General features: G+C 73.2%; 186 protein-coding genes, 3 pseudogenes and 1 riboswitch (2 of these 190 cut by a window edge). Of the genes and pseudogenes, 88 read left to right on the forward strand and 101 right to left on the reverse strand.

All coding sequences use genetic code 11. The features are described 5' to 3' along the window. Together AB0O07_RS06975 and AB0O07_RS06980 are read left to right on the forward strand one after the other, a co-directional pair. On the forward strand, window positions 1–276 hold the 3' portion of the coding sequence (locus AB0O07_RS06975; RefSeq protein WP_365628207.1) for a hypothetical protein. Its footprint begins 144 nt before the window's first position; only the last 276 of its 420 coding nucleotides appear in the window; the start codon falls outside the window, past its left edge; it ends in the stop codon at window positions 274–276. A 52-nt stretch (window positions 277–328) separates the two neighbouring features. Continuing rightward, window positions 329–2815: a hypothetical protein gene (locus tag AB0O07_RS06980; protein WP_365628210.1), complete on the forward strand. Its 2487-nt coding sequence runs from the start codon at window positions 329–331 to the stop codon at window positions 2813–2815. A gap of 34 nt (window positions 2816–2849) precedes the next feature. On the opposite strand, the gene AB0O07_RS06985 is transcribed toward AB0O07_RS06980, so the two are convergent. The 3 genes from AB0O07_RS06985 to AB0O07_RS06995 form a co-directional block, all read right to left on the reverse strand. Beyond that, window positions 2850–3491 (reverse strand): hypothetical protein, encoded by a 642-nt coding sequence (locus tag AB0O07_RS06985; protein ID WP_365628213.1) that lies wholly within the window; start codon window positions 3489–3491, stop codon window positions 2850–2852. Beyond that, window positions 3488–3664 carry a hypothetical protein gene (locus tag AB0O07_RS06990; RefSeq protein ID WP_361546930.1) on the reverse strand — a complete coding sequence of 59 codons (177 nt, stop codon included), beginning with the start codon at window positions 3662–3664 and terminating at the stop codon, window positions 3488–3490. Before AB0O07_RS06990 ends, AB0O07_RS06985 begins: the two co-directional genes overlap by 4 nt. A gap of 545 nt (window positions 3665–4209) precedes the next feature. Continuing rightward, window positions 4210–4386 (reverse strand): hypothetical protein, encoded by a 177-nt coding sequence (locus AB0O07_RS06995; RefSeq protein WP_365628217.1) that lies wholly within the window; start codon window positions 4384–4386, stop codon window positions 4210–4212. Between the two features lie 651 nt (window positions 4387–5037). Here AB0O07_RS06995 and AB0O07_RS07000 point away from each other — a divergent pair. The 3 genes from AB0O07_RS07000 (at window position 5038) to AB0O07_RS07010 (ending at window position 12377) form a co-directional block, all read left to right on the forward strand. Then, window positions 5038–7539, forward strand: a complete 2502-nt coding sequence (locus tag AB0O07_RS07000; protein WP_365628220.1) for a hypothetical protein — start codon at window positions 5038–5040, stop codon at window positions 7537–7539. A 333-nt stretch (window positions 7540–7872) separates the two neighbouring features. Further along, on the forward strand, window positions 7873–11046 hold the full coding sequence (locus AB0O07_RS07005) for a DEAD/DEAH box helicase family protein (protein ID WP_365628223.1): 3174 nt from the start codon (window positions 7873–7875) through the stop codon (window positions 11044–11046). An 809-nt stretch (window positions 11047–11855) separates the two neighbouring features. Further along, window positions 11856–12377, forward strand: coding sequence for a hypothetical protein (locus tag AB0O07_RS07010; RefSeq protein ID WP_365628226.1), 522 nt, complete (start codon window positions 11856–11858; stop codon window positions 12375–12377). Between the two features lie 1994 nt (window positions 12378–14371). Here the strand turns inward: AB0O07_RS07010 and AB0O07_RS07015 are convergent. The 4 genes from AB0O07_RS07015 to AB0O07_RS07030 all read right to left on the reverse strand — a co-directional run bounded on the left by AB0O07_RS07015 (window position 14372) and on the right by AB0O07_RS07030 (window position 19691). Then, window positions 14372–14821 carry a hypothetical protein gene (locus AB0O07_RS07015; RefSeq protein WP_365628229.1) on the reverse strand — a complete coding sequence of 150 codons (450 nt, stop codon included), beginning with the start codon at window positions 14819–14821 and terminating at the stop codon, window positions 14372–14374. A gap of 1039 nt (window positions 14822–15860) precedes the next feature. Next, window positions 15861–16574, reverse strand: coding sequence for a hypothetical protein (locus AB0O07_RS07020; protein ID WP_365628232.1), 714 nt, complete (start codon window positions 16572–16574; stop codon window positions 15861–15863). A gap of 67 nt (window positions 16575–16641) precedes the next feature. Next, window positions 16642–17382, reverse strand: coding sequence for a hypothetical protein (locus AB0O07_RS07025; RefSeq protein ID WP_365628235.1), 741 nt, complete (start codon window positions 17380–17382; stop codon window positions 16642–16644). Window positions 17383–18731: 1349 nt separating this feature from the next. After that, window positions 18732–19691, reverse strand: coding sequence for a zinc-binding alcohol dehydrogenase family protein (locus tag AB0O07_RS07030; RefSeq protein WP_365628238.1), 960 nt, complete (start codon window positions 19689–19691; stop codon window positions 18732–18734). Between the two features lie 567 nt (window positions 19692–20258). On the opposite strand from AB0O07_RS07030, the gene AB0O07_RS07035 reads away from it, so the two are divergent. From AB0O07_RS07035 to AB0O07_RS07045, 3 genes are all read left to right on the forward strand, one after another. Continuing rightward, window positions 20259–21758 carry an FAD-dependent oxidoreductase gene (locus AB0O07_RS07035; RefSeq protein WP_365628241.1) on the forward strand — a complete coding sequence of 500 codons (1500 nt, stop codon included), beginning with the start codon at window positions 20259–20261 and terminating at the stop codon, window positions 21756–21758. Between the two features lie 33 nt (window positions 21759–21791). Then, complete coding sequence (locus AB0O07_RS07040; RefSeq protein WP_365628244.1) at window positions 21792–22067, forward strand: hypothetical protein; 276 nt, start codon at window positions 21792–21794, stop codon at window positions 22065–22067. 479 nt (window positions 22068–22546) lie between these two features. After that, window positions 22547–23029 (forward strand): MarR family transcriptional regulator, encoded by a 483-nt coding sequence (locus AB0O07_RS07045; RefSeq protein WP_365628246.1) that lies wholly within the window; start codon window positions 22547–22549, stop codon window positions 23027–23029. Window positions 23030–23508: 479 nt separating this feature from the next. Here the strand turns inward: AB0O07_RS07045 and AB0O07_RS07050 are convergent, their stop codons facing one another. The 8 genes from AB0O07_RS07050 to AB0O07_RS07085 form a co-directional block, all read right to left on the reverse strand. Beyond that, a complete protein-coding gene (locus AB0O07_RS07050; protein WP_365628249.1) occupies window positions 23509–23706 on the reverse strand; it encodes a hypothetical protein in 198 nt (65 codons plus the stop codon). Between the two features lie 125 nt (window positions 23707–23831). After that, complete coding sequence (locus AB0O07_RS07055; RefSeq protein ID WP_365628252.1) at window positions 23832–24998, reverse strand: HAMP domain-containing sensor histidine kinase; 1167 nt, start codon at window positions 24996–24998, stop codon at window positions 23832–23834. A 59-nt stretch (window positions 24999–25057) separates the two neighbouring features. Beyond that, complete coding sequence (locus AB0O07_RS07060; protein ID WP_365628255.1) at window positions 25058–25765, reverse strand: response regulator transcription factor; 708 nt, start codon at window positions 25763–25765, stop codon at window positions 25058–25060. Then, window positions 25762–26388 (reverse strand): glycosyltransferase, encoded by a 627-nt coding sequence (locus AB0O07_RS07065; protein ID WP_365628258.1) that lies wholly within the window; start codon window positions 26386–26388, stop codon window positions 25762–25764. The genes AB0O07_RS07060 and AB0O07_RS07065 overlap by 4 nt, the downstream gene beginning before the upstream one ends. 113 nt (window positions 26389–26501) lie before the next feature. Next, complete coding sequence (locus AB0O07_RS07070) at window positions 26502–27395, reverse strand: hypothetical protein (RefSeq protein WP_365628261.1); 894 nt, start codon at window positions 27393–27395, stop codon at window positions 26502–26504. A 692-nt stretch (window positions 27396–28087) separates the two neighbouring features. Further along, window positions 28088–28213: a hypothetical protein gene (locus tag AB0O07_RS07075; protein ID WP_365628264.1), complete on the reverse strand. Its 126-nt coding sequence runs from the start codon at window positions 28211–28213 to the stop codon at window positions 28088–28090. Between the two features lie 38 nt (window positions 28214–28251). Next, on the reverse strand, window positions 28252–29499 hold the full coding sequence (locus tag AB0O07_RS07080; RefSeq protein WP_365628267.1) for an MFS transporter: 1248 nt from the start codon (window positions 29497–29499) through the stop codon (window positions 28252–28254). A gap of 730 nt (window positions 29500–30229) precedes the next feature. Next, on the reverse strand, window positions 30230–30886 hold the full coding sequence (locus AB0O07_RS07085) for a DUF998 domain-containing protein (RefSeq protein ID WP_365628270.1): 657 nt from the start codon (window positions 30884–30886) through the stop codon (window positions 30230–30232). A gap of 281 nt (window positions 30887–31167) precedes the next feature. Here AB0O07_RS07085 and AB0O07_RS07090 point away from each other — a divergent pair, with 281 nt between their 5' ends. Both AB0O07_RS07090 and AB0O07_RS07095 read left to right on the forward strand, forming a co-directional pair. Next, window positions 31168–31671, forward strand: coding sequence for a MarR family transcriptional regulator (locus AB0O07_RS07090; protein WP_365628273.1), 504 nt, complete (start codon window positions 31168–31170; stop codon window positions 31669–31671). Between the two features lie 90 nt (window positions 31672–31761). Next, window positions 31762–31901: pseudogene (locus AB0O07_RS07095) on the forward strand (MarR family transcriptional regulator); the annotation flags it as partial. A gap of 51 nt (window positions 31902–31952) precedes the next feature. Here the strand turns inward: AB0O07_RS07095 and AB0O07_RS07100 are convergent. Next, window positions 31953–32705: an SDR family oxidoreductase gene (locus AB0O07_RS07100; RefSeq protein ID WP_365628276.1), complete on the reverse strand. Its 753-nt coding sequence runs from the start codon at window positions 32703–32705 to the stop codon at window positions 31953–31955. Window positions 32706–32818: 113 nt separating this feature from the next. Between AB0O07_RS07100 and AB0O07_RS07105 the strand changes: the two genes are divergently transcribed. Both AB0O07_RS07105 and AB0O07_RS07110 read left to right on the forward strand, forming a co-directional pair. Further along, on the forward strand, window positions 32819–33895 hold the full coding sequence (locus AB0O07_RS07105) for an AraC family transcriptional regulator (protein WP_365628279.1): 1077 nt from the start codon (window positions 32819–32821) through the stop codon (window positions 33893–33895). 322 nt (window positions 33896–34217) lie between these two features. Continuing rightward, window positions 34218–34463 (forward strand): hypothetical protein, encoded by a 246-nt coding sequence (locus AB0O07_RS07110; protein ID WP_365628282.1) that lies wholly within the window; start codon window positions 34218–34220, stop codon window positions 34461–34463. A gap of 52 nt (window positions 34464–34515) precedes the next feature. On the opposite strand, the gene AB0O07_RS07115 is transcribed toward AB0O07_RS07110, so the two are convergent. Then, window positions 34516–35124, reverse strand: a complete 609-nt coding sequence (locus AB0O07_RS07115; RefSeq protein ID WP_365628285.1) for a helix-turn-helix domain-containing protein — start codon at window positions 35122–35124, stop codon at window positions 34516–34518. 166 nt (window positions 35125–35290) lie between these two features. On the opposite strand from AB0O07_RS07115, the gene AB0O07_RS07120 reads away from it, so the two are divergent. Further along, on the forward strand, window positions 35291–36502 hold the full coding sequence (locus AB0O07_RS07120; RefSeq protein WP_365628288.1) for a cytochrome P450: 1212 nt from the start codon (window positions 35291–35293) through the stop codon (window positions 36500–36502). A 108-nt stretch (window positions 36503–36610) separates the two neighbouring features. On the opposite strand, the gene AB0O07_RS07125 is transcribed toward AB0O07_RS07120, so the two are convergent. The 6 genes from AB0O07_RS07125 to AB0O07_RS07150 all read right to left on the reverse strand — a co-directional run bounded on the left by AB0O07_RS07125 (window position 36611) and on the right by AB0O07_RS07150 (window position 44787). Continuing rightward, window positions 36611–37573: a pyridoxal-phosphate dependent enzyme gene (locus tag AB0O07_RS07125; protein ID WP_365628291.1), complete on the reverse strand. Its 963-nt coding sequence runs from the start codon at window positions 37571–37573 to the stop codon at window positions 36611–36613. A 9-nt stretch (window positions 37574–37582) separates the two neighbouring features. Continuing rightward, window positions 37583–39733 carry an aminodeoxychorismate synthase component I gene (gene pabB, locus AB0O07_RS07130; RefSeq protein WP_365628294.1) on the reverse strand — a complete coding sequence of 717 codons (2151 nt, stop codon included), beginning with the start codon at window positions 39731–39733 and terminating at the stop codon, window positions 37583–37585. Window positions 39734–39952: 219 nt separating this feature from the next. After that, window positions 39953–41083, reverse strand: coding sequence for an XdhC/CoxI family protein (locus tag AB0O07_RS07135; protein ID WP_365628297.1), 1131 nt, complete (start codon window positions 41081–41083; stop codon window positions 39953–39955). Continuing rightward, on the reverse strand, window positions 41076–43214 hold the full coding sequence (locus AB0O07_RS07140; protein ID WP_365628300.1) for a xanthine dehydrogenase family protein molybdopterin-binding subunit: 2139 nt from the start codon (window positions 43212–43214) through the stop codon (window positions 41076–41078). Before AB0O07_RS07140 ends, AB0O07_RS07135 begins: the two co-directional genes overlap by 8 nt. Further along, complete coding sequence (locus tag AB0O07_RS07145) at window positions 43211–44203, reverse strand: xanthine dehydrogenase family protein subunit M (RefSeq protein ID WP_365628303.1); 993 nt, start codon at window positions 44201–44203, stop codon at window positions 43211–43213. Before AB0O07_RS07145 ends, AB0O07_RS07140 begins: the two co-directional genes overlap by 4 nt. Beyond that, a complete protein-coding gene (locus tag AB0O07_RS07150; RefSeq protein WP_365628306.1) occupies window positions 44200–44787 on the reverse strand; it encodes a 2Fe-2S iron-sulfur cluster-binding protein in 588 nt (195 codons plus the stop codon). Before AB0O07_RS07150 ends, AB0O07_RS07145 begins: the two co-directional genes overlap by 4 nt. 195 nt (window positions 44788–44982) lie before the next feature. On the opposite strand from AB0O07_RS07150, the gene AB0O07_RS07155 reads away from it, so the two are divergent. Beyond that, complete coding sequence (locus AB0O07_RS07155; protein WP_365628309.1) at window positions 44983–45561, forward strand: TetR/AcrR family transcriptional regulator; 579 nt, start codon at window positions 44983–44985, stop codon at window positions 45559–45561. Between the two features lie 68 nt (window positions 45562–45629). Here the strand turns inward: AB0O07_RS07155 and AB0O07_RS07160 are convergent, their stop codons facing one another. The 6 genes from AB0O07_RS07160 to AB0O07_RS07185 form a co-directional block, all read right to left on the reverse strand. Further along, window positions 45630–46721: a peptidase C39 family protein gene (locus AB0O07_RS07160; protein WP_365628312.1), complete on the reverse strand. Its 1092-nt coding sequence runs from the start codon at window positions 46719–46721 to the stop codon at window positions 45630–45632. A 16-nt stretch (window positions 46722–46737) separates the two neighbouring features. Further along, complete coding sequence (locus AB0O07_RS07165; RefSeq protein ID WP_365628315.1) at window positions 46738–48837, reverse strand: iron ABC transporter permease; 2100 nt, start codon at window positions 48835–48837, stop codon at window positions 46738–46740. 68 nt (window positions 48838–48905) lie between these two features. Then, window positions 48906–49973 carry an iron-siderophore ABC transporter substrate-binding protein gene (locus AB0O07_RS07170; protein WP_365628318.1) on the reverse strand — a complete coding sequence of 356 codons (1068 nt, stop codon included), beginning with the start codon at window positions 49971–49973 and terminating at the stop codon, window positions 48906–48908. Window positions 49974–50175: 202 nt separating this feature from the next. Continuing rightward, the gene (locus tag AB0O07_RS07175) at window positions 50176–51060 is read right to left on the reverse strand and encodes an AraC family transcriptional regulator (protein WP_365628321.1); all 885 of its coding nucleotides are present in this window, start codon (window positions 51058–51060) and stop codon (window positions 50176–50178) included. A 92-nt stretch (window positions 51061–51152) separates the two neighbouring features. Beyond that, window positions 51153–51788, reverse strand: coding sequence for a LysE family translocator (locus AB0O07_RS07180; RefSeq protein WP_365628324.1), 636 nt, complete (start codon window positions 51786–51788; stop codon window positions 51153–51155). Between the two features lie 53 nt (window positions 51789–51841). Beyond that, the gene (locus tag AB0O07_RS07185; RefSeq protein WP_365628327.1) at window positions 51842–54268 is read right to left on the reverse strand and encodes an MMPL family transporter; all 2427 of its coding nucleotides are present in this window, start codon (window positions 54266–54268) and stop codon (window positions 51842–51844) included. Between the two features lie 130 nt (window positions 54269–54398). On the opposite strand from AB0O07_RS07185, the gene AB0O07_RS07190 reads away from it, so the two are divergent. The 5 genes from AB0O07_RS07190 (at window position 54399) to AB0O07_RS07210 (ending at window position 59224) form a co-directional block, all read left to right on the forward strand. After that, window positions 54399–55040, forward strand: a complete 642-nt coding sequence (locus AB0O07_RS07190) for a helix-turn-helix domain-containing protein (RefSeq protein ID WP_365628330.1) — start codon at window positions 54399–54401, stop codon at window positions 55038–55040. 35 nt (window positions 55041–55075) lie between these two features. Continuing rightward, entirely contained in the window at window positions 55076–55408 is a 333-nt protein-coding gene (locus AB0O07_RS07195) for an antibiotic biosynthesis monooxygenase (protein ID WP_365628333.1), read from the forward strand. Window positions 55409–55546: 138 nt separating this feature from the next. Continuing rightward, a complete protein-coding gene (locus AB0O07_RS07200; protein WP_365628335.1) occupies window positions 55547–56254 on the forward strand; it encodes a GntR family transcriptional regulator in 708 nt (235 codons plus the stop codon). Between the two features lie 163 nt (window positions 56255–56417). Continuing rightward, the gene (locus tag AB0O07_RS07205; protein ID WP_365628338.1) at window positions 56418–57851 is read left to right on the forward strand and encodes a cation:dicarboxylase symporter family transporter; all 1434 of its coding nucleotides are present in this window, start codon (window positions 56418–56420) and stop codon (window positions 57849–57851) included. Between the two features lie 8 nt (window positions 57852–57859). Next, window positions 57860–59224, forward strand: a complete 1365-nt coding sequence (locus AB0O07_RS07210; RefSeq protein ID WP_365628341.1) for an adenylosuccinate lyase family protein — start codon at window positions 57860–57862, stop codon at window positions 59222–59224. 45 nt (window positions 59225–59269) lie between these two features. Here AB0O07_RS07210 and AB0O07_RS07215 read toward each other — a convergent pair whose 3' ends face one another. Next, a complete protein-coding gene (locus AB0O07_RS07215) occupies window positions 59270–60727 on the reverse strand; it encodes a glyceraldehyde-3-phosphate dehydrogenase (RefSeq protein WP_365628344.1) in 1458 nt (485 codons plus the stop codon). A 54-nt stretch (window positions 60728–60781) separates the two neighbouring features. Then, the gene (locus AB0O07_RS07220; protein ID WP_365628347.1) at window positions 60782–61309 is read right to left on the reverse strand and encodes a MarR family transcriptional regulator; all 528 of its coding nucleotides are present in this window, start codon (window positions 61307–61309) and stop codon (window positions 60782–60784) included. 113 nt (window positions 61310–61422) lie between these two features. Between AB0O07_RS07220 and AB0O07_RS07225 the strand changes: the two genes are divergently transcribed. Further along, window positions 61423–61833: an organic hydroperoxide resistance protein gene (locus AB0O07_RS07225; protein ID WP_365628350.1), complete on the forward strand. Its 411-nt coding sequence runs from the start codon at window positions 61423–61425 to the stop codon at window positions 61831–61833. Between the two features lie 120 nt (window positions 61834–61953). On the opposite strand, the gene AB0O07_RS07230 is transcribed toward AB0O07_RS07225, so the two are convergent. The 3 genes from AB0O07_RS07230 to AB0O07_RS07240 form a co-directional block, all read right to left on the reverse strand. Continuing rightward, entirely contained in the window at window positions 61954–63156 is a 1203-nt protein-coding gene (locus AB0O07_RS07230) for a cytochrome P450 (protein ID WP_365628353.1), read from the reverse strand. Window positions 63157–63276: 120 nt separating this feature from the next. After that, complete coding sequence (locus AB0O07_RS07235) at window positions 63277–64731, reverse strand: cytosine permease (RefSeq protein WP_365628356.1); 1455 nt, start codon at window positions 64729–64731, stop codon at window positions 63277–63279. A 61-nt stretch (window positions 64732–64792) separates the two neighbouring features. After that, window positions 64793–65710, reverse strand: a complete 918-nt coding sequence (locus AB0O07_RS07240) for a flavin reductase (protein ID WP_365628359.1) — start codon at window positions 65708–65710, stop codon at window positions 64793–64795. A gap of 194 nt (window positions 65711–65904) precedes the next feature. Here AB0O07_RS07240 and AB0O07_RS07245 point away from each other — a divergent pair, with 194 nt between their 5' ends. The 6 genes from AB0O07_RS07245 (at window position 65905) to AB0O07_RS07270 (ending at window position 71585) form a co-directional block, all read left to right on the forward strand. Further along, complete coding sequence (locus AB0O07_RS07245) at window positions 65905–67086, forward strand: LLM class flavin-dependent oxidoreductase (RefSeq protein ID WP_365628362.1); 1182 nt, start codon at window positions 65905–65907, stop codon at window positions 67084–67086. Between the two features lie 25 nt (window positions 67087–67111). Further along, window positions 67112–67711, forward strand: coding sequence for an amino acid synthesis family protein (locus AB0O07_RS07250; protein WP_365628365.1), 600 nt, complete (start codon window positions 67112–67114; stop codon window positions 67709–67711). Between the two features lie 89 nt (window positions 67712–67800). Further along, a complete protein-coding gene (locus AB0O07_RS07255) occupies window positions 67801–68352 on the forward strand; it encodes an amino acid synthesis family protein (protein ID WP_365628368.1) in 552 nt (183 codons plus the stop codon). Continuing rightward, window positions 68349–69308, forward strand: a complete 960-nt coding sequence (locus AB0O07_RS07260; protein ID WP_365628371.1) for an alpha/beta fold hydrolase — start codon at window positions 68349–68351, stop codon at window positions 69306–69308. Before AB0O07_RS07255 ends, AB0O07_RS07260 begins: the two co-directional genes overlap by 4 nt. Further along, entirely contained in the window at window positions 69305–70801 is a 1497-nt protein-coding gene (locus tag AB0O07_RS07265) for an aldehyde dehydrogenase (protein ID WP_365628374.1), read from the forward strand. Before AB0O07_RS07260 ends, AB0O07_RS07265 begins: the two co-directional genes overlap by 4 nt. Window positions 70802–70892: 91 nt before the next feature. Beyond that, on the forward strand, window positions 70893–71585 hold the full coding sequence (locus AB0O07_RS07270) for a GntR family transcriptional regulator (RefSeq protein ID WP_365628376.1): 693 nt from the start codon (window positions 70893–70895) through the stop codon (window positions 71583–71585). 52 nt (window positions 71586–71637) lie between these two features. Here AB0O07_RS07270 and AB0O07_RS07275 read toward each other — a convergent pair whose 3' ends face one another. Then, entirely contained in the window at window positions 71638–72807 is a 1170-nt protein-coding gene (locus AB0O07_RS07275; protein ID WP_365628378.1) for an FAD-dependent oxidoreductase, read from the reverse strand. Between the two features lie 161 nt (window positions 72808–72968). Then, window positions 72969–73268, reverse strand: a pseudogene (locus AB0O07_RS07280) (bifunctional 3-phenylpropionate/cinnamic acid dioxygenase ferredoxin subunit); the annotation flags it as partial. Between the two features lie 149 nt (window positions 73269–73417). On the opposite strand from AB0O07_RS07280, the gene AB0O07_RS07285 reads away from it, so the two are divergent. The 3 genes from AB0O07_RS07285 (at window position 73418) to AB0O07_RS07295 (ending at window position 78366) form a co-directional block, all read left to right on the forward strand. After that, window positions 73418–74248 carry an IclR family transcriptional regulator gene (locus AB0O07_RS07285; RefSeq protein WP_365628380.1) on the forward strand — a complete coding sequence of 277 codons (831 nt, stop codon included), beginning with the start codon at window positions 73418–73420 and terminating at the stop codon, window positions 74246–74248. A gap of 357 nt (window positions 74249–74605) precedes the next feature. Next, a complete protein-coding gene (locus tag AB0O07_RS07290) occupies window positions 74606–77083 on the forward strand; it encodes an FAD-dependent oxidoreductase (RefSeq protein ID WP_365628383.1) in 2478 nt (825 codons plus the stop codon). A 146-nt stretch (window positions 77084–77229) separates the two neighbouring features. Then, window positions 77230–78366 (forward strand): aromatic ring-hydroxylating dioxygenase subunit alpha, encoded by a 1137-nt coding sequence (locus AB0O07_RS07295; RefSeq protein WP_365628386.1) that lies wholly within the window; start codon window positions 77230–77232, stop codon window positions 78364–78366. An 85-nt stretch (window positions 78367–78451) separates the two neighbouring features. On the opposite strand, the gene AB0O07_RS07300 is transcribed toward AB0O07_RS07295, so the two are convergent. Continuing rightward, window positions 78452–79225, reverse strand: coding sequence for a ribonuclease H (locus AB0O07_RS07300; protein WP_365628389.1), 774 nt, complete (start codon window positions 79223–79225; stop codon window positions 78452–78454). Between the two features lie 143 nt (window positions 79226–79368). On the opposite strand from AB0O07_RS07300, the gene AB0O07_RS07305 reads away from it, so the two are divergent. Beyond that, window positions 79369–80448: a pectinesterase family protein gene (locus AB0O07_RS07305; RefSeq protein WP_365628392.1), complete on the forward strand. Its 1080-nt coding sequence runs from the start codon at window positions 79369–79371 to the stop codon at window positions 80446–80448. A 118-nt stretch (window positions 80449–80566) separates the two neighbouring features. Beyond that, window positions 80567–81421 (forward strand): peptidoglycan-binding domain-containing protein, encoded by an 855-nt coding sequence (locus AB0O07_RS07310; protein WP_365628395.1) that lies wholly within the window; start codon window positions 80567–80569, stop codon window positions 81419–81421. A 50-nt stretch (window positions 81422–81471) separates the two neighbouring features. Here AB0O07_RS07310 and AB0O07_RS07315 read toward each other — a convergent pair whose 3' ends face one another. The 7 genes from AB0O07_RS07315 to AB0O07_RS07345 all read right to left on the reverse strand — a co-directional run bounded on the left by AB0O07_RS07315 (window position 81472) and on the right by AB0O07_RS07345 (window position 88652). Beyond that, entirely contained in the window at window positions 81472–82167 is a 696-nt protein-coding gene (locus AB0O07_RS07315; RefSeq protein ID WP_365628398.1) for a hypothetical protein, read from the reverse strand. Window positions 82168–82172: 5 nt separating this feature from the next. Then, window positions 82173–82772 (reverse strand): sigma-70 family RNA polymerase sigma factor, encoded by a 600-nt coding sequence (locus AB0O07_RS07320; protein WP_365628400.1) that lies wholly within the window; start codon window positions 82770–82772, stop codon window positions 82173–82175. After that, window positions 82769–82942 (reverse strand): hypothetical protein, encoded by a 174-nt coding sequence (locus tag AB0O07_RS07325; protein WP_365628403.1) that lies wholly within the window; start codon window positions 82940–82942, stop codon window positions 82769–82771. Before AB0O07_RS07325 ends, AB0O07_RS07320 begins: the two co-directional genes overlap by 4 nt. Before the next feature lie 382 nt (window positions 82943–83324). After that, window positions 83325–84149, reverse strand: a complete 825-nt coding sequence (locus tag AB0O07_RS07330) for a hypothetical protein (protein ID WP_365628405.1) — start codon at window positions 84147–84149, stop codon at window positions 83325–83327. Continuing rightward, entirely contained in the window at window positions 84149–84721 is a 573-nt protein-coding gene (locus tag AB0O07_RS07335; RefSeq protein WP_365628407.1) for a SigE family RNA polymerase sigma factor, read from the reverse strand. The genes AB0O07_RS07330 and AB0O07_RS07335 overlap by 1 nt, the downstream gene beginning before the upstream one ends. Window positions 84722–84767: 46 nt before the next feature. Then, entirely contained in the window at window positions 84768–86558 is a 1791-nt protein-coding gene (locus AB0O07_RS07340) for an arabinogalactan endo-1,4-beta-galactosidase (protein ID WP_365628410.1), read from the reverse strand. 60 nt (window positions 86559–86618) lie between these two features. Further along, a complete protein-coding gene (locus tag AB0O07_RS07345) occupies window positions 86619–88652 on the reverse strand; it encodes a beta-galactosidase (RefSeq protein WP_365628413.1) in 2034 nt (677 codons plus the stop codon). A gap of 233 nt (window positions 88653–88885) precedes the next feature. Between AB0O07_RS07345 and AB0O07_RS07350 the strand changes: the two genes are divergently transcribed. The 4 genes from AB0O07_RS07350 to AB0O07_RS07365 all read left to right on the forward strand — a co-directional run bounded on the left by AB0O07_RS07350 (window position 88886) and on the right by AB0O07_RS07365 (window position 93171). Next, on the forward strand, window positions 88886–90211 hold the full coding sequence (locus AB0O07_RS07350) for an extracellular solute-binding protein (RefSeq protein ID WP_365628416.1): 1326 nt from the start codon (window positions 88886–88888) through the stop codon (window positions 90209–90211). Beyond that, window positions 90208–91155: a sugar ABC transporter permease gene (locus tag AB0O07_RS07355; RefSeq protein ID WP_365628419.1), complete on the forward strand. Its 948-nt coding sequence runs from the start codon at window positions 90208–90210 to the stop codon at window positions 91153–91155. The genes AB0O07_RS07350 and AB0O07_RS07355 overlap by 4 nt, the downstream gene beginning before the upstream one ends. After that, on the forward strand, window positions 91152–92069 hold the full coding sequence (locus tag AB0O07_RS07360) for a carbohydrate ABC transporter permease (protein ID WP_365628422.1): 918 nt from the start codon (window positions 91152–91154) through the stop codon (window positions 92067–92069). Before AB0O07_RS07355 ends, AB0O07_RS07360 begins: the two co-directional genes overlap by 4 nt. A 64-nt stretch (window positions 92070–92133) precedes the next feature. After that, window positions 92134–93171, forward strand: coding sequence for a LacI family DNA-binding transcriptional regulator (locus AB0O07_RS07365; protein WP_365628425.1), 1038 nt, complete (start codon window positions 92134–92136; stop codon window positions 93169–93171). A gap of 53 nt (window positions 93172–93224) precedes the next feature. Here the strand turns inward: AB0O07_RS07365 and AB0O07_RS07370 are convergent, their stop codons facing one another. From AB0O07_RS07370 to AB0O07_RS07380, 3 genes are all read right to left on the reverse strand, one after another. Beyond that, the gene (locus tag AB0O07_RS07370) at window positions 93225–93764 is read right to left on the reverse strand and encodes a hypothetical protein (protein WP_365628428.1); all 540 of its coding nucleotides are present in this window, start codon (window positions 93762–93764) and stop codon (window positions 93225–93227) included. A 137-nt stretch (window positions 93765–93901) separates the two neighbouring features. Further along, entirely contained in the window at window positions 93902–95140 is a 1239-nt protein-coding gene (locus AB0O07_RS07375) for an alginate lyase family protein (protein ID WP_365628431.1), read from the reverse strand. Between the two features lie 196 nt (window positions 95141–95336). Beyond that, entirely contained in the window at window positions 95337–96419 is a 1083-nt protein-coding gene (locus AB0O07_RS07380; protein ID WP_365628434.1) for a LacI family DNA-binding transcriptional regulator, read from the reverse strand. A 452-nt stretch (window positions 96420–96871) separates the two neighbouring features. Here AB0O07_RS07380 and AB0O07_RS07385 point away from each other — a divergent pair, with 452 nt between their 5' ends. After that, window positions 96872–98071, forward strand: a complete 1200-nt coding sequence (locus AB0O07_RS07385) for an acyltransferase (RefSeq protein ID WP_365628437.1) — start codon at window positions 96872–96874, stop codon at window positions 98069–98071. A 55-nt stretch (window positions 98072–98126) separates the two neighbouring features. On the opposite strand, the gene AB0O07_RS07390 is transcribed toward AB0O07_RS07385, so the two are convergent. Continuing rightward, window positions 98127–100280, reverse strand: coding sequence for an FUSC family protein (locus AB0O07_RS07390; RefSeq protein WP_365628440.1), 2154 nt, complete (start codon window positions 100278–100280; stop codon window positions 98127–98129). Window positions 100281–100620: 340 nt separating this feature from the next. On the opposite strand from AB0O07_RS07390, the gene AB0O07_RS07395 reads away from it, so the two are divergent. The 16 genes from AB0O07_RS07395 to AB0O07_RS07470 all read left to right on the forward strand — a co-directional run bounded on the left by AB0O07_RS07395 (window position 100621) and on the right by AB0O07_RS07470 (window position 116184). Continuing rightward, entirely contained in the window at window positions 100621–101223 is a 603-nt protein-coding gene (locus tag AB0O07_RS07395; RefSeq protein ID WP_365628443.1) for a hypothetical protein, read from the forward strand. A 28-nt stretch (window positions 101224–101251) separates the two neighbouring features. After that, entirely contained in the window at window positions 101252–102109 is an 858-nt protein-coding gene (locus AB0O07_RS07400; protein ID WP_365628446.1) for a metallophosphoesterase, read from the forward strand. Further along, window positions 102106–102804 (forward strand): 4'-phosphopantetheinyl transferase superfamily protein, encoded by a 699-nt coding sequence (locus AB0O07_RS07405; RefSeq protein ID WP_365628449.1) that lies wholly within the window; start codon window positions 102106–102108, stop codon window positions 102802–102804. Before AB0O07_RS07400 ends, AB0O07_RS07405 begins: the two co-directional genes overlap by 4 nt. 106 nt (window positions 102805–102910) lie before the next feature. Continuing rightward, entirely contained in the window at window positions 102911–103882 is a 972-nt protein-coding gene (locus AB0O07_RS07410) for a glycosyltransferase family 2 protein (protein ID WP_365628452.1), read from the forward strand. Between the two features lie 44 nt (window positions 103883–103926). Further along, window positions 103927–105444: a DUF6056 family protein gene (locus tag AB0O07_RS07415; protein WP_365628454.1), complete on the forward strand. Its 1518-nt coding sequence runs from the start codon at window positions 103927–103929 to the stop codon at window positions 105442–105444. A gap of 27 nt (window positions 105445–105471) precedes the next feature. Further along, window positions 105472–106146 (forward strand): DUF6629 family protein, encoded by a 675-nt coding sequence (locus AB0O07_RS07420; protein ID WP_365628457.1) that lies wholly within the window; start codon window positions 105472–105474, stop codon window positions 106144–106146. A gap of 100 nt (window positions 106147–106246) precedes the next feature. Then, the gene (locus AB0O07_RS07425) at window positions 106247–106651 is read left to right on the forward strand and encodes a hypothetical protein (protein ID WP_365628460.1); all 405 of its coding nucleotides are present in this window, start codon (window positions 106247–106249) and stop codon (window positions 106649–106651) included. Between the two features lie 111 nt (window positions 106652–106762). Next, a complete protein-coding gene (locus AB0O07_RS07430) occupies window positions 106763–107533 on the forward strand; it encodes a VOC family protein (protein WP_365628463.1) in 771 nt (256 codons plus the stop codon). 59 nt (window positions 107534–107592) lie between these two features. Continuing rightward, a complete protein-coding gene (gene sthA / locus AB0O07_RS07435; RefSeq protein ID WP_365628466.1) occupies window positions 107593–108996 on the forward strand; it encodes a Si-specific NAD(P)(+) transhydrogenase in 1404 nt (467 codons plus the stop codon). 344 nt (window positions 108997–109340) lie between these two features. Then, window positions 109341–111092, forward strand: coding sequence for an ATP-binding protein (locus AB0O07_RS07440; protein ID WP_365628469.1), 1752 nt, complete (start codon window positions 109341–109343; stop codon window positions 111090–111092). A 7-nt stretch (window positions 111093–111099) separates the two neighbouring features. Next, window positions 111100–111510 carry a roadblock/LC7 domain-containing protein gene (locus tag AB0O07_RS07445; protein ID WP_365628472.1) on the forward strand — a complete coding sequence of 137 codons (411 nt, stop codon included), beginning with the start codon at window positions 111100–111102 and terminating at the stop codon, window positions 111508–111510. Next, window positions 111507–111881, forward strand: coding sequence for a DUF742 domain-containing protein (locus AB0O07_RS07450; RefSeq protein ID WP_365628475.1), 375 nt, complete (start codon window positions 111507–111509; stop codon window positions 111879–111881). The genes AB0O07_RS07445 and AB0O07_RS07450 overlap by 4 nt, the downstream gene beginning before the upstream one ends. Then, the gene (locus tag AB0O07_RS07455) at window positions 111859–112527 is read left to right on the forward strand and encodes an ATP/GTP-binding protein (RefSeq protein WP_365628478.1); all 669 of its coding nucleotides are present in this window, start codon (window positions 111859–111861) and stop codon (window positions 112525–112527) included. Before AB0O07_RS07450 ends, AB0O07_RS07455 begins: the two co-directional genes overlap by 23 nt. Window positions 112528–112631: 104 nt before the next feature. Beyond that, on the forward strand, window positions 112632–113846 hold the full coding sequence (locus AB0O07_RS07460) for a cytochrome P450 (protein WP_365630228.1): 1215 nt from the start codon (window positions 112632–112634) through the stop codon (window positions 113844–113846). A 129-nt stretch (window positions 113847–113975) separates the two neighbouring features. Beyond that, complete coding sequence (locus tag AB0O07_RS07465) at window positions 113976–115454, forward strand: PLP-dependent aminotransferase family protein (RefSeq protein WP_365628481.1); 1479 nt, start codon at window positions 113976–113978, stop codon at window positions 115452–115454. Next, complete coding sequence (locus AB0O07_RS07470; protein ID WP_365628484.1) at window positions 115441–116184, forward strand: class I SAM-dependent methyltransferase; 744 nt, start codon at window positions 115441–115443, stop codon at window positions 116182–116184. The genes AB0O07_RS07465 and AB0O07_RS07470 overlap by 14 nt, the downstream gene beginning before the upstream one ends. 19 nt (window positions 116185–116203) lie before the next feature. Here AB0O07_RS07470 and AB0O07_RS07475 read toward each other — a convergent pair whose 3' ends face one another. Both AB0O07_RS07475 and AB0O07_RS07480 read right to left on the reverse strand, forming a co-directional pair. After that, complete coding sequence (locus AB0O07_RS07475) at window positions 116204–117151, reverse strand: serine hydrolase (RefSeq protein WP_365628487.1); 948 nt, start codon at window positions 117149–117151, stop codon at window positions 116204–116206. Window positions 117152–117324: 173 nt separating this feature from the next. Then, on the reverse strand, window positions 117325–118590 hold the full coding sequence (locus AB0O07_RS07480) for a D-arabinono-1,4-lactone oxidase (protein WP_365630231.1): 1266 nt from the start codon (window positions 118588–118590) through the stop codon (window positions 117325–117327). A 224-nt stretch (window positions 118591–118814) separates the two neighbouring features. On the opposite strand from AB0O07_RS07480, the gene AB0O07_RS07485 reads away from it, so the two are divergent. After that, complete coding sequence (locus AB0O07_RS07485) at window positions 118815–119534, forward strand: YoaK family protein (RefSeq protein ID WP_365628490.1); 720 nt, start codon at window positions 118815–118817, stop codon at window positions 119532–119534. A gap of 44 nt (window positions 119535–119578) precedes the next feature. On the opposite strand, the gene AB0O07_RS07490 is transcribed toward AB0O07_RS07485, so the two are convergent. Continuing rightward, complete coding sequence (locus tag AB0O07_RS07490; protein WP_365628493.1) at window positions 119579–120187, reverse strand: NUDIX domain-containing protein; 609 nt, start codon at window positions 120185–120187, stop codon at window positions 119579–119581. A 183-nt stretch (window positions 120188–120370) separates the two neighbouring features. Between AB0O07_RS07490 and AB0O07_RS07495 the strand changes: the two genes are divergently transcribed. The 5 genes from AB0O07_RS07495 to AB0O07_RS07515 all read left to right on the forward strand — a co-directional run bounded on the left by AB0O07_RS07495 (window position 120371) and on the right by AB0O07_RS07515 (window position 125301). Further along, window positions 120371–120817 (forward strand): hypothetical protein, encoded by a 447-nt coding sequence (locus AB0O07_RS07495; protein ID WP_365628496.1) that lies wholly within the window; start codon window positions 120371–120373, stop codon window positions 120815–120817. Between the two features lie 201 nt (window positions 120818–121018). Further along, entirely contained in the window at window positions 121019–122128 is a 1110-nt protein-coding gene (locus AB0O07_RS07500) for a cysteine synthase family protein (protein ID WP_365630234.1), read from the forward strand. Window positions 122129–122217: 89 nt separating this feature from the next. Next, window positions 122218–123489, forward strand: a complete 1272-nt coding sequence (locus AB0O07_RS07505) for an MFS transporter (RefSeq protein WP_365630237.1) — start codon at window positions 122218–122220, stop codon at window positions 123487–123489. Window positions 123490–123548: 59 nt separating this feature from the next. Continuing rightward, entirely contained in the window at window positions 123549–124400 is an 852-nt protein-coding gene (locus tag AB0O07_RS07510; protein WP_365628499.1) for a sulfite exporter TauE/SafE family protein, read from the forward strand. A gap of 103 nt (window positions 124401–124503) precedes the next feature. Continuing rightward, window positions 124504–125301, forward strand: a complete 798-nt coding sequence (locus AB0O07_RS07515) for a VOC family protein (protein ID WP_365630240.1) — start codon at window positions 124504–124506, stop codon at window positions 125299–125301. Window positions 125302–125355: 54 nt separating this feature from the next. Here the strand turns inward: AB0O07_RS07515 and AB0O07_RS07520 are convergent, their stop codons facing one another. Then, a complete protein-coding gene (locus tag AB0O07_RS07520; protein WP_365628502.1) occupies window positions 125356–125676 on the reverse strand; it encodes a UBP-type zinc finger domain-containing protein in 321 nt (106 codons plus the stop codon). 410 nt (window positions 125677–126086) lie between these two features. Here AB0O07_RS07520 and AB0O07_RS07525 point away from each other — a divergent pair, with 410 nt between their 5' ends. Then, on the forward strand, window positions 126087–126470 hold the full coding sequence (locus AB0O07_RS07525) for a hypothetical protein (RefSeq protein WP_365628505.1): 384 nt from the start codon (window positions 126087–126089) through the stop codon (window positions 126468–126470). Between the two features lie 111 nt (window positions 126471–126581). On the opposite strand, the gene AB0O07_RS07530 is transcribed toward AB0O07_RS07525, so the two are convergent. Then, the gene (locus AB0O07_RS07530) at window positions 126582–127790 is read right to left on the reverse strand and encodes a family 16 glycosylhydrolase (protein ID WP_365630243.1); all 1209 of its coding nucleotides are present in this window, start codon (window positions 127788–127790) and stop codon (window positions 126582–126584) included. Between the two features lie 436 nt (window positions 127791–128226). Between AB0O07_RS07530 and AB0O07_RS07535 the strand changes: the two genes are divergently transcribed. Further along, complete coding sequence (locus tag AB0O07_RS07535) at window positions 128227–129060, forward strand: endonuclease (protein ID WP_365628508.1); 834 nt, start codon at window positions 128227–128229, stop codon at window positions 129058–129060. A 310-nt stretch (window positions 129061–129370) separates the two neighbouring features. After that, entirely contained in the window at window positions 129371–130918 is a 1548-nt protein-coding gene (locus tag AB0O07_RS07540) for a SpoIIE family protein phosphatase (RefSeq protein ID WP_365628511.1), read from the forward strand. 147 nt (window positions 130919–131065) lie between these two features. Here AB0O07_RS07540 and AB0O07_RS07545 read toward each other — a convergent pair whose 3' ends face one another. After that, window positions 131066–132556: a hypothetical protein gene (locus AB0O07_RS07545; RefSeq protein ID WP_365628514.1), complete on the reverse strand. Its 1491-nt coding sequence runs from the start codon at window positions 132554–132556 to the stop codon at window positions 131066–131068. Window positions 132557–132788: 232 nt separating this feature from the next. Here AB0O07_RS07545 and AB0O07_RS07550 point away from each other — a divergent pair, with 232 nt between their 5' ends. Both AB0O07_RS07550 and AB0O07_RS07555 read left to right on the forward strand, forming a co-directional pair. Further along, complete coding sequence (locus AB0O07_RS07550) at window positions 132789–133913, forward strand: aminoglycoside phosphotransferase family protein (protein ID WP_365628517.1); 1125 nt, start codon at window positions 132789–132791, stop codon at window positions 133911–133913. Window positions 133914–134258: 345 nt separating this feature from the next. Then, window positions 134259–136178 carry an N-acetylmuramoyl-L-alanine amidase gene (locus tag AB0O07_RS07555; RefSeq protein ID WP_365628520.1) on the forward strand — a complete coding sequence of 640 codons (1920 nt, stop codon included), beginning with the start codon at window positions 134259–134261 and terminating at the stop codon, window positions 136176–136178. A 124-nt stretch (window positions 136179–136302) separates the two neighbouring features. Here the strand turns inward: AB0O07_RS07555 and AB0O07_RS07560 are convergent, their stop codons facing one another. The 4 genes from AB0O07_RS07560 to AB0O07_RS07575 form a co-directional block, all read right to left on the reverse strand. After that, window positions 136303–138591 carry a glycoside hydrolase family 95 protein gene (locus tag AB0O07_RS07560; RefSeq protein ID WP_365630246.1) on the reverse strand — a complete coding sequence of 763 codons (2289 nt, stop codon included), beginning with the start codon at window positions 138589–138591 and terminating at the stop codon, window positions 136303–136305. 244 nt (window positions 138592–138835) lie between these two features. Next, window positions 138836–139336 carry a hypothetical protein gene (locus AB0O07_RS07565; protein WP_365628523.1) on the reverse strand — a complete coding sequence of 167 codons (501 nt, stop codon included), beginning with the start codon at window positions 139334–139336 and terminating at the stop codon, window positions 138836–138838. 107 nt (window positions 139337–139443) lie between these two features. Next, entirely contained in the window at window positions 139444–139686 is a 243-nt protein-coding gene (locus tag AB0O07_RS07570) for a DUF397 domain-containing protein (protein WP_365628526.1), read from the reverse strand. A gap of 103 nt (window positions 139687–139789) precedes the next feature. Beyond that, window positions 139790–140650 (reverse strand): alpha/beta hydrolase, encoded by an 861-nt coding sequence (locus AB0O07_RS07575; protein ID WP_365628529.1) that lies wholly within the window; start codon window positions 140648–140650, stop codon window positions 139790–139792. A gap of 207 nt (window positions 140651–140857) precedes the next feature. Here AB0O07_RS07575 and paaK point away from each other — a divergent pair, with 207 nt between their 5' ends. Further along, entirely contained in the window at window positions 140858–142147 is a 1290-nt protein-coding gene (paaK, locus tag AB0O07_RS07580) for a phenylacetate--CoA ligase PaaK (RefSeq protein WP_365628532.1), read from the forward strand. 43 nt (window positions 142148–142190) lie between these two features. On the opposite strand, the gene AB0O07_RS07585 is transcribed toward paaK, so the two are convergent. Further along, window positions 142191–143297: an ionic transporter y4hA gene (locus tag AB0O07_RS07585; RefSeq protein WP_365628535.1), complete on the reverse strand. Its 1107-nt coding sequence runs from the start codon at window positions 143295–143297 to the stop codon at window positions 142191–142193. A 148-nt stretch (window positions 143298–143445) separates the two neighbouring features. Here AB0O07_RS07585 and AB0O07_RS07590 point away from each other — a divergent pair, with 148 nt between their 5' ends. Continuing rightward, window positions 143446–145332 carry a serine hydrolase gene (locus AB0O07_RS07590; RefSeq protein ID WP_365628537.1) on the forward strand — a complete coding sequence of 629 codons (1887 nt, stop codon included), beginning with the start codon at window positions 143446–143448 and terminating at the stop codon, window positions 145330–145332. A gap of 34 nt (window positions 145333–145366) precedes the next feature. On the opposite strand, the gene AB0O07_RS07595 is transcribed toward AB0O07_RS07590, so the two are convergent. Beyond that, window positions 145367–146947: an NAD(P)/FAD-dependent oxidoreductase gene (locus AB0O07_RS07595; RefSeq protein WP_365628540.1), complete on the reverse strand. Its 1581-nt coding sequence runs from the start codon at window positions 146945–146947 to the stop codon at window positions 145367–145369. Between the two features lie 106 nt (window positions 146948–147053). Continuing rightward, a complete protein-coding gene (locus AB0O07_RS07600; protein ID WP_365628543.1) occupies window positions 147054–149318 on the reverse strand; it encodes a tetratricopeptide repeat protein in 2265 nt (754 codons plus the stop codon). Between the two features lie 473 nt (window positions 149319–149791). Here AB0O07_RS07600 and AB0O07_RS07605 point away from each other — a divergent pair, with 473 nt between their 5' ends. Next, a complete protein-coding gene (locus AB0O07_RS07605) occupies window positions 149792–151351 on the forward strand; it encodes an ATP-dependent DNA ligase (protein WP_365628546.1) in 1560 nt (519 codons plus the stop codon). A gap of 56 nt (window positions 151352–151407) precedes the next feature. Here AB0O07_RS07605 and AB0O07_RS07610 read toward each other — a convergent pair whose 3' ends face one another. Continuing rightward, window positions 151408–152454, reverse strand: coding sequence for a phosphatidylinositol-specific phospholipase C domain-containing protein (locus tag AB0O07_RS07610; RefSeq protein ID WP_365628549.1), 1047 nt, complete (start codon window positions 152452–152454; stop codon window positions 151408–151410). Window positions 152455–152752: 298 nt separating this feature from the next. Here AB0O07_RS07610 and AB0O07_RS07615 point away from each other — a divergent pair, with 298 nt between their 5' ends. After that, window positions 152753–152959, forward strand: a complete 207-nt coding sequence (locus tag AB0O07_RS07615) for a hypothetical protein (protein WP_365628552.1) — start codon at window positions 152753–152755, stop codon at window positions 152957–152959. 208 nt (window positions 152960–153167) lie between these two features. Here AB0O07_RS07615 and AB0O07_RS07620 read toward each other — a convergent pair whose 3' ends face one another. The 10 genes from AB0O07_RS07620 to AB0O07_RS07665 form a co-directional block, all read right to left on the reverse strand. Next, entirely contained in the window at window positions 153168–155117 is a 1950-nt protein-coding gene (locus AB0O07_RS07620) for an NAD-binding protein (protein ID WP_365630249.1), read from the reverse strand. A 166-nt stretch (window positions 155118–155283) separates the two neighbouring features. After that, window positions 155284–156447: an NAD-dependent formate dehydrogenase gene (locus AB0O07_RS07625; protein WP_365628555.1), complete on the reverse strand. Its 1164-nt coding sequence runs from the start codon at window positions 156445–156447 to the stop codon at window positions 155284–155286. 102 nt (window positions 156448–156549) lie between these two features. Continuing rightward, window positions 156550–157518: a LysR family transcriptional regulator gene (locus tag AB0O07_RS07630; protein ID WP_365628558.1), complete on the reverse strand. Its 969-nt coding sequence runs from the start codon at window positions 157516–157518 to the stop codon at window positions 156550–156552. 52 nt (window positions 157519–157570) lie between these two features. After that, complete coding sequence (locus AB0O07_RS07635) at window positions 157571–157930, reverse strand: DUF6204 family protein (protein ID WP_365628561.1); 360 nt, start codon at window positions 157928–157930, stop codon at window positions 157571–157573. Window positions 157931–158008: 78 nt separating this feature from the next. Further along, complete coding sequence (locus AB0O07_RS07640; RefSeq protein WP_365628564.1) at window positions 158009–160033, reverse strand: ABC transporter permease; 2025 nt, start codon at window positions 160031–160033, stop codon at window positions 158009–158011. A 174-nt stretch (window positions 160034–160207) separates the two neighbouring features. Next, entirely contained in the window at window positions 160208–161014 is an 807-nt protein-coding gene (gene modA / locus AB0O07_RS07645; RefSeq protein WP_365628567.1) for a molybdate ABC transporter substrate-binding protein, read from the reverse strand. A gap of 99 nt (window positions 161015–161113) precedes the next feature. Beyond that, entirely contained in the window at window positions 161114–161509 is a 396-nt protein-coding gene (locus AB0O07_RS07650; RefSeq protein ID WP_365628570.1) for a helix-turn-helix transcriptional regulator, read from the reverse strand. Between the two features lie 94 nt (window positions 161510–161603). Beyond that, window positions 161604–162899 carry a class I SAM-dependent methyltransferase gene (locus AB0O07_RS07655; protein WP_365628573.1) on the reverse strand — a complete coding sequence of 432 codons (1296 nt, stop codon included), beginning with the start codon at window positions 162897–162899 and terminating at the stop codon, window positions 161604–161606. Window positions 162900–162932: 33 nt separating this feature from the next. Further along, window positions 162933–163166 (reverse strand): hypothetical protein, encoded by a 234-nt coding sequence (locus AB0O07_RS07660; RefSeq protein ID WP_365628575.1) that lies wholly within the window; start codon window positions 163164–163166, stop codon window positions 162933–162935. A gap of 4 nt (window positions 163167–163170) precedes the next feature. Beyond that, a complete protein-coding gene (locus AB0O07_RS07665) occupies window positions 163171–164028 on the reverse strand; it encodes a TetR/AcrR family transcriptional regulator (RefSeq protein WP_365628577.1) in 858 nt (285 codons plus the stop codon). A 270-nt stretch (window positions 164029–164298) separates the two neighbouring features. On the opposite strand from AB0O07_RS07665, the gene AB0O07_RS07670 reads away from it, so the two are divergent. After that, a complete protein-coding gene (locus tag AB0O07_RS07670; RefSeq protein WP_365628580.1) occupies window positions 164299–165609 on the forward strand; it encodes a DUF2252 domain-containing protein in 1311 nt (436 codons plus the stop codon). Here AB0O07_RS07670 and AB0O07_RS07675 read toward each other — a convergent pair. Both AB0O07_RS07675 and AB0O07_RS07680 read right to left on the reverse strand, forming a co-directional pair. After that, window positions 165606–166487 (reverse strand): ketose-bisphosphate aldolase, encoded by an 882-nt coding sequence (locus AB0O07_RS07675; protein ID WP_365628583.1) that lies wholly within the window; start codon window positions 166485–166487, stop codon window positions 165606–165608. The two genes, AB0O07_RS07670 and AB0O07_RS07675, sit on opposite strands and share 4 nt — an antisense overlap. A 194-nt stretch (window positions 166488–166681) precedes the next feature. Then, window positions 166682–167452 (reverse strand): DUF4118 domain-containing protein, encoded by a 771-nt coding sequence (locus AB0O07_RS07680; protein WP_365628586.1) that lies wholly within the window; start codon window positions 167450–167452, stop codon window positions 166682–166684. 163 nt (window positions 167453–167615) lie between these two features. Here AB0O07_RS07680 and AB0O07_RS07685 point away from each other — a divergent pair, with 163 nt between their 5' ends. The 3 genes from AB0O07_RS07685 to AB0O07_RS07695 all read left to right on the forward strand — a co-directional run bounded on the left by AB0O07_RS07685 (window position 167616) and on the right by AB0O07_RS07695 (window position 171347). Continuing rightward, a complete protein-coding gene (locus tag AB0O07_RS07685; RefSeq protein ID WP_365628589.1) occupies window positions 167616–168866 on the forward strand; it encodes an aromatic acid exporter family protein in 1251 nt (416 codons plus the stop codon). A gap of 390 nt (window positions 168867–169256) precedes the next feature. Further along, on the forward strand, window positions 169257–169931 hold the full coding sequence (locus AB0O07_RS07690) for an LPXTG cell wall anchor domain-containing protein (protein WP_365628592.1): 675 nt from the start codon (window positions 169257–169259) through the stop codon (window positions 169929–169931). Window positions 169932–170291: 360 nt separating this feature from the next. After that, complete coding sequence (locus AB0O07_RS07695; RefSeq protein WP_365628595.1) at window positions 170292–171347, forward strand: PHP domain-containing protein; 1056 nt, start codon at window positions 170292–170294, stop codon at window positions 171345–171347. 45 nt (window positions 171348–171392) lie between these two features. On the opposite strand, the gene AB0O07_RS07700 is transcribed toward AB0O07_RS07695, so the two are convergent. Together AB0O07_RS07700 and AB0O07_RS07705 are read right to left on the reverse strand one after the other, a co-directional pair. Next, entirely contained in the window at window positions 171393–171650 is a 258-nt protein-coding gene (locus AB0O07_RS07700) for a DUF4190 domain-containing protein (RefSeq protein WP_365628598.1), read from the reverse strand. Next, the gene (locus AB0O07_RS07705) at window positions 171650–171808 is read right to left on the reverse strand and encodes a hypothetical protein (protein WP_365628601.1); all 159 of its coding nucleotides are present in this window, start codon (window positions 171806–171808) and stop codon (window positions 171650–171652) included. Before AB0O07_RS07705 ends, AB0O07_RS07700 begins: the two co-directional genes overlap by 1 nt. Before the next feature lie 116 nt (window positions 171809–171924). Between AB0O07_RS07705 and AB0O07_RS07710 the strand changes: the two genes are divergently transcribed. Beyond that, window positions 171925–172557, forward strand: a complete 633-nt coding sequence (locus tag AB0O07_RS07710; protein ID WP_365628603.1) for a TetR/AcrR family transcriptional regulator — start codon at window positions 171925–171927, stop codon at window positions 172555–172557. Between the two features lie 7 nt (window positions 172558–172564). On the opposite strand, the gene AB0O07_RS07715 is transcribed toward AB0O07_RS07710, so the two are convergent. Beyond that, window positions 172565–173653 (reverse strand): NAD(+)/NADH kinase, encoded by a 1089-nt coding sequence (locus tag AB0O07_RS07715; RefSeq protein WP_365628606.1) that lies wholly within the window; start codon window positions 173651–173653, stop codon window positions 172565–172567. A gap of 361 nt (window positions 173654–174014) precedes the next feature. Here AB0O07_RS07715 and AB0O07_RS07720 point away from each other — a divergent pair, with 361 nt between their 5' ends. Then, on the forward strand, window positions 174015–174905 hold the full coding sequence (locus tag AB0O07_RS07720; protein WP_365628609.1) for a PRC and DUF2382 domain-containing protein: 891 nt from the start codon (window positions 174015–174017) through the stop codon (window positions 174903–174905). Between the two features lie 109 nt (window positions 174906–175014). Here the strand turns inward: AB0O07_RS07720 and AB0O07_RS07725 are convergent, their stop codons facing one another. Then, the gene (locus AB0O07_RS07725) at window positions 175015–175653 is read right to left on the reverse strand and encodes a hypothetical protein (protein ID WP_365628612.1); all 639 of its coding nucleotides are present in this window, start codon (window positions 175651–175653) and stop codon (window positions 175015–175017) included. Window positions 175654–176156: 503 nt separating this feature from the next. Here AB0O07_RS07725 and AB0O07_RS07730 point away from each other — a divergent pair. Further along, the gene (locus tag AB0O07_RS07730; RefSeq protein ID WP_365628615.1) at window positions 176157–176744 is read left to right on the forward strand and encodes a TMEM165/GDT1 family protein; all 588 of its coding nucleotides are present in this window, start codon (window positions 176157–176159) and stop codon (window positions 176742–176744) included. An 86-nt stretch (window positions 176745–176830) separates the two neighbouring features. Here the strand turns inward: AB0O07_RS07730 and AB0O07_RS07735 are convergent, their stop codons facing one another. After that, on the reverse strand, window positions 176831–177886 hold the full coding sequence (locus tag AB0O07_RS07735) for an iron-siderophore ABC transporter substrate-binding protein (RefSeq protein ID WP_365628618.1): 1056 nt from the start codon (window positions 177884–177886) through the stop codon (window positions 176831–176833). A gap of 64 nt (window positions 177887–177950) precedes the next feature. Between AB0O07_RS07735 and AB0O07_RS07740 the strand changes: the two genes are divergently transcribed. The 4 genes from AB0O07_RS07740 (at window position 177951) to AB0O07_RS07755 (ending at window position 181383) form a co-directional block, all read left to right on the forward strand. Then, window positions 177951–179039 carry an iron ABC transporter permease gene (locus tag AB0O07_RS07740; RefSeq protein ID WP_365628621.1) on the forward strand — a complete coding sequence of 363 codons (1089 nt, stop codon included), beginning with the start codon at window positions 177951–177953 and terminating at the stop codon, window positions 179037–179039. Further along, window positions 179036–180148 (forward strand): iron chelate uptake ABC transporter family permease subunit, encoded by a 1113-nt coding sequence (locus AB0O07_RS07745; RefSeq protein ID WP_365628624.1) that lies wholly within the window; start codon window positions 179036–179038, stop codon window positions 180146–180148. Before AB0O07_RS07740 ends, AB0O07_RS07745 begins: the two co-directional genes overlap by 4 nt. 97 nt (window positions 180149–180245) lie before the next feature. Next, window positions 180246–180647 (forward strand): DUF6153 family protein, encoded by a 402-nt coding sequence (locus tag AB0O07_RS07750; RefSeq protein WP_365628627.1) that lies wholly within the window; start codon window positions 180246–180248, stop codon window positions 180645–180647. Between the two features lie 79 nt (window positions 180648–180726). Continuing rightward, window positions 180727–181383, forward strand: a complete 657-nt coding sequence (locus AB0O07_RS07755) for a DUF305 domain-containing protein (RefSeq protein WP_365628630.1) — start codon at window positions 180727–180729, stop codon at window positions 181381–181383. A 6-nt stretch (window positions 181384–181389) separates the two neighbouring features. Here AB0O07_RS07755 and AB0O07_RS07760 read toward each other — a convergent pair whose 3' ends face one another. Further along, the gene (locus tag AB0O07_RS07760; RefSeq protein WP_365628633.1) at window positions 181390–181902 is read right to left on the reverse strand and encodes a GNAT family N-acetyltransferase; all 513 of its coding nucleotides are present in this window, start codon (window positions 181900–181902) and stop codon (window positions 181390–181392) included. A gap of 352 nt (window positions 181903–182254) precedes the next feature. Between AB0O07_RS07760 and AB0O07_RS07765 the strand changes: the two genes are divergently transcribed. Next, a complete protein-coding gene (locus AB0O07_RS07765) occupies window positions 182255–182932 on the forward strand; it encodes an N-acetylmuramoyl-L-alanine amidase (protein ID WP_365628636.1) in 678 nt (225 codons plus the stop codon). A gap of 69 nt (window positions 182933–183001) precedes the next feature. Here AB0O07_RS07765 and AB0O07_RS07770 read toward each other — a convergent pair whose 3' ends face one another. The 13 genes from AB0O07_RS07770 to AB0O07_RS07830 all read right to left on the reverse strand — a co-directional run bounded on the left by AB0O07_RS07770 (window position 183002) and on the right by AB0O07_RS07830 (window position 201120). Continuing rightward, window positions 183002–184927 (reverse strand): DUF2264 domain-containing protein, encoded by a 1926-nt coding sequence (locus AB0O07_RS07770; protein ID WP_365628639.1) that lies wholly within the window; start codon window positions 184925–184927, stop codon window positions 183002–183004. After that, a complete protein-coding gene (locus AB0O07_RS07775; protein WP_365628642.1) occupies window positions 184924–185964 on the reverse strand; it encodes a hydroxyacid dehydrogenase in 1041 nt (346 codons plus the stop codon). Before AB0O07_RS07775 ends, AB0O07_RS07770 begins: the two co-directional genes overlap by 4 nt. Before the next feature lie 66 nt (window positions 185965–186030). Further along, window positions 186031–186930 (reverse strand): carbohydrate ABC transporter permease, encoded by a 900-nt coding sequence (locus tag AB0O07_RS07780; RefSeq protein WP_365628645.1) that lies wholly within the window; start codon window positions 186928–186930, stop codon window positions 186031–186033. Further along, window positions 186927–187949 carry a sugar ABC transporter permease gene (locus AB0O07_RS07785; protein ID WP_365628648.1) on the reverse strand — a complete coding sequence of 341 codons (1023 nt, stop codon included), beginning with the start codon at window positions 187947–187949 and terminating at the stop codon, window positions 186927–186929. Before AB0O07_RS07785 ends, AB0O07_RS07780 begins: the two co-directional genes overlap by 4 nt. 107 nt (window positions 187950–188056) lie before the next feature. Further along, complete coding sequence (locus AB0O07_RS07790; RefSeq protein WP_365628651.1) at window positions 188057–189415, reverse strand: sugar ABC transporter substrate-binding protein; 1359 nt, start codon at window positions 189413–189415, stop codon at window positions 188057–188059. 102 nt (window positions 189416–189517) lie between these two features. After that, entirely contained in the window at window positions 189518–190762 is a 1245-nt protein-coding gene (locus tag AB0O07_RS07795; protein ID WP_365628654.1) for a substrate-binding domain-containing protein, read from the reverse strand. Between the two features lie 127 nt (window positions 190763–190889). Continuing rightward, complete coding sequence (locus AB0O07_RS07800) at window positions 190890–192896, reverse strand: hydantoinase B/oxoprolinase family protein (RefSeq protein ID WP_365628657.1); 2007 nt, start codon at window positions 192894–192896, stop codon at window positions 190890–190892. Between the two features lie 63 nt (window positions 192897–192959). Then, a complete protein-coding gene (locus tag AB0O07_RS07805; RefSeq protein ID WP_365628660.1) occupies window positions 192960–195146 on the reverse strand; it encodes a hydantoinase/oxoprolinase family protein in 2187 nt (728 codons plus the stop codon). Window positions 195147–195148: 2 nt separating this feature from the next. Next, window positions 195149–195982: an ABC transporter permease gene (locus AB0O07_RS07810; RefSeq protein WP_365628663.1), complete on the reverse strand. Its 834-nt coding sequence runs from the start codon at window positions 195980–195982 to the stop codon at window positions 195149–195151. Next, window positions 195975–196853 (reverse strand): ABC transporter permease, encoded by an 879-nt coding sequence (locus AB0O07_RS07815; RefSeq protein ID WP_365628666.1) that lies wholly within the window; start codon window positions 196851–196853, stop codon window positions 195975–195977. The genes AB0O07_RS07810 and AB0O07_RS07815 overlap by 8 nt, the downstream gene beginning before the upstream one ends. Next, window positions 196850–198046, reverse strand: coding sequence for an ABC transporter ATP-binding protein (locus AB0O07_RS07820; RefSeq protein ID WP_365628669.1), 1197 nt, complete (start codon window positions 198044–198046; stop codon window positions 196850–196852). Before AB0O07_RS07820 ends, AB0O07_RS07815 begins: the two co-directional genes overlap by 4 nt. Further along, a complete protein-coding gene (locus tag AB0O07_RS07825) occupies window positions 198043–199167 on the reverse strand; it encodes an ABC transporter substrate-binding protein (protein WP_365628671.1) in 1125 nt (374 codons plus the stop codon). The genes AB0O07_RS07820 and AB0O07_RS07825 overlap by 4 nt, the downstream gene beginning before the upstream one ends. A gap of 177 nt (window positions 199168–199344) precedes the next feature. Next, a riboswitch (SAM riboswitch) is annotated at window positions 199345–199467 on the reverse strand. A gap of 309 nt (window positions 199468–199776) precedes the next feature. Then, window positions 199777–201120, reverse strand: coding sequence for a jacalin-like lectin (locus tag AB0O07_RS07830; RefSeq protein WP_365628674.1), 1344 nt, complete (start codon window positions 201118–201120; stop codon window positions 199777–199779). A gap of 424 nt (window positions 201121–201544) precedes the next feature. Between AB0O07_RS07830 and AB0O07_RS07835 the strand changes: the two genes are divergently transcribed. Continuing rightward, on the forward strand, window positions 201545–203287 hold the full coding sequence (locus tag AB0O07_RS07835) for a PHP domain-containing protein (protein WP_365628677.1): 1743 nt from the start codon (window positions 201545–201547) through the stop codon (window positions 203285–203287). After that, window positions 203284–203952: a hypothetical protein gene (locus AB0O07_RS07840; protein ID WP_365628680.1), complete on the forward strand. Its 669-nt coding sequence runs from the start codon at window positions 203284–203286 to the stop codon at window positions 203950–203952. Before AB0O07_RS07835 ends, AB0O07_RS07840 begins: the two co-directional genes overlap by 4 nt. A 72-nt stretch (window positions 203953–204024) precedes the next feature. On the opposite strand, the gene AB0O07_RS07845 is transcribed toward AB0O07_RS07840, so the two are convergent. Next, window positions 204025–204918 carry a LysR family transcriptional regulator gene (locus AB0O07_RS07845; protein ID WP_365630252.1) on the reverse strand — a complete coding sequence of 298 codons (894 nt, stop codon included), beginning with the start codon at window positions 204916–204918 and terminating at the stop codon, window positions 204025–204027. Window positions 204919–205019: 101 nt separating this feature from the next. Between AB0O07_RS07845 and AB0O07_RS07850 the strand changes: the two genes are divergently transcribed. Then, a complete protein-coding gene (locus AB0O07_RS07850; RefSeq protein WP_365628683.1) occupies window positions 205020–205982 on the forward strand; it encodes an EamA family transporter in 963 nt (320 codons plus the stop codon). A 43-nt stretch (window positions 205983–206025) separates the two neighbouring features. Here AB0O07_RS07850 and AB0O07_RS07855 read toward each other — a convergent pair. Together AB0O07_RS07855 and AB0O07_RS07860 are read right to left on the reverse strand one after the other, a co-directional pair. Continuing rightward, window positions 206026–207219: pseudogene (locus AB0O07_RS07855) on the reverse strand (nucleobase:cation symporter-2 family protein); the annotation flags it as partial. 317 nt (window positions 207220–207536) lie between these two features. Further along, window positions 207537–208424 carry an alpha/beta hydrolase gene (locus tag AB0O07_RS07860; RefSeq protein ID WP_365628686.1) on the reverse strand — a complete coding sequence of 296 codons (888 nt, stop codon included), beginning with the start codon at window positions 208422–208424 and terminating at the stop codon, window positions 207537–207539. A gap of 147 nt (window positions 208425–208571) precedes the next feature. On the opposite strand from AB0O07_RS07860, the gene AB0O07_RS07865 reads away from it, so the two are divergent. Next, window positions 208572–212501 (forward strand): BTAD domain-containing putative transcriptional regulator, encoded by a 3930-nt coding sequence (locus AB0O07_RS07865; RefSeq protein ID WP_365628690.1) that lies wholly within the window; start codon window positions 208572–208574, stop codon window positions 212499–212501. A 379-nt stretch (window positions 212502–212880) separates the two neighbouring features. After that, the gene (locus AB0O07_RS07870; RefSeq protein ID WP_365628693.1) at window positions 212881–214353 is read left to right on the forward strand and encodes a glycoside hydrolase; all 1473 of its coding nucleotides are present in this window, start codon (window positions 212881–212883) and stop codon (window positions 214351–214353) included. 16 nt (window positions 214354–214369) lie between these two features. Here AB0O07_RS07870 and AB0O07_RS07875 read toward each other — a convergent pair whose 3' ends face one another. Continuing rightward, the gene (locus AB0O07_RS07875; protein WP_365628696.1) at window positions 214370–215554 is read right to left on the reverse strand and encodes a helix-turn-helix domain-containing protein; all 1185 of its coding nucleotides are present in this window, start codon (window positions 215552–215554) and stop codon (window positions 214370–214372) included. Window positions 215555–215792: 238 nt separating this feature from the next. Between AB0O07_RS07875 and AB0O07_RS07880 the strand changes: the two genes are divergently transcribed. The 3 genes from AB0O07_RS07880 to AB0O07_RS07890 all read left to right on the forward strand — a co-directional run bounded on the left by AB0O07_RS07880 (window position 215793) and on the right by AB0O07_RS07890 (window position 219922). Continuing rightward, a complete protein-coding gene (locus AB0O07_RS07880; protein WP_365628699.1) occupies window positions 215793–217604 on the forward strand; it encodes an FAD-binding dehydrogenase in 1812 nt (603 codons plus the stop codon). Window positions 217605–217807: 203 nt separating this feature from the next. Beyond that, window positions 217808–219121 (forward strand): cytochrome P450, encoded by a 1314-nt coding sequence (locus tag AB0O07_RS07885; RefSeq protein ID WP_365628702.1) that lies wholly within the window; start codon window positions 217808–217810, stop codon window positions 219119–219121. Window positions 219122–219130: 9 nt separating this feature from the next. Next, window positions 219131–219922, forward strand: a complete 792-nt coding sequence (locus tag AB0O07_RS07890) for an IclR family transcriptional regulator (protein ID WP_365628705.1) — start codon at window positions 219131–219133, stop codon at window positions 219920–219922. A 39-nt stretch (window positions 219923–219961) separates the two neighbouring features. Here the strand turns inward: AB0O07_RS07890 and AB0O07_RS07895 are convergent, their stop codons facing one another. From AB0O07_RS07895 to AB0O07_RS07905, 3 genes are all read right to left on the reverse strand, one after another. After that, a complete protein-coding gene (locus AB0O07_RS07895; protein ID WP_365628708.1) occupies window positions 219962–221671 on the reverse strand; it encodes an allantoin permease in 1710 nt (569 codons plus the stop codon). A gap of 151 nt (window positions 221672–221822) precedes the next feature. Next, the gene (locus AB0O07_RS07900) at window positions 221823–225833 is read right to left on the reverse strand and encodes a Pls/PosA family non-ribosomal peptide synthetase (RefSeq protein WP_365628711.1); all 4011 of its coding nucleotides are present in this window, start codon (window positions 225831–225833) and stop codon (window positions 221823–221825) included. 56 nt (window positions 225834–225889) lie between these two features. Continuing rightward, window positions 225890–226300, reverse strand: a complete 411-nt coding sequence (locus AB0O07_RS07905; protein WP_365628714.1) for a Fur family transcriptional regulator — start codon at window positions 226298–226300, stop codon at window positions 225890–225892. Between the two features lie 204 nt (window positions 226301–226504). On the opposite strand from AB0O07_RS07905, the gene katG reads away from it, so the two are divergent. Then, on the forward strand, window positions 226505–228727 hold the full coding sequence (gene katG / locus AB0O07_RS07910) for a catalase/peroxidase HPI (RefSeq protein WP_365628717.1): 2223 nt from the start codon (window positions 226505–226507) through the stop codon (window positions 228725–228727). 165 nt (window positions 228728–228892) lie between these two features. On the opposite strand, the gene metE is transcribed toward katG, so the two are convergent. Continuing rightward, window positions 228893–230033: the end of a 5-methyltetrahydropteroyltriglutamate--homocysteine S-methyltransferase gene (metE, locus tag AB0O07_RS07915; protein WP_365628720.1), read on the reverse strand. 1181 nt of this gene lie beyond the right edge of the window; 1141 of the gene's 2322 nt are visible here — the last part of the coding sequence; the start codon falls outside the window, past its right edge — the gene reads right to left on this strand; its stop codon occupies window positions 228893–228895.

Here is a 230033-nt window from a genome sequence, read left to right on the forward strand (position 1 = left end):
GCCGCGATCATCATCGTCGTCCTGACCGTGCGGGCGCTGTTGCTTCAGTCCGGTCAGCAGCAGAATCACACTACGGCGTCGGGCCCGGGGGCGGTTGCGGCCGGTCGTAGCATCGGCAGGGCCGTAACGGGCGACGGCAATCAGGTATCGGGGCCAGCCCCGGCCGTTGCGCCGGGTGGTGCAGCGCCGGGTGGAGCGGTGGAGGCGTCAGGCTCGAAGTCGGTCGCGGCGGGTGATTCGATCGGTGAGGCTGTGACAGGCGACAACAACACGTGAGAGACAGCTGGAGCTCCATCGGCTGGGCGAGCGTGGGGGACGGGATCAGCGCGTGAAGTCCTGGCGGAGCCGTTTCGGCATCGGGTGGGAGAACAAGTGGTCCCGTAGCTCCCAGCAAGGTTCAGCTGAATCGCGTGAGGTGTCGGCGTCGGGTGACGGGGCCGTCGCGGTGGGCGGGGATGCTGGCTTGATCCTGAATGGGCACAACAACACGGTGCTCATGGATCCGGCGTACGGAGGGCCGAGAACGCTGGATGACCTGGCTGCCGCGGGTCGGGCCCGCATGGTGCAGCGCTGGCATGCGGCCGGCGTTCCGCTCGATGTGGCGTGCGCGTTCGCCGATACCCCACGGCTGGGATCCCTTCCCTCTGCGATGGTCACCTCGTCCGAAGGCCGTGTAGTGGTCCTGGAGGGTGGCTTTGGGGCGGGCAAGTCACTGGCAGCGGAGCGGAAGCACCAGCAGGACATCGCTGCGGCCCGCGCCGATGCGCAGGCCCCCATTCCTGTTCACCTCCACGCCAAGCACATTCAGGGTGGTGTGGTCGACGCGGCGATCCGGGCAGCACGTCCCATCGGTAATCCCGCAACGCGTGGTGTCGCTCTGGTGGTGGACGGACTGGACGAACCCGGCCCGATCCGCGGCAAGGAATTGCTGGATCAAGGTCTCAGCTGGACCGCATCGACGGCCGGGCAGTGCTGGCGCATCCTGTTCACGGCCCGTCCCGGCCTGGAGCTGCACGACTCGGTTCGCCGGATCATGCCGGAGCTGGACAAGGATGAGACGGCCCTGCTGATCGACCGGCTCGGCGGGAACGGATCTGCCGTGGGCGGTCAGCCGGGCATGGTGCGCCAAGTGCTGCGTCGGCCGCTGTTCGCCATCATCGCAGCCGGCCTGCAGCGCAATCAGAGCCCTCTGCCAAACAACCCGTTGGCCTTCCTGCAGGCGCTGGTGACCCGGGCACTGCGCGATGCGGAAGAGGCCAAGGAGGAACGCGCCGAGCGGTTGCTTCAGCGGCTGGCCACGGAGTGTGTGAGCAATGCTGGTCTGGCAGCGGCCGCTGACGTGGGCAGTCCTGGCGACATGCACGCGCTGCTGGATACCCGACTTGTGGTACGTGTCGGCGAGCGACACCTGGCGTTCGCTCTACCCGTGCTTGAGCAGTACTTCGCTGGTCAGGCTCTGCTGACCGGCGGAGTACCGGCCGAGGTGACGCAGAACGTAGAGCTGCTGGACCGCTGGCGCTACGGGCTGGCCATGGCGGTCGCCTCGGCAGGCTGGGAGGCGGCACGAACGGTGCTTGAACCTCTGCTGCGCACCCAGCCGGGCATCGCGGCCTGGGCCGTCCACGAGGCCATCCCTCGCACTGTGCATGAGGGAGAAGGTCCGTGGCCGGATATGCCTGCCAGTCTGGTCAGCCAGCGCCTGCAGACGACACTTGAGGCCTGGCAACAAGGTCTCGGCCCGGCAGGTGACCTGATCTTCCTCTACACAAGATGGTCTGGTCCCGTCACGGTCGATGCCAGCCTGGAGGGCAACGAGCTGGGACTGCACATCCTGCGTCGCCATGCCGACCACACGCCGGGACTCGCTATCCCAGTCTCCCATCGCTGGGCAGAGCCGCGTGGAATACGTCCCCTGGCGGCGTCGGCCGGGCCAGTTGCGGCGGACTACGCCGCCTGGCCCTGGCAGGAGACCCTGGGCATAGTCGCCTCGTACCTGCACACGCTGTGCGAGCGCAGAGACTTTGACCTGGCCGACTGCGACGCCTACACAAAAGAGCGGTTGTGGTTGGCAAGCACAGGCCTGCTGAGACGTTCACGCCGGCGCTTTGCACCGCTGCAGGCAGACGAAGCGCATCAGGCCTTGCGCCAAAGCCTCTACTCCACGGGAAGCCTGCCTGTCCAGTCGAGCTACGGTCACCAGTTCAGCGGCCGACAGGCGGAGTTGCTTCGGATTGACGAGCAACTCGGCAGCGGTCAATGGGCTGACGACAGCGGCATGCTTCACTACCCCTATGCTGTGCCCGACCAGGAAGACGGTCCCCACGTGCACTGGGTCTGGGACACCTACAGTCCCCCACAGCTCAGGCTGCGCACCGAGCAGGTCCTCACCGCTGCCGTTGAGATCTACACCGCGCTCGTCGACACCTGGTTCCCCCACCTCAAGCAGGTCCTCGGCCTGGCCAGCGCCTGCCCCGCCACTTTGGTCGCTGACCTGTACATAGCCCCGCCCCAGGACAGTGACTCCTATGAACCAGCCCTCATGCGGCTCTCCCTCCGCCCCTCGACGGGCAGCTCGGTCAGCGTCCGTCTCGTGCCGTCAGAGGATGACCTCTACGCTCCGGTCCCACCTCTCCCACCCGGAAACGAGCCGACAAGGTCCCCATGGGCGCGCCCGAGCACGCCGGTCGTCAGCGAACCCGAAGTCTTCGACGATGCTCCCGCGACCGGCTATGCCTACGCCTGGCTCCACGAAGACCTGCACCGCCTGCATCTCACCGAACACGGACCACGAAGAACGAACTCTGGCCTGCCATAGCGCTCTTACGCGCGGCGCACGGCAGAGCTGCCTGTTACGGCACGCGGCGCTCGGGTAGCAGGCCCAGTTCACGTGCAGCGGCCAGGTCCTCGTACGCCGTGGTCCGTCCAACATGCATGCCGGGGCAGACGAGGGTCTCAATCACCTGGCGTGTGGAGAGATCGGCTGGTGCATCCCAAATGATCTGCGCGGTCTTCTCGATACGGGGCAGGTAGGTGCCCCACCATCGTGGCCCCGTACGGCGCCGGAGCTCCCTCACGAGGGCGATCTGCGGATCGGGCATAACATCGCAGAGCCTTCCGACAAGTGGTGGCCCCCATCCGTCGTCGATCCACTCCCAGCCCTCCTTGATACTCCTGAAGGGGCCACAGGGAATCACGGACAGAGCGAGCGGCAGGGCGAGCTTGCGAGCAGAAGCGCGAATCCGGTCCTTCTCCTGGTCCGAAGACACGCCGCCAACCGTGGTGGCGTTCTCTTGCTCAACGAACCCTCCGCGGTCGACCTCGAGCGCGACGCACATGTCCACGCCGGTGGCGCTGCAGCTCAGCCAGATGCGGAAGCGAGGCGGGAAGAGATGGCCGGCCACCTGTACCGGGCGGTCCTTGAACCAGACCTCGTCTCCGTCGTGAAGACTGGAAGGCTCAACGATCAGACCTTCCGTCCAGTACCGGTTCACTCGGCTCCCCCACCACGATTGCTGCGGAGCGCACCGATCAGCAGCAGACCAAGAGTTGTCGTCCCGGCGAACGCCACGGCGGCGTCCCGTACGGCCTTCGTGACCGGCTCGGAGTCGACCTGGGCAAGGATCACGGCTGCGGCAGCCGCAAGCAGCCCCACCAAGACAGCCACCAGTACGCGGTAGTGAGTAGGTTGCACGGCTCCACTCTCGGGGCATCGAGCCCGGCAATCCAGCGTTCCTCGGTCCGCAGAACACGGGACGGAAAAGCGGACAACTTCTGACCTGCAAAGATGTCCCTTCAACGTTGCCCCTGGGCGGGCGGCCGGGAGCTGCCGCGCAGGCTGCGGGGCTCGTAGGGTGTGCGGTGGGACGGCGTACGAGCCCGCCGCCTTCTTCGGCTGGCGCCAGTGCCTGGGCATTCCCCTCGTGGGGGCCTTCGCCTCCGGTTGGCGGTCCGCCGCGCGCAGGTGGTGAGAGGGACTTTTCGGTGCTGTCCAGCTCGGGGCGTTCTCGCCGACGGTGTGCTTTCTCGCCTCGGCGCACGTGATGCGCCGATCTCGGTGACGGCGTCGAGCACGCCGGTGAACTTCCAGCGGTCAGCTGATCGGTGTCCTCAACCTCGCAGGGGCGGATCACCAGGCGGTGATTCTTGGCCGCCGGACGGCAGGTGCCCGGCGACATCTACCTCCGGACATCGGCGGGCACCTGCTCTGCGTCACTGGTCGTTTCTGTCGCGGCCGAGCAGCAGGGCCAGGACCATGCGGGCCTCCTTCCTGCGCTCGGCGGACGGGGCGAGAACGGCCATCAGAGCGGTGGTGGCGACAGTCAGGCTGTGGGTGGCGATGACGGTGGCGCTGATGGGCTCGTTGATCAGTTCGAGCAGGGTAAGCATGGTTGGTCTCCTCACGGGTCGACCCCGCCGTTCATGGCGTGGTGAGGTGATTCGGCCTCGTCCGGGGAGTTTCCGGCGACGTTCGCTCGCGTTGCCGGGAACGTCTACGCTGGTCAGGCCCCGCATGACAGGTTTTCCGGCGAGTGCGTGGCCCGGATGGGGTGGTGGTGGATGGCAGGGCGGACGGCGGCCCAGGAGCTCGCGAGCGTGCTGGGTGGTCTCCACCTGAAGGCGGGCAAGCCGACTCTCCAGGCGCTGGTCCGTGCAGGGCAGCAGCAGGTTCCGGCTGTTTCGCTGAGCACGTCTTCGCTGGGTGCCTGGCTGAAGGGAGAGAGCGTTCCTTCAAACCGGGCAGCTGTCGGGTTCCTCTTCGGACACCTCACGGCACTGGCCCGCAGGAAAGGTGAGCCGGTCCCCGACGTCTCGTGGACCAGGCTGTGGGAGGAGGCCTGCGCGGAGAAGCGGGCTTTGCGCGGCGGGCGTCCGCCTCGCCCCCGTGTGGTGACAGCCGAGTCCCTGGCCACCCCTACCGGACGGGGAACGCTCGTTTCGGCTCTTCAAGCTGCCGACGCGTGCAGCGAGTGGGAAGTACACCCCTCGGCTGTGGCGGCTTCCAGCAGAGGAGGGGCGCTGCCGTTGTACGTGCGCAGGGTGCACGACGCCGCGGTGCGGCAGGTAGTGGCGCAGGCTGGGGCCGGGTCGAGCGGGATGGTGGTTCTGGTCGGGAGTTCGTCGGCCGGCAAGACCCGGGCATGCTGGGAGGCGGTGCAGGAGCTTCCGGCAGGGTGGCGGTTGTGGCATCCACTCGTCCCGACTCCTGCCAAGGCGCTGGCCGATGCCCTGGAAGAAGGTGTTGCGCCGCGCACTGCGATCTGGCTCAACGAGCTCCAGCGGTACGTCGGGGAAAGCGCCGACGAGGAAGCGGAGCGGGTGGCAGCGGGGCTACGCGCGCTGCTTCAGGATCCAGAGCGTGGTGCCGTCCTTGTCCTGGCGACCGTCTGGCCGGAGTACTGGACCGCGATGACCGACCGTCCTTTGGGTGCTGACCGTTATCCGCAGACGCGTGAGCTGCTTGCGGGCCGGGCCATTCACGTGCCTTCTTCCTTCGACCAGGCCGTAAGCGACGACATACGTGCGATCGGTGCCCACGATCCGCGGCTGGCCGAGGCGATGGACAGGGCAGCGGACGGCCAGATCACGCAGTATCTGGCCGGTGCTCCTGCCTTGACCGACCGGTATCGCACGGCTCCGTCCGGTGCGGCCGCGCTGGTCCGGGCCGCCATGGACCTCTCCCGCCTCGGTGGGGTGTCGCGGATACCGCCAGGTTTCCTGGAGGCAGCCGCGGACGGATACCTGAGCGACAGCGAGTACGACGCTCTGGGCGAGGACTGGTTTGAACAGGCCCTTGCCTACGCGGCTACGCCGTTCCGCGGCGTGCGGGGCATGCTCAGCCCGGTCCGCACCCGCCCTGGCGTCTCCGACAGCACACCCCGGTTCCTGCTGGCCGACTATCTGGACCAGACAGGTCGCAAGGAGCGCCGGTACGCCGCTCCCCCGGCATCGTTCTGGCAGGCGGCACGCCGGCATCTGGATGAGCCTCAGGTACTGACATCGCTGGCCAGGGCGGCTCAGGCACGATGGCGTGATCAGGAGGCGGCGCTGCTCTATCAGCAGGTCCTCGACAGCGGTGACACGCGTTCCGCTCTGAGCCTGGCGTGGCTGTGGAAGGAGCGCGGCAGACTCGAGGAAGCTGCGCAAGTCCGTCGACAGGCGGCCCTGGCAGGGCATGCGGAGGCCCTCGACGAACACCTGCGGGAACTGGTGGACGAAGCGGACCTGGCAGGTGCCGAGCGGGTGCTGCGAGAGGCGGCGGACAAGGGTGTGCCGGCCGCCCAGCTCATTCTGGCCAGGGCGTTGGAGGAAGACGACCAGCTTGACGAGGCTGCCCGCTGGTACGACGAGGTGGCCCGGTGCGGTGATACGGAGGTGTTGCACGCGTATGCGAGTGACCTTCGGTTCAGCGGTGACCTTGACCACGCCCGCCGCATCCTACAAGCGGCAGGAGACGGCAAAGCGGTACGTGAGCTTGCCTTTCTCGCGGCCGAGTCCGGTTCTGCGGAGGAAGCCGAGAAGACTGCCGTGGAGGCATTCGCGTACGGTGAGACGCGGCCGTTGCACCTGCTCGCACAGAAGGCAGTCGCCGAGGGACGGTCTGCGGACGGAGTCCGGTACTACCGCCATGCTGTCGCCGTGATGGAACGCCGGCGCCGGCTCCGTTCCACGCAGGGTGGTCTCATCGATCTCCTGGCTGGTCCAAGGCCCCTGACGGACTTCATCAACCCCAGCAAGCTGCCGATGCCTTCGGGCGAGACGTGGGCTCTGCGTGAACTGGTGGCACTCCTGGACGAGGTTGAGGGGCAGCAAGCAGGCGACAAGGCCCTGCGCAGCGCCGCTGATGGCGGAAACCGGTGGGCCCTGGAGATGCTCATCCGCCGCCTGCACGAGCGGGGAGCAGAAAGGGACGGTGAGGCACTGCTCATGGAAAGGGCGGCCGAGGGCGAGCTGTGGGCTCTATGGACACTGGCCCACCGTGCCCGCCACGATGCGACCGCCGACAGGGCCCAGGCGCAGGCCCTGCTGAAGAGCGCGGCTGCCGCGGGCATCGCGCAGGCTTATGCGGCCATGGTCGAGGACTCGGAGAAGGCCGGCCTTACGGAAGAAGCCGACCAGTGGGCCCTGCGTGCCGCGGCAGGCAACTACACACAGCCACTGTGGAACTTGGTCAGGAGGCGGGAGAAGACCGGCAGCTTCGACGCAGCCGAACGGCTGGCCTGGCACGCGGTCACCTCACTTGGAACCTCAGTCCTACGGCAGCTGGCAGAGAAACGGAACGCGGACGTGGCAGTGCCCTTGCTGTGGCGCGCCCACGAAGCGGGCATGCCCTGGGCGCCCGGCATGCTCGCCACACGTCTGGAAGCCGCTGGAGAACACACACAGGCCGAATCCCTCGCCCGGATCGCCGCTGACACAGGCGACAGAGACCCCCTTGAGATTCTGGCCGGGAAACGGGCATGTGACGATCCCGGCAGCAGCTGGAGGGCGCTGCTGGCCAACGGCCTGACGGCACAGGGAACAATCGCGCTCTCCTGGTGAGATGAGGGAGTCGGCAACCTCGGGTTCGCGCATGCGGCCAGCGCCTGTGCGGTGCTGCTGAGCTGGGTTGCGATGCGATGTCGGCCCGGCGGCGTTCGCACAGCCAGCGATCATGGCCTGGCGTCAGCACGAAACGTCTCGCATGAACGCCTCAATTTCACGATTTGATGCACATATCTGCTGTCGTGCGCAGATCATGGATCAACTGCTGCACATGGACGTGCCGCTTCCCCGGCCCGGCGCCCGGTACAGGGGCCGAGACTGCCGCGCCGACATGCGCGTCCGGCCCGGTGCAGCGTGCGAAGGACGTGTGCAGTAGGGAGTGATGAGGCCGTGGCGGCAGGTTGGCGCACGAAGGATGTATGGGCGGAGCCGCAGTACTGGCAGCGCAACCTGGTCAGCCAGCTCCTGGTCCCGGCCAGCTCATTGAGCCTGGAAGAGGACTCCGGATCCCGATTCGTTTACAACTCTTTCGGGCGCTGGCCTGCAGCAGCCGGCCAGGCGGACAGCCTGACCGCGCAGGTACCTGGCGGTCTGGACGGCGAGGTGCAGTGGGCTGGGCCGCTGGCGCTGTCCGCCCCGCAGGATGTGCTGGACTCCTACACAGACGCGATCCAGTTGCACGATCTCGTACGAGAAGGCGGGCTGCGGCCGCCGCAGGCCGGCGCTTTGCATTCGGTCCTCGGCTACTGGTATTCGCAACTGCCCGAACCGGGCCTGATCGTCATGCCGACCGGCACCGGCAAGACCGAGACCATGCTCACCCTCCTCGTGGCATGCCGTCCCCCACGGCTCCTCGTGCTGGTGCCCAGCACGGCGCTGCGGGACCAGATCGCTGGAAAGTTCGAGTCGCTGGGCATTTTGCAGAAACAGGGCATCGTCGCTGCAGACGCGCTTCGTCCATGCGTAGGCCGGGTGACCCGCCGTTTCACCGACGCGGCTCAGGCCCAAGGGTTCGCATCGGCCTGCAACGTCGTCGTGGCCACACCAAGTGTGCTCAACTACTGCACCCCGGAAGCGCGAGAGGCTCTGCTCCGCGAGTGCAGCCATCTGATCGTCGACGAAGCACACCATGCACCGGCGACGACCTGGACAAGCGTGATCCGCCGCTTCGAAGACCGGCGCGTGCTGCTGTTCACCGCGACCCCCTCCCGCGAGGATGGACAGAAGATCCCCGGCCGGACGATCTTCCGCTACCCACTGCGCCAGGCGCAGGCCGAGAACTACTTCACCCGCATCGACTACCGGGCAGTGCTGAGCCTGGAAGGCAACGACCGGAAGATCGCCGAGCTGGCCGTGCAACGACTGCGCACCGACCTGGACGCCGGGTACGACCACCTGCTCATGGCCCGGGTGAACACCCACAAGCGGGCCCGCGAGATCCGCGAGCTGTACCAAGGCATTGCCGCCGAACTCGGTGTGGTCGCTCTCTACGACGGGTTGCCCTCAAAAGACCGCAAGGCCGCACTGGCCGCGATGGACGACCGCAGCTGTCGCATCGTGGTGTGCGTGAACATGCTCGGCGAGGGCTTCGACATGCCCCAGCTGAAGGTCGCGGCGGTACACGACGTCAAGAAGAGCCTGAGCCCGATGATCCAGCTCATCGGCCGCTTCACGCGCACCGCGTCAACCTCCCCTCACCCCCTCGGAACCGCTTCCGTCTTTGTCGCACGGGATCCCGCAATGGCACGCTCCCCCTTGCGTGACCTGCTGAAGGAAGACGCAGACTGGAACGACCTCCTGCACGACATCACCGAGCAGAGCGCCGCACGCGGTGAAGAGCTCAGCGAGTTCGACGCCTCCTTCGCTGGCGTGCCCGCCGATATGGCGGTCAGCACCCTGGAACCGAAGATGAGCGCGGTGGCGCACCGGGCTCCAGGCAGCGAATGGGATCCACAGGCCGCGCTGACTCTGTACGGCGAGGACCGCGTCCTGGGGCAGACGGTGGCCACCGGAGCCGATGGCAAAGTCGCCTGGTTCGTCGTGGAGCACCGCACTCTGGTCGACTGGGGAGCCCCACAGTTTCTGGAGCAGATCGAGTACGAGCTGATCGTCATGTACTTCGACGACGTCCGGCGCCTGCTTTACATCTACGGTTCCCATAAGAGAGGCGACTACAAGGAGCTGGCCAAACGGGTCCTGGGCGGCGACAGCCGCCCGGTCAAGGGCATCGACACCTTCAGGGTCTTCGCCGGCCTGCAGCGAGTGGTCGCCACCAACATCGGACTGCTCGATGCCCGCGGTCACTTCAACCGATTCTCGCTCCTGGTGGGCAGCGATGTCTTCGAGGCCCTGAACACCGAAGCCCGCAAAAACCGCAGCCAGACTCACATCATGGCGACGGGTGTCGATGAAGGAACCAAGCTCTCCGTCTGCGCAGCGCTGTCGGGCCGCTTCTGGTCCATGCGAGCCGCGCCCAGCCTGCTGGAATGGACGCAGTGGTGCGACGAACAAGGCACCAAGATCCTCGACGTCAGCGTGGACCTCGAGAACGTGATGGCCGGCTTCATCATCCCTGTCGACCAGACTGAACGCCCTCCGTTCCCGCTCCTCGGCCTGGAATGGCCGTGGGAGTGGCGCGCAGGCACAGGAGAAGGCCCGCCGTTCACCGTCGGAAGCATGGCCCACCCTGTCACCGACATCGGCTTCCGCGTGGACGACTTCACCCCCCAAGGACCCTTCAGGTTCTCCCTGGTCTCCCCCACCTGGGAGGTCGCGTACGAAGCCGAATTCACCGACCAGGGTCTGGTCTACTCCCCCATCGCCGCCGACGCCACGGTGAGATACAGGCAGACAACCGTGCCCGCCGCCGAGTGGATCAACAAGCACAAGCCCTACCTGTATCTCGCAGGTGACCGGCTGCTCAACCCAGACGACCAGCTCCTCGCACCCCGCACCGACCTGCCGCCCTTCGACCTCTCGCTCCTGAGCCCCCTGGAGTGGAGCGGTGTGGACATCAAGGTCGAGTCCATGGGACCCGACAGACTCCCCCACTCGATCCAGCACTACATGTCCCGCCACCTCAGCGGACGAGAAAACTTCGACATCCTCCTCGACGACGACGGCGCCGGCGAAGTCGCCGACCTCGTCGGCATCACCGCAACCGACACCGACATCACCGTCACACTCGTGCACTGCAAGTACTCGTCCGAGCCATCGCCCGGCGCCCGGGTCGGCGATCTGTACGAGGTCTGCGGCCAAGCAGCCCGCGGCGCGAAATGGCGAGAGTACGGAATCGACGCACTGCTGCGAACGCTGGACCGCCGCGCGGGCAAGTACGCCGCCCGCAATCCCGGCAAGACGCCGTACCTGATCGGCAGCATCCAAGAGCTGTACCGCATCCGCGAACGCGCACCCCACCTGCGCCCGCACATCAACACCGTCATCGCCCAACCCGGACTGTCAGCAGCAGCCTGCAGCAGCGAACAGCAACACCTCCTCGCTGGCGCCCACTCCTACGTCAAAGCCCTCACCGGAGGCATATTCACCGTCCACTGCAGCCCGTAGACCGAACATCAATGACAGCTGCCCACGTCCAAGGCATCGCGATCGGCAGGGAGTTGCATGCCTCTGACCTGTGGAAACATCCGGCCTGCCATAGGAGTCTGCACGAAAATGACCTGCCCTTTCGTCACTCCCGTCAGCGCCAATCCGTCACCACCCGACAGTGAGAACTAGCAGGTCACTCGGGCTATACCACTGACATCCAGGTGACGACTCTCCGCTGACGTCCTCATGCAGACCATCAAGTGGCGCCGGTCCGTATCCGTCTGCGAAACCCGCACGGACGTACTGTGGCGAGGACGGTTTCAGGGGGCCAGGCCTGAGCTGGCGGGGGCGTGGCGGTACGGGCCAGGACGACCGTAGCCCTCCTGCCCCACACGCCCTGGCGGCGACGTGTAGTGACCGTAGCGTCAGTGTTGACCGTCACGCTGATGACGGTCGCTGCCGGACCGGGCCGAACCCGTCGGCGGGGCGCTGACCGCGCCCATCCTCGTGACTGGCGTCGTCCTGCCGACGGCGCTGTCCGGCCGTCCTGACACTGCCTGGTCAGCGGCCACGATGACGCGGGGCAGCTCCAGGAGCGCCTTCGGCGCCCACACGAGGGCCACCGTCGTCAGACGATGACCACGATGACCCGCACCCACGTGGCCGGATCCTTCCGAGGACGCCAGGGACGCCCGTGGTGTGACACGAACACCCTCTGACGCATTTCTGTCCGTCCCCGGCCGGAACACGGTGGACCGCATCGGATCCGAGCCGACGGTTCGTGCGAATCCTGTCGCCGCGGTCCGACGATTCACTACGGTCGGCACATGACCAGTGACGGTGTAGTTGTGGACGAAGCGGTCCGCGCGGCATGGGACTCGTACCGGGTCCTGGAGAAGCGCACGCCGGAGAAAGAACGTCAACAGGCGCAGCGGCGTGTCCGGGCCGCGATGGACGCCTACGGCCAGGAGGAGGTGTCCCGGGGCACGGTCTTCCTGGTAGGGGTGCTGACCGCGCACATCGTCGGCGAGCAGGACGGTGAGGAGGAGGACCGCCTCGATCCGCTCGGTGATCTGATCCCGGCGGTGATCCGCAAGCTGCCCGGCTTCGAACTGGCCGACCCCGCCCAGGTACCGATGGTCACCGGTGTCCTCATGGCCGCGGCCATGGGAATGAACACCGTGGCCTGGCGCGATGAGTTCGGGACGATCCCACCGAAGGAAGCCCTGGTGCACAGCTTCGTGCTCTGGCTGCTCGCTGACCTCTTCGACAGCCTGGTCGAACGGCCCGGCGCCACCGACCAGCTCATGCAGGAAACCTTCAACTCCCTTGCTGCCGAATCCGGTTGATGCACGGACACTGCCACCCTGCGTACGACTGGCGAAAGATCGCTCGGCACTCCGAGACGCTCATCAATCGGGCGGCGGCACGCTGATGACCAGGCGTCTCGCGGGCAAAGACGCCACGCCGAGCTGGCCGAGGAAGCAGGCACAGTCCCGACCGCCGAGCATCGATCGTCCTCTTCCCAAAGTTCGTAGTCGGCCTCCGGCTCGTTGCGCTCAGCCGCGTCCGCAGCGCGCTCGTCGAACCCGGACACCGCCGTCGCGCTTGCGCGAGACGGTGGCGCGCATCCGGCGGAACCAGGAGCCGATGGGTGGGCTCCTCGCGATCGAGGACGGTCAGCCCGGCGGTCGTCGGGAGGTTCTCCACAGCAGCCTGGACCTCGTGATACGCGGCCTCGTCCGAGAGATAGACCGTGACCGGAAGCGGCGTCACCCCAGACTCGGACGACCGGCTCGTCGGCCTCCGTCTGCTGGGAGAGTTCTCCGCTGACGGCTCGCTCTGCCCCGGGGATCGCGACTGCCGCATGCGTCTGTCGGAAATGCGGTCGAGGACGAACCGAAAGAGCCGTTCGAATACGAGGCCGAGTGGAGGCACCGGCGGGACGGACTCGGTGATCCGCCGCAAAGCCTCCTCCGAGATCACGGGTTCCGGCTCGTCTTTCTCCAGTGCCTCACGCAGACGGTGTACCTCCCCGGCAGTGGCCTCGGGGCGACGGAGATCCGCGTGGTGCTGCGCCGGCAACCTGTCGATGAGCGAAGCCGGCACGCTATCGGTAGCCACCGGCCGATTTTTCCCCAGCAGGCTTGCTGCCGTGCCGCGTCGGCGGAAAGCGAAGGGGAAAACAGTCCCGGGGGCGGCTCGGACGGTACGCCGCATACGGCACGCGTACGCCGATCGTCACCGTGCCGGAACAGGACCGAACCCACGGACCGCAGGGGGAGCGATGGCCACTCATCGCCCGCGCAGGGAGCGCTGGCGCCCGGGAACTCCCAGGCCCTCCGGGCAAGCTCATGACCTGGGCCACACGTCGACTGAACCTCACGATCAAAACGGTCAGCCGCCCCAAGACACATCCGGCTTCATCGCTCTGCCCCGTCGCCGGGTCGCCGGGTCGCCGGGTCGCCGGGTCGCCGGGTCGCCGAACGGAGCCTGGCCCGGATATGCCCGGCCGGCTCATCCGCAAGTGGGCGTTGGAGGTCGTTCCGGGCGACGCCATAGGCGCGGACGGCATCCCGCTCACCATCGGAACAACCGCTCTCCAACGGAGCCGGGACACCGCCGGTGGTGCTGGACCCATGCTGCTGGTCGTGGCATACGAGCTGTTCGGCCACGTCCGAGGCGTCCGTGCGTCGTTCCACGCCCGCCGGTACCGGGTGACGGCCCTCCTCGTCAGAGCGGGACAGGCAGCCGCCGTGTCCGTGGCGCAGGGCGAGTGCGCCCAGGACGGCTGCCGCCTCCGGCAGATCGTCCCGGCATTCCATCGCCAGGCTGCTCACCTGGGAGTCGACGAGATCTTGGTGGTGGGCGGTGTGGGCAGCCGCGATGTCTTGGCGGTCCATGGCATGCACGCACAGCACGGCCGAGGAGTCGACCGATGCGGACCAGGTGCTTGCCGTACGCTGCTTGTGCGGCCCGGCTGGTCGTCCAGCCGGGCCATGACTCATCGGGGGAAGCCCGGTATGCGCTCATATGACGGAAGCTGCCCAGAGTCCGCCGGTGCCGGGGGCGAACGGACCACCCCGACCCGGGTGTTCGACAGGGGCTTCCTTCAACGACGCCGTCGCGGGTGACGCTGATCGTCTCGCCGCATCGTCCCCTCGGCACGGTGCGATCAGGGTGCGGCTCATTCGTGCCACCGCTCGGTACGAGTGCCGTGCCTAGTTTTCCGCGGAACCCGGATGGGGAGCGTCATATCCCGGCCGGTACACGGTGTGTGCGCGGCCCGGCGGTATGCCCACCGGGCCGCGCGGGAGCGTCGACAGGGACCATCAGCGGATGATCAGGAAAACTCTAGGCTCTGGTACTTCGCGGTCACCCTCGTTCCCCCGGACGCCCCGCTTTCCACTTTGGTCACCACGGGGTTGGTGAACCTGTACGTCCCCACTACGTTGCCCGCACTGTCGTAATAGCGGGCGAGGGCCCAGAAGGGGTGCTGTCCCTTTCCCGCGATCCAGTCGTCGACGGCGAAACTGTGATAGGTGCCGCGAAGGAAGGTGAAGGTTTTGGCGGCGTCATTTAAACCGAACTCCGCCGGGTGTTCCGGGCCGCCGGTGGACAACTCGAAGCTGAAGGATTGGATGGCTTCAGCCGTGGGGGCCGACTCCGGCTGTCCCTTGGCGTTGGCGTGGGTTCCTGTCCCCATCACGCTCAGGAGGGCGAGGGCCAGGGCCGCGACCATGAGTACCGCCCGAGACCGGCGAACCGCCAATCCGGCCACACGATCAGACATGAGTGATCTCCTTCACTGCACTCGGTGAAAGGCACGCCTCGAAGAAGCCTGACGAGACGTGACCGCCGGTCAGACCCGACGGCTGGAAACCGCCGGGAGCGGGAACCGCTTGCACCTGCCCGCGATCCCCAGGCCAAACGATCCCTCTCGGGTAAGTCCACTCGCGTCGGCAATTACTGCCTAATCGCCCGGGAACGCCGTTACCCAACGCCCTCGTGGGACACAGCCGGGCGACGGGCCAACCGTCGCCCCGGCCCGCCTTCCCACTGGCCTCCGGGGGGGAGGCGGGCCGCCACCGGCACCGGCCACGTCGGCGCGGGCCGTGCCCGCAGGGCCCGCGCGGGGCCATCCGTAACGCGCCCGGGCGCAGGTGAGACCGCTCTTTCTCCGGTCCTCTCACAGCCGGTCGGCGAGACGGCCGAGCACGTTGCCGGAGACGGCCTTCACCGGCCGGCCCTTGCACAGCGGCATCATGCCGAACGCTCCAGCCGCCCCAGGGGTTCGGGCACCGGGCCGACGGATCCGGCGACCGACCGGACCGAGAACACGGCCCCGGGCCGCCGGGCCCGCTCCCTACAGGCCCGGCGCAGCGCCTGGGCAGCGAAGGACCCTGGCCCGGAGCCTGATTGGCAGGCTCTGGACAAGCCCGGCACCGGAACGCGTACCGCGCAAGGCGACGGTCAGTCCGTCTGAGCTCGCCGTCGTCAAGGTGGTGCGGAGCGCGGGAAGCGTGGTGTGGCGGCCTGCTCGGCGGGCTCGGGCTGGGCGCGGCGGCCTTGAACCGGTGATGGCCACGGACCCTCGGGGTCATGGCTCAGGTGTGTGGGGAGCGGGTTCTGCGGAGACGCATGGCCTGCCAGAGTTCGGCGGCACCGCGGCTGCTGTCGGGCCGGCTCTGGTGCCGGCAGGGGCAGGGTGAGCCGATGGCACCGCGCAGGGATCTCCGCCCCGGCGTGGCGGGTCCGACGGGCTGTCCGGCTCGAACTCGGGCTGGACGTTCATGTCGTCTCTCCCTGTTCTCCCTGTTCCTCGTCGGTGGTCAACCACTGCTGGGCGGGGTAGGCGGGCGTGGCGTGCGGTGGCGTTCGTATCTGGGGACGGGCCGGCTGGGGCGGATGGCCACGGTGGGCGGTCCTTTCCGCCGGCGCCGTGCCTGGCCCTGGCAGAAGATGCACTGGGGTCCGCCGGGGGCATCGGGGTCGATGGGGGCTCCGGGGTGCTGGGGGCATCCCGAGTTGTTGCGGGGGCGGGAGAGTTCTCGGGCGATGACGAAGGCGGCGTGCGTGAGATCGGCCAGATGTACGAAGGTCTCGTCCTCGGAGCGGTAGTTGAGCTCCGCCGTCAGCTCGTTGATCTGCTGCATGGTCTGCGTGAGGACGGTGTGGTCGTACGGCGGGGGCGGGACGGCCCAGTTGTGGCGGGGTGCCCGGGGTGCCGCTTTCACGTCGGGCCGGCCGGTGCGGCGGTGGCTGTTGCAGAGCAGACAGCGTCCCCAGCCGGCGGGGGCCTCGGTGTCGACGGCGCCCTTCGGATGCAGTTGGCAGCCGGTGGAGTTGCGGTCCGGGGCCAGGTTCCGGGCGACGTTGAACAGCGCGTAGAGGCTGTCGGCGATCTCCTCGTACTCGGTGGGGTCGGCGGGGACCGGTAGTTGGCGGATGAGCTCCCCGACGCCCGCGAGCTTGGAGTAGAGCTCCTTCAGCAAGAAGGGTCTGCCGGTGGGGACGCGATAGGCGGAGTGGTCAGCGGAATCCACGGATCCCACTATGTCGTGAAGTAGCGTGGTGGAGCCCGTTTTTCACCCGAAGGGGTGAGCAATGCGGTCACGGCTGGAGGGGAAGCGGGGCCCAGGACAGCAGGGTGCGGGATCCGGTGCGGTACTCGTGCGGGTCCACTTCCAGCCGGGCTTCGACCGTCAGATGATCCCGGCGCGCGAGGACGAGGGTGGGCTTGCAGACGTCGGTCATCACCATGGCGGGGTGATCGACGTCGAGCCACTCGGGCAGGCGGAGGGAGAGATCGGGGACCGGCGTCACGACCGTGGTGAAGAGCACGGGCACGTCGGTTCTGATGTCCCGGACCGACCACATCAGCTGATCGCCCCAGGACAGCGGCTCCGCAGGGTCGTCACACGGGTCATGGGCCGGATCGTCCGGGTCGGCCGGCGGCCGGGGCTCGGGGTGGAGCCGCTCGTACCGCTCGATGACGATGAGGCCGGCCTTCCGCCCGCCGATCGGACGCCGCGCCTTGGCGTTCACGTCGGCGGCCGTGGGGTTGGGCGTCACGTCCACGACCAGCGCGTCGGGAACCGTGACGGGCGGGTAGCCGGTGTACAGGACGGTGGGAACACCTGACCGGGCCGCGTGGACGGCGGTGTCCCGTCCGATCTTCGCTTCCCGGCTGCCACGCCGCGCGATCATGCCCACCTTGTGCCGGTGGTTCAGTTCTGCGAGTTCGGTCAGCTCCGCCCAGGGAGTGGGAACGGGCCGCGGCCTCTCCAGCTGCCCGCGCAGGTGCTCCCGTAACGTGCGCCACTGAGTCGCCTGGTCACCTTCGATGGCCAACTCCGTACTCCCTCGGGTCGATGCAGACCAGTATGAGTCCGAGTGAGTGGCTCGCAGTTCTTTTTCCGTTCTGTCCCCCGGTCGGGGCTCCAGGCGTTCGATTACGGAACCGCCGTGCTCCGCCGGGCCCGAGCCCGACCCGCAGGGCCCCGGCGGACCGTACTGGGAGATGCTCCACGTGGGGAGCGGCCTCCGTATGGACCGGACCATCCAGGCGCGGCCGGCGCACTTCCCGTTCGTGATGCCCGCGTTCCCTGCGGCTTCGCACCCGTCGTGCGTACCGAAGGAGCGCTCGAATCGCTCCCGGGCACTTGCGGTGCCGGTCCCCCGGACCGGGGTTTCCGGCGGCAAGGGCGGTGACGACTGCCGCGGAGGTGGTCTTCCCGCACATGTGCGCTCTCTGGGGGCAGACCGGAACCGCGTCAACGCCGTCGCGCGGCGGCAGGAGCACGGCATCGCTCGGGGACAGCCGGAGTTCCGGTGTTGGCCGGATGCCGGGATCGTGCGGTGATGTGGTCGCGGCCGCAGGTGGTGCCTGTCCGGAGATGGCAAGACCTGACGGGCAGCGCAGCCGGTCGGCGAGTCCGGTCTTCTCTCCGCGCGGCGGGATCGTCAGTGGCCGGGGTCAGACTCGGGGGCACTGTGGAGGGGGTTTCGATGACGTACGGGCGGTTGTCGCCGGAGGTGTCGCTGGGGGCCTTGCGCGAAGTCACGCATCACGGTCTGGTCGACGCCGGGCAGCAGGGTCGATGCACGCCTCGGAACACTGGTTCCGGGTCCGGTCAGGCGTCCTGACCGCTTCGGAGCCGCCGCTGGGCGCGGTGGTCGAGCGGATGTGCCCACGGTGTGCCGAGTCCGGCAGTGGGCCCGGACGGGGACAGGGCTGGGAATTCTCCTCGAAGCGCTGACCGGGCTGGGGCCGCCGTACGACTCACCCCTCACGGCCTCCCCGGCGGACTCGCCTTCGCAGAGCAGCCCGGCACACCCACCTCCACGTCGGAGAGCGGGCGAAGAGCAGTACCACAGCCCGTCGCGTTGCCGGTGCACCGGCGGCGAGACCGGCCGGGATCTCGGCACGTCCTGCCCGAAACTCCAGCCCTCGCGACGGCACGGACCCTGCGAGGTGGGCGCTTCCGTGCGGGTGCCCGAACAGGCTCGGGCACAACGGTCCGGCTCAGGAGATCCCGAACCGCTGGACACCGCCCTGACCGCTCGTCGCTGCCTCTTGACACGGACGTCGCCGGGGTGGCGCCGGGACAACGCGCCGGCACCGCTGCCCGCCCGGGCCCGGCAGGAGTGGATTCCGAAGTCGTTCGATGCCGCTCGGCCTCTGTCCGCACTTCGACCGGTCAGGGCGTCAGGACAATGCGCTGGCCCGGGCCGGTCGGGGTGCTCCATGCCTGTTCGACCTGGCTCAGCGACATCGGCAGCGGGGCCACGGCCAGGTATCCGGACGCGATCTCCGCGGCGAGGGAGGGAAGTTCGGCGAGGATCCCGCGGGTCGTCACCGAGCCCTGGCCGCTGCCCAAGATGCTGAGATTGGCCGCGCGCAGCACGAACGACGGCAGGGTGATCTCCAGCCCGGCCATGGCGCCGATCTGAATCCAGTGCAGGGCCTTGGAGCGGTCACTGCGGGCCCTCAGCAGGGCGGGCATCGCGATTTCGGTGGGCTTGCCCCAGAGGTAGTCGATGACGACGTCCACGTCACCGGCGGCCTGTCCCAGACGCGCGGCGACGGCATCGGCGTCCCCGTCCAGACCGACCACGTCGTCCGCACCCAGGCTCTTGAGCAGGTCGAGGCGGTGCGGGTCCCTGCCCGCTCCGATCACGCGGGAGGCTCCGAGAACCTTGGCGATCTGCACGCCGAGCTGCCCTGCGTTGCCGGTGGCACCCATGACGAGTACCGAGCCGCCGCGCTGGAAGGCAACGCGGCGCCGCAGGGCCACCCAGGAGGACATGCCCGGATTCATGGCGGCAGCGACCGCGACCGGGTCGGCGTCCTCCGGCAGGGTGATGGCGCGCCGCCGGTCCACGACGGCTTTCTCCGCCATGGTGCCCAGCGCGTCGTCGTCGGCGACGAAGTACAACAGCTCGCCCTGCGCCGACCGGCCGACCGCGTCGACGCCCGGGACCATCGGCAGCTCGCCGTCGGACGTGTAGTGGGTGCCGTCGGCGGCCGAGCGAACCCGCGGGTGCAAGCCGACGGCGAGGACGTCGACCAGCTCCTCGTTCTCGGCCGAGGGCTGGGGCGTGGGGAACTCCTCGAAGCGGGGTGGGGCATCGAAGGAACGGACGACGGCTGCGTACATGAATGATCTCCTGATCCGTTTCCTCCCCCGCGGGCTCGGCGAAGGGAGGAAGGTACACCCGGGCAAAATTGGTTTGCGGCACGTACTAAGAGAATATAGTTTGCGCCGCGTACTATGTCAAACGGGCCAGCTCCATCCGGCCGGGCGACAGGGCGGCCGGTGCGCCGCACCCGTCCGCCGCCGCAGCCTCCGCCCGGGGCACACACCCCGACCGGCACGGTCGCACAGCCATTGAAAACACGTGATAGACGCACGGATTATTCAGATCACCGCACACAGTGGACCGGTCGGCACACCCTCCCTCGACCGGCACACCAGGGCGACGCCAGACACTTTTCGCCACCTCGGATCGCCCGTCAGCGTTATCTAAAATCGCACTATAAGGCGGTATTTTCGCAGTCCTCCGGACCGAGTCCGCCCCACCGTGACCCGGAGGCGAGCACTCCGGCGGTCGGGGTGGGCGCATCGAGACGGTTGACACGATTCCATGAACATGTGCATTCTGCACGGGTAATCCCTTGGGTGCGCCTGTCCCCCGAGGGGCCGACATCCCTGGAGGGCGACGCCATGACCCCCTTGTTCGAACCTGAAGTGATCATCTGTGGAGCTGGTGCGGCGGGGCTGACCCTGGCCATCGATCTCGCCCGGAGGAACGTCGACTTCCTGCTGATCGACAAGGCGGACGGGCCGTTCGTCGGCTCGCGGGGCAAGGGCATCCAGCCCCGCAGCCAAGAGGTGTTCGAGGACCTCGGGGTCATCGACCGGATCGTCGCCTCCGGCGGCGAGTACCCGGTCCAGCGCTTCTACCGCCCCGACGACACGCCGGTGGACAAGTCCGCGATCGAGATGTCGGAGCCCACCCCGCGGGAGCCCTACCAGATTCCGCTCCTGGTGCCCCAGTTCCTCAACGAGGCACGGCTGCGGGACCGGCTGGCCGAGTTCGGCCATGCACCGCACTACCGTCACGAGGCTGTCGGCTTCACCCAGGACGGCGACGGCGTGTCCGTGGAGATCGCGGAGTCCGGCGCCGTGCGCACCGTGCGGGCCCGGTACCTGGTCGGTGCGGACGGCGGGTCGAGCTTCGTCCGCAAGGCGCTGGAAATCGGCTTTCCCGGCAAGACGCTGGGCGTGCGGGCGGTGGTCGCCGACGTGTACGCCGAGGGTGTCACGTCGGATGTGTGGCACCGCTGGGGGCAGGGCACGCCGGCCCAGGTCTCGCTGTGCCCGCTGTACGGCACCGAAATGTTCCAGTTCCAGGCTCCGATCCCGTTCGGCCTTCAGGTGGATCTGTCTCCTGCCGGGCTGACCGGCCTGTTGCGGGAGCGCACCGGCCGGACGGACATCCGGGTGCGGGAGGTGTCCTGGGCGTCGGCATTCGAGATGAACGCGCGGCTGGCCGACACCTACCGGAACGGGCGGGTGTTCCTGGCCGGTGACGCCGCCCACGTCCACCCGCCGACCGGCGGACAGGGCCTGAACACCAGCGTGCAGGACGCCTACAACCTCGGCTGGAAGCTCGCGGCCGTACTCGGCGGCGCCCACCCGTCCCTGCTGGACAGCTACGAGCAGGAGCGCCGGCCGATCGCCGAGACGGTGCTGGGCCTGTCCGAGAAGCTCCTGGAAGCCGCGAAGAACCGCGACACCGGCCGGGGCCGCGAGGTCAGCCAGCTCGACCTCGGCTATGTGGACTCGCCCCTGACCGTCCCGGGCGACCGCGAGAAGGGGGTCCTGCCCGGTGAGCGCGCCCCCGACGCCGTCGTCAGCGGCGCGGGCGGCCTGACCACGCGCCTGTTCTCCCTGTTCCAGGGTCCGCACTGGACGCTGCTGGGCTACGACGTGCACACCCACTGGGCCCCGCCGGCCCGCGCCGGCCTGCACATCCACACCTTCGGCCACCGCGGCGACCTGGTCGACATCGAGAACCAGGTACGCGACGCCTACGGCCTCAGGGGCGGCCAGTGGGTCCTCATCCGCCCGGACGGCTACATCGCGTCCGTGACCGACACGACCGGCCTCGGCGCCGTGGAGAGCTACCTCGACTTCGTCGGGATCCGTCCCCCGCGCTGATCACTCCTCACCGGACACGAGAAAGGCATGGAGATGACCTCATCCGACATGGGCAAGACGCCCCCTTCCAGCGGTCTGCCGCGCACCCGCAAGCAGCACCGTGCGATCCGCTCCGACGCGGAGCGCCGTCGTTCCGGCGCCCGGCGCGACTTCGACCGGCTGGAGCGCGAGGGCCGGCGCGAACTGCGCGGCCTGCGCCGCCTGGGCGAGACCGCCGTCATCGTCGGCCGTTCCCGGCTCGCCGAGCTGGGTGTGCGCGGCATCGCCCACCTGGCCGGCCGACTGCGTTCGCAGCGCACGGGGCAGTAGCCCGCCTGACCGCCGGGGAGGACGCGTGGCGGCGTTCTCCCTGGCCGGTCCCCGCGTCCCCCGCGTCCCCCGCGTCCCCGCGTTCCGCGAAGGGAAGACCCGCTGTTCGTCGTGGACTCACAGATCCCTCTGCGGGCCGGGCGCGGCTCAACGCCCCGGCAGGGATCTGAGCCGACCCCACCGACCGGGCGTCCCCATCCACCGTCTTCAGCATGACGCGGCAGGTCTCCCAGGCCCTGGGCGCCGCCACGGGTGCCATGGCGGCGCCCCCACCCACACAGCCTCCGACGCACCACTGCCCCAACAGGGACTTCTCCTTCGCCCCTTCGCCTGGACCACCGCGGTCAGCGCACCGCGCCACAAGAGGCGCAAGCCCGCGAGGAATGCACGCGTCATCTGTGCCCGGCCAGGGTGCAGGTAGGCTGCTGGAACCGTCAGTGCTCGGCAACGAGCAACCGCAGAAAGGCAGAGATGCCACCATGGCCACCAGACGCCAGCGGCAGACTGCCATGCGGCATCTGCACGAATCTCTTGTCGACCTGATCGCGATCACCAACCAGCCCTACCGTGATGATGCCCTGCTCGCGGAAGCGGGCATCAAGCTCGACCGCGCCCTGTTCCCACTCCTGGTCGGCATTCGGCGGTTCGGCCCGATCGGCGTAGTCGACCTTGCCGAGCGCGCCGGACGCGACCACACCACGGTGAGCCGCCAGGTCGCCAAGCTCGCCGACCTCGGACTGGTCGAGCGGCGCCCCAGCCCCAGCGACCGGCGGATCAAGGAAGCCGTGGTCACCGACGAAGGACGCCGGGCCACCGACGCGCTGGACGCGGCCCGCAACCGGCTCAACGCCCCGGTCCTCGGCCACTGGAGCGACCGGGACCTGCTCGAACTGGACCGGCTCATGCGCCGCTATGTCGACGACATGATCGCCCTGCGCGGCGCCGACCACGAGTCTCCCTGAACCGCACGCTGCGGGCACACCACACCTCGCCGGTTCCCCCTGTCCCAAGAGCACCCTCGCCGTGCGCCCCAGGGGCCTGCGCCGAGCGGGCCCCGCCGCTGGATCGGCACCTGGCAGACGCGGGCTCCGACGCCCACCCAGCGCAGGCCCGGCGTCGTGTTCAGGCACAACGGGAAGATCTACGTCGCCGGAGGGGCAGCCCGTCCGACGGCCACCACTTCGCCGTCAACGCCCCGCTCTCCCGCCCACTGAACGAACCTGCCCGACCTGCCCGACCTGCCCCACCAGCGCGACCACATCACCGGAGCCGTCAACGGCGTACTGGCGAGGGCTGCTTCCCCGCCGGGCGGCTTGCAGCGGCAGCACGCACCACCCAGGGTGACGACGACCGCGACGGTCTGCGGGATCGTATCGGTCACGGTCTCTCAGCTTCAGGTTCTGGCGTACGGCTCCGTCCGGTTGCCTGCGGACGAGGGGCGTCACCGCCGGCGCGGCGGTCCTCGGTGGGGTTTCGGGGTACGCGGATCGGGTGTGGTCGTGGGCGAGTCGGTGAGCTTGGCCGTCAGCCGGCGCAGGTTCTCCTTCAGTCGGCGCAGGTTCACTGTCGCGTACCGGCATGCCTCGCCGAGGGTGTCGATGATGAACCCCCAGCCTTCGGCGTCGCGTTGGTTGATCACTCGTCGATGTGAGGTGGTCGAGCGGTTCATGGGCCTGCCGTTCGGTGAGGCGGGTGGAGGGGAGACGAGGTCGGGCCGCGCGGCGCGCTGCCGGGTGATGGCACGGACTGCGCCTGCCGGGTGCGCTACGGCGTGGGGCCGGCAGGGGGCGGGCTGGTGGTGACGGGGAGCCGGAGGGTGAAGGTGGAGCCGTGGTTGATGCCCAGCGAGGTGGCGGTGAGGTAGCCGCCGTGGGCCTGGGCGATGCCGCGGGCGATGGTGAGGCCGATACCGCTGCCGCCGGCGGGGCTGGGGCGTCCGGGGTGCTCGACGCGTTCGAAGCGGGTGAAGATCCGGTTGAGGTCATGGGGGGCGATGCCGATGCCGTCGTCGGTGACGCTGACGGTGATGTGCCCGGGTGCGGGATGGGCGGGTGGGTCGTTCCGGACGGAGATCGACACGTGTCCTCCGGGGTCCGAAGCGGCGAGGGCGTTGCCAAGAAGGTTGATGAGGACCTGGGTGATGCGGTCGGGATCGCCGGAGGTGACGGCGGGGATGCCGGCGTCGACGGCGAGGGTGATGTTCTGGTCGTCGTACTGGGGACGCAGTCGCTGGGCGGTGGCTCGGGCGAGGGCCGCGACGTCGGTGTTCTCGGCTCTGAGGGTGAAGGCGCCCTCTTCTGCCCGGGAGAGGCTGGAGAGGTCGGATGCGAGGCGCCGCAGGCGGTCGAGGTCGTCTGCGAGTGAGGCGAACATCGCGTCGTCAGGGGTGAAGATGCCGTCGGCCAAGCCTTCGATCTGGCCGTGGAGGATGGTAATGGGTGTCCGCATCTCATGGGCGATTTCGGAGACCAGGCGGGCGCGGCGGCGTTCGGTGTCGGCGAGGGTCGCGCCGAGGGAGTTCACGTCCTGGACCAGGGCAGCCAGGCCCGGTTCGCTGGGCACGGTGAGGATGTCCTCGTAGTGGCCTTCGGCGAGTCGGTGAGTGGCTGTGCGGACGTTGTCCAGCGGGCGGAGCAGGAAGCGGGAGAGGACGACGGCTGCGGTGAAGGCCGCTGCGGTGCCGAGGCCGAGGCCCAGAGCCAGGTCGGAGTCGATGAGGCCGTCCTGGCGGTCGTTCTGTTCGGCCAGGTCGAGGTAGTGGCCCTGGGAGGGGCCGTCGACGAGGGCGCGGGCACCGGCCATCGCCGCCTGCGCGATGAGCAGGACGGCGAGGTGGGAGAGGATGAGGCGGTTGCGCAACGACAGCCTGCCGAGGACGTCGCGCGGGGAGATTCGTCGGCGGGCGTGTGCCGGGCGGTAGGTGGTCCGCATCGGGTCCTCTTCTGGGCGGCGGAGGTGAGGTGCGGGCCGCGCTGGGCGCGGCCCGGTTGTCAGGTGAGAGGTCGGGCCAGGAAGCGGTAGCCGACGGCGCGGACCGTGCCGACGAAGCGGGGGGTGCTGGCGTCGTCGGACAGGGCTCGGCGCAGGGTGCGGATGTGGACGTCCACGACGCGTTCGTCGCCGAAGAAGTCCTCGCCCCAGACATGGGCCAGCAGCGCGCGGCGGGTGAACACGCGGCCGGGATTGCCGGCCATGGCGGTCAGCAGGTCGAAGTCCAGGGCGGACAGGTCCACGTCGCCTTTGCCGTCCACATGAACGGTGCGGGAGTCGGGGTCGAGGGTCAGGCCGTCGAACCGCAGGGCGGTGTCGGTGGGTGTCTCGTCGTGGTGGAGGTCGGTGCGGCGCAGGATGGCGCGTACGCGCAGGGCGAGTTCTCGGGGGCTGAAGGGTTTGGTGACGTAGTCGTCGCTGCCGCCGGTGAAGCCGATGAGCCGGTCGACTTCCTCGGCTCGGGCGGTGAGCATGATGACGGGGACCTTGCTGGTCCGGCGGATTCGGCGCAGGACCTCGAAGCCGTCTAGGCCGGGCATCATGACGTCGAGGATGACGAGGCCGGGCTGATCGGCGGAGAGCGTCTTGAGGGCCGAGGGGCCGTCGGCGGCTTCCAGGACTTGGAGTCCGTCGGCTTCGAGGTAGCCGCGCACGGTCATGCGGATCTTGGGTTCGTCGTCAACGACCAGGACACGCTGGGTCTTCATGGGGTGTGCTCCAACGGATCGCGGCGCGCGGCCTGGTCGTGGACGTTCTTCCCTTGGTCGGAGTGGCCGGCGAACGGCACGCGGACCGTTCCGGGCTCGCGCGGGGGACTGGGCGGGGAGAAGCGTTCGGGGTCCGAGCCGCGGGAGACGGTGAGGACCGGGGCCTTCAGGCCGTGGTCCGGCAGGAGCGGCACGGCCCTGGGGGTGGGGACGGTGGCGAGGTGGGCGCGGCGGTGGATCCGGGCGAGGCCGCGCCAGGCGGGCTGGCTTGCGGTGGCGGCGAGGCGGGAGGGCGGTCGGGTGCAGCCGATGAGGTTCTCCGGGATGAAGGGGTTGGCCGCCACGGCCGTAGTGCTGTGCCCGCGGGCTGCCGCGGCCGGGGTGCGGCGGAGCGCGAGGTGCGACTGGACGGGGACGGTGTCGGGCCGGATCTGCCGCAGGAAGGGCGTCTCTCGGAAGGGGACGCGGTGGACGGTGATGAAGGGGACGCGGTGGACGGTGATGTCGTTCTCCACCCGGGTGCCGGGGCCTGCCGCGGGGGCGGGGGCGCTGACGTGAGCCTCGTGGCCGCGCTTGACGAGTCGCTCGGCGAGCCGCTGGGCGAAGGTCACCGCGCCGTTCACGTCGAGGGGAAGGTGTCGGCGCCGATGACGATGCGTCGGCGGAAGGGGTGGATGGTGTGCATGTCGCGCTCCTGCGGGTGGACGGGTACGGAGACTGCGGTGCGACGGCGCGGTCACCGGACCGCGGTGACCGGGGCGGCCGTGACGGCTGCGGGGGTGGCGAGGGGGGTGGCGACGGTGGTTCGGGTGATGTGGAGCACGCCGAGGAGGGCGAGCGTCCAGCAGGCGAGGGCGGCTGTGGCGGTGTTCGGGGTGAGTCCGGGGGCTTCGCCCAAGAGGCCGACTCCGATGAGGACGGCGACGAAGGGGTCGACCAGGGTCAGGCAGGCGACGGTGATCTCCGGCGGGCCGGAGGCGTGGGAACCCTGGACCAGCAGGAATCCGGCGGCGACGGTCAGTCCCAGGGCAGCCAGGGCGCCGAAGAAGCCCGGGCCGACCCCGCCGCTGGTCAGCTCCTCGCCGGTGGCCCGCATCATGACCGACATGCAGCCGTAGGCGCTGCCGGCGCCCAGCGCCAGGGTCAGGGCCCGGGCCGGGCCGCTGACACGGCGGGCGATGGTGACGCAGCCGGCGAGCACGGCGGCGACCAGCAGGGTGGACTTGAGCTGGGCCGAGGACGTGACGGTGGTGGGCACGGTGACACGGGCGGCGATCGCGGCGAACGATCCGGCGCCGACGACGATCCCGACCAGCGCCAGAACGGTCGTCCACCCGGGGCGGGCGGAGCGGGAGTACGCTCCCCACAGCACACTCAGGACGATGGTGGTGACGCCCAGGGGCTGGACGACGGTCACCGGCGCCAGCCGCAGGGCGGTGACGTGCAGAGCGCCGCCGGTCGCGAGCAGGGCCAGGCCCGCCAGCCAGCGCGGGCTGCGCACCAGGGCCGCGGTCCGGGAGGAGCGCCCAGCCACCGGCGCGGTGGCGTGGGTAGCCTGGTGCTGTAGGCGGGCGGCGGTGGTGTAGCAGACGGCGTTGAGCACGGCCAGGAAGATCGCCAGGGCCGTCATCGCTTCTCCGCCGTCCCACGCAGCACGTCGAACCCGAGTCCGAGAGCGGGGAGCTGAGGTGCGGGCCCGGCGGCGGGGGTGACCGGGTTGCGCACGCTCACCTGGCGGCCACGCAAGAACGGCGCGGCGGAAGGGTCGGTCCGGGCGGAACGACCCACGTGGAGGGCTCCGCCAAGGACGAGGGGGCGGGCCAGGGCGCCACACGCGACCGAGACGGGGGGTTGTGTGTCCAGGCGCCGGGCGGCGGCGCCTGGAGGGAAGAGGAAAGCCAGGAGAGCGAGCATGGTGCCCATCGAACGGGAACTCCGTGTGGCCCCTGCGGCGGTCGGTATGAAGCTTCCGTGAGGCCCGTGCTCAGCGGTCTTCCCGATCGGCCGGCGCGGGGTGCGCGAGCCTGGTGGCCACGGCCGGTATGCGGCCGTGACCGCCCACGCCGGGGCCTCGGCGGAACGGGCCATCCGGCGTGCGATCCGCGCACCGCACCGCTCGGTGGCCGTGCGGCGCGGTCGGGTGCGGGGGACGCAGGCCGTACGCCCGTCATGAGGCACAGGACTCCACCTCTCTCACAGTTGGTACGTAACACAAACTACATCGGAATAGTGCGCGGCACCAACTAACTCCGTAACCGGTCGGGGAGGTCGCCGAGAGCCGGGACCGCGGGCGCGGGGAGGGCCCGCACGCCCGCGACGAGGTCAGGGCAGCTCGGCGACTTCGAGGAGGTTGTCGGCGTAGCCGCGCCCCAGGACCCTCTTCTCGAACGTGCCGACGCCGGTCTTGGGTACGGCTCGACTCCGGCCCAGTGCCGGGGCAGCCGCCACGTGAGCACCGGACGGGGCGTCGGCGGGAACCGGCGCCGTCACACGCCGGGCGGCTGGGCCTCGTAGAGGCTGACCGGATCGGGGCGGGGCGGGCGCCGCTCGGTGAGACCGAAGCGGGCGATAAGGGCCGCGGCCAGTGCGATGGCCACGACGGCGCCGATCCACGCCTCGTACAGCCGCGCGCCGAGGATGAGTCCGGCCAGGACGGGGGTGACGACGTCGGTAGCAGCCACCAGGGACTGGCTGGCCCCCATGACCACGCCCTGACGGTCCGGTGGGACGTGGACGGAGAGGGCGGCCATGAAGGTGGGCCGGGCCAGGGCGACGCCGGTACTGACGCAGAGGACGGCGAGTGCGAGGCCCCAGATCTCGGTGACCACCCCGGCGAGGAGATAGCCGGTGGCGAGCAAGCCCAGCACGGCGACGATCAGGGTGCGTTCGGACATGAGCCGCCCCAGCCACTTGAGCAGGAAAAGCTGGACCAGGATGTTGATGACGCCGTCGGCGGTGAGGATGTACCCGAATTCCTTCGGCCCGAAGGCATGCCCGTCCCAGACGAAGGTGTCCTTGAGGAACACGGCGAGCTCGGAGCTGTACATGCCGTAGGCGAAGTAGTGGAACAGCACCACGACGATCAGGACGCGGACGGCGGATGAGGTGAGCAGGGACCGGAAGGAGCTGGGGCCGGCCGTACCGTGGCGGCGCCGGCCGGTGGTCCCGGCCGCGCCGGTGTCCTTCAGCCAGAAGGTGGTGAGGGCGAGGGCGGCCAGGGAGAAGGTGAGGGCGCCGAGGATCGAGGCTGTCAGGGAGAGATCGGAGAGCCATCCGGCGACGCTGGGGCCGATGACGCCGCCCAGCCCCAGTCCGGCGCTGAGCAGGCCGATGGCCTGGCGGCGCTGCACAGGCGAGCTGTGGTCGGCCGCATAGGCGGCCGAGGCGGAGAAGTTGGCGGCGCTGAGACCCAGCAGCACACATGCGATCAGCCCGAGCCACACGACCTGGGCAGCGGCGAGCGTACACAGGGCGGCGACCGCCCCGATCTGGCAGCCTTGCAGAATGCGTTTCCGCCCGAACCGGTCGGAGAGCTGGCCCAGCAGGGGCGCACCGACGAACTGGCTGAGGGCCTGGGCCCCCAGGACAACGCCGAGGACGACGGGCGTGGCCCCCAGGCCCTCGAAATAGAACGGCGCGGCGGCCAGCACAGCCGCAGCGCCGGCGGCGTCGAGACTCACGATCACGAAGATCGGAAGCATCAGGCGCTTGTTGAGGCGATGCGGCTCGACCACCGCCTCGCCGTCGGTTTCCCGCGGACTTCGCTTGCCACTGTTCCAGTACGTCACTGTTCCGCCTCTGTTCCGTGTGCCGACACGGGGGTTGGGAGATCTCGGATACGGGCTGGAGCGTCGGCCGTCGCGGGTGGGGGCCGCCGCACGGCCTCGACAGCCGCGCGGGGAGATGCACCCTGAAACAGACACGGCTCCAACACCTGTATTTTGCACAGAATAGAAACATCGCTTACCGCCAGTCAACTTGAGCAGCAGCATGGTTTCGGTGCAGGTTTATTTGCAAAATGCATATATTGACGCGGGTGACTGACCCAGGTCGCGGCCGGGCAGCAGCTTTGCGGCGCAGGGCGGGCGCGGTGACGATCCAGGCATGGCGGAAATCGTCGGCCAGTCACGCCGGGCCCACCAGCAGGCCGCCTTCGCGCCGGGCGGCGGCGAGCACGGTGCGGCCCACCCGAAGCGGGACCGCACGCGCACCACGTCCGGGGCCGGCCGCTCCAGCAGCCGGCCGGTCCAGCAGCCGGCCGGTCCGGCGGCGGATCTTCCAGGGCAGGCAGATACGGAACGTGGGGCGAGGCGGACCACTCCGGCTATTACGAGGGCTGCGCAGGTCAGGCCGGAGCCCGCGGTGCGGGCCGACAGGGCGGGGGCCTCACCGAGCAGGCCTGGAGTCGGGTCCCGGCCGCGAAGCAGCGGGCACTGGCCAGAACCAGGGCGATGGCGAGCCAGATCATGTACGGCTCCGTCCCGAGCACATCGCGGCAGCAAGCGCGCCCAGCACCCCCAGCTCCAGGGCGAGGGTCACCCGCTCGGCCAGACCGTGCCGGTCGCCGACCCAGCGGGCAGCCGCCGTGGTGGGCCGCCGCGCGCACAGGTGGGTGGCCAGGAACCCGGCGCCCGCTGCCGCGCCGGCCCAGGAGACGCGGCGCAGGGACCGAACCGAGGACCGGCAGTGCGGCAGATGGCCCAGGCGGCGGGAGATGAGCAGCCCGGCGGCCGGCAGGGCCGCCACCGCCACGCCGGTGGCGTAGCGGTGGATCAGTCCGTGCGCGGTGGGGGCACTGTCGATCGGGTCGGTCCGGAAAGAGGCCGTGAGGACGAGCCCGCCGCACCATGCGCCCAGCAGGACCGTGGCGGTCCTGCCCACGGGGAGACGGGAGTGCACCAGGGAGGCGAGCAGCGCCGTCGATCCCGCCGACAGACTGGCCACAGTGCCGGTGAAGACAGCGTCGGCGCCCTCGCTCAGCGCGTAGTCGCTGACCGTCTGCCGGATGGCGTCGACCTGCGTCGACCAGCCCACGTGGAGGGCCGTGGCGCCGACGACCGAAGCGGCCAGGCCGGCGTGGGTGGCGAGAGCCAGTGTGCGTGTGAGGTGTGATCCGTCCATGACCCGGAAGGCAACCGGAGCACGGTGTGGCACAGACGAGTGCGACCATGAAGCTTCCATGAAGCGCCTTCTTGCCGTCGCCCCGTCAGGACGGCCGCCCGGACATCGCACAGCGCTCAGCAACCCCGTGCGCTCGGACGGCGGCCGGGCCCGCCGCCAGAGGGCCTCCTCCGGCGGCAGGCATGCGGGACACCGGCCCGGATGCGGCGTATCGTTTGCGTCACGTACTACCTTCACGCTCGCTTGCGGCACCAACTAGGTCAACCGGAGTTTTCCCGCCCATGTCCGACAGTCCAGCCGCCCAGCCGCCCGCCGATCCCGCCCACGACGAACCGAGCAACACCATGGACGCCCTGGCCCAGCTGTCCTTCCTGGTCCAAGGCGTCCTGACGCGCGCCGCGGGCCGGCATGACCTCTCGGTCATCCAGCTGCGCCTCCTCGGGATCCTGCGCGACCGCCGGCCGGGGATGCTGGAGCTCGCCCGCCACTTGAACCTGGACAAGTCCTCGATAACCGGACTGGTCAGTCGCGCCGAGAAGCGTGGCCTCGTCCAGCGCCAGGCATCCGCCCACGACGGACGCGCGGTGCTGGTGAGCCTCACACCGCCGGGACGCGACCTCGTCGAGCTCTGCGCCGGCGAAGTGGAGGCGGAAATCGCCGCCTTGACAGCGGAGCTGGGCCCCGAGGAGCACCGCCAGATCCTCGACCTCGCCGTCAAGCTCCTGCGCGCCGGCCGCTCATCGTCCTCTGCGGGAACGGTGGCCCAGCGCCCCTGCCCGTCGTGATCACGAGGCTCCCGCGGCTCGGGCATGGACCGGAGAGGAGGTGCCGCTCCGCGGGGCCTACGTCGCACCCCAGTTCGCGGCGGCGGCGGTGTCGAAGCGCAACGCCGGCTCGACCCACAGCAGAAGGCCGCCTGGGACAGCTTCATCCGCGTGCAGGAGACACTCATCGGACCGCTGTCCTGGCATGTCCAGACCGACTCCGGCTGTCCGCCTCCGACTCCGTCGTGCTCGTCAGTCCCGCCGGCCGCGTCGCTTCGGATGCCCCCCCATCATGTGGTGCCTCAGGTCTGGTTCTCGCCGCCGTCGACGTAGACGTTCGAGCCGACGACGTAGCTGCTCTGCTCCGAGGCGAGGAAGGCCACGACCGCGGCGGCCTCCTCGGGCCGGCCCATACGGCCCTTGGGCACGGTCGCCGCGACCTGCTCCTTGACGGCTCGGGCCGTCGCCTCGTCGCCGAAGGCGGCAGTGCCCCCGGGAGTCTCGATCCATGCCGGCGAGACCACGTTGACCCGGATGCCACGGCCCCTGAGCTCGGTGGACCATGTCCGCGCGAAGGACCGGACGGCCGCCTTCGACGCCGCGTACGCGCCGAACGCCTCCATGCCGCGGTCGGCGGCCGTCGAACCGACCATGACGATGGAGGCTCCCTCGTTGAGCAGCGGCAACGCCTTCCGCACGGTGAAGAGCGTGCCGCGGGTGTTGACCGCGAAGGTCTGGTCGAAGTGCTCCTCGGTGGTCTGTTCCAGCGTCATGAACGAACCGATCGCCGCGTTCGCCACGAGCACGTCCAAACCCCGGCCTCGCGCCCGGACCGCCGCGTAGAGCCGGTCCAGGTCCTCCAGGTTCGCGATGTCGCCGGCGACCGCGGTGGCCCGGTCCGCTCCGACGGCCTTGACGGCGGCCTCCAGTTCGGCCTCGCGTCGCCCGGTGACGAACACGTACGCGCCCTCGTCCGCCAGTCGTACGGCGGTTGCCAGACCGATACCGGTGCTGCCCCCGGTGACCACTGCCGTCTTGCCTTCCAACTGTCCCATGTGGATGTCTCCATCACTCTCTCGACGCCGGTCCGTTCGTCATCGATACTGCGGGAGATCGGGGATACCATCCATGACGCATAGTCCGACTTTCTTTACGCATCGTCCAGGAGGTGTCGTCGGTGCTCGGATTCCGGGATCCGGTGGCTGACGCGATCGGTCTGCTCCGGCCCCGCACGGTGATCGGCCCCAGTCTCCGGGCCGCGGGCGAGTGGGCGCTGCGCTTCGACACGTTCCCGCACGTGCGGATCGGTGGCCTCGTGAGCGGCAGGTGCTGGTTGATCCTCGACGGGCACGAGCCGGTGCTCCTGCGGGAGGGTGACACCTTCATGCTGGGCAACCCGCCGCCCTACGTGCTGGCCAGCACACCCGACGCGAGCCCGCGCCCCGCGGAGCGGGTGTGGGCGAGCGCCGAGGACGGGTTCGTGCGGATCGGCCCCACGTCCGAGGAGGACCTCTACCTGTGCGTCGGGCACATCGCGTTCGACGACCAGAACGCGGCCCTCCTGACCGACCTTCTGCCGCCGCTCGTGATCGTCCGCATGGGCGATCCCCATGGCGGGCGGCTCGCGCAGCTCATCGATCTCCTGGCCACCGAGGTCGGAGTCTCCGCCGCCGGCGGCCCGCTGGTGCAGAACCACCTCGCCCAGATCCTTCTCGTGCACATGCTGCGTGCTCACGCCGGCCGGACGGACCGGCCCACCGGCTGGCTGGGCGCTCTGAACGAGGACGGCATCGGTGCCGCCCTGCGCTCCGTGCACGCGGACCTGGCCCGCTCCTGGAGCCTCAAGGAACTCGCCGAGATCAGCCACATGTCGCGTTCCGCGTTCGCCAAGGCATTCAAGAACCACGTCGGGATGGCGCCGTTGGAGTACCTGATCCACTGGCGCATGAGCCTCGCGCGCGATGCCCTCGCCCGCGACACCCAGTCGATCTCCGAGCTCGCGCGGGCCACGGGCTACCTCTCCGAGAGCGCGTTCAGCACCGCGTTCCGCCGCGTGGTCGGCTCGTCACCCGCACAGTTCCGGAACCGGGCACGGCAGTCGGCGCACTCAACCGCGAACGGAAACCGAGCGAGGCACCCTCAACCCGGTCGCGCCGCTCACGCCGGCGACGAGGAGACCAGTACGGCGCCCGCCGACTCCGCTACCCGCGACGCGGACGCGCGAGCGTGTTCGGTGGGCGTCTGACCGTAACCCTCCTTGAGGTCGCGGATACGGTTGGCCGCTGTCGGCGAAGTGCCCGTGCGCGGCGATTTACGAGGCCCTCGGCCCGCACGGCGGGACGGTGCGGGCGAGCCGGGCCTCCTCCCGTCGCCGCCGGCGTATGCAGGCGCTCGGCCTGGGCGAGTGCGGGAGCCGACCGGGTTTCCCCATCGTCGAACCTCCCCCCGGCCCCGCTGTGCGGCCCGGGTCCAGCGCGCGTCACGCACCCGCGATCCCCTTTTCCTGGAGCGGCCGGTTCGTCGGCACGCTCCTGTCGTTCGCCACCCTTGCGGTCGGTTGCGGTCGGTTGCGTCATGCGCCCGCTCGGCGGCGCGATCGGCAGCTGCTCGCCGACCGGCTCGGCCGCGAACCCGTCCTGGTCGCCACCCTGGTCGTCATGGGCACCGCCCGCGTCCTGGCCATCGCCGTCACCTTCCTCGCCGGCTCGCTCACCGACGGCATCGGGCGCCGCCCCCTCTGCCTCGCGGGCCGCACGGCAGCGATTCTCTTCGCCTTCCCGATGTATCTGCTCACCAACACCGGCCACCCGTAGGTTTCGTCGTCCGGCCGTCTTACGGGCGGAGAACCGGTCCAGCGGGGACGTCTCACCCCTTGTTCGGCATTCCCTGGGTGATGAGGCTGATGGCGCCGGCGAGTTGTTCGCGGTGGCGGCGGAGGATCTCGGGGGTCATACCGGTGTCCGCCGTGTCGTCGGCGAGCCGGTCGGCCGCCACCTTGAGTACGGCGTTCATGGCCGCGGCCTGCGCGCGGACCTCGAATGACGCGGCGGGCAGGGCCATGCGTTCGGCCAGCACTTCGGCGAAAGTGTCCTCCGCGCGCTCGCGGAGCATGAGGTAGGCGGCGCGCAGCGCGGGTTCGTCACGGGTCAGCCGTACTACGGCGTGGACCGCCTCGATGTCCGTGCCGGACGAGGATTCGAGCAGGGGGCGGTACGCCGCTCGCAGGTGCTCCGTGAGGTCCGTGCCGGCCGGCCAGGCGTGCAACACCTCGCGGAAGGCGTCGACCACCTTCGTCAGCAGTGGCTCCACACAGCTTTCCTTGGTGCGGAAGTGGCGCCACAGGGTGCGTTCGGAGACTCCGGCCTCCCGTGCGATCTGTTCCCCCGACGTGGCGGCCACCCCGTGCTCGGCGAAGAGCCGGACCGCGTGGCGGGAGATGTCGAGGCGCTGCGCTTCGCGTTGTTCGCTGCTCACCGGCGGTCGCCCCCGGCGAGGTGCGTGGCCGCCACTCTGTCTGAATTCCTCCATCGGGTGATCTTAGGCGGGCGCGCCGGGATGGCGATTGGCGTAAACTTTATTGACAGTGACTGCCAATAAAGTGCTACGGTCGGGTTACGGGAAAGATCACTGGAGGAGAGCCATGAGCGTTGCCGCCGAGCGTCCGCAGCTGCCTTTCACCCGCCCCAACGTCCTCGATCTCGCTCCCCTGTACGAGGTGCTCCGCCGGGAGGCGCCCATCACGCCGGTCACCACTCCGGCCGGTGATCCGGCCTGGCTGGTGACCCGTTTCGCCGAGGTCCGCGACCTGCTCGGCGACAAGCGGCTCGGCCGCTCCCACCCCGAACCGGAGCGGGCGTCGCGCATCACCAGCGCCGCGATTCAGGAGGGTCCTTCGGGCAACCACGCCACCGAGGAGGCCGACCACACCCGGATGCGCCGGCTGCTCACGCCGGCGTTCTCGGCCAAACGGATGACCATGCTCTCCGATCATGTCCAGGACCTGGTCGACGGCTGTGTCGACCGGCTGCTCGCCGAGCACGCCGCCGCTCCCGACGGCATCGTCGACCTGCACGCCGGACTCGCCTTCCCGCTCCCGGTCGCGGTCATCTGCCGGCTGCTCGGGGTGCCCGAGAGCGAGCACCCGTACTTCGCCTCGCTGTCGGAGCGCATGGCCAATTACGCCATCGGCGAGGAGGCTCACCGCGCGCGGGACGAGTTCAGCTCCTACATGACCGCTCTCGCGGAGACCAAGCGCGCGCATCCCGGCGAGGACGTCATCTCCGACCTCGTCCGCGCGCAGAGCACCGATCCGGAGTACGAGTACGGCGAGATGGTGCGGCTCTGCGTCGGGCTGCTGTTCGCCGGGCACGAGACCACCGTCAACCGTATCGGCCTCGGCACCCTGTTCCTCCTCACCCACCCCGACCAGTGGCAGGCGCTGACCGCCGACCCGGCCGGCCGGGTCAACGCGACCGTCGAGGAGATCATGCGCATGGGCGCCCCCGGCGACCTCGGTCTGCTCCGGTACGCCCACACCGACGTCGACCTCGCCGGGGTCACCATCCGCCGCGGCGACGCCGTGATCCTCTCGGTCAACTCCGCCAACCGTGACCCGTCCGTCTACACCGCCGCCGAGACCTTCGACCCCGACCGCGCCGAACGCACCCACCTCGGCTTCGGCCACGGCATGCACTTCTGCATCGGTGCCAGCCTGGCCCGCGTGGAGCTGCGCGTCGTCTTCGCCACCCTCGCCGGCCGCCTGCCCGGCCTCCGCCTCGCCAAGGGCGTCGACGAACTGGAGGTGCGCACCACCCTCACCGGTGGCGTCACCGAGCTCCCCGTCACCTGGTGAACACACCCTGACGCGGAGAGGCATCCCTCCGTACGTCCCTGGCGACGCCCGGAGCAGTCCCCATGACGGTGCGGGGCCGCTTCGGGCGGGTCTCCGCACCGCCCGCGCTCACTTCGAGGAGGCGGCTGGGCCTTCGTCGGGTGGGCCCGTGACGACGGAGGTGACACGGGTGCCCGGTGGCAGGGCGCCGGAGCCCGCCAGCGCGTACACCCCCCACAACATCTTCGCCACGTACCGCCGTTCCACCGCCAGCCCGTGCCGCTCCTCGAATCCGGCCGCGAACGTCTCCAGCTCCGCCGGAACCCGTCCGAAGCCACCGCCGTGGAAACCGTGCTCGATCCGCCAGTTGTCGTACGGCCGTCCCCAGCCGAGCCGGTGCAGCCGCGCCACCTCGGCATCCAGGCCGCGCTCCGCGCCCTTGAGCACCGCGAACCCCAACGCCCTTGCCCCGTGGGGCAGTCCGGCCGCGATCCCCGCCAGTGTGCCGCCGGTGCCGACCGGGCAGCACACCACGTCGTGGGCGCCGAGGCCGGTCAGTTCCTCGGCGGTCCTCGCCGCCCCGTGGGCGGCGAGGGCGTTCGTACCGCCCTCCGGGAGGACGTAGCAGCGCCCCCAGCGCTCCTCCAGCGCCCGCAGCGTCCCCGGATCGTCCAGCGAGCTCAGGATCTCGCGGTAGCGGGCGCGGTCGAGGGGGAACAGCTCCATGCCCAGCGCCTCCGCCCGCGCCAGCGACCAGTTGCGCGGCGCGCCGGCCAGCTCGTGGCCCCGGACGACACCGACCGTGGACAGCCCCAGAGCGGCCCCGGCGGCGGCGACGGCTCGCAGGTGGTTGGAGTACGCGCCGCCGAAGGTCAGCAGCCGTGTGTGGCCCTGCTCGACGGCGGCCCCCAGGTTGGGGGTGAGCTTGCGCCACTTGTTTCCGGGGATGTCCGGGTGGATCAGGTCGTCCCGCTTCAACCGCAGCTCCACACCGGCCCGCGCCAACACCGGGTCGGTGAGCGACTCCACGGGAGAGGGCAGCGCGGGGGCGGGGGATCCGGGGAGAGGAGAAGCGGAGGCGGGGAGGGGCACACCGCGAGTTTACGTACCGTCCCCCGGGAGGTGGCACGTGGTGTCGGTGGGGAACCGGGCGGTGCCCGGGACGCGCGCCTCGGGGAGGGCTCTCAGGGTCGCTTCGGCCTTGAGGAGCATTTCCTCGTACTCCGTGACCGGGTCGGAGTCCAGGACGATGGCGCCGCCCGCGCCGATGGTCAGTTCTCCGTCATGGCTCACGGCGGTGCGGATGGTGATGCTGAGGTCGGCGGTTCCCGCGTAGCCGAGGAAGCCGAGCGCCCCGGAGTAGACGCCCCGTGCCTCCTTCTCCAGGGTGTCGATGATCTCCATCGTGCGCTGCTTCGGCGCGCCCGTCATCGAACCGCCGGGGAAACACGCGCGTACCGCGTCCACCGCCGAGGTGCCCTCGCGCAGCCGCCCGCCGACCGTGGAGACCAACTGGTGGACGGTGGCGTACGACTCCGTCACCATGAGCGCCGGCACACCGACCGTGCCGACCTCGCAGACCTGCCCCAGGTCGTTCCGGAGCAGATCGACGATCATGAGGTTCTCCGCGCGCGTCTTGGGGTCCATCTGAAGGGACCGCCGTATCTCGTCGTCGGTACGCGGGTCGGGGTGGCGAGGCGCCGTTCCCTTGATCGGTCTGGCCTCCGCCATGCGCCCCGCATCGACCTTGAGGAACCGTTCGGGCGAGGAACTGAGGACGCTGACGCCGTCCAGCCGCAGGAGCGCGGCGTACGGGGCGGGGTTGAGGCGGCGCAGGCGCCGGTAGTAGGCGAGGTCGCTCGCCGGTGCGGGCAGGCGGAGAGTGTTGGTCAGGCATATCTCGTAGCTCACCCCCTCGCGCAGCCGCCGGTCGCACTCCCGGATGTCGGCCAGGTACCGGCTGCGCGGGCGGGCCAGGTAGCGGGACGCGTCGTGCTCCTCGGCGACGGGCGCGGGTGTGGTGTCCGGCCGCTGGGCGGGCACGGCGGCCAGCACGGGGAGCGTGGCGGCGATCCACTCCCGCGCAGCGTCCGCCGCCTCCGTGTCCTGCTCCCGGCAGACGGCGACGGCGTAGGTACGGTTCTCGGCGTGGTCCACGGCGATGAAACGATCCGCCTGGAGCCATACGGCGTCCGGGGTCCGGGAACGGTGGGTACGGCCGGCACCGAGGTCGGCCTTCAGCTCGTAACCGAAGTAGCCGACATAACCGCCGGTGAAATCGAACGGCAGCCCCTCGGTGCCGGTGACCGTACGGCCGGTGCGGCGGTCGAGCGCCTCGAAGACCGTGCCCTCCTCCCGCCGGGGCACACCCCCCGCGGGCTCGACGGTGACATGGCCGTCCCCGACGCGGTACGTCAGCGTCTCGGCCCCCGGCGTGTGCGCGGAACCGAAGAAGGAGAAGCGGGCCAGGCCCGGCTCGACGCGTGAACTGTCGAGCCAGAAGGAGCGGTGGTCGGCGCCGTACAGGGTCAGGTAGGCGGCCTCCGCGTCGACGGCTCGGTCCACGGTGGCGAACTGTGCCCGGAGCCGCGCCGGGGGTGTGGTGGGGGTGGTGGGGGTGCGGGTGGCCGAGGTGGGGGTGGGGGGCAGGTGGGGGCGGGGCGTGGAGGTGGGGGTGGCCAGGGCCAGGGTCCGGAAGTTCGCGGCGATGAGGGCGCCGTACTCGGTGCAGACGGACTCCGGATGGAACTGCACCCCCCACCAGGGCCGCTCGCGGTGGGCCAGGCCCATGACCACGCCGTCCTCGGCGCGGGCGGTGACCTCCAGATGGCCGGGGACCGGCTCGGCGATGCTCAGCGAGTGGTACCGCACAGCGGTGAAATCCTGGGGGACCTCCGCGAAGAGGCCCTTGCCGTCGTGCCGGACCGTGGAGAGGTGGCCGTGCCTCGGCTCGGGGGCGGGAGCGATCCGCGCGCCCGCCATCAGGCCCATGCCCTGATGGCCCAGACACACGCCCAGGACCGGAAGCCCGCCCTGCTCCAGGATGTCGCGGGAGCGGCCGAAGTCACGGGGGGCGGCCGGATGGCCCGGTCCCGGCGAGATGACCGCGGCATCGAAACCGTACGGGTCGAGACCGTCCCAGTCCGGGGCGTCATTGCGGACGACCACGGGCGGGACCCCGTACACCCCTGCCAGAAGTTGATAGAGGTTGTACGTATAGGAGTCGTAGTTGTCGATGAGCAGGACACGCATGGGGTGTACACCAAGAGGGTCGAAGCGGGGGGGTCCGCGGGGCTCGGTGGGACGGGTGGTCGGCGGGGTGTGGTCGTCACCATTGTGCAGGACGGCCGTCATGGGGTTGACCGGCCGGAACTCCCGGCGCGGGGTCCGGGCGGCAGGCGGCGAGATGCCACCCGCACTCCCCCGGCCCACCGGGCATGCGCACCGGCACACCGGCGGCCGGGGGAGGTGTCAGGCGGTCCGGGCGGCGGGGACCCGGTGGATCGGGGTGGCGATGTCCGTCAGAGGGGCGCCTGTTCCGCCTCTGCGGGCGGCCACGATCTCCGCCGCTATCGACAGGGCCGTCTCCTCGGGGGTCAGGCCCCCGAGGTCGAGGCCGATGGGCGAGCGCAGGCGGGAAAGTTCCCGGTCGGTCAGGCCCGCCTCGCGCAGCCGGCGGTCGCGGTCGCTGTGGGTGCGGCGGGAGCCCATCGCGCCGACGAACGCCGCCGGTATCCGCAGCGCGACCTCCAGGAGGGGTATGTCGAACTTCGCGTCGTGGGTCAGGACGCACAGGACGGTTCTGCTGTCCGTCCGGGTGGTGCGCAGATAGCGGTGGGGCCACTCCACGACCACCTCGTCGGCGCCCGGGAACCGCGCCCGCGTCGCGAAGACCGGCCGGGCGTCGCACACCGTCACGTGGTAGCCGAGGAACGCGCCGGCCCGGACCAGCGCCGCCGCGAAGTCGACCGCGCCGAAGACGATCATGCGGGGCGGCGGCAGGCTCGACTCGACCAGCACGGTGAGACCGCCCGGGCAGCGCGAGCCGTCCGCCGCGACCTCGACCGTCCCGGTACGGCCCGCCTCCAGTGCCGCCCCCGCCTCCGCGACGACGGTACGGTCCAGGTCGGCGCCCCCGCCGAGCCCGCCCTCCCAGGGCCCGTCGGCCCGTACCAGCAGCGCACCGCCCAGCAGATCGGCGGGGCCCCGGACGACCCGGGCCAGGGCCACCGCCTCGCCCGCCGCCGCGTACTCCAGCGCCGCGCGCAGCAGGGCCCTGGCGGGGGTGGCGGCGGTCAGCGGGGTGACCAGTATGTCGAGGACGCCGCCGCAGGTGAGGCCGACGGCGAAGGCGTCCTCGTCGCTGTAGCCGAACTGTTCGAGCACGCTCTCACCGGTTTTCAGGGCCTCCTCGCACAGGTCGTAGACCGCGCCCTCGACACAGCCGCCGGAGACCGAGCCGATGACCTCGCCGCCGGAGTCGACGGCGAGGGTCGCGCCGGGGCCGCGCGGCGCGCTGCCCCCGACGGCCACCACCGTGGCCACCGCGAGATCGCGCCCCTCCGCCAGCAGGCCGAGCAGGTCGGGTGCCAGGTCAAGCATCCCGGCCCGCCCGCACCACGCGGTCCGGGCGGATCGGCAGGTTCCGGTGGCGTACGCCGGTCGCGTGCCAGACCGCGTTGGCGACCGCCGCCGCCCCGCCCACGATGCCGATCTCGCCGATGCCCTTGATGCCTCCGGCGGGGTCGTCGGGGTCCGCTTCGTCCAGCCAGTCCGCCTCGATCCGGGGCACGTCGGCGTGGGCCGCGATGTGGTAGCCGGCCAGGTCGGAGCCCACCATGGCCCCGTACGCCTCGTCCCGTGCGCCCTCCTCGTGGAGGGCCATGGAGATGCCCCAGATCATCCCGCCGACGAGCTGGTTCCGTGCGGTCAGCGGGTTGACGATGCGGCCGGCGGCGAAGATGCCGAGCATCCGCCGTACGCGTACCTCGCCGGTCGCCACGTCGACGGCGACCTCCGCGAACTGCGCCCCGAAGGAGTGACGTTCCATCTGGGCCAGGGACCCCAGCGCCTGGGTGGTGTCGGAGCGCACCGTGATGCCCTCCGGCGGGATGTCCGTCCCCGGGACCAGCCGCTCCCGCAGCTCCGCGGCGGCGGCCAGCACCGCCCAGGACCAGGACCGGGTGCCCATGGAGCCGCCCGCGATCATGGCAGGGCCGAAGGCGGTGTCGCCGATGCGCACCCGTACCCGGTCGGGCGTCACCTCCAGCGCGTCCGCCGCGACCAGGGTGATCGCGGTCCGGGCGCCGGTGCCGATGTCCGCAGCGCCGACCCGTACGGTGAACCCGCCGTCCGGCTCGGCGGTGATCGCGGCCGTCGTGGGGCCAGCGCCCGCGGGGAAGAAGGCGGCGGCGGTCCCGGTGCCGAGCAGCCACCGTCCGTCGCGGCGCTGCCCGGGCCGTGGGTCCCTGGCCGCCCAGCCGAAGCGGCGCGCGCCCTCCTCGAAGCAGGCGCGCAGGCTGCGTCCGGCGAACGGCAGGCCGGAGACGGGGCCCCGGTCCGTGTCGTTGCGCAGGCGCACCTCGACGGGGTCGATGCCGGCCCGCTCGGCGAGTTCGTCCAGCGCGGACTCCAGGGCGAAGGAGCCCGACGCCTCACCGGGGGCGCGCATCCAGGTGGGGCTCGGCACGTCCAGCTCCACCACGCGGTTCTCGGTGTGGTGGGCGGGTGCGTCGTACAGCACCCGGCCGACCCCGGCGCTGGGCTCGACGAACTCGAAGACCCTGGACGTACGGCTGAGGGAGCGGTGTTCGAGGGCGCGCAGCCGCCCGTCCGCGTCGGACCCGAGCCGGACCCGCTGGACGGTGGGGCTGCGGTGTCCGGCCAGGGAGAACATCTGGCGCCGGGTCATGACGACACGTACCGGGCGTTCCACGAGGGTGGCGGCCATCACCGCGGCCACCTGGTGGGCGCGGACGCCCTTGCTGCCGAAGCCGCCGCCCACATGCTCGGAACGGACGCTCACCATGGCCGGGTCGAGGGAGAAGAGGTTGGCCAGTTCCCCGGCGACCCAGCTCACGCCCTGGTTGGAGTCGACCACATCGAGCCGGTCGCCGTCCCAGCGTGCCGTCGCCGCGTGGGGCTCCATGGGGTTGTGGTGTTCTTCGGGGGTGGTGTATTCGGCGTCCACGACGACGGCGGAGGCCGAGAGTTCGGCTTCCATGTCGCCCTTGGAGATCACTCCGGGCTCGAAACCGTCCACGGCGCGCGCGCCCGGGGTGTCCTCGCCGAAGTCGGTGTCGTGCGGATACGTGTCGTAGTGGACGACGAGGGCTTCGGCGGCCTCCCGGGCCTGCTCCGATGTACGGGCCACCACCAGCGCCACCGGCCAGCCCCGGAACTCCACCCGGTCGTGCTGGAAGACCGCGCAGGTGGGGTCGGGCGGGGTGCCGAGCATCCCGATGTAGTCGGTGTGCAGACGGGGGGCGTTGTGGTGGTCGAGCACCGCCAGGACTCCGGGCATCCGCAGCACCGGGCCGGTCTCGATCTCCCGGATCCGGCCACGGGTGACGGTGGAGAGCACCAGCCAGCCGTGGGCCAGGTCGGTGAAGGGGATCTCGCCGGAGTAGCGGGCCGCGCCGGTGACCTTGTCGCGGCCTTCGACCCGGACATGTCCGGTGCCGACGGCGCGGGGCGGGGTACCGGCGGTACGGGACGGGGTGACGGTGGTCATCGGGTGGCCTCCTCCGCCAGTTCGCCGAGCAGGGCCACGGTGAGGTTGCGCATGAGGGTCACCTTGTACGCGTTGTGGGGCAGCGGCCGGGCGGCGGCCAGTTCGGCGTCGGCCGCCTCGGCGAAGGTCTCCGCGTTCGCGGGCGCGCCCAGGAGAGTCCGTTCCGCCGTACGGGCCCGCCAGGGACGGGAGGCGACCGCGCCGTAGGCGAGGCGTACGGCGCTGACGGTGCCGTCGTGGAGGTCGAGGGCGGCGGCGACGGAGCCGATGGCGAAGGCGTACGAGGCGCGCTCGCGCACCTTCCGGTAGCGGGAGCGGGCGGCGACCGGGGCCGGTGGCAGCGAGACGCCGGTGATCAGCGCCCCCTCCGGCAGGGCCGTCTCGCGGTGCGGGGTGTCGCCGACGGGGAGGTAGAACGCGTCGAGCGGGAGCGTGCCCGGGCCCTCGGCGGTCTCGTAGTGCACCACCGCGTCGAGGGCGGCCAGGGCGACCGCCATGTCCGAAGGGTGGACGGCCACACACTGTCCGGAGGCGCCGAGGATGGCGTGATTGTGGTGCTCGCCCCGGATCGCGGGGCAGCCGCTGCCGGGGTTCCGCTTGTTGCACGGCAGGGAGGTGTCGGTGAAGTAGGCGCAGCGGGTGCGCTGGAGGAGGTTGCCGCCGACGGTGGCCATGTTGCGGAGCTGTCCGGAGGCGCCGGCGAGGACCGCCTGGGTCAGCATCGGGTAGCGGCGCCGGACGTCGGGGTGGGCGGCGAGGTCGCTGTTGGTGACGGTCGCGCCGATGCGCAGGCCGCCGTCGGGGGTGGACTCGACGCGGTCCAGGGGGAGTTCGCGTACGTCGACGAGGCGGCCGGGGCGTTCGACGCCGGTCTTCATCAGGTCGACGAGGTTGGTTCCGCCCGCGAGGTAGCGGGCGTCGGGGTCCGCGTCGAGGAGGCCGACGGCGTCCCGTACGTCGAGAACGCGCCGGTATCCGAACTCCCTCATGCCGCCACCCCCTCGGAGCCCGTGGAGCCCGTGGGGTCCGCAGGATCCGAGGAGCCCGCGGCATGCGCGGCACGGTCCACGGCGTCGACGATCGCGTTGTAGGCGCCGCAGCGGCAGAGGTTGCCGCTCATCCGTTCCCGGATCTCCTCGGCGGTGAGCGGCGCGGGGCCGGCCTCGGGCCGTACGTCCTCGGAGGCGGCGCTCGGCCAGCCGTCGGCGTGCTCCCGCAGGACGCCGATCGCGGAGCAGATCTGGCCGGGGGTGCAGTATCCGCACTGGTAGCCGTCGAGGTCGAGGAAGGCCTGCTGCACCGGGTGGAGCCGGTCGCCGTCGGCCACCCCCTCGATCGTGGTGATCTCCCGCCCCTCGGCCGCGACGGCGAATTGCAGGCAGGCCACTGTCCTGCGGCCGTCGACGAGCACCGTGCAGGCACCGCACTGGCCCTGGTCGCACCCCTTCTTGGTGCCGGTCAGTTCGAGGCGTTCGCGCAGGGCGTCCAGGAGGGTGGTGCGGTGGTCGACGGGGAGGGTGTGTTTCTCACCGTTGATGTTCAGAGTGATGACGCTTGAGGTCGTCAAGACCATGGAGGGCTGCTTTCCTGTGGTCCGAATGGCATGAAGCGCGCGTGGGCACGAAGTACCGGCCGGAGCCTGCCCAAGGCCCCGCGCCCACGGCTATGGTGGACGTGTCCGGACAGTTGTCCGCTACTCGGAAACGTAACGGACAACTGTCCGGTTAACAAGAGACGGGGTGGTGCACCACCCCCGCGAGGAGTGAGCGTGCGGCCGAAAAAGGATGTTCCGCTGCGCTCGGACGCGCAGCGGAACCGTGCGCGCATATTGGATGTCGCCCTCGCGGAACTGACGCTCCGTCCGGACGTACCGCTCAGCGTCATCGCCCGGAAGGCGTGCGTCGGGCAGGCGACGTTCTACCGCAACTTCCCCGACCGCGCCTCCCTGATACTGGAGGTCTACCAGCACGAGATGGGCCAGGTGGCGGATGCCGCGACCGAACTGCTCTGCTGCCTCGCCCCGGACCGGGCCCTGCGGGCCTGGATGGACCGGCTCACCGAGTTCGCCATGGCCAAGGCGGGTCTGACCGAGGCGCTCCGGCTCGCCGTCACCACCGGCGGCGGCCCGCAGAAGCCGCCCCCCACTCCCCTCATGGAAGCCGCCGACCTGCTGCTCCGGGCCGCCGAGGAGGCGGGCACCATCCGGCCGGGCGTGACGGCGGACGACTTCCTCCTGGCGACCGCCGGGCTCTGGCAGCTCACCCCGGACGGGGAGTGGCGCGCCACCGCCGAGCGCCTGCTGGACCTGGTCATGGACGGCCTGCGGGCGGGCGCGGCGGGGCGCTGAGCGGATGAGGGGCGCTGAGAGGCGCTGGGGGCTGAGAGGCGCTGGGGGCTGAGGGGGCTGAGGGGCCGTTACGGGCCGGTGGAGGCCGGGGCGATGTGCACGGCCCCCCGGAAGCGGGCCGGGGAGAGGACCGACATCGCGTCGAGCGACGCGTCGGGTACGGGGAGCAGATGGGCGTCGACCCAGGTGTCCCCCGCGGGGGCGTGGGCCCAGGGGTCGTCGACGACGACGGCGCCGGGCACGGTGCCGTGGCAGAGGATCCAGTGGGGGACGTCGAAGCCCTGCAACGTGGCGAGGGAGACCAGCAGCAGGACATGGCCGCCGCGGTCGAGCGCCGCGCGGATCTCGGGGAGGGAGAGCCGGCGCGGGTCGACCGGGGTGCCGGAGCGTTCCGCGTCGGCCCGGGAGAGACGCTGGAGCGCGGCGCGCCACTCCTGTTCGGCCTCCGGAAGGTGGTCGAGGAGGACCGGGTCCTCGGTGTCGAGGAAGACGGTGACGGGGGCCGACGGCCACGCCCGGTGCACGGCGACACCGAGGCCGACGGGTTCGCAGGCGGGGAAGTTCGTCGCGGCGCGCCACAGTGTCAGCTCCGCGTCGCGGTCGAGCGCCTCCCCGGGCAGCGCCCCCGCGTGCGCCCGGGCGACCAGGGCGGTGACGGCGCCGCAGGTGAAGTGGGTGGTCTGCGCGTAGTACGGGGGCGCGGCCGGCTCGGCGCCGTACAGCCGGCGTATGTAGCCGGAGTCCGGGCCCTCCGCCCCCGGTGGGGTGCGCAGCGGGGTGAAGCCGAGCGCGGTGGCCTCCTCCGCCGTGGTCGTCCAGCCCTCCCATTTGACCTGGGCGAGTCCCCGGCGGCGGGCCGTTTCGAGGACGGCGCCGACGGCGGCCGGTACATCGCCGAGGGCGTCGACGATCTTCAGATAGGAGGTGCCCGGGCGGGCGGTGACCAGGGCGGCGGCAATCCACTCGGTGGCGTCGGCCCCGGGCACGGCCACGAGGTGAGGGGCGTGGGCGGAGCGGTCGACCGCGTTCCACCGCTCCGGTACGGCGGGACCGCCCGGCCGGTCCGGCCCGGCCAGGGGGGCCAGTTGGGGTGGTGGGGCGTCCGGGGCGTAGGGGACGACGACGGCGCTCCGGGCGGGTGGTGAGGGATGGGATGGCATGTCAGGTGTTCCGGTCTCAGGTACGGGAGCGGCGCAGCACCCAGAGGAAGTACGGGGCGCCGACCAGGGCGATCATGAGGCCCGCCGGGATCTGGGCGGGGGCGAGGAGGGTACGGCCGAGGGTGTCGGCGACGCAGACCAGCGCCGCGCCGAGCAGCGCCGCGACGGGCAGGACCCGGACATGGCGGGCGCCGACCAGGGAGCGGGCCAGATGCGGGGCGACGAGCCCCACGAAGCCGACCACACCGACGGCGATCACACTGACCGCCGCGAGCACCGCGGCGACGGCGAGCGCGGCGAACCGGGTGCGTCCCGGCCGGACGCCGACCACGCGCGGGGTGTCCTCGTCGACGGCGAGCAGGTCGAGCCGGCCGCGCATCACGAGCAGCACGGGGAGCGCGAGTGCCAGGGCCACCGCGACCGGCAGGACATCGGGCAGGGTGCGCCCGTACGTCGTACCGGAGAGCCAGGTGAAGATGCGGGGCGTGTTCCACGGGTCGGCGCGGAGCAGGAGGAAGGTGGTGACGGAGCTGAGTCCGTAGCCGCAGCCGATGCCGATCAGCACGAACCGGTCGGGCAGGAAGCCGCCGCGCCGGGCGAGCAGGGCGATCACCGCGAAGGTGGCGAGCCCGGTGGTGACCGCCACGGCGACGAGCACCGGCCGTCCGCCGGGCACGCCGGCGGTGACGACGCTCGCCGCGCCCAGCCCGGCGCCCGCGGTGATGCCGAGGATCCCGGGCTCCGCCAGCGGGTTGCGCACCGCGCTCTGTACGGCGGCGCCGGCCAGGCCGAGGGCGGCTCCGGCGAGGATCGCGGCGACGACACGCGGGAACCGGTCGTCGAGGGCCCGGCCGATCAGCTCCGGGGCGGCGCCGCGTATCCAGAGCGCGATATCGCCCGTACGGAGCCAGAGGCTGCCCGCGAGGACGGCGACCAGGGCCGCCGCCGCCAGCAGCGTCACCGCGCCGAGGACGACGAGGAGGTAGCCGCGGCGGGAGCGCGCCCCGGCCCGGGCGGGCGGGGGCGGGAGCCGGCCGGTGTCGCGGAGGCGCAGGGCGAGGAGGACGATCACGACGGCGCCGAGCAGGGCGGTGGGGACGCCGGTGGGGATGGCGGCGGCTCCGTCGGCGCCCTGGACCGCGCGGAGCGAGGCGTCCGCGAGGAGGATGAGGAGCGCGCCGGTCAGCCCGGAGGCGGGCACCAGGAAGAGATGGCGGTGGAGCGCCCTGACCCGGCCGGCGAGCAGGCGGGTGAGGACGGGGGCGCCGAGGCCGACGAAGGCGATGGGGCCCGCGAGGGTGACCGCCGTGGCGCTGAGCAGGACCGCGCAGAGCACGGCGGTCAGCCGGGTGGCCCGGACGGGGACGCCGAGGGTGGCGGCGGTGTCGTCGCCGAGGTGTGTCACGTCCAGCCGCCGGGAGAGCGTCAGGGCGGTGGCGAGCGTCAGGGCGATGAGGGGGAGGGCGCGTACGGACGCGTCGATGTCGAGCTGGGCGAGCGAGCCGCTCCCCCAGGCGAAGAGGCCGGTGGTGTTCTGCCCGAAGAGGATGAGGAGCATCGCGGTCGCCGCGTCCAGCGCCGCCGCCGTCGCGGAGCCGGCGAGGATCAGCCGGGTGCCGGTGGTGCCCGCGGCGCGGCCCGCGAGGGCCAGGACGAGGGCGGCCGCGAGCAGCCCGCCGGCGAAGGCGGTGGCGCCGGACGCCCAGAGGGGGACGGTGAGTCCGAGGGCGGCGAGGAGCGAGAGGGTGAAGTAGGCGCCGGCGGTGACCGCGAGGGTGTCCGGGGAGGCGAGCGGGTTACGGGTGACGGACTGGAGCAGCGCGCCGGCCGCGCCGAGGGCGATGCCCACCGCGACGCCCGCGAAGAGCCGGGGCAGGCGCGAGCCGGTGAGGATCTCGCCGACCGGGGCGCCGCCGGTGCGGTCGGGCGCGCCGGCGAGATGGCGCGCCAGGTCCCCGACGCCGACGCCCGATGTGCCCTGGGTCAGGTGCCAGAGGCCGACGAGGACGGTCGCGGCGGCGAGGAGGATCAGGACGGCCGCGCCGGAGGGGCCGCCGCCGCGCCGGGGGTGCGGCGGCGGCCTCCGTCCGGGTGCCGTGCCGGGCGTGGTGCTCACGTCTTGCCGGGTGCTCACTGCTTGCCGTGTGCTCGCTTCTTGCCGTGTGCTCGCTCGCTGCGGCGTGCTCACTTCTTGCCGAGGACGTCGACGTACGCGTCGATGGCCTGCTCGCAGGAGCGGGGGCCGCCGGCGCCCCACACCCGGGCGGGGAAGGCGTGCGCGCGGCCTTCCCCGACGGCGGGGAGGGACTTCCAGATGGGGTTCTTCTCCAGGGCGGCGACATAGCCGCCGGCCCCCTGGTCGTTGGCGTAGAAGAGGTTGGCGTCGCCCACGGCGGTGAGTCCTTCGACGTCGGTCTGGGCGAGGCCGTACGAGGGGTCGACGCCGCCGTCGCCGTGGGCGGTGTTGATGTCGTCGGTCCAGGCGGGCCGCATGCCGAGTTCTTCGCCTATCTCGGTGAAGAGGGCGCCCTTGCTGTACGGGCGGACGGTGAGGTTGCCGCCCTGGAGCCAGCCGTCGAAGAAGAGGAAGTCCTTGGTCGGCAGCGCGGCGGAGGACACCTTCGCCTTCGCGGTGGCGAGGTGGTCGTCGAACTCCTTGAGCACCTGGTCGGCGCGTTCGGTACGGCCGGTGGCCTCTCCGATCAGGCGGAAGACGTTCCGCATGTTCCCGATCGGGTCCTCGGGGTCGGCGCCCCGGGTGACCATCACGGGGACGCCGCGCTTCTCCAGCTTCCTGACGGTCTCGTCGTCGGCGGAGAACGCCTCCACGACGATGAGGTCGGGCTTGGCCGCGTAGAGGGTGTCGAGGTCGGGCTCCTCCCGGGTGCCGATGTCGGTGACGCCCTCGGGGAGCTTCTCGGCACTGACCCAGGTGCGGTATCCCTTGGCGTCGGAGACGGCGGTGGGGGTGACGCAGAGGGTCAGCGCGTCCTCGATCTGCTGCCATTCCAGGACGGCGATGCGGGTGGCGGGCTGGTCGAGCGTCACCTGGCGGCCGACGCCGTCCTTGAGGGAGACGGGCTTCTCCGAGGTCGTCGTGGTGTCCTCGGCGCAGCTCCGCGAGGCGGGCGCGGCGCTGGTGCCGGACCCGGCCGGGTCCGGGCCGGCGACGTCGGTCGTGCCGCAGGCCGTTGCGGCGAGGGCGAGGAGCCCCGCGGTGGCGGACGCCGCCAGGCGACGGGCACGGTTCATGAACGGTCCTCTTTCGTGTGGTGCTGCGGGGCGCTGGCGCCGGGCCGGGTCGCGGCGTGTTCGGGGGTACGTCGCGGGGGCCGGGCGCGGGCGGGCAGGCGGGGCAGCGCGCCGGGATGCGGGGAGTCCGCGCCCCGGCGAGGTGCCGACTAAGGGTTGCCTAACCAGGGAGGAGGCTATATCCCGACCGGCATGTCGACAATCAGGAGTTCCCGACACCCGGTACGGGATTCCGGACACCCGCCGGGGCGGTGCCGACGGCGCCGGCCGTACCGGAGAAGGCGCCCGGGGTGGTTCCCATGACTCGCCGGAAGGCGGCGATGAAGGTGCTGGGCTGGGCGTAGCCGAGGGTCTCGGAGACGGTCAGCACATCGAAGCCCTCGGAGAGCAGGGTGAGCGCCCGGTGGACACGGAGGGCCTGGCGCCACTGGGCGAAGGAGAGCCCCGTCGTCCGGCGGAAGGCGCGGGTGACCGTACGGTCGCTGATGTCCAGCGCGCGGGCCCACTCCTCCAGCGAGCGGGGGTCGGCGGGGTCGGCCAGCAGGGCTTCGGCGATCGTGTCGATCCGGGCGTCGCCGGGGAGTTGGAGCACGAACGGGTGGGCGGAGGGCTGGAGTACGTCGAAGACGACCGCCTCCGCGCGGGCCCGGGCCCCGGCGCCGAGATCGCCGCGGGACAGGTGGGTCAGGAGTGACTCCAGGAGCGGTGTCATCGCGATGGCCACCGGCTCGTCGGTGGTGAACGGGGTGCGGTGGGGGGCGAAGAAGGCGTCGTGGAACTCCGCGCCCGCCGTGGCCCGGCCGCCGTGCACCACTCCGGCGGGCATCCACAGCCCGTACCCCTCGGAGACGGTGAAGATCCGGTCGCGGACCCGGGAGGTGAGGGTTCCGCCGCGTACCCAGACGAGTTCGTGGAGGGGGTGGGTGTGCGGTGCCCACTCGGTGGGGACGGCGGGAACCCGCGACCCGGCGGTGATGGCGGAGGCGGCCGCCGGGGGCTCCGGGCGCGCCGCGGCCCTGCGTATCACGGTGCCCGTCTCACGCCGCCACGTCCCGGTGCCCGTGGCGGCACGGGACGGTCGGACCATACGGCGGAGTCTATCGGGGGTGCTCCGGGCGCCCCGGGGGCGGATCGGACAGCGGCCGGGCCCCGGGGGGGGGTCAGGGCCGTGGAGGCGTCTCAGGCGCGGTCGGTGAGGGCCAGCCGGGCGCCCAGCCCGACCATGACGGCGCCCGAAGCGCCGCCGATCCAGGAGAGGCGGCGGGGTGAGGCGGTGAACCAGCCCCGGGCCGTGCCGGCGAGGAGACCCCAGGCGGCGTCGGAGATCAGCGCGATCAGGACGGCGACCAGGCCCAGCAGCAGGAGTTGGAGGTGGACATGGCCCGCGCCGGGGTCGACGAACTGCGGCAGGACCGCGCCGAAGATCAGCAGGCCCTTGGGGTTGGTGGCGCCGACGACGAAGCCGTCCCGGAAGACCCGGCGCGGGCGGGCGGGGGCGGTCCCGTCCTCCTCGGGCACCATCAGGCGGTGGCGGTGGCGCCAGGTCTGGACGCCGAGGTAGCCGAGGTAGAGGGCGCCGGCGAACTTCAGGAGGGAGAAGAGCAGGAAGGAGCGGGCGAGAACCTCCCCCAGGCCGACCGCCACCAGCGTGACCTGGACCAGCAGCCCCGCCTCGTTGCCCAGCGCGGTCGACACGGCGGCCCGCCGCCCCAGTGTCACTCCCCGGCTCACCACGAACAGGACGCTCGGCCCCGGCACGGCGATCAGCACACTCACCACGGCCGCGAAGGCGGCCGCCCGCTCCCATCCGATCACGCCGGCAGGATACGGGCCGGGGGCGGGGGCGCGGCCCGTATCCGGAGAAATACTCAGTGCAGGGCGTGTGTGGTCGTCCCGGTGGACTCCGTACGCTCCGTGGGCGGTTGGCCGAGGGGGATCCGGCGCGCGAGGCGGTCGCCCTCCACGTCGAGGTCGGGGAGGAGCCGTTCCAGCCGGGCCGGGATCCACCAGGCCCGCTCCCCCACCAGCGCCATGGCGGCCGGTACGAGGACCATCCTGACCAGGAAGGCGTCGATGAGGACACCGGCGGCGAGCGCGAACCCGGCCTGTTTGATCATGGGTTCGGCGTTGAGGACGAAGCCCGCGAAGACCGAGACCATGATGGTGGCGGCGGCGAGGACGACGGCGCTCGCGCCGGCGAAGCCGGTGACGGTGGCCCTGGCGGCGCTCTCCCCGTGGACGTACGCCTCGCGCATGGAGGTGACCAGGAACATCTGGTAGTCCATGGCCAGCCCGTAGAGCACCCCCGTGATGATGATGGGCAGCAGGCTCATCACGGGCGCGGTGGCGTCGAGCCCCAGGAGCGCCTGGAACCAGCCCCACTGGAAGACCGCCGTGGTGGCGCCGAAGGTGGCGGCGACGCTGAGCAGGAAGCCGGCCGTGGCCATCACGGGGACCAGGAGGGAGCGGAAGACCAGCAGCAGGACGATGAGGGAGAGCCCGAGGACGGTGGCGATGTAGAGCGGGAGGACATCGGCGAGCCGGCCGGAGACGTCGATGGCGAGGGCGGTGAAGCCGGTGACGCCGACGGTGAGGCCGTGCGCCCGGCCGATCTCCGCGCTCCGGGCGCGGATCGCCGTGACGAGGTCCTTGGTCGCCTCGTCGTCGGGGCCGGTGCGGGGGACGAGGCTCAGCACCGCCGTCGTACCGGTGCGGTCCGTTCCGGCGAGCGCCACCGCCTCGGTGCCCTCGGTGGCGCGGAGTCCGGTGGTGAGCGCGGCGAGCGACTCCGGGGCGAGGGGGCGGGCGGGGTCGGCGGAGCGGGCCACGATCAGGAGCGGGCCGTTGTAGCCGGGGCCGAAGGAGTCGCTGACCGCCTCGTAGCTCTCGCGCTGGGCGGTGCCGGTGTTGTAGCTCGCGCCGGAGGGCAGCCCCAGCCGCATGTCGGCGGCGGGGAGGGCCACGAGGGCGCAGAGGGCGAACGCGAGGGCGAGGGCCGGGTACCGGTGGCGGACGAGCCGGGCGCCCCACCGGGTGGCCCGGGTCGCCGCGGAGGCGGTGGCGGTCGCGGATGCGGATGCGGTCGCGGATGCGGATGCGGTCGCGGAAGCGGATGCGGTCGCGGTACGGCGGTCGTGTGCCGCCTGCCGGGCCCGAGGGGCGCAGATACGTTCCCCGACCAGCCCCAGCAGTGCGGGCAGCAGGGTCAGGGCGAGCGCGACGGCGACGGCGATGGTGCCGGCCGCCGCGAGGGCCATGGTGCTGAGCAGGGTGATGCCGACGACCAGCAGCCCCGCGAGGGCGATGATCACGGTGGTGCCGGCGAAGAGGACCGCGCTGCCCGCGGTGCCGATGGCCCGTCCGGTCGCCTCGTGGGCGTCGAGGCCGGTGCCGAGGATCAGCCGGCGCTGCCGGACGACGATGAACAGGGCGTAGTCGATGCCGACGGCGAGTCCCAGCATCAGGGCGAGCACGGCGGTGAGCGAGTGCATCTCGATGACGGTGGAGAGGGTGAAGGCGCCGCCCACGCCGACGGTGACCCCCATCAGGGCGATGGCGAGCGGGAGTCCGGCGGCGACGACGGAGCCGAGGGTGACCACCAGGACGACCGCCGCCACGGCGACGCCGGCCAGTTCGCCGACGCCGATGAGGTCGGGTATCTCCATCATGGCGGCCGACGGCAGCACGGTGAGGTGTCCCGGGTCGGCGTGGTGGCGCGCGGCCCGGACGGTGGAGTCGACGGTGCCGGTGGGGAGTTCGAAGGTCTGGGCGTCGAACTGGAACTGCATCAGTGCGGTGGTGCCGTCGGCCGAGACCACCACGCCGGGCACCGGCACGCCGCCGTCCGTCAGCGGTACGGGGGCGGTCTCCGCGCCGCCATGGGGCGCCCCCGCCGCCCGGGCCACGGCGGCCTGGGCGCGGAGCAGCGGGCTGCCGTCGCCCCGGGCGAACTCCCCGGCGAGGACCTCGCGCGCGTCCACCACATGGTCGTGGCGGTAGACGGCGTCCACCGCGGCGAGCAGGGCGGCCCTGGTCTCCGGGGCGTCGATCCGCGCCCCGTCCCGGGCGCGGAAGGCCAGCATGCCCTGGCCTCCGGACGCCTCGGGGACGTACCGCGCCAGGTCGTCGACGACCTCCTGGGCGGCGGTTCCGTCGATACGGACCTCGTTGCTGAGCCTGACCGGGTTGGCGGCGAGGAGCCCCACGACGGCGGCGGCCACGGCGAGCCAGCCGCCGATGACGTACCAGGGTTTGCCGTAGGCAAACCGCCCCATCCGGTACAGCAGAACGGACACAGTTCTCTCCCTTTGCGGACGAGCGGCCGGGGGGCCGCACCGATAAGTGAGAGGCTACTACCAAACCGATGGTCGACTATCAGATGGGGTGGGGGTCGGGTAGCCTGCGGGGGCGGGAAAGGAGCCTCGGATGACCAGAGCGGCAGGGCGCGCCCCCGGACGGCGCAGAGTCGACGCCCGCTCCAATGTGGAGCGCATCACCGCCGCCGGACGGGTCGTCCTCGGCACGGAGGAGGGGTCGCTGGAGCGGATCGCGGCCGAGGCCGGGGTCGGGATCGCCACGCTCTACCGGCACTTCCCCAACCGGGAGGCGATCGTCCGGGCCGTCCTCGACGACATCCTCGACAGCGATGTGCTGCCGCTGATCGACGACGCGGAGGCGTCCGCCACGCCCCGCGCCGCGCTGCTGGAGATCGCCGGACGGCTGCTCGACCTGATCAGCGAGGAGCGCGGACTGGTCGGTTTCGCCAGCGACTTCGCCACTGTCGCCGAGGCGGCCATCCGGCGGCTGAGCGCGGCGGTCCATCCGCTGCTGGTGCGCGCTCAGGAACAGGACGAGGTACGGGCGGACCTCACCGCGGAGGACATCCCCCGCTTCCTGGTCATGGCGGTCGCCGGGCTGGGCCTCCCGGGGACGACACCGGAGCTGCGGGCGCGCTTCCTCACCCTGATCTTCGACGCGCTCAGCCCCACCGGCGCCACCCCGCTGCCGCCGCTCGCGCCCGAGGGGGACAGCCTGCACACGGCGATCAGCGGGATCGGACGCCGCTGACGCCCCGTCGCCCGCCGTACGGCAGGATGGGACCCATGAGCGTAGTCAAGATCAACGTACTGACCGTCCCCGCCGAGCAGCGCGAGACGCTGGAGCGGCGCTTCGCCGCCCGGGCGCACGCGGTGGAGAACTCCGACGGCTTCGAGTGGTTCGAGCTCCTGCGCCCCGTCGAGGGCACCGACACCTACCTGGTCTACACCCGGTGGCGGGACGAGGCGTCCTTCCAGGCGTGGATGGAAGGCCCGATGAAGGCGGCTCACCAGGGCGGCGGCGCGCCGGAGGGCGAGCGGCCCAAGCCCGCCGCCAGCGGCTCCACCCTCTGGTCCTTCGAGGTCGTGCAGCAGGCGGCGCCGCCGGCCGCCTCCTGACGCGCTCGCCGTACGCCGTACGACAGATGACGTTCCCCCGGGACGGCGGACGACGCTCCTCCGGAGCGACTGGTCTAGGGTTCAAGGCCAGGTGTTGTCGAGGCCGGCCGGGGGTCCGTCGTGGGTGAGCCACGCTATGTGGGCATTGCGAACGACCTGATGGCAAAGCTCGCCCGAGGCCGCTGGGCGGTGGGTGAACTGCTGCCCACCGAGCCCGAGTTGGCCGCTTCCTACGCGGTGTCACGGGAGACGCTGCGGCGCGCCCTGCACCGGCTGGAGGCGGGCGGGCTGATCTCCCGTCACCCCGGTACGGGGACACGGGTGGAGCGCGCCCGGCCCGCGCCGGCCTTCACCACCCGCCTCGGCAGCCTCCAGGAGCTCACCCAGTACGGCAGGTCGGCGGTCCGGCGGGTGCTCTCCGTCGAACCGCTGGTCGTGGACGGGGAGCTGGCCGAGTCGACGGGGCTCGCCGCAGGCGGCCGGATGGTCCGCGTCACGTCCGTACGCCAGGACCCGGACCGCTCGGGCCAGGTGGTCTCCTGGGCCCGGGTCTATCTGGAGCCCGCCGACGCCGAGGCCGTCTCCACCGCCCTGCGGGAGAGCCCGCTGCTCATCTCGGACCTCCTGGAGACATACGCGGGCCGGGCGGTGGACCGGGTGGTGCAGCGGGTACGCGCCGTCGGGGTGCCACCGGAGGCGGCGGGTCCGCTCGGGGTCGCGCCGGGCAGCCCGGGGCTGGAGTTCGTACGGCGCTACTACGACGCCGACGGGCGCCTCTTCGAGGTCAGCGTGAGTACGCACGCCCAGGGCACCTTCGTCTACGAGACGACCCTCCAGCGCGGCTGAGGCCGCGCACGGCCGAGGCGGGCGGCCCGGCGGGCGCACCCGGGGCCCACGGCCGCGTGGGGGCCGCCGGGCCGGTTCCCGAAAACGCACATCTCTTGACATCCATGTTTCCGTGAGCATCCTTGTCTAGACAGAACTCATGTCTAGACAAGGATGTGCTCGCATGAGGTCCCAGGAACAGCTGCTGTCCCGCGACCCCGAACCACCCCGCTCCGCCCGCCGGTTCCGGGGCATCGGCACCCAGATCGCGCTGGCCATGGCGCTCGGTGTCGCGGTCGGTTTTCTCTTCCCCGGCTTCGCCGTCGACCTCAAGATCGTCGGCGATCTCTTCCTCGCCCTGGTCAAGGCCGGTGTGGCCCCGCTGGTCTTCTTCACCGTCGTCATGGGCATCGCCTCGGCCGGGGACCTCAGGAAGGCGAGCAGGATCGGTGTCCTCGCCCTGGTCTACTTCGAGGTCGTCTCGACCCTCGCCCTGCTCATCGGCCTGCTGGCCGCGAACCTCCTGGGCGTCGGCAAGGGCGTCTCCCCCACCACGGACACCGGCAAGGCGCCGGTGGCCGAGGGCGGCGAGCACGGGGTCACCGCCTTCCTCAAGGGCATCGTCCCCGACAACTTCGTCGGGGCGTTCTCCTCCGGGCAGTTGCTCCAGGTCGTGGTCCTGGCCGTGCTCTTCGGCGCCGGGCTGCTCACTCTCAAGCCACATCTGCGGAGCCGGGTCAACAGCGGGCTCGACGTCGTCTCCGAGATGTTCTTCGCCTTCGTCAACGTCATCATGAAGCTCGCCCCCATCGGGGCGTTCGGCGCCATCGCCTACTCGGTCGGCGCGAACGGCGGCGGCATGCTGCTGGCCCTGGCCGAACTGGTCCTGGAGTACTGGGCGGTGGTCGCCCTCTTCATCTCCTGCGTGCTGGGCCTGGTCTGTCTGGCGGCCGGTTTCAACATCTGGCGCATCCTCCAGTACGTACGGGTCGAGATGACCCTGGTACTGGGCACCGCCTCCTCCGAGTCCGCGCTGCCCGGACTCCTCAAGAAGCTCACCGCGATCGGCTGTTCGAAGCAGTCGGTCGGGCTGGTCGTGCCGACCGGCTACGCCTTCAACCTCGACGGCACCTCCCTGTACATGGCCATCTGCACGATGTTCGTCGCCAACGCGTACGGGATCGACATGGGCCTCCCCGAACAACTGGGGCTGCTCCTCATCATGCTGCTGACCTCGAAGGGCGCGGCGACCGTCTCCGGCGGCACCTTTGTCGTCTTCGCCTCCACGGTGGCCGCCACCGGCTATCTGCCCGTCGAGGGCGTCGCCGTCCTCTTCGGGGTCTACCGGCTGATGTCCATGGCCACCGCCTTCTGCAACACCTTCGGCAATGTCGTCGCCACCTTCGTCATCGCCAAGTGGTGCAAGGAGATGGACGTCGAGAAGGTGAGCGGCGCCCTCGCCGACCCCCGGGCCTTCCTCACCCGGCTGGAGGAGTCCGAAGCCGCCGGGCCGGACGCCTCGTCCGGTACGGCCCCCTCCCCCGTGCCCGCCACCGCCGCCGTGGGCGCCGCCCCGGCCGCCGCACCAGCACCCGTGTCCGCCCCCGCACAGAAGTGAGTTCCTCCGTGAGTTCGACCGTCTTCGACTCCCTGCTCTACCGCGACATGTTCGGCACCCCGGCCATGCGCGAGGTCTTCGCCGACACCGCCTACCTCCGGCGGGTCATCGACACGGAGACCGCGCTGGCCCGTGCCCAGGCCGAGGTCGGTGTCATCCCCGCCACGGCCGCGCGGGAGATCACCCTCAAGGCCGGTTTCGACGGGCTCGACCTGGAGCGGCTGCGCACGGAGACCGAGATCGTCGGCTATCCGGTGCTGCCCCTGGTCAAGCAGGTCGCCGACCAGTGCGGGGAGTCCGGCCGCTATCTGCACTGGGGCGCCACCACCCAGGACATCATGGACACCGCTGTCATGCTCCAGTGCAAGGAGGGCGTCGCACTCCTCCAGGCCCAGCTCGACGAGGTGCGGGGAGCCCTGCGCGAGCTGGCCGCCGCGCACATGGACACCGTCACGGCCGGCCGCACCCATCTCCAGCACGCGCTGCCGGTGACCTTCGGCTACCGCTGCGCGGTCTGGCTCTCGGCCCTCGACCGGCACGCGGAACGTCTCGAACAGGCCCGCGAGCGCGCCCTGATGGTGCAGTTCGGCGGCGCGGCCGGCACCCTCGCCTCACTGGGCGAGGGGCCCGAAGGGCTCCGTACCCGGGCCGCGCTCGCCCGCGAACTCGGGCTGCGCGACCCCGCCATCACCTGGCATGTGGCCCGGGACGGGCTGGTCGAACTGGTCTCGCTCTTCGCGTCCATCGGCGGCTCCCTCGGGAAGATCGCCTGGGACGTGATGATGATGTGCTCCTCGGAGTTCGGCGAGCTCGCCGAGCCCTTCGTGCCGGGGCGGGGCGCCAGCTCCACCATGCCGCAGAAGCGGAACCCGATCTCCAGCGAGCTGATGTTCGCCGCCGCCAAGCTGCTGCGGGACCGCTCCACCAGCATGCTCGACGCGACGGTGCAGGACTTCGAGCGGGCCACCGGGCCCTGGCACCTGGAGTGGGTGACGGTCCCCGAGTCCTTCCTGCTGCTGGCGAGTTCGCTGCACCAGGCCGCTTTCATGCTCTCCGGTCTGGAGGTGAAGGCCGACCGGATGCGGGAGAACACCCGTCTCACCGGTGGTCTGATCGTCGCCGAGGCCGTGATGATGGACGTCGCCCCGGTCCTCGGCAGGAACCAGGCGCACGACACGGTGTACGAGGCGTGCCGCGCGGCCATCGAGACGGGCACCACGCTGGAGGCCGAACTCCTCGCCCACGCCGAGCTGGTGGGCCATCTCGGCGCCGACCGGATCAGGGAACTCTGCGACCCGGCGCGGTATCTGGGCAGCGCGCGGGCGATGACCCGGGAGGTGCTGCGCTCCTCGGAGCGGTACGGGGAGCGGTAGCCGGAGCCGCGCGTCCGGTCGGCGCGTCCGGCCGGCGCGTCCGCGTCAGACCTCGGGGGTCGCCGGGTACGTCGGGTACTCGACCCCGGAGACATGCTGGACGACGCGGACGACCTGGCAGGAGTAGCCGAACTCGTTGTCGTACCAGAGGTAGAGGATGGCGTTGTCGCCGTCGACCTTGGTGGCGCCGGCGTCGACGATCGAGGCGTGACGCGAGCCGATGAAGTCGCTGGAGACCGCGTCGGGGGCGCTGGTGAAGTCGATCTGACGCTTGAGCGGGGAGGTCAGCGAGGTCTGCCGGAGGTGGTCGAGGACCTCCTCGCGGGTGGTCTCGCGGCCGAGCCGCAGGCTGAGGATGGCGATCGAGACATCGGGGACCGGGACCCGGATGGAGCTGCCGGTGATGGGCGCCTTCAGGTCGGGGAGCGCCTTGGCGACGGCGGAGGCGGCGCCGGTCTCGGTGATGACCATGTTGAGCGCGGCGGAGCGGCCCCGGCGCTCGGAGCCGTGGTAATTGTCCAGCAGGTTCTGGTCGTTGGTGTACGAGTGGACGGTCTCGACGTGGCCCCGGAGGACACCGTACTCGTCGGCCATCGCCTTCAGCGGCGGGACGATGGCGTTGGTGGTGCAGGAGGCGCAGGAGAGGATCCGCTCGTCCGGCTTGACGGTGCTGTGGTTGACGCCGTGGACGATGTTGGGGACGTCGCCCTTGCCCGGCGCGGTCAGGACGACCTTGGCGATCCCGGGGCGCAGATGCTGGGAGAGGCCCGCGCGGTCGCGCCACTTGCCGGTGTTGTCGATGAGGATGGCGTCCTTGATGCCGTACGCCTGGTAGTCGACGGCCGTCGGGTCGTCGGCGTGGATCACCTTGATCTCGTTGCCGTTGGCGATGATCGTGCCGTTGGCCTCGTCGACGGCGATGGTGCCCTGGAACTGGCCGTGGATGGAGTCGCGGCGGAGCAGGGAGGCGCGCTTGACGAGGTCGTCGGCGAACTCGCCCTTGCCCTTGCGGACGACGATGGCGCGCAGGCGCAGCCCGTTGCCGGAGCCGGCCTTCTCGATGAGCAGGCGGGCGAGGAGCCGGCCGATGCGGCCGAAGCCGTAGAGGACGACGTCGCGCGGGTCGCGGCGCTCGATCTTGTCGGCTCCGGTGGCGCCGGCGACGGCCTCGGCGGTGAACTCGGCGACCGTCAGGCCGCGCGGGTCGGCCTGGTGGGCGGCGGCGAGCAGCGCGAGGTCGATCTGGGAGGGGCCGAGATCGAGCGTGGTGAGCGCTTCGAGGTACGGCAGGGTGTCGGTGACGGAGAGTTCCTCACCGGTGATCTGCCGGGCGAACCGGTGGGTCTTCAGGATGCTGACGACCGACTTGTTCACCAGGGAGCGGCTGTGCAGCAGGACGGTGACGTCCCGTTCGCGGTGCAGCTTCCCGATGACCGGGATCATCGATTCCGCGATCCTCTCGCGGTTGCTCCAGTTGGTGAAGGAATCCTCAGTGACAGTCACAGGCACATCTTTCGAGCTAGGCGGCGCTCAGATGTTAACCCACCGCCCGTTCGATCATTCGAACGGTGTCGTCAGGACCGCCTGGTCGAGGGCGCGGGTGAGCCGGTCGAGCCGGATCCGCAGGTCGGCGATCTCCTCGTAGTCGAATTCGGTGGCGGCGGCGATCCGGGGAGGTACGGCGAGCGCCTTCTCCCGTAGGGCGGCGCCCTCTTCGGTGAGGTGGACCCGTACGGAGCGCTCGTCGCGCGCGTCGCGTTCACGGCGGACGAGTCCGGCGCTCTCGACCCGTTTGAGCAGCGGGGAGAGCGTGCCGGAGTCGAGCCGCAGATGGCCGCCGAGCTCCTTGACCGCGAGGGTGCCGTGCTCCCAGAGCACGAGCATGACCAGGTACTGCGGGTAGGTGAGGCCGAGTTCCTTGAGGAGCACCCGGTAGAGGCCGTCGAAGGCGCGCGCGGCGGCGTGCAGCGAGAAGCAGATCTGCCGGTCGAGGACGAGGAAGTCCGCGCCGGGCGGCGGGACGGGGGTCGCGGACGGCTCCGGGGACGGGGACGGCGGTGTGGCGGCCGGTGGTGTGGCGGTCATACGGCCAAGGATAGCTCCGGAGGCACGATTGAGTTGTGCACAATTCAATCGCGTGTACTCTACTGCTGTGGGCGGCACACCGGGCCGCCGGATCGACGAGAGGGATGGTTTCGATGGACGCGCTGTACACCGCCGCGGCGACCGCCAACGGCCGGGAGGGGCGTGCGGTCAGCTCCGACGGCCGCCTGGACCTCGCGCTGGCCATGCCGCCCGCGCTGGGCGGCTCGGGCGAGGGCACCAACCCCGAGCAGCTCTTCGCCGCCGGGTACGCCGCCTGTTTCGCCAGTGCGCTCGGGCTGGTCGGCCGGCAGGCGAAGGTCGACACGAGCGATGTGTCGGTGACGGCCGAGGTCTCCATCGGCAAGGACGAGACGAGCTTCGGGCTCGCGGTGACCCTGCGGGTGGAGCTGCCCGAGGCGCTGGCGGGCGAGACCGGGCAGCGGCTGGTCGAACAGGCCCACCAGGTCTGCCCGTACTCGAAGGCGACCCGGGGCAACATCCCGGTCGAGCTGGTCGTCGAGTAGTCAGGCAGATCGGGTACTTCGCCTACTCACCAGGCGGGCGTACGCGGCCCCCGTATCCGGGCCGCGTACGCCCGCCTCCGTACGCCCGCCTCCGTACGCCCGCCTCCGTACGTACGCGTGTCAGACCGTGACCGGGAGGCCCTCCAGGCCCCGGATCACGAAGTTCGGCTTGCGCGCGGGCTCCCCCGCCGGGGCGAGGCCGGGGGCCAGGTCGAGGAGTGCGCCGAGCGAGGCGGCGAGTTCGAGGCGGGCCAGCGGGGCGCCGATGCAGTAGTGGATGCCGGCGCTGAAGGAGATGTGCGGGTTCTCCCGGCGGGCGAGGTCGAGCCGTTCAGGGGCGTCGAAGACCGCCGGGTCGTGGTTGGCGGAGCCGAAGAGCAGGGCGACCTCGGCGCCGCGCGGCACGGTGGTGGTGCCGATCTCGACCGGGTCGAGCACCCACCGTTCGAAGAGCTGGAGCGGGGTGTCGTACCGCATCAGCTCCTCGACGGCCGTGGGCAGCAGGGCGCGGTCGGCGCGGAGGGCGGCGAGCTGGTCCGGGTGGCGGAAGAGCGCGTGCCAGCCGTTGACGGTGGCGTTCACCGTCGCCTCGTGTCCGGCGTTGAGGAGGAGCGCGCAGGTCGCGACCATCTCGGCCTCGGTCAGCCGCTCGTCCTGGTCGTGGGCGTCGATGAGCCCCGAGATCAGATCGTCGCCGGGGTGGTTCCGCCGGTGGGCGATGAGGTCGCGGAGATACCCGGAGAACTCCAGGGAGGCGGTGACCGCGCGGCGGGCGGTCTCCTCCGGCGGGTTCAGCTCGTACATCCCGCAGATCGCCGCCGACCAGGGGCGCAGCAGCGGCCGGTCGGCCTCGGGGACGCCCAGCATCTCGGCGATGACCGCGACGGGCAGCGGCTCGGCGACGGCGGTGAGCAGATCGCCGCCGCCCTCGGCGACCAGCCGTTCGACCAGGGTGCGGGCGAGCCCCTGGACGTACGGGGCGAGCCGGTCGACAGTGCGCGGGGTGAAGGCCTGGGAGACCAGCCGGCGGATCCGGGTGTGGTCCGGGGGTTCCAGCTCCAGCATGCCCTGGTCGTTGAGTTCGTGGAACGGCTCGTGTCCGGCGGGCGGCGGGGTCCTGCCGAACTCCTCGTGGGTGAAGCGGTGTCCGTACGAGCGGCCGAGGCGGCGGTCGCGCAGCAGCGCCGAGACATCCGCGTGGTGCGGGACGAGCCACTGGTCGCTGGGCTCGTAGTAGTGCGCCCGGCCGTGGGCCCGCAGGGTGGCGTAGGCGGGGTACGGGTCGGCGAGGAAGGCGGGGGAATCAGGGGCGAAGTCCGGCATCCGAGGACCGTAACCGCCGTGCCCCGCCCGGCACCAGGGCGGGCCCGGTGCGGGGCGGGGCGCGGCGGCCGCGTGGGGAGGACGCGGGCGGGGAGGACGCGGGCGGGGGGGCGGAGGTGGTCAGTTGGCCTGGCCGGTGGTGGCCGTCGCGCGTTCCTGGGGCGCGGCCTCCGGGGTGTCCGGGGCGGCGGAGCCCTCGGCGGGGGTGCGGATCCACAGGGGCTTGAGCCGGTACGTCAGCAGGTAGCCGACGGTGGCGGTGCCGGCCGCGACATACATGCTCAGGTCGCCGGCGCCGGGGAAGGCCGCCGCGAACGGTCCGGTGTAGGCGCTGGACTGCCAGAACGGCACCGAGGCGAGCACCCCGGCCACCCAGACCACGAAGCCCCAGTCCAGGACGCGGTGACGGTCGTAGAGTTCGGCGATCCGGGAGGCGTCGGCCCGGCCGCCGAGCACGAAGTCCAGCAGGACGACGACGGCGAAGGGCGCGATGAAGTTGGCGGTGAGGTTGAGGAAGACCTTGAACTTGTCCTCCGTGCCGGTCTCGCCCCACAGGCTGATCCCGTACGCCAGCAGACAGATGATGGTGACGGCCTGGGTGCGGCTGACCGGCACCTTCAGGGTCTGGACGGAGATGGCGCCGCCGTAGACGTTGAGGAAGTTCTGGGCGAGCGCGGAGAGGGCGATGGCGATCAGCGCGGGGACCGCGAAGGGGCCCGCGAGCTGGTGGAGCGCGACGATGGAGTCGCCGCTGGTGGCGCTGGAGCCGACCAGGACGCCGAGGATGCCGAGCCAGCAGATGGTGACGAAGTTGCCGAGACCGGTGTACCAGGCGGTGCGGCGCACCACCTGCTCGGTGTCGGGGAGGTAGCGCGAGTAGTCGGAGGCGAACGGCACCCAGGCGACGAGGAAGGCGAGGAACCAGCCGCCGAAGGTGACCCAGCCGCCGGTGGCGCCCACATATCCCTCGGCGGCCGGGTTGGCGTCGAAGGTGCCGGCGCCGCGCACCACGGCCACGATGGTGATCATCACGAAGAGCGGGGTGAGCACGTAGGTGAGTACCCGCTGAAGGTAGTTGATCATGTTGTAGCCGAAGATGGCCACGACGAGTTCGACGGCGGTCAGCGCCAGGGCGCAGAGCCAGAAGGGCAGATGGGTGAGTTCGGCGAGCGCCTTCCCGCCGAGGATCACCGTGACGGAGGCCCAGCCGATGCCCGCGAAGACGTTGATGTACGCGACGGGCAGGAAGTTGCCGTAGAAGCCGAGCGGGCCCCGGGCCTGGATCTGCTGCGGTACGCCGAGCCGTACGCCCATCCGGGACATGACGGCCATCAGGACGGAGCCGAGCCCGGCGCCGACGACGATCGCGGTGACGGCGGCGCCGAAGCTCAGCCCGAACCAGGCGGCGCTGAAGCCGAGCAGGATGATGGGGAAGTTGAGCCCGGCGGCGAACCAGACGAAGAACTGCGAACTGGGTCTGCCGTGGCGCTCGTTGTCGGGGATGTGGTCCACCCCGAAGGGTTCGACCTTGGTGACCGCGCTGCCGTACACCGGTGGCGGGCTGTCGTGCGTCATCGCGTGCTCCTGGGAACAGGGGGAGGCAGGTGCGGGGGTACGGGGCGGGGGCGGGCCCCGGTCACCACGGCAGGGGCGCCGTGTGGGAGATGTCGAAGAACCCGCCGCCGCTGTAGACCAGCGGGGCCAGGTCGTCATGGCGGGCGCAGACCACCCGGCCGGTGAAGACGGTGTGGCTGCCGGCCTGGAGCCGTTCGCCGATCTCCACCTCCAACTGGGCGCAGGAGCCGCCGATCAGCGGGGCGCCGTGGGGGCCCGGGGCCCAGTCGAGTCCGGCGAACTTGTCGTCCGACTTGGAGGCGAAGACCTTGGCGACGTCGAGCTGGCCGGCGGCGAGGATGGAGATGCCGAGGTGGCTCGCGCGGGAGAGCGCCGGGTGGGTGGTGGAGCTGTTCTGCACGCAGACCAGGACCATCGGCGGGTCGAGGGAGATGCTGGAGAAGGCGTTGACGGCGAGGCCCTTGGGGGTGCCGTCGTCGTCGGTGGTCACCACGGTCACCCCGGTGATGAACTTGCGGTGCACCCCGCGTACCACCTCGGCGTCGACCGCCGCTTCCTTGGTGGTGGTGATGACCCCGAGGACTTCGAGGAGCTGGCGCGGGTCCCAGGTGACCCACTCCTCGGCCACCTCCGCCCCGTCGAAGCGGCTGAACGTCGCGCCCGCCACCTCCACCGGCTTTCCGGTGGCCGGTACGCCCAGGAAGGCGGCGGTGTGGTGGCCGGTGCTGCGCCAGCGGATGGCGAGCCGGTCGCCGTCCTCGACGATCTCCTCGATCTCGGTGCGCAGATCGGGGAAGGCGTCCCGGACGGCGCGGATGGAGTCCTTGAAGGTGTCACGGTCCTGCGCGGTGGCGGCGGGGCCGCGGCGCCGTACGTAACCGGGGCTGAGGAGTCCGTCGAGGTCCTCGAACCGGCCGTGGTCCCAGGCGGCTCGCCAGGCGGAGCGGACGCGGCTCGTGCGGTCCAGGGTGGTCGTCATCGACTGCTCCCTCATTCAGCTCGTGCGTTCAGCTCTTGCATGGCAGAGGACGGTAAGGAGCGGGCTAGCCGGTGTCAACAGTTCTGTCAAAATCCCCTGCTCAACGCCTGATCGGAGGTGAAATGCACAGGTCACCTGTGTTCTCCGACCGCCAACCCTTGACGGAGCGAAACCCGACTCCTAGCCTCTCTGCCATGGCACAGCGCGATCTGGAAGGACAGCGGATGCGATTCTCGATATTCCACAACCTCGGGGCCCCCGGCCGGCTCGGCGAGTACGCCCAGGTCATGGACGAGGCACGGGAGTTCGCGGTCAGCGCGGAACAGGCCGGCTTCTGGTCCACCTGGTACACCGAGCACCACTTCGGTCACGAAGCGATCGAGATCACCCCCAATCCGGTCCTCATGGGCGCGGACATCGCCGCTCGCACCTCGCGGATCCGGATCGGCCAGGCCGCGAACATCGCCACGTTCTGGCACCCGCTGCGGCTCGCCGAGGATGTCGCGATGCTCGACCAGCTCTCCGGCGGCCGGGTGGAGGTCGGGCTCGGGCGCGGGCTCTACGGCCGTGAGGCGCTCAATCTGAACGCCGCCGCCGACCCGCGCGACCAGGAGCGGAACCGGGCGCTGTACGACGAGACCGTGGAGATCCTGCGCAAGGCGTGGAGCGGCGAGTTCTTCTCCCACAAGGGCCCGTTCTACGAGTTCCCCGCGCCCGGCGTGAAATGGAACCACCCGCTCTCCCCCGCCACCCCGGCGTACACCGAGGACGGGGTGATCACGAAGATGCAGGTCACCCCGGCGCCGCTGCAGCGGCCCCATCCGCCGCTCTGGCAGGTCATCGACAGCCCGCGCTCGATCCAGGCCGCGGCGGCCGACGGCGTCCAGGGCATGTTCTGGCTGCCCCCGGTCTCCGCGCTCAAGGAGCGGTTCGAGCTCTACCGCGCCACGGCGAGCGAGGCTTCGGGCCGGCCGTACGCGCTCGGCGAGGGCATCGGCCTGGTCCGGGACGTGTATGTCGCCGACACGATGGAGCAGGCGCGCGCCGACTTCGAGGAGGCGCTGATGACCACGTACCGGTGGATCATGCACTGGCGCGGGCTCGCCAATCTGATGGAGGCGGGCGAGGAACTGACCGCCGCGCACGAGCTCTCCTTCGACTTCCTGCACGGCCGCAACCTGCTCGTCGGGACGCCCGAGTACGTCGCGGAGAAGATCGCCGAGCTCCGTGACGAGGTGGGCCTGGAACACCTGCTGCTCTGGACCACCCACCCGGGTCTGGAGCACCGCAAGGCGATGCGCAGCCTGGAGCTCTTCGCGGAGAAGGTCATGCCGCGCTTCGGAGCCCCGGCCGGCCCCGGCGGCACCGGTGTCTGAGCCATCGGCCCCCAGGGTGCCGGGGGTGCGCAAGGTGGTGACCGTCGTCGACGAGGTGCTGCTGGAGCTGGGCACGCCGGTCGCGGTGCCGGTACGGCGGGTCACCGCGGCGGCGGTCATCCGCAACCCGTGGGCCGGGCGCGGGGTGGTCGAGGACCTCCAGCCGGAGGTCGAGGCGGTCGCGCCCGGTCTGGCCCAGCTCCTCACCGGCCGGATCGTCCGGGCGCTGGGCGGGGTGGAGCGGGTCGAGTCGTTCGGCAAGGCGGCCGTCGTCGGCCTGGACGGCGAGATCGAGCACGGCGGGGCCCTGATCCACACCCCGTACTTCGGGAATGTGCTGCGGGAGCTGGTCGAGGGCACCTCGATCATCGTCTTCAGCGACGACCGGCTGCCGGCCGGTGAGCCGCTGACCGTCCCGCTGTGGCACAAGAACGCGGCGGCGACCCGCTCGCACTACCAGACGGCCCACATCCGGGTGCCCGACGCGCCCCGCCCCGACGAGATCGTGGTGGTGGCGGGCGGCGCCTCGGGGCCCCGGCCCAACGCGCGGATCGGGGACCGCCGTTCCGACCCGGTCATCCGGCTGGCGGACCTGGCGGCGGCAGCGCCCTCACGGGCCGGATAGCCCCCCCTCGACAGCGGCAGACCGCAGCAGCAAGCCGGCAGCCCCGTCCTCGCGGGGCGGGTACGCGGACGACAGAAGGACACCGAGAGATGAACATCCGCAAGATCATCACCTTCACCGAGGACATCCACACCGAGGGCGGGCGCCCTGTCGACCCGCCGGCCCGTACGGCGGTGGTGCTCGCGGTTATCGAGAACCCGTGGGCCGGTCAGGGCTTCGTGGAGGACCTGCTGCCCGGGATCGACGCGGCCGCGCCCGAGCTGGGCGCGCTGCTGGCGCCCCGGGTGACCGAGGCGCTGGGCGCGCCGGTCGAGGCGTACGGGAAGGCCGCGATCGTGGGGCTCGACGGGGAGGTGGAGCACGGCTCCGGGCTGATCCACACCCTGAAGTTCGGGGACTTCTTCCGGAAGGCCGCGAACGCCACGACGCTGCTGCCCGCCGTGGAGAAGCGGGCCGCGCCGGGCGCCGTCTTCGACATTCCGCTCAAGCACGTCACGGACGCGACGATCCGTTCGCACCACCAGAGCATCGAGGTCCGGGTGCCGGACGGGCCGCGCGCGGACGAGATCGTGATCGGGCTCGCGGCGGCGGCGCAGGGCCGGCCGCAGGCCCGGCTGGCGCCGCTGTCGAGCGAGCGGTGAGCGTCCCGCTCGCCCACGAGACGCACGGTGCGGGCACCGGCCTGGTGCTGCTGCACGGGGTCGGTCTCGACCGGCGGATGTGGGACCGGTGCCTGCCCGGGCTGGCCGCCGCGCACCGGGTGACCCTGGCCGATCTGCGCGGCCACGGCGCCTCCCCGGCGGCCGGGGCGTCCACCTCGTGCGCCGCGCTCGCCGGGGATGTGGCCGCGCTGGTGGAGCGGACCACCCACGGCGAGGGCCGGGAGGGCCCCGTCCATCTGGTGGGGTTCTCGCTGGGCGCGCTGGTGGCGCAGCGGCTCGCGGTGGACCGTCCCGAGCTGGTCGCCTCGCTCACCCTGGTCTCCTCCGTCGCGGCGCGTTCCGCGCGGGAGCGGGCCGCGGTGGCGGAGCGACGGCGGCGGGCGGCCGAGGACTTCGGGGCGTCGGCCCGCGCGGCGGTCGAGCGCTGGTTCGCCCCGGCGTGGCGGGCCCGTGAGCCGGAGACGGCCGACGCGGTGCTCCGTACCCTGCTCGCCACCGACCACGCCTCCTATCTGGCGTGTTACGACATCTTCGGGACGGCGGACGCCGAGCTGTGGCCGCTGCTGCCGGGGATCGCCGCGCCCACCCTGGCCATCACGGGCGTTGACGACCCCGGCTCCACCCCGGAGATGACCCGGCGGCTCGCCGCCCGGATCCCCGGGGCGCGCGGTGCCGTCGTACCGGACACCCGGCATCTGCTGCCGCTGGAGCGCCCGGACCCGCTGGTCACGGCGGTCCTGGCGCATACGGCGGAGGCGGAGGGTGCGGAGGGGACGGCAGAGGTACGGGACGGAGCCGTGCCCCGGGCCGCCCCGGCCGCGTCCGCCGCCGTACCGCCGCCCGCGCCTCCGTCCGTACCGCCGGCGCCGCCCGTACCACCGTCCCCGCCCACGTCCCCGTCCCTGCCCACCGGACAGGAGTGTCCCCGCCGATGACCGTCACCCCCCGACTCCCCCGCCACACCCACTACATCGGCGGCGCGTGGACCGAGCCCGCCGAGGGCGGGTACTTCGTGAGCGTGAACCCGACGACCGGGCTGCCGTGGTACGAGGCCGCCGAGGGCACCGCCGCCGATGTCGACCGGGCGGTGGCCGCCGCCCGTACGGCCTTCGAGAACCCGGCCTGGCGCGATCTGAGCCAGACCCGGCGCGGCCGGCTGCTGCGCGTCCTCGGGGATCTGATCGGCGAGCACGCCGAGGAGCTGGCCCGTACCGAGACGCTCGACAACGGCAAGCTGCTCCGCGAGATGCGGGCCCAACTCGCCGGGCTGCCCGAGTACTTCTACTACTACGCCGGGCTCGCCGACAAGATCCACGGGGAGGTGATCCCCGGGGCGAGCCGGGAACTGCTCAACTACACGCTCCGCGAGCCGGTCGGGGTCATCGGCGCGATCACCCCGTGGAACTCGCCGCTCCTGCTGACCGCGACCAAGCTGGCGCCCGCGCTCGCCGCCGGGAACACCCTGGTGATCAAGCCGTCCGAGCACACCTCGGCCTCGCTGCTGGCGCTCGCGCCGCTCTTCGACGAGGCCGGGTTCCCGCCCGGTGTGGTCAATGTGGTGACCGGGCACGGCGCCACGGCGGGCGCGCCGCTCGCCGCCCACCCGGATGTGGCGAAGGTGACCTTCACCGGCTCCACGGAGACCGGCCGCCGGATCGCCCAGGTCTGCGCGGACCGGTTCGTACGGGCCACGCTGGAGCTGGGCGGGAAGTCCCCGAACATCGTCTTCCCCGACGCCGATCTCGGCTCGGCCGCGATGGGCGTGATCGCCGGGATCTTCGCCGCAGCGGGCCAGACCTGTGTGGCGGGCAGCCGGGTGCTGGTCCACCGGGACGTCTACGACGAGGTGCTGGAGCGGGTGACCGCGCGGGCCGCGACGATCCGGATCGGCGACCCGCTGGAGGACACCACGGAGCTCGGGCCGCTGGCCCTGGCCGACCAGCTCGCCAAGGTGGAGTCGTACGTGGAACTCGGGCGCTCCGAGGGCGGGAAGGTGGTCTGCGGCGGGGTCCGTCCGGAGACCGGGCTCGACGGCTTCTTCTACACGCCGACGGTCTTCACCGGGACGGAGAACTCCATGCGGATCTGCCAGGAGGAGATCTTCGGCCCGGTGGCCACCGTCATGCCCTTCGCCTCGGAGGAGGAGGCGGTCGCGCTCGCCAACGACTCGGCGTACGGGCTGGCGGCGGGGGTGTGGACCCGGGACCTCAACCGGGCCCACCGGATGAGCGCGCGGCTGGAGGCGGGGACGGTGTGGGTCAACACGTACCGCTCGATGTCGCCGATGTCGCCCCGGGCCGGTTTCAAGAACAGCGGGGTGGGGACCGAGCACGGCACGGAGGTCATCCGGGAGTACACCCGGCTGAAGAGCGTGTGGATCAACACCAGTGAGGAGCCGGCCGGTGATCCGTTCATCCTCAAGTCGTGACGGAGCGGGACCATCCGGCCCTTGCATGGCACCTCCGACGGCCCGCAAGGGCATTTGACGGCGGGCCACCCCGGCTCTACTGTCACGTACCATGCAAGAACCCACTGGGAAGCGTCTTCAGCAGACGAGCATGCAGGCCAAGGTGGCCGAGGAGCTGCGCCAGATGATCATCACGGGTGAGCTGGCGCCGCGCTCCAGCCTCTCCGAGATGGCCCTGTCGGAGACCTTCGGCGTGAGCCGCACCCCGATCCGGGAGGCCCTCAAGCAGTTGCAGATCGAGGGCCTGGTCGAGGTGCGGCCCCGGGTGGGCACCTTTGTGGCGGTGCCGTCCCGGCGGGAGCTGACCGAGCTGTTCCAGATGAAGGAGCTGCTGGAGGGCGCCGCCGCCCGGCTGCTGGCCTTCCGGGGCAATGTGCCGGAGCTGGCCACGCTGGAGGAGAACATGCGGGCCGCCGACGCCGCCGTACGGGACGGGGACACCGACCGGTACGCGGCGCTCGTCCACGAGTTCCACGACCTGATCGTCAGCGGCGCCGACAACGGCAAGCTGGAGGCGCACTACCGCACCCTGATGAACCAGCTCGCCTACGCGCGGCTGGTCCGCACCTCGCTCTCGCGCCCCGGCCGGCTGCACGCCTCCGACAGCGAACACCACCGGGTGCTCAGCCTCATCGTCGCCAAGGACGGGGACGGGGCGGAGCGGGTGATGCGGGACCATGTGCGGCTGAGCCACCAGGCGCTGATGGCGGGGATCGACGAACGGCAGGGGCACGGACCTCTGTAGTCCGCACCCCCTGAGCGGATGCGCCGTCGACTCCCCTTATGGTCGACTCCCCTTATATACGGGCGAGTTGGCGGCGCATCCGGGTGAAGGGGCGGGGCCGGCCGGCGGCGAGGACGGCGGTGAGCCGGCCGTCGCGCTCGTACACCGCCAGGAAGTCGCCGCGCTCCGGCTCGCCCTCCACCACCCGTACGGTGTCGGTGGGCGCCCGGCGTCCGGCGAACTGGACGCGGATGCCGTACTGGTCGGACCAGAAGTAGGGGGGTCCGGTGTACGTGTCGACGGTGCGCCCCGCGAGGAGGTTGCGGACGGCCACGGCGGGCTGCTCGACCGCGCTGGTCCAGTGCTCCGCCCGTACCTGGGCGCCGAGTTCGGGCCGGTGGACCCGGGCGACATCGCCGACGGCGACGACCTGCGGGGCCTCGGTGACACACCCCGCGTCGCAGAGCACACCGTCGTCCACGGCGAGACCGGAACCGGCCAGCCAGGCGGTGTGCGGTGTGACACCGACACCGACGACGACCACATCGGCCGGGAGTGTGCGGCCGTCGGTGAGCTCGACCGCCGTCACCCGCGGGATACCGCGCACCGCCGCCACGCCCGCCCCGCAGAGCAGCCGGGTGCCGCGCGGGCCGTGCAGGGCGGCCAGCGCCGCCGCCATCTCGGCGCCGAGCTGGGGCAGCAGCGGGCAGGCGGCGGCCTCCACCACCGTGACCTCATGGCCCAGCGCCCGGCAGGAGGAGGCGACTTCGGCGCCGATGAACCCGGCGCCGACCACCACCACCCGGCGCGGCCCGGTGTGCAGTGCGGCCCGCAGGGCGCGGGCGTCGTCGAGGGTGCGCAGGGTGTGGAGACCGTCCGGGGGCGGCCCTGGCGGTCCGGGGAGCCTCCGGGCGGCGGCGCCGGTGGCGAGGACGAAGCCGTCGGCGCGTACGGTACGGCCGTCGGCCAGGGTGATCTCCCGGGCCCGCGGGTCGAGCCGGACGGCGCGCTCGCCGAGCAGCCACTCGGTGCCGGGCGCGGCCTCCTCCTCGGGGTCGAGCAGCCCGTCGGGGGCGGGCTCGGCGGGCTCGGTGAGGAAGCTTTTGGAGAGCGGCGGGCGGTCGTACGGGCGGTGAGGCTCTGCGCCGATCACGGTGATCCGCCCGTCGAACCCCTGGTCGCGCAGGGCCCGTACGGCATACGCCCCGGCGAGCGAAGCGCCGACGACCGCCACCGACCTCATACGGGGCTGCCCTCGGGGGCGGCGGAGGCGACGGGAACGGCGGGAACGGCGGAGGCGGCTGCGACCGACGGGGCGGACAGGGCGGCTGCGACGGCCGGGACGACGGGGGCCGGCAGGACAGCCGGGGCGACCGGGGCGACCGGGAAAGCCGAGGTCGCGGGGGTGGACGGGAGCACGTGGAGGACGCCGTCGACGATCTCGACGCGGTGGGTACGGACCGGCCGGCGGGCCGGCGGGCAGCTCGGCGCGCCGGTCCTCAGGTCGAACGAGGCGGCGTGCAGGGGACATTCGACCTGGCAGTTCTCCACCCACCCCGCGGAAAGCGAGGCATCCTGGTGGGTGCAGGTGTCGTCGATCGCGTAGTACGCACCCTCGGCGTGGAACACGGCGATGGGTGGTTCTGTGTCGATGCGGATGGCTTCGCCCTCAGGGAGATCTTCAAGGCGGCAGACGGGAATCACAGGCCCCCCTCACGAAATCATTATCGTACGGTTGTACATGACGCATCGCGAGGCGCGATGCGCAACAGAATCCTGGCCGAACGCCCGGCCGTCAAGGGCTTCCAGAACGACGGCCGGAACGGGACGCCGGTGGATGGGAATCGGAATTCATGGCGGACACAACTGAAGAGACGAACGGGACGAGAGAGCCGGCAAGAGAGCCGACGAAAGAGCCGAAGCGGGGAGCGCCGGGGTCGGTCCAATCGGTCGACCGGGCGGTGAGCGTACTGGAGATACTGGCCCAGCACGGCGAGGCCGGGGTGACCGACATCGCGGACGAGCTGGGCGTCCACAAGTCGACGGCCTTCCGGCTGCTGGGGGTTCTGGAGAACCGGGGGCTGGTCGGCCAGGAGAAGGACCGGGGGAAGTACTACCTCGGCGCGGGGGTGCTGCGGCTGGCCGGCGCCGCGGCGCTGCGGCTGGACATCTCCCAGGAGGGCGTCGGGGTGATCAGGACGCTGGCGGAGGAGACCGGGGAGACGGCGAACATCGCGATCCTGGACGGCGACGCGGCGGTCAACATCATGCAGGCGCGCGGCCCCGCCGCCGTCACCGCGCACAACTGGCTGGGCCGGCGGTTCGCGCTGCACGCGACGGCCACCGGGAAGGTGCTGATGGCGCACCTGCCCAAGGAGCGGCGCGAGGCGCTGCTCGCGGATCCCCCCACGCGCTTCACCGAGCGGACGGTCACCGACCGGGCGGCCCTGCGGGCCGAACTCACGGCCGCCGCCGAGGAGGGGTACGCCTGTACGACGGAGGAGCTGGAGAGCGGGCTCAACGCCGTCGGTGCCGAGGTCAGGTCGTACGACGGCGCGGTCATCGGGGCGATCGGGGTCTCAGGGCCCGCGTACCGGATGACCGGGGAGACGCTGCCGGAGACGGTCAAGAAGGTGGTGGAGGCGGCCCAGGAGCTGTCGCGCCGCATGGGGCACAGCGCCTGAGAGCACCGTCCGGGGGGCGTCCGGCGGGCATGCCATAGATACCTGACGGGGCGTCAGAATTTACTTTCCGTCCGTCGGGCCCGGTGAGCAGCGCTTCCCCGGGGGCCTCCGTCCGGTGGTGACGGGGCGCCCTTGACACCCCCTGCCGCCGTTCTCAGGATGTCCCCCATAGCGCAACGCGCACCGCACCACGCAACAAGCGGCGGCGTGCTGTGGCCGGTCCGAGCTGTCCGGCCACCGCACGCCGCCGTATCCCGCACCGCCGTGCACCACCTCGCGCATCCCTTCGTACGTCTCTCCCCCGCTCCGGACGCCCCTGCTCCGGAGACCCCTGAGCGCACCGATCCGAGGAGGGGTATGTCCACCACGCCCACCACCGCAGCGCGTGTCGTCATCATCGGGGCCGGCATCGTCGGCTGCTCCCTCGCCGACGAGCTGACCGCCCGGGGCTGGCGCGATGTCACCGTGCTGGAGCAGGGGCCGCTGCCCGCTCCCGGCGGCTCCACCTCGCACGCCCCCGGCCTGGTCTTCCGGGCCAACCCGTCGAAGACGATGACCGAGTTCGCCGCGTACACCGCCGGGAAGTTCGCCGGGCTCGAAGCCGACGGGCTGCCCTGTTTCCACCAGGTGGGCGGCTTGGAGGTGGCCACCACCCCCGAGCGGTGGGCCGATCTCCACCGCAAGGCCGGTTACGCCGCCTCCTGGGGGGTCGAGGGCGCGCTGGTCTCCCCCGAGCGGTGTGCCGAACTGTGGCCGCTGCTCGATCCCGCGCAGGTGCTCGGCGGCTTCCACACCCCCGGTGACGGGCTGGTCAGAGGTGTGCTCGCCTGCCGGGCGCAGACCCGGAGAGCGGAGGAGCGGGGCGCGCGCTTCCTGGAGCGGCACACCGTGACGGGTATCGAACGGGTGGACGGACGGGTCACCGGGGTCACCACCGACCGGGGGGTCTTCCCGGCCGATGTGGTGGTCTCGGCCGCGGGGTTCTGGGGGCCGGTCATCGGCGCGCTGGCCGGGGTGCCGGTACCGCTGCTGCCCCTGGCGCACCAGTACGTGAAGACCACGCCCCTGCCCGAGCTGGAGGGGGCCAACGACCCGCGTACGGAGGCGTCCCGGCCGATCCTCCGCTTCCAGGACGCCGATCTCTACTTCCGGGAGCACACCGACCGGATCGGGATCGGCTCGTACGACCACCGGCCGCTCCCCGTCGACCCGTTCACCCTGCCCGCGTACGACGACGCCGAGGTGATGCCCTCCTCGCTCCCCTTCACCGGGGACGACTTCGCCCGGGGGTGGCGGGAGGCGGGCCGGCTGCTGCCCGCGCTCGCCAAGAGCGAGGTCGCGGAGGGGTTCAACGGGGTCTTCTCCTTCACCCCGGACGGGATGCCGGTGCTCGGGGAATCCCGTGAGCTGCGCGGGTTCTGGCTCGCCGAGGCGGTGTGGGTGACCCACTCGGCGGGGGTGGCGAAGGCGGTCGCCGAGTGGCTGACGGACGGGCGGCCCTCGGTCGACGTCCACGCGTGCGACCTGCACCGCTTCGAGGAGGTCCAGCTCTCCCCCGGCTATGTGGCCGAGCGCGGCGCCCGCCAGTTCGCCGAGGTGTACGACATCGTCCACCCCCTCCAGCCCGCCGGGCGCCCCCGGCCGCTCCGCGTCTCGCCGTTCCACGCCCGCCAGCGGGAGCTGGGCGCGGTCTTCCTGGAGAGCGGCGGGTGGGAGCGGCCGCACTGGTACGAGGCGAACGCGCCGCTGGCCGCGGCGGACCCGTACGAGCCGCCGGAGCGCGACGCCTGGTCGGCGCGGTACTGGTCGCCGATCGCGGCGGCCGAGGCGCGCGCCACCCGCGAGCGGGTCGCGCTGTACGACATGACGCCGCTGCGCCGGCTGGAGGTCACCGGCGCCGGGGCCCTGGACTTCCTCCAGCGGATGACCACCAACCAGCTCGCGAAGAAGCCCGGCGCGGTGACGTACACGCTGCTGCTCGACGAGGCGGGCGGCATCCGCAGCGATCTGACCGTGGCGCGCCTCGGGGAGCGGCACTTCCAGGTCGGCGCCAACAGCGGCCAGGACCTCGACTGGCTGCTGCGGCACGCCCCGGACGACGTCCAGGTCAGGGACGTCACCTCGGGCACCTGCTGTATCGGGGTGTGGGGGCCGCTGGCCCGCGCCCTGGTGGCGCCGCTGGCCGGGGACGACTTCTCGCACGAGGCGTTCGGCTACTTCCGGGCCCGGCGGAGCTGGATCGGGGAGGTGCCGGTGACCGCGCTGCGGCTGAGTTACGTGGGCGAGCTGGGCTGGGAGCTGTACACCGGCGCGGACACCGGGCTGCGGCTCTGGGACACCCTCTGGGAGGCCGGGCAGGAGCTCGGGGTGATCGCCGCCGGGCGGAGCGCCTTCGACAGTCTGCGGCTGGAGAAGGGGTACCGGGCCTGGGGGCGGGACATGACGGCCGAGCACGACCCGTACGAGGCGGGGCTCGGCTTCGCCGTCCGGCCGGGCAAGGGCGACTTCACCGGCCGTACCGCCCTCGCGGGCCGCTCGGCGGAGCGCCGCACCCGGGCACTGACCTGTCTGACGCTGGACGACCCGGCGGCGGTGGTGCTCGGCAGCGAGCCGGTGTACGGGGCGGGGGCGCCCGGCGGGGCCGCGCCCGTCGGGTATGTCACCAGCGCCGGGTACGGGTACTCGGTCGGCAGAACGGTGGCGTACGCCTGGCTGCCCGCGCCCCTCGCGGTGCCCGGGACGGCGGTGTCCGTCGCGTACTTCGGGGAGCGGCTGGCGGCGACGGTGGCGGAGGAGCCGCTCTTCGACCCGGGGATGTCCCGGATCCGCCGCTGACACCGCCCCCGGCCGGCACCCCTCACCACGCACACCGCTCACACACCACTGGCATCACTGGCACTGCTCACACTGCTCACACCACTGGCACCGCTCACACCGCTCAGCACCACTTCCACCGCCGATGTCCGAGAGGCAGAACCGCCATGACGACCACGCCCACGCCTGTGGAGAGCGGCGCGGCCCCGAGCCTGATCGCCACCCTCCCCGGCGCCGCCTACACCGACCCCGGGGTCTTCGCGCGGGAGCAGGAGCGGATCTTCGAATCGCTCTGGTTCTGCGCGGTGCGCTCCGCCGACCTCCCCGCGCCCGGGGCCTTCAGGACCGTGACGGTCGGCCGCGAGTCGGTGCTCGTCACCCGGAACAGGAAGGGCGGGCTGCGGGCCTTCCTCAATGTCTGCCGGCACCGGGGCGCCCGGCTCTGCACCGAGGAGTCCGGTGAGGTCCGCCGCACCCTCCAGTGCCCGTACCACGCCTGGACCTATGACCTGGACGGGAAGCTGGTCGCGGCGCCGAACCTGGTGAAGATGCCGGACGTCGACCGGGTGGCGTACGGGCTGCGCTCCGTCGCCCTGCGGGAGTGGCTGGGGTACGCGTGGGTCTGCCTGGCCGAGGAGCCGCCCTCGTTCGAGGAGACGGTGATGGGGGCGGCGGTGGAGCGGCTGGGGGACGCCGCGTCCATCGAGCGCTACCGGACCGGGGAGCTGGCGCTCGGCCGGCGCGTCACCTACGACGTGCGGGCCAACTGGAAACTCATCGTCGAGAACTTCATGGAGTGCTACCACTGCGCGACCATCCACCCCGAACTCACCGAGATCCTGCCGGAGTTCGCCGAGGGATTCGCCGCCCAGTACTACGTGGGGCACGGCGCGGAGTTCGCGCCGGAGGCGCGCGGGTTCACGGTGGACGGGAGCGCGGGGCACGGCAGGCTGCCGTCGCTCGCCGAGGAGCAGGACCGGCGGTACTACGCGATCACCGTGAAGCCGACGGTCTTCGTCAACCTCGTCCCCGACCATGTGATCCTGCACCGGATGTTCCCGCTCGCGGTGGACCGTACGGTCGTGGAGTGCGACTGGCTGTACGCGCCGGAGACGGTGGCCGGGGGCGCTGACCTGAGCAAGTCGGTGGAACTCTTCCACCGGGTCAATGTCCAGGACTTCGCGGCGTGCGAGCGCACCCAGCCGGGGATGAGCTCCCGGGTCTACCGGGCGGGCGGGGTGCTCGTCCCCTCCGAACACCACATCGGGGCGTTCCACCGGTGGGTGACGGAGCGGCTGGCGTGATCCCCGTCCGCGGCGCGGGGACGGCTGCGGAGGGTACGGCTTCGGGGGTACGGGGCGGACGCGTCCCGTACCCCCTGGGGCGGGGTCACGCCGCGTCGCCGGAGGTGCCGGGCGCGGCGGTGGCGCACCCGGGGTGGCCCCAGCCGTCGGGGTTCTTGGCGATGGGCTCGCCCGCGCCGTAGGAGCGTCCGCAGCGGCAGCGGCCGGGGAACTTGGCGTTGAGGGTACGGGAGGAGCCGGACCTCGCCCCGCTCCGGCCGCCGGTCCGCGCCCCCGTACGGGATCCGGAGCCGCTGCCCGAACCGCCGCCCGAGCCGGATCCGGAGCCGGACTTCGGGGGCTTGCGGCTCGCGGCGGGCGCGGGCGGCGGTTCCGGGGAGCCCTGCTCGCTGCCCGCGTCCCGCTGGGTGACGGCGGCCTGGCTCGCGGCGCGGTCGGCGAAGTCGTTGAGGGGGTCGCCGCCGACCTGGTGGGCGGGCACGTAGCGGAACTCAACGGAGCGGCCGCCGAGCAGCGCGTCGATCCGGGCGACCAGCTCCTGGTTGGCCACCGGCTTGCCGGATGCGGTCTTCCACCCCTTGCGCTTCCAGCCGGGCAGCCAGGTGGTGACCGCCTTCATCGCGTACTGGGAGTCCATCCGGACCTCCAGCGGGACCTCCGGGTCGGTCGCGGACAGCAACCGCTCCAGCGCGGTGAGTTCCGCCACGTTGTTGGTGGCGGTGCCCAGCGCGCCCGCCTCCCAGCGGACCGGGGTCTCCTCGCCGTCGGCGACGACCCAGGCCCACCCCGCCGGCCCCGGATTTCCTTTCGACGCCCCGTCACACGCGGCGATTACGCGATCTGCCATACCCCCGATCATGCCAGGAGCCGAGGGCCCCGGACGCCACGCCCCCGAAGCCGGGGCGCGGGTCCGCCCCGTACGGAAATCACCGGCGGCCCGGCAACCTCGGCGGCGCCGGTGCCGACCGAGGGGAAACCCCCCTCGACAAAGGATGTCGCGCCGTGACCCCACTCCGGCTCCCCCACCCCGTCCGCTCCTCCGCCGCCGTCGCCGCCTCCGTCGCTCTCGCCGCCGTGCTGCTGGCCGCTGCCGGGCCCGGGGCGCCCGCTGCCACCGCCGCGCCCGCGGCCACCACCCGGACCGTCGCCGCCGACGGCTCCGGGCAGTACCGGACCGTCCAGTCGGCCGTCAACGCCTCCGCCGCCGGGGACACCATCTCGATCGCCCGGGGCACCTACCGCGAGGTCGTCAACGTCCCCGCCGCCCTCTCCGGGCTGACGATCAAGGGCGCCACCGGCAACGCGGAGGATGTCGTCATCACGTACGACAACGCCGCCGGGACCAGGAAGCCCGACGGGTCGACGTACGGCACGGCGGGCAGCGCCACCGCGACCTTCTCGGCGAACAACCTCACCGTCACGGGGGTGACCGTCCAGAACACCTGGCTGCGCGCCGAGCATCCGGAGATCACCGACACCCAGGCGGTGGCCGTCAACGCGCAGGGCGACCGGCAGCTCTTCCGCAACGACCGGTTCATCGCCCATCAGGACACCGTCCTCAACTGGGCGCCGTCCGCGACCGGCCAGTACCGGCAGTACTTCCGCAACTCCTTCATCAGCGGGGACGTCGACTTCATCTTCGGCAACGCGACCGTCGTCTACGACCGGGTCAACATCACCTTGCGCGACCGGGGCGCGGCGGCCGGCGGGAACAACGGGTATCTGGCCGCGCCCAACACCAACGCGGCGAAGAAGTACGGGATGCTCATCACCGGCTCCACGATCGGCAGTCCGGCCGCCGCCAACACCTTCTCGCTGGGCCGCCCCTGGCACCCGACCGCCGACGCCGTGGGGCAGTTGGTGATCCGGGACACCTCGCTGCCGGCGGCGGTGCGGGTGGCGGCGCCGTGGACCGACTTCGGGAGCTTCCCGTGGCGGTCGGCGCGCTTCTCGGAGTACGCGAACACCGGCCCGGGGGCGGCGGTCAACGCCAACCGTCCGCAGCTCTCGGCGGCGCAGGCGGCCGAGTACACCGCCACCGCCTATCTGGCCGGCACGGATGGCTGGAATCCGGTGAACTGATCCGGCGCGTGCCGTGGGTCACAGGCCAGGTGTTGTCGTTCGCCCCCACGCACAGGGAGTTCCTAGTAGCGTCCCGGTCCGAACCGACAGTCAGGCGAGGGGTGTTGAGGAGGCGAGCGTGACGGAGCCAGCCGATCGCACGCGGCCGGGGCAACGTACGGTGCTGGAGCCGACGCATGTGCTCCGGCGCCGCAGGCCGCGCGCGTTCACCGACTTCTCCGAACTCTTCCGCCCCGAGGACCCGGAGCCCGAGAGCCGGGAGGACGGCCGGGGCGAGGGGTGGGAGCATGTGGCGGTGGGGTCCCGGCACTCCCCGCCGCGCGGGAAACCCTCCGGGACATCATCCGGAACGTCGTCGGGGACCTCGTCGGGAACCTCCTCCGGTACGTCCTCGGGGATGCCGTCCGGTGAGCCCTGGGACCCGTTCCGGTGGCAGCCCTCCCAGGACACCACCGACACCGAGGAGTTGCCGCCCGTCCCCGGGGAGCCGAAGGCGGCCGGCCGGGAGGCTCCGGCGGGCCCTGCCCGCGACAAGCGGTTCACCGCGCTGGTCGCGGTGGCGGTCGCCGGGGCGGTGGGGTTCGGGGTGGCGCTGCTGCTGAGCTGGGGCGGCCCGGGTGGCGCCGGCGAGGCGGCGGAGCCGGGTCCCTCACCGACCGTGCGGCCCACCACGGGCGCCACCGAGCCGGTCGCCCCCACCACACCGCCGCCGGTAGCGCCGGCGGATCCGGGCGGGGCGGCGCCGGTGCTCCAGGAGGGCGACACCGGTCCCGAGGTGACGGAGTTGCAGCAGCGGCTGCTGCGCATCCCGAATGTCTACGACGGCGGCAGTGTGAACGGTACGTACGACGCCACGCTCACCGAGGCCGTCGGGCGCTTCCAGCTCTGGTACGGGATCCGGGGCGACGAGACCGGGGTCTACGGCGACGACACCCGGCGGGACCTCGAATCCCGTACCAGTTACGAGGGGTGAGCACGGACCACCGGGCCGTCCGGCCCCGCTCTGCCCCACCCGGCCCCCGGTCACACCGCGTCGGCCAGCTCCGCGATGTGTTCGGCGAGGTGCGGGTCCGGGTGCGGGACGGTGCCGAACTCCTCGTCCTCCTCGGTCGTCAGCCGCTGGACGGCCGCGCGCAGCGCGGGGCTCGGCGGGCGGCGCGGGTGGTCCGTCGCGATCTGGCGGAGTGTCATCCGGCCGCTCGGCGGGACGGTCCGGCCCGCGTCGAGGTCGGCGGCCTGGCCCGCCCAGTGCGCCGCGTCCCGCCGCTCGCCGCGCGCCAGATGGAGCAGGTGGAGGCAGTAGGCGGCGGTGGAGTTGCCCGAGCCCGCCGCGAACTGCCACCAGAACTGGGCCCCTTCGAGCCAGCCGGCCAGATTGAGCAGGCAGGCGAAGTAGAGGGCGCCGTCCGGGTCGATCCGGCGGGTGTTGGCGAGTCTGCGGAGCTGTCCGGCGGCGTCGATACGGTGCAGGGCGCGGGCCGACAGGGTGTGCAGATCGCGGCCCGCCTGGTCGTGGACGGTGGGGAAGTAGCTGCCGGGGGCCGGGGAGCCGCCCAGGGCGACGGCGTTGCGGGCGGCGGGGGTCTCGTACCGCAGCGTGTCGGCGACGATCCGGGCGATCTCCCGCTTGGAGGCGGCGAGGTCGTAGTCGGGGAACGCGTCGGGGATCACGGCGTCCTCCAGAAGGTCGTCGATGGTGCGCGGGGTCCGGGACTGCATGCCGTTCACTCCTTCTCCTGGTCGGTGGCCGGACTCTGGGGCAGGCCGAGTCGTTGGGCGATCCGCCGTTTGGCGAGGCGCCGGTGGGAGCGGACCGTGTCGCGTTCGATGCCCATGATGTCGGCGACCCGGCAGGACGGGTAGCCGAGGACATAGAGCAGGACGATCACGTCGTACTGCCGCTCGGGGAGCGCGGCTATCGCGGTGTAGAGGCCGAGGGCGGTCTCCATCACCTCGAAGCGGCAGCGCGTCGAGGCGAGCACCTCGCGCGCGGCGCGCTGGAAGGCGGCGGTCTCCACCATCTGCGGGTCGCGTCCGGTGAGGTTGAGCCGGGTCTCGACCCGGCCCTTCAGCAGGGCCCAGGCGTACGCCTCCGGGCTGGGGGTCCGGGTGACGCGGAGCCAGTTGAGGGCGAGGTGGGCGATGCAGCCCCGGACGATGTCCTCGGCGGCCCGCTTGTCGCCGAGCATCATGTAGGCGTAGTTGAGATACGACTTCACATAGAGGTCGTGGAACGCCTCCAGCGCCGGCGGCATGGTGGAGCGGATGTCGGCCAGATACTCGCCGCGGTCGTCCCGGTCGTCCGGGGAGGGGAGTTCGGTCACGGCTGGGCCTCCTCTTCTCGGGCCGCGGGCGCGAGGATCCCGTCCCTGGCCGCCGCGCGGTGGTGGTCCTCCACCAGCGCGGCGGCTCCCGCCCGTACCGCCGCCCGCAGCAGACACCGGGTCAGGTGCCGCAGATCGGGAGCGAAGACGCGCGTGGCGGTGGCGATCACCAGCAGAGCTAAGACGTCATCAGGCGTCACGGCTTGTCCTTCTTCTTCTGGACAGCGCCGTCAACCCCCGCCGGCGCCGGAGGACGTCGATGTCCTCAAGAGGCAGGATTTCCGACCAGGGCGGTCAAACGTGCAACGCGAACCCAAGAAAAAATACGGAAAGCGATGCTCCCCTTACACCCAGGCAGCTCACTCGCCCGAATGACGACCCCGCGCAACTGTACGAACACCCTCCGCCAGCGCCTCAGCCTGCACCGATGCACCCCGAGACAGAAAGGGGCGCACTCGGCGACATAGAGCCTGGCCGAAATCATACGGGCATCCTGTGGCGCAGATCACAGCATATGAGGGCGGTTCACGGGGCCGGAACGGGGCCTTCCGGTCAGCGGGGGCCTCCCGGCGCCGGGGTGAAGCCGCCCGTCACCTCGGCGCCGGTGCCGGAGGCGGTGGCCCGCACGGTGAAGCGGTCGGCCCCGGCGTCCCGCCGGCCCCCGGTGTGGTGGTACTGGCCGGCGAAGACATGCTCACCGGCCGGGACGGTCACCCCGGCGCGGAGCGTCCAGCGGTAGACGAGCCCGCCGTCCCGCGCGGTGACGGAGACGGTGACATCCCGCTCGGGCAGGGTCCGCCAGGATCCGGCGTCGGTGACCCCGCCGGTCGCCGCGACGCGCAGCTCGACGGTGAGCGAGGTCAGCGGGTGCTCGGTCCTGACGGTGATGTCGCTCTGCGCCCAGGAGGTGCCGCTGTCCGGGTCGACCGCCCCGGACGCGCGCAGAAAGCCGCTCTCCCGCGCCGGGGCCGGGGCCCCGGCCGGGCCCCGGCTCGGGGTGGGGGTGACGGGGGTGCCCGGCGGGACGGCGCCCGGGGTGCTCCGTACCTCCGGCGCCTCCGCCGGGGACGGGCGGGCCGGCTCCGGGGAGGCGGCCACCGTCCGGTGCGGGGTTGTTCCCCGCGGGGCGATCAGGGCGAGCGCGGCGACGGCGAGCGCCCCGGCGGCGGCGGCCGTCACCACGGCCCACCGTCCCCGGGCGCCGGGGCCGCGCGCGGGCCCGGGGTGCCCGGCCCCGGCGCGCTCCGCCGCCATGCCGCGCGCCACGCGGGCGCGGATGTACGCCCGGTCGGGGCGGTGCTCCCCGGCCGTCTCGCGCAGCCGCGCACGCACCTCGCCGTCGACGGCGGCATCGGCGTCGGCGTCGGCGTCGGTCATCAAGGCGTCCCTCCTCCGGTACGGTCGCCCGCCACCCCGGCGGGCACCCGGTGCCGCTCCGGGCCCGGGTCCGGGGCCGGGCCCAGCAGCCGCCGCAGCTCGGCCATGCCCCGGGAGGTCTGGCTCTTGACCGTACCGACCGAGATGCCGAGGGTGAGCGCGGTCTCCCGTTCCGAGAGGTCGAGAGCGTGGCGGAGCACCACGCAGGCCCTTTTGCGGAACGGGAGCCGGCGCAGGGCGCTCCGTACGTCGAGCACGGCCGGCACGTCGGGCCCCTCGAACCGGTCGGTGCGCTGGGACCAGAAGAGCGCGACGCGCCGGCGTTCCCGGACGGCGCCGCGGATCCGGGACTTGGCCAGATTCGCGACCACACCCCGGGCGTACGCGACGGGGTGGTCGGCGGCCCTGACCCGGTCCCAGCGGCGCCAGAGCGCGAGCAGCGCGTCCGAGGCGAGATCGTCGGCGGTGTCCGGCTCGCCGGTCAACAGGTAGGCGAGCCGGGAGAGTTCGGCGTAGTGCCGTTCGAAGAAGGCGTGGAACTCGGCGGCAGTGGTGTCGTCGGCTGTGCCCACGGGGCCGCTCCCTCTCTCGTCCCGGCGGGCCGCCGGGCCGGCCGGCTCAGCGGTGGGCGAACCAGTTCGCCGCGGGCAGCAGCCTGCTGGAGTAGTCGAAGAGCGCCTGGTTCTCCCAGGCGTTGCCCGAGGCGGGGTCCTCGGGGTCCCAGCCGCTGCCCTTCACCGCGGTCCAGGCGGGTTCCCAGTAGACGACGCCCAGGCCGCGTCCGTTCGGGACGGCCTCGACGACATTCATCACGTCCCGCAGGTTGGCGGCCTGTCCGGCGGGGGTGGCCGGGTAACCGGCGGCCAGTTGCGAGCTGTTGGCGATGACGTTCTCCAGCGCGTCGTTGTTGGCGAGGGTGCTCGCGTAGGCGGTCTCGGCGACGAGCACCGGCTTGTTGTAGCGGGCGGAGACGTCGTCCAGATTGGCCTGGAGCGCGGAGAGCGGTCCGTGCCAGTAGCTGTAGTACGACAGGGCGATCACATCGAAGGGGACCTGCCGGGCGACGGCCTGGTCGAACCACCAGCGGGTGCCGCCGTTGTCGCCGCCCTCGGCGAGGTGCAGGGCGACCTGGGTGGTGGCGGAGACGGCCTTGGCGGCCTGGGCGCCGGAGGTCAGCACCCCGGCGAGCTGGCCGAAGTTCGCGGTGGAGCCCTCGGGCCAGAGCATGCCGCCGTTGATCTCGTTGCCGATCTGGACCATGTCGGCGGTGGTGCCCTGGGCCTTGAGGGCGTCGAGGACGTCGTAGGTGTGGTTGTAGACGTCGGTACGGAGCTGGCTGTAGCCGTGCGAGGCCCAGGCGGCGGGCTTGGTCTGCTGCCCCGGGTCGGCCCAGCGGTCCGAGTAGTGGAAGTCGACGAGCACCTTGGCGCCCGCGGCCTTGGCGCGCTGGGCCATGGCGAGGACGCGCGCCTTGTTGTTGTAGCCGTCGGCCGGGTTCACCCAGACCTTGAGCCGGACATAGTTCATGCCAGCGCCGCGCAGCAGACCGAGCGCGTCGCCGCGCTGCCCGGTGGCGGTGGCGTAGGTGGCGCCGTACGCCTCGTTCTTGGGGAGGGTGGAGAGGTCGCCGCCCTTGACGGTGAGGCCGGTGGTGCCGGGGGTGAAGGTGAGGTCGTCGAAGTTGGCCCACTCCCCCGCGTGCGCGTCGGAGCGGAGGCTGACGGTGCAGGTGCCGCCGGTCACCTGGACCGAGGTGACCAGGCGTATCCAGGCGCCGTTCGGGGTGGCCGGCAGGTCCGTGCGCTGCTCGGCGCCGCCGCAGCCGCGCAGGGCGAGGTAGGCGGCGTTCTGGCCGCCGCTGGAGCGGACCTTGGCGCTGAGCGTGTACGCGCCGTTGGCCAGTCCGGTGAGGGTCTGGTACGTCTCGACCTGGTACGCCGAGGACGACCAGTGGCTCAGCCGGTAGCTCCCGCTCGCTCCGCCGCTCTCGGTGTACGAGGCGGAGTTCTGGCCGGTGGCGGAGGAGGTGCTCCAGCCGGCCGGGGTGGCGGTGCCGGTGGCGTCGGCCTCGAAGCCGGGGTTGGTGAGGGTGGCGGCGGCGTGGGCCTGGGGTGCGGGGAGCGCGGCCAGCAGCAGGGCGCCGAGCGCGGTGGCGGCGGTGGCGCCGAGCCGGGTGTGCCAGGGGCGGTGGGCACGTTGGGCGAGATGCATCGTCGATGTCCCTTCGACGGACGGACGGGCGGGTGCGGGTGCGGGTGGGGCGGTGGTGCCATGGAGCGGGTCCGCCCCGCTCGCGCGGGGCCGTACGGGCGGTACGGCCCCGGGCGGGCGGGGCGGACGGTGCGGCGCGGCGCGACGGTGGCGGTGCGGCTCAGGTGTCGCGTGCGGATGGTGCGAGGCGGTGCCCATGGGGCGTGTGGTGCGAGTGAGGCGGGTAGTGCGGGTGGTACGGATGATGCGGGGTGCGGCTCAGGTGTCGAGCTTGACCACCCGTACGGCGGTGGCGGGCACGTCCAGGCCCCCCGAGGCCCGTTCGCCGGTGAGGAGTTCGGTGCCGGGGCCCGGCAGCGGGACCTTCGCGTCGGCGCCGGTGTGGTTGATCGCGAAGAGGAAGTCGCCGCTCTCCCCGGCCCGCCGGACGACCTCGACGTCGTACGGGAGGTCGGTGCGCGGTGCGATGCCCGCGTCCTCGGCGGCGGCGCCGAGCACGGTGTCAAGAGCGGCGGTGTCCAGCCGGGTGGAGACGTACCAGGCGGTGCCCCGGCCGAGCCGGTGCCGGGTGATCGCCGGGTGTCCGGCGGCGAGCCCGTCGGCGTACCGCCAGACCGTCTCGGCGCCGCGCGGGACGACGAACTCGCTCCACAGGTCGGCGGTGAGTTCGGCGCCGTCGGCGGTGGTGATCCTGACCCGCTCGCCCGCGCCGAGCGGGGAGAACTCCTCGACGGTCAGGCCGAGGACGTCGCGGAGCGCCCCGGGGTGGGGGCCGGGGTGGACCGCGTCGTGCTCGTCGACGATGCCGGAGAAGTACGAGACGACGAGGGTGCCGCCGTTCTCGACGTACGCGCGGAGGTTCCGTCCGGTCTCCTCGGTGGCGAGGTAGAGAGCGGGCACCACGACCAGGGGGTAGGCGGAGAGGTCGGCCCCGGGGTGGGCGAAGTCCACGGTGAGGTGCCGGTCGTAGAGCGCCTCGTAGAAGGAGTCGGCGCGCTCGCGGGCGTCGTGGTCCTCGCTGGGCCGCCATTCGAGGCGCTGCGCCCACCAGGAGTGCCAGTCCCAGACGACGGCGGCGTCGGCGACGGTGCGGGTGGCGCGTACGGTGGCGAGGCTGTCCAGGTCGGCGCCGAGGCCGACGACCTCGCGCCAGACCCGGCTCTCGGTGCCGGCGTGCGGCACCATCGAGGAGTGGAACTTCTCGGCGCCGCGCCGGGACTGGCGCCACTGGAAGAAGAGCGCGCCCTCCGAGCCGCGCGCCACATGGGCGAGGCTGTTGCGGGCCATCTGTCCGGGGGCCTTGGCGGGGTTGCGGGGCTGCCAGTTGACACCGCTGGTGGAGTGTTCGAGGAGCAGCCAGGGGGCGCCGCCGGCGACGGAGCGGGTGAGGTCGGCGGCCATCGCGAGATTGACATGGGTGCGGCGGCCGTCGGTGATGAGGTAGTGGTCGTTGGTGACAAGGTCGACCTCGCGCCCCCAGGCCCAGTAGTCGACGGATTCGCACTGGCTGAGGGCGGTCATGAAGTTGGTGGTGACGGGGGTGCCGGGGGCGAGCCGGTGGAGGATGTCGCGTTCGGCGGTGAAGTTCTCGCGCAGGGTGGCGTCGGCGAAGCGCGCGTAGTCGAGCCGGTGGGCGGGGTTGCAGACGGTGGGGGTGGCCCGGGGCGGTTCGATCTCGTCGAAGGAGCCGTAGCGCTGGCCCCAGAAGGCGGTGCCCCAGGCCTCGTTGAGCGCGTCGAGGTCCTGGTAGGCGGTGCGCAGCCAGGCGCGGAAGTGGCCGGCGCAGTGGTCGCAGTAGCAGGCGCTGACGGGGACGCCGTACTCGTTGTGGACGTGCCAGAGGGCGAGCGCGGGATGGGATCCGTAGCGGCGGGCGAGCTGCTCGGTGATGGCGGCGGCGGCCGTACGGTACGCCGGGGAGCTGTGGCAGATGGCGCCCCGGGAGCCGAAGGCGTACCGGACGCCCTCGCGGCTGACCGGGAGCGCGTCCGGGTGGGCGCGGTAGAACCAGGCGGGCGGGGCGACGGTGGGGGTGCCGAGGTCGACCCGTACGCCGTTGTCGTGGAGGAGGTCGAGGACCCGGTCCAGCCAGCCGAAGTCGTACCGTCCCCGCTCCGGTTCCAGCAGGGCCCAGGAGAAGATGCCGACCGACACCAGGTTGACGCCGGCCTCGCGCATGAGGCGGACGTCCTCCTGCCAGACGGACTCCGGCCACTGCTCGGGGTTGTAGTCCCCGCCGAACGCGAGCCCCGGCAGGCCCTGGTGGGGGGCCCGGGGTGCGGAGTGCGGCATGGATTGCCTCCTGTGGTGCGGTGCGGCCGGCGAGCGGACCATGACCATCATGTGCGTCGGGTCTGGGAACGTGCACATATCGCAAGCCCCCAACAGATCCAACATAACCGCACAGGAACAACCATTGACAAGTGTCGGGGACGTTTCTCTACTGTGAACGCTCACAGAGCAGCGCCGGTCCGCCGTCCTCGGAGTCGCGGGCCTCCGCCAGGGTTCGTCAGGGGAGTAACACCATGCACTTCACGACGCGCAGACGCCTCGTGGCCACATCCCTCGCCATCGCGCTCGGCGCCACCACGCTCGCCGCGTGCGGCTCGGGTTCCGGCGACGACGACGCCCAGGGGGACGGCCCCGCCGACCTCGTCTACTGGGCCTGGGCGCCCGGCATGGACAAGGTCGCCGACCTCTGGAACACGACGGAGGGCAAGAAGACCGGCATCAAGGTCACGGTGAAGAAGCAGGCGTCCGGCGACGACCTCGTCACCAAGATCATCACCGCCGCGAAGGCGAAGAAGGCCCCCGACCTGGTGCAGGCGGAGTACCAGGCGCTCCCCACCCTCGTCAGCAACGATGTCCTCGCCGACATCTCCGGCGATGTCAAGGGCGTCGAGGCGAAGTTCGCCCCCGGCGTCTGGCAGCAGACCACCCTCGGCACCGACGCCGTCTACGCGATCCCGCAGGACTCCGGGCCGATGATGTTCTACTACCGCGCCGACCTCTTCAAGAAGTACGGCCTCACCGTCCCCACCACCTGGGACGAGTTCGCCGCCACGGCCCGCGCGGTGAAGAAGAAGGACCCCGCCGTCTCCCTGACCACCTTCTCCAGCCACGACCCGGGGCTCTTCGCCGGCCTCTCCCAGCAGGCGGGCGCCCAGTGGTGGACCACCCAGGGCGACACCTGGAAAGTGGCGATCAACGACACGGCCACCCAGAAGGTCGCGGACTTCTGGGGCGGCCTGGTCGCGGAGGGCGCCATCGACAACCAGTCGATGTACACACCGTCCTGGAACAAGGCCCTCAACACCGGCAAGCAGATCGCCTGGGTCAGCGCGGTCTGGGCGCCCGGCACCCTGACCACCGCCGCCCCGGAGACCTCGGGCAAGTGGGCGATGGCGCCGCTGCCGCAGTGGGACACCGCCAAGCCGGCCACCGGGAGCTGGGGCGGCTCCTCCACCGGAGTCACCAACGACTCGCAGCACAAGAAGGCCGCCGCCACCTTCGCCACCTGGCTGAACACGGACAGCGCCGCGCTCGCCGCGCTGGTCGAGGAGGGCGCCATCTACCCGGCCGCCACGGCCGCGCAGACCGGCGGCGCGCTGGACAGGGCCCCGGAGTACTTCGCCGACCAGAAGGACTTCTACGCCCAGGCCGCCGAGATCGCCAAGACCACCGCACCCGCCGCGTGGGGTCCCAACGTGAACGTCGCCTACGCCGCCTTCAACGACGCCTTCTCCCTCGCCGCCAAGAACAAGACGGCCTTCGGTCCGGCGCTGGCCACCATGGAGAAGGCCACCGTCGACGACATGAAGAAGCAGGGCTTCGAGGTCACCGGCCGATGAGCACCACCTCACGCCGGGCCCCCCGCCGGGGCGGCCGGGTCGGCCGGGGGGTGCGCGGCGCGCCGTACGCCTTCCTGCTCCCCGCCGTCGCCCTGTTCGCGCTCTTCTTCGCCCTGCCCATCGGGTACGCCTGCTATCTGAGCCTGCGCAAGGTCGAGGTCAAGGGTCTCGGCCTGGGCAAGGGCGCCCGCGAGGAGGTCTGGGCCGGGCTCGCCAACTACACGGCCGCGCTCTCCGACTCCGAACTGCTCACCAGCGCGCTCCGGGTCCTCGGCTACGGGGCCCTCGTCGTCCCCGCCATGCTCGGGCTGGCGCTGGTCCTCGCCCTGATGCTGGACGCCGAGCGGACCCGGCTCACCGGTTTCTCCCGGCTGTCGATCTTCCTGCCGTACGCGGTCCCCGGCGTGATCGCCGCGCTGATGTGGGGCTTCCTCTATCTGCCGGACGTCAGCCCGTTCCACTACGTACTGGAGCGGACCGGGCTGCCCCGGCCCGATCTGCTCGACGGCGGGCCGCTCTTCCTCTCCCTCGCCAACATCGCCCTGTGGGGCGGCACCGGCTTCAACATGATCGTCATCTACACATCGCTGCGCTCGATCCCCGTCGAGATCTACGAGGCGGCCCGGCTGGACGGCTGCTCGCAGCTCCAGACCGCGCTGCGGATCAAGATCCCGGTGGTGGCGCCCGCGCTGGTGCTGACGTTCTTCTTCTCCATCATCGCGACGCTCCAGGTGTTCAGCGAGCCCACCACCCTCCAGCCGCTGACCAACTCGCTCTCCACGACCTGGTCCCCGCTGATGAAGGTCTACCAGGACGCCTTCGTCAAGAACGACATCCACGCGGCGGCGGCCACCTCCGTGATCATCGCGGTGGTGACGCTCGCCCTGTCCTTCGGCTTCCTCAGAGTCGCCAACTCCCGTACGAACCAGGGAGAGAACCCGTGAACACCCTCACCGCCCGCCGTACCGCCCCCGCGGCCGGCACCACCCCGGGCACGGCCCAGGGCCCGCCGGTCCGCCGCCCCCGGCGCCGCCGGACCGCCTGGGTCCCGACGATCGCCCTGCTCGTCGGCGCGGCCTACTGTCTGCTGCCGGTGATCTGGGTCGTGATGGCCTCCACCAAGTCGGGCCGGGAACTCTTCTCCACCTTCACCTTCCTGCCCGGCACCGGGTTCACCGAGAACGTCCGGGACCTCACCGCGTACCGGGAGGGCGTCTACTGGCGGTGGATGCTCAACTCCCTCTTCTACTCCGGGGCCGGGGCGCTCCTCTCGACGGCGGTCTCCGCGCTCAGCGGGTACGCGCTCGCCGTCTACCGCTTCCGGGGACGCGAGACGATCTTCCAGATCCTCCTCGCCGGCGTCCTGATGCCGCCGGTCATCCTCGCCGTACCGCAGTATCTGCTGATGGCCGAGGCCGACCTGGCGGACAGCTATCTCTCCGTGCTGCTGCCGCTGGTCCTCTCCCCGTACGGGGTCTATCTCGCCCGGATCTACACGGCCGCCTCCGTGCCGGCCGATGTGGTGGAGGCGGGGCGGATGGACGGCGGCGGCGAGTGGCGGATCTTCCGCTCCGTGGCGCTGCCGATGATGGCGCCGGGGCTGGTGACGGTCTTCCTCTTCCAGTTCGTGGCCATCTGGAACAACTTCCTCCTCCCCTACATCATGCTCGGCGACGACCGGAAGTTCCCGCTCACGCTCGGCCTCTTCACCCTCCTCAAGCAGGGCTCCAACACCCCGGCCCTCTACACTCTGGTGATCACCGGCGCGCTGCTGGCGATCGTCCCGCTGATCGCGCTCTTCCTGGTCATCCAGCGGTTCTGGAGTCTGGACCTGCTGTCAGGGGCCGTAAAGTCCTGACGCGACCGGCACGGAACCACGAGAGAACCGCAGCTATGAGCCGCACGGCGAGAGAACCACACGTATGAGCCGCACGGGCAGCAACGACCGGCGCAAGCCGCCGACCATCCATGACGTGGCGCGGGAGGCGGGTGTCTCCCGGGGCACCGTCTCCCGGGTCCTCAACGGCGGCCACTATGTGAGCCCCGCGTCGGAGGAGGCGGTCAACGCCGCGATCCGCAAGACGGGTTACGTCGTCAACCGGCACGCCCGCAGCCTCATCACGGGCCGCTCCGACTCGGTGGCGTTCCTCCTCACCGAGCCGCAGGAGCGGTTCTTCGAGGACCCCAACTTCAATGTGCTGCTGCGGGGATGCACCCAGGCGCTCGCCGCGCACGACATCCCGCTGCTGCTGATGATCGCGGGGACGAAGGACGAACGGCGCCGGATCGCCCGGTACATCACCTCCGGCCATGTCGACGGCGTGCTGCTGGTCTCCAGCCACTCCGGTGACCGGGTCGCCGAGCAACTGCGGGCCGCCGGGGTGCCGTTGGTGGCGTGCGGGCATCCGCTCGGGCTCGGGCAGAGCTCGAAGGTGAGTTACGTCGCCGCCGACGACCGGGACGGGGCCCGGGAGATGGTCCGCCATCTGCTGCGCGGCGGGCGGCGGCGGATCGCCACGGTGACCGGACCGCTCGACACCCCCGGCGGCACGGACCGGCTGGCCGGATACCGGGAGGTGCTCGCCGAGGCCGGTATCGAGGCCGACGAACGGCTGATCGCGGCCGGCGACTACACCCGGGCGAGCGGCGAGGCCGCCGCGGCGGAACTGCTCCGCCGCGCCCCCGACCTGGACGCGGTGTTCGTCGCCTCCGACCTGATGGCGCTCGGGGTCCTCACCGCGCTCCGGGACGCCGGGCGCCGGGTCCCCGAGGATGTCGCGGTGGGCGGCTTCGACGACTCCCCCGCCGCGCTGGACTCCCGGCCCGCGCTGACCACCATCCGGCAGCCGTGGGACCGGATCAGCGCGGAGATGGTACGGGTGCTGCTCGCCCAGATCGGCGGGGAGGACACCGCCACGGTCATCCTCCCCACGGAGCTGGTACGGCGCGACTCGGCGTGAGGGCCGGGGGCCGCGCCCCTCTGAGGGCAGGTCAGCCGGTCGGGTCAGGCCGGTCAGGTCAGGCCCGTCAGGGGGTGGCCGCAGCGGGCGCAGAAGCGGGCGTCCCGCTCCCCCGCGAGGCGTCCGCACTCCGCGCAGACCCGGTCGAGGGCGCAGGCGGGCTCACCGCCCTCGGCCGGCTCGGCGGCGGGACGGGAGACGGGGGCGGGGCGTTCGGTGGCGGGCGGGGGCGCCCCGCCGATGGTCATCCCGGGGCGGCGCGGATGCGCGGTGAGATACACCAGCCCGTCCGGGCCCGCCGTCAGCGAACGGCGCGAGGTCTTCGGCAGCCACACCACCGTGTACGGGGTGAGCGGGGCGTCCCCCTCCGCCGTACCGAGCACACCGGCACCGTCCAGGACGACCAGCAGGACGTCGAGGGCGGTGTCGGTGTGTTCGGCGACGGCGGCGCCCGGTGGCAGCCGTACGGCATTGGCGTCCAGCGCCCGCCCCGGTTCGGCCAGCCGCCACAGCGCGCCCTGCCGGCCGTCGCCGCTCCGGGCGGGGTGCGCGCCGAGGGTGGCCAGGATCCGGGCGGTCGCGGGCGGCGTCATCTGCGGGGCTCCTGACGGGGGTTCGGAGGCGGCCCCGCGATCATAGGCCAGACGGGCCGAAGGACAGGCGGTGGAAGGACAGGCGGGCGGAAGGACAGGCGGTACGGGCCGGGAGCGCGCCCCGGGGCCGCTGGGCGCTACTTGGCGTAGAGCAGGGTGCCGAAGCCGGTCTGGTCGAAGCCGCCGCTGGTGGAGCCGTAGTCACCGCCGCCGCCCTCGGGACGTACGGACTCGGCCATGGCGGTGATGTACGGGACGGAGAGGCCGCGCCGCCGGGCGTAGTGGTAGTGGAGGATGTCCCACACCGGGCGTATCTGCCCCCGGCTGGCGTCGGAGATGACGGTGTGTTCCTGGCGGGCGCAGTTCTGGCCGGTGCCCCAGGAGTACGTGGTGAACGGGACGCTCTGGCCCAGGTTGTACTTGGCGACATACTGCGCGGCCTTCATGAACCGGTTGTTGTCGTAGCCGTACAGGTCGTCGCCCTGGTTCCAGGCCATCTCGCAGAACGCCCCCATCTGGCCCATGCCCATCATGGTGTGGCCCTGGTCGCGGCCGGACTCCTGCCACTGGGCGAGCCCCTCGCTCTCGTAGACGAAGGGGACGGCGTTCCTGATCGACCCGTTGCCCGCGCCGTTCTTGAAGTAGTCGACGGCCTGGTCGTACTTGGCGGCGTCGTCGTTGAGGATCCCGATCGCCAGGATCGAGTTCATGGTGCAGAGGTCCCAGTTGGCCCAGTAGTTGGTGATGCAGGCGTCGTTGTGCTCGGCGAGGAACCGGCTGTTCATCGGGTAGAAGACGTTCGCCATCAGGTCCTGGAACCGCTTCAGCTCGAACCCCGGGTAGTCGCGCATGAGTTCGGCGGTGTTGGCCCACTGGTAGCCGTAGATCCCGGCGGCCAGGTAGCGGTCGGCGTTGCCGTTCACGGCGGTGAGCGTGGCGGACCAGGCGTTGAGGATGTCGCGGGCGGTGTCACCGTGCGCGGTGGTCCCGGCGATCTTCCAGCGCAGCGCGTTCTGGTAGGCGGCGTGCAGGTCGTTGTACATCGTGCCGTAGTTCTCCCCCTCGCCGCCGCGCACGACGACCGCCAGCGGCCTGGGCGTCCAGCCGGACTGGGCGTGGGAGTTGGCGATCAGCCGGTTCCACCCGGCCAGCCAGGGGTCGTTCCCGGCGGCGACCCGCACCTTGGCGCGGTTGAGCTCACCGTACGCGTGGAGCGCGCCGGGGTGGGTGAAGGCGGCCGGGGCGGCGGAGGCGGCGGGCGGGGCGGCACTGGCGGTGGAGGCGAGGGCGCCGCCCGCGGCACCGGCGAGGGCGAGCCCTCCGGCGGCCTTGAGCAGCCCGCGGCGGCTGACGGCATGGGTGAACGTGCGGCTCATGGGGATCTCTCACTTCCGGGTGGGGGGATGGAAACCGGTACCTATGGTGTGGGGAGACGACACCGCTGTCTCCGCCCGGCGCGGAACCCGAAACTTTCGCTCCGTCAGGGCCGTCGCGCTCCGTCGGGGGCGGTCGCCCCGTCCCGGCGGTCGTGCCATGCCCCGGCCGTCGCGCTCCGTCAGGACGGTCACCCCGTCACGGAAGCCGGCCGGCCCGGTCCGGCGGTGGTGCGGTGCCGGCCCGGCCGGGCGGTGGTGCGGTGCTGGCCCGGACCACCAGGCGGGTGGGGAGGTCGGTACGGAGCGCGGCGGTCCCGTCCGCCGCCATCAGCGCGACCAGCAGCCGCAGCGCGGTACCCGCCATGTCGGAGAGCGGCCGGCGGACGGTGGTGAGCGCGGGGGCGGCCCAGCGGGACTCCGGCAGGTCGTCGCAGCCGACCACGCTCAGCTCCTCGGGGACCCGCACCCCCCGTTCCGCGGCGGCCTCGTAGACGGCGAGGGCCATCGCGTCGGAGCAGACATGGACGGCGGTCGGCGGTTCGGGAAGGGCGAGCAGGGCCAGCGCCTCGCGGCGCGCGTCGGCGGGCGCGAGGGTGGTGTGGCGCTCGTACGCGGGGTGCCGGGGCACGCCGCCCGCCGTCAGCGCGGCGCGGTGGCCCGCGGCCCTGGCGGCGGGGGCGAGCTGGTGGCGGGGGCCGCCGAGGAACGCGATCCTGCGGTGTCCGAGGGCGAGGAGATGGGCGGTCGCGGCGCGCCCGCCGGCCCGGTCGTCCGCGCCGACCCCGGCCACCCCCGGCGGCGGCGCCACCAGCGGGTCGATCAGCACGAAGGGGATACGGTGCTGCTCCAGCCAGGCGTACTGGGACGGGGTGAGCTCCGCGCGGCTGAAGAGCGCCCCGGCCGAGCCGCGCGCCGCGAGCCGGTGCAGCCTGCCCCGCCCGGGACCGTACCCCCGGGGCGTGGTGAGCCCGGCGGAGACCACGATCTCCAGGCCCGCCTCGGCCGCGGCGGCCTCGACGCCGTGCAGCACCGCGCCCGACCAGGAGCTGCCGAGGGCGGGCAGGACGAGGTCCACCAGCGAGGAGGGGTACGCGGCGCCCCCGGCCCGGGGTCTGCGGACATAACCGAGCCGGTCCAGCGCCTCGGTGACCCGGCGCCGGGTCTCGGGGGCGACGTCCTCCCGCCCGTTGACCACCTTGGAGGCGGTGGGCACCGACACCCGGGCCTCCCGGGCCACCGTCGCGAGGGTCGGCCCGGCCGGGCCACCGGTGCGCGCCATCGAACACCCCTTCACGCCGTCCCCGGACCCACCCGGATAGCAACCGGTTTCTACATTACGGCCGAGTCCAGTTGGCGGGAAGCCCCCGTCGGACCCGAGTGGGCGTACGGCGGGAACGATCACTCGCCCGAACGACTGGCGGTTTCTGAGATTTCCATGAACAACCGCGTGAGCCCGGCCGATCCGGGCACGGGCACCTGATGGACAGTTCACCTACCGACACAGCGACGCGCAGGGGCCACCCGCAGGCGACGGCGAAGGAAGGAGCGGACGGAACAGATAGAACGGACGAAACAGAAGAAACAGCGGGAACGGCGGGAGCGGCAGGACTCATCGGCACACACGCACCACAGAGATCGGCCCGAGCGGCCGGTACGCACGGAAACGGCGGTACGGCGGGCACGGGCGGCTCCGGCGGCACGGACGGTACGGCCGGAACCGGCGCGGGCACCTTGCGGACGCTCCGCCGCACCGGTCGCGGCGGCGCCCCCGCCGGCCCCGCGCTGGAGCTGATCCCGCTCCGCGTGGACGGCCGGCCCGACCGGGGAGGGTACGGCTTCCCCGGCGCGCTCCGCCGGAGCGGCCGGGTGCACGGGGTGGACGGGCTCCGGGCGCTCGCCGTGATCCTGGTCCTCGTCTACCACCTCACCCCCGACCTGCTGCCCGGCGGCGCCCTCGGGGTGGACGTCTTCTTCACCATCAGCGGGTTCGTCATCACCCGGCTGCTGCTCGCCGAGTTCGCCAGGACCGGCGATGTCGCCATGCGCTCCTTCTACTGGCGGCGCTGGCTGCGGCTGGTCCCGGCGCTGCTCGCCGTCTGCGCGTTCTGCGCCGTGCTGGCACTGACGACCAGGCTGCCCTCGTTCGACGGCGCGTGGGCGGCCATCGTGCTGGCCGCGACCTTCCTCGTCAACATCGTGCGGGCCTCCCAGCCCGACGTGTACTCCAGCGACCTCTCCCTGCTCTCGCACACCTGGTCGCTCGGCGTCGAGGAGCAGTTCTACTTCGTGTGGCCGCCGCTCCTCCTGCTGCTCCTGCGCCGCTGCCGCGCCCGTACGGTGCTGGTCTGCGCCGCCGTGGTCTGCCTCCTCCCGCTGGTGTGGCGCTCTGTGCTGTGGAACCCGACCGCGGCGCACCGTATCTACAACAGCGTGGACACCCGCGCCGACCAACTGCTGGTCGGCGCGCTCCTCGCGGTAGTCGTCGCGCTGCTCCCGGCCGGCCACCCCCGGCTGGCGGCGCTGGGCCGGTGGGCGGGGCGGCTCGCCTGGCCCGCGCTCGTCCTGCTCGGGCTGATCGTCTGGCAGGTGCCGATGACCGGCGCGACCGCCTGGACCGTGCCCTGGTACACCGCGGGGTTCCTGGTGACGGCGCTGCTCACGGCGGTGCTGGTCGCGGCGGTGGAGCTGCGCCCGGAGAGCCGGCTGAACCGTTCCCTCTCCCTGGCGCCGCTGGTGTGGACGGGCCGCCACCTCAGTTACGGCCTCTACCTCTGGCACTATCCGCTGGCCCGCCTGATGTCCGACCTGGGCCTCGCCGAGCCCTGGCGGGGCCTCGCGACCGCGGGCGCGAGCTTCCTGGCCGCGTACGCCTCGTACCGCCTGCTGGAACGCCCACTGACCGCCCGGCCGAGACGGGCCGGCCGGGGGTAGGGGCGGGCCCAGGGCCCCTGCCCGCCACCGGGTCAGGGGCCCGACCCGGTCCCGGTCAGGGGCCCGACCCGGTGGCGGTCAGGGCGTGGATGCCGTGGAGGTGGGCCCTGACGTCCTCCAGGGTCCGGCACCGGCTCGGGACCCGTGGGAGGGTCGCGGCGTCCACGGCGCGCCCCTCCTCCAGCGCGTCGGCCATCGCGGCCAGCGCCCCGGTCACCGCCCGCACCTCGGCGGCCGGCGGCCGGGGGACGCCCTGTTCGACCCGTACCGCGCAGACGGTGGCGGCCTCGACGATGCGCTCCGCGCGGACCATCACCGCCGCCCAGTCGTGGCGGTGGGTACGGCGCGGCCCCGGCAGCTCGGCGGCGGCCGTCTCCGCCACGGCGCGCGCCTCGGCGAGCGCCCGATAGGCGGCGTGCCGCAGCGCGATGCCGGAGGGGTGCGGGGCCGGGGTGGGTGCGGCGTCGGGCGCCGGCGCGGGCGCGGCGTCGGGTGCCGGGGTGCCCGTACGCGAGGCCGTGGCGGTCGCGGTGGCGGTGGCGGTCCCGTCGTCCGGGGGCGGTGTGTCCAGGACATGCCGCAGATAGCGCTCGGTGTGCCGGAGCGCCGCCGCGCAGCGGTGGCCGACCCGTATCCGGGGGTCGGTCAGGTGCGGCAGATGTCCGACGAGAAGGACCAGCGCGCAGGCCAGCGCCGTGTCGAGCAGCCGGTCGGCGGTGGCCGCGGTGTCCCCCGCCGCGTAGACGAACGACAGCACGAGCAGGGTGGCCACGGCGGTCTGGAAGGCGAAGTGGCGGGTGGCCACCGGCAGCAGCGCCCCGCCCGCGACCACCAGGGCGATCAGCCACCAGGTCCCGCCCGGGCCGCCGGCGACGGCCGACCACAGGGTGAAGAGCAGCACCCCGGCCGCCGTGCCCGCGACACGGTTGACCACCCGGGAGAAGAGCGGCCCCAGGTCGGGCTTGACCAGGAAGGCCGCGGTGATGGGCAGCCAGTACCAGTGGTCGGCGTGGAGGCTCAGGGCGACGGCGGTGGACGCGGCGACACAGAGCCCGACCCGCAGCCCGTTCTCCCGCCGCGCGGGCGCCACGAGCCTGGCCACGCGGCGCGGGAGGCCGCGGAGCGGGCGGGGGCGGCGGGCGAAGCGCGTACCGGCGTGCGGGACGACGTCATACGGGGCGGTGTCATACGCCGGTGTGCCGTACGGGGCCGGGCCGCCCTCCCCCGGCCCGCCCCGGTCGAAGGCGATCGCGGCGTCCAGCAGCGCCCGGTCGAACGCCACCCGCTGGACCGTGTCGGACGCCGGGCTCGGCAGCGCGCCCGGAGCCCCGTCCGCGCGGACGGCCGCCGCCAGCCTGCGCGGGCCCTCCGCGATCTCGCGGGGCAGCGGCCGGCCCTCCCAGAGCAGCGCGATCCCCGCCTCGCAGAGCGCCGTCGCCGCGCCGAACCGGGTGACGAGCCGGTACGCCGAGGCCGAGCCACCGCTCCCGAACGGCCACGGCAGCAGCGTCATCAGCCGTACCGACTCGTCGGCGCGCTGCTGCGCTGCGGTCAGCCTGCGCCGGGCCGCCCCGGCATCGGGGCCGCCCACCGCGCGCAGCGCGTCGGCGAGCGCGTCGAAGACGGCGGCGACGGCCTCCCGCTCACCGTCCCAGCGGGCGCTCCTTCGCCGCGCGGGGGCGCGGAGCAGGAAGCGGAGCAGCAGCAGCCAGGCGGCGCCGCCCAGGTAGCAGAGCGCGCCGGGCCAGACGGACCCGGCGGGCGGCATCCCGGCGCCGAGCGCCGCGGTGACCAGCATCTGCATCGCCGCCGACGACCACACCGGGCCCCCGACACTCAGCGCGCCGGAGAGCCACCCCAGCGCGAAGAGCGCGGGCACGGCGCTCCACCGGCCGCCGGTCGCGGCGAGCAGCGCGCCGCAGAGCAGCCCGAACGCGCCCGCGGTGGCGGGCAGCCCGATATGGACGACGCCCGTGCGACGGGTACCGGGGCGGTCGTTGAGCCCGGCGAACATCGCGCCGAGCCCCGCGAGCACACCGAGGTCCAGCCGTCCGCCCGCCACCCCGAGCGCCAGCAGCGGCCCGGCGCTCAGCGCCCCCCGCACCACAGCGGCACGCGGCACGGGCCCGGAACGCCACCCCAGCGGATGACTGAGCCAGGCGGGCACGGCACGGCGGGCGGGACGGGGAGAAGGGGGAACAGTGGTCATGGGGCTCCTGAACGACCGGTCGGGGTGAACGGGGACCGGCGGGCAGCGATGACCGCAGAGTGCCTATTTTAAGGGCTCGGGGTACGGGGCTGCGGAGCCTGTCTCGCCGACCCCGGCGGGGGCGTCCCGGAGGGCCCGGCGAGGGTGCCCAGGGTGGGACGGGGACCCGGGGCCGAAGGGAGGAACTCGCCCTGATACAAGGGATGTTCGCTCGTCGAATGGGTGGGCGGGGCCAGTTCACACGTTCCCGACACAACACGACACACCGCAGGGCCTAGGCTTCCTCCTGAGACCGTGGTCGCGGGGGCGCGGCGGCGGCCAGGACGAGAGGGCGGCACCCATGACATCCACTTCCGGCACACCGGACGGCATCGACACCACCACGGCGTACCTCCGGGCGGAACTGCCCCGGCTGGAGTCGCAGCAGCAGGCTCTGGAGCAGGAACTGGCCACGGTCACCGCGCGGTTGGAGTCGGTGCGCACCGCGCTCAACGCGCTCCAGGCGCTCGCCCCCGCCCCGGGGACACCGGACACCCCGCTGGAGGCGGAGGAAGAGGCCGGGGACGTGGTGGTCGGCGTACCGGTGGCGGAGGACCGAGGGAACGCCGCCGAGGAGGCCGCCGCGGCCCCGGAGGCCAAGCGGCGGCCGGTGAAGAAGAAGCCGGTGGCGGGCGGGGGTGCCGCGAAGGGCGCTGCCCGGAAGAAGAAGGCCCCCGCCCCCGCGGCGGGCGAGCCGGCGGGGGCCGGGCTGACCGGACAGATTCTGGCCATCCTCGACGCGGCCGGGGACACCCCGGTGCGGGCCCGCGACGTCGCCGCGGAGCTGGGGCGGGACGGGACGCCGGGGAGCATCAACGCCGTACGGAGCACGCTGGACCGGCTGGTGGGGTCCTCCCGCGCGCACCGCGCCGGGCGGGGGCTCTACCAGGCGGCCGGGCGCTGAGGGGAGGGAGAGGAAGGGGGGCGGAAGCATGTCCGAGGGAAAGCTGCTGGCCGTCAGCGACCTGCATGTCGCGTACGACGAGAACCGTGCGATCGTCGAGGAGCTGCGCCCGGACTCCGACGAGGACTGGCTGATCGTCGCGGGGGATGTCGCGGAGAAGTTCGCGGACATCACCCGTACCCTGCGGCTGCTCTCCGAGCGGTTCGCCAAGGTGGTGTGGGCGCCCGGCAACCACGAGTTGTGGACCCACCCCAAGGACCCCTGCGAACTCCGCGGCGAGGAGCGGTATCTCGGGCTGGTCGAGGCCTGCCGGGAGCTGGGGGTCGCCACGCCCGAGGACCCGTACCCGGTGTGGCAGGGCGCGGAGGGGCCGGTCGCGGTCGCTCCGCTCCTCGTGCTGTACGACTACTCGTTCCTGGCCCCCGGGGCCGGGAACATGGAGGAGTCGCTGCGGATCGCCCACGACGCGGGCATCGTCTGCACCGACGAGTACTTCCTGCACCCGGACCCCTATCCGGGGCGCGACGCGTGGTGCCGGGCGCGGGTCGCGGAGAGCGAGCGGCGGCTCTCGGCGCTCGGTCCCGACATGCGTACGGTGCTGGTCAACCACTTCCCGCTGGTACGGCACCCCACGCTGGTGCTGCGCCATCCGGAGTTCGCGCAGTGGTGCGGTACGGAGCTGACCGCCGACTGGCACACCCGGTTCCGGGCCGTCTCCGTCGTCTACGGGCATCTGCACATCCCCCGGGTCACCTGGCACGACGGGGTGCGCTTCGAGGAGGTGTCGATCGGCTATCCGCGCGAGTGGCGGCCCCGGCCGCCCCGGCCGCCCCGGCCGCCGCTCCGGCGGATCCTGCCGCTGCCCGACGACGGGGGCGTCCGGTGATCGAGGCGATCCTGCCCGAGGTGGTGGCGTGCGAGGTGGCGTACGACGACCCCGCTCCCGGGCCCGGCGAGATGGTGTACCCGGAGGAGTGGGAGCGGGTCGCGCGGGCGGTGCCCAAGCGGCAGCGGGAGTTCACCACCGTACGGCTGCTGGCCCGGCGGGCGCTGCTTCGGCTCGGCCGGCCGCCGGTACCGCTGCTGCCGAGCCCCCGGGGCGCGCCGGGGTGGCCCGACGGGGTCGTCGGGAGCATGACCCACTGCGAGGGGTACCGTGCCGCCGTGGTGGCGGGGAGCGGCGGGACCGCGGCGGTGGGGATCGACGCGGAGCCGGATGCCCCGTTGCCGGACGGGGTGCTCGATGTCGTGGCGCTGCCGGAGGAGGCCGCGTCGATCGCGTCGCTGGCCGGGAGATATCCGGGGACGAGCTGGGACCGGCTGCTCTTCAGCGCGAAGGAGAGCGTCTTCAAGGTCTGGTATCCGCTCACCGGGGCCGAACTGGACTTCTCGGAGGCGCGGATCGAGATCGACCCGGCCGGCGCCTTCCGTGCCGAACTGCTGGTGCCGGGGCCGCTGGTGGGCGGGGAGCGGGTGGCCTCGTTCACCGGGCGGTGGGCGGCGGAGCGCTCCCTGGTGGCCACCGCGATCCATCTGCCCGCGCCCCCGGAAGACGGCGGCCTGTCCGGCATGTCCCATTGATGTGAAGATCCATCAATCTTATGGTTGCCACCGGTAACGGCTGATTCCTCCTCCCGCGCTCCTCACGTGCGGGCCCGCCGCATCAGCCATGTGGAGTGGGATGACCATGCTTCAGGTATCCATCGTCGTACCGTGTTTCAACGAGAGCGATGTGCTCGGCTCCTTCCACGGCGCGCTGCTCGCCGCCCTCGGACCGACCGGGCGGACCTTCGAGATCTGCTACGTGGACGACGGCAGCACCGACGGGACCCGGCGGCTGCTGGGCGCGCTCGCCGACACCGACCCCCGGGTCCGCTACACGTCCTTCAGCCGCAACTTCGGCAAGGAGGCGGCCATGCTCGCGGGGCTGCGGATGTCCCGGGGCGACGCGGTGGTCCTGATGGACGCCGACCTCCAGCACCCGCCCGAACTCGTCCCGCGCATGCTGGAGCTGCGCCGGCACGGCTACGACCAGGTGGTGGCCCAGCGCGACCGGGCCGGCGAGGGCGCCGTACGGACCGCCCTCAGCCGCGTCTACTACCGGCTGGTGCGCCGCTGTATGGAGGTCGACGTCGTCGACGGGGCCGGGGACTTCCGGCTGCTCTCCCGGCGCGCCGTGGAGAGTGTGCTCTCGCTGCCGGAGTCCAACCGGTTCTCGAAGGGCATCTTCTCCTGGATCGGCTTCGACACCGCGAGCTTCACCTACCGCAATGTGCGGCGGGCCGCTGGCACCTCGAAGTGGGGCGGGCGCACCCTGCTCAACTACGGCATCGACGGGCTGCTCTCCTTCAACAGCCGGCCACTGCGGCTGGCGATCCACACCGGGCTCTGGCTCTTCCTCTCCGCGCTCGGCTACGCGCTCTGGATCATCGGGAACGTCGCCCTGAACGGTGTGGACGCCCCCGGGTACGCCACCCTGCTCACCGCCGTCGTGGCGCTCAGCGGCGTCCAGCTCGCGACGCTCGGCGTCGTCGGCGAGTACGTGGGCCGGATCTACCACGAGGCGAAACACCGCCCGCACTACGTGGTCCGGGAGACCGAACGCTCCCGCGCCGTCGTACGGAGCCGGGTCGCCGCCCAGGACCAGGGCGCCCGCTAGATCCGACGACATCGCGTTTCCGAAAGGCAGTGGTGTGCATGGGCGTGGGTGCGTCGCGGGTCGCCCGCCCCGCGGAACAGGCCGTACGGCCCGTTCCCGGGCCGGGTCCTGTCGCCGGGCAGGCGGAGGGTCCGTACACCCGCCGGTGGGCCGCCTGCGGGCCGCCCGTCCTCGCCCTGCTGCCCCTGGCCGTGCTCGCGCTGGCCGGGTGGCTCGGCCGGTATGCGCGTCCCAGCGCGGACGACTGGTGTTTCCTCCCCGAGGTACGGGACCACGGCGTCGCCGGTCTGGTCGGGAAGTTCTACGGCACGGACAACGGGCGGCTCGGCAACGGGCTCCTGGTGGGGCTGTACGCGAAACCGGGTGTGCCGGGGCACCAGTGGTACGGCGCGGTCAGCGCGGTCGTCATCGTGGCGCTGCTGTGGGGCGCGCTCCGTACGGTGCTGCGGCTGACCGGGCGCACCGCGCCGCGCGGGGTGCCGCTGCTGGTGGCGGCCATGACGGCGGTGGTCTTCCTCTTCCCGACCCTCAACATCTACAAGACCTTCTACTGGCCGGCGTCCTCCGTCTCGCACACCGTCGCCCCCGTGCTGGCCTGCGCGGCGGTGATCCCGCTCGCCTTCGCGCGCTCGCGGCGCGGCCGGCGCGCCGCGCTCGCCGCCGTCTTCGCCACCGGCTGTTTTCTGGGGACGCTCTCGGAGGAGACCTCGGCGGTCGTCCTGGTGGTGCTGACGGCGGGGGTGCTGGCCGGTCCCCGGATGCTCACGCCGGGGGCCGCGCGGTACGCGCGGGTGTGGTGTCTGACCGGGCTCGCGGGGGTGGCGGCCGGGCTGCTGGTGCTGGTCACCTCGCCGGGGTCGCGGCAGCGCCGGGAGCGGTACGGGGCGGGGACCGCCCATCTGCTCGCCCCCGAATCGCTGGCCGGGTCGCTCGAAGGGTTCCTGGACATCCTGGGCACGGTCCTGACCACCTGGCAGTACGTGGGGGCCGTCGCGGCCGGGGCGGTGCTGGGGGTGGTGATGCGGCGGCGCGAGGGCCGCGCGTCGCCGGTGGCGGAAGGCCGGGCCGGGCTGCTGGTGGCGACCGGGGCGGGCACCCTGGTGGTGGCCGGCTATCTCTGTACGGTCCTCACCTATCCGCTCTTCGGTACGGGCGTGGCGCGTGCGGCGCGCACCTGGAACGACTACCTCCTGCTCTATGTGCTGCTGCTGACCGGCACGGGCGCCCTGCTGGGCCGGGCGCTGCGGCGCGCCGGACGGCGTACGGGGGCGGTGACGGCGGCCGGGGCGGTGGTGTGCGCCGCGTGCTCCGTGGGGCTCGCGGTACCGGTGGCCGAACTGGGCCGGGAGATGCGCGTACGGGCGGAGCACTGGGACCGGCAGGACCGGGAGCTGCGGGCGGGCGCGGCACGGGGCGCGCGGGTGATGCCGTACCAGCGGTTGCCGATCAGCGGGATGGGCGAGCCGTTCGGCCACCACGGGCACCACCCCTGGCCGGCCCGGTGTGTCGCCTCCTACTACCACCTGGAGCGGGTCAGCCAGGCATCGCCGGATTCATCCTGAGAACGTACGCGCGGAAGGTGGCTGCCCGTGTGCTGGAGCGCTACGGCCGATCTGGTGGCGGGCACCGCGATCACCGCGGTGGGGGTGGCCTGTCTGGTCCGGGCCCGTTCGCTCCGTGAACTGCCGCTCGCCGCACTGCCGTTGATCCTGGGGGCGCACCAGCTCGTGGAGTCCGCCGTGTGGCGGGCCGGGGGCGGCGCCGGGCCCGCCACGGTGGCCTGGGCGGTGATCGCGCTGCCGCTGCTCGCCGTCTGGGTGCCGTGCGCGGTGGCGCTCGCCGCGCCGCCGGGGGCACGGCGGCGGCTGGCGCTCCCGGCGGCGGCGGGGCTCGTCACCGCGGGGTTCCTCGGGTACGCGCTGGCCCGGCACCCGGTGAGCGCGGACATCCGGGGCCGCACCATCGGCTATGCGATCGGCCTGCCGCATCCGGCGCCGCTGGTGGCGGGGTATCTGGTGGCCACGGTCGGCGCGCTGCTGCTGGGCGGGGACCGGGCGGTGCGGCTGCTGGGGGTGGTGGTGGCGCTGGGCGCGGTGGGGTGTGCGGTGCTGTGGCGGCTGGAGTACGTCTCGACCTGGTGCGCCGTGGCGGCGGTGGCCTCGGCGGTGCTGGTGGTGCGGGGGCGGTCCCCGGCCGGGGCGGAGGGCGGGGCGGAGGGCGGGCCAGAGGGCAGGGCAGAGGGCAGAAATCGGCCATGGCGGTGAACACCGGGCGCCGGTGGCCCGTACTGTCCGGCAGCACCCGCTGCCGCGCGGTGCGGCCCTCTCTGCCAGGGTTCCGTTCCGAGACCCAGAGGATCAGTCCATGAATGACCCCGCCAACACCTCTCTGCGCGCGATGCCCGACGGGGAGGCCGAACTCCGGCTGGTCGTGCGGCTGGGGTGGGAGGACGTCGCCTCGCTGGGGCAGGAGGCGAGCCGGCTGGCCGCCCAGATGAAACGTCCCGTCAGCCTGGACGAGGCGGCGAGCCACCGGCTCCGCACCCGGACCTCGGCGCACGCCAAGCCCGCGCAGGACTGGCCCGTCGCGGCCCCCTCCTCCTCGTCCACCGTCTCCTCGCTGCCCCGCAGCCCCGGTGAGCACGCCCGGCAGGCGATCGAGAAGATCAACGGCGCGGCCGGGGACCAGACAGCCGCGCAGCGCTCCGTACCGCAGCCGGTGCATGCCGCGGCCCCGGCCGCCGTACCGCCCACCCAGACCTCGGCCTGACCCGGGCGGCCTGCCGGGCGCGCGCCGACATGCGCGTCGGCCCGGGCGGGTGAAGCATGGCGGTGGGAGCGCCGCCGCCGCTCCCGCGCACCTGCGAGAGGGGCCAGAGCCATGCCGGCGTCACCCCATGCCGTCCCCGGGGCACCCTGCTGGGTGAACCTGATGGCCCGCGATCTGAGCGCGGCCCAGGGCTTCTACGGCGCGGTCCTCGGCTGGACCTTCCGCCCCACGGAGCTGGGCGAGGCGTTCTCGGTGGCGCTGCGCGGCGGGCGGGCGGTCGGCGGGATCGGGGCGCTCGCCCCGTCGTTGCAGGCGCCGGTGGCGTGGACGCCGTACTTCGCGGTGGCCGACGCGGACGCCACCGCCGCGCGGGTCAGGGAGCGCGGCGCGACCGTCGCCGTCGGTCCGCTCACCCTGAGCGCGGGCCGGGCCACGCTCGCCGCCGACCCGGACGGCGCCGTCTTCGGCTTCTGGGAGGGCGCCACGGTGGTCGGGTGGTCGGTGGGGCGCGGCGGCGCGCCGGCCCGTCTGGAGCTGCGGACCCGGGACGCGTTCGCCGCGGCGATCTTCTACGCCCAGGTGCTGACCTGGGGTTCGGGCGAGCGGCGGAGCTGCGAGGTGGCGTACGAGAACGACCAGGTACTGGTCCGGGACCGGGAGCGTACGGTCGCCGCGCTGCGCGGCGGGGCGGTGGAGAGCGCGCCCGACCCGCAGATCAGGCCCCGCTGGCACGTCTACTTCCGGGTCGCCGACGTGGCGGCGGCGGCCGGGGCCGCGGCGGCGTGCGGGGGCGGGGTGGTGGCTCCGCCGGCCTCCGGCGGCGCGGGCGACGAGGCGACGCTCCGGGACCCGGACGGGGGGCTGTTCACCGTCGTCGGCTAGGAGCGGGCAGCGCCTGTGGGGCCCTTCCGGGATACGGGTGCGGCTGTCAGACTCCTCCCGTGCGCGACTTCGACATGCTTGTCATCGGATCGGGTCCGGGGGGCCAGAAGGCCGCCATCGCCGCCGCGAAGCTCGGCCGGCGGGTCGCGGTCGTGGACCGCACCCGGATGCTCGGCGGGGTCTCCCTGCACACGGGGACGGTGCCGTCCAAGACGCTCCGTGAGGCGGTGCTCTATCTCAGCGGGCTGACGCAGCGCGACCTCTACGGCCAGAGCTACCGGCTCAAGGACGAGATCACCGTCGCGGACCTGACCGCCCGCACCCAGCATGTCGTGGGCCTTGAGGTCGACGTGGTACGGAGTCAGCTCGCCAGGAACCAGGTGGCGCTGCTCCCGGGCACCGCCCGGTTCCTGGACGGCCACACCGTCGCCGTACGGGACGAGGAGGGCCAGGACCGGGTGGTGACGGCGGAGCACATCGTGATCGCCACCGGGACCCGGCCGGCCCGCCCGGCCAGCGTGGAGTTCGACGACCGTACGGTCATGGACTCGGACAGCGTGCTGAGCATGGAGCGGATACCCCGGTCCATGGTCATCGTCGGCGCGGGCGTCATCGGCATGGAGTACTGTGCGATGTTCGCCGCGCTCGGCAGCCGGATCACCGTGGTCGAACAGCGTGCGGGGATGCTGGACTTCTGCGACGCCGAGGTGGTCGAGGCGTTGAAGTACCGGCTGCGCGATCTTGCCGTGACGTTTCGCTTCGGGGAGACGGTCGCGGCGGTCGAGCGGCACGAGGAGGCCACGCTCACCCTGCTGGAGAGCGGCAAGAAGATCGTCGCGGACGCGGTGATGTACTCGGCGGGGCGGCAGGGGCTCACCGAGGCGCTGGATCTCGCCAAGGCGGGGCTCGACGCGGACCGGCGCGGCCGGATCACGGTGGACGAGCACTACCGTACGTCCGTTCCGCACATCTACGCGGTCGGCGATGTGATCGGCTTCCCGGCGCTGGCGGCGACCTCGATGGAGCAGGGCAGGGCGGCCGCGTACCACGCGTGCGAGGAGCCGGTGAACCCGATGCACCACCTCCAGCCGATCGGTATCTACACGATCCCGGAGATCAGCTTCATCGGCCGGACCGAGGACCAGTTGACCGAGGAGCGGGTGCCGTTCGAGGTGGGCGTGGCGCGCTACCGGGAGCTGGCGCGCGGCCAGATCGTCGGGGACGCGCACGGCATGCTGAAGCTGCTGGTGTCGCCGGAGGACCGGCGGCTGCTCGGGGTGCACTGCTTCGGCTCGGGCGCCACCGAGCTGATCCACATCGGGCAGGCCGTGATGGGGTGCGGGGGCACCGTCGACTATCTGGTGGACGCGGTCTTCAATTACCCGACGCTCGCCGAGTCGTACAAGGTCGCCGCCCTCGACGTGACGAACAAAATGCGGCTGATCGAACGCATGAAGCGCTGACGGCACCCGTTTGGCCGAACCGGAGGGCAGTAGTCCGCTCGGACCCCTCCGAGCTGGTCTTTTTCTGATCCCATCAGTCGATAAAGGTCGATTTATTTTCGTGACCCTCCGTATTCGTTAAGTTACTTCGGAACCGGTCCGGCGGGGATACGATCCCCAACAACGTCTGGTGAAGAGGTAGTTCAACTCATGATCAAGTCGCATCTCCGTGGTGTGGCCGACGGCTCCGGCCGCCTCCTGGGCCGCCGCCCGGTCATACCGGGCGCCTGCCGCCTCCGTCGCCCGTGACCCCTGCCGGGTGACCTCAGCCGGACCACGTTTCTCCGCGAACCCGAAGGTTTTCCATGGCACGTTCCCCCGCGCCCCCTCCGCTGCCCCGGGGCGGCTCCCCGTGGCTCTGGCCGGCCACTCTCGTGGTCGCGCTCGCGGCCTTCGCCATACCGCTGATGCCCCTCGCGCGGATGAGCGCCGGGGTGGCCGTGGCGTACGGCGGGCTCGCCGTGCTGCTGCTCACCGCCCTCGCGGTACTGCGCGGCCGGCACCAGCGCGCCGAGTACGACGCCGCCCGCTTCCAGGACGAGGCCCGGGAGCGCGCGGCGGAGGCCACCCGCCGCGAGACCGGCTGGCGTACCCAGACCGAGCAGCGCGCCGAGCGCCAGGCCGAGCTGGTCCGCGAGGAGGTGGAACACCTGGTCGCCCAGCGGCTCCCCGCCTCGCTGCGCCGCCGGGAGATCCCCGGGCCGCTGCACGGCGGCGAGCAGCTCGGGCGTGCCGTCGCCGACGGTTTTGAGCTGGTGCTCTCCTCGGTCACCCATGGCGTCCACTACCGCGAGGAGTCCCAGCGGCTGGGCATGGTCGAGATGGCGAGCCGGGTGCAGACCTCGGCCCACCGGATCCAGCACGAGGTCACGGGGCTCGCGGACCGCTTCCCCGCCGACGCCGATCTGCTGGCGACCACGATGCGGGTGGACCACGCGGCCACCCAGCAGGCGCGGCACGCGCAGAGCATCAAGGTGCTCTGCGGCGAGTGGCCGGGGCAGCAGTGGCAGAAGCCGCTCGCCCTGGTGGACATCGTGCGGGCCGCCTCGGGACGGATCGTCTCGTACCAGCGGGTGCAGGTGACCGGCGACCCGGACCTCGGGGTCATCCCGTCGATCGTCGAGCCGCTGATCCATCTCCTGGCCGAACTGCTCGCCAACGCCACCGAGTACTCACCGCCGAGGACGGCCGTGCCGGTGACGGTGCGGACGGTGCAGCGCGGCGCGGTGATCGAGGTGGACGACGGCGGCCTCGGCATGGACGAGTACCGGCTGACCGACGCGCGCGAGATCGCCTCGGGGCGGCGGCTGCTCTCGCTCGGCGAGGTCGGCGAGATCCCGCAGACCGGGTTCGCCGTCGTGGGCCGCTTCGCCCGGCGGCACGGCTTCCATGTGGACCTCGGGCCCTCCCCGTACGGCGGCGTCCGTGCGGTGGTCCTGGTCCCCGGTGAGGTGCTGGAGACCCTGCCCCCGCCCGGGACCACCGTGGTGCCGATGGTACGGCGCCGGTCCCGCGCGGCCGCCGCGGAGGAGCGGGCCGCCGGGGCGGTCGCGGTCGCGGCGGCCCCGGCGCCCGCCCCGCGCGAGACCCACGAGCCCCATGAGCCCCGGGGGGAGCGGAGCGGCGAGGAGGAGCTGATGGACACCGCAGCACCGGAACCGGCCGCACCGGTCTCCCCCGTCGCCGCCACCGCGCCCCCCGGGGAGCAGCCGGCGCCCGCCCCGCCGGTGGCCGGGCCCGGCCCGGACGCGGGCGCCCCGTACCCCCGGGAGACCGGGCGCGGCACCGGGCACCACGCCGCCCGGGACGGCGGCGGCCGGGCCCAGCGGCTGCCCCAGCGCCGTTCGCGGCGCGACGAGTACGAGCCCGTCGAGTGGGCCCCGGGACAGGCCGTCCCGCCGGGCACGCCCGAGGAGGCGGGCGACTGGATGGAGGGGTTCATCGAGGGGGGCCGGTCCGTGCCGGTGCCCGACTCGCCGGACCAGCACGGCCACTCCGTACCCCACCAGGGCCAGCGCGGCCCTGGTTCCCCACCCCCGAACCACCGGAAGGACTGACGTGAGCATGAGTTACAGGGAGACCCCGGAGCAGCGCGGCTGGATGATCGCCGATGTGGCCGCCGTGCCGGGGGTGCATGACGCGATCGTCTTCAGCGCCGACGGACTGCTGCTGGCCAGCTCCGAGGGGATGGACCGGGACTCCGCCGACCGGCTGGCCGCGAACTGCTCGGGGCTCCAGTCGCTCGCCCGCTCCCTGGGCAAGGAGTTCGGCGAGGACGGCGGGGCGGTCCACCAGCAGATGGTGGAGTTCAACGGCGGCTATCTCTTCATGCGCAGCTCCAGAGGCGCCCATCTCGCCGTGGTGACGGGCCCCGTGGTGGACGCGAAGCTGGTCGCCCGTCAGATGCAGGCGCAGGTGCTGCGGATGGGCGCGGGCAATCTGAGCAGCCCGCCCCGGCAGGAATCCGTGCGGTGAGTGACCCGGACGACGAGTACGGCGAGTATGCGGCGAACGCCCTCCGCCCGTACGTGATCACCAAGGGCCGCTGCCGGCCCAGTCGCAACACCGTCGGTGTCGAGAGCCTGCTCGTCGCCACCGACGCCCCGTGCGACCTCCCGGTCTCCGCGACCCGGGAGGAGCGCGCGCTGGTGCGCATGTGTGAGCGGCTGCTCTCCCTCGTGGAGGCCGCCGCCCATCTCGAACTGCCGGTGAGCCTGGTGAAGGTGCTCGCGTCCGACCTCATCGACGACGGCCATCTCTCCGCGCGCTCCGGTGTCCCCCAGGCCGTTCTCCCCGACTCCCAACTCCTTCAGGAGGTACTGGATGGTCTCCGTCGGCTCCGCTGACCGCTATTTGCCCGACACGATCCAGCAGGCCGTGAAGATCCTGGTGGTGGGCGCGTTCGGGGTCGGGAAGACGACCCTGGTCGGCTCGGTCAGCGAGATCGAACCGCTGCGCACCGAGGAGGTGATGACCGAGGCGAGCGTCGGGGTGGACGACCTGGCCGGGATGAGCACGAAGAAGACCACCACCGTCGCCATGGACTTCGGCCGGATCACCCTCAACTCCCGGCTGGTGCTCTATCTCTTCGGCACCCCGGGGCAGCGCCGGTTCTGGGACCTGTGGGACGGGCTCGCGGAGGGCGCGCTCGGGGTCCTCGTCATCGTGGACACCCGGCGGCTCGCGGACAGCTTCGACGTCCTCGAACAACTGGAGCTGCGCGGGCTGCCGTTCGCCGTCGCCGTCAACCAGTTCCCGGACAGCGAGGTGCACGGCACGGCGGAGCTGCGCGGCGCGCTCGACCTGCTCCCCGAGACACCGGTGGTGATGTGCGACGCGCGTGAGCGCGTCCCGTCGGTCAACGCGCTGATCAGCCTGGTCGAGTACGTGTCACAGGTCTCGCTCGGCATCGCCCCCACCCCGGCGCCCGCCCCCGCCGTCGGGATGGCCGGTGCGGCCGGCAAGGAGCCCGCGAAGGAGCCCGCCTCATGACCACCCGTCCGCCCTCCCCCGCGCACCCCGCGCCCACCCCGCTCACGCCCACGCCCCCGCCGGCGCCCCGCTGCCCGGTGGCGGGGCCCGACGGGGGCCCGCCGCTGCCGCTGATCGCGGCCACCGGCGCGCCCGACCCCCGGGAGGCGTACCGGGAGCTGCGCGCCCGGTGGGGCAATGTGGCCCGGGTCGAGCTGGTGCCGGGGGTGCACGCCTGGCTCGTCCTCGGCTACCGGGAGCTGCTGACCATCACCCGGCAGGAGCAGATCTACTCACGGGACGCCCGCAACTGGCGCGCCCTCAGCGAGGGGCTGGTCTCCCCGCAGTCGGGGCTGCTCCCGATGATGGGGTGGCGGGCCAATGTGCTGGGGGCGGACGGCGCCGAGCACCGGAGGCTGCGCCAGCCGCTGGACGAGGGCATCGCCCGGATCGACCAGCGGCGGGCCCGGCGTCAGGTCGAGATGGTCTGTACGGAGCTGGTGTCGGGGTTCTCCCAGAACGGCCGGGCGGATCTGGTGACCGACTACGCGCATATCGTGCCGATGCTCTCCATCGCCTCGCTGTTCGGGCTCAACACCGACGAGGGGCAGGAGCTGCTGAGCGCGCTGGTCGCGGTGTTCGGCAGCGCGGAGGACTCGCAGGAGGGCAACCAGCGCTTCGAGGCGATCCTCGCGGGGGCGCTGCGCAAGCGGCACCGTAACCCGGCGGACGATCTGACGACCTCGTTCATCAACCATCAGAACCTCCGCGACGACCAGGAGCGGCTCCAGTCGATGGCGGTGATGATCTTCTCGGGTACGGAGGGCGTCAACGCGTGGACCGCGCTGGCGCTCCGGCTGCTCCTCACCGATCCGCGCTTCTCGGCCCGGATGCACGGGGGCCGGCTCGGGGTGGACGACGCGCTGGACGAGGCGCTCTGGCGCGATCCGCCGATGAACAACCAGCCGGCCCGGTACGCGCTCGCCGATACGGAGCTGGGCGGCCGGCTGATCCGGCAGGGGGACGCGCTGATCCTGGGGATCGCCGCCGCCAACGACGATCCGGTGATCCGGCCGGACGGCAGTGAGCCGGGCAACCGGGCGCATCTCGCCTTCTCGGCGGGGCCGCATGTCTGTCCGGCGCAGGTGCCGGCGCGGCTGATCACCCGTACCGCCGTCAACACGGTGCTGCATCTGCTGCCCGATATGAAGCTCGGGATCCCGGCCGACGAGGTGGCGTGGCATCCGTCGCCGTGGACCCGGGTGCCCAAGTCGCTGCCCGTGGAGTTCTCCCCGGCGCTGATCCCGGCGGGGGCCGGGGACCGTCCGCAGGGGTGGTGAGCCTCCGGCGGGACAAAACCTCCTCAGGAGGCAGCACGAACAGTCTGATATGAACACATTCATCAAGAGAAGTCTGATTGACCGGATTCCGCATACCGGTCACCTCTCTCCGCTCCTTACAGTGGCCCGATGAATCAATTGCCGCCTCTCCCCGGCCGTACGACGGGCCGTATCTCCGCCGACCGGCTGGCGGGCGCACTCGGGCAGTGGCACCGGGGCGGCCCGCGCAGCGGCGGGCACGATCTCGCCGACGCGCTGGCCGCCCGGATCCGGGACGGCAGACTGCCGCCGGGGACCCGGCTGCCGTCCGAGCGGGAGCTGGCCGCCGCGCTCGGGGTCAGCAGGACCATGATCGGCGCGGCGCTGGAGCGGCTGCGGGAGGCGGGTCTGGTCGCCTCCCGGCAGGGCTCGGGGTCGTGGACGGCGGCCCCGCCCGGGGGTACCGGGCCGGGGGCGGCGGAGGGCGGGGGGCCGATCGATCTCACCCGGGCCTCCCCGGCCGCCGTACCGGGGATGCTGCCGGCGTTCGAGGCGGCGCAGCGGTCGCTGAAGGCGGCGCTGGGCGACGAGACCTATGACGATCTGGGCATCCTGCCGCTGCGCGAGCGGCTGGCCGCCCGGTACACGGCGCGCGGGCTGCCGACCTCGCCCGCCGAGATCATGATCACCAATGGCGCGCATCACGGGTTCGCCCTGGTGCTGCGGCTGCTGGCGGGGCCCGGGGACCGGGTGCTGGTGGAGCAGCCGGGGTATCCGCACGCCTTCGACGCGGTGACCGCAGCGCGGGGGCATCTCGTCCCGGTGCCGGTGGACCCGTTCGCCGCGCCCGGCTGGGACATCGCCGGGATGGCGGCGACGCTCCGTCAGACCTCGCCCCGGCTGGCGTATCTGATGGCCGACTTCCACAATCCGACGGGGCTCCTGATGGGGGCGGCGGACCGGGAGCGGCTGGGCGCGGTGCTGGCGGACACCCGTACGTACGCGGTGGTGGACGAGTCGGCGGCGGATCTCGCCCTCGGTTCCCCGGAGGGCGCGGCGGGCCCGCCCGCGCCGCCCCCGCTCGCCGCCTTCGCGCCCCGGTGGACGATCACGGTGGGCTCCCCCGCCAAGACCCACTGGGGCGGTCTGCGCCTCGGCTGGATCCGGGCCGGTGCGGAGCTGATCGGCCGGCTCGGGGATGTCCGGGCCTCGCTGGACCTGGGGTCGCCGCTGTTCGAGCAGTTCTGGCTGGCGGGGCTGCTCGCCGATCCGGAGCCGTGTCCGGCGGCGCGCCGCCGCGAGCTGCGGGAGCGGCGGGACGCGCTGGTGGCGGCGGTGCGCGCGGAGTGCCCCGACTGGTCGTTCCGGGTCCCGGAGGGCGGGGTGAACCTCTGGTGCCGGCTGCCGGATCCGGTCTCCACCCGGCTGGCCGCCGCCGCGCGCCACCACGGGGTGCTGCTGACGCCGGGGTCGCGGTTCGGGGTGCAGGACCGGCTGGAGGAGTGGCTGCGGCTGCCGTTCGTCCAGCCGCCCGACCGGCTGCGCGAGGCGGTCCGCCGGATCGCCTCGGCCCGCGCGGCCCTCACCGGCCCCGCGGTGGCTACGCTGGGCGGTGATGTTCACTCCTGAGGGCCCCACCGTCCGCGAACTCGCCGTGCAGGCACTGTCGTCCGTCGAGCGCGGCTACGATCTGCTGGCCCCGAAGTTCGACCTGACCCCGTTCCGTACGCCCGACTCCGTACTGGACGCGGTGGCCGGGGCGGCGGCGCCGCTCGGTCCGTTCCGCGCCGGGCTCGACGTCTGCTGCGGGACGGGCGCGGGGGTGGCGGTGCTGCGGCGGCTCTGTACGGAGCGGGCCACCGGGGTGGACTTCAGCGCGGGGATGCTCGCCGCCGCCCGCGCCAACTTCGGCTCAGGACCCGGCGCCGGCTCCGCGCCGGGGCCGGCCGTGGAGTGGGTACGGGCCGACGCGCACGCGCTGCCGTTCCGGGGCGCCTTCGATCTGGCGGTGAGTTTCGGTGCGTTCGGCCACTTTCTGCCCGCCGAGCGGCCCGCGCTCTTCGCGCAGGTGCGGGCGGCGCTGCGGCCGGGCGGCCGGTTCGTCTTCCCGGTGCCAGCGCCGCCCCGGGTGGGCTCGGGCCCGTACTGGGCGATGTGGGGGTTCGACGGGGTGATGCGGCTGCGCAATCTGCTCCGGCGGCCGCCGTTCGTCATGTACTACCGCACGTTCCGGCTGCCGGATGTGCGGGCGGAGCTGGCCGGGGCGGGCTTCTCGACGGAGCTGCTGCCCCTGCCCGGGCTGGGGGTACGTGGCGACGGCGCCCCGCGGTGCGCCCTGCTGGTCGCGACGCGGGGCTGAGGTCCGGGCCCGGGCCGGCTCAGGTCCACTCGCGGGAGGCGGCGATCGCGGTGGTGGCGGCCCGCTCGACCAGGGTGATGCCGTCCTTCATGGTGGCGTTGCCGGTGGAGAGCACGGCGAGCAGATAGCTGTGCCCGTCGACCACGATCCGGCCGATGCTGTTGACGTCCCAGAGTCCGGTGGAGGTGCGGGAGAGCCAGCCGTTCTTGAGGCCGGTGACCGTGCCCGCCGCGGAGACGCCCCAGTCCTGGCCGGCCGCTATCCCGCCCATCAGGCCCCGTACATACGCGCGGGAAGCGGCGGTCAGCGGGGAGGTCCGGTCGTCGCCGAAGACCGCGGAGAGCAGGGTGATCTGGTCGGCGGCGGTCGACTGGGTGAGCCCCCAGAACCCGTCCTCGCCGCCGGTCGTGCCGGTCATGCCGAGGCGCCGGTTGGCGGCGTCCAGGCCGGGGCCGCGGCCGATGGCGCGCCAGAGCGCGCTCGCCGACACATTGTCGCTCACCTTGATCATCTCGGCGGCCTGGGACTTCTCGATCGCGTTGAGCGGGCGGTGCTCGTCCTGGGCCCGCAGCAGGAGCGCGACGAGGATGTTGACCTTCACGATGCTGGCGGTGTCGTAGGTCCTGCTCCTGGTGACGCCGTAGTCGGCCTCGCGGCCGTCCGCGAGGTCGATCACCGCCACGGAGACGGATGTCTTCGCGGGCTTCGTCATCGCGGCGAGCCGCCGGTCCAGGATCTGGCCGGGGTCGGCGCCGGCCGCCCCGGCGGCGCCCTCGGTCGCCGAGGACGCCATGAGGGCCTCGTCGGCGCTCCTGGCCTGCGCGGGGAAGCCGGCCGCCGCCCACATGGTCAGGCAGACGGCCGTAGCGACGACCGCCCGCAGGGCGGCCCGGCCCGGCAGGGAACGGCGGGCGGGGGCGGCGGTGTCCGTGGGACGGACCGGGCGGCGGGGCAGGCGACGGGGCATGGGGGTGAGGCTAGGAAGCCCGGCTGGGACTTGTCTGTGTCGCAGGTCAACATCGCGTGATAAATCTTCTTACAGCCCCTCATATCGGGGCAGAGTCTGCCGTGAGCTGCCTCACAGGGGCCGGTACGGAGTGATCCGGCTCACTCCGTACCGTCGGGGCACCGGGCGCCCGTTCACCCCGTACCGGGGAAGTACCGGTCCACGAGGTCGTTGCGGAAGACCCCGCGCGGGTCGAGCTTCGCCGTCAGCGCCTCGAAGTCGGCGTAGTGGTCGTACAGCTCCCTCAGCCGCTCGTGCCCCATCACGAAGAGCTTGCCCCAGTGCGGCCGGGCGTCGAACGGGGCGAGCGCGTCCTCTATGGCGGCGAGCACCGGGGTCACCGCGCCGGTGTCCGGGATCCAGGTGAAGTGGAAGGCGACCGTGGCGCGCCCGTACGCGGGGCTGAGCCAGAGGTCGTCGGCTGCGATGGTGCGGATCTCGCCGATCTGGAGCACGGGCGCGATCCGCTCCGCGATCCGGGTCAGCGCGTCGAAGGCGGCGGGGCCGTCCTCGCGGGCCACGAAGTACTCGCTCTGGAGTTCGTCGCCGCTGCTCGGCACGTACTCGGCGCGGAAGTGCGGCAGCCGCTCGTGCCAGGGCCCCGGGACGCCGGACTGCCGGGTGCAGGTGGCGCCGTCCTCGCCGGGCACCGGGTGGCGGGGTCCTTCGGCGGGGACGGCGCCGTGCCAGGACTCCGGGGCCGGCCCGTCCCCGGGGTCTCCGGGGTCCCCCGTGCGCCGCTTCAGCCACACCTGGGCGGTGGCGCCGGGGCGCCAGTCGGTGAAGACGCTCACGCTGTACGCGGCGGAGAGGATCGCGTCGAAGCCCTCGCGGAGCCGCTCGTACGGCAGCCCCTCGTACACCCACTGCCGGATCTCGTACGCGGGGACGAGGCCCAGCGTCAGCCGGGTGACCACGCCGAGCGCGCCGAGGGCGATCACGGCGCCGGGGAAGTCCGCGTCGCCCCGGGCGATCCAGCGGAGTTCACCGTCGGCGGTGACGATCTCCAGGGCGCGGACGGCCGAGGCGAGGGTGCCGTTGGCGGTGCCGGATCCGTGGGTTCCGGTGGAGCAGGCCCCGGCGACGGAGATGTGCGGGAGCGAGCCGAGGTTGTGCAGGGCGAGCCCGGCCTCGTGGACGGCGCCGGTGAACTCGGCGAACCGCAGCCCCGCGCCGACCGTGACGGTGGCCGCCGCCGGGTCGACCTCGACGGTCCTGGGGAGCCCGGCGACCGAGACCAGGTCGCCGTGGGTGTCGGCGATCGCGTTGAACGAGTGGCCGGTGCCGAGCGCGCGTATCGCCTGGCCGGCCGCGACGATCTCCCGCAGCCGCGCCACCGAGCCGGGGGTGTGCAGCCGCGCCGCCCGGAAGGCGATGTTGCCCGCCCAGTTCGTCGCCACCGGCGGGGCGGCGGGGTCGCGGGGTTCCTCGGTACGGCCGGACGGGTGGGACACGGAAGGCTCCTTCGCGGCGTCGGGCGTGCTGACCAGGCCAACTGGGGTTCTTCTTATCAGGACTCCGGCTGCTGGGGCAGGCCCGTACAGGGTGGCGCGCGGCACGTCGCGCGGCACGCGGCCGGAGCGGAAGCGGCGGGCAGGCGGAGAGCGGAGAGCGGGTGGGTCCGGTGGCCGAGGTACTTCCGGTGGGGCGCCGGTGGGCGGTGGGCGCGCTGCTGGTGATGACGTTCGCGACCGGTCTGGTGGACGCGGTGAGCATTCTGCGGCTCGGCCATGTCTTCGTCGCCAACATGACCGGCAATGTGGTCTTCCTGGGGTTCTCGGTGGTACGGAGCGACCGCATGCCGGTGCTCGCGCCGATCGTGGCGATGACGGCGTTCGTCCTGGGGGCGTTCCTCGGCGGCCAGCTCAGCAGGCTTCTGCGCGACCGGCCCCGGCGCTGGCTCGGCTGCGCCTTCGCCGGGCAGGCGGCCGGTCTGGCGGTGACGGCGACGCTGCTCGGCACGGGGGCGCTGCGCCCGGAGGGCCGGGTGACGCTGGCGGTCATCGCCCTGCTCGGGGCGTGCAGCGGGCTCCAGAACGCGACGGTACGGCTGCTGGGGGCGCGCGATCTCACCACGACCGTGCTGACCCAGACGATCACCGGGCTCACCGCGGAGAGCGCCCTCGGGGCCGGCACCGGGGCACCGCCGCACCGCCGGATCGGTTCGGTGCTGGCGATGTTCCTGGGGGCGGCCTCGGGGGCGCTGCTGCTCCAGGTGACCCTTGCCGGGGTGGTGGCGCTGGCCGCCGCGCTGGTCGCGGCCGTGGCGTGGGTCTTCGCCGGGGCGCCGCGCCCGGCGGACGCGGCGGTCCGAGGGGCGGGTCCGCCGGGCGCGGCGGCCTGAGGGGCGGGTCCGCCGGGCGCGGCGGCCTGAGGGGCGGGTCCGGGTCAGGCGGTCGTGTGGTGGGCCAGGAGCCGGGCGACGCGGCGCAGCGCCTCGCGTACGTTCTCCTCTCCGGTCGCCTCCGAGGCCTCGGCCGGGGTCATCCAGCGCAGCGGGGCGTCGGGCCGCTCGGGGCGGGCGGTGTCCGGCGCGGCGGTGGCCAGGACATAGCGGAGGTCGGCGTGTTCGTGCGCGGGCTCGCCGCCGCCCTCGGGGACGCCCACGACGACGACCTGGACGAGGCTCTGCCGGCCGGGGCAGGTGTCCGGCCAGGGCCGCAGGTCGGCGAGCCCGGTCTCCTCGCGGCCCTCGCGCAGGGCCACGTCCAGGGGGTCGGTCTCCCCCGGGTCGCCGTGGCCGCCAACCTGGAGCCAGGTGTCCATCCGGGGGTGGCGGCGCATCAGCACCCGCCCCGACTCCGGGTGGACGATCAGCGCGGAGCCCGTCACATGGAGCGGGATCGAGCGCAGCCAGGGGTCCTCGGTGCCGCGTACGAGCTCCCGTACCCGGGCGACGTCGGCGGCCTCCGCCGGGTCGGCCGGCCCGTACCCCTCCAGCGCCTCGCCGATCCGGCGCCCGGCCGTCCCCGCCCCTGCCCCTGCCGCTGCCCGCATGTGTGGCTCTCCTCGCTCCCCGCGCCCGCGGGTCCGTGCCGTCGACGGCGCCGAGGATACGGTTCCGGACCCGCGCTGTCCCGCGGTTTTCCGGCGGCCCCGGTGTGGCCGGCGATCGCCTTCGGGCACACCGCGCGGTCGATTTCGGGCACACTGCGCGGTCGATCGCATACGCTGCGCGATATGAGGGATGCGCGCGGCGAGGCGGCCAGGGGGCCGGGGGCCCGGCCACGGGCCGGGGCCGCGCTCTGTGCCGTGCTGGCCGCGCTGCTCCATGTGCTGGGGTGCGCGCACGGCCCGGTTCTCGGCGCGCCGCCCTCGGGGGTCGCGGCGGGCCTGGTGGTGTCGGCGGCCCCCGCCCCGCCCGGGGCCCCGGCGGGCGACCGGGCGGGGCGGGCCTCGCACGGGGCGGCGTCCTGCGCGGACGCGGACGAGCCGAGCGTGCTGCCGCAGCGTACGGAGCTGACCGCCGCACCGGCGGCGGACCGGCCGCTGCCCCTGGACACGGCGGAACCGGAGGAAGCGGCCCCGCCCGGGTGGCACTCCTGCGGCCCCGGCTCCGGGCCCGGGGGGTACGGAACGGCGGGCGAGCAGCGACGGCGCGCGGCGCTCGGGGTGTGGCGGAACTGACGGCGGCACGGCGGCGCGGGCGCGCCCCGGAGGCGTGACGGGTGCGGTGGTACGCGCCCGGCGCTCCCCCGGACGCCCGTGGAACGCCCCGTAAGGCCACCGGACATCACCCCCCTCTCACCAGGACCGGGCGCCACGCGCGTCGGGCCGTAGGAGAACGCGCACATGACGCACGTGACGCATACGACGCATACGACGCACATGAACCACGGAAAACACCTTGCCCCCGGCCTCCCCTCGGTGTCCCCGCGCCCCGCACGCACTCCGGCGGGGCTGGTCGGCAACACCCCGCTCCTGCGGGTGGGGGCGCCGTTCACGGCCGCCGGACGGGGGTTCTGGGCCAAGCTGGAGGGGCACAACCCCGGCGGGATCAAGGACCGTACGGCGCTCCACATGGTGGCGCGCGCCCGCGAACGGGGGGCGCTGCGCCCCGGCGCGCGGATCGTGGAGTCCACCTCCGGCACGCTCGGCCTGGGGCTGGCGCTGGCCGGGGCGGTGTACGGGCATCCCGTCACCGTGGTCACCGACCCGGGCATGGAGCCGCTGCTGACCGGGTTGCTGACCGCGTACGGCGCCCGGATCGAGCGGGTGCGGACGCCGCGTCCGGTGGGCGGCTGGCAGGAGGCCCGTCGGCTGCGGGTGGCGGAGGTGCTGGCCGCGCACCCGGGCTCATGGTGCCCGGACCAGTACCACAACCCCGACAACGTGGCCGCGTACCGGCCGCTCGCCGACGAGTTGACGGCCCAGCTCGGCCGGGTCGACACGCTGGTGGTGAGCGTGGGCACGGGCGGGCACTCGGCCGGGATCGCCTCCGTGCTCCGCGAGCGCTGCCCCGCGCTGCGGGTGGTGGGGGTGGACGCCACCGGGTCGACCATCTTCGGCCAGCCCGCCGCTCCCCGGCTGATGCGGGGTCTCGGCAGCAGCATCCACCCGCGCAATGTGGCGTACGGCCTCTTCGACGAGGTGCACTGGGTCGCCGCGCCGGAGGCGGTGTGGGCGGCGCGCCGGCTGGCGCGGGCGCGCCATGCCACCGGCGGGTGGAGCGTGGGGGCGGTCGCCCTGGTGGCACGGTGGCTGGCGCGGGTGCGGCCGGCGGAGGAGCGGATCGTGGCGGTCTTCCCGGACGGTCCGCAGCGGTATGTGGGGACGGTGTTCGACAACGCGTACTGCCGGGCGCACGGGCTGCTGGGGGCACGGCCCGCCGAGGAGCCGCTGGAGATCGCGCATCCGGGGGCGGCGACGGTCACCCGGTGGACCCGGTGCGCGACCGTGGTGGACCCGCTCGCCCGGCCGGTGGGGACGGTCCGGTGAGGCGGCGGACGGCGGCGGGGACGGAGCGGGGCGCGGTGGCGGGGGTGTGGGCGGGCACGCTCTCCTTCTCCCCGGCGGCACGGCTGCTGATGGCCAATCAGTTCGCGATCAATCTCGCCTTCTACATGCTCATGCCCTATCTCGCGGCCCATCTCGCCGGCGGGCTCGGGCTGGCCGCGTGGGCGGTCGGGCTGGTGCTGGGCGTACGGAACCTCTCCCAGCAGGGGATGTTCCTCATCGGCGGTTCGCTCGCCGACCGGTACGGCTACAAGGCGCCGATCATGGCGGGGTGTCTGCTCCGTACGGCCGGGTTCGCGCTGCTGGGGTGGGCGGACCAACTGCCCGCGCTGATCGTGGCGTCGGCGGCGACCGGCTTCGCGGGGGCGCTCTTCAACCCGGCGGTGCGCGCCTATCTGGCGGCGGAGGCGGGCGAGCGGCGGGTGGCCGCCTTCGCCGCCTTCCACGTCTACTACCAGGCGGGCATGGTGCTGGGCCCGCCGGTCGGGCTGCTGCTGCTCGCGGCGGACTTCCGGCTGGTGTGCACGGTGGCGGCGGCGGTCTTCGCGGCGCTGACGGTGCTCCAGTGGCGCGCGCTGCCGGCCCGGGGCGGCGCCCGCGACACGGCGGGAGCCGACGGGCACTGGGCGGGAGCCGACGGGCGCGGGACGGAAGCCGACGGGCGCGGCGCGCGACGGTGGGGGGTGCCGGCGTCGTGGCGCACGGTGCTGGCCAACCGGCCCTTCGTCCTCTTCTCGCTGGCGATGATCGGCTCGTACGTGCTGACGTTCCAGGTCTATCTGGCGCTGCCGCTGGCGGCCTCGGACGCGCTCGGCCAGGACGCCGGGCGGGCCACCGGCGCGCTGTTCGTGGTCTCGGCCGTGGTGACGGTGGCCGGTCAGCTCAGGCTGACGGGGTGGGCCACCCGGCGGTGGAGCCCGCAGGGGGCGCTCGTGCGCGGGCTGACCGTGCTGGGGGTGGCCTTCCTGCCGCCCGCGCTGGTGTTCGCCGGGGAGGGACCCGGGGCGCGGCCGTGGGTGGTGGGCGCGCTGCTGGCGGCGGTGGTCGCCCTGGCCGTGGGGAGCGCGGTGGTCTACCCGTTCGAGATGGACACCGTGGTCGCGCTCTGCGGGGACCGGCTGGTCGCCACGCACTACGGCTTCTACCAGACCGTATCCGGCCTCGGTATCACCCTGGGCAACCTCGCCACCGGGGCGCTGTGGGACCTCGCGGGGCGCACGGGGGCCCACTGGCTGCCGTGGGCGGCGCTGACGGTGACGGGGCTGGGGTGTGCGGCGGCGGTGGGCGCGCTGGCGCGCGGCGGCCGGCTGGCGCGGCCGGCCGTGCCGCCGCTGCCCGCCTGACCTGGCGGTCCGCCCCCGCTGGACGGTGGGTGAAGCTCGGGGCATAGCATCTCTGCCCCATGGACATCACCTGGTGGGGACTGGCGGCACTGGCCGGGGCGGCGGCGCTCGTCGGCTTCTCGAAGACGGCGGTGAGCGGGGCGAACACGGTCAGTCTGGCCGTGTTCGCCGCCGTGCTGCCGGCCCGCGAGTCGACGGGCGTGCTGCTGCCCATCCTCATCGCCGGCGATGTGTTCGCCGTGATCACCTACCGCCGGCACGCCCACTGGCCCACGCTGTGGCGGCTGTTCCCCGCGGTGGCGGCGGGGGTGGTGCTGGGCACGCTCTTCCTCTTCTGGGCCGGGGACGAGGCGGTCCGCACCTCGATCGGCGCGATCCTGCTGCTGATGGCCGGGGTCACGGTGTGGCGGCGGCGTGCCGCCAGGAAGGAGGCTTTGGCGACGGCGGCCTCGGGCTCCGGCGAGGGGGCGGGGAACGCGGGCGCGGGTGAGGGCGCGGGGGACGCCACGGCCACGGGAGAGGCGCCGGCCACGGGCGGGGGCTCCGGGGCGGCGGTGGGCCGGCTGAAGGCGCGTTCGTACGGGGTGCTCGGCGGCTTCACCACCATGGTGGCGAACGCGGGCGGCCCCGTGATGTCGCTCTACCTGCTCTCCGCGGGCTTCCGGAAGCTCGGCTTCCTGGGGACCTCCGCCTGGTTCTTCCTGATCGTCAACACGTCGAAGCTGCCCTTCAGTGTGGGTCTCGGACTGATCGACGGGCGCTCGCTGCTGCTCGACGCGGCGCTGGTGCTCTTCGTCATCCCGGGCGCGCTCATCGGAAAGGCCTGCGTGGACCGGATCGACCAGCGGCTCTTCGAGCGGCTGGTGATCGGGGCGACGGTGCTCGGCGGGCTCCAGCTTCTGCTGCGCTGAACCGGCGTGTGCCGGGAAGTCCCTTACGGCCTGGCAGAGTAGAGACACCGAAAGCGGCAATACGTATGTGCATGACGTGTCTGACGAGGGCGGAGTGAGCGGTGTGGAGCGGGAGAAAAAGGACTCACAGACGGTCGCCGGCGCTCCCTGCTGGGTGAGTCTGCTCGCGCGGGAACTCCCCGCCGCCCAGGCGTTCTACGGAGACGTCCTGGGGTGGACCTACCGTCCCGCGGGGCTGGGCGAGGACTTCTGTGTGGCGCTCTCGGACGGGATGGCCGTCGCGGGCATCGGGGCGCTCGCCTCGTCGCTCCAGGTCGCCGTCGCGTGGACGCCGTACTTCGCGGTGCGGGACGTGGACGAGGCGGCGGCCAGGATCAGGGAGCGGGGCGGGACGGTGGCGGTGGGGCCGCTGGCCTTCCACTCCGGGCGGGCGGCGCTCGCCAGCGACCCGGACGGCGCGTCCTTCGGGATCTGGGAGGGCGCGGTGCGCTCCGACTGGACGGTGGGCCGGGGCAGCGCGCCCGCCTGGCTGGAGCTGCGGACCCGGGAGACGGCGGAGGCGGCCCGGTTCTACGGTCAGGTGCTGGGGTGGGCCCCCGAGGAGGAGGGCGGGTTCACGCTGGCCCGCGAGGACGACCACGCGGTGCTGAGGCAGGACGGGCAGATCGTGGCCAGGATCCGGGGCGGCGCGGTGCCGGCCACACCCGACCCGCAGATCCGGCCGCGGTGGCATGTCCACTTCCGGGTCCCCGAGGTGGCGGGGTCGGTCGCCGCGGCGCTGAACGGCGGGGGCGCGCTGGTGGCGCCGGAGGACCCCGGGGCGGCGCTGCCGGAGGACGCGCCGAAGGAGGCGACGCTGCGCGATCCGGACGGCGCGCTCTTCACCGTCACCTCGGGGTGACACCCGCCGGGGCCCGGGTGCGGCGCTCCGTGCCGTGCTCGGGCCGTGCCGTGGTCAGGCGGCCGGGCGCTCGGGGCCGACCCCCTCGACCTCGAAGACCACCCCGTCCTCGTAACACCACCACCAGCCCTCGCCCGGTTCGTACGAGCGGATGAGCGGATGCTGGGTGGCGCGGTAGTGGGCGGTGGCGTGCTTGTTCTTGGAGGAGTCGCAGCAGCCGATGTGACCGCATGTCTGGCACTCCCGCAGATGCACCCAGGCGTCACCGAGGGCGACACACTCCGGGCAACTGTCCTCGCTGTCCGGGGTCACCTCCTCGACATCCGCGAGATGGCCGCAGATCAGGCTGCCGGAACCCGCTTCGCCGTTCGCCATGGACACCGCCTGTCCGACCGTACGGGCTGTCCGGCCGCACGGGTCTCCTGGAGATCCAGTACTCCCTTTCACCGTACGACCGGTACCCTGCCCCCGCCAGCAGAGACATCCGCCCGGGCACCGGGGGAGGACGGCGCGGGGAACATTCCGTGCGGGCCCTCCGTTGTCACGGGTGAGGGTGTGGGTGGAACTGAGGCCCCGGGCCCACTTCACAAGAGCCTGTGGGGACGATCGTTCGGCCGAAGCCCCATGGAGCGCACCGCCAGGAGGCGACCGCCATCCGCACCCTCCCTCCCGACGACCCCGATCGGCAGCCCCCCGTCCGGTCGGGGTCCCGCGCTGCCGGGACGGCCTCGGGGGCGGGCTTCCAGGCGGCCACGGGAGACGGCCCGGCGGCGGCGGAACCCGCGGTGCGCGCGGCCGAGGTGCGGGTGGCGTTCGAGGGGCTGCTCCAGATCAGACGGCTGACCGGCGCCGGGCCCGGGGACCCGGCGCCCTGGGAGCGGGCCCGGCCGCTCCGGGCGGTGGCGCTCGCGCTGGAGGCGGCCCCGTTCGCCCCGTCGGCCGTGGACGCCTCGGGCGCCAGGACCGCCACGGGGTACCGGGTCTCGGCGGGCGAGCGGGAGGGCACCGTACGCGTGGAGTGGCTCGGGCCGCACGGCTCCGGGGCCGTACGGGAGGAGGACGGCGCCCTGACCGCGTGTGCCGCCGCGCTCACCGCGCTGGGGTGGGAGGCGCTGCTCTACCGGGGCCCGCGCCGCAGGCGCTTCCTGGAGGTCGAGCCGGGGGCCTGACCCGGGGTGCCCGTAACCGCCGTACCACCACGGCCGTACCGCCCGGACCCCGTGGTGGTACGCGGGGTCCGGGCGGTACGGCCGGAAGCGGGGGCGCGCCGGTCAGGTGCGTCAGGTGCGGTTGATGGTCCACTTCTGGTTCGGCGTGCCGGCGCAGGTCCAGATCTGGAGCCGGGTGCCGTCGGCCGAGCTGTTGCCGGTGGCGTCCATGCACTTGTCGGCCTGGACGTTCACGATGTCCTGGGCGCTGGAGACGCCCCAGCGCTGGTTACCGCCGCCGTTGCAGTCCCAGAGTTGCAGCGCGGCGCCGTCGGCGGTGCTGTTGTCCTTGACGTCCAGGCACTTGCCGAGGGCCCGGATCGAGCCGTCGGCGGCGAAGGTCCACTGCTGGGCGGGGACGCCGGTGCAGTTGTGGAGCTGGATGGGGGTGCCGTTCGCCGGACTGGCCCCGGCGACGTCGACGCACATGCCGCCGATCCCGCTGATGGTGCCCGTCGTACCGCCGGAGCCGCCGTCGCCCTGGGTGACCCGTACGTAGTCGATGACGAGCTGGTTCGGGAAGGCGGTGCCGCCGTCCGGGTCGCCCGGCCAGTAGCCGCCGACCGCGAGGTTCAGGATGAGGAAGAACGGCTTGTTGAAGACCCAGGAGCGGCCGCCGAGGTCGGCGGGGGTGCGGCGCTGGTAGACATTGCCGTCGACGCTCCAGGTGATGGCGTCGGGGGCCCAGTCGACGGCGAAGGTGTGGAAGTCGTCGGCGAAGGCCTGGCCGTTCGGGAGGGTGTACGCGGCACCGATGCCGCCCTCGCCGGAGTAGCCGGGGCCGTGCAGGGTGCCGTGGACGGTGCCCGGTTCGAAGCCGACGTTCTCCATCACGTCGATCTCGCCGCTGTTGGGCCAGCCGACGCTGCCGATGTCGTCGCCGAGCATCCAGAAGGCGGGCCACATGCCCTGGCCGCGCGGGACCTTCATACGGGCCTCGACATGGCCGTACTGGGAGGTGAACTTGCCGGAGGTGTTGAGCCGGGCCGAGGTGTACTCGCACCGCCCGTACCAGCACTGGTAGTTGCCGGGGTTCTCCTTGCGGGCGGTGATGACCAGATGGCCCTGGCCGTCGAGGGCCGCGTTGCTGTTGCCCGCCGTGTAGTACTGCCGTTCGTGGTTGTTGACGTTGTCGCCGGTCTCGATCTGCCACTTCGAGCCGTCGACCGCCGTTCCGGCGGGGCCGTCGAAGTCGTCGTTGAAGGTGACCGCCATGGTGGCGGGCGGGGCGGCCGAGGCTGCGGCGGCGGGCTCGGGCACGGCGGCGGTGGCGGGGGCCATGAGCGCGCCGGTACAGCAGACCAGGGCGAGCGCGCAGAGCGCCGCTCGGCGGCCGAGGGAGATTCGCACGGGGGCATCACATCGCTTCATGTGGGGGGTGTGCGCATGACAAATCACCCGGGCGGCGCACGCGACGGAGCGAACGGGGAGGGCCGCACGGAGAGTTGGATCCGCCATTGATTTAAGGCAGGGCGGGGTGCGGCGTCAAGAGTTGGTATGGACCAAAGATGCCCGCCCCCGCCCGGGCGCTCCGCCAAATCCCCGTAAAGCGGGGGCAAGAGACCGTGCCATCCGTCAACTCACCGTCTCCGTATGACTCGTTGAACAGATCTGCTAACTTGACCTGCACATGACTGACACGGGGCGTTCACATACCCGCACAGAAGCCGTGGAAAGCTCGCGCCGAATCGTTTCCTCCCGGAGGGACAGCTTCCCCATGCTCCGTCGCCATCTCCCCACCCGGCGCGCGCTGCTGGCGCTCGGCGCCGCCACGGCGGTCATCGCCACCACGGGCGCCGCCGCGCCCGCGGCCCTCCCCGCCTCCCCCACGGCCACGGTGGCCTCCGCCTCCGCCACCGCCGCGCTGGACGACACGTACTACCAGAACGCGATCGGGAAGAGCGGCACCGCGCTCAAGTCCGCGCTGCACACGATCATCAAGGACCAGACGAAGATCTCGTACGCGGCCGTCTGGGACGCGCTCAAGAACACCGACCAGGACCCCGCCAACTCCTCGAACGTGATCGAGCTCTACACGGGCAAGTCGATCGCGAAGTCGAGCAACGGCGGCAACACGGGCAACTGGAACCGCGAGCACGTCTGGGCCAAGTCCCACGGCGGCTTCGGCGAGGCGACCGGCCCCGGCACCGACCTCCACCACCTGCGGCCGGAGGACGTCACCGTCAACTCCGTCCGGGGGAACAAGGACTTCGACAACGGCGGCAGCGCGGTCTCGGGCGCGCCGGGCAACTACACCGACGCGGACTCCTTCGAGCCGCGCGACGCGGTCAAGGGCGATGTCGCCCGCATGATCCTCTACATGGCCGTCCGGTACGAGGGCGACGACGGCTGGCCCGACCTCGAACCCAACGAGAAGGTCAACAACGGCTCCAGCCCCGCGATGGGGAAGCTGTCGGTGCTGAAGGCGTGGAGCCAGCAGGACCCGCCGGACGCCTTCGAGAAGCGCCGCAACGAGGTCATATACGCCTCGTACCAGCACAACCGGAACCCGTTCATCGACCACCCGGAGTGGGTCGCTTCGATCTGGTGACCGGGGCGCGGCCGGCCCCGGCCACCGGGGTGCCGCGCGCGTGAACGATCCGCTGGGCATGTGTCCGTACGTCATGGACACATGCCCAGCGGCCGTTCCGGCCCGGGAGCCACCGCCCGTGGTCATCGGGTTGACGGCCCCGTTCCGGGGGCGCACAGGGTACGACACGGGGCGATGCGCCTGCGGCATATGCCTGGAGCACCACCAGAACGAGTGTTGCCAAATGCCTTACGCGTACGGGGTGCTTGTGCAACAGTCTTAACGGTCCACCATCCGGCCCCGGCCGCGCCGCGCCCCTATCGGAGTTCGAATGCCGTCCTCTCTCTTCGCGGACCGCCCCGTCCCGCAGCCTGTGGAGCGGGCGACGGTGGACGCGCTGATCGCCCGGGCCCGCGCGCTGCGCGGCGATGTGGCGGCGGTACGGCAGGACGGCGCGGCGGATTCCGGCGCTCTGGGGCGGTGGCGGCGGGCGGTGCGCGAGCTGGCCGTACACCAACTCGACGATCTGGGCGCGCACCTGGACCAGCTCAGGGCCGGCCGGCCGGAGAGCGCTCCGGCCGGGGGGGCCACCGAGAACTGCCCCGCGGAGGACGGTGCCGCTCCGGACGGCCGTCCCTCCCCGGACGCTCCCCCGCGGGGACAGCGGCACACCGCCCCGGCATGTGCCACGGGCACGGCGTCCCCCTACCGGGACGACCCTCCCGGACCGGCCGGGGCGCCGGTGCCCGGCGGCATCGGCAGCGCCGAGTGGAACCTCCTGACCGACCAGGTGCGGTGGTCGGAGGAGATGTACGAGATCTTCGGCCGGCCCCGGGAGCGCGGCCCGATGACGCTCGACGAGATCCCCTCCCTGGTCTTCCCGGACGACCAGGGGCTGCTCACCGCCATGGTGACCGAGTGTCTGATCGACGGGAAGCCGATAGACGGCGAGCTGCGCTTCGTCCGCTCCGACGGCCAGGTCCGCACCGTCCATATGCGGGGCGAACCGGTACTCGACGCCGACGGCCACACCGCCTCCCTCTGGGCGGTGCTGCGCGATGTCAGCGCCCTGCGCAGAAGCGAGCGCGCGGTGCGCGAGAGCGGCCGGTCGGTCCAGCGCGAACGCCATATCGCCCAGACCGAGCACCTGCTGGTGACCGCGTTGCAGGAGGCCGTCGTGGAGTCCTGGCGGGGCGCGCCGCTGCTCCCGCCGGAGGGTCCCGCCGCGCTGGAGGTGGCCGCGTGCCATCTGCCGTCCCCGGCCTCGGGACCGGCCGCCGGGGAGTGGTACGACGCGCTGGCGCTGCCCGGCGGGGAGTCCCTGCTCACGCTGGGCGATCTGACCGGGCACGGGGTCGCGACGGCCTCCTCGCTGGCGATGGTGCTGGGCGCGCTGCGCGGGATGGCGGTGGCGGGCATCGAGCCCGGACCCCTGCTGGGCCATCTCAACCAGCTTCTGGACACGGCGGAACAGCCGGTGCTGGGGAGCCTGCTCTGCGCCCGCTACCAGCCGGCGAGCGGGGTGTTCTCCTGGGCGCAGGCCGCGCACCCCGCCCCGCTGCTCTTCCGCGACGGGACGGGGCGCGCGCTGACGCCGCCGGACGGCGTACTGCTCGGTGCGACCCCGGGGGCCGGCTACGAGCAGGCCGAGGTCCTGCTGAGGCCCGGGGACGTCCTGGTCCTGCACACGGGCGGGGCGGCCCCCGAGGGGGATGCCGCGGCGAGCTGGCGGGACCGGCTCCTGGCCCTGGCGCCCCGGATGCCGGCGGACGCCTGCGCGCAGGAGTGGGTACGGGCGGTCGGCGAGGAGTCCGGCAGGGCCGGGCGCTCGGCGGGCGCCTGTGTGATGGCCGCCCGGATGGGCGGGGAGACGCGCTGATCAGCGCGGGGTGAGGTCGTCGCGGAGTCCTTCCGTGTCGCGCCGGGGCGACGAATACGGTGCCTGTCCTGCACGGGTACGGCGCGTCCGCGCGATGCCGGTACGCTCCGTGCGTTACGGGGGCCGGGACATGCCGGGCGGCCGGGCCTACGCCTGTCCGGTGGCCGGCTTGGCCAGGTTCCTGGGCATCGCGAGCTTGATCTCCTCGCGGAGCTCCTGGACCTTCGCGTACCCCGCGTACTCACCGGTGAGCCGGTACATCTCGCGCAGCCGGTCCCAGGTGCGGTGCGAGGAGGTCTCCCCCATCGACACCAGTGCGAGCCGCGCGTAGCGGTCCGCCTGTTCCGGATCGTCCGCGATGAAGCAGGCGGACGCCAGCGAGATGTGGTCGAAGATCTTGGAGCGGTCCCGGCCCGCGATCCGCAGCCGCAGCGCCTCCTTGGCGTGGCTCTGCGCGATGGCCGCGGCCTTCGGCTCGTGTTCGGCGAGGGTGCGGAAGGCCAGCGCCTCCATGCCGTGGAGGTCCGCCTCGTCGAACATCTGCATCCAGGAGGGCGGCGGCACCTGCCCCTGGTCGGAGACGAAGAGGTCCTCCGCCTCGCCGAGGGTTCTCCGCATGGCCTGGCCGTGCCCCATCGAGGCCTGGGCCCAGGCCTCGATGGTCCGGAACATGGCCTGGGTCCTGGGCAGGGTCTCCTCCCCCGACCCCGACCTGGCGAGCTTCATCAGGTCGAGGGCCTCGTCGGGGCGGCCGAGGTGGATCATCTGGCGGGCCGCCCGGGAGAGCGCCTCCCCGGCCCGGGGCCGGTCACCGCCCTCGCGCGCCGCGTGGGTGGCGATGACGAAGTACTTCTGGGCGGTGGGTTCGAGGCCGACGTCGTGGGACATCCACCCGGCGAGGACGGCGAGGTTGGCGGCGACGCCCCACAGGCGCCGCTGGAGATGGTCGGGGTGCGGGTAGGCGAGGATGCCGCCCACCTCGTTGAGCTGGCCCACCACCGCCTTGCGCTGGAGTCCGCCGCCCCGGGAGGCGTCCCAGGCTCGGAACACCTCCACCGAGTGCTCCAGGGCGTCGACCTCCTGGGACCCGATGGGGGCCGCCTCGTAGCGGTCGTACCCCACGGGTTCGGCGTGCGGGTGGTCGCCGGCGCGGTGGGCGCCGGAGGGGAGTGCGGGGTCGGTGTGCAGCCAGTCGTACATGGCGCTGGTGAGTACGGTTCCTGCGGTGAGCGCTGCGCTCGCGCCCACCAAGCCGCGTCGGTTGAGCATGAGGTCCATTCCCGTGAATTCGGTGAGGACCGCCGCCGTCCGGTCGGGTGCCCAGGGCAGGGCGTCGGGGTTGTCCGCGTTCCCGGAGTCCCGTCGTTTCCCCGCGCGTCCGTTCCGTACGAACCCGAGGTCCTCGATGGTCACGACACGACCGAGTCGCTCCGTGAACAGCGCGACCAGCACTCTCGGTACGGGATCGCGCGGGGTCTCCCCCATGTCGATCCAGCGCCTCACCCGCGAGGTGTCGGTGGCCAGTTGGGGGTGGCCCATGGCCGCCGCCTGCCGGTTCACCAGCCGTGCGAGTTCGCCCTTGGACCAGCCGGCCAGGCCGAACAGATCCGACAGACGGGTGTTGGGTTCACCGCTCACGTCAAGCCCCCAGGTTCTCGGCTGACTTGACAGTAACGCTCAGTCAGATGCCTGGCGACTATTCGCCAGGGTTCGCCAGGGTGCGCCAGATGGTGTGCCACCCGTACGCCGGTGTCGAGTAGGAACGCGCCACCCCGGCCCGGCAACCGGACGTACTCCCCAGGGTGCCTCACGGCGGCCGGGCCGGGAAGGCGCCGTCACGCGTCGGCACACGAAGGGATCTGTATCGCCCATGTACACAGCATCGTCCTCCGTGGCCGCTCCGCCGCGGCCCGGACGTCCGGTCACCCCGGGCGGCGGCCCCTATCTGGACCCCACCCAGGCGGGACGGAACCGGCTCAGGGCGGGGACGGTCACCCAGACCCTCAGCGGGAGACTCGACTTGTCCGGCCCCCAGGGTGCCCAGTTGCGCATGGCGATCAACGCCGTGCACCGGATCTGTCCCGAGTTCAAGCCCGTTCAGGTCCTGCGGCGCAGCGGCCGGTCGGTCCTGCTGGTCGGGACGACGGGGCGGACCAGCGCGGTCGCCAAGTGCCTGCTGGACCACTCGCCGGTCTGGACGGAGCGGTTCCGGCACGAAATAGCGTCCTACCGCGCCTTTGTGCGCAATCGTCCGCCGGTCCGGGCGCCCCGGCTGATCGCGGCGGACCCGGAGAACTGCGCGCTGGTCATCGAGCGGATGCCCGGCCGGGCGGCGGCGCTGGCCCGGCACCCGGTGGAGGCGCCGCCGCGCGGGGACGTACGGCTCGCGCTCTCCGCGGTGACCCGGCTCAACGCCTGGCGTCCGCAGGCCGATCTCTTCGGCGCGCCGCTCGACTACGCGTCGCGGATCGCCCGTTACCACGAGTTGGGGCTCTTCACCGACCGGGACCTGGGCGATCTGCGGAAGCTGCTGCACGGTCTGGCGGCGTCCCGGGGCAGCGTGCGCCAGTTCTGCCACGGGGACGCGCTGCTCTCCAACATCCTGCTCTCCCCGGCGGGCCCGGTCCTGGTCGACTGGGAGCACGCGGGGTGGTATCTGCCCGGGTACGACCTGGCGACGCTCTGGTCGGTGCTGGCGGACGCCCCGCAGGCGCGCCGGCAGATCAGCCAGCTCGCGGCGGCCGGCGGACCGGCGATCAGCGGTCCGGTGGCGCGGGACGCGTTCCTCGTCAACCTGATGCTCGTGCTCACCCGGGAGATCCGGATGTACGAGACGGCGGTGCAGCGGGCGATGCGGGAGGCCCCGTCGACGCCTCCCGGGGCGGCGCAGGGGGGCGCGCCGACGGGTGAGGAGCAGCGGCTGCTGCTGCGCCGGCTCCACGACGACTGCGCGATGGCGCGGCGGGCGGTGCGGGCCGCGGTCGGCACCCGCTGACCGGGGGGCGGCGGGGGTTTCCCCGCCGCTCCGGCGTCCCGCCCAAGGGGCCGCCCCCCCTCCGCCCCCTCCTCCATATACATTCATTGGTACATTCCACTGACGCGCCGCAGGCCGGGGGCGCCTCATCGGGAAAGCCCGGGAAACCGGCGCTGACGTGCGAAATCGTTGCGGTGGAGCCTGATTGACGGATCGTCCGGAAGTCGATACTCCTGTGTGTCGGACCAGCCCGGAAGTACCACGCACCATCCGTCACTGGAGGCTGCATTGCAAGGCTTTCCCCCCTCATGGCCGATCTCATGGCCGAGACCGGTCCGTGGGCGCGCGCTCCGGGCGGGCGGTGTCGTGGCCGCCGCCGCGCTGCTGCTGCCGCTCGTCTCCGCGGGCCCTTCCGCCACCGCCGAGCCGCCCGGATCCGGCGCGCTCCAGCGGGAGTTCGCGGCGGCGGCGGACCGGTACCACGTACCCGAGAGCGTGCTGCTGGGGGTGGCGTACCTCCAGTCGCGCTGGGACACCCACAGCGGCGCGCCGAGCGTGACCGGCGGGTACGGTCCGATGCATCTCACCGACGCGAGGACCGCGCTCGCCGAGGCCCCGCACCACTCGGACGGCAGCGAGGACGCCCGGGGCGACACCGCGCGCCCCTTGGCGGTGCCCGTCGCGGCGGCCCCGGCGGCCCCGGCCGCCGCCGGACTCCCGGCGCGGCTGCGCACGGTGGACCGGGCGGCGCGGCTGACCGGGCTCCCCGCCGAGGAGGTGCGGACCAGCCCGGCGGCGAATGTGCGCGGCGGGGCCGCGCTGCTCGCCGCCGCGCAGCGGGAGCTGGGCGAGCCGCTGAGCGCTGATCCGGCGCGGTGGTTCGGCGCGGTCGCCCGGTTCTCCGGGGCGGACGACACGGCGACCGCCGGTGCCTATGCCCGGGACGTGTTCTCGGTGATCAGGGCGGGCGAGGCGCGTACCACCGACAGCGGCCAGCGGGTGGCGCTCCGCGCGGTGCCCGGACTCGCCCCCGACACCGGGCAGCTCGCCCGGCTCGGGCTGCGGGCGGGCGACGCCTCGGAGACGGAGTGCCCGGCCACGGTCTCCTGCACCTGGATCCCGGCGCCGTACGAGGAGTTCGGGGACGGCGACTACGGCAACCACGATGTGGCGGACCGGCCGCGCTCGCAGAAGATCGAGTACATCGTCGTCCATGACACCGAGGGCTCCTGGGACACCACCCTCAAGCTGATCAAGGACCCGGAGTATGTGTCGTGGCACTACACGCTCCGCTCCTCGGACGGGCTGATCGCGCAGCATGTGCCGACCAAGGACATCGCCTGGCACGCGGGGAACTGGTACGTCAACGCCAAGTCGGTGGGTCTGGAGCACGAGGGGTTCCTCGCAGCGCCGGACGCCTGGTACACGGAGGCGATGTACCGCACATCGGCCCGGCTGGTGGCGTATCTGGCGAAGCGGTACGGGATCCCGCTGGACCGGCAGCACATTCTCGGCCATGACAATGTGCCCGGCACGACCACGGCGACCGTCCCCGGGATGCACACGGACCCGGGCCCGTACTGGGACTGGGCGCACTACTTCGAGCTGCTGGGCGCGCCGTTCACGCCGAGCGGCGGGGCCCGCGCCGACGTGGTGACGATCCGGCCCGACTACGCGGCGAGCCGGCCGCCGTACACCGGCTGCGAGAGCGCGGGCACGGCGTGTGCCCCGCACGGTTCGGGCGCGGTACGGCTGCGGACGGCGCCGGACGAGAGCGCGCCGCTGGTGAAGGACATCGGGCTGCGGCCGGGCGGCCAGGACTCGACCGAGGACGTCAACGACACCGGGGCGCGCGCCTCGACGGGCCAGCGGTACGCGGTGGCCGGGCGGCAGGGCGAGTGGACGGCGATCTGGTACCTCGGGCAGAAGGCGTGGTTCCACGACCCCCGGTCGGCGCCGGCGGCGGTGGGCGCGCGGGCCGCTGTGGTGACACCGAGGGCCGGGCTCGCCGAGGTGCCGGTGTACGGGCGGGCCTACCCGGAGGCGGCGGCGTACCCGGCGGGCGTGCCGGTGCAGCCGGTCTCCCCGCTGCCGTACAAGCTGCTGGCCGGGCAGCGGTATGTGACCGGGGGCGAGGCGCCGGCCGAGTACGCGTACGCGGTGACGTTCGACCCGGCGTCGCACCAGGTGGTGCGGGGCGCGGAACGGTATTACGAGATCCAGTTCGGCCACCGGGTGGCGTTCGTGAAGGCGGCCGATGTGGAGGTGCGTCCGGCGGGCCGCTGAGCGGGGGCGGAAACGGTACGGGGGTCGTCGGCCACGGGGGTGCCGACGACCCCCGTACCGCTGTCTCCGGTACGTCATGCGTCTCCGGTACGGCCTGTGTCTTCGGTACGTCGTGACCGCGTGCTCAGGGGTGGTGCGCCGGGGCCGGGAAGGTGTAGGTGCGGCCCGCGGTGGTGTACAGGTCGCGTTCGCCGCGCGGGAAGAGGGGGGAGCGGAGGGTCAGTTTCCCGGTGCGGGTGGCGTGGACCGTGATCCGGGTGGCGCGCCCGCCGGACCAGTCGATGTCGAGGGTGGCGCCGCCGCGCGCGCGGAGGCCGCGCACCCGTCCGGCGGGCCAGGCGGCGGGCAGGGCGGGCAGGATCTCGACCGGGCCGTGGTGGCTCTGGAGGAGCATCTCGGCGATGCCGGAGGTGGCGCCGAAGTTGCCGTCGATCTGGAACGGCGGGTGGGTGTCCCAGAGGTTGGCGTGGGTGGAGTGGACGAGCTGCTGGGTGAGGAGGGTGCGGGCGTGGTCGCCGTCGTGGAGCCGCGCCCAGAAGTTGATCTTCCAGGCCTTGCTCCAGCCGGTGCCGCCGTCGCCGCGCGCGGTGAGCGAGACCTTGGCGGCCTCGGCCCAGGCGGTGCCCGGTTCGATCTGCCGGCCGGGGTGGAGGGCGTAGAGGTGGGAGAGGTGGCGGTGGTCGTCGGTGGGGCTGTCCCGGTCCTCCTTCCACTCCTGGAGCTGGCCCCAGGAGCCGGTGCGCAGCCCGGGGTCGAGCCGGTCGAGGGTGGTACGGAGCCGGTCGCGGAAGGCGGGGTCCTCGTCGAGGAGGTCGGCGGCCTCCAGGGTGTTGGTGAGCAGGTCGTGGACGATCTGCTGGGACATGGCGGCGCCGGCGGTGAAGTCGCCGTGCTCGGGCGAGTAGCTGGGGGTGACGACGAGGGTGCCGTCGCGGGGGTCGGTACGGAGGTTGGCGAGCCAGAACACGGCGGCTTCCCGCATCACCGGATAGGCGGTGGTGCGGAGGTGGTCGAGGGAGCCGCCGAACCGGTAGTGGTCGTAGAGCTGTTGGGTGAGCCAGGCGGCGGCCTCCGGGAACCAGAACGCGGTGGCCCAGTCGTGGACGCCGGTGAAGCCATAGGGGTTGGTCTCGTTGTGGACGACCCAGCCGGCCGTGCCGAAGAGCCGGCGGGCGGTGCGCCGGCCGGGGGCGAGGAGCGAGGCGACGAAGCGGTCGTAGGGGGCGGTGGTCTCGGCGAGGTTGGTGACCTCGGCGGGCCAGTAGTTCATCTGGAGGTTGATGTTGACGTGGTAGTCGGCCGACCAGGGCGGGGTGGTGGAGTTGTTCCAGACGCCCTGGAGGTGGGCGGGGAGGGAGCCGGGGCGTGAGGAGGCGATGAGGAGATAGCGGCCGTACTGGAAGAAGAGGGTTTCGAGCGCCCGGTCGGCGGGGCCGCCCTGACCGGTGTAGCGGGCCAGGAGCTGGTCGGTGGGGAGGGCGGGGAGGGCGCCGCCGAGGTCGAGGGCGACCCGGTCGAAGAGGGCGCGGTGGTCCCGTACATGGGCGTCGCGCAGCGCCTCGTACGGGCGGGCGGCGGCCCGGTCGACGGTCTCGGTGACGGCGGGGTGGGGGTCCTCGCCCCGGTAGGCGGGGCCGGTGTCGGCGTAGTCGGTGGCTGCGGCGAGGACGAACCAGGCCCGGTCGGCGCCGCTGACGGTGAGGGTGCCGTCGGCCCCGGCGCGTACGGTGCCGCCGTCGGTGACCAGCCGGAGCTGGGCCTCGAAGCGCAGTCCGTTGTCGCGGAGCGCGCCGCGCACGGTGAGCCGGTCGCCGCGCGCGGTGGCGGTGGTGCCGGGGTGCGGGGTGGTGTGGCGCACCGTCAGGGTGACGCCGCCCGGGCGGCCGGCGGTGAAGTGCCCGGCGATCACCTGGTCGGGGTACGAGGCGAAGAACTCCCGGGTGTGGGTGGTGCCCTGGTGGGTGTAGGCGACGGTGGCGAGTGCGGTACGGAGGTCGAGGGCGCGCCGGTAGGTGGCGTCGGGCTCGGCCGGGGCGCCGGGGAGGGTGATCTCCAGGTCGCCGAGGACCTGGTGGGCGCCGTAGCCGCGGCGGGGCTGCCCGAGTGCGGCGGCGACGGTCTCGGGGGCGAGCGCGCCCTCGCGCTCCAGGCGGCGCTGGACGGCGGCGAGGGCGCCGGGGCGTGGGGTGGTCCAGTCGCCGTGGTCGTAGCCTTCGGCGGAGCCGGGGCCGCCGGTCCACAGGGTCTTCTCGTCGAGGGTGAACCGTTCGGTGGCGAGGGTGCCGTACACGTTGGCGCCGAGGGCGCCGCAGCCGATGGGCAGCGACTCGGTCTCCCAGTCGGCGGCGGGGGTCCGGTACCAGAGGGTCAGGGGCGCCGATTCATCGGACGGGCGGTCCTGGTCCGCCGCCATGGCCCGGGTGGGGACACCCCATACCAGGGACCCTGTCGCGCCCAGGGCGGAGGCGATCGTGGTTCTGCGGCTCATCCCAGGGGTCATGGCCGGTCACGTTAAAAGTCCGATGACTCATCCGGCAAGGGAGTCACCGGACAGAACACGGCCCACCCCTCGCGTTGGCGTGAAGTGGACCGTGTGGCGCTCTCCGGACTCACCGGAACGAGTGACTCCGGGGTGGTTCCGGGGGGATCCGGCGGGGTCAGCCCTGCTGGAAGAGTTCGGCGGGCAGCGGCTTGAGGAGGGCGTAGAGGTCGTCGGTGATCGGCCGGTCCCAGCTCGCGATGGTGACCAGGACGTTGTCGCTGCGGTCGAACTGGACGCAGGAGATCCGGCTCTCGGAGAGCTTGATCCGGCGCACGATCAGCAGGTTGTCGCCCTGCATGACGGGCATGTCCTCGCTGCCGACGACCTCGACGGGTTCGTCGTTCTCCAGCGCGAGCAGGAGTTGCGCCACTTCGAAGGGGATCTGCCCGTCCCCCGGCTCGCGCGCCGGGGAGCCCTCGGGGAGATTTCCGATGATCATCGCGGGCCCGCGGCCACCGAACAGGTCGTACCGCAGGAAGACGCCCTGACAGCTTCCGTCGGGGGCGGGGAGCAGGCCGGCGCCCAGATTGCCGGGCCAGTCACCCGGGTCCATGGCCAGGACGTCGAAGTCCGGGCCCGCGGGTGTGGCGGCGCTGCGGCGGCGGAGGAAGGACATCCCACCATGGTACGGGTTCACGCCACCGCACAGGAGCCGGGTGAACCCCGGAATGCGCCGCCGCCCCCGGGGCGGCGGGGGCGGCGGTGTCCGGACTCGTCTCCGGGTCAGGTGAGGTCGAACTCGCCGTCCCGCGCGTTGATGACGAAGGCCCGCCACTCGGCGGGGGTGAAGATCAGCGAGGGGCTCTCGGGACGGGCGCTGTTGCGCATGGCGATGAAGCCCTCGACAAAGGCGATCTGCACATCGCCCGCGCCCTGGCTCCCCGACCGCCACTCCGCGCCGCTCAGATCGAGTTCCGGCTTCTCCCACCCCGAAAGCGGCGTCTGGGTAATGGTGCTCTCGGCCACGTCTGGCTCCTCCCGCTCGCGTCGTCCCGGCCCCAGCCTAACCACCGCCGCCGGTCCGGGACAGACCGCGAAGGGCGGGCCGGCGGGGCCGCTCCGGCGCCGGTCAGCCCCCGAACGGGCGTGCGCCGGCGAGGAATCCGGTGACCGTACGGACGAACGCGGCGGGCTGGTCGAGCCAGGGGAAGTGCCCGGCGTCCGTCAGGACGGCGAGCCGGCCGTGCGGGAAGAGCCCGGCGAGCTCGCGGGCCCTGGCGGGGCGCGGGCCGCCGTCGAGCGCCCCGGCCACCACCAGGACCGGCGCCGTGACGGCGGCGAGCGCGGCGCGGGTGGCGGCGGGGTCGAAGGCGCCGGCCGCGAAGAAGGCCGCCGCCGCCCGCTGGTTGATCTGCCGGGGCGAGGCGGCCACCATGGCCCGGGCCGCGTCGTCCCAGCGCGCGTGGTTGAACCGCTTGAGCCGCGCCCACACCTCCTCGGTCGCCCGGCCCGCCAGCACCTCGTCGAAGGCCGCCAGGGCCGCGTCGTACCAGGGTTCGCCGGCGCGCAGCGCCATGGCCTCCCGGCGGTCCTCCTCGGTGGCCTCGATGCCGACGGCCGCCGCGCCCGGGGTGACCAGGGTCAGCGAGGCGACCCTGGCGGGGTGGCGGGCGGCGTAGAGGAGCGCCAGGTCGCCGGCGGCGGAGTGCGCCAGCAGGTCGACCCGGTCCAGGCCGAGATGGGCGCGCAGGGCGTCGATGTCGTCGGCCTGGCGGTCGCAGCGGTACGTGGCCGGGTCGGCGGGGGCCGCGGACTCCCCCGTGCCCCGCAGGTCGAGCCGGACCAGCCGGCGGTGCGCGGCGAGCCCGCCCAGGTCGCCGAGGTATTCCGAGGCGCGCATCGGGCCGCCGGGGAGACAGAGCAGGGGCTCGCCCTCGCCGGCCGGGTGGCAGGTGAGCAGGGTCGAGTCGTGCGCGGTGAAGGTGGGCATGGCGTGATCCTCACAGGCCGGGCGGGAGCGCGGCAACGTCTTTGCCGGCGGCCGGAACGGGAGGTGGCGCGCGTGTCTTGACGCTTCCGGGGGGCTCCTGCGTTACTGGCGGGGGACGATCGACCGAATGATCGGTCGTGGGGCCGCCGGGGCGGCGGACACGGCCGGGCGGGGCCGCCGGATGCCGGCCGGATCAGGGAGAACGCCATGACGACCCCTCTGCTGGACGCCGGGGAGCGGCTCGGCCGGGCGGAGCTGGCCGCGTTGCAGCGGGAGCGGCTGCGCGACACGCTGCGCCGGGCGTACGGGAAGGTGGAGTTCTACCGGCGCTCCTTCGACCGGGCCGGGGTGCGCCCGGAGGACTGCCGTGACCTCGCCGATCTCGCCCGCTTCCCGTTCACCACCAAGGAGGATCTGCGGGCCACGTACCCGTTCGGGCTGCTCGCCGTGGAGCGCTCCGAGGTACGGCGGCTGCACGCGTCCAGCGGGACGACGGGGCAGCCGACCGTCGTCGGGTACACCCAGCGGGATCTGGACACCTGGGCGGAGCTGATGGCCCGTTCGATCCGGGCGGCGGGCGGACGGCCGGGGCAGACGGTCCATGTGGCGTACGGGTACGGGCTGTTCACCGGCGGGCTCGGCGCGCACTACGGGGCGGAGCGGCTGGGCTGTACGGTGGTGCCCGCCTCCGGGGGCATGAGCGCGCGTCAGGTCCGGCTGATCCAGGATCTGCGCCCCGAGGTCATCATGGTGACCCCCTCGTATCTGCTGACGCTGCTCGACGAGTTCGAGCGCCAGGGCGTCGATCCGCGCGCCACCTCCCTGCGGGTGGGCATCCTCGGCGCCGAGCCCTGGACGGAGGAGATGCGGCGGGAGATCGAGGAGCGGTGCGCGATCGACGCCGTCGACATCTACGGGCTCTCGGAGGTGATGGGGCCCGGGGTGGCGCAGGAGTGCGTGGAGACCAAGGACGGGCTGACGGTCTGGGAGGACCACTTCTATCCGGAGGTGGTGGATCCGCTCACCGGGGAGGCGGTGCCGGACGGCGAGGAGGGCGAGCTGGTCCTCACCTCGCTGACCAAGGAGGCGATGCCGGTGATCCGTTACCGGACCCGGGATCTGACCCGGCTGCTGCCCGGCACGGCGCGGGTCTTCCGGCGGATGGCGCGGATGACCGGGCGCACCGACGACCTGGTGATCCTGCGCGGGGTGAACCTCTTCCCCACCCAGATCGAGGAGATCGTGCTCCGTACTCCGGGGGTCGCCCCGCACTTCCAGCTCCGGCTGGCCCGGGAGGGCCGGCTCGACACGCTGACCGTACGGGCCGAGGCGCGTCCCGCGGCGACCCCGGAGGAGCGGGAGCGGGCGGCTCGGGCGATCGCGGTGGCGGTCAAGGAGGGGGTGGGGGTGTCGGCCGCGGTGGAGGTGGTCGATCCGGGGACGCTGGAGCGGTCGGTGGGGAAGATCCGGCGGGTGGTGGACCTCCGTACCGGGTGAGCCGGGGTCGGGGGCCCGGGCCCCCGGCGGTCCGGGGGCGGCCTCAGGGGCTGATCGCGAGGAAGACGAAGGCGGCGAAGATCCCCAGGTGGACGCCGCCCTGGAGCAGGGTGGCCCGGCCGGGTGCCACGGTCAGCGCGCCCACCACCACGGTGAGGGCGAGCAGCACCATATGGGTGGCGTTCAGCCCGAGGACCAGCGGGCCCTCCAGCCAGACCATGGCGAGCGCGATGGCGGGGATGGTCAGCCCGATGCTGGCCATGGCGGAGCCGAGCGCGAGGTTGAGGCTGGTCTGGACGCGCTCGCGGCGGGCGGCCCGTACGGCGGCGAGGGTCTCCGGGAGCAGTACCAGCAGGGCGATGACGACGCCGACCACGGCCTGGGGCAGCCCCGCCGACACGACGCCCGACTCGATGGTGGGCGAGACGGCCTTGGCGTCCCCGACCACGGCGACCAGCGCCACCAGCAGCATCAGCAGGCTGAGGGTGGCGGCGCGGTGGGTGGGGAGCGGGGCGTGCGTGTCCTCCTCGCGTACGTCGCCCTCCTGGGTGAGGGGGAGGAAGTAGTCGCGGTGGCGGACGGTCTGGACGGCGACGAAGAGCCCGTACAGGACGAGGGAGGCGACGGCGGCGAAGCCGAGCTGGGCCGGGGAGAACTGCGGCCCCGGCTCGCTGGTGGTGAAGGTGGGCAGGACGAGGGTGAGGGTGGCGAGCGTGGCGACGGTGGCGAGCGCGGTGCCGGTGCCCTCGGCGTTGAAGACGGCGACCCGGCTGCGGAGCGCGCCGACGAGGAGGCAGAGGCCGAGGATGCCGTTGCAGGTGATCATGACGGCGGCGAAGACGGTGTCGCGGGCGAGGGTGGCGCTCTTGGCACCGCCGTCGACCATCAGGGTGACGATGAGGGCCACTTCGATGACGGTGACGGCGACCGCGAGGACGAGCGAGCCGAACGGCTCCCCCACCCGGTGGGCGACCACCTCGGCATGGTGCACGGCGGCGAGCACGGCCCCGGCGAGACAGAGCGCGACCAGCCCGACGGCGAACCCGGGGAGGGCCCGCCCCCAGCTCAGCACGAGGGCGATCACCGCGAGCAGCGGTACCACCACGGTCCACTGGGACAGCAGGGACCGGATGCTGTTCCTCGTCCTCATGCGCCACACGGTGCCAGAGGTGGCGCGGGTCCGCGCGGTGACCGTACGGAGCCGACCGGACCGCCAGGGTTGACACCGGCGGGGCCGCGCAAGAAGGTTTCAGGACTCGAATCGGCTCTCGAAAGAGAGTTTCAGGGGGAGGTCCGCCATGACGACGGAGGACGCGGGGGACGCGGGGGACGCGAGCGGCGCCGGTGACACGACGGACACGGCGCCGGGGCGGGACGGGTGGATCAGCAGGCGCCGGCTGGGCGGCGGGGTGCTCGCCCTCGGCGGGGCGTTCGCGCTGGCGCCGGTCCCGTTCGCCGCCGGGGCCACGGCGCGCGCCGACGCCCCCGCGAAGGCGGCGGGCGGCGGTCCCCCCGGCCGTACGCTGCGGCGCGGCTCCGCCGAGCGGGCCGGGCTGCTCCGCCGGGAGCTGGACGGGCTGGTCACCGCCGTCGAGGGGTTCCTCGGCCCCTCCCCCGGCCATCCGTGGTACGCGGGGGCCGTGGTGCTCGCGGGGCGCGGCGGGACGGTGGCGCTGCACCACGCGGCCGGCCACGCGGTGCGGTACGCGCGGTACGACGAGACCACGGACACCGGGGTGGAGCTGCCCCCGGAGCGGCGGATCCCGATGGCCGGGGACACCGTCTTCGACCTCGCCTCGGTCTCCAAGCTCTTCACCTCGCTCCTCGCCGTCCAGCAGATCGAGCGGGGCGCGCTCGGTCTGGAGGAGCGGGTCGTCACCTATCTGCCGGAGTTCGCCGGCACGGAGGCGGCGCGGGCGGCGGGCAAGCGGGAGATCACGGTACGTCAGTTGCTGACGCACACCTCCGGGTTCCGGGCCTGGATCCCGCTCTACGCGGCGCCGACCCGGGAGGGGATGCTGAAGCTGCTGTGGGACGAGGTGCCCGCGCACCCGCCCGGCACGGCCTACCTCTACTCGGACCTCAATCTGATCTCGCTCCAGCTCGTCCTGGAACGGGTCACCGGGCACCCGCTGGACGCGCTGCTCCGCACGGAGATCACCGGGCCGCTCGGCATGCGCCGTACCCGCTACAACCCGCCCGCTTCCTGGCGGCCGGTCATCGCGGCCACCGAGGACGCGCGTCCGCCCTGGTCGGGTCTGGACCGGGGGCTGGTCTGGGGCGAGGTGCACGACGAGAACGCCTACTCCCTGGGCGGGGTCGCGGGCCATGCCGGGGTCTTCTCGGACGCCTGGGACCTGGCGGTGCTGGCCCGTACGCTGCTCAACGGCGGGGCGTACGGGCGGGCGCGGATCCTCCGTCCCGAGTCGGTGGAGCTGATGTTCACCGACTTCAACACGGCCTTCCCCGGGGACGCCCACGGGCTGGGGTTCGAGCTCTACCAGCACTGGTACATGGGGGCGATGGCCACCCCGAGGACGGCGGGGCACACCGGGTTCACCGGCACCAGCCTGGTGCTGGACCCGACGACCGACTCCTTCCTGATCCTGCTGGGCAACTCGGTCCATCCGGTGCGGAGCTGGCGCTCGGGCTCCGCGCCCCGGGTGGCCGCCGCCGACCGGCTGGCGCGCGCCGTACCGGTCGGGCCGCCCCGGTGGCGTTCCGCCTGGTTCGGCGGGATGGCCTCGGCGACGACCGCCACGCTCACCCTGCCCGCGCTCACCCCGGCCACCGACCGGGGGGTGCTGCGCTGCTCGGTGTGGTGGGACACCGAGCCGGAGTCGGACGCGCTCTTCCTGGAGGCGTCCGGGGACGGCGGGGCGAGCTGGCGGCCCGTACCGTTCACCACGGAGGCGGCCGGCCGGGCGGAGACCGGCCACCCGGACGGTTCGGCGACCGGCTGGTCGGGGCGGGTCTGGCACCGGCTCACCGCGGAGCTCACCGGCCGGCGCGGCCGGGCCACGGTGGTGCGGTGGCGGTACACGACGGACCAGCGGTACGTGGGGCGGGGCGTGTATGTGAGCGGGCTGCGGGTCGAGGACGGCGGGCGGACCCTCTTCGACGAGGCGCGCGGGCGGGACGCGGCGAGGATCACGGCGGCCGGCTGGACCCGCGCGCGGGACTGAGCCTCCGGGCCCGGCCGCCCCCGGCCGCCCCCGGTCACCGCCCGAGGACGGCCATGGCCGCGTTCTGCCCCGCCACCCCGCTGACCCCGCCGCCGCGTACCGCGCCCGCGCCGCAGAGCAGGACGTTGGGGTGCGCCGTCGCGACGCCCCAGCGGGCACCGGCACCGCCGGGGCCGGGGTCACCGTCACCGCCGGCGTACGGGAAGGAGAGGTCCTGGTGGAAGATATGGCCGCCGGGCAGCCGTAGTTCGCGTTCGAGGTCGAGCGGGGTCTTCGCCTCGACGCAGGGGCGTCCTTCCGCGTCCCGGGCGAGGCACTCCGCGATCGGCTCGGCGAGCCGTTCGTCGAGCTGGGCGAGGGTGGCGGCGAGGAGTTCCGCGCGGGTGGCGTCGTTGTCGCGGGCGAAGAGCCGCGCGGGGGTGTGCAGCCCGAAGAGGGTGAGGGTCTGGTAGCCGCGCGCGGCGAGCTCCGGTCCCAGGATGGAGGGGTCGGTGAGGGTGTGGCAGTAGATCTCGGAGGGCGGGGCACCGGGCAGCCGGCCCGCCGCGGCCTCCGCGTACGCCGTGGCCAACTGGCCGTAGCCTTCGGCGATATGGAAGGTCCCGGCGAAGGCGTCCCGGGGGTCGACCGAGCGGTCCCGTAGCCGGGGCAGCCGGCGCAGCACCATGTTGACCTTGAGCTGGGCGCCCTCGGGCGCGGGGGGCGGCTCCTCGCCGAGGAGGGCGGCGAGCTCCCGGGGCGAGGCGTTGACCAGCACATGCCGCGCTCCCACCGCCCCCTCTGCGCCGTCCCCGCCCTCCGTGCCCTGCGCATCGGTCCGGTACCGGACCTCGGCGCGGGTCCCGTCGGTCTCGACGGCGGTCACCTCGTGCCCGGTGGCGATCTCGGCGCCCGCCGCCCTGGCCGCGTCGGCCAGCGCGTCGGTGAGGGCGCCCATGCCGCCCACGGGGACGTCCCAGTCGCCGGTCCCGCCGCCGATGACGTGGTAGAGGAAGCAGCGGTTCTGGACGAGCGAGGGGTCGTGGGCGTCGGCGAAGGTGCCGATGAGCGCGTCGGTGAGGACGACGCCCCGGACCAGGTCATGGGTGAAGCGCCGCTCGATCGCGGCGCCGATGGGCTCCTCGAAGAGCATCCGCCAGGCGGCCTCGTCGCCGATCCGCTCGCGGAGCGCCGCGCGGGTGGGCAGCGGCTCGGTGAGCGTGGGGAAGACCCGCCGGGCGACGCGCGCGGTGGTCACGTAGAACTCCCGCCACGCCGTGTACTCGGCGTCGGATCCGGTCAGCGCGGCGAAGGAGTCCCGGGTACGCCCCGCCCCGACCAGCAGCCCGCCGTCGCCCAGCGGGGTGTACGAGGAGACGGTGCGCTTCCGGAACCCGCAGCGCACCCCCAGGTCGCGCACGATCGAGCCGGGCAGCAGCGAGACCAGGTAGGAGTAGCGCGAGAGCCGGGCGTCCACCCCGGCGAAGGGCCGGCTGGAGACGGCGGCGCCACCGGTGGCGCCGAGCCGTTCGAGCACGAGCACGGAGCGCCCGGCCCGGGCGAGATAGGCGGCGGCGACCAGACCGTTGTGGCCGCCGCCCACGATGACGGCGTCGTACGAGGTGAGTGCGGGCATGGCCCTTGGTAACACGCGCCCGGTCACCGGGCCAGGGGGCGGACGCCGGGCTCCGGTGCTGCGGCCGGCGCCCGGCGGTCAGCGGCCGGCGGTCAGTAGCCGGCGGTCAGTAGCCGCGTGCCCCGTGCTGCTGCCGCAGGGCCGCCACCTGGCGGTAGAGCTGGACCGCTTCCGCGCCCCTGCCGAGTTGTTCCAGGCAGTGGGCCTCGTCGTTGCGGCTGGCCAGCGCGTCGGGGTGGGTGGCGCCCAGGACCCGGTCGCGGGTGTCGGCGACCTGGCGGTAGACGGAGAGGGCGTCCGCCCAGCGGCCCAGCCACCCCAGGCCCACGGCGACCTCGCGGCGGCTGACCAGGGTGTCGGGGTGGTCGGGGCCCAGGACATGTTCGCGGATCGCGCAGACGTCGCGGGACTCCGCGAGCGCCTCCTCCCAGCGGGAGAGGCGGCCCAGGTTGACGCCGACGCCGTGCCGGGCGCGGAGGGTCTCGGGGTGGTGGGGGCCCTGGACCCGGGCGCGGTCGGCGACCAGGGCGCGGTAGAGCTCCAGGGCCTCGGTGGACTCGCCGAGCCGGCCGAGGCTGATGCCGACCTCGTAGCGGGCGGCGAGGGTGTCGGGGTGGTCGGGGCCGAGGGAGTCGGCGCGGAGGGCGGCGACCTCGCGGTAGACGTTCAGCGCCTCCGGCCAGCGGCCGAGCTGGCCGAGCGCGTACGCCACCTCGTACTGGCTGATCAGCGTGTCGGGGTGGGTGGGCCCGAGCACTCTGGCCCGGGCGGCGGCCACCTCGCCCGCGAGCCGGTGGGCGTCCTCCAGGCGGCCGAGCCGGCCGAGGTTGTACGCGAGGTTGTGGCGGCAGCGCAGGGTGTCCACATGGTCCGGGCCGATGGTGCGTTCGCGGGAGGCGAGGACCGCGGCGAAGACCTCGTGGGCCTCGAAGTGCCGGCCGAGCTGGCCCAGTACGTACGCGGTCTCCTGGCGGGCCGCGAGGGTGTCGGGGTGGTCCGGTCCGAGGGCCCGCTCGCGCCCCTCGGCGACCCGGGTGAACTCGCGCAGCGCGTCGCCCGTACGGCCGGTCCTGCTCAGCGAGAAGCCGACCTCGTAACGGCTGCCGAGGGTGTCCGGATGGTCCGGGCCGAGCGCGTGCTCCCGCTCGGCGGCGACCGCGCGGTGCACCTCCCCGGCCTCCTCCCAGCGGCCGAGCCGGCCGAGGCTGAGCCCGGCGTTGTGTCTGCTGGTCAGCACGGCGAGTTGTTCCGGCGGCGGGGTGGGGCGGCCGGTGGCGGGCGGGGCGGAGAACCCGGCGCGCGGATCGGCGGGCCCGGTCCAGTCACCGGTGAGCCCCGCGGTGTGGTCGGGCGGGGTGGGCCGCAGCTCGGCCAGGCCGACCGCCTTGTGCCCGGTGGTCATGGTGTGGGACCAGGAGGGCAGGGGCGCGCCGTGGGGGCCCGCCACGGGGACGGCCGGGTATCCGGCGGCGGGGTACCCGGGGGTGCCGGCGGGTCCCGGCGCCGGGTAGCCGTAGCCGGGGGTGGCGCGGGCGGCGCCGATCCGGCCGCGCAGCCCGCCCGCGTCGGCGGGGCGCTCCTCGGGGGTCTTGGCCAGCAGCTCCAGGACGAGGGTGTCGAAGAACTCGGGGAGTTCGGGGCGGTGGCTGCGCGGTGGCTCGGGGATGGTGTCGCGGTGGCCTACCAGGACCGACCAGGCGTCCTCCAGGTCGAACGGCGGGGCGCCGGTGGCGATCTCGTACAGGACGCAGCCGAGCGAGTAGAGGTCGCTGCGGTGGTCGACCTGGCCGCCGCTGATCTGCTCGGGCGACATGTAGTGCGGGGTGCCCATGGCGACGCCGGGGCCGGTGAGCCGGGAGGTGAAGCCGATGTCGTGGCCGAGCCGCGCGATGCCGAAGTCGCAGATCTTCACCGCGCCGTTGGTGAGCCGCATGATGTTGGCGGGCTTCAGGTCCCGGTGGACGATGCCCTGTTCGTGCGTGTACGCGAGGGCGTCGGCGACCTGTTCCGCGATGTCGACGACGTCGGCGACGGCGAGCGCGCCGCCCTGCTCCTCCAGGAGCTGGCTGAGGTTGCGGCCCTCCAGCAGCTCCATGACGAGGTAGAGGACCCCGTCGTACTCGCCGAAGTCGTGGACGACGGTGACGCCCCGGTGCTGGAGCCCGGCGGCGACCCGGGCCTCGCGGCGGAAGCGCTCGCGCATGATCCGGGTGAAGGTGTCGTCGCGCTGCGGGCCGAGCGGCTTGAGGCACTTGACCGCGACCTGCCGGCCCAGTGACTCGTCGCGGGCCCGCCAGACCTCGCCCATCCCGCCGCGTCCGATGAGATCGAGCAGCCGGTAACGGCCCTGGATCAGCATGCTGTCCGCCATCGCGTGCTGTGGCCCCCCGTCACCCTCGCTGCGCCCACCCCGGCCGTTCCAGTATGGCGGCCGAGGCGGGGAGTGGGTACGGGGTGGGACGTGTGTCGGGCCCGGGCCCGGCCGCCCGGAACACGGCGGGGGATGTTCCCGGCGCCGCCCCGGCGGCCCCGGCCGCACCACCCGCACCGGCTCCACCGCCCGGCGGACCGGTCGGACCTGCCGGGCCCACCGGACCTGCCGTCGCCGCCAGGACGGCCGTCGCCGCCGGGCCGGCCGTCCGTGCCGGGGCCCCGGTCGCTCCCATAGGTCCTGCCTCCCCTGCCCCGTGGAGCCGCTTCGGTGGTCGGCCGGTGATCCGGCCGTCGGTGTGGTCCAGGCTATCGCCGTGACCGGGCCCCTCCCGCCACCGGCCGTCCCCCGCCGCTCCCCGGCCGTACCCGCTCCGACGGGCGGGGCCGCGTCCGGCGTTGCACGATGGCAGCATGCTGCTGGCACCGCTCGCCCGGGTCTCCCGGGAGGTCGCCGAGTCCCCGGCGCGGACCCGGAAGATCTCCCTGCTGGCCGGTGTCTTCCGGACGGCGGACCCCCGGGACGTGCCGGTGGTCATCCCGTATCTGGCCGGGCGGCTGCCGCAGGGGCGGATCGGGGTGGGCTGGAACGCGCTGAGGGACCCGCCGCCGCCCGCCGGGCGGGCCACGCTGACCGTGCTCTCCACCGACGCCGTGTTCACCGCGCTCGCCGCGGTGGCCGGGGCGGGCGCGCAGGGCGAGCGGCGGCGGCTGGTGCAGGGGCTGCTGGGCGCGGCCACCGAGGAGGAGCAGCGGTTCCTGGTGGGGCTGATCTCGGGCGAGCTGCGGCAGGGCGCGCTGGACGCGGTCGCGGTGGAGGCGCTGGCCGAGACGGCGGGGGCGCCGCCGGCGGCGGTCCGGCGGGCGGTGATGGTGGCGGGGGCGCTGGAGCCGGTGGCCGGGCGGCTGCTGGCCGAGGGGCCGCGCGTCCTGGAGGAGTTCCTGCTGACGGTGGGGCGTCCGGTGCTGCCGATGCTGGCGCAGTCCGCCGCGAGCGTCCCGGAGGCCGTCGGGCGGCTGGGCGGATGCGCGGTGGAGGAGAAGCTCGACGGGATCCGGGTGCAGGTGCACCGCACCGGGTCCACGGTCGGGATCTTCACCCGCACCCTCGACGAGATCACCGGGCGGCTGCCGGAGGTGGCCGAGGCGGCGCTGGCCCTGGACGGCGACGGGTTCGTGCTGGACGGGGAGGTGGTCGCGCGGGACGAGCGGGGCAGGCCCCGGCCGTTCCAGGAGATCGCGGGGCGGGTCGGCTCCCGTACGGACGTCGCCTCGGCCGCCGCGGCGGTCCCGCTCGCTCCGGTCTTCTTCGACATCCTGGCGGACGGCGGCGAGGAGCTGCTCGACCTGCCGTACACGGAGCGGCACGCGGTGCTGGCCCGGCTGGTGCCGGAGCCGCTGCGGGTACGGCGTCTGGTGCTCCCGGAGGGGGCGGGGGATCCGGCGGCCGGGGAGGCCGGGGAGGCGTTTCTGCGGGAGGCCCTGGAGCGCGGGGAGGAGGGCGTGGTGGTGAAGGCCCTGGACGCGCCGTACAGCGCGGGCCGGCGGGGTGCGGGGTGGGTGAAGGTGAAGCCGGTGCACACCCTGGACCTGGTGGTGCTCGCCGCCGAGTGGGGCCATGGCAGGAGGACCGGCCGGCTCTCCAACCTCCATCTGGGCGCGCGGCGGGAGGACGGCTCGTTCGTGATGCTCGGCAAGACCTTCAAGGGGCTCACGGACGCGATGCTGGAGTGGCAGACGGGACGGCTGCGGGAGCTGGCGGTACGGGACGACGGGCTGACCGTGACCGTACGCCCCGAGCTGGTCGTGGAGATCGCGTACGACGGGCTCCAGCGCTCCTCCCGCTATCCGGCCGGGGTGACGCTGCGGTTCGCGCGGGTGGTGCGGTACCGGGAGGACCGGACGGCGGCGGACGCGGACACGCTCGGGACGGTGCTGGCGGCGCACGGCCGGGGCCCGGTCCTGCCGGCCTGAGGCCACTCCGGCCCCGGCCCCCGGCCGCGCGCCGCCTCCGTCCTTTCCCCGCGTGGCTACTCGGCGGCGGTGGCGCGGGGGACGACCGTGGTGAGGACGCCCGTCAGCCCGTGCCAGTCCGAGGTGATCAGGCTCGCGTGGCGCTGGGCCAGCAGGTCGAGCCGGTCGCGGGCCTGCTGCTCGGTCGGGTTGACGGAGTCGATGGCGGGCGCCACGTTGTGCGCGTCGGTCATCAGCAGGAAGTAGTGGCGCCGGTCGTACCAGGCGGTGTCGATCGTCCCGGCGGCGTACGCGGTGGCGTCCCCGTCGAAGAAGACGAACCAGGGCCGCAGCGAGGCGTCCGTGTACCGCACGCGCGGGTCGCCGGCCTGGGCGTTGTGGACGGCGGGGAAGGCCGAGGCCTCGCCGATCCGGCCGGCCGCCTTGAGATCGCGCAGGTGGATGGCGTACTCGCGGTCGGTCCAGAGGGTGTCGAACGGGTTCTGCTCCTCCACCGTGCCCGGGATGAGCTCGACGACGAACTTCCCGGCGAGCTGGTCACGGGTCGGCCAGGCGTTGGCCTGGGCCGCCGTGTCGAGGTCGGGGTGGTCGCCCATCAGGTCGGCGGGGCGGAAGAGCGCGTCGCCGAGTTTGCTGGTGAGCAGCGCGTCGAGGGCGGCGGGGCCCCGGCCGCCCTGGCCCTGGAAGCCGTCCTTCATCTCCAGCTTGAGGACGATCGGGCGGTGGCCGGGGTTGGCGTCGTGCCAGGTCCTGATGTCGGTGAGGCACCCCGGCAGATCGCGGTTGCGGCTCTGGGTGCGCAGCGCGGCGACGGTGGTGGCGTTGGCGCAGTTGTTGTCGTTGCCGATCGGGTTGGAGTGCGAGACGCGCCAGGAGGCCCCGTAGATGTTGGTCCAGACGTCGATCTCCAGCATGGCGGCGCCGGAGTCGAGGGCGTCGGCGAAGTAGGGGAAGGTCGCCTTCTCGTACGAGTTGTGGACCCCCACCCCGGTACCGGAGGGGAAGGGGAGCTGTCCGGTGCCTGCGGCGCCGGCCGGGGCGGTGGTGAGGGCGAGCGCGACGGCCGCACCGGCCACCAGGGTCGTACGGAGGAGCTTGGCCATATCCCTGAGTCCTCTCGGCATGCATGGCTTGGGCATGTCAATGTTTGGTCAACAGTCAGGCACTGTAAGGGAGTTCGGTGAAGCGCGGGAGGACAACGGGCCTACGGCCGGGTTCCCGGGAGCGACCTGGGGCGCCCGCGCGCGTGCCGGGCCCCGTACGGCGCCGGTACGGGCCCGGGGCGGCCCGGAAACGGGCCGGCCGCTCCCCCGGGCCCGCGCTGCCGGGGACCCCTCACCGGGGATGCGTCCGTGCCCTGGGGCGACGACAATGGGCCCACCGGACGAAGGAGGAAGCGGCATGAACGAAGAGTCCGCCGCGCGGATCGAGACCGAGATCGAGAGCGCGACCCCCGACCGGCTGCTGCACACCGGGGCCTGCGACGAGGTGACGGCCGAGGACCTCGCGCTCGCCTCCGGCCGCGATCTCACCCCGGAGAGCCTCGACTGGGCCCGGCGCCGGCTGGCCGAGCGCGGCCGCGCCGCCATCGAGGAGCAGCTTCCGTAACCGGCCGTCCCGTCCCCGCCGTACGGCGCGTGTCGGCGCGGGGGCGGGCGGTGGGTCCCGTACGACCGAGGCCGTACGGGGCTCCCGTACGGCCTCGTCCCGTACGACCGAGCCCGTACGACCGAGCCCGTACCAGAGCCCTTACGGGACCCACCGCCCGGCCGCCGCTCCGCGCTCCGGTGGGCGTGCCCGGCCCCGGTCCGTGGCGCTAGCGTCCGGGCCACGGGGCCGGTGCGGACGGCCGGCCGCCGGTGTGGTGGCGGCCGAGGAGTTCGGCCAGGCCGCGGCGGGTGGCGGCGAGGACCACCCGGTCGCCGGGGGTCAGCACATAGCCGGGGTGCAGGTCCCAGACCAGGCCCGGCGGGCGGCCCTCGGGGGCGGGGCGGCTGTCCGCGAGGTCCGGCAGCCGGTCCCCCGGGGCCGCCGTGTCGAGCGCGATGACCCGCCAGGCGCCGGGCCGGAAGACCTCCCCGACCGTCCGCCCCTCCAGCCGGGGGTGGCCGGCCACATCGATGGCGGCGACCAGCAGCACCCGGCGCTCGACGGGGATCGCGCCGAGGATCTGCCGGCCCATCATGGCGATGGCGAAGGCCGGGGCGGCCAGGGTGGAGACGCTGCGGCTGCGGGTGAGGGCCCGGGGGTGGGCGGCGCGCAGGGTGCGGTAGACGGCGGTGGCGAAGTCGTCGTCGTACAGCCGGAGCGCGACCCGCAGGTCCGGGGCGACGGAGCGGGCGTAGAGGGTGGCTTCGAGGTTGGTGGTGTCGGCGCTGGTGAGGGCGAGCAGGGCGTGGGCCCGTTCGATCTTGGCGGCCTCCAGCACGCCCTCCTGGGTGACGTCGCCGAGCACGGTCGGGATCCGCAGCCTGCGGGCGACCGCGACACCGCGCGCCTCGGGGTCCTCCTCCACGCAGACCACCGGGATGCCCAGCTCGCGGAGGTTGACCAGGACCCGGGTGCCGACCTTGCCGAGGCCGAGCAGGACGACATGGCCGGAGAGTCCGCGCGGCGGGCGGCGGAGCGCGGAGGCGGTACGGAAGGTGCCGAGCGCCTCCAGGATCGCGGCGAGCACCACGGGCACCAGGAAGAGCCCGGTGATCATGGCGAGGAGCTGCATGACCTGCCGGTTGACGGATTCCCCGACGGCCGGGTCGCCGATGGCGAAGAGGTCGAGCAGGGTGAGGTAGAGCGCGCCGAGCGGATGGACGCCGGTGGCGATGGACGAGGCGGTGGAGAGGGCGAGGACGGCGCCGACGATCCCGGCGAAGGACCAGCGGAGCCGGCGGGAGAAGAAGGAGGCGAGCGGGGCGCCCCGGCCGCCGAGGCGGCGGGCCGGCAGATCGGGTCCGGCGTGCGAGACGGCCTCCAGGACGATGGTGCCGCGCCCGGTGGCGGCGGCGGCGTCCGCGTCGTCGGGCAGCAGCAGTGGCGCCTCCTGGCCGCTGTTGTCCGAACCCTCGGTGCCCGCCGGGTCGTTGGTGGTCGCGGAGAGCAGCGCCAGGGTGCAGAGCCCCGGGTCGGCGACGCGGCCGGGACCCGGCGGGTTGCGTTCGACGGCCCGGAGCAGCAGCCCGTCGGCGCGGATGACCTTGCTGGTGCCCGCGACGGCGGTGGCGGCGAGCGCGGGGGCGGCCGTGTCGGCGTCGGAGAGGACGGTGGTGGAGGCGTCGAGCGCGGCCCGGTCGAGGCCGGGGGCGGCGACGGCGGCGGCCTGGTCGAGCAGGCCTTCGAGGTGCTGGCCGAGCTTGCGGTTGTAGAGCCGGATGACCAGGCGCAGCCGGGGGTTGAGGCGGCGGGCGGCGAGCGCGGCCCGGATATTGACCTCGTCGTCGTCATGGACGAGGGCGAGCGCCTCGGCCTCCGCCACCCCGGCCTCCACGAGGGCGTCCTCGTCGAGGTCGGTGATCTCCAGGAGCCGGGGCCCGCCGCGTACCGCGCCGGGGCCGTCGTCGGGACCGTCGGGCAGGGTGGCGGCGGTCCGGGCCATGGCGGCGGACATCCGGCCGAAGAAGGCGGAGGCCCTGCCGAGACCGGCGACCGGGGCGGGCGGCATACGGGAGGCGCGTACCGGCGGTACGACCAGGGTGACGCGTTCGCCGTAGACATGGCGGAGCTCGCCGGCGAGCCGGTGGGCGAGGGTGTCGTCGCCGCAGACGACCATATGGCCCGTCGCGGGGCCGTGCGCTGCCTGGTGAGGAAGTGTGGACACGCCACCAGTGTGCCGCCTCTCTGTTCGGACGCGGCACAGCCGTACCCGGCCGGGGGCGCGGCCGGGAACGGCTGAGGGAAGGTCAGAACCCCCTGTTCAGCAGAGTTCTGACGTCGGATCAGTTCTTCTTGACGGAGTACGCGTGGGCGCCCGCCCCGGCGAGCGCGCCCTTGTCGACGATCAGGTACTCCTCGCGCAGCGGCTGTCCGGCGAACCAGTGCTCCAGGATCTCCCGGGTGCCGGCCGCGTACCGGGCCTGCGCGGAGAGGGAGGAGCCGGAGATGTGCGGGGTCATGCCGTGGTGCGGCATGGTCCGCCAGGGGTGGTCGGGGGGCGCGGGCTGGGGGTACCAGACGTCGCCCGCGTATCCGGCGAGCTGTCCCGAGCGGAGCGCGCGGACGACGGCGTCCCGGTCGGCGATCTTCGCGCGGGCGGTGTTGATGAGATAGGTGCCGCGCTTCATCCGCGCGATCAGCTCGTCGTCGAAGAGGCCCTCGGTCTCCGGGTGGAGGGGGGCGTTGACGGTGACGACGTCGCAGTGCGGGACCATCGCCGCGGGGCTCTCGTGCCAGGTGAGGCCGAGTTCCCGCTCGGTCTCGGCGGGCAGCCGGTGCCGGTCGGTGTAGTGGAGGCCCACGTCGAAGGGGGCGAGGCGGCGGAGGATGGCCTGCCCGATCCGGCCGGCGCCGACGGTGCCGACCCGCATGCCCTCCAGGTCGTAGGAGCGGGCGACGCAGTCGGCGATGTTCCAGCCGCCGTCCAGGACCCGCTGGTAGGAGGGGAGGTAGTTCCGTACGAGCGACAGCGTCATCATCACGGCGTGCTCGGCGACGCTGATGCTGTTGCAGTAGGTGACCTCGGCGACGGTGACGCCCCGGGCGATGGCCGCGTCGAGGTCGACATGGTCGGAGCCGATGCCGGCGGTGAGCGCGAGCTTCAGCTTCTCCGCCCTGGCGATGCGTTCGGCGGTCAGATAGGCGGGCCAGAAGGGCTGGGAGATGACCACGTCGGCGTCGACGAGTTCGCGGTCGAAGACGGAGTTCTCGCCGTCCTTGTCGGAGGTGACGACGAGGGTGTGGCCCTGGGACTCCAGGAAGGGCCGGAGCCCCAGTTCGCCGGAGACGCTGCCGAGCAGTTCGCCCGGGGTGAAGTCGACGGCGCTCGGGGTGGGGGTGGTCTGGCCGCCGGGATAGTGGTCGATGGTGGGGATCGTGTCCCGGGCGTAGGACTTCGGCTGTCCGTCCACCGGGTCGTCGTACAGCACACACAGCACCTTTGCCATGGCCGCGACTCCTCATCCGTGTACAGCGGGAAGGTGTTTCCACCATCCCGGCCCCGGTGGGGCCGGTCAAAACGAACTTCCCTATGGCCGGATAGGCGGCGGCTATCCGGCGGAGGGCCGGCCGGCCGGGCCCGCCGGGCCTCCGGGGCGCAGATGGGTGTCGAGGAGCCGGTCGAGCGCCTCCCGTACGCCCGCCTGCCGGGCGGTCTCCAGCAGGGCCCTGGCCAGGACGGGTTCGGGGGTGCGGTCGGCGATGACCAGGCCGACGCGGGGGCCGTGCGCCGGATGCTCCAGTGGGATGACCCGCATCCCCGCGGGGACGCCGAACATGGGGAGCCAGGCGTGGGAGATGACGCTGGACCAGTGGCCGGCCGTGAGGTGGGCGTAGAGCCCGGCGACGGAGTCGGTCTCGATGGCGGCGACCACGGCGGGCTTGCCGTCGGCGGCGAAGTACTCGTTCATGATGCGGCGGTTGCGCATCCGGCCGGAGAGCAGACAGAGCGGCTGTTCGGCGATGCTCGCCCAGCGGGCGACCGGCCGGCCGGCGAGCGGCCCGTCCTCCGGGGTGAGCAGGAGATAGCGCTCCTCGTAGAGGGGGGTGCGGCGGACCGGGCCGAGGGCGTCGTCGTCCAGATAGGTGAGGGCGATGTCGAGTTCGAAGGCGGCCAGGCGGCGGGCGATGTCGCGGGAGGAGAGCGAGTCGAGGCGGACCCGGGCGAGCGGGTGGCGGGCCACGAAGGGGGTGGTGAGCAGGGAGGCGGCGGTGAGCGCGGTGGGGATGGCGCCGATCCGCAGGGTGCCGGTGAGGCCGCCGCGCATCGCGGAGAGCTCCTGGCGCAGCGCGTCGCGCTCGGCGAGGATGCGGTGCGCCCAGAGCAGGACCCGTTCGCCCTCCGGGGTGAGCCCTTCGAAGCGGTGGCCCCGGCGGACGATGGGCACGTCGAGTTCGTGTTCGAGCTTGCGGATGGCGGCGGAGAGGGAGGGCTGGGAGACGTAGCAGGAAGCGGCGGCGCGGGCGAAGTGGCGCTCCCTGGCCAGGGCGACCAGATACTCCAGTTGACGCAGCAGCAACGCCCGCTCCCCCTCCGCTCCTGGTTCCCCCCTGATACCCGCGGCCGGAGGTTCAGAGACCCTGCTGGGCCGCCGCGCGGCGCTGCCGTTTGCCCAGCGGCGCCTGGGACCGGTCCTCCGCCTGCGACCTGAGGTTCTTGTAGCCGTAGCCGCGCTCGGCCAGCCACGCCCTCGCCGCCTCCTCGGCCCGCTCGGACGCCTCCAGGATGTCCTCCTCTTCCTCCCCGGAGTCCAGGAACCGGAAGGTGAAGGCGGGGCGCGCCGCGATGTCGTAGCTGAGGTGCCCCTCGGGCGTGAAGGCCGCGCGCAGGACGTCGTGGTCGGCGGCCCGGGCGAGCAGTTCGGCGCGCTGGTCGGGGCCGAGCCCGTCGAAGACACCGCGGACGGTGATACGGAAGGTACGCGTACTCATCCCCCGACCCTAGCGAGCGCGTCGGGCGGACTCCACGGATATTCCGCGCGGGCGGCTCCGTCCCGGCGGGAGGCCGGGTCAGAGGGGGACGAGGGTGACCTCCGTGGCCTTGACGCCGGTCCAGACGGCGGCCCCGTCGGCCAGGGCGAGTTCGGCCGCCGCCTCGTGGGTGATCTCCGCGATCAGGTCGGGGGCCTCGTCCGAGGTGATCAGGACGCGGAGTCTGCTGCCGAGCGCGGTGATCTCCCGTACGGTGCCGGGCCAGACGTTGCGGGGGCTGCCGCCGGGCCGTTCCCGGTGGACGGCGACGGCCTCCGGGGCGATGACCGCCAGCGCCCGGGTGGCGGCGGGCGCGGGCTCGGCGACCACCAGCCGGCCGCCCCCGTCGAGCGCGAAGCCGTCCGGTCCCGCGACCCCGGGCCAGGCGTTGCGGCCGAGCATCCGGGCCACCCACGGGGAGCGGGGATGCCGGGTCACCTCGGCGGGCGGCGCGTCCTGGAGGACCTCTCCCTCGTCGAGTACGAGGACCCGGTCGGCCAGCGAGACCGCCTCGACCGGGTCGTGGGTGACGATCAGGCAGACCCCGCCGAAGGTGTCGAGATGGCCGCGGAGGGTGTGCCGTACCCGGGCCCGGGTGGTCTGGTCGAGGGCGGCGAGCGGCTCGTCCAGGAGGAGCAGCCGGGGCCGGGCGGCGAGCGCGCGGGCGAGCGCGACCCGCTGCGCCTGCCCGCCGGAGAGCTGGTGCGGCCTGCGGTGGGCGAGGTGTCCGACGCCGAGCCGGTCGAGCCAGCGCTGGGCGCCGCGCCGGGCCTCGGCGCGGCGCACGCCCTGGGCGCGCAACCCGTACGCGGTGTTGGCGAGCGCGCTGAGGTGCGGGAAGAGCGCGCCGTTCTGGGGCACCCAGGCGACGCCCCTGCGGTGCGGGGGCAGGCCGCCGACGTCGAGGTCGCCGAGGCGGAGCGCGGCGTGGGCGCGCGGGGTGAGGCCGAGGAGGGCGCGGAGCAGGGTGGTCTTGCCGGCGCCGTTGGGGCCGACGACGGCGATGGTGGTGCCGGGTTCGGCGGCCAGGGTGAGCCGGTTGAAGCCGGTCACGTCGGCGCGCAGCCGCCACCGCTCCGGCGCCGGGCCGGGGGCGTCCCCGTCCGCGTCGGCCTGCTTGAGGGGTACGGCGGGACCGTCACCGGCGGGGGCGTCGCCCGGCCCGGGGCGCGTCGTCTCCGTACGGCCGAGGTCACCGTCTCCCCCGCCGGAACCGTCGGCGGCCGAGGGCACGCGTCCGGCCACCGGGTCGACGGCGGCGCCGGCCGTCTGGCCGCTCCAGCGGCCCCGGAGCGCGATCAGGACGGCCATGGCGATGGCGAGCAGCAGCAGGGAGACCGAGGTGGCGGCCTCCGGGGAGTCCTGGAGGAGCAGATAGACCTGGAGCGGCAGGGTCTGGGTGGTGCCGGGGAGGTTCCCGGCGAAGGTGATCGTGGCGCCGAACTCGCCGAGCGCCCGCGCCCAGGTGAGCGCGGCGCCGGCGGCGAGCCCGGGCGCCACCATCGGCAGGGTGACGGTGGCGAAGACCCGCAGCGGGGAGGCGCCGAGCGAGGCGGCGGTCTCCTCGTACGCGGGCCGCAGCCCGGCGAGGGTGCCTTCGAGGCTGATGATGAGGAACGGCATCGCGACGAAGGTCGCCGCGACCACGGCGCCCGAGGTGTGGAACGGCAGGGTGAGCCCGAAGGTCTCCTCCAGCCAGGGCCCGAGCAGCCCGCGCCGGCCGAAGCCGAGGAGCAGTGCCACGCCGCCGACGGTCGGCGGCAGCACCATGGGGAGCAGGACGAGGGTGCGGACGAGTGTCTTGCCGGGGAAGTCCACCCGGGCGAGCAGCCAGGCCAGCGGCACCCCGAGAAGGAGCGAGAGCCCGAGCGCCCAGAACGAGACGAGCAGCGAGAGCTGGAGCGCCTGGACCACCGCGGGGCTGGTGAGATGGGTGGAGAGCCCGCCCCAGTCGGTCCTGGCGAGGATGCCGAGCAGGGGCAGCAGCAGGAACGCGACGGCCAGCAGCGCGGGCACCGTCAGGGCGACGGGGGCGCGGAGCCCCCGGACGCGGGCGCGGCTCATCGGGGCCCCCGGTGGTGGTGTCGGCGGGTGGAGGGACGGTCAGGTCCCGGGAGGTGTCGGGGTCCCGGGACCCGGCGGGTGCGCGGGGCGCCGTACGGGACCGGAACCGTACGGCGGCGGGCGGGGACGGCGGAGGGCCGCCCGGCGGCGGTGACCACGGGCGGCCGCCGGAGCCTACGGCTTCTGGAAGCCGGCCGCCTGGAGGATCTTCTGGGCCTCCGGGCCGCTGAGCCAGGTGACGAACGCGGCGGCGGCTTCGGCGTTCCGGGAGCTCTTGAGGGTGGCCGCCGGGTACTGGGCGATCGCGTTCTGCGCGTCGGGGATGTCGACGGCGTCGACCTTGTCGGTCGCGGTGGCGGCGTCGGTCCGGTAGACGATGCCGGCGTCGGCCTCGCCCAGCTCGACCTTGCTGAGGACGGCGCGGACGTTGGGCTCCTGCGAGACCGGCTTGACGGTGATCTTCTGCGCGTCGAGCACCTGCTTGCTGTACCGGCCGACGGGCACCTCGGGCGCGGCCAGGACGACCTTGAGCTTGGGGTCCGCGAGGTCCTTGAGGCTCCCGACCTTCTCCGGGTTGCCCTCTCCGGTGGCGATGACCAGCCGGTTCCTGGCGATGACGGTCGGGGTCCCGGTGTCGCTCTTCAGGCCGTCCATGGTCTTGGTGTCGGCGGTGACCAGCGCGTCGGCGGGGGCGCCCTGGTTGACCTGGGCGGCCAGTTCCTGCGAGCCGGCGAAGGAGAAGGTGACCTTGGTGCCCGGGTTGGCCTTCTCGTACGCGGCGCCGGCCGTCTTGAAGACGTCGGTGAGCGAGGCGGCGGCGAGCACGGTGAGCTGGGCGGACTTCGGGGAGCCCGACGAGCCGCCGTCGGCGGAGCCGGTGTCCTTCGTGTCGTCCTTGCCGCCGCAGGCCGCCAGCGGCAGGAGCAGGGCGGCGGTCACGAGCGCGGCGGCGGCGCGGCGGCGGGTCGGGGAGAGGGACATGAGGGGGCTCCTTGGCGGTGAGGCGGAGGCGGGCGAGGGGCGCGCCCGAGAGGGCCGGATCGTTCCGTGCCCGCGGGTACGGAGCGACGGTCGGCGGGGTCAGACGCGGTCGATGTGCACGCTGGTGGCCTTGACCCGGGCAGTGGCCCGCATGCCGACCGCGAGGCCCAGTTCCTCGACGGCCTCCCGGGTCAGCAGGGAGACCAGCCGGTGCGGCCCGGCCTGGATCTCCACCTGGGCGGCCACATCGCCGAGTGTGACGGCGGTGACGATGCCGGGGAAGGCGTTACGGGCCGAGGTGTACGGGACGTCGTCCTCGTCGGCGCCGCTCTGTCCGACCTCGACGGCGAACGCGGCGAGGGAGGGACCGTCGATCAGCCGGCGCCCGCTCTCGTCGCGGTGGGTGGCGACCCGGCCCGCGTCGGCCCAGCGGCGCGCGGTGTCGGGGCTCACGCCGAGGAGACGGGCCGCCTGACCGATCGTGTAGGACTGCATATGCGACAAGATAGGCCGCAGGTCGTCGCATTTACAATTCTTATGATGATCCTCCTTCGCAGATGCGAGGGCATCATGTCCGGGGGCGCCGGGGTCAGCGTTTGACGGCCCGCAGGATGACGAACTTCGGGTCGCTCGCCACCGTCTCGCACCGGCCGAACAGACGGCGCAGCTTGAGGTGGTAGCCGAGGTGCCGGTTGCCGATGACCCACAGCTCTCCCCCGGGCCGCAGCGCGGCGCGCGCCCCGGTGAACATCCGCCACGCCGTGGCGTCGGTGGTCGCCTGGTGGGTGTGGAACGGCGGGTTGGTGACGACGAGGTCGGCCGACTCGGCCGGTACGCCGGAGAGGCCGTCGCCGAGAAGGAACTCCGCGCCGGTGTCCGGGGCGGTGTTCGCGCGGAAGGTCGCCTCGGCCGAGGCGACCGCGCCGTACGACTCGTCGGCGAAGGTGAGCGTGGCCCCCGGGTTCTCCAGCGCGAGGGCGGTGCCGACGACCCCGTTGCCGCATCCCAGGTCGACGATGTGCGCGGGCCCCCGGTCGCGCGGGAGGTGGCGGAGGAGGAACCGGGTGCCGATGTCGAGCCGTTCGGCGCAGAAGATCCCGGCGTGGTTGACGACCGTACGGCCCGAGACGGCGCCGATCCCTTCGGGGAGCGCGTACCGGTGCGGCCAGGGGGTGGCGGTCCCGTCCGGCCGGCCCGGCACGGGGGTGCAGAAGATCAGCCGGGCCTTCCGCACGGCGAGGGAGGTCCTGGTGGGGCCGAGGATCCGCTCGAAGAGCCGGAGGGTGGAGGTGTGGATCTCGGTGACGCGCCCGGTGCCGACGACGAGGGTCCCGGGGTGGAGCGCGGGCGCCAGCCGGTGGAGCTGGTCCTCCAGCAGGGAGAGGCTCTTGGGGACGCGGACGAGCAGGACGTCGATCCGCTCCGGCGGGGTGTCGAGGGTGGAGAGCAGCAGGGCGGCGTCCTCGGCGAGCCCGGCGCGGCGCAGATTGGCGCGGGTGGCCTGCTGGGTGAGGTACGAGTCGCTGATCTGGACGAGGGTGCCGGTGGCCCGGTCCGGGTGGGCGGCGAGCGCGGTGGTGAGGGCGCCCCACCGGTCCCCGACGACCACGACCGTACCGCCGAGCCCGGGGCCGCCGCCCGTCACCGGGGCGCCGTCCGCGTCCCCGGCTCCTCCCGGTCCTCCCGGTCCCGGCTCCCTTTCCGGTCCCGGCTCCCTTTCCGGTCCCGGCTCCCCTTCAGGTCCCGGCTCCCCCTCCGGTGCCGGCTCGGCGAGGTGGCGCAGCAGGTACTCGTCGGCGGAGTCCCAGGCGCGCAGCGTCTCGCGGGGGTGGTCGGGGAAGCGGGTGAGGCCGAAGTCGCCCCAGGGTGTCGTCACACGGTTCATCGTGTGACCAGGCTATCCGCCCGGGAGCGGGGGTCAGTCCCGGGCGGCGCGGCGGCGGGCCCGGTCCAGGGCCGCCTGCGCCTGCTCCCGGCCGAGGACCGCGGCGAACTCGGTACGGGCGATCTCCAGGACCGTGTCGGCGTCGGCCGGGGTCCGCGGGTGGTCGCGCAGGGCGATGTCCGCGGCGGCCTGGGCGAGCAGGTCGTCGTCGGGGGACGCCCCGGGCTGGGACATGGTGTGGAGCACTTGGTGCCAGAGTCCGGGCATCGCGTCAGTTCCCTTCGTCCGTGGGGTGGTCGTCGTCCGTGGGATGGTCGTCGTCCGTGAAGTGGCCGTCGTCCGTGAAGTGGTCGTCGTCCGGGGGACGGTCGTCGTCCGTGGGGTGGTCGGTGCGGATGCCCAGCGCGGCGAGGACGTGGTGGACGAGTTCGTCGGCGAGCAGTTCCCGGGGGAAGGCGGTGGGGTCGCGGGACCAGTGGGCGACCAGTTCGTTGATGGCCCCGATGAGCGCCACGATGGCGAGGGTGTGGTCGCGGGGCGCGGCCTCGCCCCGCTCGGCGGCGCGCTCCGCCTCCCCGCTGAGGAAGTCGGACCAGAGGCTGCGCCAGAGCAGCCGGTGTTCCTCGACGGCCCGGCCCGCGCCGGTGAGTTCGGCGAAGGCGATCCGGGTGGCGGCGGGGTGCGCGGTGACGGCGTCCAGGTAGGCGCGGGTGAGGGCGGTGATCCGGGCCCGTGCGCCGGCGCCCTCCATGGCGGGGTCGCTGAGCACGGTCAGCGCGGCCTCCATCCCGGCCCGCGCGACATCGTTGTGCAGGGCGATCAGCAGCGCCTCGCGCCCCTCGAACTCCTCGTAGAAGGCGCGCACCGGGACCTGGGCAGTGGCGCAGATCCGTTCGATGGAGGTGGCGGGGTAGCCGTGGGCGGTGAAGAGTTCGGTGGCCGTCGTCAGCAACCGCTCCCTGCGGGCCGCCCGGAGGTCCTGGCCCGCGCACTCCCGGCCGGTGCGCTCCTGGCCCCCGCACTCCTGGACCGTACGGCCGTGGTCCACGCACTCCTGGTCGGCGGGGGTCTCACGGGCTCCGGCGGGGGCGGCCGACGGCGGCTCAGCGGAACTCCGGCTCCGATCCATCCGACCTCCCCGAACCGCCCCGGGAACCTGTGGTGTTGTCCCGGTGAAGGGCGCTCGTCGCAGCATGCCACGCACCCTGGGCCGACACGCCACGTTCCTCGAATGCGCGCGCATCCGCAAAAATGTCCAACGGGACGCCCGGATTCCGGGTAGGGCGCGCGCTCACTCCAATGCCCCGCGCACCGGGCCGCCGGGACGGCGGGGCGGGATGCTCGGAGCACCGGCCGCGCCGCGCCACGGCACCGCGCCACCACGGCGAGAGGGGACATCATGGTCACTCCGCCCGAGCGGGCCGCGCGGGGCAGGGCGGCCCGCAAGCAGGCGTCCCGGTCCTCGCACGGGCTGTGGATCCCGGCCGCCGACCGGCTCGACCCGCTCGTGGTGCTGGCGCGTCAGGCGGCGCACCGGCTCCCCGAGCTGGCGCCGCTGCGGTACGAGCGGATGGCCGTCTCCCCGCTGGCGTATCTGCGCGGCGCCGCCGCCGTGATGGCCGCCGACCTCGCCCACCAGCCGCGTACGGGGCTGACGGTGCAGCTCTGCGGGGACGCGCACCTGCTGAACTTCGGGGTGTTCGACGCGCAGGGGCAGGCCCTGCTCTTCGATCTCCACGACTTCGACGAGACCCTGCCGGGCCCCTTCGAGTGGGATGTGAAGCGGCTCGCCGCCAGTGTCGCGGTGGCCGTCGCCGACCGGGGCGGCACGGCGACGGAGGCCCGGGAGGCGGCGCGGGGCGCGGCCGGTTCGTACCGTACGACGATGCGGTGGCTCGCCCACCTCGGGGAGCTGGACGTCTGGTACGCCGTGACCGGCACCGCCGAGCTGACGGCGCTCGCCGGGGACGGGCTGGCGCGGGCGCTGCGCGAGGCGGGGCCCCGGGCGGTGGAGCGGCTGACCGACCTGGCGCAGGGGCGGCGCCGGATCCGCCATCAGCCGCCGCTGGTCGAGCCGGTGGGGCCGCTGGACATGGCGCTGCTGCGGCGGATCTTCATCGGCTACCGCGCCGCGCTCCCGGAGGAGCGCCGGGTGCTGCTCGACCGGTTCCGCCTGGTGGACGTGGCCCGCAAGGTGGTCGGTGTCGGCAGTGTCGGGGTCCGGTGCTTCGTCGTCCTGCTGGAGGGGCGGGACGCGGCGGACCCGCTGCTGCTCCAGCTCAAGGAGGCCGGGCGGTCGGCGCTCGAACCCCATGTCCAGCAGAGCGGATACGTGCACCAGGGCCACCGGGTGGTGGCCGGGCAGCGGCTGCTCCAGGCGGCGGGCGACATCTTCCTCGGCTGGGTCAGCGGGCCCGAGGGGCGGCACTTCTACTGGCGGCGGCTGCGGGACACGAAGGGGGGCGCGGTCGTCGCGGAGCTGTCGCCCGCGCTGCTGCGGGAGTACGCGGTGCTCTGCGGGCGGGCCCTGGCGCTGGCGCACGCCCGCTCGGGGGACCGGATCGCCATCGCCGCCTACCTCGGCGGCTCGGAGGTCTTCGACCGGGCGGTGGCGGCGTTCGCGCTGCGGTACGCCGTGCGGAACCGGGCGGACCACGCCGCGCTGGTCAGGGCGCTCGCGGCCCACCGGCTCCCGGCGGGCGCGCGCTAGTCCGTGCCGTCCGGACGGGGGCCGTTGGGACCGGGGCCGTCCGGGCCGGGCCGGAGGATCCCGAGCAGCCGGGTCACCTCGGTGGCGACCGCGTGCCGTCCCGCCCCGAGGTACTTCCGGGGGTCGACGACGGCGGGGTGGGCGGCGAGGTGGTCGCGTACGGCGGTGGTGAAGGCGTTGTTGAGGTGGGTCGATATGTTGATTTTCGTCATGCCGTGCCGGACCGCCTCGGTGAGACCGTCGTCGGAGACCCCCGAGGAGCCGTGGAGCACCAGGGGGACGGGAACGGCCTCGCGGAGCGCCGCGATGAGCGCGTGGTCGAGTGCGGCGTCGCGGGTGAGCATGGCGTGCGAGGTGCCCACCGCGACGGCGAGGGCGTCGACGCCGGTGGCGGCAGTGTAGGCGGCGGCCTCGGCGGGGTCGGTCCGTACGCCGGGGGCGTGGACCCCGTCCTTGCCGCCGACCTCGCCGAGTTCGGCCTCCACCCACACGCCCGCGTCATGGCAGCGGGCGACGACCTCGGCGGTGGCCTTGACGTTCTCGGCGTAGCCGAGGGTGGAGGCGTCGAACATGACCGAGTGCACCCCCAGGTGCAGGGCCTCCTCGACGAGGGCGGGCTCGGTGACATGGTCGAGATGGACGGAGACCGCCGTCCCGGCCCGCTCCCCGGCGGCGAGCGCGGCCCGGGCGAGCGGTGCGAGGGCGCCGTGGTAGCGCACCGCGTTCTCACTGATCTGGAGGATGACCGGGGCCCCCGCGGCCTCGGCCCCGGCGATGATCGCCTCGGCGTGCTCCAGTTGGATGACGTTGAAGGCGGCGGCGGCGTGGCCGGCCGCCACCGCGGCCGCGACGGTCTCTCCGGTGCCGATGAGGGGCATGACGTCCTTTCAGGGACGGGTGCGGCGCGGGGACCTCGCGCCGTGGGGACGGGGCGCCGGGTGACGGGCATACGGGCCCGGCCGGTACGGATACGGTACGGGGCGCTCGCCCGCCCCGGGCCGGGTGTCCGGGCCCGGAGTGCGCGAGCGCCGGGGCGACGCCCGGGGCGTGGCGCCCGGGGTGTGCGGCGGCGTCAGGTGTCCGGGGTCGGGCCCGTGGTGTCCAGGGCGGCGCCGGCGTCGGCGGCCAGGGTGACGGCGACCTGGCGGATGCGGAGGTCGGGGACGAGGCCCGGGGTGGGGCGGAGCATGAAGCGGCCCTGGTAGTGGCCGCCCGCCAGGGCGCGGAGTTCGATCTCGCCCTCCGGCCAGCCGCGCCGTTCCAGGTCCCAGGGCTCGCGGTCCACGACGACCGTGCCGTCCTGCTCCAGCCGCGCGGGGTGGCCGAGCAGGGTCCCGTACTCGAAGCGGCATCCCCGCAGCCGCAGGATGTCGACGAGTTGCCCGCCGACCTGGTCGACCACGGCGGCGGGGGAGGCGCTGGTGCGGGTGAGCCGGGCGGTGTCGTGGATCCGGGCGAGGAGCCCGGCGTCGACCACCGTCGTGATCAGCAGCCGCCGGGCCCGTACGGCGATCTGGGAGACGGCGAGCCCCACCGCCAGCAGCAGCACCGCCGTGGTCACATCGCCCGCCCGGGTGACGCTGAGGCGGTCGAACGGCCGGGTGAGGAAGAAGGCGAACCAGAGCGCGGAGAAGAGCGCGGCGAGCGCGCCGGCGACCCGGTTGCCGAGGGCGGCGACCGCGACGACGACCACGACGAGGATCAGCGCGAGATTCGCGCCCGCCAGGGTCGTGCGCAGCGGCACCAGGATCCCCGCGGTCGCCAGGGGCGCCAGCACGGCGGCGGCCAGCGCGACCCGGTCCCGTACCGGGAGGCCGTCATGCCACGGGAATCGCCTGGTCACCGCCGCACCCTCCGCTCCGGGGCCGTCGACCTGTCCGGGGAGGGCCGCGCCCGGTGGCCCTCCTCTCCAGGGTGCGCCCCGGGGCGCGCCGCCGCTCCCCCAGCCGGACCATCCGTCCCGCCGGGCGGGGGTCGACTCCGGTGCGGGTGGGAAGGAAGGGGGCGTGCGTGAAGCCAGAGTTCTGCTGGGTGTTCCGGTGGCGGAGTGGGTGAAGTGGGGGCGGGAGCCCGTCGTCACCCAGACGCTCCGGTCGACCGCCGCCGCGACGATCGCCTATGTGGTCGCGCTGCGGCTGAGCAGCGAGCCCTCGCCGCTCACCGCGCCGCTGACCGCGCTCCTCGTCGTCCAGGTGACCCTCTACTCGACGCTGACCACCGGTATCCGCCGGGTGAACGCCGTGGTCGCCGGGGTGCTGGTGGCCAGCGCGTTCAGTGTGCTGGTCGGGCTGACCTGGTGGAGCCTGGGGCTGATCATCCTCGCCTCGCTGGTGGTGGGGCGGCTGGTCCGGGTGAGCGAGTTCGTGCCCGAGGTGGCGATCAGCGCCATGCTGGTGCTCGGGGTGCCCCGGGTGGCGTCGACCGCGTGGGACCGGGTGCTGGAGACGCTGATCGGCGCGGCGGTGGGGATGGCCTTCAACTTCCTGCTGGCGCCGCCGGTCTGGGTGGCGACGGCCGGCGAGTCGGTGGAGGGGCTGGCCCGCCGGATGCGCCAGTTGCTGCTGGGCGTCGGGGAGGGGCTGACGGACTCCGTGCCGGTGGAGCGCGCCGCCTCCCGGCTCCACGAGGCGCGCCGGCTCGACCACGACATCACCGAGGTGGACGCGGCGCTGCGGCAGGCGGAGGACAGCCTCCGGCTCAATCCCCGGGTGAAGGAAGGGCTGTTGCACCGGGTGGTGCTGCGGACGGGGCTGGACACCCTGGAGATCTGCACGGTGGTGCTGCGGGTGCTGGCCAGGACCCTCACCGACCTCGCCAAGGAGCGGGAGCGCCGGGCGCTCTTCCCGCCGGAGGTGGGGGCCGCGCTCCAGGATCTGCTGGGCCGGGTCGCGGACGCGGTGGTGAGCTTCGCCGTCATGGTGACCACCGATGTCAGCCGGAGCGCGGAGACCGCGGAGGCGCGGCTCGCGGAGGATCTGGACGGGGCGCGGGCGAGCCGGGAGCGGCTGGCCGCGCTGCTGCTGGAGCAGGTACGGGCCGACCCCGCCCAGTGGCAGTTGTACGGCGCCCTGCTGGCCGAACTCGACCGGATCCTGGACGAACTGCACCTGGAGCACCGCTCCCGGCGGCTGATGGAGGAGTTGGACAAGGCCTCCCGGGAGCAGCGCGAACGCCACCCCCGGCTGACGGCGCTCAGCCGGCGGGCCCGGCGCGCCTTCGCCCGGCGCGGCCCCGGGGAGAAGGACGGCCGCCGATGAGGCGCGGTCCGGGCGGAATTCACCGGTTTCCGGCCCAACGGAAAACTCCCGGCCGTTTATTGACGGAATATTTACCTCTGCCTCGGTGTGGAGTCATGAAGGGGTGCGGGTAAGCGCTTGTCCGTCGGGTTCACACCCCCGTAATGACGGGTGAAAGCAGTGATGACGCCATGATCGGCCCATCCTTCCGGTTTATGATCACGCGCCCCGCCCGCCCCCTTCCGCCCCTCCCCCGGCGGGCCTTCCGGACCGTCCCTGCCCCGTCCGCGCAGGTCCAGGGGGCGGGCGGAGAGGGTGAGTTGGGTGGGGCGGTTGTCGGCTTCCGCGCCGATGGCGGTACTGTGCGCGCGCGCCGTCATCGTGGGCGGCGCGGTTATAGCGGAGGATTTTGTGACCCAATTCAGCAGATCGTGGCGGCGCCGCAGCGCCTTCATAGCGGTCGCGGCGACCGGTGCCCTGGCGGTCGGCCTGTCCGCGGCCCCCGCGTTCGCGCACACGCCGACCTGGTCGGTCTCGTGCGACGAGGTGAGCCTGAACCTGACCGCGTACGGCAACAGCGACAAGAACACCGTGACGGTCACCGTGGACGGCAAGGACCTGCTGCCCACGGAGAACTTCCGGAACAACTTCAGCAAGAAGCTCGACCTGCCCGAGCACAGCAGCGAGCTGGCGGTGCGTCTCGTCGTCAAGGCCGCCGACGGTGAGCGGTTCGACAAGGACGAGACCAAGACCGCCCCCGTCTGCCCGGGCCAGGAGAAGCCGACCCCGCCCGCGGAGACCCCGCCGGCCGAGGAGACGCCCGAGCCGACCCCCTCGGAGACCGCTCCGGAGGCGACGCCCAGCGAGGACACCCCGTCCGCCGAGGAGTCGACCCCGGCGGAGGAGACGAGCACCTCGCCCGCCGCGGTGCCCTCGTCGCAGCCGAGCCCGAACGGTGACGACCTCGCCGAGACCGGTGCGTCCAGCTCCACCCCGCTGATCGCCGGTGCCGCCGGTGTGGTGCTGGTGGCGGGCGCGGGCATCATGTGGGCCTCGCGCAAGCGTCGCTCCGCCGCCCAGGGCTGACACGCGTTCGGCCGTACCGGCCGTAGTACCCGTACCACCCGCACCACCGCACCATCCGCATGACCAGCATGACCCGCCGTCCTGACCGGGGTGCCCGTCACGGGCCCTCCTTGCTCCCGCCGCCCAGCCGGGCGGCGTGCCGCGTCGCCGCACCGACCCACGGTGCGCGCGAAGCTCCGGTCGGGACCGGCCCCGGAGCCGCGCGTACGGGATACGCCCTGCGGCCCGGGTGAGGCCCCGTACCGTCCCAGGACGGTGCGGGGTCTCATCGCGTTCCGGGGCGGTACCGGCGGGAGATGCGGCACAGGTCCGCCGCGCCGACAATGGGGCGGAAGGCCCGGTGGCGAGACGGGGGCATCCATGGATCCGGTGGACGTGCTGGAGCGGACCGCGTTCCTGCTGGAGCGGGCGCGGGCGGACACCTACCGGGTCAAGGCGTTCCGTACCGCCGCCGAGACCGTGGCGGCGATGGACCCCGAGGAGGTCGTACGGCGCGCCCGGGCGGGCACCCTGGACCGGGTGCGCGGCCTGGGCCCCCGCACCTCCCAGGTGGTACGGGAGGCGGCGGAGGGCACCGTACCCGCCTATCTGGAGCGGCTGGAGCGGGAGGCGGCGGCGCCCCTCGCGACCGGCGGGGAGGTGCTGCGGGCGGCGCTGCGCGGCGACTGCCATCTGCACTCCGACTGGTCGGACGGGGGCAGCCCGATCGAGGTGATGGGGCGTACGGCGGCGGCGCTGGGCCATGAGTGGGCGGTGCTCACCGACCACTCCCCCGGTCTCCGGGTGGCGAACGGTCTCTCGGCCGGGCGGCTGCGCGAACAGCTCGCGGTGATCGCGGAACTGAACGCCCGGTGGGCGCCGTTCCGGCTGCTGACCGGCATCGAGTGCGACATCCTGCCGGACGGCTCGCTCGACCAGGACCCCGGCCTGCTCGACGAGCTCGATGTGGTGGTGGCCTCGGTCCACTCGAAGCTGCGGATGGACGCCGCGGCGATGACCCGGCGGATGGTCGCCGCCGTCCAGGATCCCCGTGTCGACATCCTGGGCCACTGCACCGGACGCCTGCTCATCGGCCGTACGCGGCGGGACCGGGAGCCGGGCGGCAGCCGGCCCGAGTCGCGGTTCGACGCGGAGGCGGTCTTCGCGGCGTGCGCCGGGACCGGTACGGCGGTGGAGATCAACAGCCGCCCGGAGCGGCTCGACCCGCCGAGGCGGCTGCTCCGTGAGGCGGTGGCGGCCGGGGTGTTCTTCGCGATCGACACCGACGCGCACGCGCCGGGCCAGTTGGACTGGCAGCCGCTGGGGTGCGCGCGGGCCGAGGAGTGCGGTGTCCCGGTGGAGCGGGTCGTCAACACATGGCCGGCGGAGGGGGTACGGGAGTGGACCAGGACCCGGCGCGCCCCGGCCCCGGGGTGACGCGGACCGGGACGGCCGGGGTCACGGGGGCACGGAGCCGCCCGCTCAGCCCGCGAGCCCACAGGAGACCGTGCCGTCGACGCCGACGGCCACCGCGAGGACGACGAGGTCGGCGACGCCGAGGAGGAGCCCGAGCACGGCCCGGCCCCGGCGGCCGGTGGACCGGGCGAGGGCGAGCGCCGCCAGGACGACGGCGAGGGGCCCGAGGACGATGTTGAGCACGAGCAGGCCGAGCAGCCCCAGGACGAACGAGGCGACCGCCATGTCGTCGGCGGCGGACTCCCGTGTCCCTACGGCCGCCATCAGTTCCGCCGCCCTCGGGCGCGCACTTCACGGGCGGTGAAGAGGGACAGCCAGATGGCGATGAAGGCGGCGCCGGCCAGGGTGACGGGGAGCGGGGTGTGGGCGACCGTGCCGAGCACCACCCCCATCACGAGAAGGGCCGCGACGAGAAAGACCATGGATGCCTCCTGACAGGGGCGGGCGGGCACGGCGGAGCGGGGTTGCGAGAACACTTGTGCACTGACTGCTCAGTCTAGGCTTCCGCCTGCCGGAGAACAGTTGTTTACTGAATGGCATGAGTCACACCCCGGGTCTCCGCCAGGCCCAGAAACAGAGGACCCGTCAGGCGCTGCTCGACGCCGCGCTGCTGCTGCTGGAGGAGCAGAGCCTCAGCAGCCTCGGGCTCCGCGAGGTGACCCGGGCGGCGGGGGTCGCCCCGACCGCCTTCTACCGGCACTTCCGGGACCCGGCCGGTCTCGGGGTGGCCCTGGTCGAGCAGGCGCTCGGCAGCCTGCACGCGACGGTCGGCGCGATCCTGACCGGGACGGCCGGCGACGAGGAGCGGATCGACCGGATCGTCGGGCTGATGGCCGGTTATGTACGGGCCGAACCGGCGCATGTCCGGTTCATCGCCCGGGAGCGGCACGGCGGGGTACGCCCGGTGCGCGAGGCCATCGACGCCCAACTGCGCGGTTTCGCCGCGGAGGTGGCCGCCGTGCTCGCGGCGGAGCCCGCGTCGGCCGGCTGGAGCCAGGAGGACCTGCGGATGCTGGCGGAGCTCTACACCGACCAGATCGTGATGACGGCCTCCGCCTTCCTCTACGCGGCGCAGGACGCCCCGGCGGCCGAGGCGGAGGCGCGGGTGGCGTCGGCGGCGCGGCGGCGGCTGCGGCTGATCGCGCTCGGCCGCCGCCACTGGCTCGACTGACCGCCCGTCAGCGGCGCGGCCCGGTCCGCTCCTCCGGGGGCGCCTCCGGGAGGGGCGGGAAGCGCAGATGGGCCAGGTCGTCCGGGACCGGGGTGTCCGGGCGGAAGAGCGGGGCCGCCTGGCCGTCGGCGGCGGTGGCGGGCGCGTCGGTGAGATGGAACCGCTCGCGCAGCCGGGTGTAGAAGTCGATGGGCCCCAGCCGGACCAGGCGCAGCCGGTACGTGGCCCCGTACACCCCGACCCAGTCCCCCGGCTCCAGCGCCCCGCGCAGCTGGCCGTCGATGGAGACCGCGACCTCCCCGGAGTGCGGCAGGATCCGCAGCGCGACCGGCTCGTCGGGGGCGGCGACGACCGTACGGTCGAAGGTCATGTGCGGGGCCACCGGGGTGAAGACCACGGCGTCCATGTGCGGGGAGAGCACGGGCCCGCCGGCCGCGAAGCTGTAGGCGGTGGAGCCGGTCGGGGTGGCGACGATGACCGCGTCGGCGGAGTACGAGGCGAGGAGCCGGCCCGCGATGTACACCCCGAGGGCGACCTGCCGGTCCCTGGCCAGCTTCTCCAGCACGATGTCGTTGAGGGCGATGATGTCCAGCGGGACGCCCCACCCCTCCCCGGTGGCCCCGGCCCGTACATGGGGCGGCGGCAGCGAGGGGCCCCGGCCGTGCCGGAGCAGCGCCTCGACCTCCGAGGGCATCTCCAGCGGGCGCGAGGCGCGCATGGTGAGCGTCATGCGCCGCTCGACGACGGCCCGGTCGTGGTGGACGGCGTCCAGCGCCTCGGTGACATGCGCGGCGGGCACCTCGGTCAGGAAGCCGACGCGGCCGAGGTCGACGCCGAGGACGGCGGCGTCGCTCCGGGCGGCGATCCGGGCGCCGCGCAGAAAGGTGCCGTCGCCGCCGAGGGTGACCACGAGGTCGGGGTTGCCGGCGGCGGAGGCCTCCTCCTGGTCGTCATGGCGCGGCTCGTGGTCCCGCCAGACGTCGATCTCCGTACAGGGCACGCCGTGCGCCTCGCCCCAGGCGTGGACGGTACGGGCCGCGTCCAGCGCCGCCCGACGGCCCTGGTGGACCACGAGACCGATCCGTTCCACCGCCATGGGCCCGCTCTCTCCGTACATCCGCTCCGGCCGCAGCTCCGGCCCGTCGGCCGCCGCTCTCCAGGATGCCGGAGGAACCGGGGTAATGCCGGATGAACCGGGCGGTGGGCTCCCATCCGGACGCACCCGGCGGGGACCAGCCGACGCCGTCTTACATTCACCCGAATGGCCCAATTCGGGAAGGGGTGGCCGCCCCCGGGGAACGCCGTCCGGACAGGGCGGCGGGCGGCGGAGCCCCCGGCCCGCCGGACTCCCCGGGTTGCCGAAGGGCCGGTGCGGATGCGCGATGGTGTCGTGCGCGCCTGGCCGTGAGGGGCCTGATCCCACAGACGCGCTTCCCCCAGGCGAGGAGTGATCACTGATGTCAGCCGAAGGCGTGTTCAACAACCCGAGCAGTCTGAACGGCAGGAGCGTGTACGACAGGGACGGCGACAAGATCGGCAACGTCGGCCAGGTCTACGTCGGCGACCGCACGGGCCGCCCGGAGTGGGTCACCGTCAGGACCGGCCTCTTCGGGATGAAGGAGAGCCTCGTACCGCTCACCGGAGCCCGGCGCGCCGGTGAGGACATCCATGTCCCGTACGCCAAGGACACGGTCAAGGAGGCGCCGCGCCTCGAAGCCGACGAGCACCTGGACCCCGGCCAGGAGAAGCAGCTCTACCAGCACTACGGGCTCACCGCGGCGGGCGGTATCGGCACCGCGGCGCCCATGGGCCGGTCGGCCCAGGCCCGTACCGGCGCCGGTATGGGCGCCGAGTCGACGATGTCCACCGGCCGGATGGCGGAGGGGGCCCGGGGACCGGCCATGGCCGGGACGCGCGGCGCCGACCTGGGCGCCATGGGCAAGCACGGCGAGGAGCTCATCCGCTCCGAGGAGGAGCTGCACGTCACCACGGAGGAGCGCGAGGTGGGCCACGCGCGGCTGCGCAAGGTCGTCGTGACGGAGAACGTCACCACCTCCGTGCCGCTCAGCCACGAGGAGGTGCGGGTGGTCCACGAGGCGATCTCGCCGGAGGACCGCGCCTCGATCCGGGGGACCCGGATCGGCGAGGCCCAGACGGAGGTGACCCTCCACGCCGACCAGCCGCTGATCAGCAAGGAGTCGATCCCGGTCGAGCGGGTCAGGATGGAGACGGAGAAGGTCACCGAGGAGCGCGAGGTCTCGGCCGAGGTCCGCAAGGAGCAGATCGAGTACGAGACCGACCAGGACGAGCGGGGCTTCCGGGGCGGCAAGCGCGGCCCCGGCCGGTGACCCGGTCCCGTCCGCACCACCCCGGTCCCGGCTGATCGGTGCCGGAAAACCGCGAGCCCCCGTTCACCGCGTACGCGGTGGGCGGGGGCTGCCGTGGCGGGACCGGATATCACCCGGTGGCGGTGGGCTCGGCGCTCATCTCACCGCTCGGGCTCGCGCTCTCCCCGGGGCTCTTGGTGGAGCTCGGGGAGGCGCTGCCGCTCGGCGGCGGGGTGGTGACCGGCTTGCCCTCCGGGTCGATGACGTACCACTTGGCACCGAACTCGGTCTTGTCCTGGCCGTGGGTCTCGCCCGGGTTGTGGTCGAGCTTGTTGGTGTAGAGCGGGTGACCGTCGTAGGTGACCTGCTTCAGATTGTCGGTACGGGTGATGGTGGACAGCAGGTCCTGCTTGACGCCCCCGCTGCCGGCCTTGGGCTCGTTGTCGTCCGTGACCGTCAGGGGACGCCAGGTCTTCACGCACTCGTCGAGGCAGGTGGACTCCTTGTCCTTGTCCGCCTCGAAGACGTACAGCGTCCGTTCCTCGCCGTTGACGAGGATCTTCCCGTACGGCGCCACGTCCCTCGCGGAGACCTTGGCGAGGCCCATGGAGCCGGTCGGGGACGGGGACATCTCCCCGGACATCGACGCGGAGGCCGCCGCCTCCGCGGGTGCCTCTTCCGTCGCGTTGCTGCCGGAGCATCCGGCGAGAGCGGCGGCGCAGAGTACGGCCGCGGCCATCGCGGCGACCGACCTGGTGTTGCACTTCATGTAGAGACTCCTCGGATCAGGCCGCCTTCACGGGCAGCACGGCGCCCGCCCGATCGCGACCGCATGCGCCCACTACACGGCAGCCCGTCGGCTCGGGCCATCCGACAGACCCGACCGGACACCCGGTTGCCGCACGGTTCACACGGACGCCGTACGGTTCGCGGGTGACGGCGGCGCCCGTACGCGTGACTCTCCGTGAGCCCAGCGCCCCGGTCGGGGCCCGCCCCGGTAGCACTCCCACGGGTCCGGGGCGCGCCACCGGTGGGGTACTGTGGGGGCAGCGAAGGGGAGTAGCCCCGCGAACCGGTCGTCGACACACTGGAACCCCCGGGTTCCCGGTGGCCGGGCCCGCCGAATCAGGCGGGCGGGCGAGACCTTCGGTCAGGCACTGACAGGCCCGCGTCCCGTGGGCCGCACCGTCGTGCCGGGCCGAGTGGTCCTCCTGGCACCGTCACGGTGCGTCGCGAAGATCCGGGCCCGGCCCCCAGAGAAAGCCACCCGGAATGTCTCTCGATCCCCTGGCGGTCCTCACCGCCTTCGGTCTGATCTTCCTCGCGGAGCTCCCCGACAAGACCATGTTCGCGTCCCTCGCCATGGGGACCCGGATGCGTCCGCTCTATGTGTGGTTCGGCACCTCGACCGCGTTCATCGTGCATGTCGCCATCGCCATCGGGGCGGGCAGCCTCATCGGGCTGCTGCCCGGCTGGACCGTCAAACTCGTCTCGGCGCTGCTCTTCGGCTTCGGCGCGTACATGCTGCTGCGGCCCGGCGGGGGCGACGACGCCGAGGAGGAGACGGAGACCAGGACCGTGACCGGGTTCTGGCCGGTCTACTCGACCGCCTTCATGGCCGTCTTCATCAGCGAGTGGGGCGATCTCACCCAGATCACCACGGCCAACCTCGCCGCGAGCAACGGCACCTGGTCGACCGCGATCGGCTCGGCGGCGGCGCTGATGTCGGTCTCCGCGCTGGCCCTGCTGGCGGGCCGGTTCATCGCCACCCGGGTCCCGCTGAAGACGGTGCAGCGCATCGGCGGGCTCTGCATGCTCGGGCTCGCGATCTGGTCGGTGGCCGAGATCTTCGTGGGCTGACGCCGCGGACGGAAACACAGGGGCAGGGCGGCCGGTACGTGTTGTACCGGCCGCCCTGCCCCTTCTCTCAGGTCAGGCGCTTTCTCTCAGGTCAGGCGCTTCTTCAGCTCGGTGAGGACGTCACGGGCGGCCGTGGGCCCGGTGTTGAGGTAGAAGACGTCGTCGTCGACGGGGATCGCGGTCCTGCCGGCGACGGCGGAGAGCGTCGGCCACAGCGGTGCCTTGGTCAGCTCGGCGGTCTTCTTCGCGTCGCCCTGGACCCCGTAGAAGATCCAGTCGGCGTCGGCCCGGTCGAGCTGCTCGTTGCTGATGTCCTCGGACGTCTCGTCGAACCGCTGGCTCTCCGGACGGCCGAGCCCGGCGTCCTCGGCGATGCTGCCGGTGAACGACGGCACGCCGAAGACCCGGAGCCGGTCCCCGTTGAGCCGCAGGAAGGAGACGGTCACCGGCTTGTCGAGCGAGTCGCCCAGCGCGGCGGCGTCCCGGTGGAAGCGGTCCAGATACGTACGGGCCTGCTCGGTCTTGCCGAGGCCGTCGGCGAGGAGCAGGAAGTCCTGCTTCCAGTAGAGCCCGGTGCCCTGGGTGGCGATGGTGGGGGCGACCGCGCTGAGCGCCGTGTAGAGGCTCTTGGCGTTCTTGCCCGCGGTGTTCATCAGGATCAGGTCGGGCTTGATGTTGGCGATGGTCTCCAGGTCCGGGTCCACCCGCGAGCCCACGTCGACGACCTTGTCCAGCGCGGCGGCGTCCCGCGGGAAGTCCTTCTTCAGGTACGCGGGGACGACCTCGGCGCCGTCCCCCCGGGTGGAGCCGGCCGGGACCGTGCCGAGGGTGAGGAGCGCGTCGGCCTGTCCCGTGGAGATGACCACGACCTTCTTCGGCTCGGCCTTCAGGGTGGTCTTTCCCTCGAAGTGGCCGACGGTACGGGGGAATTCACCGTCCGGTTTGCCGCTGCCCATGCCCTGGGGCACGGAGCGGGGGGCGGTGTGGGTGGCGGCGGAGGCCGGCGCCTTGGACGCCGGCGAGGACGTCGTGGTCGACGAGGATGTCGTCGCATCGGTGGAGCAGCCGGTGAGCAGCAGGGCGCCCGAGAGGGCGATACCGCTGATCAGGCGGGTGATCGGGAGGTCGCGGAAGTGGTACACGATCGGTTAGCTTAGGCTCTCCTAAGTCCAAATGAGTAGCGGCGGGAACCATGCGATGGATCACATGACGGCAGGTACGGGGGGTGCGGCGGCCGTCCGTACGGGCGCCTCCGGGCCGGCCGGCGGTGCGCGGCCGGACCGTCCCGTGCGCGCCGCGCGGAGCGGACGGCGGGTGGTGGGGCTGACGGTCTGTCTCGGCCTGGTCGTCCTGCTGGTCCTGGTGAGTGTGGGCGTCGGAGCGCGCGGGGTGCCGCTCGACACCGCCTGGCGGGTGCTGCTGCACGACGACGGCAGCGCGGAGGCCGTCATCGTCCGTCAGTTGCGGCTGCCGCGTACCGCGCTGGCGGTCACGGTGGGCGCGGCGCTGGCGCTGGCGGGGGTCGTGATGCAGGCCATCACCCGTAACCCGCTGGCGGAGCCGGGCATCGTGGGCGTCAACTCCGGTGCCTCGTTCGCCGTGGTGACCGCGATCGCCGCGTTCCATGTGACGAGCGTGGCGGGTTATGTGTGGTTCGCCTTCGCGGGCGCGGTGGGGGCGGCGCTGCTGGTGTACGCGCTCACCTCGGGCTCGGCCCGGGGCGCCCACCACACCCGGCTGGTGCTGGGCGGGGCGGCGCTCTCGGCGAGTCTGGGGGCGTGTACCGGGATCCTCACCATGTTCGACTCGGCGGCGTTCGACTCGTACCGCTTCTGGGTGGTCGGCTCGCTGGAGAACCGGGGCACCGAGGCGCTGACCGCCACGGTGCCCTTCGTGGTGGCGGGCGCCGTGGTCGCGCTGGCGCTGGGGCCCTCCCTCAACGCGCTGGCGCTCGGCGACGAGGCGGGCGCGGCGCTCGGGGTGCGGGTGGCGTGGGTGCGGGGTGCCGGGTTCGTGGCGGTCATGCTGCTCTGCGGGGCGGCGACGGCGGCGGCCGGGCCGATCGGCTTCGTCGGGCTGGTCGTGGCGCATGTGCTGCGGCTGCTGCTCGGCCCGGATCTGCGCTGGCTGCTGGCGTTCGCGCCGCCGTGCGGGGCGATCCTGCTGCTGGTCGGCGATATCGCGGGGCGGGTGATCGCGCCGCCGGGCGAGCTGGAGGTGGGGATCGTCACCGCGTTCGTGGGGGCACCGGTGCTGCTCTGGCTGGTCGTACGGGACCGGGCGGTCGCCGCGTGAGCGCCGCCACCGGGGCCGTACGGGGCCGCCGCCGCCCGGCCGCCGGGTCCCGGGGGCCCGCGCCCGCCCGGGTGGTCCGGCTGCCGCGCGGGTTCGCCCTGCGGTACACGGGCCGTACCGCCCTCGCGACGGCGGTGCTGCTGGTGGGGTGTGCGGTGGTGTGGACGGTGACCGTCTTCACCGGCACGTACCGGATCGACGCAGCGCACGTCGCCGATGTGCTCTTCGCCGGGGGCGGTTCGGCCACCGACCGGTTCATCGTGGTGGGCCAGCGGCTGCCACGGGTCTGCGCCGCGCTGCTGGTGGGGGCGGCGCTCGGGCTCTCCGGGGCGCTCTTCCAGAGCCTGTCGCGCAACCCGCTGGGCAGCCCGGATGTCATCGGCTTCACCACCGGCTCGACCAGCGGCGCGCTCGTGGTCATCCTGGCGGGCGGCGGCTCGGCGGGGATCGGGATCGGGGTCGGGGCGGGCTCGGTGCTCGGCGGGCTCGGTACGGCGGTGGCGGTCTATGTGTTCACGGCGGCGCGCGGGGTCTCCGGGAACCGTCTGGTGCTGGCCGGGATCGCGGTGGGCGCGATGCTCGCCTCCGTCAACGACTATCTGCTGACCCGGGCCGATCTGGAGTCCGCGGAGAGCGCGAAGGCGTGGACGTTCGGCTCCCTCAACGCGGTGTCCTGGCCGCAGGTGGTCCCGCTGGCGCTCGCGCTGCCGGTGCTCGCGGTGGCGGCGCTGGCACTGGGCCGGCCGCTGCGGCTGATGGAGATGGGCGACGACACGGCGGGCGCGCTCGGCGTCTCCGTGCCCCGGGTCCGGGTGGTGGGGCTGCTGCTCGGTGTCGCCCTCGCCGGTGCGGCCATCGCGGTGGCGGGCCCCATCGGCTTCCTGGCGCTGGCCGCGCCGCAACTGGCCCGCCGTATCACCCGCTCCCCCGGCGCCCCGGTCGGCGCGGCGATGGTCACCGGAGCCCTGCTCCTGGCCACGGCCGATCTGCTGGCGCAGCGGCTGCTGGCCCCGTTCCAGATCCCGGTGGGTCTGGTGACGGGGGCGCTCGGCGGGGTGTATCTGCTCTGGCTGCTCTCCCGGGAACGGCGGAGCGGGCGCCCCGGGTGAGTCCGCCTGTCCGTCTGCCCGGACACCGCACCGGGCGCGCTGCGGATGGCCCACCCTGTCGTGCGGTAGGGGTGGGGGGTATGGGTAGCATGACGCCATGAGACGGCACCGGCACGGCGAGCGCGGACCCTCGGGGGTGCGTGCCCTGCTGCTGGTGCTGGCCGTGGTGGCCGGGGTGCTGGCCATGCACGGGCTCGGTCCCGTCCCCGCGATGGGCCCACATGCCATGGGGGCCGTCGCCGCCGCCCCGGCGCATGTCACCCCGGCGGACGCGCCGGTCTGCGCACCGCCCGAAGACCATGACGGCGGGCATCTGGACCACGCGGACGCCACCTGCGCCGCGACCGGCACCCGGGGCGGCCCGGAGCTCTGGGCGCCACCGATGGTGCCGTACGACGGTGTGGCGAGCGCCGGGCCGGTCGTGTTCCAGGGGGTCCCGGACGGTCTGGGCGACCGGGCGCCGCCTTCGCTGAGCGCACTTCAACTCCTGCGCATATAGGGGCTTCCCGTCGGCCCCGTACCCACGGGTCCGGCTCCGGCGTGCCATGTCCCTTTTCTCGTACAGGAGTTGATTCCGCATGACCTCGTACCGTTCCCGTTCCCCCCGCCGCCGGGGCGCCGTCGCCGCCGCCGTCACCGTGAGCGCCGTCCTGCTGCTCGCCGGGTGCGGCGGGCAGGACAGCTCCGGCGGCGCGGCGCCGTCGGCCTCCGCATCGGCCGCGGGCTCGCGCCACAACGCCGCCGACGTGACCTTCGCGCAGGCGATGATCCCGCACCACCGGCAGGCCGTGGAGATGGCGGAGCTCGCGCCCGACCGGGCCTCGTCGGACGCGGTGCTGACGCTCGCGTCGGAGATCAGGAAGGCCCAGGACCCGGAGATCAAGACGCTCTCGGGGTGGCTGAAGTCCTGGGGCGAGGAGGCCCCGGAGCGCGAGAACACCGAGCAGGCCGGGCCCTCGGGCCATGACGGCCACTCCATGGCCGGGATGATGACCGGCGACGACATGGCGGAGCTGGCGAAGGCGGAGGGCGCGGCGTTCGACACCGCGTTCCTGACGATGATGGTCGCGCACCACGAGGGCGCGGTCGACATGGCCGAGGCCGAGAGCTCGCAGGGCGTCCACGACGGCGCCAGGAAGCTCGCCAGGGCCATCATCACCACGCAGAGCGCCGAGATCGCCCGGATGAACTCCCTGCTCGGAAAGGAGAGCAAGGAGAATCCGGCCGGTCAGTAGCAGGGGCTACCCCTCCCCGTCGGTCCGCTCCGGGCCGACGGGGAGGGTCAGTTCGGGGCGGTCCCAGGGCACGGCGGGCGGGGTGGCCGGGACCGTGCCGGTGCGGTGGGCGCCGACGGCGCGGTAGAAGCCCTCGGCCGGCGGGTGGGCGACCACGCGTACCGCGTCGAGCCCGGCCGCGTACGCCCGTTCCGTGAGGTGGGCGACGAGGAGGCGGCCGATGCCGAGGCCCTGCGCGTCGTCGGCGACGAACATCAGGTCCAGTTCGGGCGGGTCGAGGACGAGCGCGTAGAAGCCGAGGATCCGGCCTTCGGCACCGGTGGCCACATGAACCTCGTGGTTCTCGATGTACCCCTGGCCCACCCGGTATCCGGCGACCATCGAGGCGTACGGGGCCCGGTAGGCGCCGGAGCGGCGGACCAGCCGGGTGAGGCGGCCGGCGTCCCCGGCGGTGGCGCGCCGCACCGTGACGGCGGCGGCGCGGGCCCCGCCCCCCGGGCGGGTAAGTCTCGATCCCATGGGGGGAGTATTACGCATCGGGGGCGCGGCCCGGCGCGCGGGGTCGGGTGGCCCCGTACCGGGTCCGCCGCGATCCGAACACGGGGGCGCCGGGCCGCTCGTACGGGCCATCCCGGGGCGGTGACCGCGTGGCACTCCCCCGGCGTGGGCAGCGTCCCGGCAGGGTGTCCCCGGGCCCGGTCGGCCGCGCCGGGCCCGGGGACACGCCGCGTCGGCCAGAGGTCCAGACCGGCGGGGGGTTTCTTTCTTTGCCAACGAGTTATTGGCATGAACCTGCCGGTCAGCCACTCTGGAGGAGATCCCGCTACGCGCGTCAATTCCCCCCACGGCAAACGGATTTCGGGAGACTTCCATGGCATCTCACGGCTCCACCCCGCCCCATGAGCCCGCCCACGCCCCGGTTCCTCCGGGCGGCGCCGCGCTCTCCCGGCGGGGACTGCTGACCTCCGGCGCCTTTCTCGGCGCCGCCGCCCTCGGGCTCACGGCCGGCGGCGCCGTACGCGCCCCTGCGGCGTACGCGGCCGGGGCCTCCGCCGGTGCGGCGGTCGCCTATCCGCCGACCCACTGGATCCCGGCCAGCACCTCCAACTACACGGTCGCCTCGCGCCCGACGGAGTACCCCGTCGACTTCGTCGTGATCCATGTGACGCAGGAGACCTTCCCGGACGCGCGGGACATCTTCCAGAACCCGGCCAAGAAGGTCTCGGCGCACTACATGGTGGCGTCGGCCGACGGGTACATCGGGCAGTTCGTCCGGGAGAAGGATGTCGCCTGGCACGCCGGGAACTGGGATTACAACACCCGCTCCATCGGTATCGAGCACGAGGGGTGGGTCGACAGGCCCGAGTACTTCACCGACGCGCTCTACACCGCCTCGGCGAGGCTCACCGCCGCCGTCTGCGACCGGTACGGGATCCCGAAGACCCGCGCGCGCATCATCGGGCACAGCGAGGTGCCGAACGCCACCCACACCGACCCGGGGAAGTACTGGGACTGGGACCGGTACATCGCCCTCGTCAAGAACGCCTGACCCGCCCGGCTCCGGCCCACCCGGTCACGCGCCCCGCCGGAGCACACCGGCGGGGCGCGTGACGCGGTGTCAGCCGTGCTCGACCGTGAGCGGGCCGAAGGCGATCCGGGTGCGGCTGCCGTCACCGGCCCAGCGGACCTCGACCGTCCCGCCGTCCACCGTGACCCCGTCCACCGCCGCCGCGAGCGGCGCCGCGTCCGGCTCCGCCGTGAGGGTGGCCAGGGCGGCGAAGAGGGCGGTGCCCTCGGCGGGGCCGGTGAGTTCGGGGACCACCGCCCAGCGGGTGTACGCCGTTCCGTGCGGGGCCCGGGGCTCGCCGGGTCCTGCGGTCCAGCCGTACAGGGGGTGGAGCGCGGACCGCACCTCCTGGCCGGGGCCGGTCGCCCAGCCGGTCTCCCGGAGCAGCGCGCCGGGCGGGGCGCCGACGACCCGGTGCACCCGCAGCTCGTACCGGCCCCGGGCCACCGTGACGCTCTCCACCCGCAGCCCCGGCACCATGGGCGGGCCCGCCGGGTGGACCGGGCGGTGCCAGGAGGCCGCCCAGCCCCAGCCGTCCCCGCCGCCCGCGCCGAGCGGGTGGATCCGGCGCCGGGCGCTGCGGTGGCCCCCGATCTCGACCGCCAGATGGTTGTCGGCGGTGTTGTCGGCGGCGGTGGGTCCGGTGGCGGTCGAGTAGGCGTACCGGCTGTAGTGCGGGTCGTCGGGGACGCCCGCCTCGCCCTCGTGCGGGCGGATGTGGTCGGTGCCGTGGTTGTGCAGCCGTACCAGGCCGTCCGCGCGGGTCGACTGGACCAGCAGGTTCGGTACGGGCAGGGCGAGCACCCGGTCGGGGCCCTCGCTGGGGGCGGGCTCCTCGGGATCCTTCCAGAGCGGGTGGTCCTCGGGGGCGAGGAGCGCGACGAACGCCTTGGAGGCCCAGTACGGGGAGGCGGGGCCGGAGTACGGCTGGAGCGTGGCGTCGTACGGGCCGTGCCAGCCCAGGCCGAGCAGCCCGTCGTCGCCGGTCGCGCCCCGGTCGAGGAAGTACCGCACCGCACCGCTCGCCACCCGCCGGGAGGCGCCGGGGGTGAGCGGGGTGTGGCCGGTGACGGCGCCGAGGCCGACGGCGGCGGAGGCGGCGAACCGGTAGGTGAGCGAGCGGCCGTAGTGGAGCGGGGCGCCGTCCGCGCCGAAGAGCGCGGAGAAGCCGTCGAGATGGGCCCGGAGCCGGGCGCCGTGGTGGGCCAACTGTTCGGTGTCGCCCGCGAGATGGGCGTCGAGCGTCGGATAGAGGTGGAGGGCCCAGCCGTTGTAGTGGTCGTAGGCGCGGCTGTCGCCGTCGGCGTACCAGCCGTCGCCGCCGTACCACCCCTCCAGCAGGTCGAGCGCCCGGTGCCGGGCGCGCGCGGTCTCTCCGTCGCCCCGGCCGACGGATTCCAGGAAGCCGGCCACGGTGTAGGGGAAGAGATACCAGTTGTTGGGGGCCGGGGTGTGGCGCAGGGCGCCGCGCAGCCACTCCTCGGCGCGGTCCTGGACGGCGGGGTCGAGCCGCTCCCAGAGCCAGGGCGCGGTGAGCCGGAGGCCGAGCGCGACGGAGGCGGACTCGACCATGGGCTGGCCCTGGACATGGTGGTCGAGGATGAGCGGCCAGGACTCGGTGTCGTCCCGGCCGGGGGTACGGGTCCCGGCGGTGAGCCCGTCGGCGTACCGGTCGAGCCAGCCGTGCGGGTCGGCGCCGCCCGCGCCCGCGACCCGGAAGGCGGCGGCGAGGAACGTACGGGCGTACCCCTCCAGGCCGTCGGAGCGGACGCCGGAGCGGGAGGGGCGGCCCGGGAGGTCGAGGAGGGCGCCGCCGGGGGTGGCCCACCGCCAGGCGGCGGCGAGCAGTCCGTCGGCGGTGGCCTCCCAGTGGGCGCGGGTCCAGCCGGTGCGCGGGCTCAGTGTCCGGTCCTCGGCGGGGAGTTCGAAGGCGAGGGGCGTCGGGGTGGCGAGGGGGGTGGGGTGGGGTGCGGTCATGCGAGGAAGGCCAGCCTTTCGCGTCGTACGGGGTGGACGAAGGCGTCGCCCGCCGCCCAGCGGGTGACCTCGCCGACCGCCAGATCGGCGAGCCGGCGCATCTCGTTGCCCTGGGAGCCCGCGAGATGCGGGGTGATGGTGGCGTTCTCGCACTCCCACAGGGGGTGGCCGGGGGGCAGTACCTCGGGGTCCGTCACATCGAGGACGGCCCGGATGCGGTCGGCGCGCAGGACATCGGTGAGGGCGTCCTGGTCGACGACGGCGCCGCGCGAGGTGTTGACGAGGACGCTGTCGGGGCGCATGGAGGTGAGGAGTTCGCGGCTGACGAGGCCCCGGGTGGCGGGGAGCAGCGGGGTGTGGACGGAGACGACGTCGCTCCGGGCGAAGAGTTCGGCGAGGCCGACGGGGCGGGCGCCGAGCGCGGTGGCCTCGGCGTCGTCGACATACGGGTCGTGGAGGAGGATCTCCAGGTCGTACGGGCGGAGGAGTTCGATGACCCGGCGGCCGATCAGCGAGGCGGAGAGGATGCCCACGGTGCGGCCGTAGTTGCCGAGGTGGGGCGGGACGGCGAGCCAGTCGCCCCGGTCGTGGGTGGCGCGCAGCTCGCGGGCGCGCTCCAGGACGCGTTTGCCGGAGAGCAGGATCATCGCGAGGGTGTACTCGGCGACGGGGAGGGCGTTGGCGGCGGCGGCCGAGGAGACCTCGATGCCGCGCTCCCAGCAGGCCTCGGTGACATGGCCCCGGATGGTGCCGGCGGTGTGGACGACGGCGCGGAGCCGGGGCGCGGCGGCGAGGACGGTCTCGTCCAGGGGCGGGCAGCCCCAGCCGGTGATCAGGAGTTCCACGTCGGCGAGGGCGGCGCGGGCCCGTGCCGTGGTGAGGTCGTCGAGGACGGGAGGTGGGGTGAGGTCACAGATCTCGCCGAGCCGGGTCAGGGTGGCGGGGTCGAGGACGGCCCGCGCGGCCTGGGGTGACATGGCGAGCGCGGCGCGCGGACGGGCGGGCGCGGGGGTGGGCGCGATGGGGGTGGGGGGCATCTCTCTCCTGGTACGGGTGGGACGGGGCGGCGGCCCCTGACGGGGCCGGGCCCCTGGCCCGGGCCGCTACTTGACGGAGCCGGCGGTGAGGCCGGACTTCCAGAAGCGCTGGAGCAGGACGAAGGCGAGGATCAGCGGGAGGACCGCGAGGAGCGATCCGATGATCACCACGGGGTAGTACTCGGGGGAGACGGAGGCGGAGCTGTTCCAGGTGTAGAGGCCGAGGCTGACCGGATACAGCTTCTGGTCGGAGAGCATCACCATCGGGAGGAAGAAGTTGTTCCAGATGGTGGTGAGCTGGAAGAGGAAGACGGTGACGAGGCCGGGTCCGAGCATCCGCAGGGAGACCCGTGCGTAGGTGGTGAGTTCGCCCGCGCCGTCGACCCGGGCCGCTTCGAGGACCTCGTCGGGGACGTAGCCCTGGCTGAAGATCCGGCCGAGGTAGACGCCGAAGGGGTTGAAGAGGACGGGGATGAAGACCGCCCAGAAGGTGTTGACCAGGCCGGTGCCGGAGGCCATCAGGTAGAGCGGCAGGGCGAGGACGGTCTGCGGGACCATCACGGCGGCGAGGACGAGGCCGAAGAGCTTCTCCTTGTGGGGGAAGCGGTACTTGTCGAAGGCGTAGCCGCAGGCGATGGAGATCAGGGCGCCGAGGGCGGCGCCGAGGACCGCGTACAGCAGGCTGTTGCCGTACCACCGTACGTAGAGCCCCTCGTCCATGGCGAACAGGTCCTTCAGATTCTGTACGAAGGAGAAGTTGCCGGCGGAGAGCAGGTCGCTCTTGAAGAGGGCGTCGCGGTTCTTGCCGGAGGCGAGGACCAGCCAGAGGACCGGGAGCAGGGTGTAGAGGGCGGAGACACCGACGACGAGGTTGACGACGGAGCGGCCCAGCAGGGGGGTGCGCGGGGGGCCGCTCCGCGGGGTGACGGCGGGTGGGGTGCGGGGTGCGGTGGTCGTCGCGCTCATCGGGCGGCCTCCTCCGGTGCGTTGGCGCGGTTGGTCCAGCGGGTGACACCGTAGGAGAGGGCGATGGTGAAGAGGAGCAGGATGACGGAGGCGGCGGCGGCCAGGCTGTAGTTGTTGCGGGTGAAGGCCGCGTCGTAGATGTACATGCTGGGCGAGAAGCGGGCGTTGATCATCGGGGTGGACCAGCTCATCAGCATGGGCTCGGTGAAGAGCTGGAGCGCGAAGATGAGGGTGAACATGGCCACCATCACGATGGAGGAGCGCACCAGCGGCGTCTTGACCTGGAGTGCGGTACGGACCGGGCCCGCGCCGTCGACGACGGAGGCCTCGATGATCTCGCGGGGTACGGCCTGGAGCGCGGCGTAGAAGACGACCATGTTGTAGCCGATGTTGCTCCACAGCGCGATGTTGACGATGGACGGCAGCACGGTGTGGTAGCCGAGGAAGTCGATGGTGATGTCGCCCCGGGCGAAGAGCGCGATGACCGGGCTGATGCCGGGGGTGTAGAGGTAGAGCCAGATCAGGGCGGCGATGATGCCGGGCACGGCGTGCGGCAGGAAGAGCGCGAGCTGGGCCCAGGAGCGGAGCCGGACCACCCCGGAGTCGAGCAGCAGCGCGAGTACGAGGGAGCCGATGACCAGCAGCGGGATGTAGATCGCGCTGTAGAGGACGACGGTGCCGAGGCTGCCGAGGAAGGTCGGGTCGGTGAGGACGGCGGCGTAGCTGCGCAGGCCGACGAAGACGGTGCGGCGCTCGGCGAAGCCGAGGCCCGGGTGGTCCTCGCTGAAGAAGCTGAGCCAGGCGGCGGTCAGCACGGGGATCAGGAAGACCGTGACGAGGAGGGCGAAGAACGGGGTCATCAGGACGCCGGCCGCGCCGAGTTGCCGGCGGCGGGCCGACTTCCTGGCGGGGTGGGCGGCGCCCGGGGAGCCGCCGGGGGCGGCGCCGGCGCGGGACCGGGACGGGGTGGAGGAGGGCGGCGCCGGGGTGGCGAGGGGGCTGGTCGCGGGGTGGCTCATGAGGGTCACCTGCCTCTCTGCTGCTGGGGGGCGGGGATGCTGGTGGGACGGGGCCCGGGTGGGTGGAGCCGGGTGGTGCGGGTGGTGCGGTGTCCGGTGGCCGTGCGTCAGGTGGAGTGCTGGGTGGTGGCGAGGCCGAGGGCCTTGAGGTCCGGCATGGTGCCTTCCTGGGCCGCGCGCACCGCCTCGATCAGGGAGCTCTGTCCCGCGCCCACCCGGGCGAACCCGTCCTGCATGACCCGCTGGGTGGCGCTGGAGCGGGGGCCCCAGATCCAGCCGTCGCGGACCGTGTGCGCCTGCTCCTCGAAGAGGGTGTAGATGTCCTGGCCGCTGTAGTAGCTCCGGTCGAAGGCCTCCCGGCCGACGGGGATCAGGCCGGGCGCGGCGGGGTACTGGCTGCTGGTGCCGCTGGAGAGCCGGGCCCGGAGGGAGTCGGGGTGGGTGATCTGCCACTCGATGAACTCCAGGGCGGCCTCCGGGTGGCGGCAGTCCTTGGTGACCGCGAAGGTGGAGCCGCCGTGGGTGCCGACGGCGGGCCTGGCGGCGTCCCACTGCGGGAGCGGGGCGATCGCCCAGAGGCCCTTCTGGCCGGGGCGGGCGTTCATCTGGGCGCCCGCGTCCCAGGCGCCGGTGAGCCGGGTCAGGACCAGTCCTTCGGCGATCTGGTTGTCGCTCTGCCGGCTGTTGACGCCGTTGGTGAAGACGAGGTCCTCGTCGATCAGCCGCTGCCAGTACGCGGCGACCCGGCGGGTGGGGGCGTCGGCGAGCGAGAGGTTCCAGGCGCCGCCCGCGGTGTCGAACCACTGGGCGCCCGCCTGCCAGGAGTACGCGGCGAACTGGGTGAAGCCGTCGGTGGGGAAGAGCACCAGGCGGCGGTTGCCGGTGGTGCGCCGGACGGTTCTGGCGAGCGCCTCGAACTCCTCCCAGGTGCGGGGGACTTCGAGGCCGTACCGCTCGAAGAGGTCGACGCGGTAGTGCATCACCATCGGCTCGATGTCGAGCGGCAGGCTGTAGGTCCGCTTCTCGAAGGTGGTCAGGCCCAGGGCCTGCGGCAGCAGTTTGGCCCGCAGTCCTTCGCTGACCAGGTCGGTGATGTCGGTGGCGACGCCGTCGATGGCGTACCCGGGGACCTGGGGGTATTCGAGGGTGGCGACATCCGGGGCGTTGCCCGCGCGGGCGGCGTTGCTGAGTTTCGCGTAGCCGCCGGAGTCCCCGCCGGGGATCTGCTGGAAATCGACCTGGATGGTGTCGTGGGTCTTGTTGAACGCGTCCACGACCGGCTGGCTGCCGCGGAGCGCGGACCAGAAGGTGAGGCGGACGGGTTTCTTTCCACCGCTGCTGCCGGTGGTGGACGTACGGCCCGATCGGCTCTCCGTACCGCCCCCGGTGCAGGCGCCCAGGGCGCCTGTCAGGGGCAGCGCGGCGATCGTGGCCAGCACGGATCGACGGCTCTGTCGACCAGACATGGGGGGGCCTCCCGCGGCTCCGGTTCGAGACACGGGAATCCTGATCGGCTGATCAAAGATGGTCAATAGATCGCTCAGAAGAAAGTTGAAACGGTCAAACGCTCACTTCTGTACGGGGATCGGAGCGGGGATCGGAGCCGGGACGGGAGCGGGGGCCGGTACGGCGTCGGACAGGCCCTCCCCGGCCCGGTCCCCGGTGCCGGTCCCGGCGTCCTCGGCGGCCAGGCGCTGGGTGGAGCCGCGTACCTTCAGCTCCGGCAGCAGCTCGATCCGGCGCACCGGTCCGGCCTCCTCGGGGCCCAGGGTGAGGCGGCGCACCAGGAGTTCGGCGGCCGCCCGGCCGACCGCGGCCTTCGGCGGGGAGACCGCCGTCAGCGGCGTGGAGCCGAGCGCGGCCACCACGTCGTCGTACGCCACCACGGAGCACTCCTGCGGCACCCGTACGCCCTGTTCGGCGAGGGCCTGGACGAGCATCAGGGCGTCCACGTCGCCGTGGAGCACCGCGGCCGTCGCGCCGTGCTCGCGCAGCAGCGCGGCGAGGTCGAGCGGGGCGCGGTCGCGCGGGGCGCCGCCGGGTCCTTCGCCGGGGGCGGGGCCCGCGTCGGGGGCGGAGAGCGCCACCGGCCAGCGGGTCACCTCCGGGCGTGCGGCGGCGATCTCGGCGAAGGCGGCGCGGACGCTCCGCGCCGTGGGGCTGTCGTCGCGGGCGGCGAGGACGATACGGCGGTGGCCGAGGCCGACGAGGTGGTCGACGGCGAGATGCACCCCGTACCAGTGGTCGGAGCAGGCCACGTCGAGGGCGTGCAGGGCGCTGCCGGGGCGGGGGCGGCGCTCCATGAGGACGGTCGGGACCTCGGTGGCGGCGAGCCAGCCGTAGTCGGCCTCCTCGTCGGCCGCGCCGCGCCAGCGCGGGGCGATCAGCAGCCCGCGCGCGCCGCTCTCCAGCGCCTGTTCCACCAGGGGGCGTTCGCCGCCGGGCACCTTGGGGGCGATGTGCAGGGCGATCTGGAACCCGGCCGCCTCCAGCACCGGCCGGGCGCCGTGCACCGCCTCGTACAGGTAGGAGTGGCGCTCGGGGACGACCAGGGCGACCACACCGCCCTCGGCGGGGGGTCCGGGCGTCCGGGGGTCCGGTACGGCCTCAGGACGGGGCCCGGCGGCCCCGAGGGCGCGCGCGGTGCCGTGGCCGCGCCGCAGCCGGCCCGCCCTGGCCAGTTCCTCGACGTCCCGGCGTACCGTGACCACCGAGACCTCCAGCTCGGCGGCGAGCACCGTGACCTTGACCGCGCCGCGCGACTCCACCGCCGCGAGGATCCGCTGCCGCCTGAGTTCGACCGGCTCCCGCATATCGCCCTGCCCCCTTGCTCTGGCCCCCGCGCCACCACCTTCGCTCATCCGGTCAGCCGGGTGTTCGTTTGACTGTTTCGGATGAGCGCTCGGTGGAGCAGCTTAGCGAGCACCGCCCGGGCCGGGGTCAGGCCGTGGTCTCCTCCTCCAGGGCGGTGGTCCGCCGGTCGAGTTCGGCGCGGGCCTCGGCCAGGTCGGCGGCGGAGGCGGCGGTGACCGGGAATCCGGCGGGGAGCGCGGCGAGCACGGCGGTGTGGACGGCGGCCCTGCGGGCGTAGCGGCGGGCGGGGGGCAGCCGGAAGAGCGCGGCGATCAGCCGGTCGGCGGCCTCGGTGGTGTGCACCGCGTCCCAGGCGGCGCGCTCGGGTCCGGCCGGGGCGGGCGGCTCCTGCGGGGTGCGGCGGAGTGCGGCGGTGGCGGGCTCGTCGAGCGCGGGGCGGCCGTCGGGCCCGGGGGTGACGGCGACTCCGTACGTACGGGCGGCGGCCTCCTCGGTGACCAGGCCGCGCCGGAGGTCGGCGAGGACGGCGCCCGGGTCGCGGGTCCAGGGGTCCCCGTAGCCGCCGGCGCCGGAGGTGCGGAGGGTGACGGTGTCGCCCCGGCGGAGCGGCACCATGTCGATCTTGGCGTACCGGACCTCGGTGGGCAGGCCCTCGTTGACGACGAGTTCGGCGGGGGCGCCGGGGCCGCCGCCGGCGGTGCCCCAGGGGCGGAAGCGCATCCGTTCCAGGCCCCGGGCGAGGAGCCGGCTGTCGTCGCCCAGGACCTCGAAGACGAGTTCGAGGCCGCAGCCGCCGCGCCAGCGGCCCGCGCCGCCGGAGTCGGGGCGGAGCGCGTACCGGACGATCCGGGCGCCGATCTCGGTCTCGACGGTCTCCACGGGGTTGTTGGCGAGGTTGGAGATGCCGCTGTCGCGGCCGTCGACGCCGTCGGCGCCGTCGCGGGCGCCGGTGCCGCCGACCATCGGTTCGAGGACCTGGACGTTCTGGCCGCCGCCGGAGGCGTGTTCGGCGACGACGACGGGGACGACCAGGCCGCTGCTGGCGGCGGGGAGCACCTCGGGGGCGGCGAGGCCGAGGGCGCCGCCGAGCGCGTCGTTGACCCGGGAGGCGGTGGCGTGCCGGATGCCGACGGCGGCGGGCGGCGTCGCGTTGACGACGGAGCCCTCGGGGGCGGTGACGGTGACGGGCCGGATGAGGCCGCCGTTGAGCGGGATCGCCGGGTCGAGGGTGCAGATCAGGGCGAGGACGCGGGTGGTGATCCAGGCGTGCGCGCGGCCGTGGCTGGCGATGTTGAAGGCGGCGTCGACCTGCGGGTCGGTGCCGGTGAAGTCGAGGTGGAGGGCGCCCCGGTCGAGGGTGACGGTGACGGAGATCCGTACCGGCACCGGGGAGACCGCGTCGTCGTCCAGGTAGTCGGTGAACCGGTAGGTGCCGTCGCGGAGGGTGGCGAGGGCGGCGGTGGCCTGCTGGGCGGTGTGCTCGACCAGGTCGGTGTGGGCGGCGGCGACATCGGCGGCGCCGTGCTGGGCGATGACCCGGGCGAGCCGCTCCCGGCCGGTGCGGAGGGCGGCGAGCATGGCCCGCAGATCGCCCTCGTTCGCCTCGGGGGTGCGGCTGTTGGCCTGGAGGAGGGCGGCGACATCGCGGCTGGGCTCACCGGCGCGCACCAGCTTGACCGGCGGTATACGCAGGCCCTCCTGGTAGATCTCGTGGTTGGTGGGGGCGAGGCTGCTGGGGACCCGGCCGCCGATGTCGGAGCAGTGGATGAACGCCCAGCCGTAGCCGATGACCTCGCCGTCGTGGAAGTACGGCTCGATGAGCTGGATGTCGGTGAGGTGGGTGGCGAGACCGCCGGAGGTGTACGGGTCGTTGGTGACGATGACGTCGCCGGGCTCCAGCGGGCCGACCCGGTCGACGGCGGTACGGACGTCGAGGCCGACGAAGCCGGAGACGCCGATGCCGCGCGGGTAGGCGGTGAAGGTGCCGTCGGGTCCGGCGAGCGCGCAGCAGAAGTCGGCGGTCTCCTTGACGTACAGGGAGCGGCTGGTGCGCTGGAGGGTGAGGCACATCTCCTCGGTGAGCGCGCCGAGCTTGTTGCCGATGATCTCCAGGGTGACCGGGTCGAGCTTCATGGTCGGGTGCGTCCTTGCCTTGCCGTGGGTCGTGCCGTCAGGGGTGCCGGGGGGGGCCGGGGCTCAGGTGTGCCGGAGCCGGAGGTTGCCGAGCGGGTCGACGGTGGCCGTCCAGCGGGGCGGTACGAGCACGGTGGTGTCGTCCTGTTCGATCACGGCGGGTCCGGTGAGGGTGTGGCCGGGCCGCAGCGCGTCGCGCCGGTGGACGGCGGCGGCCACCCGCTCCCCGGCGAGCAGGACGGGACGGTGTCCGGCCGGGGCGGGCGGCGGTCCTTCCTGGGCGGCGCCGGCCGGGGCGGTGGCGAGGGCGGGGCCCGCCGCGCTGATGGCGAGGCGGGCGGTGCCGAGGCGGACGGTGGCGGCCGGGTCGCGGAAGCCGTAGAGCCGTTCGTGCTCCTGGTGGAACGCCTCGGTGAGGGCGTCGCGGGTGAGCGTCTCGGGGAGCGGTACGCGCAGCTCGTACGCCTGGCCGTGGTAGCTCATGTCGGCGGCGAGGGTGAGGACGGGCGGTGCGCTCTCGGGGCCCTGCTCGGCGAGCCAGGCGCGGGCCCGCCGCTCCAGTCCGGCGAGGATCGTACGGAGGGCTTCGACGCCGGGTTCGTCGAGGTCGCGGCGGAGGCTGCGGGCGAAGTCGCGGCGGAGGTCGGCGCCGACCGCGCCGAGGGCGCAGAAGGTGGCGGCGGCGGCCGGGACGACGATCTCGGGGATGCCGACCTCCTCGGCGAGGACGGCGGCGTGGGTGGGGCCCGCGCCGCCGAACGGGACGAGGGTGAACTCGGCGGGGTCGAGGCCGCGTCCGGCGAGGGTCTTCTGGAGTTCGACGGCCATCCCCGCGGTGGCGACCCGCAGGGCGCCGTCGGCGGTACGGTCGGCCGCCGCGCCCGGATCGCCGGTGGTGAAGCCGAGTCCGTCGCCGACCAGGCCGAGGGCGCGGGCGGCGGCGGGCGCGTCGAGGGTCATCCGGCCGCCGAGGAAGGTGGCGGGGTCGATGACGCCGGTATGGAGGTAGCAGTCGGTGACGGTGGGGCGGGTGCCGCCGCGCCCGTAGGCGACGGGCCCGGGGTCGGCGCCGGCGCTGGACGGGCCGACCTTGAGGACGCCGTACGCGTCCGCCCGTACGACCGAACCGCCGCCCGCGCCGATGGCGTTGACGGCGACGACGGGGAGGATCAGCGGGAGGCCGCCGATGGTGGTGTGGGTGGCGAACTCCGGTTCGCCGTCGACGGCGACGGCGATGTCGCTGCTGGTGCCGCCCATGTCGAAGGTGACGAGCCGGCCGATCCCGGCGGCGCGGCCGAGCCGGGTCGCGGCGGTGACTCCGGCGGCGGGCCCGGAGAGCACGGTCTCGATGGGGCGCTCGGCGGCCGAACGGAGGCTCAGGGAGCCGCCGTTGGAGGCGGCGATATAGACGGGCGCGGTGACGCCGAGGCCGTCGAGGAGCGCTTCGAGCCGGTCGAAGTAGCGGCGCATCAGCGGCTGGATGTAGACGTTGAGGCAGGTGACCAGGGCGCGTTCGAACTCGCGTACCTCGGGCCAGATGGCGGCCGAGGAGGTGAGCGGCAGTTCGGGGACGAGCGCGGCGAGCCGGCGGGTGACGTCGGCCTCGAAGGCCGGGTCGGTGTGGCCGTGCAGCACGAGCACGGCGGCGGCCTCGGCGTCGGTGGCGCGCAACTCGGCCGCGACCCGGGCGAGTTCGGCGTCGGTGGGGGTGTGGACGGGGGTGCCGTCGGGGCCGAGCCGGGCGGGGATCTCGACGATCCGGTCCCGGGGGACGAGCGGTTCCTCCTTCGCCGCGTGCAGGTCGAAGGAGGACGGCATCCGGCTGCGGCCGATCTCCAGGATGTCCCGGTACCCCTCGGTGACGACGAGGGCGATCCGGGCGCCCCGGCGCTGGATGATCGCGTTGAGCCCGATGGTGGTGCCGTGGGTGACGGCGGCGAGGTCGGCGGGGCCGAGCCCGGCCCGCTCCAGGACGGCTGCGAGCCCGTCGGCGACGGCGCGCGCCGGGTCGTCGGGGGTGCTGGGCTGCTTGTGGTGGAGGAGGGTGGCGCCCCCGGCCGTACCGTGCGCGCCGCTCGTACCGCTCGCGCCGTCGGCTCCGCCCGTGCCGTCCGCGCCGGCAGTGCCTTCGACGCCTTCGACGCCTTCGGCGCCCGGCACCGCGAGGACGAAGTCGGTGAAGGTGCCGCCCACGTCGATCCCGACGCGGGCGCGCGGGCGGGGGGCTCCGGCGGTGGGGTCAGCGGGCACGGTCAGAGCACCTCCGAGAAGTTGGTGAACCGGTCGACGGCCACCAGGACGATCACGCTGACCAGCATCAGCAGGGTGGAGACGGCCGCCACCGACGGGTCGAGCTGGAACTGCACGGCGGAGAAGATCCGTACCGGCACGGTGGTGGTGTTGGAGCCGGAGACGAGCACCGAGACGGCGACCTCGCCGAGCGAGGTGACGGCGGCGAAGACGGCCCCGGCGAGGATGCCGGGGCGCAGCAGCGGCAGGGTGACGGTGAGGAAGGTACGGGCCCGTCCGGCGCCCAGGGTGGCGGCGGCGCGCTCCAGGGTCGGGTCGAGCGCCTGGGCGCTGACCATCACCGTACGGATGACGAAGGGGAGCGCGACCAGGGAGTGCGCCAGCCAGAGCCCGGGGAGGGTGTTGACCAGGCCGAGGCCCTGGAAGTAGTAGAGCAGCCCGAGCCCGATGATGATCTCGGGGACCATCAGCGGGGCGAGGGCGAGCCCGGCGAGCACGCCCCGGCCGGGGAAGTCGCCGCGGACCAGGCCGTACCCGGCGAGCGTGCCGATGGTGACGGTGGTCACCACGACGAGGACCACCAGGACCCCGCTGAGCTGGAAGGAGACCAGCCACTCCGGGGAGGAGAGCACCTCGGTGTACCAGCGGAGGGAGAACCCGGAGGGCGGGAAGCTCAGCGAGCTGGTCGAGTTGAGGGAGGAGAGCGCCAGGACGGCGAGCGGGGCGAGCAGGAAGAGGAAGACGGCGAGCGCGGGCAGCCGGGCGGCGGCCCGCCCGGCGCGGCGCAGCAGCGGGGAGGTGCGGCGGGCGGCGGGGGTGGTGGCCTGGTCAGCCATGGAGTCTCCGTTCCCAGAAGCGGAATCCGGTGCCCAGGGCGGAGACGCCCAGCAGGGTCAGCAGGAGCAGGGTGAGGCTGAGCGCGGCGGCCACCGGGTAGTCGAAGACGCTGGTGATCTGGGAGTAGACGCGCAGCCCGGCGAGCGGCTGGTTGGCGCCGCCGACCAGCAGGGGGGTGATGTAGATGCCCATGGCGAGCGGGAAGACGACGGTGGCGCCGGTCGCGATGCCGGGGAGGCTGAGCGGCACGGTGACCTTCCAGAAGGTACGGACGGGACCGGCGCCCAGGCTCCGCGAGGCGCGGGCCAGGTTGTCGTCGATACCGCCGAGCGCGGTGGTCAGCGGCAGGATCGCGAACGGCAGCAGGACATGGGTGACGGAGACGACCACCACGAGGTAGCTGGTCAGCAGGGGGGCCGGCTGGTCGAGGATGCCGAGTCCGACGAGGGCCCGGTTGACCGCGCCGTTGGCGGAGAAGAGCACCACCCAGCCGTAGCTGCGCACGACGACGCTGGTGAGCAGGGGCGAGACGACCGCGACGAAGAGCAGGGTGCGGACGACGCCCTTGCGGGCCCGGGCGAGCGCGTACGCGGCGGGGTAGCCGAGCAGTACGCACAAGGCCGTGACCAGCAGCGAGGTGAGCAGGCTGTGCCAGAGGGACTCGGAGAAGAACGCCTCGGTGAAGACCCTGTGGTACTGGGTGAGCGAGAACCCGTCGAGCGGATAGCCGTTGGGATCCGAGGCGTGGAAGCTCAGCGCGAGGACACGGACGAGCGGGACGATGAAGAGGGCCAGCAGGAAGACCAGGACCGGGGTGACGGGCCAGAGCCCACGCGTCCGGCGCGGCGCCCGGGCGGCGGGCGCGGTCATCCGGACGTCGCCTCCTTCGCGGGCGCTGTCTCCGCCGTGGCCTTCGCGGTGCCGAGGAGGATGACGTCGTCGGGGCCCCAGCCGAAGGTGACGCGGGCGCCGACCGCCGGGGGCTCCCCGGCGGTCCTGGCGTTGAGCGCGACGCCCTCGGCGACGACGATCTGGGCCTGCCAGGCCTCGCCGGTGAAGGCGCGGTAGCCGACGATGCCGGTGCCGCGCGCGTCGTCCGGCACGGCGTCGGTCTCCGGCGCGCCGTCCGGAACGCCGTCGGCGGCGTCCGCCCCGGCGGCCCGGAGGGTGACGCGTTCCGGGCGTACGGCGAGGGTGACCTGTTCGCCTTCGGGCAGCGCGGTCAGGCCGGTGGCCAGCCGTACCGTCCCCAGGTCGAGGGAGCCGTCGGCGCCGCCGGTGCCCGCCAGGATGTTGGCCGCGCCGATGAACTCGGCGACGAAGCGGGTGGCGGGGGTCCGGTAGACCTCGGTGGGGGTGCCGAGCTGTTCGACCCGGCCGCCGTTCATCACGGCGATCCGGTCGGAGAGCGACATCGCCTCTTCCTGGTCGTGGGTGACGAAGACCATGGTGATGCCGAGGCGCTGCTGGAGTTCGCGGAGCTCCACCCGCATCTCCCGGCGCAGCTTGGCGTCGAGGTTGGAGAGCGGTTCGTCGAGGAGGAGCACGGCGGGCCGGGTGGCCAGCGCGCGGGCCACGGCGACCCGCTGCTGCTGGCCGCCGGAGAGCTGGCGGGGCCGTCGGTCCGCGTACGCCTCCAGGCCGACGAGGCGGAGCGACTCGGCGACGCGTTCGTCCCGCTCGGCACGGTCGGTGCGGCGCACCTTGAGGCCGTACGCGACATTGTCGGCGACGGTCATGTGCGGGAAGAGCGCGTAGTTCTGGAAGACCAGGCCGAGCCCCCTGCGGTGGGTGGGCACGTCGGTGAGGTCCGTACCGTCCAGGGTGATCCGGCCGGCGGTGGGCGTGACGAACCCGGCCAGGCTGTTGAGCAGGGTCGTCTTGCCGCAGCCGCTGGGGCCGAGGACGGAGAGGAACTCGCCGCGCCGGATCGAGAGCCGGTCGACGTCGAGGATGCGCTGTCCCTCGTATCCGGCGGCGAGGCCCTCGATCTCGATGTGCGCGGCTCCGGGGCCGGCCCCGTCGGTCCCGGCCCCGGCTCCCGTCTCGTCGGTCCCGGTCACTTGAAGATCTGGTTCCACCGCTGCTGCCATTCGTTCAGCTTGGGGGTCGCCGTCTTGTAGTCGACCCAGGTGAACGTCTTGTAGACGTCCTCGCCGTACTTGACCTTCTTCTTGAAGTCGGGGCTGTAGTCGATGTGGTCGTTGCCCGCGCCGTAGAAGGTGCCCTCGGCGAACGGCTTCTGGTACTGGGCCGCGCTGAGGTAGTTCAGGAAGGTGTAGGCGGCCTTGGTGTGGGCGCTGCCCTTGGGTACGTAGTACGAGGTCAGCGCGCCGACGGCGCCGGAGGCGGGGTAGCTGAAGCCGATCGGCTGGCCCTCCTGGGCCATGGCGAAGGCGCGGCCGTCCCAGAAGGGCACGATCCAGGCGTCGCCGTTCTGGAGGACGGTGGAGACGGAGCCCGCGTCGGCCGGGTAGGCGGAGACGCACCCCTTCAGCTCGGCGAGCTTCTTGAACGCCTTGTCGACATCGGCCGGATTGGAGAGCTTGCCGCCGTCCTGGGAGACCAGCGCGGAGAAGAACTCCAGGCCGGCGTTGTAGGTCAGCGGGGGCAGCGCGACATGGCCGCAGTACTTCTTGTCGAAGATGTCGGTCCAGTCCTCGGGCGCCTGCTTGATCTTGTCGGTGCGGTAGAGCAGGCCGTTGGAGCCGGTGGTCAGCGGGACGCCGTAGGAGGCGCCGTCGATGGTGGACTGCTGGGTGAGGACCGGGTCGAGCTGTTTCCAGTGGGTGAGGTCGCCGGTCTTGAGCGGCTGGAGGAGCCCGCCGCCGACGGCCTGGTGGAGGGAGCCGGGGGTGAGGGCGACGACGTCGAAGGGCGCGTCCTTGCCGCCCGCGGCGCGCAGCTTGGTCAGCCAGGCCGAGTCGGCGCCGTAGACCAGGTTCACCTTGATGCCGGTGTCCTTCTCGAACGGTGCCACGAAGGACTTCTTGAAGAGCTCGCCCCAGGGGCCCGCGAACGCCGTGACGGTGATCGTCTCGCCCTTGGAGCCGGATTCCCCGGAGCCGGAGCCGGAGCCGCCGGTGTCGACGCTGCACCCGGCGACGGCGGCCAGGACGGCGGTGGCCGAGGCGGTGGCGAGCAGGGCGCGTCGCCCGCGTGGGCGCGAGAGGGCAGGTCTCATGAGGGCTGGACTCCTCGGTGCGGGGTGGCGTGCGTACGGCGCGCCGGCCCGTGGGTGGTGGTTCGCCGGCCGCGCTTCGGGCGGGCAGACGGGGCGGGGCACCGTGACGACGTGCCGTACGGCATCGCGTCCGCTGTCATCTTGTGCTCCCGTCACAGGTACTGGACCTGGGTGACAGGTCCGCGCTTGCTCCCCGGCACATCGGCGTGCTGGTGGAGCCGTGTCATCACCCGGGGCACCCCACCGCAGAAGGAGGGTTGCCGCCCAGCAAGCCGGGGCTTGTCGCTGGGTCTCGTGACAAGGGAAAAGGTAACACTCTGTGGCTATGGTCTGAAGATGGGATGGATCACATGAAGATCACATCCGGATCACGGGACGGGGCGGCCCGCCCGGGCGCCGGACCGGCGGGCCGGCCGGGGCCGCCGGGCCGGCCCGCCGCCGGGGCCGGACAGGGATGAACGGAGATGAACGGAGGTGACAGGGCGTCACATCGCGAGGGGCCGTGACGCTCTGTCGCGGTAGGGGCGGCGGTGCCCGGCCCGGCGGCCCCGGCCGCGCGAGCGCGGTCGTTCCGAGGCCGTCCGAGGCCCTTCGAGGCGGAGAGCGCGGTCACTTCGGGGCGTAGACCACGCCGAGCTTGTCGATCTCGTCGCCGGAGCGGCCGGTGAAGCCGACGATGCGCCACCCCGCCGGGGCGGTGAAGGTCACCGTGTCGGAGGTCGCGGTCCCGGCGGCGACGGTGCGGCCCGCGTCCGTGGTGAACGCGGCGGAGAAGATCCGGGTACGGCCGTCCTTCTGGCCCTGGGAGAGCTTGACCGAGGTGAGGTTCTCCCCGGCGGCCAGGGTGAGCGTGGCCGCGGTGCCGCCCGTACCGCCGTGGCTCAGGACCGTACCGCCGTCGAGGGCGAGGGCGACGGAGTCGAGCCGGGCGGCGCCGCGCAGGGTGAGGGTGCGGGGCGCCGGGGTGGCCGGGAGGAGCCGGGCGTCGTTGAAGGCGGTGCCGTGCGGGCCGCCGAAGAAGTCGGAGGCGCGCCGGTCGGCCGGGAGCGACCACCTGAGGTCGACGGCGTGCGGGTAGTGGTCGGAGAGGTGCTTGCCCGCGGGGTCGAGGAAGGCTCGCCACTGGTTGGCGTACCCGGTGGCGTCGAGGCCGACCAGCGGGCCGCCCCGGTAGAGGACCTTGTCGACGACCTCGCAGGTGTCGGTGGGCGCGACCGTGTCGCAGACCAGCGCGTCGCTGCCGAGGGCCGGGGCCGAGCCGCCGCGTACCAGCTTCACCCAGGCGTCGGTGAGGCCGTTCTCCTCGACGAGGGTGCGGATGTTGTCGCCGGTGCGGGTGTAGCGGGTGTTGGTGTCGCCCATGACGATGACGGCGTTGCCCGCGCTGTAGGTCCGGATGAAGGAGGAGAGCTGGGTGATGTTGGCGCGCCGGGCGGCGAGCGCGGCGTCCGTGGTGTCGGCGTTGGTGTGGACGTTGTAGAGGTCGACGAAGACGCCCTCGGCGAGCCGGACCCGGGCGAGCGAGAAGCCCTTCGGGGTGAGGCAGTCGGTGCCGGTGCAGTTGTTCCAGCGGACCCGCTCGAAGTCCTCGAAGGGGTGGTCGGAGAGGGTGTTGAGGCCGTCGCCGAAGGCCGCGCCGCCGCTGGTGGGGGTGCGGTACGGGTGGGTGTCGTTGGCGTACAGCGAGGCGTGGTAGTTGAAGTCCTCCTGGACGTTGACGACGGCGTACGGGCCCAGCCGCTGCCCGATGAGCGGGGTGTTGACCTCGGGGTTGCTCTGGCCGAGCCCGAGCGGGAGCCCGGCGATGTTGTACGTGAGGACCTTGAGCGTGCCGGAGTCGGCGGCCTGCGGCGCGGTGGCCGCCACGGCGGGCGTGGCCGGGGCGGCGAGGCCGGTGAGGGCGAGCGCGCCGGCGGCGAGGACACCGGCCAGTGCGCGGAGGGGGGATCGCATGGGGGCCTTCCGGGGAGGGGAACGGGGCGGGGAGGTGCCGGGGGCGGCGAACGGGGGTGCGTGGGGCGGGCGGTGCGCCGGTGGTACGCGTAACAGGGGTACGGGCGTGGCACGGTGGCGCCGGAGAGGGGTGCCCGTACTCCACGGCCTTACTCCACGGCCGTACTCCACACTCCGAGGCCGCACTCCACTGCCGTACTCCACGACCGTACTCCGCCGCGCCCCATCATCTACCGGCAAGTAGCTTGAAACGCAAGAGAGTTGGTTGTTCCCGCTGCCGGTTCACGGGAAGGGCGGGGCCCGCCGCGCGGCCGTCGCCCCGTGCTCACCCCCGCATCGCCCGGTGTTCATGTCCTCCGCCGACGCTCTCACTCACCACCTCCGTCACAACGGCGACAACCGGACATCGGACACAGGAGTCTCCATGGGCCACGGGCACCACCACCCGCACTCGCACGATCACTCCCACGCCCACTCCCCCGAGGAGAACGGCGCGCTGCCGCCCGCGCTCGACACCTCGGTGCCCGATGAGGCCCTGACCCCCGCCCAGCTCTCCCGCCGCTCCATGCTCCGCCGTACCGGACTGCTCGGCGCCGGGCTCGCGGCGGGCAGTGTGGTGGGCGGCGCGGCGGCCACGCCCGCGTTCGCCTCCGGCGGCAACGGCGGCAACGGCCTGCCGGGCGGCGGCTCGCACTCCGCGCGCCTGGGCGGTTTCCTCTGGCTCTCCGGTGACCACCACATCCACACGCAGTACAGCAGCGACGGCAAGTACCGGGTCGCCGACCAGGTCCGCCAGGGCGCCCGGCACGGCCTGGACTGGATGGTCATCACCGACCACGGCAGCGAGACGCACGCCAAGATCGGTGTGGAGAAGGTCAATCCTGACATCAAGGCGGCCCGCGCCGCGTACGAGGACACGCTGGTCTTCCAGGGCCTTGAGTGGAACATCCCGGCCGCCGAGCACGGCACGGTCTTCGTCCACCCGGGCCGTAACGAGGTCGCGGTCCTCAAGGAGTTCGAGAACTCCTTCGACGGCTCGGTGCGGAAGGCGTCCGACTCCACCCCGGCCAACGAGGCGCTCGCCATCGCCGGGCTCTCCTTCCTCTCCGAGCAGGTCAGGCGCCGCAAGGTGGACGACGCGCTGATGCTCGCCAACCACCCCTCGCGCAAGGGCATCGACTCGCCGCACGAGATCCGCGCCTGGCGCGACGCCACCCCCCGGGACCACCAGATCGCCGTCGGCTTCGAGGGCGCGCCGGGCCACCAGGCCGCCGGGATCGCCGCGCCGACGGGCATGGGCGCCGGGCGCGGCCTGTACGACGGCTCCCCGGGCGCCGGCTCCTTCGCGGGTTACCCGCTGGAGAGCTACCGCACCTGGGGCGGGTTCGACTGGATGACCGCCACCGTGGGCGGGCTGTGGGACAGCCTGCTCGCCGAGGGCCGGCCGTGGTGGATCACCGCCAACTCGGACTCGCACAACGTCTACGCGGACACCGCCGAGCGCGGCGGCCCGGACTCCGACTTCACGGCCAACGGCAAGCACACCGACCCGGTCTACCGGGGCGGACTCGACCTCACCGAGGGCGACTTCTGGCCGGGCCAGTACAGCCGTACGCATGTGGGCGCGGCGCGCTTCTCGTACGCGGCGGTCATGGACGGCATCCGCGCGGGCCGGGTCTGGGTCGACCACGGCGGCCTGGTCAGCGGCCTCGACGCGCGGCTCGCGGGCGGCGGCCGGTGGGCCACACTGGGCGGCTCGCTCCACGTGCGCCGGGGTACGGATGTGACGCTGACCGTCGACGTGGCGCTGGCCAACGGCGCCAACTGGGCGCAGTACGTGCCGAAGCTGGCCCGGGTGGATGTCATCCAGGGCGAGGTGACGGGCCCGGTGAAGGACAAGGACACGTTCACCGCGCCGACCGCCAAGGTCGTCTCCTCGTACGAGGTCAACAAGTCGGCGGGTACGGTCCGGCTCACCTACAAGCTGGGCCGGGTGGACCGTCCGCTCTACGTCCGGCTGCGCGGCACGGACGGCAACCGCTCGGCCGTCGGCGCGCGGGGCGCTGCGGTCGACCCGGCGGGTCCGGCGCTGGACGTGGTCGGCGACGCCGACCCCTGGCGCGACCTGTGGTTCTACTCCAACCCGATCTGGGTGCTGCCCGCATGACGCTCGCTCCGGCGACGGTGATCGGCGTCGACGCGGCCACCCCCGGCCTCGCCGACGCCGATCACCTGGCCCGGGTGGTGGCCGGCGCGCTCTCCCTGCCGGACGGCGCGTCGGTCGGTACGCACGCGGTACGGGAGGGGGTGCCGCATCTGGCGCTCTCGGTCACCCTGCCGGACGGGGCGGCGGCGGAGGGGGCGTGGCGGGCACTGACGGGGCAGGCGGCCGGGCCGGACGGGCCGGATGTGCCCGGGGCCGATGTGCCCGGGGCCGGGGCCCACGCCCTGGCGGCCGATGTGCTCGGGGCCGGGCCCGTGGGGTTCGCCTTCGGCGGGCTGCGCGCGGGGCCCGAAGCGCTGGCGGCGGGCGCTGCGCACGCGGCGGCGGAACGGGCCTCCGGCGCGGGGCGCGCGGTGCTCTTCCCGGGCGCGGACGCGCTCACCGGCACGGTGGAGGTGGCCGGGGTGGTCGCCGGGTCCGCCGTGGACGAGGTCGTCCTGCTGGGCGGGGCCGGGAGTCCCGGGCCGGCCCGCCGGGTGATGACCCGGGACCACGTACGGCCCGAGTGGCGGGCGGGGCGGCTGGTGCTGACGGTGATGGAGGCGGTGGGCGGGGTCCTGGTCCCCTTCGAGGTCCCGGATCCGACACCTTGCTGCGCCGACCACTGACGGCACTGACCGCACGGCAGGCAGGGCCGGCACGGCGGAGACGGCCGGCGCGTGACCGGGACCCGGGAGTCCTCAGCCGTTCCGGTAGAGCCGGGTGAGGAGTTCGATGGCGGCGCCGGTGGCGGGGTGCGGGGCACCCTGCCACCAGGCGAGGCGTACGGCGATGGGCTCGGCGTCCCGGACCGGACGGTAGACGACCCCGGGGCGGGGGTACTGGTCGCGGGTGGACTCCGCGGTCACCCCCACGCAGCGGCCGGTGGCGACGACGGTGAGCCAGTCGTCGATCTCCTGGGTGAACTCGACCTCGGGGCGGGACTCCGGGGGCCACATCTCCACCGTGGTGGTGCCGGTCCTCCGGTCGACCAGCAGCGTACGGTCCGCGAGGTCGGCGAGACGGACCGAGCGGCGCCCGGCGAGCGGGTCGTCCGCGGCCAGTGCGCAGTACCGCCGCTCCAGGCCGACGATGGCGGAGTCGAACCGCCGGTCCCCGTCGAGCGGCCGGCGGACGACGGCGAGATCGCAGGCGCCCTCGGCGAGCCCCGCGGTGGCCGAGTTGGTCCGTACGAGCTGGAGCCGGACCTCGGGGCGCGTCGCGGACCAGCGGCGCTGGAAGGCCACGGTGTGCCGACCCAGCGCCGACCAGGCGTAGCCGACCCGGAGCCGGGTGTGGCCCGAGGTGGCCTCCGCGACCAGATCGGCCATTTCGGCGAGGACCCGGCGGGCGTGCGCCGCGACCCGCACTCCGGTGGCGGTCGGGGCGAGTTCGCGGGTGGTACGGCGGATGAGCGGCACCCCGAGTTCGCGTTCCAGGGCGGCGAGCTGCCGGGAGACGGCGGGCTGGGAGAGGCCCAGTTCGGCGGCGGCGCCGGTGAAGCTGCCCTCGTCGATGATGGCGACGAGACAGCGGAGCTGCCGCAGCTCCACGTCCGCCGCGGCCCCGGCCGTCCCGCTCGTCCTGTCACCCATGGCGCTGTCCCCCATGGCGTTGCTCATACTCATGCGGGCTCCGCATAAATGGTCTCGTTCATTCATTTTACGTAAGAGACGGGCGGGCGGACGATCGGTTCATGTCGTCAGCAGCAGCAACCACCACCGCCACCCGGCTCTCCGGTATCGCGGCGATGCTCGGCAGCGGTCTCTCCAACCAGACGGGCGCCGCCATCGGCGCGCTCGCCTTCCCCGTGCTGGGTCCGGTGGGCGTGGTGGCCGTGCGCCAGTACGTCGCGGCGGCCCTGCTGCTCGCCGTCGGCCGGCCCCGGTTCCGTACCTTCACCCGGCGCCAGTGGTGGCCGGTGCTGCTGCTCGCGGTGGTGTTCGCGACGATGAACCTGTCGCTGTACAGCGCCGTCGACCGGATCGGGCTGGGGCTCGCGGTCACCCTGGAGTTCTGCGGGCCGCTCGCCATCGCGCTGGCCTCCTCGCGCCGCCGGGCCGACGTGGGGTGCGCGGTGCTCGCGGTCGCGGGGGTGGCGGCGCTGATGCGCCCCAGGCCGACCACCGACTACCTCGGGATCGGCCTGGGGCTGCTCGCCGCCGCCTGCTGGGCCTCGTACATCCTGCTCAACCGGACGGTGGGGCGGCGGATACCGGGCACTCAGGGCGCGGCGGCGGCCGCCGGGGTCTCCGGGCTGCTCTTCCTGCCGGTCGGGGTGGTCCTCGCGGTGCGCCATCCGCCGACCCTGGGCGCGGTGGGGTGCGCGGTGGCGGCGGGGGTGCTCTCCTCGGCGGTGCCGATGCTCGCCGACCTGTTCACGCTCCGGCGGGTGCCGGCCCGGCTGTTCGGGCTCTTCATGAGCGTCAATCCGGTGCTGGCCGCGGTGGTCGGCGGGGTGGTGCTGGGGCAGGCCCCGGACGCGGTGGAGTGGGCGAGCATCGGCGCGATCGTCCTCGCCAACGCGCTCAGCCTGCTCACCGCTCCCCGGACCCCGCGGGCTCCGGCGCCGGCTCCGACGCCGCCGGAGGGGCGGGTTCCGGGGCGGGAGCCGTATCCGGCCGGGCCCGGCGGCCCGTGTGGTGGAAGAGCAGGTTGAGCAGGAAGGCCGTGAGGGTGGCGCTGGTGATGGCGCTGCCCGCGATGATCTGGAACCAGCCGGGGAAGGAGTGGTAGATCGTCGGGGCGGCGACCGGGAGCATCCCGACGCCGATCGAGACGGCCACGATCAGCAGGTTGTCCGTGCCGTCGAACTCCACCTTCCGCAGGGTGTTGATGCCCACGGCCGTGACGGTGGCGAACATGACAAGCCCCGCCGCGCCGACCACCGGGCCCGGCAGGGAGGCGACGACCTCGCCGAGCTTGGGGACCAGGCCGAGCAGGATCAGGAACCCGCCGGCCGCGGCGGCGACGTACCGGCTCCGTACCTTCGTCATCCCGACCAGGCCCACGTTCTGGGCGAAGACGGTGTCCAGGAAGCCGTTCATCACGCCGCCGAGCACCCCGGAGACTCCGTCGGCGGCCAGCCCCTTGGCGAGGTCGCGGGAGGTGACCGGGCGGCCCGTCATCTCCCCGACGGCGAGCATGTCGGCGGTGGACTCGGTGAAGGTCACCAGCATCACCACGCACATCGAGATGACGGCGGCGACGGGGAACTCCGGGGCGCCGAAGTGGAAGGGCGCCGCGACCCCGAACCAGTCGGCGTTCCCCACGGTGGAGAAGTCGGTCAGCCCCATGACCACCGCGACGGCGGTGCCGCCGACCAGTCCGAGCAGCACCCCGAGCTGGGCGAGGAAGCCGCGTCCGAAGCGTCCCACGACCACGATGAAGAGGACGATCCCGGCGGCCAGCGCGAGATGGCCGGGCGCCGCGTAGTCGGGGGCCGTGGGGTCCTGGCCGGCTATCAGCCCGGCGGCGACCCCGATCAGCGAGAGCCCGATGACGATGATGACGGAGCCGCTGACCAGCGGCGGGAAGAACCGTACGGCGCGGGCGAACGGCACGGCGACCAGCAGGCCGAAGATCCCGGCCGCGATCATCGACCCGTACACGGCCTGCATGCCGTACTCGCCGGCGATCAGGATCATCGGGGTGACGGCGGTGAACGTGGCGCCCGCGACGACCGGCAGCCGCACCCCGAGGAAGCGGCCCACGCCGAGCGCCTGGAGCAGCGTGATCGCGCCCGCGACCAGCAGGTCCGCGTTGATCAGCAGCCCGATGGTGGAGGTGTCGAGGTGGGCGGCGGCGCCGAAGACCAGCGGCACGGTGACACAGCCCGTGTACATGACCAGCACATGCTGGAGCCCGAGCAGCCCCAGCCGGCCGGGCGGCGGCATCCGGTCGACGGGGTGCTTCTCGGGCTCGGGCGCGGGCGCGTGCGCTGTCGCTGTCGCTGTCGGGGCGGGGACGGATCCCTGGGACACGGGTGCCTCCGGAGGCGGATGGGGGCGGTGAGCGCGGCGTGGGCGGTGAGGGTGACGAGGGGCGGGGGCCGCGTGGACGGAGAGCGGGAATCAACTTTCTGTTGAACCCGTTTCCCGCGTGTTGCCGCCCCTCGACGGTGCTGTTGCCGCTTCTGCTGTACGCGCCGTTGCGTGCGGCTCCCTTCGTATACACGGTTTGGGCACAGGAGTGCTATTCCAGTAAGGGTGTGCTACCTGGCCAGCAGCTCCCGGAGCGCCTTCACCACCTCGGCGGGGGCCTCCTCGGCCATGAAGTGCCCCAGGGCGACGGAGGCGTGCTCCAGGTCGGGGGCCCAGGCCCGCCAGCGGGCGGCGGCGTCGGAGCTGAGCTCCGGGCCCCAGTCCTGCTGGAGGACGGAGACCGGCATACGGAGCCGGTTCCCGGCGGCGCGGTCGGCCCGGTCGTGGTCGGCGTCGGCGTGGGCCGAGGCCCGGTAGTCCGCGACGATCGACGGGACGGCGTCGCGGCAGGCCCGCAGGTAGGCGGCGCGGATCTCGGCGGGGAGAGCCTCCGGGTCGCGGGCCCAGAGGTCGAGGAAGTGGCCGAAGAAGGCGTCGGGGGCGGCGCCGATCAGCGTCTCCGGCAGACCGGGCGGCTGGGCCATCAGATAGAGGTGGAAGCCGATGGCGGCGGTGGTGCCGTGCAGCACCTCCCACATGTCGAGCGTGGGCAGCACGTCCAGGACGGCGAGGTGGGTGACGGCGTCGGGGTGGTCGAGTCCGGCGCGTACGGCGACGAGGGCGCCCCGGTCGTGCCCGGCGAGGGCGAACCGGTCGTGGCCGAGGGCGCGGGCGAGGGCGACGGTGTCGGCGGCCATGGCCCGCTTGGTGTAGGTCAGCCCCTCGGAGTCGGCGGGCTTGTCGCTGGCGCCGTAGCCGCGCAGGTCGGGGCAGAGGACGGTGTGGTCGGCGGCGAGGTCGGCGGCGACGTGCCGCCACATCAGATGGGTCTGGGGGAAGCCGTGCAGCAGCACGACGGGGGTGCCGGAGCCGCCGACGGCGACGTTGAGGGCGACGCCGTCGGCGACGGTGACGCGCTGGTAGTCGAATCCGGTGATCCCGGGCTCTGTGGGCTCCACGGGTACGGTCCTTTCGGCTCGGTTCTGCTGTCGGGTGGTACGGCCAGCGTGCGGCACCCCGGTCAGCAACCGGTCAGCAGCCGCTGACCAGCGGGTACGCGGAGCTGACCAGGTCGTATGGATGTCCGGGCGGCTACATTGGGCGCCATGACCAGCGCGGCGGCCCCACCGGAGGTGACCTTCGGTGTGCTGGGCCCGCTGGAGGCGTCGGCCGGGGGCGTCCCGCTCGCGCTGAAGGGCCCCCGGCACCGGGCGGTGGTGGCCCGGCTGCTGATCGCGCGGGGCCGGGTGGTCCCGGTGGAGCGGCTCGCGGCGGATCTCTGGGAGCGGCCCCCGGAGGGCGCGGCCGGGGCGATCCAGACCTTTGTCGCCGCGCTGCGCCGCGCCCTGGAGCCCGAGCGGCCGCCGCGTGCCCCGGCCAGGCTGCTGGTGACGGCGGCGCCCGGCTACGCGCTGCGGGCCGGGCCGGAGGCGGTGGACGCCTGGCGGTTCGAGGCGGCGACGGACGCGGCGCGTCCCCTGCTGGCGGCGGGGCGCGCGGGCGAGGCGCTGGCCGGGCTCGACACCGCGCTGGCGCTCTGGCGCGGGCCCGCGTACGCGCCGTTCGCCGCGGAGGCGTGGGCGCACGGCGAGATCACCCGGCTCGACGGGCTGCGGCTGCTGGCGGTGGAGCGGCGCGCGCGGGCGCTGCTGGAGCTGGGGCGGGCCGCCGAGGCGGTGACGGAGCTGGCGGGCCACGCGGAGGACCACCCGCTCCGCGAGGACGCCTGGCGGCTCTGGGCGCTGGCGCTGTACCGGTCACACCGCCAGGGCGACGCCCTGGCCGTACTCCGCCGCGCACGCCGCACCCTCGCCGAGGAACTGGGCACGGACCCGGGCCCCGCACTACGCGGCCTGGAGACCCGGATCCTGTCCCACGACCCCCGCCTCACCGGCCCCCTGGTGGCCCCGGGCACGAGGGCGGAGAGGGGCACGGGGGCGGCGGGGGCCGCCGGGGCGGTGGGGGCCGCGCAGGCGCCGGAGGCCGCCCGTATGCCGCAGGACGCCGGGACACAGGGCGCCGCGCAGACGCCGGAGGCGGCCCGCACGCCGGGCGCCGCCCGTACGCCGGGGGTCGCCCAGGCGCCGGAGGGCGTCGGGACAGCGGAGGGCGCCGGTGTCGCGTCCGGACGTGCCGGTGGGCGGGCGTTTGTGGGACGGGAGCGGGAGGCGGCGCTGTTGGAGGAGGCCGCGGCGGCGGTCGTACGGGGTGGCGGGCCCGGTGTCGCGCTGGTTTCCGGGGAGCCGGGGGGCGGGAAGACCGCGCTGGCCGAGGTGGTGGCCGCCGGGCTGGCCTCGCGTGGCTGGACGGTGGCGTGGGGGCGTTGCCCGGAGCATGACGGGGCGCCCGGTGACTGGCCCTGGCGGCAGGTGATGACGGCCCTGGCCGAGGCGGGCGCCGGTCCCGTACCGGCGGTGGGCGCGCCGGAGCCCCCGGGGAGCGCGCCGCCCGCCTCGGAGGCCGCCGCGCGCTTCCGGGCGCACCGGGCGGCGCTGGCGTATCTGGGGTCGGCGGCGGCGCGCGGCCCGGTCCTGGTGGTGCTGGACGATCTGCACCGGGCCGGTGCGGAGACCCTGGAGCTGCTGACCGCGCTGGCCACGGAGGGCGGCGGGGCGGGCCCGGTGCTGGTGGCCGGAGCCTACCGGGCCACGGAGATCTCCCCCGCCCTGGCCAAGGCGCTCGCCGTGCTCGCCGGTGCCGAGCCGGTCCGGGTCTATCTGGGCGGGCTGGCCGAGGAGGCCACCGGCGCGCTCGTACGGGGCCTGGTCCGGCGCGAGGTGGACGCGGAGGCCGTACGGGCGATCCACCGGCGTACCGGCGGCAACCCTTTCTACGTACGGGAGTTGGCGCGGCTCCTCGACACGGAGGGGCGGGCGGCGCTGGACGCGGTGCCCGCCGGGGTACGGGATGTGATCCGGCACCGGCTGGCGCGGCTGCCCCGGGCGGCCCGGGCGGTGCTGCGGCAGGCGGCGGTGGCCGGCCGGGAGGTCGACGTGGAGCTGCTCCTCGCGCTGGGGTCGGACGAGGACGCGGTGCTCGACGCGCTGGAGGCCGCGCAGGCGGCCGGGTTCCTCACCGAACAGGGCCCGGGGCGGCCGAGGTTCGCCCATGCGCTGGTGCGCGACACGCTGTACGAGGACATCGCGGGGCCGCGCCGGGCGCGCTGGCACGCGGCGGTGGGCGAGGCGCTGGAACGCCTCCGCCCCGGCGACGCCACCACGCTCGCCCATCACTTCGCCCACGCGGAGACCCGGGCCACCGCACCCCGCGCCGCCCGCTACGCCCGGGAGGCGGCGGTCCGCGCGGAACGGGAGTTCGCCCCGCACGAGGCGGTACGGCTCTGGCGCCAGGCCCTCTCCTCCCTCGAACTGGCCAGGGACGGGTCCGGCGGCGGGGCCGGGGCCGGCCGCGGGGAGAGCCAGGAGGAGGTACGGGAGCGGCTGACGGCGCTGATGGGGATGGTGCGCGCGCTCGCCGTCACCGGCGACCTGACGGCGGCACGGGCGCACCGCGCGGAGGCGGTCACGGCGATCGAGCGGCTGGGCGCCCCCGGCCACACGGGATCCGAACGGCAGACCCTGGGGTCCATCGGGGCAGGACCGGTTCAGGAACCGGCGTCCGCACCGGCGGCCGACGGACCGGTGGGTGCCGTACGGCGCGAGGCCGAGCCCCAGGGACGGCCGGTGGGTGCCGTACAGCGCGAGACCGAGCCCCGGGAACGGCCGGTCGGTGCCGTGCGACGCGAGACCGAGCCCCGGCAACGGCCGGTCGGTGCCGTACCGCACGAGGCCGGGCCCCGGGAACGGCCGGATGCGCTGCCGCGAGGCGCGGCGCACGGGGGCGCGGGCCCGGCGGGACCCGGGGCGCGGGACCTCGGCGGCGACCCGGTGCTCGCCGCCGAGGTGGTCTGCGCCTTCGACGTGCCCGCGATCTGGACGCGTAACGACGACGAGGAACTGTCCCGGCGGATCGCCGCCGTCATCGGGCGCACGCTCGCCGCGCTCGGGGCGCTGCCCGGGGACCAGGCGGGGCGGCGGGCCCGGCTGCTGGCCACGCTCGCCATGGAGCTGCGGGGCGATCCCACGGGGCGGGGGCTCCGGGCGGCGCGGGAGGCGGAGGAGTGGGCGCGGGGCCAGGGCGATCCGGCGCTGCTGGGGCTCGCCCTCAACGGGCGCTTCCTGCACACCTTCCAGCGGGCCGGGCTGGCGCCCGAACGGGCCGCGATCGGCGCGGAGCTGGTCGGACTGGCCCGCCGCCACGGGCTGGTGGCCTTCGAGGTGCTGGGACATCTGATCCTGCTCCAGGCCCGTTCCGCGCTCGCCGACCTCACCGCGGCCGACACGCACGCCGCCGAGGCCGGCCGGCTCGCCGAGCGCCACGGGATCCCGCTCGCCGGGGTGTTCACCCAGGGGTACGGGGCACTGCGGGCCGGGATCGCGGGGCGCCGGGCCGAGGCGGAGGCCGCGTACCGGAACACCGCCCGGTTGATGGCCGGGAGCGGGATGCCGGGGCTCGCCGAGGGGATCGGCCCGCTCGCCCTGCTCTCGCTGCGCCTCCAGGACGGCGGGGTGGACGAGGTGCCGGGGGACGACGCGACAGGGGGCGAGGCGGAGGAGGGCACCGGCTGGGGGCCGTACGCACCCTGGGCCGTACCGCACGCGCTGCTCGCCTCGGGCCGGCCCGACGCCGCCCGTACGGCGCTGCGCGCGGCCCCGGAACCCCCCGGCGACCTGCTGCTGGAGGCGCGGCTCTGCCTGCTCGCCCGGGCCGCCGTCATCCTCGGGGACGGCCCCGTCATGGCGCGTACGTACGAGCTGCTGCTGCCCGCCGAGGGCGAGTTGGCCGGGGCGGGCAGCGGGCTGCTCTGCCTCGGCCCGGTGGCGGCGCACCTCGGCGAGCTGGCCCGGGCGCGCGGCGACCGGGAACGGGCGGCGGCCCACCACCGGCGCGCCCGGGAACTCGCGCACCGGGCCGGCGCCCCGCACTGGCTGCGCGCCGCCGACGCCGCGCTCGACGCACTCGGCGCGCCCCGCTAGGCCCTGCCGCCGGCACACTCCCGCCGTCGCCCGAGACCCTCCCGCCGTCGCCCGAAGGGCGGCCCCCGCGCCGTCCGGCGCACCGCGCTCGCCCCCGGCACCACTGGCGCCCCGGCCCCCCGGCGGCACCCCCGGCACCCCCGGCGCCCCCGATGGCCGGTCCTCGCGCTCCCGCCCGCCCGGCCGCGCCCGGCGGCGCCCGGCCCGCGGGGGCTCCGACGGTTTCCGGTCAGAGCCGTGCCGCCTCTCGACAACCCCGGGGGAACCCCCGATGCTTCCCCTGCCGGACAGCCGTTCGGCATGGACATGACGGAGAGCGAGTCGGCGCCCGGGTCCGACGGCCGGCGCCGGAGCCGCACGGAGAGGCAGTGGACACGCCATGATCCGACGCAGAACCCTCCTGGCCGCCGCGGGCGGCGGCCTGCTGGGGAGCGCCCTGGCCACCGGGACCGCCAGGGCGGACGCCACCATCCCCATCGGGCCCTCGGCGACCTACGGGACCTGGGAGGGGTGGGGGACCTCGCTGGCCTGGTGGGCGAATGTGTTCGGCGCCCGGGACGACTTCGCCGACATCTTCTTCACCACCCGGTCGACGACGTACAACGGCACCTCGCTGCCCGGCCTCGGGCTGAACATCGCCCGGTACAACCTGGGCGCGTGCAGCGGGAACAGCGTGAACGGCGAGTCGATGGTGGCCTCGCCGAACATCCCCGCCTTCAAACAGATCGAGGGCTACTGGCAGGACTGGACCAACGAGGACCCCGCCTCCGCCGCGTGGAAGTGGTCGGCGGACGCGGCCCAGCGGGCCATGCTGGTGAAGGCGACGGCACGCGGCGCCACCTCGGAGCTCTTCGCCAACTCCCCCATGTGGTGGATGTGTTACAACCACAACCCCTCCGGCGCCGCCAACGGCGGCAACAACCTCCAGTCCTGGAACTACCGCCAGCACGCCGCGCACCTCGCGGCCGTCGCCCTCTACGCCCGCCAGAACTGGGGCGTGAACTTCGCGACCGTGGAGCCCTTCAACGAACCGTCCTCCTCCTGGTGGACCGCGACCGGCACCCAGGAGGGGTGTTATGTCGACGCGAGCGTCCAGTCCGCCGTACTCCCCTACCTGCGCGGCGAGTTGAACCAGCGCGGGCTGACCGGCACCCGGATCTCCGCCTCGGACGAGACGAGTTACGACCTGGCGCGCACCACCTGGAACTCCTTCTCGGCCACCACGAAGGGGTATGTCGACCAGGTCAACGTCCACGGCTACCAGGGCTCGGGCGGCCGCAGGGACCTGCTGTACTCCGACATCACCACGGCGGGGAAGGTCCTGTGGAACTCGGAGACCGGGGACAGCGACGCCACCGGTATGACCATGGCGAGCAACCTGCTCTACGACTTCCGCTGGCTCCACCCCACGGCATGGGTGTACTGGCAGGTGATGGACCCCAGCGCGGGGTGGGCGATGATCGCGTACGACGCGGCGACGCTCCAGCCGAGGGCGGTCCAGACGAAGTACTACGTGATGGCGCAGTTCAGCCGGCATATCCGCCCCGGGATGACCATCATCGACACCGGTGTCAGCTACGCGGTGGCGGCGCTGGACCGGTCGGCGCGGCGGCTGGTGATCGTGGCGGCGAACACCGCGACCACGGCCCAGACGCTCACCTTCGACCTGTCGGCGTTCACCACGGTCACCGGCGGGACCAATGGGCTGGTCCCGCGCTGGAACACGGTGACGACCGGCGGCGGCGACCTGTACACGGCCCGCTCGGACACCTATCTGTCGGGGAAGACGGTGGCGGTGCCGTTCGCGGCGCGGTCGGTGCAGACCCTCCAGGTGGACGGGGTGACCGCCTGAGGGCCCGGCCCTGTCGTCAGACCCCCGCCGGCCCCGGGTCGCGCAGCCACACGGTCAGCGCCCACCACCACTCCACCGTGGCGAGCGGCGCCGGGCGGCCGTCGTCCGGGGGTTCCGCGAGCGGGCGGCCGGTGATCTGCTGGAGCCGGCCGAGCCGGTAGCGGACGGTGTTGGGGTGGGTGAAGAGGGCCGCCGCCGTCCGGTCCAGCCGACGCCCCTGGCCGAGGAAGGTCAGCGCGGTCAGGGCGAGTTGGCGGTGGAACGCGTCCGCAGGGTCGAGCGCGCCCAGCAGCCCCCGGGCCAGATATCCGCCCAGCAGCGGCTGGTCGGCCAGCGCGATCTCGGCGGCGGAGTCGGTGAGCGCCACCACCCCGGTGGCGCCGCGCCGGGCGCCGAGCTCCAGGGCGCGGAGGCAGAGCCGGTACGTGGCGCGGAGCGCGTCCGGCGGAACGGCCGGGGAGACCACGGCGATGGCGCCCGGCGGGAGTTCCGTGGCGTGCGGCGGCCGGGGGAAGAGGCCCACCAGGTGCCCGTCGACCCGTATCAGACCGTCCACGCGCGGCACACCGGCACCGGCATCGGGGCTGCTGGTACCGGGGGCGGTGCCGGGGGCGTGGGTGACGAGGCAGTGCCGGGGGGTGTCCTGGCGGAGGCCGGCCCTGCGGAGCTCCTCGGCGGACGGCGGCGTGCCGTCCGTCAGAAGCCGCCGGAGCAGCCGGGCCCGGGGGCCGTCGTCCGGGGGCGGCGCGGCCTGTTCCGCGGTGCGGTAGCCGTGGACGACATGGCGTTCGACGGCGTCCCCGTACTCCTTGAGCAGCAGGACGGCGGGGAGGAGCACCCCGTCGGGGAGCCCGGCGGCCCGGCCCCGGTCGAGGGTGATCTCCACCGCGCGGGTGAGGGCGGCCTGCACCCCCCGGAGCACGGCGGTGACCGGGACGCGCTGCCCCGCGCGCTCGGCGCCGAGCAGCACGGCGGCGGCGAAGTTCTGCTCGTCGACCCGGTCGAGGGTGGTGAACCACTGGCCCGCCGCGGTGACCAGGGCGGTGACATGGCGGCGGCTCTCGGCCTCGGTGAGCCGGGCCACCTCGGGCGAGCGGCTCCGGGCCGCCCGGACGAGTTCGGCGCGTACGGCGGGGTCGGCGGCCATGGCCCGCAGGATCCCGGTGACCGGTTCGCGCTGGGTGACAGGGGTGACGGTCATGCGCCGGGCTCCTCTCGTACGGACCGGATCCCGCGCGCCCCCGGGGACGGTGTGGGCGACGTACAACGCGGGGGCGGATGCCTTGGCGTCCGGCTCCTACCGCACCCGTATGGCGACCTGATTAGCTGTGAGCTACCGCACGGTAACAGCAGGGTCCCCCGGGACAACACCCTCCGCGCGGGCGCGAGTACGCGCGCGGAGAGGAGTTGTCCGCCCCCCTTCCGGAAGGTCACCCCCCATGGAGCATCCGGCAGATCCGGCCGTCTTCAGCCGCCGTCGGGCGCTGACCGTCGCGGGCGGTGTGCTCGCCGGCGCCGCCGCGCTCTCCCCTCCGGTCTCGGCCTTCGCCGCGTCGGCGCCCTCCGCCCCGTCCGGCTCCGCCGCCGAGGACGCGGACGCGATCGTGGTCGGCGGCGGGCTCGCCGGTCTGGTCGCGACGGCCGAACTGGCGGCGGCCGGGCGGAAGGTGCTCCTCCTCGACCAGGAGCCCGAGTCCAACCTGGGCGGCCAGGCCTTCTGGTCCTTCGGCGGGCTCTTCCTGGTGGACTCCGCCGAGCAGCGGCTGATGGGGATCAAGGACTCCCCCGAACTCGCCTGGCAGGACTGGCAGGGCACGGCCGGCTTCGACCGGGGCGTCGACGACCCGCTCGGCGCGGACCACTGGGCGCGGCAGTGGGCCGAGGCGTATGTGGACTTCGCGGGCGGCGAGAAGCGCTCCTGGCTCTACGGTCTGGGCGTCCGCTGGTTCCCGGTGGTCGGCTGGGCGGAGCGGGGCGGCGGGCTCGCGGACGGGCACGGCAATTCGGTGCCCCGCTTCCATGTCACCTGGGGCACCGGGCCCGCGGTGGTCGAGCCGTTCGAGAAGAAGGTACGGGCCGCTGCCGCCGCGGGCCTGGTGTCGTTCCGCTTCCGCCACCGGGTCGACGCCCTGGTACGGAGCGGGGGCGCCGTCACCGGGGTACGCGGCGCGGTGCTGGAGCCGAGCGACGCGGCCCGGGGGAAACCCAGCTCGCGCACGGTGGTCGGGGAGTTCGAACTCCGGGCCCCGGTGGTGGTCGTGACCTCCGGCGGGATCGGCGCCGACCACGATCTCGTACGGCGGAACTGGCCGGCCCGGCTCGGCACCCCGCCCAAGAACATGATCACCGGGGTGCCCGCGTATGTGGACGGCCGGATGCTCGCCATCACCGAGCAGGCGGGCGGCCGGATCGTCAACCCGGACCGGATGTGGCACTACACCGAGGGGCTGCGGAACTACGACCCGATCTGGCCGGACCACGGGATCCGGATCCTGCCGGGCCCCTCGTCGCTCTGGTTCGACGCCACCGGCAAGCGCTTCGCCGCCCCGGACTTCCCCGGCTACGACACCCTGCACACCCTGGGGTCGATCACCGCGACCGGCTACGACTACTCGTGGTTCGTGACGACCCAGAAGATCCTGGCGAAGGAGTTCGCGCTCTCCGGCTCCGAACAGAACCCGGACCTCACCAACAAGGACATCCTCCAACTGCTCTCCCGGATCTGGCAGACCCCGGAGCCGATCGAGAAGTTCAAGAAGAACGGCGTCGACTTCGTCGTCGCCACCACCCTGCCCGAGCTGGTCACCGGGATGAACAAGCTGACCGGGGACGGTCTGATCGGCCTGGACGAGCTGCGGCGGCAGATCGAGGCGCGGGACCGCGAGATCGGCAACCCGTACTCCAAGGACGCCCAGGTGATGGGGGTACGCAACGCCCTCGCCTACCCCGGGGACACCCTGAGCCGGACCGCCTCCGCACACCGGATCCTCGACCCTTCGGCGGGCCCGCTGATCGCCGTACGCCTCAACATCCTCACCCGGAAGACCCTCGGCGGGCTCCAGACCGACCTGTCGGGACGGGTGCTGGGCGCGGACGGGGCGCCGGTGCCGGGGCTGTACGCGGCCGGGGAGGTCTCCGGGTTCGGCGGCGGCGGGGTGCACGGATACCGGTCGCTGGAGGGGACGTTCCTCGGCGGCTGTCTCTTCTCCGGCCGCCAGGCGGGCCGTGCGGCGGCCGCCGCCACCGCGTAGGGCGGGCCGCCCGGCGGAGATACCGGCAGGTGACACGCCCTCCCCAACGCGACGGCGACCGCCTATAGTGCCCGGGACAGCCGGGGGGCCAGGATGACCACGCGTACCGCCATCGGCCGGCACGCGTGCGCCGGCCATGGCCGGTGCCGGGGGGTCGGTGGCACACGCCTCGGACGTATCCCGACCCCGGAGACACGACAGCGATGACACCGGCCGAACCCTCCGCCGAGCACGACGGGGCGAGCGTCCCGCCGCCCGGGTGCCCCGCGCACCGGGGAGGCGGGGACCGGGCGGGCTCCGCCGTACCGCTGAGCGGGCCCCGCTTCCAGACCGAACCGAGCACGCTCTACGACGAGATACGCCGGGAGCACGGCGCCGTCGCCCCCGTCCTGCTCGACGGGGACATCCCGGCCTGGCTGATTCTCGGCTACCGCGAACTGCACCAGGTCACCGCCGACCCGGTCCTCTTCAGCCGTGACTCCGAGATCTGGAACCAGTGGCACCGGGTCCCCGAGGGGTGGCCGCTGGCACCGCTGATCAGCCGGGGCCAGCCGTCCATCCTGTACACGACGGGCGACCGCCACCGGGTGCGCGCCGAGATGATCAGCGACGCCCTGGAGACCGTCGACCCGTTCGTGCTGCGGCACTTCGCGGAGGAGCTGGCGGACGAGCTGATCGACGGGTTCTGCGCCGAGGGCACCGCGGACATCATCGCCCGGTACGCGATGCCGTTCCCGGTCCGCGTCCTCGCCAAGATCTACGGCTTCCCCGACGACCAGGGGCCCGCGCTGGCCGCCGCCGCGATCGACCTGGCCGACGGCGGCGACCGGGCCCACGCCGCGCAGCGCTATCTCTTCGAGGCGGCGGAGTCGCTGCTCGCCTCGAAGAAGAACACGGCGGGACCGCCCGATGTCGCCGCCCGGCTGCTCCGCAACACCGGGGGCTTCACCGAGGAGGAGATCCTCCACGATCTGACGCTGCTGGTCATCGCCGGCCATACGCTGACCGCCGACTGGATCGGCAACTCGCTGCGGCTGATGCTCACCGACCACCGGTTCGCCGCCTCGCTCTCCGGCGGCCGGCGGAGCGTCGCCGAGGCGATGAACGAGGTGCTGTGGGAGGACACCCCGGCCCAGAACGCGGTGGGCCGCTGGGCCACCCGGGACACCAGCCTCGGCAACCGCCCCATCAAGGAGGGCGATCTGCTGCTCTTCGGGATCGCCGCCGCCAACCGCGACCCCCGGGTCCGTGCCGAGGGCGCCCTGCTCACCGGCGGCAACAACGCCCACTTCTCGTTCGGGCACGGCGAGTACCGCTGCCCGTTCGCCGCCCAGGAGATCGCCGAGACACTGGCCCGGGCCGCCGTCGAAGTGCTGCTGGACCGCCTCCCCGATCTCCATCTTGCGGTCCCGGTGGAGGAGTTGGAACGGCGGCCCTCCCCGTGGGCGCGGGGCCTGGTGACCCTCCCGGTCGGCTTCGACCCGACGCCCGCCGTACGGGGCGAGGAGTTCGGGTAGGCGGGGCCGGTGCCGCCGGATCCGGGCGCCCCCGGGCCGCCCCGCCCCGCCCGCTCCGTCGTCGAGCGGCTCCTCTCCGTCCTGGGCGCCTTCGACCACCGGAACCCGGCGCTCTCCCTCTCCGGGATAGCGCGCCGCGCCGGGCTGCCGCTCACCACCACCCACCGGCTGGTCACCGCGCTCACCGAGTGGGGCGCCCTGGAGCGGGACGCGCGGGGCGAGTACCACATCGGGCTGCGGCTCTGGGAGATCGCCGCGCTCGCCCCGCGCGGTGTGCCGCTGCGGGAGGCGGCGCTGCCGTATCTGGAGGACCTCTACGAGGCCACCCACGAGAACGTGCAGCTCGCGGTCTGCGACGGCCGCGAGGTCGTCTACATCGAGCGGCTCTCCGGGCATTCGGCGGTGGGGGTACGGAGCCAGGTCGGCTCGCGGTGGCCGCTGCACGCGACGGGGGTCGGTCTGGTCCTGCTCGCCCACAGCGACCCGGAGTTCCAGCGGGAGGTGTGCGAGGCGCCGCTGGCCGCGTTCACCCCGTACACCATGACCGACCCGGCGGTGCTGCGCCGCGCGCTCGCCGAGGTGCGCGCCACCGGGGCGGCGGTGAGCGACCGTCAGATCACCGACGACGCGCTCTCGGTGGCCGCGCCGGTGCGCGGGCCGCGCGGGGATGTGGTGGCGGCGGTGTCGGTGGTCGTCCCGGTGGCCGGCGCCCGCCCGCACGCGCTGATCCCCGCCGTACGGATCGCGGGCCACGGCATCTCCCGGGCGCTGGGCCGCCGGCCGCCCTCCGGCCCCCGGTGACCGGCGGGGCGCGGGCCCGGGGTCAGCGGGGCGCGGGGGTCACGGAGCGGTGCGTACGGCGGCGGGCTCGGCCGGGAGCACATGGTCGCCGAGCCGGTCGGTGCTGAGGCAGAGCGAGCAGACCGGCGCGTCGTGGGTGCGGCAGTCGGCCAGGTCGGGGCGTTCGAAGTCCTGGCGGCAGACATGGCAGGTCAGGACGGTCCCGCTGGGGTTGCCGTCGGCGTCGAACGGCGGCTCGGCGATCCCGTCGTCCGTCCGCCGCAGGTAGTAACGGCCCCGGGTGGCCAGGGCCATCAGCGGGGTGAGGACGAAGGCGATCAGCGCGGCGGCGACCGGAGAGTACGGCTGGAGGGTGGAGCCCAGGGCGTGGAAGTAAAGGGCGATGGAGAGCCCGGAGGCGGCGACGAAGGAGACCACGCCCACCGGGTTGACGGCGTACAGCATGCCGCGCCGGAACTCGGGGGCGTGCGGGGAGAGTCCGAGCAGGTACTTGTTGACCATGATGTCGGTGGCGACGGTGACGACCCAGGCGATGGCGCAGTTCGAGTAGAACCCGAGGATGCCGTTGAGGAAGCTGAACATGTCGGCCTCCATGAGGATCAGCGCAAACGAAAGGTTGACCAGGACGAAGACCATGCGTCCCGGGTAGCGCCGGGAGATCCGGGTGACGGAGTTGGTCCAGGCGAGCGATCCCGAGTAGGCGTTGGTGACATTGATCTTGATCTGGCTGATCACGACGAGGACCACGGCCACCGGCACCACGAGCCAGGACGGCATCATCGCGTCGAAGGCGCCCCGGAACTGCTGGATGGGCTCGGTGGCGGCGACCGGGCCCACCTCGGAGAGGATGTAGACGGCGAGGAAGACCCCCATCGCCTGCTTGAGCGCGCCGAGCACCACCCACCCGGGCCCGGCCATCACCACCGCCGCCCACCAGGAGCGGCGGTTGGCGTCGGTCCTCGGCGGCATGAAGCGCAGATAGTCGATCTGCTCGCCGATCTGCGCGATCAGCGAGAGACAGACCCCGGCGCCGAGCAGGACGGACGCGGCGTCGACGCCACCGTGGCCGTCGGTGCCCGGGTAGGAGAGCCAGCGGTCCACGGTCCCCGGGTCGGTGACGATCAGATAGAGCAGCGGTCCCGCCATCAGCAGCAGCCAGACCGGGGTCGTCCAGACCTGGAGCTTGCTGAGCGCCTTCATCCCGTAGACGACCAGCGGGATGACCAGCAGGGTCGAGACCAGGTACCCGGCCCAGAGCGGGAGCCCGAAGCCGAGCCGCAGCCCCTGGGCCATGATCGACCCTTCGAGAGCGAAAAAGATGAAGGTGAAGCTGGCGAAGATGACGCTGGTCAGGACGGACCCGTAGTAGCCGAAGCCGGAGCCCCGGGTGATCAGGTCGAGGTCGATGTTGTACCGGGCCCCGTAGTACGCGAGCGGGAAGCCGGTGAGGAAGATGACGGCCGCCGCGAGGGCGATGGCGGCCAGCGCGTTCCCGGTGCCGTGGGCGAGGCCGATCCCGGCGCCGATGGAGAAGTCCGCGAGGTAGGCGATGCCGCCGAGCGCCGTGGTCGCCACGACCATGGGGGTCCAGCGACGGTAGGTGCGGGGCGCGAACCGGAGGGTGTAGTCCTCCAGCGTCTCGCCGGCCGCCGGTGCGGTGGACGGCGGGGGTGCGGCGGCCGGCGGCGCGGGGGCCTGCGCGGGGGTCGCGGGAGCGGTGTCCGTCGGTGTGTACCGGCCCGTATCCATGAGGGGAGACGGTACGAAGCGCCTGTTTCCCGCCGCGGCTTCCGGTGTGACGGCGCCGTTTCGAGGTGCCGACTCCGCCGGAACCCCCGTTGTGAGGGAGGAGTTACGGGGCGTACGGGGTCCACCGGCAGGCCTGAGGAGTGCCGTCGCCCTACGGCGTGCCGCCGGGCGGCCTGCGCGTGACGCCCTGGGCCGGGATGCCGCGCCAGCTCGTGTCCGGGTCCAGGCGCTCGCCCTTCATCAGCAGGGAGAGCGCGCCGAGCCGGACCCGCTCCCCCACCACCGCGTCGTACAGCACGATCGACCGGGTGCCGACACTGGCGCCGTCCCCGACCGTGACCGTGGACATCTTCATGACCCGGTCCTCGAAGAGATGGGTCTGGAGGGAGACGTTCAGCCCGATCGCGGCGTCGTCACCGATCTCCACCAGGTCGAACTCGGTGAGGAAGGTCGTGCCGAGCCAGCACCGCCGGCCGATCCTGGCGCCGAACGCGCGGAGCACCAGCGGCAGGAAGGGCGTCCCGGCCAGCGCCCCGGCCCCGGCGGGCACCGCGGCGCTCTCGTAGAGCCCGGTGACGAACTCGGTGCGCCGGACGAACCAGTTCCAGAGCGGTTCGACCCGGGGCCGGTACCGGCCGACGACGGCCCACTTGACCAGGGCGCAGTACCCGATCGCCACCGCCCCGGCGGCCATCACCAGGAGCGGTGAGAGCAGCAGCGGCAGCACCGGGCCCGGGGCGCGGGCGACCGCCGAGAGCCCCAGGAGATAGAGGGAGCCGCTCAGCCCCAGTACGGAGGCGGGCATGGTGACCCGGAGGAACTCGATGGCGAGCCGGCGCGCCACCGCCCCGCGCGACGGACGGTACGTCAGCTCCTCGGGGTAGCTGCCGCTGTCCTGGCGCACCGGCAGGTAGATGGCGGGCGAGCCCAGCCAGGAGCTGCCCTCGGGCACCCCGTCGGGCGGCGGTACGGTGCCCACGCCGACCAGGGATCCGGACGCCATCCGGGTCCCCGCGGGCACGAAAGCGGCGTTGCCGACGAAGGAGCGCCTCCCCACCTCGGTGGGGCCGAAGGCGACCTGGCCCCCGGCGAAGGCGGCGGAGCCGACGGCGGCCAGGTCCGCGACAAAGCTGCCGTCGGCGAGGGTGAGCAGATCCGGGTCGAGGTGGGCGGCGGTGGCGACCTCGGCGCCCCGGCCCACCCGGGCGCCGAGCAGCCGCAGCCAGGGGACCGTGTAGAGCGTCGCGTAGAGGGAGTTGGTGAAGGTGAGGCTGTTCTCCAGCAGCTTGTCCGCCACCCATTTGCGCACCCCGAGCGCGGAGCGCGCCGGATGGACCCCGGCCGCCACCCGGGGCAGGACGAGGCGTTTGCCCGCGACGACCACCGCGCAGACGGAGAGCACGAAGAGCGGCCCCCCGGCCACCACGGCGGCGAGCGCGGCCCCGTACCCCCAGCGCAGCAGCGTCCACCAGACCAGGACGAGGGCGGGCAGGAGCATCGCGAGCGCGGCGGCCTCCAGGGTCACCAGGGCGAGCAGCGCGGCGAGGCGGTGGCGCCGCCGCCAGGCTCCGCTCCGTCCCGCCGCCGCCAGCATGGTCTCCACCTCGGGGGCGAGCGCGTCGACCGGGCGCGGCGGCGATCCGGCCCAGCGGGCCCCGGCGGGCACCGTCTCGCCCTCCTCGACCACGGACTGCTCGCCGAGTCCGGCCCGCTCCCCCACCCGGGCGCCGGGTTCGAGCACCGCGTTGGCCCCGACATAGGCACCGGCGCCGATCTCGACGGGGGCGACGGTCACCCAGCCGTCCGCGACCCGCCAGGGGCGGAGCGTGGCGCCGTACCCGACGGAGGCGCCCGCGCCGATACGGAGCAGGGCGGGCAGCCCGATGAGGCCGGTGGCGACGGTGGCCCCGGGGCCGACCCGGGCGCCGAGCAGCCGCAGATAGCCGGCCATCAGGGGGGAGCCGCTGAGGAGCTGGAGGGGGCCGGCGGTGAGGAGCAGGTTGAGCGTCCAGAGCCGTACGTAGGTGAGGGACCAGAGCCGGTGGTGGCCCGGCCGGATCCCGGCGGCGAGCGGGCGGGCGAGGGCGACGGGCAGGATCCAGCGGACCGCGAGATAGCCGCCGAGCCCCGCCGCCACCGCCTGGACGGTCGCGCCGGGCGGGATGCTGCCGCCGTACCGGCTGTACACGAGGGCGACGGGCAGGGTGGTGAGGAAGAGGAGCAGATAGAGGACGCCGACCTGGGCGGTGCCCGCGGCGGCGACCCGGCCCGTGGTGTGCCGGAGGGGCGCGGGGCGGGGCGGCTCGGTGAGCCGGGGGGTGGTGGCGGTGGCGTCCAGCCGCGCCGCGAGGCTCCGTACGGTCGGGTGCGCGTAGAGGTCGCGCAGGGAGAGGTCGCGCGGGGCGGGGGCGGCGGCACCGGCGCCGCCGGTGCTCCGGCCGCGCAGCAGGGAGACGACGCGGGCGGCGAGCAGGGAGTGGCCGCCGAGGTCGGTGAAGAAGTCCGCCTCGGCCGAGAGGGCGTCGGGGGCGATGCCGAGGACCTCGGCCCAGACGTCCCGTACCGCCGTCTCGGTGGCTCCCTCGGCGGCGACGACGGGTCCGGAGCCGAGCAGCCGCCGGCCCGAGGGGGCGGGGAGGCGTTGGAGGTCGGCCTTGCCGCTGGGCAGGGCGGGGAGCGCGGCCAGGATGTCGAGGTAGGCGGGGACCATGTAGGCGGGGAGTCTGCGGCGCAGTCGCTCGTGGAGCCGGGCGGCGAGCTCCTCGTCCCCGTCCTCGGTGCCGCCGGGCGCGCGGGACACATAGGCGGCCAGTTCGCCGCCGCCCGCCGCGCCGTCGGGGGCGGGGGCCCGGGTGGTGACGGCCTCGGCCACCCCGGGGTCCTCCAGCAGGACGCTGTCGATCTCGCCGAGGTCGACCCGGTACCCCCGGATCTTCACCTCGGAGTCGGCGCGCCCCAGGTACTCGATCTCGCCGTCCCCGGTGATCCTGCCGAGGTCGCCGGTGCGGTAGAGCCGGCCGCCGGGCGGGGCGAGCGGGTGGTCGATGAAGCGGTCCGCGGTCAGTTCGGGGCGGCCGGTGTAGCCGCGGGCGACGCCGGGGCCGCCGATGCAGATCTCGCCGACGGTGCCGTCGGGGACGGGGCGGCGCCCGTCGTCGAGGAGGACCACCACATAGGTGGGGAGGGGGCGGCCGATGGTGACGGGCCGGCCGGGCACCAGCTCGGCGCAGGTCGCGGTGACGGTGGTCTCGGTCGGTCCGTAGGTGTTGAGCATCCGGCGCCCCGGCCTGCTCCACCGGGTGACGAGCTGGGCGGGGCAGGTCTCGCCGCCGACCACGATGGAGCGGACCAGGGGGAGTTCGCGCGGGATGGTCTCCAGCAGGGTGGGCACGCAGTAGAGGAGGGTGATGGCGCGCTCCTCCAGGAAGTCGGCGAGTTCGGCGTCGAGCTGGCCGGAGTCCTCGGTGCCGGCGACGAGGACGGCGCCGACCGACCAGGTCGGCCAGATCTCCTCGATGGAGAAGTCGAAGGAGATCGTCATGCCCTGGTAGACGCGGTCCCGGGGCCGCACGTCGTAGAGCCGGGGCACGATGGTGAGGAAGTTGCAGATGCTGGACTGGGCGATCTCCACCCCCTTGGGCCGGCCACTGGATCCCGAGGTGTACATGATGTACGCGAGGGGGTCCTGGCCGTCCTGCTCCGGGTGGCCGGGGCGGGTGGCGGGCAGCGCGGCGAGCCGGTCCCCGTGGGTGTCGAGGGTGATCACCCGGCAGTCGAGCCCGGTCAGCGCCGGGGCGAGCCGGGAGGCGGTGAGGACCAGCCGGGCCCCGGAGTCGCCGGTGATGTAGGCGACCCGGTCGGGCGGCGACGCCGGGTCGATGGGCACGAAGGCGGCGCCCGTCTTCGCGACGGCGAGCAGGGCCACATAGGTGTCCACCGAGCGGGGGAGCAGGAGGGCGACCCGGGTGCCGTGGCCGGCGCCGAGCGCGCGGAGATGGTGGGCGAGCCGGTTGGCGCGGGCGTCGAGCTGGGCGTAGGTCAGCGTCTCGGGGCCGCATTCGAGGGCGGTCGCCGCCGGGGTGCGGTCACAGGCGGTCTCGAAGAAGAGGCGGAGCCGCCCGGCGGCCCCGCCGGGACCCGGTCCGTTCAGGAGCTCTGGCACCGTCCCACGCTAGGGGGTGGGATCGGCACCGGGCGGCAGGGACACGGGGGTGCCGGTCAGGCACAGGCCGGGCAGACCCCGCGGTAGGTGACCTCGACGTCGGAGACCGTGAAGCCGAACCGCTCCCCCACCGGGAGGTCGGCGAGCGGGTCGCCGGCCGGGTGGACGTCGCGGATGGTGCCGCAGACGGAGCAGACCAGGTGCTGGTGGGGGCGGTGCGCGTTCGGGTCGTACCGCTTGGCACGGCCGTCGGTGGCGACCTCGATGACCTCGCCGAGGGAGACCATCTCGCCCAGGGTGTTGTAGACGGTGGCCCGGGAGATCTCGGGGAGCCGCAGGGCGGCGCGGGCATGCACCTCGTCGGCGGTGAGGTGGACGTGGTCGCCGTCGAGGACCTCCGCGACCACACGCCGCTGGGACGTCATCCGCCAGCCGCGTCCGCGCAGTCGCTCCAGCAGGTCACTCATATCGGTTCACCTATTCAGGTTTGGCGGGAAACCAGAAGTTTACCGGCAGGGTCTACCCGTGGGATGTCCCGGGTTCGGCCCGGGCGGGTATCCGCCCCGTACGGGTGGCGGCTTGGCACACTTCTTGACTAAGACTCTGTCCATTGTAGGATCGGTTCCGGCAATAGCCAAGGGGCCGAGAGACGCAGCAGGACAAGGAATCCCATGTCTGAGAACCAAGAGGAAAACGCCGTCGCCGCGGAGACGGGCGGCGGTTGCCCGGTGGTGCACGGTCGCGCCCCGCACCCGACGCAGGGCGGTGGAAACCGCCAGTGGTGGCCGGAGCGGCTCAACCTGAAGATCCTCGCCAAGAACCCCGCCGTGGCCAACCCCCTCGGTGAGGACTTCGACTACGCCGAGGCGTTCGACAACCTCGACCTGCCGTCCGTGAAGCGGGACATCGCCGCGGTGCTGACGGAGTCGCAGGACTGGTGGCCGGCCGACTTCGGCAACTACGGCCCGCTGATGATCCGCATGGCGTGGCACAGTGCCGGTACGTACCGGATCAGCGACGGCCGCGGCGGCGCGGGCGCCGGTCAGCAGCGCTTCGCGCCCCTCAACAGCTGGCCGGACAACGGGAACCTGGACAAGGCCCGCCGGCTGCTCTGGCCGGTGAAGAAGAAGTACGGCCAGGCGATCTCCTGGGCCGACCTGATGATCCTCACGGGCAATGTGGCGCTGGAGTCGATGGGCTTCAAGACCTTCGGCTTCGCCGGTGGCCGCCCGGACGTGTGGGAGGCCGACGAGGACGTCTACTGGGGTCCCGAGACCACCTGGCTGGGTGACGAGCGGTACACGGGCGACCGGGAGCTGGAGTCCCCGCTCGGCGCCGTCCAGATGGGCCTGATCTACGTCAACCCCGAGGGCCCCAACGGCAACCCGGACCCGCTGGCGGCGGCCCGCGACATCCGCGAGACGTTCCGCCGGATGGCGATGAACGACGAGGAGACGGTCGCCCTGATCGCGGGCGGTCACACCTTCGGCAAGACCCACGGCGCGGGCCCGGCGGAGAACGTCGGGGCGGACCCCGAGGGCGCCTCGATCGAGGAGCAGGGCCTCGGCTGGAAGAACGCGTTCGGCACCGGCAAGGGCGCCGACACGATCACCAGTGGCCTGGAGGTCACCTGGACCAGCACGCCCACCCAGTGGGGCAACGGCTTCTTCGAGAACCTCTTCGGTTACGAGTGGGAGCTGACCACCAGCCCGGCCGGCGCCCACCAGTGGGTCGCGAAGGACGGCGCCGGTGCGGGCACCATCCCGCACGCCCACGACGCCTCCAAGAGCCTCGCCCCGACGATGCTCACCACGGACCTCTCGCTCCGCTTCGACCCGGCGTACGAGCAGATCTCGCGGCGCTTCCTGGCCGACCCGGAGGCGTTCGCCGACGCCTTCGCGCGCGCCTGGTTCAAGCTGACCCACCGCGACATGGGCCCCGTGGTCCGCTACCTCGGCCCGGAGGTCCCCGCCGAGGAGCTGATCTGGCAGGACCCGCTGCCCGAGGCCGCGTACGAGCAGATCGACGCGGCGGACGCCGCCGCGCTCAAGGAGAAGATCGCCGCCGCGGACCTCTCCGTCTCCCAGCTCGTCTCCACCGCGTGGGCGTCGGCCTCCTCCTTCCGGGGCAGCGACAAGCGCGGTGGCGCCAACGGTGCCCGGATCCGTCTGGAGCCGCAGAGCGGCTGGGAGGTCAACGGCCCGGAGCAGCTCTCCGTGGTGCTGACCGCCCTCGAAGGCGTCCGGTCGGCGTTCAACGCCGAGCAGACCGGCGGCAAGCAGGTCTCGCTCGCCGACCTGATCGTGCTCGCCGGTGGTGTCGGCGTCGAGCAGGCCGCCAAGGAGGCCGGTTTCGATGTCGAGGTGCCGTTCGCCCCGGGCCGGGTCGACGCGGCGCAGGACCAGACCGACGTGGAGTCGTTCGCCGCGCTGGAGCCGGCCGCCGACGGGTTCCGCAACTACCTCGGCAAGGGCAGCCGGCTGCCGGCCGAGTACCTGCTGGTCGACCGCGCCAACCTGCTCACCCTGAGCGCGCCCGAGATGACCGTCCTGGTCGGCGGTCTGCGGGTGCTGGGCGCCAACCACCAGGGCTCCTCGCACGGTGTGCTCACCGAGAACCCCGGCACGCTGACCAACGACTTCTTCGCCAACCTGCTCGACCTGGGCACCACCTGGCAGGCGAAGGACGGCGACGCCACGGTCTTCGAGGCCCGCGACGCCAAGGGCGAGGTCAAGTGGACCGGGACCCGGGCCGACCTGGTCTTCGGCTCCAACTCGGAGCTGCGCGCGCTCGCCGAGGTCTACGCGAGCGAAGACGCGAAGGAGAAGTTCGTGCACGACTTCGTCGCGGCCTGGACCAAGGTCATGGACCTCGACCGGTTCGACCTGGTCTGACCTTCCCGTCCGGCGTTCCCGCCCGGCGTTCTCGTCAGGCGTCTCGTCCGGCGTTCCCTTCCGGCGCTCCGTCCGTCCACGGGCGGAGCGCCGGTGACCGACAGCAGGGCCCGGCCGGTTCCCACCGGCCGGGCCCTGACGCGTATCCGTCGCGCGGGGACGGGATCAGGCGCCGGCGGCCAGCTCCGCGCGGATCTCCCGGGCGGCGGCGACCAGGTTCTCCAGGGAGGCGCGGGTCTCGGGCCAGCCGCGGGTCTTCAGGCCGCAGTCGGGGTTGACCCAGAGCCGCTCGGCCGGAATGGCCTCCAGTCCCGTGCGGAGCAGGGCCGCGGCCTCCTCGGCGCTCGGGACGCGCGGGGAGTGGATGTCGTAGACACCGGGCCCCGCCTCGCGCGGGTAGCCGTGACCGGCCAGTTCCCGGGCGACCTGCATATGGGAGCGGGCCGCCTCCAGGCTGATGACATCGGCGTCGAGGTCGTCGATGGCCTGGACGATGTCCCCGAACTCGGCGTAGCACATGTGGGTGTGGATCTGGGTGTCCGGGCGGACGCCGCTGGTGGTGAGCCGGAACGCCTCGGTGGCCCAGGCCAGGTAGCCTGCGTGGTCGGCGGCGCGCAGCGGCAGTGTCTCGCGCAGGGCGGGCTCGTCGACCTGGATGACCGAGGTGCCGGCCGCCTCCAGGTCGGTCACCTCGTCCCGCAGGGCGAGGGCGACCTGGCGGGCGGTCTCGCCGAGCGGCTGGTCGTCGCGGACGAAGGACCAGGCGAGCATGGTGACGGGCCCGGTCAGCATGCCCTTGACGGGGCGGTCGGTCAGCGACTGGGCGTACGTCGTCCACCGCACCGTCATCGGCTCGGGGCGGGAGATGTCCCCGGCCAGCACCGGCGGGCGGACATAGCGGGTGCCGTACGACTGGACCCAGCCGTGCTGGGTGGCCAGATAGCCGGTGAGCCGCTCGGCGAAGTACTGCACCATGTCGTTGCGCTCGGGCTCGCCGTGCACCAGGACGTCGAGGCCGGCCTTCTCCTGGAAGGAGACGACCTCCCGGATCTCGTCCTTGATCCGCTCCTCGTACCCGGTGGTGCCGATCCGCCCGGCGCGCAGATCGGCCCGCGCGGTGCGCAACTCGGTGGTCTGCGGGAACGAGCCGATGGTCGTGGTGGGCAGCAGCGGCAGCCCGAGGTGGGCGCGCTGGGCGGCGCTCCGTTCGGCGTACGGCTGGGAGCGGCGGCCGTCCGTGGCGGTGACGGCCCCGGCGCGGGCGCGTACGGCGGGGTCACGCGTGATCGGCGAGCCCGCGCGGGAG

It is taken from the genome of Streptomyces sp. NPDC093085 (assembly GCF_040683935.1).
Classification (GTDB): Bacteria; Actinomycetota; Actinomycetes; order Streptomycetales; family Streptomycetaceae; genus Streptomyces.

What these genes read in the sequence shown, in the direction of transcription:
- AB0O07_RS06995 (WP_365628217.1), bottom strand. Translation starts at nt 4,386, where the DNA reads ATGCTTACCCTGCTCGAACTGATCAACGAGCCCATCAGCGCCACCGTC.
- AB0O07_RS07010 (WP_365628226.1), top strand. Translation starts at nt 11,856, where the DNA reads ATGACCAGTGACGGTGTAGTTGTGGACGAAGCGGTCCGCGCGGCATGG.
- AB0O07_RS07015 (WP_365628229.1), bottom strand. Translation starts at nt 14,821, where the DNA reads ATGTCTGATCGTGTGGCCGGATTGGCGGTTCGCCGGTCTCGGGCGGTA.
- AB0O07_RS07030 (WP_365628238.1), bottom strand. Translation starts at nt 19,691, where the DNA reads ATGTACGCAGCCGTCGTCCGTTCCTTCGATGCCCCACCCCGCTTCGAG.
- AB0O07_RS07035 (WP_365628241.1), top strand. Translation starts at nt 20,259, where the DNA reads ATGACCCCCTTGTTCGAACCTGAAGTGATCATCTGTGGAGCTGGTGCG.
- AB0O07_RS07040 (WP_365628244.1), top strand. Translation starts at nt 21,792, where the DNA reads ATGACCTCATCCGACATGGGCAAGACGCCCCCTTCCAGCGGTCTGCCG.
- AB0O07_RS07045 (WP_365628246.1), top strand. Translation starts at nt 22,547, where the DNA reads ATGGCCACCAGACGCCAGCGGCAGACTGCCATGCGGCATCTGCACGAA.
- AB0O07_RS07055 (WP_365628252.1), bottom strand. Translation starts at nt 24,998, where the DNA reads ATGCGGACCACCTACCGCCCGGCACACGCCCGCCGACGAATCTCCCCG.
- AB0O07_RS07060 (WP_365628255.1), bottom strand. Translation starts at nt 25,765, where the DNA reads ATGAAGACCCAGCGTGTCCTGGTCGTTGACGACGAACCCAAGATCCGC.
- AB0O07_RS07070 (WP_365628261.1), bottom strand. Translation starts at nt 27,395, where the DNA reads ATGACGGCCCTGGCGATCTTCCTGGCCGTGCTCAACGCCGTCTGCTAC.
- AB0O07_RS07085 (WP_365628270.1), bottom strand. Translation starts at nt 30,886, where the DNA reads ATGGACGGATCACACCTCACACGCACACTGGCTCTCGCCACCCACGCC.
- AB0O07_RS07090 (WP_365628273.1), top strand. Translation starts at nt 31,168, where the DNA reads ATGTCCGACAGTCCAGCCGCCCAGCCGCCCGCCGATCCCGCCCACGAC.
- AB0O07_RS07100 (WP_365628276.1), bottom strand. Translation starts at nt 32,705, where the DNA reads ATGGGACAGTTGGAAGGCAAGACGGCAGTGGTCACCGGGGGCAGCACC.
- AB0O07_RS07120 (WP_365628288.1), top strand. Translation starts at nt 35,291, where the DNA reads ATGAGCGTTGCCGCCGAGCGTCCGCAGCTGCCTTTCACCCGCCCCAAC.
- pabB (WP_365628294.1), bottom strand. Translation starts at nt 39,733, where the DNA reads ATGCGTGTCCTGCTCATCGACAACTACGACTCCTATACGTACAACCTC.
- AB0O07_RS07135 (WP_365628297.1), bottom strand. Translation starts at nt 41,083, where the DNA reads ATGCTTGACCTGGCACCCGACCTGCTCGGCCTGCTGGCGGAGGGGCGC.
- AB0O07_RS07140 (WP_365628300.1), bottom strand. Translation starts at nt 43,214, where the DNA reads ATGACCACCGTCACCCCGTCCCGTACCGCCGGTACCCCGCCCCGCGCC.
- AB0O07_RS07145 (WP_365628303.1), bottom strand. Translation starts at nt 44,203, where the DNA reads ATGAGGGAGTTCGGATACCGGCGCGTTCTCGACGTACGGGACGCCGTC.
- AB0O07_RS07150 (WP_365628306.1), bottom strand. Translation starts at nt 44,787, where the DNA reads ATGGTCTTGACGACCTCAAGCGTCATCACTCTGAACATCAACGGTGAG.
- AB0O07_RS07160 (WP_365628312.1), bottom strand. Translation starts at nt 46,721, where the DNA reads ATGCCATCCCATCCCTCACCACCCGCCCGGAGCGCCGTCGTCGTCCCC.
- AB0O07_RS07170 (WP_365628318.1), bottom strand. Translation starts at nt 49,973, where the DNA reads ATGAACCGTGCCCGTCGCCTGGCGGCGTCCGCCACCGCGGGGCTCCTC.
- AB0O07_RS07175 (WP_365628321.1), bottom strand. Translation starts at nt 51,060, where the DNA reads ATGGTCCGACCGTCCCGTGCCGCCACGGGCACCGGGACGTGGCGGCGT.
- AB0O07_RS07190 (WP_365628330.1), top strand. Translation starts at nt 54,399, where the DNA reads ATGACCAGAGCGGCAGGGCGCGCCCCCGGACGGCGCAGAGTCGACGCC.
- AB0O07_RS07195 (WP_365628333.1), top strand. Translation starts at nt 55,076, where the DNA reads ATGAGCGTAGTCAAGATCAACGTACTGACCGTCCCCGCCGAGCAGCGC.
- AB0O07_RS07205 (WP_365628338.1), top strand. Translation starts at nt 56,418, where the DNA reads ATGAGGTCCCAGGAACAGCTGCTGTCCCGCGACCCCGAACCACCCCGC.
- AB0O07_RS07220 (WP_365628347.1), bottom strand. Translation starts at nt 61,309, where the DNA reads ATGACCGCCACACCACCGGCCGCCACACCGCCGTCCCCGTCCCCGGAG.
- AB0O07_RS07225 (WP_365628350.1), top strand. Translation starts at nt 61,423, where the DNA reads ATGGACGCGCTGTACACCGCCGCGGCGACCGCCAACGGCCGGGAGGGG.
- AB0O07_RS07230 (WP_365628353.1), bottom strand. Translation starts at nt 63,156, where the DNA reads ATGCCGGACTTCGCCCCTGATTCCCCCGCCTTCCTCGCCGACCCGTAC.
- AB0O07_RS07235 (WP_365628356.1), bottom strand. Translation starts at nt 64,731, where the DNA reads ATGACGCACGACAGCCCGCCACCGGTGTACGGCAGCGCGGTCACCAAG.
- AB0O07_RS07240 (WP_365628359.1), bottom strand. Translation starts at nt 65,710, where the DNA reads ATGACGACCACCCTGGACCGCACGAGCCGCGTCCGCTCCGCCTGGCGA.
- AB0O07_RS07245 (WP_365628362.1), top strand. Translation starts at nt 65,905, where the DNA reads ATGGCACAGCGCGATCTGGAAGGACAGCGGATGCGATTCTCGATATTC.
- AB0O07_RS07255 (WP_365628368.1), top strand. Translation starts at nt 67,801, where the DNA reads ATGAACATCCGCAAGATCATCACCTTCACCGAGGACATCCACACCGAG.
- AB0O07_RS07265 (WP_365628374.1), top strand. Translation starts at nt 69,305, where the DNA reads ATGACCGTCACCCCCCGACTCCCCCGCCACACCCACTACATCGGCGGC.
- AB0O07_RS07270 (WP_365628376.1), top strand. Translation starts at nt 70,893, where the DNA reads ATGCAAGAACCCACTGGGAAGCGTCTTCAGCAGACGAGCATGCAGGCC.
- AB0O07_RS07275 (WP_365628378.1), bottom strand. Translation starts at nt 72,807, where the DNA reads ATGAGGTCGGTGGCGGTCGTCGGCGCTTCGCTCGCCGGGGCGTATGCC.
- AB0O07_RS07285 (WP_365628380.1), top strand. Translation starts at nt 73,418, where the DNA reads ATGGCGGACACAACTGAAGAGACGAACGGGACGAGAGAGCCGGCAAGA.
- AB0O07_RS07290 (WP_365628383.1), top strand. Translation starts at nt 74,606, where the DNA reads ATGTCCACCACGCCCACCACCGCAGCGCGTGTCGTCATCATCGGGGCC.
- AB0O07_RS07295 (WP_365628386.1), top strand. Translation starts at nt 77,230, where the DNA reads ATGACGACCACGCCCACGCCTGTGGAGAGCGGCGCGGCCCCGAGCCTG.
- AB0O07_RS07300 (WP_365628389.1), bottom strand. Translation starts at nt 79,225, where the DNA reads ATGATCGGGGGTATGGCAGATCGCGTAATCGCCGCGTGTGACGGGGCG.
- AB0O07_RS07315 (WP_365628398.1), bottom strand. Translation starts at nt 82,167, where the DNA reads ATGCAGTCCCGGACCCCGCGCACCATCGACGACCTTCTGGAGGACGCC.
- AB0O07_RS07330 (WP_365628405.1), bottom strand. Translation starts at nt 84,149, where the DNA reads ATGACCGACGCCGACGCCGACGCCGATGCCGCCGTCGACGGCGAGGTG.
- AB0O07_RS07340 (WP_365628410.1), bottom strand. Translation starts at nt 86,558, where the DNA reads ATGGGCACCGCCTCGCACCATCCGCACGCGACACCTGAGCCGCACCGC.
- AB0O07_RS07345 (WP_365628413.1), bottom strand. Translation starts at nt 88,652, where the DNA reads ATGCCGCACTCCGCACCCCGGGCCCCCCACCAGGGCCTGCCGGGGCTC.
- AB0O07_RS07350 (WP_365628416.1), top strand. Translation starts at nt 88,886, where the DNA reads ATGCACTTCACGACGCGCAGACGCCTCGTGGCCACATCCCTCGCCATC.
- AB0O07_RS07355 (WP_365628419.1), top strand. Translation starts at nt 90,208, where the DNA reads ATGAGCACCACCTCACGCCGGGCCCCCCGCCGGGGCGGCCGGGTCGGC.
- AB0O07_RS07365 (WP_365628425.1), top strand. Translation starts at nt 92,134, where the DNA reads ATGAGCCGCACGGGCAGCAACGACCGGCGCAAGCCGCCGACCATCCAT.
- AB0O07_RS07370 (WP_365628428.1), bottom strand. Translation starts at nt 93,764, where the DNA reads ATGACGCCGCCCGCGACCGCCCGGATCCTGGCCACCCTCGGCGCGCAC.
- AB0O07_RS07375 (WP_365628431.1), bottom strand. Translation starts at nt 95,140, where the DNA reads ATGAGCCGCACGTTCACCCATGCCGTCAGCCGCCGCGGGCTGCTCAAG.
- AB0O07_RS07380 (WP_365628434.1), bottom strand. Translation starts at nt 96,419, where the DNA reads ATGGCGCGCACCGGTGGCCCGGCCGGGCCGACCCTCGCGACGGTGGCC.
- AB0O07_RS07390 (WP_365628440.1), bottom strand. Translation starts at nt 100,280, where the DNA reads ATGACCACTGTTCCCCCTTCTCCCCGTCCCGCCCGCCGTGCCGTGCCC.
- AB0O07_RS07395 (WP_365628443.1), top strand. Translation starts at nt 100,621, where the DNA reads ATGACATCCACTTCCGGCACACCGGACGGCATCGACACCACCACGGCG.
- AB0O07_RS07400 (WP_365628446.1), top strand. Translation starts at nt 101,252, where the DNA reads ATGTCCGAGGGAAAGCTGCTGGCCGTCAGCGACCTGCATGTCGCGTAC.
- AB0O07_RS07410 (WP_365628452.1), top strand. Translation starts at nt 102,911, where the DNA reads ATGCTTCAGGTATCCATCGTCGTACCGTGTTTCAACGAGAGCGATGTG.
- AB0O07_RS07425 (WP_365628460.1), top strand. Translation starts at nt 106,247, where the DNA reads ATGAATGACCCCGCCAACACCTCTCTGCGCGCGATGCCCGACGGGGAG.
- AB0O07_RS07430 (WP_365628463.1), top strand. Translation starts at nt 106,763, where the DNA reads ATGCCGGCGTCACCCCATGCCGTCCCCGGGGCACCCTGCTGGGTGAAC.
- AB0O07_RS07440 (WP_365628469.1), top strand. Translation starts at nt 109,341, where the DNA reads ATGGCACGTTCCCCCGCGCCCCCTCCGCTGCCCCGGGGCGGCTCCCCG.
- AB0O07_RS07445 (WP_365628472.1), top strand. Translation starts at nt 111,100, where the DNA reads ATGAGTTACAGGGAGACCCCGGAGCAGCGCGGCTGGATGATCGCCGAT.
- AB0O07_RS07455 (WP_365628478.1), top strand. Translation starts at nt 111,859, where the DNA reads ATGGTCTCCGTCGGCTCCGCTGACCGCTATTTGCCCGACACGATCCAG.
- AB0O07_RS07465 (WP_365628481.1), top strand. Translation starts at nt 113,976, where the DNA reads ATGAATCAATTGCCGCCTCTCCCCGGCCGTACGACGGGCCGTATCTCC.
- AB0O07_RS07470 (WP_365628484.1), top strand. Translation starts at nt 115,441, where the DNA reads ATGTTCACTCCTGAGGGCCCCACCGTCCGCGAACTCGCCGTGCAGGCA.
- AB0O07_RS07475 (WP_365628487.1), bottom strand. Translation starts at nt 117,151, where the DNA reads ATGCCCCGTCGCCTGCCCCGCCGCCCGGTCCGTCCCACGGACACCGCC.
- AB0O07_RS07490 (WP_365628493.1), bottom strand. Translation starts at nt 120,187, where the DNA reads ATGCGGGCAGCGGCAGGGGCAGGGGCGGGGACGGCCGGGCGCCGGATC.
- AB0O07_RS07495 (WP_365628496.1), top strand. Translation starts at nt 120,371, where the DNA reads ATGAGGGATGCGCGCGGCGAGGCGGCCAGGGGGCCGGGGGCCCGGCCA.
- AB0O07_RS07500 (WP_365630234.1), top strand. Translation starts at nt 121,019, where the DNA reads ATGAACCACGGAAAACACCTTGCCCCCGGCCTCCCCTCGGTGTCCCCG.
- AB0O07_RS07505 (WP_365630237.1), top strand. Translation starts at nt 122,218, where the DNA reads ATGGCCAATCAGTTCGCGATCAATCTCGCCTTCTACATGCTCATGCCC.
- AB0O07_RS07510 (WP_365628499.1), top strand. Translation starts at nt 123,549, where the DNA reads ATGGACATCACCTGGTGGGGACTGGCGGCACTGGCCGGGGCGGCGGCG.
- AB0O07_RS07520 (WP_365628502.1), bottom strand. Translation starts at nt 125,676, where the DNA reads ATGGCGAACGGCGAAGCGGGTTCCGGCAGCCTGATCTGCGGCCATCTC.
- AB0O07_RS07530 (WP_365630243.1), bottom strand. Translation starts at nt 127,790, where the DNA reads ATGGCCCCCGCCACCGCCGCCGTGCCCGAGCCCGCCGCCGCAGCCTCG.
- AB0O07_RS07535 (WP_365628508.1), top strand. Translation starts at nt 128,227, where the DNA reads ATGCTCCGTCGCCATCTCCCCACCCGGCGCGCGCTGCTGGCGCTCGGC.
- AB0O07_RS07540 (WP_365628511.1), top strand. Translation starts at nt 129,371, where the DNA reads ATGCCGTCCTCTCTCTTCGCGGACCGCCCCGTCCCGCAGCCTGTGGAG.
- AB0O07_RS07550 (WP_365628517.1), top strand. Translation starts at nt 132,789, where the DNA reads ATGTACACAGCATCGTCCTCCGTGGCCGCTCCGCCGCGGCCCGGACGT.
- AB0O07_RS07560 (WP_365630246.1), bottom strand. Translation starts at nt 138,591, where the DNA reads ATGGCGGCGGACCAGGACCGCCCGTCCGATGAATCGGCGCCCCTGACC.
- AB0O07_RS07565 (WP_365628523.1), bottom strand. Translation starts at nt 139,336, where the DNA reads ATGTCCTTCCTCCGCCGCCGCAGCGCCGCCACACCCGCGGGCCCGGAC.
- AB0O07_RS07575 (WP_365628529.1), bottom strand. Translation starts at nt 140,650, where the DNA reads ATGCCCACCTTCACCGCGCACGACTCGACCCTGCTCACCTGCCACCCG.
- paaK (WP_365628532.1), top strand. Translation starts at nt 140,858, where the DNA reads ATGACGACCCCTCTGCTGGACGCCGGGGAGCGGCTCGGCCGGGCGGAG.
- AB0O07_RS07585 (WP_365628535.1), bottom strand. Translation starts at nt 143,297, where the DNA reads ATGAGGACGAGGAACAGCATCCGGTCCCTGCTGTCCCAGTGGACCGTG.
- AB0O07_RS07590 (WP_365628537.1), top strand. Translation starts at nt 143,446, where the DNA reads ATGACGACGGAGGACGCGGGGGACGCGGGGGACGCGAGCGGCGCCGGT.
- AB0O07_RS07595 (WP_365628540.1), bottom strand. Translation starts at nt 146,947, where the DNA reads ATGCCCGCACTCACCTCGTACGACGCCGTCATCGTGGGCGGCGGCCAC.
- AB0O07_RS07600 (WP_365628543.1), bottom strand. Translation starts at nt 149,318, where the DNA reads ATGGCGGACAGCATGCTGATCCAGGGCCGTTACCGGCTGCTCGATCTC.
- AB0O07_RS07605 (WP_365628546.1), top strand. Translation starts at nt 149,792, where the DNA reads ATGCTGCTGGCACCGCTCGCCCGGGTCTCCCGGGAGGTCGCCGAGTCC.
- AB0O07_RS07610 (WP_365628549.1), bottom strand. Translation starts at nt 152,454, where the DNA reads ATGGCCAAGCTCCTCCGTACGACCCTGGTGGCCGGTGCGGCCGTCGCG.
- AB0O07_RS07615 (WP_365628552.1), top strand. Translation starts at nt 152,753, where the DNA reads ATGAACGAAGAGTCCGCCGCGCGGATCGAGACCGAGATCGAGAGCGCG.
- AB0O07_RS07620 (WP_365630249.1), bottom strand. Translation starts at nt 155,117, where the DNA reads ATGGTCGTCTGCGGCGACGACACCCTCGCCCACCGGCTCGCCGGCGAG.
- AB0O07_RS07625 (WP_365628555.1), bottom strand. Translation starts at nt 156,447, where the DNA reads ATGGCAAAGGTGCTGTGTGTGCTGTACGACGACCCGGTGGACGGACAG.
- AB0O07_RS07635 (WP_365628561.1), bottom strand. Translation starts at nt 157,930, where the DNA reads ATGAGTACGCGTACCTTCCGTATCACCGTCCGCGGTGTCTTCGACGGG.
- AB0O07_RS07640 (WP_365628564.1), bottom strand. Translation starts at nt 160,033, where the DNA reads ATGAGCCGCGCCCGCGTCCGGGGGCTCCGCGCCCCCGTCGCCCTGACG.
- modA (WP_365628567.1), bottom strand. Translation starts at nt 161,014, where the DNA reads ATGTCCCTCTCCCCGACCCGCCGCCGCGCCGCCGCCGCGCTCGTGACC.
- AB0O07_RS07650 (WP_365628570.1), bottom strand. Translation starts at nt 161,509, where the DNA reads ATGCAGTCCTACACGATCGGTCAGGCGGCCCGTCTCCTCGGCGTGAGC.
- AB0O07_RS07655 (WP_365628573.1), bottom strand. Translation starts at nt 162,899, where the DNA reads ATGAACCGTGTGACGACACCCTGGGGCGACTTCGGCCTCACCCGCTTC.
- AB0O07_RS07660 (WP_365628575.1), bottom strand. Translation starts at nt 163,166, where the DNA reads ATGCCCGGACTCTGGCACCAAGTGCTCCACACCATGTCCCAGCCCGGG.
- AB0O07_RS07665 (WP_365628577.1), bottom strand. Translation starts at nt 164,028, where the DNA reads ATGGATCGGAGCCGGAGTTCCGCTGAGCCGCCGTCGGCCGCCCCCGCC.
- AB0O07_RS07670 (WP_365628580.1), top strand. Translation starts at nt 164,299, where the DNA reads ATGGTCACTCCGCCCGAGCGGGCCGCGCGGGGCAGGGCGGCCCGCAAG.
- AB0O07_RS07675 (WP_365628583.1), bottom strand. Translation starts at nt 166,487, where the DNA reads ATGCCCCTCATCGGCACCGGAGAGACCGTCGCGGCCGCGGTGGCGGCC.
- AB0O07_RS07695 (WP_365628595.1), top strand. Translation starts at nt 170,292, where the DNA reads ATGGATCCGGTGGACGTGCTGGAGCGGACCGCGTTCCTGCTGGAGCGG.
- AB0O07_RS07700 (WP_365628598.1), bottom strand. Translation starts at nt 171,650, where the DNA reads ATGGCGGCCGTAGGGACACGGGAGTCCGCCGCCGACGACATGGCGGTC.
- AB0O07_RS07705 (WP_365628601.1), bottom strand. Translation starts at nt 171,808, where the DNA reads ATGGTCTTTCTCGTCGCGGCCCTTCTCGTGATGGGGGTGGTGCTCGGC.
- AB0O07_RS07710 (WP_365628603.1), top strand. Translation starts at nt 171,925, where the DNA reads ATGAGTCACACCCCGGGTCTCCGCCAGGCCCAGAAACAGAGGACCCGT.
- AB0O07_RS07715 (WP_365628606.1), bottom strand. Translation starts at nt 173,653, where the DNA reads ATGGCGGTGGAACGGATCGGTCTCGTGGTCCACCAGGGCCGTCGGGCG.
- AB0O07_RS07720 (WP_365628609.1), top strand. Translation starts at nt 174,015, where the DNA reads ATGTCAGCCGAAGGCGTGTTCAACAACCCGAGCAGTCTGAACGGCAGG.
- AB0O07_RS07725 (WP_365628612.1), bottom strand. Translation starts at nt 175,653, where the DNA reads ATGAAGTGCAACACCAGGTCGGTCGCCGCGATGGCCGCGGCCGTACTC.
- AB0O07_RS07730 (WP_365628615.1), top strand. Translation starts at nt 176,157, where the DNA reads ATGTCTCTCGATCCCCTGGCGGTCCTCACCGCCTTCGGTCTGATCTTC.
- AB0O07_RS07740 (WP_365628621.1), top strand. Translation starts at nt 177,951, where the DNA reads ATGACGGCAGGTACGGGGGGTGCGGCGGCCGTCCGTACGGGCGCCTCC.
- AB0O07_RS07750 (WP_365628627.1), top strand. Translation starts at nt 180,246, where the DNA reads ATGAGACGGCACCGGCACGGCGAGCGCGGACCCTCGGGGGTGCGTGCC.
- AB0O07_RS07755 (WP_365628630.1), top strand. Translation starts at nt 180,727, where the DNA reads ATGACCTCGTACCGTTCCCGTTCCCCCCGCCGCCGGGGCGCCGTCGCC.
- AB0O07_RS07760 (WP_365628633.1), bottom strand. Translation starts at nt 181,902, where the DNA reads ATGGGATCGAGACTTACCCGCCCGGGGGGCGGGGCCCGCGCCGCCGCC.
- AB0O07_RS07765 (WP_365628636.1), top strand. Translation starts at nt 182,255, where the DNA reads ATGGCATCTCACGGCTCCACCCCGCCCCATGAGCCCGCCCACGCCCCG.
- AB0O07_RS07770 (WP_365628639.1), bottom strand. Translation starts at nt 184,927, where the DNA reads ATGACCGCACCCCACCCCACCCCCCTCGCCACCCCGACGCCCCTCGCC.
- AB0O07_RS07775 (WP_365628642.1), bottom strand. Translation starts at nt 185,964, where the DNA reads ATGCCCCCCACCCCCATCGCGCCCACCCCCGCGCCCGCCCGTCCGCGC.
- AB0O07_RS07780 (WP_365628645.1), bottom strand. Translation starts at nt 186,930, where the DNA reads ATGAGCGCGACGACCACCGCACCCCGCACCCCACCCGCCGTCACCCCG.
- AB0O07_RS07785 (WP_365628648.1), bottom strand. Translation starts at nt 187,949, where the DNA reads ATGAGCCACCCCGCGACCAGCCCCCTCGCCACCCCGGCGCCGCCCTCC.
- AB0O07_RS07790 (WP_365628651.1), bottom strand. Translation starts at nt 189,415, where the DNA reads ATGTCTGGTCGACAGAGCCGTCGATCCGTGCTGGCCACGATCGCCGCG.
- AB0O07_RS07795 (WP_365628654.1), bottom strand. Translation starts at nt 190,762, where the DNA reads ATGCGGGAGCCGGTCGAACTCAGGCGGCAGCGGATCCTCGCGGCGGTG.
- AB0O07_RS07800 (WP_365628657.1), bottom strand. Translation starts at nt 192,896, where the DNA reads ATGAAGCTCGACCCGGTCACCCTGGAGATCATCGGCAACAAGCTCGGC.
- AB0O07_RS07810 (WP_365628663.1), bottom strand. Translation starts at nt 195,982, where the DNA reads ATGGCTGACCAGGCCACCACCCCCGCCGCCCGCCGCACCTCCCCGCTG.
- AB0O07_RS07815 (WP_365628666.1), bottom strand. Translation starts at nt 196,853, where the DNA reads ATGACCGCGCCCGCCGCCCGGGCGCCGCGCCGGACGCGTGGGCTCTGG.
- AB0O07_RS07825 (WP_365628671.1), bottom strand. Translation starts at nt 199,167, where the DNA reads ATGAGACCTGCCCTCTCGCGCCCACGCGGGCGACGCGCCCTGCTCGCC.
- AB0O07_RS07830 (WP_365628674.1), bottom strand. Translation starts at nt 201,120, where the DNA reads ATGCGATCCCCCCTCCGCGCACTGGCCGGTGTCCTCGCCGCCGGCGCG.
- AB0O07_RS07835 (WP_365628677.1), top strand. Translation starts at nt 201,545, where the DNA reads ATGGGCCACGGGCACCACCACCCGCACTCGCACGATCACTCCCACGCC.
- AB0O07_RS07840 (WP_365628680.1), top strand. Translation starts at nt 203,284, where the DNA reads ATGACGCTCGCTCCGGCGACGGTGATCGGCGTCGACGCGGCCACCCCC.
- AB0O07_RS07845 (WP_365630252.1), bottom strand. Translation starts at nt 204,918, where the DNA reads ATGGGTGACAGGACGAGCGGGACGGCCGGGGCCGCGGCGGACGTGGAG.
- AB0O07_RS07850 (WP_365628683.1), top strand. Translation starts at nt 205,020, where the DNA reads ATGTCGTCAGCAGCAGCAACCACCACCGCCACCCGGCTCTCCGGTATC.
- AB0O07_RS07865 (WP_365628690.1), top strand. Translation starts at nt 208,572, where the DNA reads ATGACCAGCGCGGCGGCCCCACCGGAGGTGACCTTCGGTGTGCTGGGC.
- AB0O07_RS07870 (WP_365628693.1), top strand. Translation starts at nt 212,881, where the DNA reads ATGATCCGACGCAGAACCCTCCTGGCCGCCGCGGGCGGCGGCCTGCTG.
- AB0O07_RS07875 (WP_365628696.1), bottom strand. Translation starts at nt 215,554, where the DNA reads ATGACCGTCACCCCTGTCACCCAGCGCGAACCGGTCACCGGGATCCTG.
- AB0O07_RS07880 (WP_365628699.1), top strand. Translation starts at nt 215,793, where the DNA reads ATGGAGCATCCGGCAGATCCGGCCGTCTTCAGCCGCCGTCGGGCGCTG.
- AB0O07_RS07885 (WP_365628702.1), top strand. Translation starts at nt 217,808, where the DNA reads ATGACACCGGCCGAACCCTCCGCCGAGCACGACGGGGCGAGCGTCCCG.
- AB0O07_RS07895 (WP_365628708.1), bottom strand. Translation starts at nt 221,671, where the DNA reads ATGGATACGGGCCGGTACACACCGACGGACACCGCTCCCGCGACCCCC.
- AB0O07_RS07905 (WP_365628714.1), bottom strand. Translation starts at nt 226,300, where the DNA reads ATGAGTGACCTGCTGGAGCGACTGCGCGGACGCGGCTGGCGGATGACG.
- katG (WP_365628717.1), top strand. Translation starts at nt 226,505, where the DNA reads ATGTCTGAGAACCAAGAGGAAAACGCCGTCGCCGCGGAGACGGGCGGC.